Source organism: Arthrobacter sp. BB-1 (assembly GCF_006151685.1).
GTDB lineage: Bacteria > Actinomycetota > Actinomycetes > Actinomycetales > Micrococcaceae > Arthrobacter.
The window spans coordinates 112212-342897 of the sequence record NZ_VDEV01000022.1 but is presented as its reverse complement, the minus strand read 5'-3'; the positions used below and the strand labels follow the sequence as shown (position 1 = coordinate 342897).

202 protein-coding genes, 1 tRNA gene, 1 other RNA gene, 3 pseudogenes and 1 riboswitch (2 of these 208 only partly in view) are annotated in these 230686 nt (G+C 64.6%); of the genes and pseudogenes, 130 read left to right on the top strand and 77 right to left on the bottom strand.

The window, feature by feature from the left end; all coding sequences use genetic code 11:
* The 3 genes from FHJ30_RS13365 to FHJ30_RS13355 form a co-directional block, all read right to left on the bottom strand.
* A protein-coding gene (locus tag FHJ30_RS13365; RefSeq protein WP_139029744.1) for a deoxyribodipyrimidine photo-lyase crosses the window boundary here: on the bottom strand, positions 1–717 show its 5' portion. 711 nt of this gene lie to the left of the window's left edge; 717 of the gene's 1428 nt are visible here — the first part of the coding sequence; its start codon is at positions 715–717; its stop codon lies beyond the left edge, outside the window.
* Positions 718–824: 107 nt separating this feature from the next.
* Positions 825–1616, bottom strand: a complete 792-nt coding sequence (locus FHJ30_RS13360) for a PspA/IM30 family protein (RefSeq protein ID WP_139029743.1) — start codon at positions 1614–1616, stop codon at positions 825–827.
* 106 nt (positions 1617–1722) lie between these two features.
* The gene (locus FHJ30_RS13355) at positions 1723–3762 is read right to left on the bottom strand and encodes a TPM domain-containing protein (protein WP_171059030.1); all 2040 of its coding nucleotides are present in this window, start codon (positions 3760–3762) and stop codon (positions 1723–1725) included.
* Positions 3763–4047: 285 nt separating this feature from the next.
* On the opposite strand from FHJ30_RS13355, the gene FHJ30_RS13350 reads away from it, so the two are divergent.
* The 4 genes from FHJ30_RS13350 (at position 4048) to FHJ30_RS13335 (ending at position 8438) form a co-directional block, all read left to right on the top strand.
* On the top strand, positions 4048–5628 hold the full coding sequence (locus FHJ30_RS13350) for a S1C family serine protease (RefSeq protein ID WP_139029741.1): 1581 nt from the start codon (positions 4048–4050) through the stop codon (positions 5626–5628).
* A gap of 266 nt (positions 5629–5894) precedes the next feature.
* Positions 5895–6686, top strand: a complete 792-nt coding sequence (locus tag FHJ30_RS13345) for an electron transfer flavoprotein subunit beta/FixA family protein (RefSeq protein ID WP_139029796.1) — start codon at positions 5895–5897, stop codon at positions 6684–6686.
* 14 nt (positions 6687–6700) lie between these two features.
* Positions 6701–7654, top strand: coding sequence for an electron transfer flavoprotein subunit alpha/FixB family protein (locus tag FHJ30_RS13340; RefSeq protein WP_139029740.1), 954 nt, complete (start codon positions 6701–6703; stop codon positions 7652–7654).
* A gap of 7 nt (positions 7655–7661) precedes the next feature.
* Positions 7662–8438 (top strand): PIG-L deacetylase family protein, encoded by a 777-nt coding sequence (locus FHJ30_RS13335; protein ID WP_139029795.1) that lies wholly within the window; start codon positions 7662–7664, stop codon positions 8436–8438.
* 100 nt (positions 8439–8538) lie between these two features.
* On the opposite strand, the gene FHJ30_RS13330 is transcribed toward FHJ30_RS13335, so the two are convergent.
* The 4 genes from FHJ30_RS13330 to FHJ30_RS13315 all read right to left on the bottom strand — a co-directional run bounded on the left by FHJ30_RS13330 (position 8539) and on the right by FHJ30_RS13315 (position 11732).
* A complete protein-coding gene (locus FHJ30_RS13330; protein ID WP_373683152.1) occupies positions 8539–9417 on the bottom strand; it encodes an anti-sigma factor domain-containing protein in 879 nt (292 codons plus the stop codon).
* A gap of 1 nt (position 9418) precedes the next feature.
* Positions 9419–10042 carry a sigma-70 family RNA polymerase sigma factor gene (locus tag FHJ30_RS13325; protein ID WP_139029739.1) on the bottom strand — a complete coding sequence of 208 codons (624 nt, stop codon included), beginning with the start codon at positions 10040–10042 and terminating at the stop codon, positions 9419–9421.
* A gap of 215 nt (positions 10043–10257) precedes the next feature.
* Positions 10258–10725 (bottom strand): tRNA (cytidine(34)-2'-O)-methyltransferase, encoded by a 468-nt coding sequence (locus tag FHJ30_RS13320; protein ID WP_139029738.1) that lies wholly within the window; start codon positions 10723–10725, stop codon positions 10258–10260.
* A gap of 53 nt (positions 10726–10778) precedes the next feature.
* On the bottom strand, positions 10779–11732 hold the full coding sequence (locus FHJ30_RS13315) for a J domain-containing protein (RefSeq protein ID WP_139029737.1): 954 nt from the start codon (positions 11730–11732) through the stop codon (positions 10779–10781).
* Positions 11733–11952: 220 nt separating this feature from the next.
* On the opposite strand from FHJ30_RS13315, the gene FHJ30_RS13310 reads away from it, so the two are divergent.
* The 9 genes from FHJ30_RS13310 to FHJ30_RS13270 all read left to right on the top strand — a co-directional run bounded on the left by FHJ30_RS13310 (position 11953) and on the right by FHJ30_RS13270 (position 22629).
* Entirely contained in the window at positions 11953–12651 is a 699-nt protein-coding gene (locus tag FHJ30_RS13310) for a hypothetical protein (RefSeq protein WP_306669384.1), read from the top strand.
* Between the two features lie 55 nt (positions 12652–12706).
* Positions 12707–13936, top strand: coding sequence for a cysteine desulfurase family protein (locus FHJ30_RS13305; RefSeq protein WP_139029736.1), 1230 nt, complete (start codon positions 12707–12709; stop codon positions 13934–13936).
* A gap of 114 nt (positions 13937–14050) precedes the next feature.
* Entirely contained in the window at positions 14051–15190 is a 1140-nt protein-coding gene (mnmA, locus tag FHJ30_RS13300) for a tRNA 2-thiouridine(34) synthase MnmA (RefSeq protein WP_139029735.1), read from the top strand.
* 237 nt (positions 15191–15427) lie between these two features.
* The gene (locus tag FHJ30_RS13295) at positions 15428–17059 is read left to right on the top strand and encodes an ABC transporter substrate-binding protein (RefSeq protein WP_139029734.1); all 1632 of its coding nucleotides are present in this window, start codon (positions 15428–15430) and stop codon (positions 17057–17059) included.
* A gap of 140 nt (positions 17060–17199) precedes the next feature.
* On the top strand, positions 17200–18291 hold the full coding sequence (locus FHJ30_RS13290; RefSeq protein ID WP_139029733.1) for an ABC transporter permease: 1092 nt from the start codon (positions 17200–17202) through the stop codon (positions 18289–18291).
* Between the two features lie 2 nt (positions 18292–18293).
* Entirely contained in the window at positions 18294–19307 is a 1014-nt protein-coding gene (locus tag FHJ30_RS13285; protein WP_139029732.1) for an ABC transporter permease, read from the top strand.
* Positions 19304–21028, top strand: a complete 1725-nt coding sequence (locus FHJ30_RS13280; RefSeq protein ID WP_139029731.1) for an ABC transporter ATP-binding protein — start codon at positions 19304–19306, stop codon at positions 21026–21028. The genes FHJ30_RS13285 and FHJ30_RS13280 overlap by 4 nt, the downstream gene beginning before the upstream one ends.
* A gap of 123 nt (positions 21029–21151) precedes the next feature.
* Positions 21152–21559 carry a chorismate mutase gene (locus FHJ30_RS13275; protein WP_139029730.1) on the top strand — a complete coding sequence of 136 codons (408 nt, stop codon included), beginning with the start codon at positions 21152–21154 and terminating at the stop codon, positions 21557–21559.
* A gap of 38 nt (positions 21560–21597) precedes the next feature.
* Positions 21598–22629 carry a hypothetical protein gene (locus FHJ30_RS13270; RefSeq protein ID WP_139029792.1) on the top strand — a complete coding sequence of 344 codons (1032 nt, stop codon included), beginning with the start codon at positions 21598–21600 and terminating at the stop codon, positions 22627–22629.
* 6 nt (positions 22630–22635) lie between these two features.
* Here FHJ30_RS13270 and FHJ30_RS13265 read toward each other — a convergent pair whose 3' ends face one another.
* The 6 genes from FHJ30_RS13265 to FHJ30_RS13240 are packed head-to-tail and all read right to left on the bottom strand — an operon-like array spanning position 22636 to position 28937.
* Positions 22636–23349: a DUF4166 domain-containing protein gene (locus tag FHJ30_RS13265; RefSeq protein WP_139029729.1), complete on the bottom strand. Its 714-nt coding sequence runs from the start codon at positions 23347–23349 to the stop codon at positions 22636–22638.
* Positions 23350–23389: 40 nt separating this feature from the next.
* On the bottom strand, positions 23390–24682 hold the full coding sequence (locus FHJ30_RS13260; RefSeq protein WP_139029728.1) for a DUF58 domain-containing protein: 1293 nt from the start codon (positions 24680–24682) through the stop codon (positions 23390–23392).
* Positions 24682–25677, bottom strand: coding sequence for a MoxR family ATPase (locus FHJ30_RS13255; RefSeq protein WP_139029727.1), 996 nt, complete (start codon positions 25675–25677; stop codon positions 24682–24684). The genes FHJ30_RS13260 and FHJ30_RS13255 overlap by 1 nt, the downstream gene beginning before the upstream one ends.
* Complete coding sequence (locus FHJ30_RS13250) at positions 25674–26882, bottom strand: DUF4350 domain-containing protein (protein ID WP_139029726.1); 1209 nt, start codon at positions 26880–26882, stop codon at positions 25674–25676. The genes FHJ30_RS13255 and FHJ30_RS13250 overlap by 4 nt, the downstream gene beginning before the upstream one ends.
* Positions 26879–27571, bottom strand: a complete 693-nt coding sequence (locus tag FHJ30_RS13245; protein WP_139029725.1) for a DUF4129 domain-containing protein — start codon at positions 27569–27571, stop codon at positions 26879–26881. The genes FHJ30_RS13250 and FHJ30_RS13245 overlap by 4 nt, the downstream gene beginning before the upstream one ends.
* The gene (locus FHJ30_RS13240) at positions 27561–28937 is read right to left on the bottom strand and encodes a hypothetical protein (protein WP_240793694.1); all 1377 of its coding nucleotides are present in this window, start codon (positions 28935–28937) and stop codon (positions 27561–27563) included. The genes FHJ30_RS13245 and FHJ30_RS13240 overlap by 11 nt, the downstream gene beginning before the upstream one ends.
* Before the next feature lie 182 nt (positions 28938–29119).
* Between FHJ30_RS13240 and mtrA the strand changes: the two genes are divergently transcribed.
* From mtrA to secA, 7 genes are all read left to right on the top strand, one after another.
* On the top strand, positions 29120–29794 hold the full coding sequence (gene mtrA, locus FHJ30_RS13235) for an MtrAB system response regulator MtrA (RefSeq protein ID WP_104998452.1): 675 nt from the start codon (positions 29120–29122) through the stop codon (positions 29792–29794).
* Positions 29795–29942: 148 nt separating this feature from the next.
* Positions 29943–31694, top strand: coding sequence for an MtrAB system histidine kinase MtrB (gene mtrB, locus FHJ30_RS13230; protein WP_139029791.1), 1752 nt, complete (start codon positions 29943–29945; stop codon positions 31692–31694).
* Complete coding sequence (locus tag FHJ30_RS13225; protein ID WP_370633199.1) at positions 31694–33409, top strand: LpqB family beta-propeller domain-containing protein; 1716 nt, start codon at positions 31694–31696, stop codon at positions 33407–33409. Before mtrB ends, FHJ30_RS13225 begins: the two co-directional genes overlap by 1 nt.
* 122 nt (positions 33410–33531) lie before the next feature.
* A complete protein-coding gene (locus tag FHJ30_RS13220) occupies positions 33532–34455 on the top strand; it encodes a ComF family protein (protein ID WP_139029722.1) in 924 nt (307 codons plus the stop codon).
* A gap of 144 nt (positions 34456–34599) precedes the next feature.
* A complete protein-coding gene (gene hpf / locus FHJ30_RS13215; RefSeq protein ID WP_139029721.1) occupies positions 34600–35325 on the top strand; it encodes a ribosome hibernation-promoting factor, HPF/YfiA family in 726 nt (241 codons plus the stop codon).
* Between the two features lie 32 nt (positions 35326–35357).
* The gene (locus FHJ30_RS13210; protein ID WP_139029720.1) at positions 35358–36623 is read left to right on the top strand and encodes a winged helix-turn-helix domain-containing protein; all 1266 of its coding nucleotides are present in this window, start codon (positions 35358–35360) and stop codon (positions 36621–36623) included.
* A gap of 47 nt (positions 36624–36670) precedes the next feature.
* Positions 36671–39409 (top strand): preprotein translocase subunit SecA, encoded by a 2739-nt coding sequence (gene secA, locus FHJ30_RS13205; protein WP_139029719.1) that lies wholly within the window; start codon positions 36671–36673, stop codon positions 39407–39409.
* Between the two features lie 96 nt (positions 39410–39505).
* On the opposite strand, the gene FHJ30_RS21385 is transcribed toward secA, so the two are convergent.
* The gene (locus tag FHJ30_RS21385; protein ID WP_171059028.1) at positions 39506–40060 is read right to left on the bottom strand and encodes an Rv3235 family protein; all 555 of its coding nucleotides are present in this window, start codon (positions 40058–40060) and stop codon (positions 39506–39508) included.
* A gap of 90 nt (positions 40061–40150) precedes the next feature.
* Positions 40151–41131: a LysM peptidoglycan-binding domain-containing protein gene (locus tag FHJ30_RS13195; protein WP_139029718.1), complete on the bottom strand. Its 981-nt coding sequence runs from the start codon at positions 41129–41131 to the stop codon at positions 40151–40153.
* 141 nt (positions 41132–41272) lie between these two features.
* Between FHJ30_RS13195 and FHJ30_RS13190 the strand changes: the two genes are divergently transcribed.
* On the top strand, positions 41273–41842 hold the full coding sequence (locus FHJ30_RS13190) for a hypothetical protein (RefSeq protein WP_139029717.1): 570 nt from the start codon (positions 41273–41275) through the stop codon (positions 41840–41842).
* A gap of 61 nt (positions 41843–41903) precedes the next feature.
* Here the strand turns inward: FHJ30_RS13190 and FHJ30_RS13185 are convergent, their stop codons facing one another.
* A complete protein-coding gene (locus FHJ30_RS13185; protein WP_015937610.1) occupies positions 41904–42119 on the bottom strand; it encodes a helix-turn-helix domain-containing protein in 216 nt (71 codons plus the stop codon).
* Between the two features lie 154 nt (positions 42120–42273).
* Between FHJ30_RS13185 and FHJ30_RS13180 the strand changes: the two genes are divergently transcribed.
* The 4 genes from FHJ30_RS13180 to FHJ30_RS13165 are packed head-to-tail and all read left to right on the top strand — an operon-like array spanning position 42274 to position 50629.
* Entirely contained in the window at positions 42274–42918 is a 645-nt protein-coding gene (locus FHJ30_RS13180; RefSeq protein WP_139029716.1) for a hypothetical protein, read from the top strand.
* Positions 42915–44222, top strand: coding sequence for a P-loop NTPase (locus FHJ30_RS13175; RefSeq protein WP_139029715.1), 1308 nt, complete (start codon positions 42915–42917; stop codon positions 44220–44222). Before FHJ30_RS13180 ends, FHJ30_RS13175 begins: the two co-directional genes overlap by 4 nt.
* 57 nt (positions 44223–44279) lie before the next feature.
* A complete protein-coding gene (locus FHJ30_RS13170) occupies positions 44280–49133 on the top strand; it encodes an NAD-glutamate dehydrogenase (protein ID WP_139029714.1) in 4854 nt (1617 codons plus the stop codon).
* 29 nt (positions 49134–49162) lie between these two features.
* Positions 49163–50629 carry a sensor histidine kinase gene (locus tag FHJ30_RS13165; protein WP_139029713.1) on the top strand — a complete coding sequence of 489 codons (1467 nt, stop codon included), beginning with the start codon at positions 49163–49165 and terminating at the stop codon, positions 50627–50629.
* Between the two features lie 141 nt (positions 50630–50770).
* Here the strand turns inward: FHJ30_RS13165 and FHJ30_RS13160 are convergent, their stop codons facing one another.
* Positions 50771–51019: a WhiB family transcriptional regulator gene (locus FHJ30_RS13160; RefSeq protein ID WP_015937605.1), complete on the bottom strand. Its 249-nt coding sequence runs from the start codon at positions 51017–51019 to the stop codon at positions 50771–50773.
* Between the two features lie 338 nt (positions 51020–51357).
* On the opposite strand from FHJ30_RS13160, the gene FHJ30_RS13155 reads away from it, so the two are divergent.
* On the top strand, positions 51358–51738 hold the full coding sequence (locus FHJ30_RS13155) for a hypothetical protein (RefSeq protein ID WP_171059038.1): 381 nt from the start codon (positions 51358–51360) through the stop codon (positions 51736–51738).
* A gap of 26 nt (positions 51739–51764) precedes the next feature.
* On the opposite strand, the gene FHJ30_RS13150 is transcribed toward FHJ30_RS13155, so the two are convergent.
* Positions 51765–55850, bottom strand: a complete 4086-nt coding sequence (locus tag FHJ30_RS13150; RefSeq protein WP_139029711.1) for an FtsK/SpoIIIE domain-containing protein — start codon at positions 55848–55850, stop codon at positions 51765–51767.
* A gap of 188 nt (positions 55851–56038) precedes the next feature.
* Here FHJ30_RS13150 and glf point away from each other — a divergent pair, with 188 nt between their 5' ends.
* The 7 genes from glf (at position 56039) to wecB (ending at position 65288) form a co-directional block, all read left to right on the top strand.
* Positions 56039–57226, top strand: coding sequence for a UDP-galactopyranose mutase (gene glf, locus FHJ30_RS13145; RefSeq protein WP_139029710.1), 1188 nt, complete (start codon positions 56039–56041; stop codon positions 57224–57226).
* Positions 57223–59247, top strand: coding sequence for a glycosyltransferase (locus FHJ30_RS13140; RefSeq protein ID WP_139029709.1), 2025 nt, complete (start codon positions 57223–57225; stop codon positions 59245–59247). Before glf ends, FHJ30_RS13140 begins: the two co-directional genes overlap by 4 nt.
* A complete protein-coding gene (locus tag FHJ30_RS13135; protein WP_139029708.1) occupies positions 59244–60125 on the top strand; it encodes an ABC transporter permease in 882 nt (293 codons plus the stop codon). Before FHJ30_RS13140 ends, FHJ30_RS13135 begins: the two co-directional genes overlap by 4 nt.
* Positions 60126–60851 carry an ABC transporter ATP-binding protein gene (locus tag FHJ30_RS13130; RefSeq protein WP_139029707.1) on the top strand — a complete coding sequence of 242 codons (726 nt, stop codon included), beginning with the start codon at positions 60126–60128 and terminating at the stop codon, positions 60849–60851. It begins immediately after the preceding gene.
* 126 nt (positions 60852–60977) lie between these two features.
* The gene (locus FHJ30_RS13125; RefSeq protein WP_139029706.1) at positions 60978–63023 is read left to right on the top strand and encodes a DUF6541 family protein; all 2046 of its coding nucleotides are present in this window, start codon (positions 60978–60980) and stop codon (positions 63021–63023) included.
* Between the two features lie 25 nt (positions 63024–63048).
* Complete coding sequence (locus FHJ30_RS13120) at positions 63049–64140, top strand: NAD-dependent epimerase/dehydratase family protein (protein ID WP_139029705.1); 1092 nt, start codon at positions 63049–63051, stop codon at positions 64138–64140.
* Positions 64137–65288 carry a non-hydrolyzing UDP-N-acetylglucosamine 2-epimerase gene (gene wecB, locus FHJ30_RS13115; RefSeq protein ID WP_139029704.1) on the top strand — a complete coding sequence of 384 codons (1152 nt, stop codon included), beginning with the start codon at positions 64137–64139 and terminating at the stop codon, positions 65286–65288. Before FHJ30_RS13120 ends, wecB begins: the two co-directional genes overlap by 4 nt.
* A gap of 419 nt (positions 65289–65707) precedes the next feature.
* On the opposite strand, the gene FHJ30_RS21870 is transcribed toward wecB, so the two are convergent.
* The 6 genes from FHJ30_RS21870 to FHJ30_RS13090 form a co-directional block, all read right to left on the bottom strand.
* Positions 65708–65986: an ATP-binding protein gene (locus tag FHJ30_RS21870; RefSeq protein ID WP_257223613.1), complete on the bottom strand. Its 279-nt coding sequence runs from the start codon at positions 65984–65986 to the stop codon at positions 65708–65710.
* Positions 65979–66497 (bottom strand): ATP-binding protein, encoded by a 519-nt coding sequence (locus tag FHJ30_RS13110; protein WP_257223612.1) that lies wholly within the window; start codon positions 66495–66497, stop codon positions 65979–65981. The genes FHJ30_RS21870 and FHJ30_RS13110 overlap by 8 nt, the downstream gene beginning before the upstream one ends.
* A 15-nt stretch (positions 66498–66512) precedes the next feature.
* Complete coding sequence (locus FHJ30_RS22030; protein ID WP_373683151.1) at positions 66513–66863, bottom strand: Mu transposase domain-containing protein; 351 nt, start codon at positions 66861–66863, stop codon at positions 66513–66515.
* Between the two features lie 774 nt (positions 66864–67637).
* A complete protein-coding gene (locus FHJ30_RS13100; RefSeq protein ID WP_139029703.1) occupies positions 67638–69662 on the bottom strand; it encodes a hypothetical protein in 2025 nt (674 codons plus the stop codon).
* A gap of 156 nt (positions 69663–69818) precedes the next feature.
* Entirely contained in the window at positions 69819–70256 is a 438-nt protein-coding gene (locus tag FHJ30_RS13095; RefSeq protein ID WP_139029702.1) for a DUF2304 domain-containing protein, read from the bottom strand.
* Complete coding sequence (locus FHJ30_RS13090) at positions 70256–70996, bottom strand: glycosyltransferase family 2 protein (protein ID WP_139029701.1); 741 nt, start codon at positions 70994–70996, stop codon at positions 70256–70258. Before FHJ30_RS13090 ends, FHJ30_RS13095 begins: the two co-directional genes overlap by 1 nt.
* A 155-nt stretch (positions 70997–71151) precedes the next feature.
* Here FHJ30_RS13090 and FHJ30_RS13085 point away from each other — a divergent pair, with 155 nt between their 5' ends.
* Positions 71152–72177, top strand: a complete 1026-nt coding sequence (locus tag FHJ30_RS13085) for a polysaccharide biosynthesis protein (RefSeq protein WP_139029789.1) — start codon at positions 71152–71154, stop codon at positions 72175–72177.
* Between the two features lie 2 nt (positions 72178–72179).
* Positions 72180–73412, top strand: coding sequence for a glycosyltransferase family 4 protein (locus FHJ30_RS13080; protein ID WP_139029700.1), 1233 nt, complete (start codon positions 72180–72182; stop codon positions 73410–73412).
* A gap of 1574 nt (positions 73413–74986) precedes the next feature.
* On the opposite strand, the gene rfbA is transcribed toward FHJ30_RS13080, so the two are convergent.
* The gene (gene rfbA / locus FHJ30_RS13075; protein ID WP_139029699.1) at positions 74987–75865 is read right to left on the bottom strand and encodes a glucose-1-phosphate thymidylyltransferase RfbA; all 879 of its coding nucleotides are present in this window, start codon (positions 75863–75865) and stop codon (positions 74987–74989) included.
* 54 nt (positions 75866–75919) lie between these two features.
* Here rfbA and rfbB point away from each other — a divergent pair, with 54 nt between their 5' ends.
* The 4 genes and pseudogenes from rfbB (at position 75920) to FHJ30_RS21690 (ending at position 79453) form a co-directional block, all read left to right on the top strand.
* Entirely contained in the window at positions 75920–76951 is a 1032-nt protein-coding gene (gene rfbB, locus FHJ30_RS13070; RefSeq protein WP_139029698.1) for a dTDP-glucose 4,6-dehydratase, read from the top strand.
* Positions 76864–77895, top strand: a complete 1032-nt coding sequence (locus FHJ30_RS13065) for an NAD(P)-dependent oxidoreductase (RefSeq protein WP_139029697.1) — start codon at positions 76864–76866, stop codon at positions 77893–77895. Before rfbB ends, FHJ30_RS13065 begins: the two co-directional genes overlap by 88 nt.
* Positions 77896–78228: 333 nt before the next feature.
* Positions 78229–78453, top strand: a pseudogene (locus FHJ30_RS21695) (hypothetical protein); the annotation flags it as partial.
* 265 nt (positions 78454–78718) lie between these two features.
* Complete coding sequence (locus FHJ30_RS21690) at positions 78719–79453, top strand: transposase (RefSeq protein WP_240793693.1); 735 nt, start codon at positions 78719–78721, stop codon at positions 79451–79453.
* On the opposite strand, the gene FHJ30_RS13055 is transcribed toward FHJ30_RS21690, so the two are convergent.
* The 3 genes from FHJ30_RS13055 to FHJ30_RS21915 form a co-directional block, all read right to left on the bottom strand.
* Positions 79423–80568 carry a glycosyltransferase family 4 protein gene (locus FHJ30_RS13055; protein ID WP_171059024.1) on the bottom strand — a complete coding sequence of 382 codons (1146 nt, stop codon included), beginning with the start codon at positions 80566–80568 and terminating at the stop codon, positions 79423–79425. The genes FHJ30_RS21690 and FHJ30_RS13055 overlap by 31 nt on opposite strands.
* 28 nt (positions 80569–80596) lie before the next feature.
* Positions 80597–81877 (bottom strand): hypothetical protein, encoded by a 1281-nt coding sequence (locus tag FHJ30_RS13050; RefSeq protein WP_139029695.1) that lies wholly within the window; start codon positions 81875–81877, stop codon positions 80597–80599.
* An 83-nt stretch (positions 81878–81960) separates the two neighbouring features.
* Positions 81961–83313, bottom strand: coding sequence for a lysozyme (locus FHJ30_RS21915; protein ID WP_306669382.1), 1353 nt, complete (start codon positions 83311–83313; stop codon positions 81961–81963).
* 676 nt (positions 83314–83989) lie between these two features.
* Here FHJ30_RS21915 and FHJ30_RS13040 point away from each other — a divergent pair.
* The 10 genes and pseudogenes from FHJ30_RS13040 to FHJ30_RS12995 form a co-directional block, all read left to right on the top strand.
* Positions 83990–84397, top strand: a pseudogene (locus FHJ30_RS13040) (CpaF family protein); the annotation flags it as partial.
* Between the two features lie 52 nt (positions 84398–84449).
* Positions 84450–86228 (top strand): recombinase family protein, encoded by a 1779-nt coding sequence (locus FHJ30_RS13035; RefSeq protein WP_139029694.1) that lies wholly within the window; start codon positions 84450–84452, stop codon positions 86226–86228.
* 164 nt (positions 86229–86392) lie between these two features.
* Entirely contained in the window at positions 86393–86959 is a 567-nt protein-coding gene (locus FHJ30_RS13030; RefSeq protein ID WP_139029693.1) for a recombinase family protein, read from the top strand.
* Positions 86956–87606, top strand: coding sequence for a hypothetical protein (locus FHJ30_RS13025; RefSeq protein ID WP_139029692.1), 651 nt, complete (start codon positions 86956–86958; stop codon positions 87604–87606). Before FHJ30_RS13030 ends, FHJ30_RS13025 begins: the two co-directional genes overlap by 4 nt.
* 563 nt (positions 87607–88169) lie before the next feature.
* Positions 88170–90281, top strand: a complete 2112-nt coding sequence (locus FHJ30_RS13020) for a P-loop NTPase fold protein (RefSeq protein WP_139029691.1) — start codon at positions 88170–88172, stop codon at positions 90279–90281.
* Positions 90278–91198 carry a YDG/SRA domain-containing protein gene (locus FHJ30_RS22025; protein ID WP_139029690.1) on the top strand — a complete coding sequence of 307 codons (921 nt, stop codon included), beginning with the start codon at positions 90278–90280 and terminating at the stop codon, positions 91196–91198. The genes FHJ30_RS13020 and FHJ30_RS22025 overlap by 4 nt, the downstream gene beginning before the upstream one ends.
* A 107-nt stretch (positions 91199–91305) precedes the next feature.
* Complete coding sequence (locus FHJ30_RS13010; protein WP_139029689.1) at positions 91306–91725, top strand: hypothetical protein; 420 nt, start codon at positions 91306–91308, stop codon at positions 91723–91725.
* A 73-nt stretch (positions 91726–91798) separates the two neighbouring features.
* On the top strand, positions 91799–92947 hold the full coding sequence (locus FHJ30_RS13005; protein WP_139029688.1) for a hypothetical protein: 1149 nt from the start codon (positions 91799–91801) through the stop codon (positions 92945–92947).
* A gap of 53 nt (positions 92948–93000) precedes the next feature.
* A complete protein-coding gene (locus FHJ30_RS13000; protein ID WP_139029687.1) occupies positions 93001–93273 on the top strand; it encodes a SinR family protein in 273 nt (90 codons plus the stop codon).
* A gap of 56 nt (positions 93274–93329) precedes the next feature.
* The gene (locus FHJ30_RS12995; protein WP_139029686.1) at positions 93330–94238 is read left to right on the top strand and encodes a PIN domain-containing protein; all 909 of its coding nucleotides are present in this window, start codon (positions 93330–93332) and stop codon (positions 94236–94238) included.
* Positions 94239–94264: 26 nt separating this feature from the next.
* Here FHJ30_RS12995 and FHJ30_RS12990 read toward each other — a convergent pair whose 3' ends face one another.
* From FHJ30_RS12990 to FHJ30_RS12965, 6 genes are all read right to left on the bottom strand, one after another.
* Positions 94265–95140 (bottom strand): hypothetical protein, encoded by an 876-nt coding sequence (locus FHJ30_RS12990; RefSeq protein WP_139029685.1) that lies wholly within the window; start codon positions 95138–95140, stop codon positions 94265–94267.
* Positions 95141–96491: 1351 nt separating this feature from the next.
* On the bottom strand, positions 96492–96866 hold the full coding sequence (locus FHJ30_RS12985) for a hypothetical protein (protein WP_139029684.1): 375 nt from the start codon (positions 96864–96866) through the stop codon (positions 96492–96494).
* A 136-nt stretch (positions 96867–97002) separates the two neighbouring features.
* On the bottom strand, positions 97003–97233 hold the full coding sequence (locus tag FHJ30_RS12980) for a hypothetical protein (RefSeq protein WP_139029683.1): 231 nt from the start codon (positions 97231–97233) through the stop codon (positions 97003–97005).
* 325 nt (positions 97234–97558) lie between these two features.
* Complete coding sequence (locus FHJ30_RS12975; protein ID WP_139029682.1) at positions 97559–97837, bottom strand: hypothetical protein; 279 nt, start codon at positions 97835–97837, stop codon at positions 97559–97561.
* A 373-nt stretch (positions 97838–98210) separates the two neighbouring features.
* Positions 98211–101111 (bottom strand): NACHT domain-containing NTPase, encoded by a 2901-nt coding sequence (locus FHJ30_RS12970; protein WP_139029681.1) that lies wholly within the window; start codon positions 101109–101111, stop codon positions 98211–98213.
* Between the two features lie 212 nt (positions 101112–101323).
* On the bottom strand, positions 101324–102571 hold the full coding sequence (locus FHJ30_RS12965; RefSeq protein ID WP_139029680.1) for a hypothetical protein: 1248 nt from the start codon (positions 102569–102571) through the stop codon (positions 101324–101326).
* Between the two features lie 717 nt (positions 102572–103288).
* Between FHJ30_RS12965 and FHJ30_RS12960 the strand changes: the two are divergent.
* From FHJ30_RS12960 to FHJ30_RS12890, 14 genes and pseudogenes are all read left to right on the top strand, one after another.
* A pseudogene (locus tag FHJ30_RS12960) lies at positions 103289–104119 on the top strand (CpaF family protein); the annotation flags it as partial.
* On the top strand, positions 104116–104973 hold the full coding sequence (locus tag FHJ30_RS12955) for a type II secretion system F family protein (RefSeq protein WP_139029679.1): 858 nt from the start codon (positions 104116–104118) through the stop codon (positions 104971–104973). The pseudogene FHJ30_RS12960 and the gene FHJ30_RS12955, both read left to right, overlap by 4 nt.
* Positions 104970–105911, top strand: a complete 942-nt coding sequence (locus tag FHJ30_RS12950) for a type II secretion system F family protein (RefSeq protein ID WP_139029678.1) — start codon at positions 104970–104972, stop codon at positions 105909–105911. Before FHJ30_RS12955 ends, FHJ30_RS12950 begins: the two co-directional genes overlap by 4 nt.
* A 59-nt stretch (positions 105912–105970) precedes the next feature.
* A complete protein-coding gene (locus FHJ30_RS12945; RefSeq protein ID WP_171059022.1) occupies positions 105971–106204 on the top strand; it encodes a hypothetical protein in 234 nt (77 codons plus the stop codon).
* Between the two features lie 3 nt (positions 106205–106207).
* On the top strand, positions 106208–106633 hold the full coding sequence (locus FHJ30_RS12940; RefSeq protein ID WP_373683150.1) for a TadE family protein: 426 nt from the start codon (positions 106208–106210) through the stop codon (positions 106631–106633).
* Positions 106614–107135, top strand: a complete 522-nt coding sequence (locus FHJ30_RS12935) for a hypothetical protein (RefSeq protein WP_139029677.1) — start codon at positions 106614–106616, stop codon at positions 107133–107135. The genes FHJ30_RS12940 and FHJ30_RS12935 overlap by 20 nt, the downstream gene beginning before the upstream one ends.
* Entirely contained in the window at positions 107132–107668 is a 537-nt protein-coding gene (locus FHJ30_RS12925) for a pilus assembly protein TadG-related protein (protein WP_370633127.1), read from the top strand. The genes FHJ30_RS12935 and FHJ30_RS12925 overlap by 4 nt, the downstream gene beginning before the upstream one ends.
* Positions 107669–107765: 97 nt before the next feature.
* Complete coding sequence (prfB, locus tag FHJ30_RS12920) at positions 107766–108881, top strand: peptide chain release factor 2 (RefSeq protein ID WP_139029676.1); 1116 nt, start codon at positions 107766–107768, stop codon at positions 108879–108881.
* A 185-nt stretch (positions 108882–109066) separates the two neighbouring features.
* Positions 109067–109846 (top strand): cell division ATP-binding protein FtsE, encoded by a 780-nt coding sequence (gene ftsE, locus FHJ30_RS12915; RefSeq protein WP_139029675.1) that lies wholly within the window; start codon positions 109067–109069, stop codon positions 109844–109846.
* Positions 109843–110757, top strand: a complete 915-nt coding sequence (gene ftsX / locus FHJ30_RS12910; RefSeq protein WP_104998417.1) for a permease-like cell division protein FtsX — start codon at positions 109843–109845, stop codon at positions 110755–110757. The genes ftsE and ftsX overlap by 4 nt, the downstream gene beginning before the upstream one ends.
* 26 nt (positions 110758–110783) lie before the next feature.
* The gene (locus FHJ30_RS12905; protein WP_171059020.1) at positions 110784–112208 is read left to right on the top strand and encodes a M23 family metallopeptidase; all 1425 of its coding nucleotides are present in this window, start codon (positions 110784–110786) and stop codon (positions 112206–112208) included.
* Positions 112209–112294: 86 nt separating this feature from the next.
* The gene (gene smpB / locus FHJ30_RS12900) at positions 112295–112768 is read left to right on the top strand and encodes an SsrA-binding protein SmpB (protein WP_009356865.1); all 474 of its coding nucleotides are present in this window, start codon (positions 112295–112297) and stop codon (positions 112766–112768) included.
* An 87-nt stretch (positions 112769–112855) separates the two neighbouring features.
* Positions 112856–113224: a transfer-messenger RNA gene (gene ssrA / locus FHJ30_RS12895) on the top strand.
* Positions 113225–113434: 210 nt separating this feature from the next.
* Positions 113435–114418 carry a S1C family serine protease gene (locus tag FHJ30_RS12890; RefSeq protein ID WP_139029674.1) on the top strand — a complete coding sequence of 328 codons (984 nt, stop codon included), beginning with the start codon at positions 113435–113437 and terminating at the stop codon, positions 114416–114418.
* A 2-nt stretch (positions 114419–114420) separates the two neighbouring features.
* Here FHJ30_RS12890 and FHJ30_RS21865 read toward each other — a convergent pair whose 3' ends face one another.
* The 11 genes from FHJ30_RS21865 to FHJ30_RS12840 form a co-directional block, all read right to left on the bottom strand.
* Positions 114421–114555, bottom strand: coding sequence for a hypothetical protein (locus FHJ30_RS21865; RefSeq protein WP_255707894.1), 135 nt, complete (start codon positions 114553–114555; stop codon positions 114421–114423).
* A 93-nt stretch (positions 114556–114648) separates the two neighbouring features.
* Positions 114649–115017: a hypothetical protein gene (locus FHJ30_RS12885; RefSeq protein ID WP_139029673.1), complete on the bottom strand. Its 369-nt coding sequence runs from the start codon at positions 115015–115017 to the stop codon at positions 114649–114651.
* An 88-nt stretch (positions 115018–115105) separates the two neighbouring features.
* Entirely contained in the window at positions 115106–115507 is a 402-nt protein-coding gene (locus FHJ30_RS12880) for a CrcB family protein (RefSeq protein WP_139029672.1), read from the bottom strand.
* Positions 115504–115923, bottom strand: a complete 420-nt coding sequence (locus FHJ30_RS12875; RefSeq protein WP_139029784.1) for a CrcB family protein — start codon at positions 115921–115923, stop codon at positions 115504–115506. Before FHJ30_RS12875 ends, FHJ30_RS12880 begins: the two co-directional genes overlap by 4 nt.
* Before the next feature lie 5 nt (positions 115924–115928).
* The gene (locus FHJ30_RS12870) at positions 115929–116657 is read right to left on the bottom strand and encodes a metal-dependent transcriptional regulator (protein ID WP_139029671.1); all 729 of its coding nucleotides are present in this window, start codon (positions 116655–116657) and stop codon (positions 115929–115931) included.
* Positions 116658–116703: 46 nt separating this feature from the next.
* The gene (locus FHJ30_RS12865; protein WP_139029670.1) at positions 116704–117462 is read right to left on the bottom strand and encodes a class I SAM-dependent methyltransferase; all 759 of its coding nucleotides are present in this window, start codon (positions 117460–117462) and stop codon (positions 116704–116706) included.
* A gap of 93 nt (positions 117463–117555) precedes the next feature.
* Positions 117556–118998, bottom strand: a complete 1443-nt coding sequence (locus tag FHJ30_RS12860; protein ID WP_139029669.1) for an aminotransferase class V-fold PLP-dependent enzyme — start codon at positions 118996–118998, stop codon at positions 117556–117558.
* A 35-nt stretch (positions 118999–119033) separates the two neighbouring features.
* A riboswitch (SAM riboswitch) is annotated at positions 119034–119147 on the bottom strand.
* Positions 119148–119307: 160 nt separating this feature from the next.
* Positions 119308–120120 (bottom strand): histidinol-phosphatase, encoded by an 813-nt coding sequence (gene hisN, locus FHJ30_RS12855; protein ID WP_139029668.1) that lies wholly within the window; start codon positions 120118–120120, stop codon positions 119308–119310.
* A 48-nt stretch (positions 120121–120168) separates the two neighbouring features.
* Positions 120169–121284, bottom strand: a complete 1116-nt coding sequence (locus FHJ30_RS12850; protein ID WP_139029667.1) for a ribosome small subunit-dependent GTPase A — start codon at positions 121282–121284, stop codon at positions 120169–120171.
* Complete coding sequence (gene aroA / locus FHJ30_RS12845) at positions 121268–122653, bottom strand: 3-phosphoshikimate 1-carboxyvinyltransferase (protein WP_139029666.1); 1386 nt, start codon at positions 122651–122653, stop codon at positions 121268–121270. The genes FHJ30_RS12850 and aroA overlap by 17 nt, the downstream gene beginning before the upstream one ends.
* Before the next feature lie 6 nt (positions 122654–122659).
* The gene (locus FHJ30_RS12840; protein WP_139029665.1) at positions 122660–123208 is read right to left on the bottom strand and encodes a DoxX family protein; all 549 of its coding nucleotides are present in this window, start codon (positions 123206–123208) and stop codon (positions 122660–122662) included.
* Positions 123209–123546: 338 nt separating this feature from the next.
* On the opposite strand from FHJ30_RS12840, the gene FHJ30_RS12835 reads away from it, so the two are divergent.
* A complete protein-coding gene (locus FHJ30_RS12835; protein WP_139029664.1) occupies positions 123547–124320 on the top strand; it encodes a sigma-70 family RNA polymerase sigma factor in 774 nt (257 codons plus the stop codon).
* Complete coding sequence (rsrA, locus tag FHJ30_RS12830) at positions 124317–124577, top strand: mycothiol system anti-sigma-R factor (RefSeq protein ID WP_139029663.1); 261 nt, start codon at positions 124317–124319, stop codon at positions 124575–124577. Before FHJ30_RS12835 ends, rsrA begins: the two co-directional genes overlap by 4 nt.
* A 99-nt stretch (positions 124578–124676) precedes the next feature.
* Here the strand turns inward: rsrA and FHJ30_RS22020 are convergent, their stop codons facing one another.
* The 5 genes from FHJ30_RS22020 to FHJ30_RS12810 form a co-directional block, all read right to left on the bottom strand.
* Complete coding sequence (locus FHJ30_RS22020) at positions 124677–124751, bottom strand: 50S ribosomal protein bL37 (RefSeq protein ID WP_369299106.1); 75 nt, start codon at positions 124749–124751, stop codon at positions 124677–124679.
* 123 nt (positions 124752–124874) lie between these two features.
* On the bottom strand, positions 124875–125486 hold the full coding sequence (locus FHJ30_RS12825) for a PadR family transcriptional regulator (protein WP_139029662.1): 612 nt from the start codon (positions 125484–125486) through the stop codon (positions 124875–124877).
* A complete protein-coding gene (locus FHJ30_RS12820; protein ID WP_139029661.1) occupies positions 125486–126313 on the bottom strand; it encodes a DUF4097 family beta strand repeat-containing protein in 828 nt (275 codons plus the stop codon). The genes FHJ30_RS12825 and FHJ30_RS12820 overlap by 1 nt, the downstream gene beginning before the upstream one ends.
* A gap of 87 nt (positions 126314–126400) precedes the next feature.
* A complete protein-coding gene (locus FHJ30_RS12815) occupies positions 126401–127000 on the bottom strand; it encodes a GDSL-type esterase/lipase family protein (RefSeq protein ID WP_139029660.1) in 600 nt (199 codons plus the stop codon).
* A 190-nt stretch (positions 127001–127190) separates the two neighbouring features.
* Positions 127191–131000, bottom strand: coding sequence for a multifunctional oxoglutarate decarboxylase/oxoglutarate dehydrogenase thiamine pyrophosphate-binding subunit/dihydrolipoyllysine-residue succinyltransferase subunit (locus FHJ30_RS12810; RefSeq protein WP_139029659.1), 3810 nt, complete (start codon positions 130998–131000; stop codon positions 127191–127193).
* A 560-nt stretch (positions 131001–131560) separates the two neighbouring features.
* Between FHJ30_RS12810 and FHJ30_RS12805 the strand changes: the two genes are divergently transcribed.
* The 5 genes from FHJ30_RS12805 (at position 131561) to FHJ30_RS12785 (ending at position 136803) form a co-directional block, all read left to right on the top strand.
* Positions 131561–132931, top strand: coding sequence for a hemolysin family protein (locus tag FHJ30_RS12805; protein WP_139029658.1), 1371 nt, complete (start codon positions 131561–131563; stop codon positions 132929–132931).
* Entirely contained in the window at positions 132928–133998 is a 1071-nt protein-coding gene (locus FHJ30_RS12800; protein ID WP_139029657.1) for a hemolysin family protein, read from the top strand. Before FHJ30_RS12805 ends, FHJ30_RS12800 begins: the two co-directional genes overlap by 4 nt.
* Positions 133999–134126: 128 nt before the next feature.
* A complete protein-coding gene (locus tag FHJ30_RS12795; protein ID WP_139029656.1) occupies positions 134127–135116 on the top strand; it encodes a metal ABC transporter solute-binding protein, Zn/Mn family in 990 nt (329 codons plus the stop codon).
* Positions 135113–135928 (top strand): metal ABC transporter ATP-binding protein, encoded by an 816-nt coding sequence (locus FHJ30_RS12790; protein WP_139029655.1) that lies wholly within the window; start codon positions 135113–135115, stop codon positions 135926–135928. Before FHJ30_RS12795 ends, FHJ30_RS12790 begins: the two co-directional genes overlap by 4 nt.
* Positions 135928–136803: a metal ABC transporter permease gene (locus FHJ30_RS12785; RefSeq protein WP_139029654.1), complete on the top strand. Its 876-nt coding sequence runs from the start codon at positions 135928–135930 to the stop codon at positions 136801–136803. Before FHJ30_RS12790 ends, FHJ30_RS12785 begins: the two co-directional genes overlap by 1 nt.
* A 22-nt stretch (positions 136804–136825) precedes the next feature.
* On the opposite strand, the gene FHJ30_RS12780 is transcribed toward FHJ30_RS12785, so the two are convergent.
* On the bottom strand, positions 136826–137290 hold the full coding sequence (locus tag FHJ30_RS12780; protein ID WP_139029653.1) for a Fur family transcriptional regulator: 465 nt from the start codon (positions 137288–137290) through the stop codon (positions 136826–136828).
* Positions 137291–137384: 94 nt separating this feature from the next.
* Here FHJ30_RS12780 and FHJ30_RS12775 point away from each other — a divergent pair, with 94 nt between their 5' ends.
* From FHJ30_RS12775 to FHJ30_RS12760, 4 genes are read left to right on the top strand one after another with little or no spacing between them, the layout of a single operon-like run.
* A complete protein-coding gene (locus tag FHJ30_RS12775; protein ID WP_139029652.1) occupies positions 137385–138041 on the top strand; it encodes an MBL fold metallo-hydrolase in 657 nt (218 codons plus the stop codon).
* Positions 138042–138078: 37 nt separating this feature from the next.
* Complete coding sequence (locus FHJ30_RS12770; RefSeq protein ID WP_139029651.1) at positions 138079–138975, top strand: sulfurtransferase; 897 nt, start codon at positions 138079–138081, stop codon at positions 138973–138975.
* Entirely contained in the window at positions 138972–140153 is a 1182-nt protein-coding gene (locus FHJ30_RS12765) for an NAD(P)-dependent alcohol dehydrogenase (RefSeq protein WP_139029650.1), read from the top strand. Before FHJ30_RS12770 ends, FHJ30_RS12765 begins: the two co-directional genes overlap by 4 nt.
* Positions 140150–140575, top strand: coding sequence for an HIT family protein (locus tag FHJ30_RS12760; protein WP_139029649.1), 426 nt, complete (start codon positions 140150–140152; stop codon positions 140573–140575). The genes FHJ30_RS12765 and FHJ30_RS12760 overlap by 4 nt, the downstream gene beginning before the upstream one ends.
* 41 nt (positions 140576–140616) lie before the next feature.
* On the opposite strand, the gene hrpA is transcribed toward FHJ30_RS12760, so the two are convergent.
* Together hrpA and FHJ30_RS21380 are read right to left on the bottom strand one after the other, a co-directional pair.
* Entirely contained in the window at positions 140617–144603 is a 3987-nt protein-coding gene (gene hrpA / locus FHJ30_RS12755) for an ATP-dependent RNA helicase HrpA (protein ID WP_139029648.1), read from the bottom strand.
* Positions 144604–144682: 79 nt separating this feature from the next.
* Positions 144683–144850 (bottom strand): hypothetical protein, encoded by a 168-nt coding sequence (locus FHJ30_RS21380; RefSeq protein ID WP_171059018.1) that lies wholly within the window; start codon positions 144848–144850, stop codon positions 144683–144685.
* A gap of 81 nt (positions 144851–144931) precedes the next feature.
* Between FHJ30_RS21380 and FHJ30_RS12750 the strand changes: the two genes are divergently transcribed.
* Positions 144932–145900 (top strand): GlxA family transcriptional regulator, encoded by a 969-nt coding sequence (locus FHJ30_RS12750; protein ID WP_139029647.1) that lies wholly within the window; start codon positions 144932–144934, stop codon positions 145898–145900.
* 11 nt (positions 145901–145911) lie between these two features.
* On the opposite strand, the gene FHJ30_RS12745 is transcribed toward FHJ30_RS12750, so the two are convergent.
* Positions 145912–146244 carry a protealysin inhibitor emfourin gene (locus FHJ30_RS12745; RefSeq protein WP_139029646.1) on the bottom strand — a complete coding sequence of 111 codons (333 nt, stop codon included), beginning with the start codon at positions 146242–146244 and terminating at the stop codon, positions 145912–145914.
* 65 nt (positions 146245–146309) lie between these two features.
* Positions 146310–147362, bottom strand: a complete 1053-nt coding sequence (locus FHJ30_RS12740) for a M4 family metallopeptidase (protein WP_139029645.1) — start codon at positions 147360–147362, stop codon at positions 146310–146312.
* 287 nt (positions 147363–147649) lie between these two features.
* Between FHJ30_RS12740 and FHJ30_RS12735 the strand changes: the two genes are divergently transcribed.
* A complete protein-coding gene (locus FHJ30_RS12735) occupies positions 147650–148216 on the top strand; it encodes a VOC family protein (RefSeq protein WP_205677048.1) in 567 nt (188 codons plus the stop codon).
* 75 nt (positions 148217–148291) lie between these two features.
* On the opposite strand, the gene FHJ30_RS12730 is transcribed toward FHJ30_RS12735, so the two are convergent.
* The 4 genes from FHJ30_RS12730 to FHJ30_RS12715 all read right to left on the bottom strand — a co-directional run bounded on the left by FHJ30_RS12730 (position 148292) and on the right by FHJ30_RS12715 (position 151381).
* Positions 148292–148367 (bottom strand) — tRNA-Arg (locus tag FHJ30_RS12730).
* Between the two features lie 114 nt (positions 148368–148481).
* Positions 148482–150023 (bottom strand): ferredoxin--NADP reductase, encoded by a 1542-nt coding sequence (locus FHJ30_RS12725; protein ID WP_139029644.1) that lies wholly within the window; start codon positions 150021–150023, stop codon positions 148482–148484.
* Positions 150020–150892, bottom strand: coding sequence for an FAD:protein FMN transferase (locus FHJ30_RS12720; protein ID WP_139029643.1), 873 nt, complete (start codon positions 150890–150892; stop codon positions 150020–150022). Before FHJ30_RS12720 ends, FHJ30_RS12725 begins: the two co-directional genes overlap by 4 nt.
* A gap of 3 nt (positions 150893–150895) precedes the next feature.
* Positions 150896–151381 carry a hypothetical protein gene (locus FHJ30_RS12715; protein WP_139029642.1) on the bottom strand — a complete coding sequence of 162 codons (486 nt, stop codon included), beginning with the start codon at positions 151379–151381 and terminating at the stop codon, positions 150896–150898.
* Between the two features lie 189 nt (positions 151382–151570).
* Here FHJ30_RS12715 and argS point away from each other — a divergent pair, with 189 nt between their 5' ends.
* The 10 genes from argS to FHJ30_RS12665 all read left to right on the top strand — a co-directional run bounded on the left by argS (position 151571) and on the right by FHJ30_RS12665 (position 164449).
* Positions 151571–153235 (top strand): arginine--tRNA ligase, encoded by a 1665-nt coding sequence (gene argS / locus FHJ30_RS12710; protein ID WP_139029641.1) that lies wholly within the window; start codon positions 151571–151573, stop codon positions 153233–153235.
* 5 nt (positions 153236–153240) lie between these two features.
* Positions 153241–154716 (top strand): diaminopimelate decarboxylase, encoded by a 1476-nt coding sequence (gene lysA / locus FHJ30_RS12705; protein WP_139029640.1) that lies wholly within the window; start codon positions 153241–153243, stop codon positions 154714–154716.
* Positions 154717–156033: a homoserine dehydrogenase gene (locus FHJ30_RS12700; RefSeq protein ID WP_139029639.1), complete on the top strand. Its 1317-nt coding sequence runs from the start codon at positions 154717–154719 to the stop codon at positions 156031–156033. It abuts the gene before it with no gap.
* Positions 156034–157140, top strand: coding sequence for a threonine synthase (gene thrC / locus FHJ30_RS12695; protein ID WP_139029638.1), 1107 nt, complete (start codon positions 156034–156036; stop codon positions 157138–157140).
* Positions 157141–157142: 2 nt separating this feature from the next.
* Complete coding sequence (gene thrB, locus FHJ30_RS12690; protein ID WP_139029637.1) at positions 157143–158129, top strand: homoserine kinase; 987 nt, start codon at positions 157143–157145, stop codon at positions 158127–158129.
* A 296-nt stretch (positions 158130–158425) separates the two neighbouring features.
* Entirely contained in the window at positions 158426–160609 is a 2184-nt protein-coding gene (gene rho, locus FHJ30_RS12685; protein ID WP_139029636.1) for a transcription termination factor Rho, read from the top strand.
* A gap of 232 nt (positions 160610–160841) precedes the next feature.
* The gene (gene prfA / locus FHJ30_RS12680; protein WP_139029635.1) at positions 160842–161915 is read left to right on the top strand and encodes a peptide chain release factor 1; all 1074 of its coding nucleotides are present in this window, start codon (positions 160842–160844) and stop codon (positions 161913–161915) included.
* A gap of 21 nt (positions 161916–161936) precedes the next feature.
* Positions 161937–162809: a peptide chain release factor N(5)-glutamine methyltransferase gene (gene prmC / locus FHJ30_RS12675; RefSeq protein WP_139029634.1), complete on the top strand. Its 873-nt coding sequence runs from the start codon at positions 161937–161939 to the stop codon at positions 162807–162809.
* A gap of 12 nt (positions 162810–162821) precedes the next feature.
* Positions 162822–163676, top strand: a complete 855-nt coding sequence (locus FHJ30_RS12670; protein ID WP_139029633.1) for an L-threonylcarbamoyladenylate synthase — start codon at positions 162822–162824, stop codon at positions 163674–163676.
* Positions 163676–164449, top strand: coding sequence for a WecB/TagA/CpsF family glycosyltransferase (locus tag FHJ30_RS12665; protein ID WP_139029632.1), 774 nt, complete (start codon positions 163676–163678; stop codon positions 164447–164449). The genes FHJ30_RS12670 and FHJ30_RS12665 overlap by 1 nt, the downstream gene beginning before the upstream one ends.
* Positions 164450–164459: 10 nt before the next feature.
* On the opposite strand, the gene FHJ30_RS12660 is transcribed toward FHJ30_RS12665, so the two are convergent.
* Positions 164460–165356, bottom strand: coding sequence for a glycosyltransferase (locus tag FHJ30_RS12660; protein ID WP_139029631.1), 897 nt, complete (start codon positions 165354–165356; stop codon positions 164460–164462).
* 305 nt (positions 165357–165661) lie between these two features.
* Between FHJ30_RS12660 and FHJ30_RS12655 the strand changes: the two genes are divergently transcribed.
* The 14 genes from FHJ30_RS12655 to FHJ30_RS12590 all read left to right on the top strand — a co-directional run bounded on the left by FHJ30_RS12655 (position 165662) and on the right by FHJ30_RS12590 (position 179158).
* Complete coding sequence (locus tag FHJ30_RS12655) at positions 165662–166774, top strand: MraY family glycosyltransferase (protein ID WP_139029630.1); 1113 nt, start codon at positions 165662–165664, stop codon at positions 166772–166774.
* Between the two features lie 108 nt (positions 166775–166882).
* The gene (locus FHJ30_RS12650) at positions 166883–167365 is read left to right on the top strand and encodes a hypothetical protein (protein ID WP_139029629.1); all 483 of its coding nucleotides are present in this window, start codon (positions 166883–166885) and stop codon (positions 167363–167365) included.
* Entirely contained in the window at positions 167358–167696 is a 339-nt protein-coding gene (locus tag FHJ30_RS12645) for an AtpZ/AtpI family protein (protein WP_139029628.1), read from the top strand. Before FHJ30_RS12650 ends, FHJ30_RS12645 begins: the two co-directional genes overlap by 8 nt.
* Before the next feature lie 81 nt (positions 167697–167777).
* Positions 167778–168578: a F0F1 ATP synthase subunit A gene (atpB, locus tag FHJ30_RS12640; protein WP_139029627.1), complete on the top strand. Its 801-nt coding sequence runs from the start codon at positions 167778–167780 to the stop codon at positions 168576–168578.
* Between the two features lie 107 nt (positions 168579–168685).
* Positions 168686–168889, top strand: a complete 204-nt coding sequence (gene atpE, locus FHJ30_RS12635) for an ATP synthase F0 subunit C (protein WP_009356484.1) — start codon at positions 168686–168688, stop codon at positions 168887–168889.
* 52 nt (positions 168890–168941) lie between these two features.
* On the top strand, positions 168942–169493 hold the full coding sequence (locus tag FHJ30_RS12630) for a F0F1 ATP synthase subunit B (RefSeq protein WP_139029626.1): 552 nt from the start codon (positions 168942–168944) through the stop codon (positions 169491–169493).
* Complete coding sequence (locus FHJ30_RS12625) at positions 169493–170320, top strand: F0F1 ATP synthase subunit delta (RefSeq protein WP_139029625.1); 828 nt, start codon at positions 169493–169495, stop codon at positions 170318–170320. Before FHJ30_RS12630 ends, FHJ30_RS12625 begins: the two co-directional genes overlap by 1 nt.
* A 79-nt stretch (positions 170321–170399) precedes the next feature.
* Positions 170400–172037: a F0F1 ATP synthase subunit alpha gene (gene atpA, locus FHJ30_RS12620; protein ID WP_139029624.1), complete on the top strand. Its 1638-nt coding sequence runs from the start codon at positions 170400–170402 to the stop codon at positions 172035–172037.
* A 72-nt stretch (positions 172038–172109) separates the two neighbouring features.
* On the top strand, positions 172110–173000 hold the full coding sequence (locus FHJ30_RS12615; protein WP_139029623.1) for a F0F1 ATP synthase subunit gamma: 891 nt from the start codon (positions 172110–172112) through the stop codon (positions 172998–173000).
* 83 nt (positions 173001–173083) lie between these two features.
* Entirely contained in the window at positions 173084–174538 is a 1455-nt protein-coding gene (atpD, locus tag FHJ30_RS12610) for a F0F1 ATP synthase subunit beta (protein WP_139029622.1), read from the top strand.
* 1 nt (position 174539) lies between these two features.
* Positions 174540–174824: a F0F1 ATP synthase subunit epsilon gene (locus FHJ30_RS12605; protein ID WP_013601509.1), complete on the top strand. Its 285-nt coding sequence runs from the start codon at positions 174540–174542 to the stop codon at positions 174822–174824.
* Positions 174825–174834: 10 nt separating this feature from the next.
* A complete protein-coding gene (locus FHJ30_RS12600) occupies positions 174835–175263 on the top strand; it encodes a DUF2550 domain-containing protein (protein WP_139029621.1) in 429 nt (142 codons plus the stop codon).
* Positions 175264–175268: 5 nt separating this feature from the next.
* Positions 175269–176579, top strand: coding sequence for an alpha/beta hydrolase family protein (locus tag FHJ30_RS12595; RefSeq protein WP_139029783.1), 1311 nt, complete (start codon positions 175269–175271; stop codon positions 176577–176579).
* On the top strand, positions 176576–179158 hold the full coding sequence (locus FHJ30_RS12590) for a bifunctional lysylphosphatidylglycerol flippase/synthetase MprF (RefSeq protein ID WP_139029620.1): 2583 nt from the start codon (positions 176576–176578) through the stop codon (positions 179156–179158). Before FHJ30_RS12595 ends, FHJ30_RS12590 begins: the two co-directional genes overlap by 4 nt.
* An 87-nt stretch (positions 179159–179245) precedes the next feature.
* Here the strand turns inward: FHJ30_RS12590 and FHJ30_RS12585 are convergent, their stop codons facing one another.
* Together FHJ30_RS12585 and nucS are read right to left on the bottom strand one after the other, a co-directional pair.
* On the bottom strand, positions 179246–179449 hold the full coding sequence (locus FHJ30_RS12585; protein WP_011692441.1) for a cold-shock protein: 204 nt from the start codon (positions 179447–179449) through the stop codon (positions 179246–179248).
* Between the two features lie 301 nt (positions 179450–179750).
* The gene (gene nucS, locus FHJ30_RS12580; RefSeq protein ID WP_139029619.1) at positions 179751–180446 is read right to left on the bottom strand and encodes an endonuclease NucS; all 696 of its coding nucleotides are present in this window, start codon (positions 180444–180446) and stop codon (positions 179751–179753) included.
* A gap of 115 nt (positions 180447–180561) precedes the next feature.
* Here nucS and FHJ30_RS12575 point away from each other — a divergent pair, with 115 nt between their 5' ends.
* Together FHJ30_RS12575 and FHJ30_RS12570 are read left to right on the top strand one after the other, a co-directional pair.
* On the top strand, positions 180562–180918 hold the full coding sequence (locus tag FHJ30_RS12575; protein ID WP_139029618.1) for an ATP/GTP-binding protein: 357 nt from the start codon (positions 180562–180564) through the stop codon (positions 180916–180918).
* 44 nt (positions 180919–180962) lie between these two features.
* On the top strand, positions 180963–181763 hold the full coding sequence (locus FHJ30_RS12570; protein WP_139029617.1) for an alpha/beta hydrolase: 801 nt from the start codon (positions 180963–180965) through the stop codon (positions 181761–181763).
* Between the two features lie 48 nt (positions 181764–181811).
* Here the strand turns inward: FHJ30_RS12570 and FHJ30_RS12565 are convergent, their stop codons facing one another.
* Positions 181812–183122 (bottom strand): AI-2E family transporter, encoded by a 1311-nt coding sequence (locus tag FHJ30_RS12565; protein WP_139029616.1) that lies wholly within the window; start codon positions 183120–183122, stop codon positions 181812–181814.
* A 191-nt stretch (positions 183123–183313) separates the two neighbouring features.
* Between FHJ30_RS12565 and FHJ30_RS12560 the strand changes: the two genes are divergently transcribed.
* From FHJ30_RS12560 to FHJ30_RS12525, 8 genes are all read left to right on the top strand, one after another.
* Positions 183314–185017, top strand: a complete 1704-nt coding sequence (locus FHJ30_RS12560; protein WP_171059017.1) for a hypothetical protein — start codon at positions 183314–183316, stop codon at positions 185015–185017.
* A gap of 53 nt (positions 185018–185070) precedes the next feature.
* The gene (locus tag FHJ30_RS12555) at positions 185071–186078 is read left to right on the top strand and encodes a tetratricopeptide repeat protein (RefSeq protein ID WP_139029615.1); all 1008 of its coding nucleotides are present in this window, start codon (positions 185071–185073) and stop codon (positions 186076–186078) included.
* The gene (locus FHJ30_RS12550) at positions 186078–187175 is read left to right on the top strand and encodes an NADH:flavin oxidoreductase/NADH oxidase (RefSeq protein ID WP_139029614.1); all 1098 of its coding nucleotides are present in this window, start codon (positions 186078–186080) and stop codon (positions 187173–187175) included. Before FHJ30_RS12555 ends, FHJ30_RS12550 begins: the two co-directional genes overlap by 1 nt.
* 146 nt (positions 187176–187321) lie before the next feature.
* Complete coding sequence (locus FHJ30_RS12545; RefSeq protein ID WP_139029613.1) at positions 187322–188140, top strand: ABC transporter ATP-binding protein; 819 nt, start codon at positions 187322–187324, stop codon at positions 188138–188140.
* Complete coding sequence (locus FHJ30_RS12540; protein ID WP_139029612.1) at positions 188122–189693, top strand: transporter; 1572 nt, start codon at positions 188122–188124, stop codon at positions 189691–189693. The genes FHJ30_RS12545 and FHJ30_RS12540 overlap by 19 nt, the downstream gene beginning before the upstream one ends.
* A 19-nt stretch (positions 189694–189712) precedes the next feature.
* Entirely contained in the window at positions 189713–190495 is a 783-nt protein-coding gene (nagB, locus tag FHJ30_RS12535) for a glucosamine-6-phosphate deaminase (protein ID WP_139029611.1), read from the top strand.
* Positions 190496–190615: 120 nt separating this feature from the next.
* Positions 190616–190957 (top strand): DUF3039 domain-containing protein, encoded by a 342-nt coding sequence (locus FHJ30_RS12530; protein ID WP_139029610.1) that lies wholly within the window; start codon positions 190616–190618, stop codon positions 190955–190957.
* Complete coding sequence (locus tag FHJ30_RS12525) at positions 190957–192738, top strand: DEAD/DEAH box helicase (protein WP_139029609.1); 1782 nt, start codon at positions 190957–190959, stop codon at positions 192736–192738. Before FHJ30_RS12530 ends, FHJ30_RS12525 begins: the two co-directional genes overlap by 1 nt.
* Before the next feature lie 20 nt (positions 192739–192758).
* Here the strand turns inward: FHJ30_RS12525 and FHJ30_RS12520 are convergent, their stop codons facing one another.
* Entirely contained in the window at positions 192759–193394 is a 636-nt protein-coding gene (locus tag FHJ30_RS12520; protein WP_139029608.1) for an isochorismatase family protein, read from the bottom strand.
* Positions 193395–193403: 9 nt separating this feature from the next.
* Positions 193404–194732 (bottom strand): nicotinate phosphoribosyltransferase, encoded by a 1329-nt coding sequence (locus FHJ30_RS12515; RefSeq protein WP_139029607.1) that lies wholly within the window; start codon positions 194730–194732, stop codon positions 193404–193406.
* A gap of 81 nt (positions 194733–194813) precedes the next feature.
* On the opposite strand from FHJ30_RS12515, the gene clpS reads away from it, so the two are divergent.
* The 6 genes from clpS to rdgB all read left to right on the top strand — a co-directional run bounded on the left by clpS (position 194814) and on the right by rdgB (position 199156).
* Entirely contained in the window at positions 194814–195197 is a 384-nt protein-coding gene (clpS, locus tag FHJ30_RS12510; RefSeq protein ID WP_139029606.1) for an ATP-dependent Clp protease adapter ClpS, read from the top strand.
* A complete protein-coding gene (locus FHJ30_RS12505) occupies positions 195190–195756 on the top strand; it encodes a DUF2017 domain-containing protein (RefSeq protein ID WP_139029605.1) in 567 nt (188 codons plus the stop codon). The genes clpS and FHJ30_RS12505 overlap by 8 nt, the downstream gene beginning before the upstream one ends.
* A gap of 123 nt (positions 195757–195879) precedes the next feature.
* Positions 195880–196878, top strand: coding sequence for a glutamate racemase (gene murI, locus FHJ30_RS12500; protein WP_139029781.1), 999 nt, complete (start codon positions 195880–195882; stop codon positions 196876–196878).
* Positions 196875–197672 carry an MBL fold metallo-hydrolase gene (locus tag FHJ30_RS12495; protein WP_139029604.1) on the top strand — a complete coding sequence of 266 codons (798 nt, stop codon included), beginning with the start codon at positions 196875–196877 and terminating at the stop codon, positions 197670–197672. Before murI ends, FHJ30_RS12495 begins: the two co-directional genes overlap by 4 nt.
* A gap of 54 nt (positions 197673–197726) precedes the next feature.
* Positions 197727–198485: a ribonuclease PH gene (gene rph / locus FHJ30_RS12490; RefSeq protein ID WP_139029603.1), complete on the top strand. Its 759-nt coding sequence runs from the start codon at positions 197727–197729 to the stop codon at positions 198483–198485.
* Positions 198482–199156, top strand: coding sequence for an RdgB/HAM1 family non-canonical purine NTP pyrophosphatase (rdgB, locus tag FHJ30_RS12485; RefSeq protein WP_139029602.1), 675 nt, complete (start codon positions 198482–198484; stop codon positions 199154–199156). Before rph ends, rdgB begins: the two co-directional genes overlap by 4 nt.
* 82 nt (positions 199157–199238) lie before the next feature.
* Here rdgB and FHJ30_RS12480 read toward each other — a convergent pair whose 3' ends face one another.
* Positions 199239–200015 (bottom strand): VTT domain-containing protein, encoded by a 777-nt coding sequence (locus FHJ30_RS12480; RefSeq protein WP_139029780.1) that lies wholly within the window; start codon positions 200013–200015, stop codon positions 199239–199241.
* A 68-nt stretch (positions 200016–200083) separates the two neighbouring features.
* On the opposite strand from FHJ30_RS12480, the gene FHJ30_RS12475 reads away from it, so the two are divergent.
* Positions 200084–201094 (top strand): exonuclease domain-containing protein, encoded by a 1011-nt coding sequence (locus FHJ30_RS12475; protein WP_139029601.1) that lies wholly within the window; start codon positions 200084–200086, stop codon positions 201092–201094.
* Between the two features lie 68 nt (positions 201095–201162).
* On the top strand, positions 201163–201642 hold the full coding sequence (locus FHJ30_RS12470; protein WP_139029600.1) for a DUF4395 domain-containing protein: 480 nt from the start codon (positions 201163–201165) through the stop codon (positions 201640–201642).
* Here FHJ30_RS12470 and FHJ30_RS12465 read toward each other — a convergent pair.
* Positions 201623–202744, bottom strand: coding sequence for an ADP-ribosylglycohydrolase family protein (locus tag FHJ30_RS12465; RefSeq protein WP_139029599.1), 1122 nt, complete (start codon positions 202742–202744; stop codon positions 201623–201625). The genes FHJ30_RS12470 and FHJ30_RS12465 overlap by 20 nt on opposite strands.
* Before the next feature lie 160 nt (positions 202745–202904).
* On the opposite strand from FHJ30_RS12465, the gene FHJ30_RS12460 reads away from it, so the two are divergent.
* The 4 genes from FHJ30_RS12460 (at position 202905) to FHJ30_RS12445 (ending at position 209719) form a co-directional block, all read left to right on the top strand.
* Positions 202905–203879: an aquaporin gene (locus tag FHJ30_RS12460; RefSeq protein ID WP_139029598.1), complete on the top strand. Its 975-nt coding sequence runs from the start codon at positions 202905–202907 to the stop codon at positions 203877–203879.
* 56 nt (positions 203880–203935) lie between these two features.
* Complete coding sequence (locus tag FHJ30_RS12455) at positions 203936–205120, top strand: exonuclease SbcCD subunit D (RefSeq protein WP_139029597.1); 1185 nt, start codon at positions 203936–203938, stop codon at positions 205118–205120.
* Positions 205117–208185, top strand: a complete 3069-nt coding sequence (locus FHJ30_RS12450) for an AAA family ATPase (RefSeq protein ID WP_139029596.1) — start codon at positions 205117–205119, stop codon at positions 208183–208185. The genes FHJ30_RS12455 and FHJ30_RS12450 overlap by 4 nt, the downstream gene beginning before the upstream one ends.
* Before the next feature lie 295 nt (positions 208186–208480).
* Positions 208481–209719, top strand: coding sequence for an MFS transporter (locus FHJ30_RS12445; protein WP_228406114.1), 1239 nt, complete (start codon positions 208481–208483; stop codon positions 209717–209719).
* Here the strand turns inward: FHJ30_RS12445 and FHJ30_RS12440 are convergent.
* On the bottom strand, positions 209716–210450 hold the full coding sequence (locus FHJ30_RS12440) for an IclR family transcriptional regulator (RefSeq protein WP_139029595.1): 735 nt from the start codon (positions 210448–210450) through the stop codon (positions 209716–209718). The genes FHJ30_RS12445 and FHJ30_RS12440 overlap by 4 nt on opposite strands.
* A 329-nt stretch (positions 210451–210779) precedes the next feature.
* Between FHJ30_RS12440 and FHJ30_RS12435 the strand changes: the two genes are divergently transcribed.
* Entirely contained in the window at positions 210780–212111 is a 1332-nt protein-coding gene (locus FHJ30_RS12435; RefSeq protein WP_139029594.1) for an MFS transporter, read from the top strand.
* Positions 212112–212218: 107 nt separating this feature from the next.
* Here FHJ30_RS12435 and FHJ30_RS12430 read toward each other — a convergent pair whose 3' ends face one another.
* From FHJ30_RS12430 to FHJ30_RS12420, 3 genes are all read right to left on the bottom strand, one after another.
* Positions 212219–212866, bottom strand: a complete 648-nt coding sequence (locus FHJ30_RS12430) for a phosphoribosyltransferase (protein WP_139029593.1) — start codon at positions 212864–212866, stop codon at positions 212219–212221.
* A gap of 20 nt (positions 212867–212886) precedes the next feature.
* On the bottom strand, positions 212887–213714 hold the full coding sequence (locus tag FHJ30_RS12425; protein ID WP_139029592.1) for an alpha/beta fold hydrolase: 828 nt from the start codon (positions 213712–213714) through the stop codon (positions 212887–212889).
* 178 nt (positions 213715–213892) lie between these two features.
* Positions 213893–215281 (bottom strand): amino acid permease, encoded by a 1389-nt coding sequence (locus tag FHJ30_RS12420; protein WP_139029591.1) that lies wholly within the window; start codon positions 215279–215281, stop codon positions 213893–213895.
* A 252-nt stretch (positions 215282–215533) separates the two neighbouring features.
* On the opposite strand from FHJ30_RS12420, the gene FHJ30_RS12415 reads away from it, so the two are divergent.
* The 5 genes from FHJ30_RS12415 to FHJ30_RS12395 are packed head-to-tail and all read left to right on the top strand — an operon-like array spanning position 215534 to position 221374.
* The gene (locus tag FHJ30_RS12415) at positions 215534–216244 is read left to right on the top strand and encodes an NrtR DNA-binding winged helix domain-containing protein (protein WP_139029590.1); all 711 of its coding nucleotides are present in this window, start codon (positions 215534–215536) and stop codon (positions 216242–216244) included.
* Positions 216241–217545 carry a quinolinate synthase NadA gene (gene nadA / locus FHJ30_RS12410; protein WP_139029589.1) on the top strand — a complete coding sequence of 435 codons (1305 nt, stop codon included), beginning with the start codon at positions 216241–216243 and terminating at the stop codon, positions 217543–217545. Before FHJ30_RS12415 ends, nadA begins: the two co-directional genes overlap by 4 nt.
* On the top strand, positions 217545–219332 hold the full coding sequence (locus tag FHJ30_RS12405) for an L-aspartate oxidase (RefSeq protein ID WP_139029588.1): 1788 nt from the start codon (positions 217545–217547) through the stop codon (positions 219330–219332). The genes nadA and FHJ30_RS12405 overlap by 1 nt, the downstream gene beginning before the upstream one ends.
* The gene (gene nadC / locus FHJ30_RS12400) at positions 219325–220212 is read left to right on the top strand and encodes a carboxylating nicotinate-nucleotide diphosphorylase (RefSeq protein WP_171059014.1); all 888 of its coding nucleotides are present in this window, start codon (positions 219325–219327) and stop codon (positions 220210–220212) included. Before FHJ30_RS12405 ends, nadC begins: the two co-directional genes overlap by 8 nt.
* Positions 220213–220219: 7 nt before the next feature.
* Positions 220220–221374 (top strand): cysteine desulfurase family protein, encoded by a 1155-nt coding sequence (locus tag FHJ30_RS12395; protein ID WP_139029587.1) that lies wholly within the window; start codon positions 220220–220222, stop codon positions 221372–221374.
* 15 nt (positions 221375–221389) lie between these two features.
* On the opposite strand, the gene FHJ30_RS12390 is transcribed toward FHJ30_RS12395, so the two are convergent.
* Positions 221390–222049: a DUF1684 domain-containing protein gene (locus FHJ30_RS12390; RefSeq protein ID WP_139029586.1), complete on the bottom strand. Its 660-nt coding sequence runs from the start codon at positions 222047–222049 to the stop codon at positions 221390–221392.
* A gap of 164 nt (positions 222050–222213) precedes the next feature.
* Here FHJ30_RS12390 and FHJ30_RS12385 point away from each other — a divergent pair, with 164 nt between their 5' ends.
* Together FHJ30_RS12385 and FHJ30_RS12380 are read left to right on the top strand one after the other, a co-directional pair.
* Positions 222214–223005, top strand: coding sequence for a hypothetical protein (locus tag FHJ30_RS12385; RefSeq protein ID WP_139029777.1), 792 nt, complete (start codon positions 222214–222216; stop codon positions 223003–223005).
* A 73-nt stretch (positions 223006–223078) separates the two neighbouring features.
* Positions 223079–223885: a transglutaminase family protein gene (locus tag FHJ30_RS12380; RefSeq protein ID WP_139029585.1), complete on the top strand. Its 807-nt coding sequence runs from the start codon at positions 223079–223081 to the stop codon at positions 223883–223885.
* On the opposite strand, the gene FHJ30_RS12375 is transcribed toward FHJ30_RS12380, so the two are convergent.
* From FHJ30_RS12375 to FHJ30_RS12355, 5 genes are all read right to left on the bottom strand, one after another.
* A complete protein-coding gene (locus FHJ30_RS12375) occupies positions 223882–224364 on the bottom strand; it encodes a MarR family winged helix-turn-helix transcriptional regulator (protein ID WP_139029584.1) in 483 nt (160 codons plus the stop codon). The genes FHJ30_RS12380 and FHJ30_RS12375 overlap by 4 nt on opposite strands.
* The gene (locus FHJ30_RS12370; protein WP_139029583.1) at positions 224364–225473 is read right to left on the bottom strand and encodes an LLM class flavin-dependent oxidoreductase; all 1110 of its coding nucleotides are present in this window, start codon (positions 225471–225473) and stop codon (positions 224364–224366) included. The genes FHJ30_RS12375 and FHJ30_RS12370 overlap by 1 nt, the downstream gene beginning before the upstream one ends.
* Before the next feature lie 112 nt (positions 225474–225585).
* On the bottom strand, positions 225586–228819 hold the full coding sequence (locus FHJ30_RS12365) for an efflux RND transporter permease subunit (protein WP_139029582.1): 3234 nt from the start codon (positions 228817–228819) through the stop codon (positions 225586–225588).
* A 69-nt stretch (positions 228820–228888) separates the two neighbouring features.
* Positions 228889–230391 carry a malate:quinone oxidoreductase gene (locus FHJ30_RS12360; protein WP_139029581.1) on the bottom strand — a complete coding sequence of 501 codons (1503 nt, stop codon included), beginning with the start codon at positions 230389–230391 and terminating at the stop codon, positions 228889–228891.
* A 79-nt stretch (positions 230392–230470) separates the two neighbouring features.
* Positions 230471–230686: the 3' end of an ABC transporter substrate-binding protein gene (locus tag FHJ30_RS12355; protein ID WP_171059011.1), read on the bottom strand. 1455 nt of this gene lie beyond the right edge of the window; only the last 216 of its 1671 coding nucleotides appear in the window; the start codon falls outside the window, past its right edge; the stop codon is at positions 230471–230473.

Here is a 230686-nt window from a genome sequence, read left to right as displayed (position 1 = left end):
GCCGGGCACGTTGCGGCCGGTGCCATAGTCCGCTGCGGGACCGCCCAGGAAATCCTCAAGCCGGCGCTGGGCGCCGTCTTCGCCAGGATCCCAGGTATCGGCCAGCCCGCCGCTCCAGTCGGGGGAGGTGGGCAGGAGGTGCCAGCTCCCGAGGTCGTCCCCGGCAGCGCCTGTTCCGTCAGGCGGGGCCGGCAGATTCCTTGGCGCATCGAGGGGGTCGCGCACCTCACCGTCCGCCAGGCAGGCCCGCCAGAACGGAGTGAACACCTTGTAGGGGCCGCCAGCGCCGGTGCGGACCGTCCATGGCTCAAACAGGAGGTTCGCCTGGTAGCTCGCGGCTTCGATCCCGTTCCCTCCGGCCCACGCCTTGACGGCGGCGTCGACTGTGCGCTCCGGAAGGCTGTAGCGGCGGTTCCAGAACAGATGGCCGGCGTTGGTTTCGGCCGCGAGTTGCCGGATGACGTCCTGGGCGGGACCGCGGCGGAGGAGCAGCCGGGAGCCTTTGGCTTCGAGCGCCGCGCCCAGGGAGGTGAGGGAATGGTGCAGCCACCACCTGGTTGCCCCGCCCAGGGGCCGGATTCCTTCGGACTCCTCGTCGAGGATGAAAAGCACCGTCAGGGGCAGGCCCAGCGCCGCTGCTTCCGCCAGGGCAGGGTTGTCATCCAGCCGAAGGTCGTCGCGAAGCCAGACGATCGAGGTCACACCGGAGGATTCCATAGCACCACGCTACACAGGGACAGGGACAGGAACGGGTAAGGCCAGGGCCGTCCATGGCCCTGGCCTTACCCGTTCTGTTCAGTCGTGGCGGATCGCTCCTCCGCTGTTCAGAGTTTGTCGAAGTCAGCTTCCTCAACGGTTGATGCTGGGGCCGCGGACCCCGAAGCGCCGAGGGCCGGCTTTGATGAATTGCCAGATTTCAGGGCAGCCAGGCGCGCCTCGATCTCAACCTGCTCCCCGAGGTCTTCAAGCTGGTTGAACTGGGCGTCCAGGCTCGAAGCGGCGAGCTCCTGCTGGCCGCGGACCTTGGCTTCTTCGCGGCGGATCTTCTCTTCGAACCGGCCAACCTCGCTGGTGGGGTCCATTATGTCGATGCTCTTGATGGCGTCGTGGACCTGGGACTGGGCTGCCGCGGTCTTGGACCGTGCCACCAGTTCGTTGCGCTTGCTGGTCAGCTGGTTGAGCTTGCCCTTCATCTGGTCCAGCCCGGTCTTCAGCTTCTCCACCACTTCGCGCTGGGAAGCGATGCTCGGCTCCGCGCCCTTTGCCTCATTTTCGGCGGCCATCTGCCGCTGCAGGGCTACCTTGGCAAGGTTGTCGAACTTCTCGGCGTCCACCACGTCGCCGCTGGCGCGGAATTCATCAGCCTTGCGCGAGGCGGCGAGTGCCTTGTTGCCCCAGTCGCGGGCGTTCTTGACGTCCTCGTTGTAGTCGTCCTCGAGCATCCGGAGGTTGCCGATGGTCTGCGCAACAGCGGACTCCGCCTCTGCGATGTTGTTGGTGTAGTCCCGGACCATCTGGTCCAGCATCTTCTGCGGATCCTCAGCGTTGTCCAGCAACGAGTTGACGTTAGCCTTCGCCAGCTGCGCGATGCGGCCGAAAATGGACTGCTTAACCATGGTGTTACCCTTTCGTCCTGCTCTGTGGTGACCACTGAAACCAGTGAACAATTATGTGGTGCCTTGCGCGTGGGCGGGATGGCGCAGTGCGTGGGCCAACGGGGACCTAGAAGTCTCCGCCGCCGCCGGAGTCCCCGCCCCAGCCGCCCATGTCGCCGCCGCCGAAGTCCCCGCCGCCCCAGCCTCCGCCATCGCTGTGGCCGCCGCCCCAGCCTGCGCCGCCGCCGCCGTTAAGGATGGAGTTGATCAGGATGCCGCCCAGGATGGCGCCGCCCAGGCCTCCGCCGCCGCCACCGCCGAACATGCCGCCGCGGCCGTAGCCCTGGTTGGCGTAGCCGCCAAAGTGGTCCACATCCGCTTGCGCGAGCTGGGCTGACTGGGCGGCGAGTGCGTGGGCCTGCTGGGCGTAGGTGAGTGCCGTGACCGGATCGGTGCGCGAGATGGACAGCGCGTAATCGAGGTTCCGCTGCGACTCAGCCAGCCGCGTGCGTGCCTCGGTCCCCACACCGCCGCGGCGGGCGGTGATGTAGTCCGAGGTGGCGCTGATCTGCGCCTGGGCAGACATGATCGTTTGCTGGAGGGAGGCCTGGGCCCGGCGCGCCTGCTCCTGCTGGTCCCTGATGCCACTGAGGGCCCGGTCAAGCGACTGGTGGGCAGTTTCCACCCGCTGCAAGGTGGCAATCGGGTCAATCTTGCCGCCCTGGATCTCCGACTTGACCTGGGCCAGGGCGCTTTCAACCCCGGCCACCGGGCCTGCCAGCTCCGGGTGTGCGCCGGACTGGATCATTGCCCTTGCCTGCGCGAGGTCCTGCGAGGTGTCCACAACAGCACCCTCAAGGCTGCTCCTGGCCTCATCCAGGTTGGACGAGACCTTGGCGATGGCATCCAGGAGGACGTTGGTCTGGTGCAGGCTTTCCTCGGCGGCACGGACGGCAACCGCCGCCAGGCTGCCTTCGCCTTCGCTGAGCTTCTGCTGGGCAGTGGCGGTGGCGTTCTGCACGAATGCCAGGCGTTCCTTGGCCTGCAGGATGTTGTCCGAAACCTGGGCCAGGGCGCTTTCCGCATACTTGGTGCGGAGGGTCGCCAGGGAGGCTTCGGCGCTGGCGATCTTCGCGTCGGCCTGGCGGGCACCATCGTTGACGGTGGCAAGTGCCTGCGGAGCGTTCTTCTCGAGTTCGCGCAGGGAGTCGAAGTCCGCCTTCTGCTCCTGCAGCGAGGTGAGCGCGGCCTCGGAACGGCGGATGATCTCGCCCAGCCACGTGCGCTGCTGCTCCTCGGTGTCGGGGATGTGATCGTCCAGCTGTTGCTGCAGTTTGAAGGATTCCGTCATGTGGCCTTTGGCTTCCTCCAGCGCCTTCGTGAAGTTGCCGACGGCGGAATCTCCGTACTGCGCCTGGGCGAAGCCAAGCTCCTGTTCGCTGGACTTGATGGCATCGTCCGCCTCGATCAGCAGGGAGCCGCTCTTGCGGCGCAGTTCCTCGATGCTCAGCGAAGCCAGGGGATCCACCGGGGCTCCCTGCGCGCCGTGCCCTGCGCCAACTGCCTGGCCTGCGGCCTTCTTGCGCTTGTTGCGGAAGTAGAGGTAGGCGCCCGCACCGCCCGCAGCAACGATTCCGGTTCCCACCAGGACAGCCGCCCCCGCCCCGTCACCCGGGACGTTACCGCTGCCGCCGCCAGCCGCATCGCCAATTGCCGCTGCGGCGTTGATCGCCGCCTGCGCATAATTGTCGTTCGCGAGCTGCGGACCGATGGCCTTGCTCTTAATGTTCTCGATCTGGGCCGTGGTGATCTTGCTGCCGCCCTTGTTCAGGACGTACTGCCTGGTGTCGGTGGCAACCGCAAAGATCAGCGCGTTGGATCCAAGGTTGGCCTTTTCGGCAACAGCATCGGACCAGGCTTCCCGATTTGTGGGGTTCTCAAACTTCTTGACGATAACGACGTGCAGCACGGTGGCGTGGTCCGCACCAAGCTTCTTGATGGCGTCCTGGACCTCACCCTTTTTTGAACCCAGGACTCCCGAGGGATCCACAATCTTCGTTGCGGGATCCAAGGTGACCGGATCTTCGGCCCAGGCCGCGCCGGCGGGCATCGCCAGGAAAGCGGTTAGGCCGATCACGGCGAGGATACGTTTGAACTTTGACCGCATGTGCAACCCTTCAGCACGCCTGACACCAGTTCGGGACGAACCGGTCGTCTCAGAATGCACAGCGCCCCCACGCTTGGTGTGAAGCCGCAGGTCGCTGTGGCAATTCATCTTGATTCTATGGTGCACCCCAGAGCCAGTCCATTGGCCCGACTATGCCACCAGCGAAACGACGGCCGCACCGCCACGGGGGCCGAAAAAGTCTTTCAGCAAGCTCTCAGCAAACATCCGAACTTGTTCCAGCCGGGGAGTCCATAGTTAATGCAGACGAGGATGAAAGGAAGTCCCATGACTGAGAACCAGACGCCCGGGCAGGCCCCGAGGAATGGCGGCGCGGAACGGGATCCCTGGGAGCGCCAGCACCCCGGCCAGCCGGAGGACAATGCTGCGGGACCGCAGCAGTCCGGCGGGGCGGGAACCGGTGAGCGCGGTCCACGGGAGTACCCCACGGAGCGGCTGGACCGGCAAGGGGACAACCCCACGCAGGAGATCCCCGGAGCACCGCGTCCGGTCTATCCCGAGCGGCAGCCGTTCTATGGACAGGGTGCCTCCCAGGAACCAGCGCCTGGTCACCAGCAGGCACCACCGCAGCCCGGCTACGGTTACTACGGCCAGGGCGGCCAGTATGGAGGCGCGGTGGGCCTTGCCCCCAACCCCAAGGACGCGCCGCGGCGGAAAGCCTCGTTCGGCGTCGGCACGCTGGTGGCCAGCATCCTCGCTGCCGGACTTGTGGGAGGCGGAGTGGCCACGGTTGGTTCCGCGGGACTGGGTAACGCCGGTGCCGGCACCACGGTGGGCAGCAACAGCCAGCCCGGGACGGTCATCGTCAATAACCAGGACAGCGTCAATGCCATCACCGCAGCTGCCGTGAAGGCATCACCCAGCGTGGTGACCATCAGCGCCTCCACCGGCAGCGCCGGCGGCACCGGCTCCGGCATCATCCTCAACGACCAGGGGCATATCCTCACCAACACCCACGTGGTCACCCTGGACGGCCAAACGGCCAACGCAGCCCTCGAAGTGCGGACCAGTGACGGGCGTGTCCTCGGCGCCAAACTCGTGGGCACGGATCCACTGTCCGACCTCGCCGTCATCAAGGTGGACAACGCCTCAGGCCTCACCCCCGCAACCCTGGGCGACTCCGGCAAGCTGAACGTCGGGGACACCGCCATTGCCATCGGTTCGCCCCTGGGCCTGACCGGCACCGTGACGGACGGTATCGTCTCGACCCTCAACAGGACCATCAGCGTGGCCTCCGCCGCCGCACCGGAAGGCGACAAAAGCGAGGACAGCGGTGATGGCTTCCAGTTCGCACCTCCGGGCGGCGGTGAAAGCCAGCAGCCGGCCAACAAGGGCGAGATTGCCATCAACGTCATCCAGACAGACGCCGCCATCAACCCCGGCAACTCCGGCGGCGCCTTGGTAAACAGCAGCGGCGAGATCATCGGCGTGAATGTGGCGATCGCCTCGGCGGGGTCAAGCGCATCATCCACCAGCGGCAACATCGGGGTGGGCTTCAGCATCCCCATCAACCACGCCAAGCGCGTAGCCCAGGAAATCATCGACACCGGCAAGGCATCCCACGGCCAGCTGGGCGTCAGCGTCCGGAAGAAGGCCGCATCCAGCACCTCGTCCGAGTTCTCGGTAGGCGCGGACGTTGCCACGGTGGAAGCGAATTCGGCTGCGGGCAAGGCCGGGATCAAGGTGGGCGACGTCATCACGAAGTTCAATGACCTTGCCATCGGTGAACCGAACCAGCTGACCGCGGCTGTCCGCGAACAGCGTGCCGGCGCCAATGTGAAGATCACCGTCCTGCGCAACGGCGCGGAGCAGACCTTCGACGTCACGCTCGGCACCGCGGCCGGCTAGCAGCGCCAGCCCGGCAAGCCGCCATCAGCAACGCCCGACGGCGGCGTCCCCACCTTGGGGGCGCCGCCGTCGGACATGGCACGGTAGGCAGGCAGGCGGTGCCCATGTCCAGCCCGCTGACACAGGCGTTAACGGAACAGGGCGCCGGGGCGCGCCTATATGGTTAGCTAGGAGCTACCCGCATGCCGGGCATTCCGCGGCCATGACCCTACCCGGCTGGCTGTCCACAAGCATGGAAGGCTGCTGTAAACACAGTGGAAGATACATTGAAGATCATCGTCCTGGTCAAGCATGTACCGGACGCGCAGTTTGACCGCCACCTCAACGGGGAGGGCTACACGACTGACCGCGACGAGAGCATCCTGTCCGAGCTTGACGAATACGCACTTGAGGCAGCGCTGCAGCTGGCCGAAGCCCGCGGGGGAGCCAAGGCAGGCAACCAGGTCATCGCGCTGAGCATGGGCCCCTCGGGTGCAGTCAACGCCATCAAGAAGGCGCTGCAGATCGGAGCCACGGAGGGCGTGCACCTGACGGATGACGCCCTGGCCGGCTCGGACGCTGCGGCAACGTCTCTGGCATTGGCGGAAACAATCCGGCACCTGGGCAGCGTGGACCTGGTTATCACCGGCATGGCGTCAACCGACGGTGAAACCTCCCTGGTCCCCGCCCAGCTCGCGGAACGGCTCGGCCTGCCCCAGGTGACCTTCGCTTCCACGCTGGAGGTGGACGGCGGACGCCTCACCGCACGCCGCGACGCGGATACGTCGTCCGAGACGGTCGAGGCCCCGCTCCCCGCTGTTGTCTCCGTGACGGACCAGATCAACGAGCCGCGCTACCCCAATTTCAAGGGCATCATCGCAGCCAAGCGCAAGAGCATCACCACACTCTCGCTCGCTGACATTGGAGTGGACCCGGCGCAGGTGGGACACGCCGGTTCCTGGACCCGTGTGCTCAGTGCCGAGGAACGCCCGCCCCGGACAGCCGGCACCATCATCACCGACGAAGGCGACGCCGGCATCAAGCTCGTTGACTTCCTGGCCGCCCAGAAGCTGCTCTAAGAGGGACCACAGACATGGCAAACGTACTTGTATTCATTGACAACCCCGGGGCTGCGCTCAAGAAGGGCAGCCTTGAGCTGCTCACCCTGGGCCGCTCCCTCGGCCAGACGGCCGTTGCGCTGAACGGCAAGCTGCACGACGACGTCGCAGCCACCTTCGCTGAGTACGGCGTCACCTCGGTGCTGCTCCCCGCAGCAGAGGACCTCGACGACTTCCTCGTCGCCCCCAAGGCGGCCTACCTGGCAGCTGCGGCCGGGCACGTGGGCGCGGACATCGTCCTGCTGGACAATTCCCCTGAGGGCAAGGAGATCGCCGCCCGTGCCGGCATCCGCCTGAACGCCGGCGTTATCACCGATGTGGTTGCCGTGGACGCTGACGGCACCGCGCACAAGTCCGTCCTCGCGGGTTCCTACAACACCGCCTGCAAGGCCTCCACCGCGGTCAGCGTGCTGACGGTGAAGGCCAACAACGTCACCCCGGAACCGGCTGCGTCGCCAAGCTCGCCGGAGACCACCACAGTGGAGGTTCCCGCCGGCAGCACGGCCGCGGCGGCCCGGATCACCGCCCGTGAGCAGAAAGTGGCAAGCGGCCGCCCGGACCTGACCGACGCCCGCATCGTGGTCGCCGGCGGCCGCGGCCTTGACGGCGACTTCACCCCCGTGGAGGAACTTGCCGACGCCCTCGGGGCAGCCGTGGGCGCCTCCCGCGCGGCCACCGACGCCGGTTGGATCAGCCATGATGCGCAGGTGGGGCAGACAGGCAAGACCGTGTCCCCGCAGCTTTACATCTCCGCGGGAATCTCCGGCGCCATCCAGCAGAAGGCCGGCATGCAGACGGCGAAGGTGATCGTGGCCATCAACAAGGACGCTGAGTCGCCGGTTTTCGAGATCGCCGACTTCGGCATCGTCGGAGATCTCTTCGACGTCCTCCCGCAGGCCACCGCTGAAATCAAGAAGCGAAAAGGCTGACTCCTTGATTGCCTCTCCTGCAAGGGAACAGAGCCCGTTCAGTCCGGACCTACACCGGGTTGGGCGGGTGCTCTGTTTTGCGGCACACCCTGACGACATTGACTTCGGCGCTGCGGGGACCATCGCTGCCTGGACCGCGGCCGGCGTCCAGGTCAGCTACTGCATCATGACCGATGGTGACGCCGGCGGCTTCGACCCGGCACACCGGGCGGACATCATCGCCCTGCGCGACGCAGAACAGCGCCGGGCCGCCGAACTGGTGGGAGTCACGGATATCCACTACCTCCACCAGCGGGACGGCTACCTGGCACCGTCGCACGAGGTGATGAAGGGAGTGGTGAAGCTGATCCGCGAGATCCGTCCCGACGTCGTGCTTTCCATGCATCCGGAACGCAACTGGAAAAGGATCCAGAAGAGCCACCCCGACCACCTGGCCGTAGGCGAAGCCGTGACGCGCGCCGTGTACCCGGCGGTGGAGAACCCCTTCGCCTACCCTGAACTCGCCGAAGCCGGCCTGGCTGCCTACAAGCTTCCCTGGCTGTGGCTCTACGCCGGGCCCGAGGAACGGGAGAACCACTTCGTGGACGTCACGGAGCACGTGGAGTCCAAGCTCCAGGCGATCCACGTCCATGTCAGCCAGCATCCCGACGTGGAGGCCATGGAAGCCACGGTCCGGCGGGGGATGCACACGAATGCCGCACGGGCCGGACTCGCGGAAGGGCGAAGCGCCGAAGCCTTCCACGTGGTGGCCGTCAACGGTCCGGGAACCATCGCCGGTTTCTAGGCAGACCGTCCCGGTGGGAAGACCACAACGGAAAACGCCCCGCTCCATGTCCTTCCTGGAAGGTGGAGCGGGGCGCTTTCGGTTGGTGCGGCAGCCTGCTTTACGCGCCCAGGGGTGCGGCAGCGACAGTGGGCAGGGTGGGGGATTTCGATCCGCCCACGGGCTCGACCGTAATGCCCAGCGCGGCGGCGGAGGAAATGCCCTCCACCACAGCCGGCTTGGAGAGGGCTTCCTCGTCCATAAGGCCCTGGGAAACGGGCGCCGAGCCGTCCTTGGGAATCAGCCACATCTGGTACACCTTGCCCGCGGGCGGTGCGGGAACGCCATTCATCCTGACGACGGCGGCATCCTCCGAGGACGAGATCAGCAGCGTGGCGGTACCGCCGCCGGCCACATCCACCGAAGCCTCCCGCATATCCCCGGCCCGGACCACCTGGTTGATGGGATCGTTCTGGTCCGCAATGTAGGAACCCACACCCACGCCGCCCAGGGCAATGGCCGCCGCCGCGGCCACTCCGGCGAGCCAGCGGCGGGCGCCGGAAGGCCGGCGGCGTTCCTCCCTGCGCTGCCGCGCCTTGGCGAGCTCGTCCCCAGTGGTGGACGGCCCTGGTGCCGGCGGCCCGGCAGGCGAGGCGGCAGGTCCCGCGGCCGGGGCCGGTGCGTCCGCGTCCGCCGGGTTGTCCTGGGCAGGGAGTTGGGCAACGATGCGGTCGAAAAGGTCGGCGGGTGGCTCTTCCTCGGCCCGGAAGGTCCTGGCCAGGGTTTCCCTGGCCTGGCGAACGCGTTCGAAAAAGAGTGTACGTTCCGACGCCGGGGCTGCCGAGATGTACTGCTCGATCGCACGGCGTTCTTTTTCGGTCACCGCGTCCAGGGCATAGAGCTCTGCGAGGTCCACAGCCCGGCCGGAAGCCAGGTCCATGGCAACGGTGTCGCCAAAGGAACCGGAACGGCCACTGCGGCCATGGTTCATGTCAGTCATCTCAACTCACCCCCAGACAGGTCTTCAGCCGGATCAGTCCATCGCGGATCCGGGATTTTATGGTCGGTACTGCTGCGTTCAGTTGTTCGGCGACTTCCCGGTACGTGAGGCCGCCGTAATAGGCCAGGCGGACCGATTCCTGCTGCGTCTCGGTCAGCGTGCCCAGGCACCGGACTACCGCCTCGGCCTCCAGCCTGCTCCCCACCTGGTCCGCCACGGTGTCGTGGTCGATGTCCTGCGTGCTGGCGCCGTATTTGGCTTCCCGGTCGGTGGAGGACTGCGAGGACCGGACCCTGTCCACAGCGCGGCGGTGCGAAATGGTCATCAACCAGGAGAGCGGGCTCCCGGCTTTGGGATCGAATTTGGACGCGTTCTGCCACACCTGGAGGAAGACCTCCTGCGTGGTGTCTTCACTGAGTTCGGGATCGATCAGCACGCGGCGCGCCATGCCGAAAACCCGGCGTGACGTAAGTTGGTAGAACTCGGCGAAGGCTGCCTGGTCACCCCTGCCTATGGCTTCCAGCAGGACTGAAAGCCGGTGGCTGAGGTCGGCAGGCGGGTCTGTCACCGCGGCCGGCGCCTCGGCATGCGGGGCCTCGGAATGCGGGGCATTGGGGGTTTCCATTACTACCAAGCATAAGTCTCCGGATCGCGAATCCTCAGCCGTGGCGCCACGGCTGCTGCGGGAGGTCCTGGAACGTGACTCCAGCAATGTCACCTGCAGCTCCTTGAACACGGTGGAATGTTGTCGGGAGTAGTTCGGCGCCGCCGCGGGGGCGGATGGGTTGGCTGCGAAATAAGTTGCGGCCCGTCAGCCGGGGGTGCCTGGAACCCCTCAGGTCAGATTTTGGCGCCCGCGAACCCCTGCTGGCGCCAGGCCTCGTAAACAGCAATGGAGGCGGCGTTGGCCAGGTTCAGGGAACGCAGGGCCGGCAGCATGGGCAACCGGACGGTGGAGGTGACATGGGGGTCCTCCTTCAGTTCCGCCGGCAGCCCGACGGACTCCCGTCCGAACATCAGCACGTCTCCGGGCTGGTAGGAGATGTCCGTGTAGCTGGCGGTCCCGTCCGAGGTGAACGCGTACACCCGTTCCGGCTGCAGATGCTGCCAGGCGTCCTCGATGTTCCGGTGCACGGTGACGACGGCGAGGTCGTGGTAGTCAAGGCCTGCCCGGCGGAGCTTCGCATCCGAGAAATCAAAGCCGAGCGGTTCCACGAGGTGCAGTTCAGCGCCGGTGATGGCTGCCAGCCGGATGGCGTTGCCGGTATTGCCGGGGATTTCGGGGGCGTGGAAAAGGATGCGGAACACGCTTCCATCCTAGCCACCGTTGCAGGTGCCACCGCGTTCAGTGCACGCGGCGGTCAGTGCATCCCGCGCAGCAGCCTGGCCAACACGGGAACGTTCACCGTATTGGGCGCCGGCCCGGAGGCAAGGAATTCCTTGAGTCCGCGCACCATCCCTGCGGCATTGACCACCTGGACGGTTTCGAGCCCGCCCGCCTGCCGGCGGTGGTTGTCGATTACCGGCTCGTGGAGGTTGCCGCCAGGACTGAGCACCACGGTCCAGCCCGTCACGTTCAGTTCGGGGAAGATGTCCTGCATGGCCCGCACCACGTGCGCCAGTTGCGGCGGGGGGATGGCACGGCCGCCGTGGTTCAGCGTCCGGCCGTCCCAGGCATAGGCGCCTTTGGGCAGCAGCATGGAGCCGATGAGCGCCAGCCGGTAACCGGACAGCACGGCGTGGTCGATGTGGCTGTTGTCCGCGGGGGACTGGAGGCCGTTGATGAGCCTGGCCGCCGGAATTGCCGGCAGGACCTGGCGGGTGAGGAGCTGCACGGTGCGCATCTCCCGCTGGATGCGTGCCTCGGCACCGAATATTCCCCGTTTCCGGGGCATGCCGTGGACCTGCTGGCTGGCGAGTGCCAGCGGGATAAGGGGAACGTCGGCGGCAGGAACGCCCTCGTAGGCCGGGACGTACACCGGGGGATCGCCGGCGGTGTTGCGGGCGTTGCCTGGCCGGTGCACGGTGGCCGAAGCCCGGCTGCCGGCCGGCGGGGCGTCGAAATGCGGCTCCCTGTCGGCGGCCTCGTCACCGCGGATGGTGCCGGCGGCGTAGGAGCGGTCGTACGCTTTCCTGCGGGTGGGATCGATCAGGGTTTCATAGGCCCTGGTCACCCGCCGGAATGCCGCGGCATCGCCGCCGTGATCCGGGTGGGCCGTGCGGGCAGCCCGGCGGTAAGCCACCTTGATTTCCTTTTCCGTGGCTGTCACAGGCACTCGAAGCACCTGGTAATACGAGCTGCTGCTCTCGGTCAAGCACCCATCCTTCCCCTGATTCGGCCAGTCCTCGCAGGTAGCCCGGTCCGCACAGTTTAACGGCCCGTCCTGAACAACGACGTTCCGGCCCTCCATGGTTCCCTGTGGCAAGCCGGGACCGGCGTGAAGATACCTGTGCCGGGGTATTGGCCCGGGCAGATGCCTCTAGACTCGTGCATGCGCGGCCGTCACGGCCGCCGCGGGATGCATGGGGGTGGGAATGGACATGCCGACGACGGCGGAAACGGCCGGCGGGGCGAGGCGGCGGACAGTGCCGCTGCTGGCAGCCGCCCTGGGGGCCGTGCTCGCGGGCGGCTGCAGCGTTGAAGTGCGTGATCCCGCCGCTCCGGAACCCGTGGCCAGCACGCCTGCCGTGGCCACGCCCACCATCACGCCGGGCCACGACGCCGAGGCAGTGGCAGGCCAGGACCTGCCGTTCGGCGCGGGCGGCATCCTGGCCCCCGGGGTGCCCGTTGGAATCTCGGATGGACTCAAGGAAGCCACTGGCTGGAAGGCACAGAGCCGCAACGTCGCGGGCGAAAGCAGGTACATCAAGGCCGACGGATGCCTGGTGGCCGCCAAAGTGCGCACCGGCCAGGCCGCCCTGGCCCGTGGTGATGACCGGGAATCGACCATTGCCCTCTTTGAATACCTGGATCCGTCCATCCTGCCCGGCTACCTGACGACCGAAACCCTGCGGTGGGGCGCAAACCCGGAAGGTCCAGGGCATACGGTGGAGGTGCTGGCCCTGGACCAGGCAGCGCAGCCGGACGGCAGGGCAACGTCGGTGTTGGCCCGGCTTTTCGGTACCGCCGGCTCGTCGGTCTATGTCTCCATCTCCTGCCCGGACGCAGCCTCGCTCGCAGCCGCCAGGGCCGACGTCGTACGTTTCCTCCCCGTGCTCCCGCCCTCCTCCTAGCCGGCCCCGGGACGCAGCACCTCCTGCCTCGGGCCATGGCCGGTAGAATTGGGGGGTGCCCGTTTACCTCGACCATGCCGCAACCACCCCCCTCGCACCTGAGGCGCTGGCTGTGCTGACGCGTGAGCTCGCGCGCACCGGCAACCCCTCATCCCTGCACGGCTCCGGCCGCCGCGCCCGCCGGACGGTGGAGGATGCGCGGGAGGCAATTGCCGCTGCGGCGGGGGCCCACCCCTCCGAAGTCATCTTCACCTCGGGGGGCACGGAGTCTGACAACCTGGCCGTCAAGGGCCTCTACTGGTCCCGGGTGGCAGAAAACCCTGCGCGGCGGCGCATCCTGTGTTCCGCCGTTGAGCACCATGCCGTCATTGACACCGTGGAGTGGCTCGAGCGGCACGAAGGCGCCGAGGTGGCATGGCTTCCCGTGGACAGCAACGGGGTGGTGGACCTGGCCGCCCTTGAAGCGGAACTCTCCCGCGACCCGGACACCATCGCGCTGGCGACGGTCATGTGGGCAAACAATGAAGTGGGTACCATCCAGCCCATTGGCCGGATCGTGGAACTGGCCCATGCAGCCGGGGTGCCGGTGCACTCGGACGCGGTACAGGCGTTCGGTTCCCTTCCGGTGGACTTCAAGGCGTCGGGCCTGGACGCCATGTCAATCTCCGGCCACAAAATCGGCGGACCGGTGGGGGTCGGCGCCCTCCTGCTAGGGCGCGCGGTGAAACTCACACCCGTCCAGCACGGCGGCGGCCAGGAACGCGACGTCCGTAGCGGCACGCTGGATACCGCCTCCATAGCGGCCTTCGCCGCTGCGGCGGAAAAGGCTGCGGCCACCCTGGGTGCGGAATCTGAACGCATCTCGGCCCTCCGTGACCGGCTGGTTGACGGCGTGCGGGACCTGGTACCGGAAGCCGTCCTGCGGGGTGCCGAGGGGAGCGGCCGGCTCCCCGGCAACGCGCACTTCACCTTCCCCGGCTGCGAGGGGGACTCCCTGCTGTTCCTCCTGGACCTTGCCGGGGTGGAGTCATCCACCGGTTCTGCCTGCACGGCAGGGGTGCCCAGGCCTTCGCACGTCCTGCTGGCCATGGGCCTGGACGAGGAGACCGCACGCGGAGCGCAGCGGTTCACCTTGGGCCACGCGTCGGTAGGGGCCGACGTTGATGCGCTGCTGGCCGCGCTTCCGGACGCCTATGCGCGGGCGCGCCAGGCGGGCATGGCAGGGCACGAGTCCAGCATCCAGACCGCTGGAACCCTGTCCCGCCAAGGTTCACCCGGCCGCTGATCCCGTTTTCGGCGAAGGCCGTAGAATAGGTAGGCGAAGATCGTTTCCCGGAAGCCGGCCTGCCCGGGCCGCCCATACCGCCTTGAGCCGGAAACACCCCAACAGAAAGCCACTATGCGAGTTCTAGCAGCCATGAGCGGCGGAGTCGACTCCGCCGTTGCCGCCGCCCGCGCCGTCGAGGCAGGGCATGACGTCGTCGGCGTCCACCTGGCGCTGTCCCGCATGCCCGGCACGCTGCGCACCGGAAGCCGGGGCTGCTGCACTATTGAAGACTCCCGCGACGCATGGCGCGCCTGCGATGTGCTGGGCATTCCGTACTACGTCTGGGATTTCTCCGAGCGGTTCAAGGAAGACGTTGTCCAGGACTTCATCGACGAATACGCCGCCGGCCGCACGCCCAACCCCTGCATGCGCTGCAATGAACGGATCAAGTTCGCGGCGCTGCTGGAAAAGGCCATCGCCCTGGGTTTCGACGCCGTCTGCACAGGCCACTACGCGAAGGTCATCGAGGACGCAGACGGGAACCGCGAGCTGCACCGCGCGGCCGACTGGGCCAAGGACCAGAGCTACGTACTGGGTGTCCTGACCCACGAGCAGCTCAAGCACTCGATGTTCCCGCTCGCCGACACGCCGTCCAAGGCTGAAGTACGTGCGGAGGCTGAGCGGCGCGGCCTGTCCGTCGCCAACAAGCCGGACAGCCACGACATCTGCTTCATCCCCGACGGCGACACTGCCGGCTGGCTCGCTGAAAAGATCGACATGTCCACCGGCGACATCGTTGATGAAACGGGCGCCAAGGTGGGCGAACATCCCGGTGCCAACGCCTTCACCGTGGGCCAGCGCCGCGGGCTGAAACTGGGGACGCCCGCTGCCGACGGCAAGCCGCGGTTCGTCCTTGAGATCCGGCCCAAGGAAAACAAGGTTGTGGTTGGCCCCGAGGCACTGCTGGCCATTGACGAGATCCGCGGCATCAAGGTCTCCTGGGCCGGGCTGCCCATCGCCGAAGTGGGGACCGGCGAGGAGTTCGAATGCCACGCCCAGGTCCGTGCCCACGGGGATCCCGTTCCTGCCACGGCCCGCATGGAGCCGGCCGGACAGGATGCGGAAGCGGCTGGAGACCAGCTTGTTGTCCGGCTCACCACCCCGCTGCGGGGAGTGGCCCCCGGCCAGACGATCGTCCTTTACCAAGGCAGCCGGGTGCTGGGCCAGGCAACGATCGACGCCGCCCGCTCCCTTCAACGCGCCGAACTTTAGGCCATCAGCTTCCGAACACCGTCCCGGTCCTGCCGGGGCGGTGTTCTTTGTTGTGCCGCTGTTCGAAAAGGACCACGGCCCGTTCAGGTAAATTTTGTGTCTCAACTCACAAAATGGCCCCGCCTGAGGGTTCACTCTCTGATTGAATCTAGGCATCAGCACCGCGCGCTTTCCGCCTGAGCAAATGCACCCATCAGCGGTCGGCGGGCGCGCACTCATCGAACAGAAAGTTCACAGATGACGAAGAGCATCAAAGCACTGCACGGCGCCATCGCGCTGGCAGGCATCTCCGCACTCGCATTGACTGCCTGCACGGGCCCTTCAGGCGGAGGCGGAACCTCAACCGGCGAGGCAGGAGGCGGTGCCATCACCTACGGCACCACGGACAAGGTGGTCACCCTCGATCCCGCCGGGTCCTACGACGGCGGTTCCTTCATGGTGATGAACCAGATCTACCCGTTCCTGCTCAACTACAAGCCCGGCACGGCCGATGCCGCGCCGGACATCGCCGAGTCCGCCTCCTTCACCAGCCCCACTGAGTACACGGTCAAGCTGAAGCCCGGCCTGAAGTTCGCCAACGGCAACACACTGGATTCCTCGGACGTCGTGTTTTCCTTCAACCGCGTCAAGTCGATCGACGACCCCAACGGCCCGGCGTCGCTGCTCTCCAACATGGAAAAGATCGAGGCGACGGACCCCAACACCGTGGTGTTCACCCTTGCGGCCGGAAATGACCAGGTGTTCCCCGGCGTCCTGGCCTCGAACCCCGGTCCGATCGTGGACGAGCAGGTCTTCCCGGCGGACAAGATCATGGACGACGACGCCATAGTCGCCGCGAAGCCCTTCGCCGGCCAGTACACGATTGAAAGCTACAAAAAGAACGAACTGGTGAGCTTCAAGCCCAACCCCGACTACCAGGGGCTCCTTGGCAAGGCCTCCAACGAGGGCGCCACGCTCAAGCACTACGCCGACCCGAACAACCTGAAGCTGGACGTGCAGCAGGGCAACATCGACGTTGCCGGCCGCATCCTCACGGCCACGGACGTCGCCGACCTCGAGAAGGATTCCAAGGTCAAGGTCCACAAGGGCCCAGGTGGCGAGCTGCGGTACATGGTCTTCAACTTCGACACCATGCCGTTCGGCGCGAAGACTCCCGAGGCGGATCCCGCGAAGTCGCTTGCCGTGCGCCAGGCGATTGCCCACCTCGTGGACCGCGACGTCATCGCCTCCCAGGTCTTCAAGAACACCTACACTCCGGTCTACTCCTACGTCCCCAAGGAATTCGAAGGAGCAGCGGAACCGCTGAAGAGCCTGTACGGCGACGGAAACGGCAAGCCCAGCGTGGACAAGGCCAAGAAGGTCCTGGCCGACGCCGGCGTCACGTCCGTGGTGGACCTGAAACTGCAGTACACGGACCGCTACGGCACGTCAGCCGCGGACGAGTACGCCCTGGTCAAGGAGCAGCTTGAGAAATCGGGCCTGTTCACCGTTGACCTGAAGTCCACGGAATGGACCACCTACACCAAGGAGCGCCGTGCGGATGCCTACCCCGTGTACCAGCTGGGCTGGTTCCCGGACTACTCGGACGCGGACAACTACCTGACCCCGTTCTTCATCCCCGGCAACTTCCTCGGCAACCACTACGAGAACCCCGCCGTCACGGAGATCGTGAAGAAGCAGCTTGTCACCACGGACAAGGCGGAACGGAGCAAGCTCCTGGGCCAGGCGCAGGAAGCCATCGCGAAGGACCTCTCCACGCTCCCGCTGCTGCAGGGTGCCCAGGTAATGGTGGCCGGTACGGACGTCAAGGGAGTCGAGAAGACCCTGGACGCGTCGTTCAAGACCCGCCTTGGCGTGATGTCCAAGTAGGTCCACCGAACAATCCGGCTCTGACCCACGACGGGGCGGGACGCGGTGCGCCTGCACAGGTGCGCGTGTCCCGCCCCGTCTGCTGGTCGGGAAGCGGTGCATGCCCTCCGCAGGCACCGTAAAAAACAACCTGAGGCACCATGACTACATTGATCGACGCGCCGCCAACGGATGCGGACGGCCTGCTTCCGGCGGCCAAGAAATCCTCCGGCGGGGGATTGGGACAGTACATCCTGATCCGTTTCCTGCTGATTTTCCCCACCATCTTCATCCTGGTGACCATGGTCTTCTTCCTGATGCGGATCACGGGAGACCCCATCACCGCGGCCATGGGCGGACGCCTGCCCGAGGACCAGCTCCAGGAGCGGATCCAGGCTGCAGGCTACGACCGGCCCCTCCTGGTCCAGTACTTCGAATACCTCGGCCAGCTGGCCACCGGCAACTTCGGCCGCACGCTCACGGACAACCGTGCCGTCGTCGAAATGCTCACCACCTACGGCTCGGCCACCCTGGAACTGAGCATCAACGCCCTGCTCGTTGCCCTCCTGGTGGGCATCCCGCTGGGAATGTTGGCGGCCCACCGCAGGGATAAGGCGCCTGACGCCGTCCTGCGGGTTTTCGCCATCCTTTGCTACGCAACCCCGGTGTTCTTCGCCGGCATGCTCCTGAAGCTGACCTTCTCGGTCTGGCTCGGATGGCTGCCGGTGGCCGGGCGGGCCAAAACTTCCAGCGAACTCGCCCTGACCTCCCTTCAGGCCCCCACCGGAATCTACTGGCTTGATGCCCTCCGCAGCGGCAACATGGCTGCGCTCGGCGATGTCCTGGCGCACGCTGTCCTGCCTGCGGTGGCACTGGGCCTGCTGACGGCCGGGATCTTCCTCCGCCTGGTGCGGACCAACGTGATCGGCACCCTGGGCAGGGACTACATCGAGGCGGGGCGATCCAGGGGAGTCAGCGAATACCGCCTGGTCACCAAGCACGCCTACAAGCCCGCACTCATCCCCATCATCACGGTGATGGGCCTGCAGATTGCGGTGATGCTCGGCGGCGCGGTCCTGACCGAGAAGACGTTCGAGTGGAAAGGCCTGGGATTCCAGCTGGCCAACTACCTCACCGCGCGCGACTTCGTCGCAGTGCAGGGCATCGTGGTGCTGCTGGCCATCATCGTGGCCATGACCAACTTCATCGTGGACATCATCGCCGCGCTGATCGATCCCCGCGTGAGGTACTGACCATGAGCATTCCCGCTGTTCCCGTCCCCATGGAAAACCCCAGGGCTCCCTGGTACCGGCGCCTGCCGGTGGTTTCCCACTTCAACAAGAGCGTGGGCCTCCAGCGAGGCATGCTGGTGGCCGGCCTGATCCTCACCGGCATCTTCATCCTCACCGCGCTTTTCGCGCCATTGCTGGCACCCTACGGTTTCTCCCAGCTTTCCGACGCCGACGGCAACTTCCCCACGCAGGAGGTCCCCGGAGGCAAGCACCTCCTGGGCACAACCGTGGGCGGTTACGACGTCCTGTCCCGGGTCATCTGGGGCGCGCAGACCGCCATCCTGGTGATCGTCGTCGCCGTCGCCATGTCCCTCGTCCTGGGCGTTGCCCTCGGCCTGGTCAGCGGCTACCTGGGCGGGTGGCTCGACCGGATCCTGGTGGTCATCGCGGACGCCGTGTATGCCTTCCCGTCCCTGCTGGTTGCCATTGTCATGGCCATCGTCATCAGCGGCGGCCAGTCCAGCCTGCTCGGCGGCATCTTCGCCGCCGGCACGGCAATCACCCTGGTGTTCATCCCCCAGTATTTCCGGGTGATCAGGGCGGAAACGGTCCGACTCAAAGCCGAGCCGTTCGTGGAGTCGGCCAAGGTGGTGGGCGCCTCCAACATCCGCATCATGACCCGCCACATCTACCGCAACGCCACCCGCACCCTGCCGTTGATCTTTACCCTCAACGCTTCCGAGGCCATCCTCACCCTCGCCGGGCTGGGCTTCCTGGGCTTCGGCATCGAGCCGAGCTCCGCCGCGGAGTGGGGCTTCGACCTCAACAAAGCGCTCGCGGACACCACCTCCGGCATCTGGTGGACCGGCCTGTTCCCGGGCCTGGCCATCGTGCTTACCGTGGTGGGCCTGACCCTGGTGGGTGAGAGCATCAACGACCTGAACGATCCGCGGCTCCGGGGCCGCAAGAGCACAGGCGGCAGTTCGCCGGCCCCGGTGGCCAATGCCGCCATCGCAACAGAAGTGGGTGGACTATGACCGTCAACATCGATCCGACATCCGGGGCCGCATCCGGCCACGAGTCCGACGGCGGCCGCCCCGTCCTCGACATCGACCACCTCCAGGTCACCTTTGCCACCGACGGCGGTCCGGTCCATGCCGTCAAGGACGTCAGCCTGGAGGTCCGGAAGGGTGAAGTGCTGGCGATCGTGGGGGAGTCGGGTTCCGGCAAGACCGTCACCGCCAAGACCATCCTGGGCCTGCTGCCGGAGACCGCAACCAGCGGCGGCGCGGTCCTGATCAACGGGAACAACGTGATCACCGTGAGCCCCGCGAAGCTGCGCCAGATCCGCGGCCGCGACGTCGCCATGGTGTTCCAGGAACCCTCAACGGCACTGAACCCCGTGTTCACCGTGGGCTGGCAGATCGCCGAAGGCATCCGGGCCCATGCCGGGAGCGGCGGAAAGCGGGTTTCGGCAAAGGACGCCAAGTCCCGGGCCATAGAGGCGCTGCGGAAGGTGGGCATCCCCGATCCCGAACACCGCGTCAACTACTACCCGCACCAGTTTTCGGGAGGGCAGAAGCAGCGGGTGGTCATCGCAGCGGCGCTGGCGCTGAATCCGGGACTGATCGTCGCGGACGAGCCAACCACCGCCCTGGACGTCACTGTCCAGGCAGAGATCCTGGAACTCCTGCGGGACCTGCGGGACAAGTACGGCACGTCCATTGTGCTCATTACGCACAACATGGGGGTGGTGGCGGACCTTGCCGACCGCGTGGTGGTCATGTACCAGGGGGACGTTGTGGAAGAGGCACCGGCCCGCACCCTGTTTGCCGAACCCAAGCAGGACTACACCCGGAAACTGCTCGCCGCTGTGCCACACCTCGGCCACAACTCGGCGTCGGAGGGCCTGACGGGCAGGGCGCACCAGGATGAGGAAATCCTGGTGGAGGCCAAGGACCTCACCATCGAGTACCCGGGCAGGCTGGGAACTCCGGCTTTCAAGGCAGTGGACGGCGTCAGTTTCACCCTGTCCAGGGGCGAAGTCTTCGGGTTGGTGGGGGAGTCCGGTTCCGGGAAGACCACCATCGGCCGGGCCATCGCCGGCTTGAACAAGACCACGGGCGGCAGCCTCCGCGTGCTGGGCTACGAAATGCTGAACCTCCGGGAGCGCACCTTCAAGCCGCTTCGCAAGGACATCGGCTTTGTGTTCCAGGACCCGGCGGCGTCCTTCAACCCGCAACTGACCATTGGGGACTGCATTGCCGAACCCATGGTCATCCACACAAAGCCAAGCCCGGCGCAGGCGCGCAAACGCGTGGGTGAGCTGCTCGAATCAGTCCAGCTGCCGGCGTCGTACGCTGGGCGGTACCCGCACGAGCTGTCCGGCGGGCAGCGCCAGCGCGCGTCCCTGGCGCGGGCCCTCAGCCTGAACCCCCGCCTGCTGATAGCGGATGAGCCGACGTCGGCCCTGGACGTTTCGGTGCAAGCGAAGGTCCTGGAGCTGTTCAGGGACATCCAGCAGGAGTTCGGCTTCGCCTGCCTGTTCATCAGCCACGACCTGGCCGTCGTGGACACGTTGTCCTCCTGGGTGGGCGTGCTTTATAAGGGCCGGCTGGTGGAGCAGGGCATCGGGAACCAGGTGATGGGAAACCCGCAGCATGACTACACGCGGCGGCTTATCGCGTCCCTGCCGGTGCCGGACCCGCAGGAACAGGCGCGGCGCCGGGAGGAGCACCGGGCCCTGCTGGGCATCTGATGGTGCCGGGCACTTGACGGGCTGAGGGCGGGGACTCGCTTGTAGTGTGTTGGCGCCGGTGCCGTATGCGGCACCGGCGCTTAACACCCGGGCTATCCGAATGCCCTCCCATAGACTTGAGCCATGACGCAGCACAACCCCCACTCTCCTGATTCCGACGACTACGACCCCTCCGCCAGCTCCTTGGCCGGCCAGGTGGACAACTCGGTGATGGCTGAGCTGCTGTCCATCCGTTCCAGCATCGACAACATCGACGCCACCTTGGTCTATCTGCTGGCCGAGCGCTTCAAGGCCACCCAAAAGGTTGGCTTCCTCAAGGCTGCCCACCGGCTCCCCGCCGGCGATCCGGGCCGTGAGGCAGCACAGATCGCCAGGCTGCGCAGGCTTGCCGAAGACGCCCACCTGGACCCCGCCTTCGCGGAAAAGTTCCTGAATTTCATCATCGGTGAGGTCATCCGGCATCACGAAGCGATCGCCGAAGACCACGAGGCGGCCTCCGGACAGCATCCGCAGGCATCAGCGCGCGCGTGACCGGGGGTGAACGGCGCCAGGCCGGTTCCGGCTCCGCGCTGGGAAACGAAGCGCCGCCACGGGAGGTAACGGCCACCGCGCTGGGACCCTGGCCCGGTGAAGACCCGGTGGAAGCGGCAAAAATCATCCGCGGCGAGTTGGGCAGCCCCCACCTGCCGTTCCTCGCCGAGCTGCCGGACCGGGGCGTCGGCTCAGACGCGCTGGGACGCACTGCCTGCCTCCTGGAGGAGCTGGCTGTTGACGTCCAGCCGTATGGCTGGCGGCTCGTGGACCGTCCCGGCAAGGACTTCCGGCGCGCGGCTTCCGCCCTTGCCACGGACATCAACGTGCTGGCCGACGTTGCCGGGGCCGAGGAAGAGCCGGCAGCCGAAATCAAGGTGCAGCTGGTGGGGCCGCTGAGCCTTGCGGCCGGACTCCACCTGCACAACGGCGAACGGGCGCTCATCGACTACGGCGCCCGCCGGGACCTTGCGGCATCCCTTGCTGCCGGGGTGGGACGGTATCTTTCCCGGGTTGCCGCCGCCGTGCCGGGTGCCCGGCTGGTGGTCCAGGTGGACGAGCCGGACATCGCCGCGGTGCTGGCCGGCACCATCCCTACCTCCAGTGGCTACCGGACCCTGCGTGCGGTGGCGGCCTCCGAAGCGCGCGAATCTTGGCGGGTGGTCCTGGACGCTCTGCGCGCTTCCGGCGCAGCCGAAGTGGTCATAGCGGTGCCGGAAATCGAGGCGCCCTTTGAACAGATCCTCGCGGCAGGAGCCGACGGCATTGCCGTTCCGCTGAACGCCCTGACCTCCCGGCAGTGGGAACAGTTGGCCGGAGCGGTTGAAGCGGAGAAGCGCCTGTGGATCGGCGCGCTGGATACCGGGGGAAAGTCGCTGCCAAAGGTGCCGGACTGCGTCGATGCCGTGTGGCGTCCCTGGCGTCAGCTGGGCCTGCCGGCAACAGCGCTCGGCACGGTGCGGATCACGCCCTCGCAGGGACTCGCCGGCGGCAGTCCGGCCCAGGCGACGGCGGTCCTTGGCCGCCTCACGCAGGTGGCCGATGGGCTGAACCAGCGGGCGCTGGGATAGCAGGGGTCAGACCCGGTTTTCCCAGCGGTCCGGCTGTGCGTAGCGCGGCAGGAAACTCTGCGCCGAACTGCCGCCGGTGTAGGGGCGCAGCCGGTAGTCGAAAGCACCGGCGTAGACCAGCACCAGGCCGATCTGCGGCTGGATGACCTTCACCTGGATGCGGTGCCTGCCATTGCTGCCTTCTGCCGGGTCCCACCACTGCTCCGCGTAGGCTTTGGCATCCAAGGCGGCGGGAAGCGGGATGCGGAGTGGGCCAAGAAAGAGCCGGGATGCCTCGGACACCCCGCGAAGCCGGCCCTCCGGCGTGACACTCAAGTTCAGGTCGGTCACCAGCCGCCGGTACCGTCCCACGTAGTCCACCAGCTGGGAGGCGCCGTCCCGGCGGGTGGCGCTGGTGGTGTCCTGGAAGATCCGCGTCCGGCCCGGGAACCGGATCTCGCGGCGGGCTGTCAGGCTGGAGCGGCCAAAGGGGTCCTGGTGGGCATGGTTCTCAATCCGGAAAGGGACGTTCTCGCCGTACTCAGGGAAGAATGCCTCCTCCCCGCTGGTCAGCCTCAGCAGGGGGCGCAGCCATTCCTGCCGGCAGCCCACGACGTCGAAGGTCCCTTCGCCCACCCCGTAGCTGCCGGAACCCGGAACCAGGGAAAAGTAGTCCTGCAGCTCGGGCTGGAGCCGGGAAAAGCCCGTGCCGAGCGCCTGCTGGTAGATGGGGACGTTCATGGGACCTCCTGCGAAAGGGCGGGAACAACGTGCTGTGACCTCACAATGTACCGGCCGCCTTGAGCCTGATGTACATGTCGGCCAGCTTCGGGGGCAGCTGGTGCGGTTCGGCGTCCACCACTTCCACGCCTTGCTGCCTGAGTTCGGCGCTGATGGCCGCGCGCTGCAGCAGCGCCCGCTCCGCGGCGGCTGCGCGGAATACGCCTGCCGCATCGCCGCGATCCTGGAGCATGGCACCCAGCTGAGGGTCCCGGACGGCCGCCACCACCACGACGTGCTGACGCGCCAGCTGTGCCGCGACGGGAAGGAGGCCTTCCTCCGGTGCGCCGCCGTCGAGCGATGTTAGCAGCACCACCAGGGAGCGGTGCGCGGAAACGGCGCGGACCTGGGCGGGGACCGCCGGCCAGTCCATCTCGATGAGTTCGGCCTCCAGCGGGGCCATCGCTTGGACCAACTGGCCCAGGAGGTTCCCCTGCCCGGCAGAGCCCGCCCGGGCGCGGGTTCGGCGGTCAAACGCCAGGAAGTCCACCCGGTCCCCGCCCCGCTCGGCCAGTACCCCCAGCAGGAGCGCCGCTTCCATGCCCGTGTCCAGTCGGGTTTCGTCGTCGATCCTTGCCGCCGACGTCCGTGACGTGTCCAGGACCATGACCACCCGCCGGTCCCGTTCAGGCCGCCAGGTCCGCACCACCACCGCTGACCGGCGGGCGGTGGCCCGCCAGTCGATGGAGCGGACGTCGTCTCCCCGGACGTAGTCGCGCAGTGAATCGAACTCGGTGCCCGCGCCGCGGATCTGCACCGCGGCCTTGCCATCCAGCTCGCGCAGTTTACGCAGCTTTGACGGCAGGTGCCGGCGGGAATGGAAAGGCGGCAACACCCGCAGCGAACCGGGGCAATCGATGGTCCGCTGGCGCGCCGCCAGCAGCAGCGGGCCGAAAGATCGGAGGGTGACGTGCGGCGCCTTCAGGTCCCCACGCCGGACGGGCCGCAGCCGCACGGTGACGCGCCTGCCTTCGCCGGCGGGAACATCGATGTCCTGTACCGGGTCCTGTGCTCCCGCCGACGGTTGCCACGCATCGCGGATGACGCCGCGGAGCCGCCGGCCGCCGTCGTTCTGCACTTTCAGCACGGCGTCCACGCCCGCATGCAGCGTGACGTTTCCAGGCTCGGAACGCAGGACGCGCACCCGGCGCGGCGAGGCCGCGAGCAGGAGGTCGACGGCGGCAAGGGCCGTGAGCGCGGCAGCCACCAGCAGCACCGTTCCCCAGTTCGGAAGCAGCAGGACCGGCACCACACCGAGCAGCACCAGCAGCACAAAACGCCCGGAGACGGCCATCAGCGCGGAACGGGAACGGACGCCAGGATGCTGCCCAGTACGTCGTCCACCCGTACTCCGTCCATTTGGGCTTCGGGCTGGAGCGCCACGCGGTGCCGCAGGCAGGGGAGGGCCAGGGCTTTGACGTCGTCGGGGGTGACAAAGCTCCTGCCGGAGAGCCAGGCCCATGACCGGGAGGTGTTCAGCAGGGCGGTGGCGCCGCGGGGCGAGACGCCAAGGAGGAAAGAAGGTGCCGAGCGGGTGGCCCGCACCAGGTCCACGATGTAGGCGATGACCTCAGGGTCCACGGCCACGGAAGCCACCGCCTGCCGCGCCCGTGCCAGGTCTTCCGCGCCTGCCACGGCGCGGACACCGGCAGCGGTTAGGTCCCTGGGGTCGAAGCCGGCGGCGTGGCGCCGGATGACCTCCATTTCGTCCTGGCGCCCGGGCAGCGGCATGGTCAGCTTGAGCAGGAACCGGTCAAGCTGCGCCTCGGGCAGCGGGTAGGTGCCTTCGTATTCCACCGGGTTCTGGGTGGCGGCGACCAGGAACGGAGCCGGCAGCGGCCGCGATTCGCCGTCCACGGACACCTGCCGCTCCTCCATGGCCTCCAGCAGGGAGGCCTGGGTTTTGGGAGGCGTCCGGTTGATCTCGTCCGCCAGCAGGATGTTGGTGAAGACCGGCCCCTCCCGGAAGGTGAATTCGGAGGTGTGCGAGTCATAAACCAGCGACCCTGTAATGTCGCCGGGCATCAGGTCCGGAGTGAACTGGACGCGCTTGGTGTCCAGGCTCAACGCCGCGGACAACGCACGCACCAGCAGGGTTTTCGCCACGCCGGGAACGCCCTCCAGGAGCACGTGCCCCTGCGAGAGCAGCGCGATCAACAGTCCGGTCACGGTGGCGTCCTGCCCCACCACCGCCTTGGCCACCTCGTGGCGCACGTCCAGGAGGGCCTGCCGGGCGGCATCGTGTTCCATGTGGTCCAGGACCCGGGGGCCGCTGCCTTGCTCGCTCATCGGCTTTTGACTTCTTTCTCTAGGGTGTCCAGTTCCCGCGACCAGGCAACCAGCCGTGCCTCGGTGCGGGGATGTTCGTTGACGAGTTGGTGGAGCTGCCGGGCCGGCTGCCCGAGGTGCTGGGCGGCGGCGTCGATCACCTGGGCGGCAGTGGACCCGGCACCCAGCCGCAAATGCCCGGAGAGCCGCACCAGGGTTCCGGCCCGGAGATTGTCCCGGGCCTGGTCCACGGCATGGGAATCGTGGTACAGCCGGGCCCTGCCCTCTGCCGTCTCCACAGCCTTGACCACCACGGGCAGGGGCTCGAACACCAGCGGGCCAAGGCGCCTGCCCCGCCAGGCGATTGCGGCCGCCGCCACCAGGGCGAGCCACGGCCCAAGGAAACGCACCCAGTCCGGGGCGAGTTCGTCGAGGGTTTGCGGGGAGCTGCCGGTTTCCAGGTCCTCGACGGTGGGAAGGTACCAGACCAGGTCCGGGGAGGCGCCGAGGGTGCGGACGGCCAACGCCGCGTGGCCGAGGTGGTCCAGGCGGTCGTTATTGAGGATGCCGGTGCTTCCCAGGACCGTGAGCCTGCCGTTGTCCTCCACGGCAAGCACCCCGGCGGGAGAACCGGCGGGCCGGTAACAGGAGGTGCCGCCGTCGTAGATAAAGCCTGACTTGCCGGAAACCGGTCCGGCCGCTTCCGCATCGGGGAGGCCGCACCCGGGCTCCAGCTCGGGGGACGCGTCCGGCACCACCCCTGCCTGGCGGATGCTGCTGCTGAGCGCCGCGAGGGTTGGCAGCCTGGGCGAAACCAGCACCACCCTTTCCGCGGACGCCGCCAGTTCCTGGAGCCGCGGCTCGTCGAGGAAACCGCCCCTGTCATACAGCAGGAGGGTGGGGGAGGCTCCCGCCTCCAGCGCCGCCATGGCCGCCTCGAAATTCCCGGCGGCGTGGACCTCGACGCCGTGCCGGCCAAGGATCTGCGTAACGGCCCGCGCGCCGGTTGGGCCGGCGTTGTTGGGGGACAAGGGAACGGCATCTCCTTGAGGGGCCAGCTGCGCCCAGAGAACCAGGGCCAGGGCTGCGGCCACCACGGCCCACAGTGCCGCGGGTGTGCGGTGGCGGCCCAGCCACCCCGGCATGCTGCCGGCTTTCCCCGCGGCGCTGTCTTGTCCCGGCCCGGGCCCCTCCTGGGTTGCGGGTGCGCGAACGACGGCGGTCATGGCCGTGCCGCCCTGTCCGGCGCCAGGGGTACCTGCTGTGCCTGATCCGGCTGGGCCTGTTCCTGCCGGCCCGTGGTGCGCGCCGGCTTCATGGCTTCGAGCGCGTTGTCCAGGCTGGCCATTGCCTCATAGTCGGCGGCGTCTGCCATCCGGTTCCCATACCGGATGGCGTCAAAGGTCCCGGCTGCCCTGCCCAGGCGTTCCGCCTCGGCGCCGAACGGTGCAGCCAGTTCACGGGCCACCTCATCAGCCGTCCGCCCCGGCTGCGGATCGAGGATGGTGCGGTCCTCGGCAGAGCGGACCAGCGCACGGAAGAGGTCGACGACGGCGTCCCCCCACTTCCCGGCCGCGGCGGACGCCTCGGCGCGCTGCCGGTAGTCCGCGGGTGTCAAAACGCTGTCCGGTTCGAACACGTTTTTGGCCCGCCGCGCTTTCGGATTCAGCCGTGGCTTGGCGATAATCACGGCGGCCGCGATCACCACGGCGATGACGATCCCAATGACCGGGCTGGGCACCGTGCTCCCCTCAGCTGCGGAACCGTCCAGGGACTGGAGCCAGTCCACGAAGCCCTGCCAGAGCGCCTCGAGCCAGCCCGGAGCAGCTTCCCGGTACTCGGGTTTTGCCAGTTCCTCGGCGGCCCAGCGGCGGGCCTCCTCTGCGCCGGGCAGGACCGGGGGTTCAGCGGCCATCCGGCCATGCCCCTGCCGCCGGTCCGGGTCCTGGGTTCCCGCCGTTGTGGTTCCAGCCGGGCCTGCCCGTTACGTGGCCGCGCCCCGGGACGCCGTCCGGATCGGCGCCCGTCTCCATCTGGCGGAGCAGCGAGATATCCAGTCCGTCCTTCCTCATCCGGAGGTCCATGTAGATCAGTGCCATGACGGACGTCTGGAAGGCGTAGCCGAGGGCCCCGGCCAGAGCACCGAGGATGGCCGTGACGATGCCGATCGCGACGGCAATGGCCATGTCCTGTCCGTTGCCGCCGTGGGGGGAAAGGAAACTGGCCACCAGCGGGGGCAGCAGTCCCACCGGGATCATGACGATCTGGCTGACAATTGCCACCATGATGCCCACCACAAGCGTGATCCCCAGGATCCGCCACCAGTTGGCCCGGGTCAGTTCCCACGATCGGCGCAGGCCAGCCCGGGCGCCGAGTTCCTCGATGACGACGGCGGCCGGGGCCACCATCAGCTTCACGTAGATCCAGACGTACAGGGCAACAAAGCCGAGGAACAGGGGGATGAGCAACAGGATGCCCATCCCTTGCATGGTTGCGGTCAGCGCGACGGCCAACGCTGCGGGGACAAGCATCGCCAGCAGGGTGGCGGCCATCAGCAGGGCAGCGAGCCGGACAAGCGCTCCGACCCGCGGGCGGGCAAGGGACCACATCTGCTTGAAACTGGTGGGCCGGTTGAGGATGGAACGCGCCACGGGCACCACCATGGCGCCCTGCAGGACCGAGGCGATGAAGAGGGTGAGGACGGCCACCAGCAGGACGGCGGCGGCGAATCCCAGGCCGAGGGCTGCCAGGTCGGCATCACTGGTGCTGCTGGCCCAGGCTTCGACGGAGTCCATCGACGTTGCCGTGGCAGCTGTGAGGACAGCCGTAAGGATGGCGGCGAGGGACTGCGCCAGCAGCGAAGCGCCCAGCATGGCCTTCGCGTTCCGCCGGATCACCTGGAAGGAACCGTCCATGATCTCCCCGAACATCAGCGGACGCAGCGGGACGATCCCCGGCTTCGGGGGAGCCACATACCGCGGTTGGCCAAAGGGAGTGCCCTGGTTCGGATAATGCTGGTTCGGATCGTGCTGGCTCGGATAGCGGGGCTGCGGAGGCCCAGGGTAGGCAGAACCGGGCTGGCCCCACGGCTGCTGCGGCGACGGCTGCTGCCACGTCGGCGGACCCCACGGCTGCTGCGGTGCCTGCTGCCAGCCGGGAGGTTGTTGTCCCGGAATCTCGTGTCCCGGCGGGTGAGGTCCCGGCGTTTGCTGGCCGGAAGGGCGCCGCCAGGCAGCCTGCCGGTCCTGCGGCTCCTGCGCGTCCGAATCCTGTGGTGACACCAATGTTCCTTCCCCCCGTACCAGTGCGCCGTCAGCGTGACCCGCTCCACTGGCTCAGGCGCGGCGCTGCAAACGCCCGGCGTGGCACCAGCCTATAGTTCCGGCGTCGGGCATCCTAGCGTCCCGCCATGCCGGAGGGCCTCCAATAGGACAAAGCCATCCTGATAAGGGAATATATAGCTATGAAGGCACGCATTCTGGTGGTAGATGATGACGAAGCGCTGGCCGAAATGATTGGAATTGTTCTCCGCAACGACGGCTTCGAGCCCGTCTTCTGCGCGGACGGCGCCCAGGCGCTTGACGTTTTCCGGTCATCCCGGCCGGACCTGGTATTGCTGGACCTTATGCTTCCCGGTGTGGACGGCATCGAGGTCTGCCGGCAGATCCGCGCGGAGTCGGATGTTCCGATTGTCATGCTCACCGCCAAGTCGGACACGTCCGACGTCGTCCGCGGACTCGAATCCGGCGCCGACGACTATGTGCCCAAGCCGTTCAAGCCGGCCGAGCTTGTGGCCCGCGTCCGTGCCCGGCTCCGTCCCGGCGACCAGAAGGCGCCCGAAACATTGCGCATCGCCGACATCACGATCGACGTCGCCGGGCATACCGTCAGCCGGGGCAATGAGCGGATCTCGCTGACGCCACTGGAGTTCGACCTCCTGGTAGCCCTTGCCCGGAAGCCATGGCAGGTGTTTACCCGCGAACTGCTGCTCGAGCAGGTGTGGGGCTACCGCCACGCCGCGGACACGCGCCTCGTGAACGTCCATGTCCAGCGCCTCCGTTCCAAGATCGAGCAGGATCCGGAAGCCCCGGAAGTCGTATTGACGGTGCGTGGTGTCGGCTACAAAGCAGGAGCCTGAACCCGCGGCGCACGGCGGTACACCCGGTACGGGCGTGCCCACTCCCGCGGGACCATACACCCCCGGGGGAGTTTCCGGGCATCACAGCGGCACCGGCCCGCCGCCACCTCCGGAACACACTGATGCCATCAACCTGCGGCTGCGCCGCCTGACGTTCCGCGCCCACCTCTGGCAGCGGCGGTCCCTGATCGTGGGCCGGCGCGTTGCACGGCTGGTCAAGACCGGAGTCCGCCGCTTCCTGCCTGCCCTGCGCTACATCGGGCGTTCCCTCCACCGCCGGTGGCGCCGGTCCCTGCAGTTCCGCACGGTCCTCACCACCCTGCTCCTGGCCGTCACGTCTTTCGCGGTGGTGGGCGCGTACCTGTCCAACCAGATTGCCAACAACCTCTTCCAGGAGCGGTTGACGCAGGCCGAGTCGGAGACCCGCTATAACGTCAAGCAGGTGCAGGACACGTTCGACGGCGCACAGGTCACCGACCAGGCCAGCGTGATCACCCTCGTCTACGACACGCTGAACGCAGTGGAGGGCCGCGGTTCTGTCATCCAGCGAAGGTACGTCTTCGAGGCCGTGCCGGAACAGACCAAGCCGCGGAACCGCTGGGTTGAATCCCGGGCGTCCGACCAGTTGACCGTCAGCGTCATTCCGCCGGAGCTTCGCAAGGCCGTGCAGGAGTCCGGGAAGGACCAGTATTGGGCGTCCACGGTCATCCCGGTGGGTACCGAGGACCGGCCCGGTATTGCCGTGGGCAACAAAGTGACATTCAACGGCACCGTCTACGAGCTGTACCTGATCTATGACCTCAACACCGCGCAGAAGACCCTGGACGAGATCCAGAGCGTCCTCTGGGCAGGCGGGGCGGTGCTGGTGCTCCTGATCGGCGCAGTCGCCTGGTATGTCACCCGGAATGTGGTCAGCCCCGTCAGCCACGCCGCCATGGTCTCAGAGAAACTCGCAGCGGGCCAGTTGCAGGAGCGCATGGTGGTCCGGGGTGAGGACGAAGTGGCCCGGCTCGGCGCGTCCTTCAACCATATGGCAGCGAGCCTCCAGGAACAGATCACCCAGCTGGCAACCCTTTCCCAGATGCAGCAGCGCTTCGTCTCAGACGTTTCCCACGAGTTGCGGACACCGCTGACCACCGTCCGGATGGCCGCAGAGGTCCTGTATGACGCCCGCCACGATTTCGACCCCATCAACAAGCGTTCGGCCGAACTGCTCTACAACCAGGTGGAGCGTTTCCAGTCGCTCCTCTCAGACCTGCTGGAGATCTCGCGGTTCGACGCCGGCGTGGCGGTACTGGATGCGGAAGCGGAGGACATCCTGCAGGTGATTGCCCACGCCATCGAGGGCGCGGCCCCGGTGGCCGCCGAATATGGTTCCGAGATTGTCCTCAGGGCGCCGGAAGGTGCCGTCATCGTGGAGATGGATGCCCGCCGTATAGACAGGATCCTGCGGAACCTGATCCTCAACGCCGTGGAGCACGGCGAAGGAAAACCCGTCACTGTCACCGTGGCAGCAAGCCAGACCGCCGTCGGGATTGCCGTCCGGGACCAAGGCATCGGGATGGAGCCGGCGGAAGCGGCGCGCGTCTTTGACCGCTTCTGGCGGGCGGACCCTGCACGTGCCCGCACTACCGGCGGAAGCGGCCTTGGCCTGTCCATCGCCATGGAAGACACTAAGCTGCACAACGGCTGGCTCCAGGCGTGGGGTAAAAAGGGCAGCGGCGCCAACTTCCGCCTGACGCTGCCGCTCCGCCAGGGAGAAGAGATCGACAAGTCGCCGGTCCAGCTGGAGCCGGAGGACATCACGCTTCCCGGTGGGCCGGGCTCCAGGAACATGCTGGTCCTGGAAACGGGCACCGCTTCGCTTGCACCGGCGTCGTCCCCGAAGGAAGGAACATGATGGGCCGCACCGGCCGCCTGGCGAAGCTGCGTGCTTCACTGCTGGTCCTGCTGCTGGTCCTGCTGGCCGGCTGCGCCCGTATTCCCACATCGGGGCCGGTGGGCAAGAGCAGCGAGGGCAGCGCGGGGAACGTCAGCGCACCGGTGTTCCTGCCGGCAGCGCCCCAGCCGGGCGCCCTGCCGGAGACCATCATCGATTACTTCTACCGGGCCGGCAGCGGCTACGAGGACGACTACGCTGTGGCCCGCCAATACTTGACACAGGCCTCCTCCGTGTCCTGGAAGCCGGACCAGCGGGCGCTCGTTTACCGCGAGGCGCGGGTGGTGGCAACGGATAAGGAGAACGTCTACAACTACGAACTGGATGTCGCCTACACCGTGGACGCGGACGGCATCGCCACCCAGTCGCCGGAGGGAACGATTGAGAATATTCCGGTGACCCTCACCCAGGTGGACGGTGAATGGCGGATTTCCGGCCTCCCGGACGGCACCGCCATCGCCGAGGAAACGTTCAAGGTGATTTACGGGGCCTACCCCATCTACTTTTACGACCCCACGTTCACGTTCGCTGTTCCGGATGTCCGCTGGTTCATCAAGAACAAGACGGTCAAGGCAATGACCAGCGCACTGCTGGCGGGGCCGGCGCCCTACCTCCGCGGGGCAGTGGCGAGTGCCTTCCCCTCCGGCATCAAGCTTGCGCGGGAGTCGGTTCCCGTCGTCTCAGGCGCTGCGCAGGTGGACCTGACAGCCAAGGAACTGATGGAGACGTCCCCGGAGGACCGGCTCAGGATGCAGATGCAGCTGACGCTGACGTTCCGCAGCCAGCCCGACGTCGTCAATGTCGAGCTGCGCGCAAACCAGGATTTGGTGCGGGTGGAGGACAACGGAGCCGTCCTCCCGCCAGTCCAGGACAAGAGCGTGCCGTCCCGCCAGATTGCCATCAGCGGCAACGAGCTGGCGCGGTACGAAAACAACCGGGTCTCCCCCCTTCCGGACATGCAGCCCGTGTCATCGCTCGCGCCGCGGTTCCCGGCGGAATCGCCGGTGTCGCAGACGGCCGCGTTCCTCAATGAAAGCCGCACCACGCTGTACAGCATCAGTCCCGGGCAGCCGGCGCGGGCCCTGACCACGAGGAGCACGCTGAGCCGGCCGTCCTTCGGCCTCAGTGAATGGGTCTGGTCGGCAGGTCCGGGAGCCACGGGGGGCACTGAAGTCGTGGCGTTCCGTCCGGCCGGAGTCGCGGAAGGCGCCGCGGTTCCCACCGTCACCCTGTCACCTGCGTGGCTGGCCGGAAGAACTGTCAAGGAGTTCCGGATTTCCCGGGAAGGGGTCCGGGCGCTGGTGATTTCGGAGCAGAACGGCAAGACCCGGGTCCAGGTGACCGGAATCATCCGGGGCGCCGACGGGACGCCGCGCGAGCTGACACCGCCGGTCACCCTGGCCACCGGCAGCGATCCGGACCAGGGTGCCTGGGTCACGGATACAACCCTTGTAGTGATGAAGGGGGCAGCCGGGCAGAACGTCACCCCGGAACTGCTGTCACTGACCTCCGGGCAGCCGCAGCAGCTGGCCCCCTGGCCCGGCCTCGTGGCCCTCAGCGCGGGCAACGGGGCCGAGGAGATCTATGCCCAGTCCGCTGAGGGGATCTTCCAGCGGCTTGGCAACGGCTGGTCGCCGCAGATCAAGGGCCCTATCGATCCGGCATTTCCGGGCTGAGGAACCCGGCGGGTAACACGGGCCGGCCAGGTGCGCCGGGCGGAGTCCTGTGTTCCCGGGCGCTGTCCACATAGCGCCCCTGCCTGCTGCCCGGCAGCGGGGTGCAGGCCGAAGATGAAGGGGTGAGCAGCAGACCAGCATCCGGCGGAAGGGCCGCGGCGCCTGTCCGGCTCGACCCCGACCTCAACCCTGCCCCCGGGATTCCCGCCAGGCACCGTTCGGACCACGGCAGCGCCTTCCTTCGGTTCACCGACCAGCTCGCGAGTGCGGCCGCGGACCTGCTGTCGCTGGCTGTTCCTGTTGACTGTGTCTGCTGCGGTGCGGAGGACCGGGCGCTCTGCGTCCCCTGCGACCGCCATATTCGGCGCCTTACAGCAGTCCCGTTCCGGGCAGAACGCGGAGCGCCGGCGCTGATGGACGTGGACGGGTTGGTGTTGCTTCCGGTGGTGGCTGCCGGTGTCTACCGCGAAGAGCTCGCCCAGGCGATGCTTTCGTTCAAGCGGCACGGCCAGCATCAGCTCAAGCGAAGCCTTGGCCGGGCGCTCGGCGGGGCGGTCCGCGCTGCCTGTGAGGGCTCGGGGGAGTTCTGCCTCGTCCCGGTGCCCACCAGCACCAAGGCCTACCTGAACCGGGGTTTCAGCCCTGTCCACCTGCTGCTCGGCGGGGCCTCGCAGCAGCTTGCCGGGTTGGCTGTCGCTGATGTCCTCGCAAAGACCGGCGGGTCCGTGTTGCAGCTGCCGGGCGGCCAAAAGGGCCTGGGCCGGGGCGCCCGGGCGCAGCGGGTGCGGGGCTCCATGCGGGTCTCAAGGTGGGGGCAGGGAAGGGTGGCGGGCCGCCGCTGCGTCATCATCGACGACGTCCTGACCACCGGCTCCACGCTGTCCGAAGCAGCCCGTGCACTGCATGCAGCAGGGGCACACGTGGCGGGCGCCGTCGTCCTCGCTGCGACACGCCCGCCCGACGCCGAGGGCCACAGCGCCCCACCCCCGAAGACCCGCGGAAGCCACCGTGACTTAGAAAAAAATAAACCAAGAAAGGATGAATAAAGGGTGCCTATGAACTAACGTCGGTGGTGGGTACCAAGAACAGAATGTACCTTTCGATGGCGGCTCGGAGAGGGGCTCGACTGTCACACAGATCGGCCCAGGGAAGCGCCGCCGTCGTGTCACCGAAGTCATTTGGAGGGCACCATGGAGTTTATGATCAGCGGACGAAATCTGACAGTCTCAGACCGGTTCCGTGAATATGCCGGGGAAAAGATTTCGAAAATCGAGTCGCTTGGGGACAAGGTCCAGCGGGTCGACGCGAAAGTCTCAAAGGAGACCAATGCCCGGCAGACCGGCGATCAGCTGACCGTTGAGGTGACAGTACTGGGCCGGGGACCCGTGATCCGTGCCGAAGCCAGCGCCGCTGACAAGTTCGCAGCATTCGATCTCGCCTACAACAAACTGCTTGAACGGCTCCGGCGGGCCAAGGACCGCAAGAAGGTCCATCATGGACGGCACACCCCTAAGGCCGTCCGGGAAGCAACGGCCACCCTCGAACCCGCCAGCGCGCACGAGCCGCTATATGTCGAGGCCAGCCACCGGAATGAGGCCGTCGCCGCCCCGGAAGAAAAGTCTCCCTACGATGTCGAGAATGACATCCCGGCCGGCAACTCCCCGGTCCTGATCCGGCGCAAGGTTTTTCCTGCCGCCTCCATCTCCCTCGACGACGCCGTGGACAACATGGAACTTGTTGGCCACGATTTCTACCTTTTCGTGGACAAAGCCACGAATACGCCGTCGGTTGTGTACCGGCGCCGCGGCTGGACTTACGGGGTCATTACCCTGGACCATGAATGCGAGCCCGGGGACACCGTGGTGGAGGAAAAAGTCATTGCGTACCGTTCGGACGACGCCGCCGCCAACGCTTAGGGTGGTGAACACCATCCACAGAGAGGACTGATGTGTCAGCGACGCTGAGCCTGGACCAGGCACGGCGGATCGCTTTGGCAGCACAGGGACTCGACAAAGGACGGCCCACCGGCCCCGTGACCCCGCGGGCGGTGGGCCGCACCTTTGCCCGAATCCAGCTCGTCCAGATCGATTCCGTGAACGTCCTCTCCCGGAGCCACTTCCTGCCCTTCTTTTCGCGGCTGGGAAACTACGACCGGACCATCCTGCAGCGAATGACCACCGTCCATCCCCGCGGCATGGTGGAGTACTGGGCACACGAGGCGAGCTACATCCGTCCGGAGCACTACGCGGACCTCCTCCTGTGGCAGAAACGGTCCTGGGTTGGCGCCTCCCGCATGGACCCTGACCTTCGCACTGCCATCACGGGGAAGATCCTTGACACGCTGGCACATTCCCGGCCCCTGACCGCAGCCCAGCTGACTGCCAGGATGGGCCACGTCGAGGAAAAGGAAACGGCCAACTGGGGCTGGAACTGGAACGCCGTCAAACGGGTCCTCGAGCACCTGTTCGAGGAAGGTGTGGTCTCTGTGGCATCGCGGACCGAGCAGTTCGAGCGGCGGTACACATTGACTGCCAAGGTGCTGCCCGGGATGCCCACGGCGGCAGCAGGGGATGCCGCCCCTGCGGAAGCGATGAACCGGCTGATCGACGCTGCAGCCCAGGCGCACGGCATCGGCACCGTCCGCTGTTTCGCGGACTACTTCCGCACGCCTCCGAAGGCCGCGGGGGCCGCCGTCGAACATCTGGTGAAGCTGGGCAGGCTGGAACGCGTCACCGTGGAGGGCTGGGACCGTGACGTCTTCCGCCACGTCGAGTCGAGGCTGCCGCGGCGGGCCAGCGGCCGTGCCCTGCTCAGCCCGTTCGACTCGCTGGTCTTTGAGCGCCGGCGGCTTGAGGAACTGTTCGGCTTCCACTACCGGATCGAGATCTACACGCCCGAACACAAGAGGCGGCACGGGTATTACGTCCTGCCCTTCCTCCTCCGCGACCGGATCGTCGCCCGCGTGGACCTGAAGGCGGACCGCCAAGGCGGAAGGCTGCTGGCCAGGTCTGCCTTCGCGGAGCCGGACGGCCCGCCGGACACCGCCGTCGAACTCGCTGCGGAGCTTCGGCTCATGGCCGACTGGCTCGGGCTGTCCGAAGTGGAAGTTTTCCCGGTGGGTGACCTGGCCGGCAGCCTCGCCGCTGCAGTCGCCGGGGGCGGAGTATCCGCTCTGAGGGAACAAACGGGACTCGCGGCGGTGTCTCTCCCGTAGACTAAAAACGCCAGAATTCGGCGGCATGAGACTGGGAGCATCTTCACGTGGCATCACTTATCGAAAAACTTCTCCGCACCGGTGACAAAAAGACACTCCGGCAACTGCGGAACTATGCCGACTCCATCAATGCCCTGGAAGACTCCTTCAAAACCTTCACGGATGCCGAACTCCGGGAAGAAACCGACCGGCTCCGAGAACGCCACCAAGACGGCGCGCAGCTGGACGACCTGCTCCCCGAAGCATTTGCCGCGGTCCGCGAAGCATCGTCGCGGACCCTCGGGATGCGCCACTTCGATGTCCAGCTGATGGGTGGCGCCGCCCTGCATCTGGGCAACATCGCAGAAATGAAGACCGGTGAAGGCAAGACCCTGGTGGCGACCGCTCCCGCCTACCTGAACGCGCTGACCGGCAAGGGTGTCCACGTAGTCACCGTCAATGATTACCTCGCCGAATACCAGTCCGACCTCATGGGCCGCGTCTACCGTTTCCTCGGCCTGACCAGCGGATGCATCCTGGCCAACCAGGACCCGGCGGTTCGGCGCCAGCAGTACGCCGCGGACATCACGTACGGCACCAACAACGAGTTCGGTTTCGACTACCTCCGCGACAACATGGCGTGGGACAGGAACGAACTCGTCCAGCGCGGGCACAACTTCGCCATCGTTGACGAGGTGGACTCCATCCTTATCGATGAAGCGCGTACGCCGCTGATCATCTCCGGCCCCGCGCAGGGGGACACCAACCGCTGGTACAGCGAATTCGCCAAGGTTGTCCTCCGGCTGCAGCCGGAAAAGGACTACGAGGTCGATGAGAAGAAGCGCACCGTTGGCGTCCTGGAGAGCGGCATCGAGAAGGTGGAGGACTACCTCGGCATCCAGAACCTGTACGAATCCGCGAACACGCCCCTCATCGGGTTCCTGAACAACGCCATCAAGGCCAAGGAACTGTTCAAGCGGGACAAGGACTACGTCATCCTGGACGGGGAAGTCCTGATTGTCGACGAGCACACCGGCCGCATCCTGGCCGGCCGGCGCTACAACGAGGGCATGCACCAGGCGATCGAGGCCAAGGAAGGCGTCGAGATCAAGGCCGAGAACCAGACCCTGGCCACCGTGACGCTGCAGAACTACTTCCGCATGTACGGCAAACTCTCGGGCATGACCGGCACCGCCGAGACCGAGGCTGCCGAGTTCATGAGCACCTACAAGCTGGGCGTGGTGGCCATTCCCACCAACCGGGACATGCAGCGCATCGACCAGCCGGACCTCGTCTACAAGAACGAAACGGTCAAGTTCGACGCCGTTGTGCGGGACATCGCCGAACGGCACGAAAAGGGCCAGCCCGTCCTGGTGGGCACCACCAGCGTTGAAAAGAGCGAATACCTCTCCCGGCTCCTCGCCAAGGAAGGCATCCGCCACGAGGTCCTGAACGCGAAGAACCATGCCCGCGAAGCCGCCATCGTTGCCCAGGCAGGCCGAAAGGGCGCCGTCACGGTGGCCACCAACATGGCCGGCCGCGGTACCGACATCATGCTCGGCGGCAACGCCGAGTTCACGGCCGTGGCCCAGCTGGCGAAGCGCGGACTGGACCCGGAAGAGAACTCCGAGGAGTATGAGTCCGAGTGGCCCGCCGCCCTGGAGGCCGCCAAGCAGTCCGTCAAGGACGAGCACGAGGAAGTCCTGGACCTCGGCGGACTCTATGTCCTCGGCACCGAGCGCCACGAATCACGCCGCATCGACAACCAGCTCCGCGGACGTTCGGGCCGCCAGGGTGATCCCGGCGAGTCCCGCTTCTACCTCTCGTTGACTGATGACCTCATGCGGCTCTTCAACTCGGGGGCGGCAGAACGGCTCATGAACAGCTCCGTACCGGACGACGTCGCACTGGAGTCCAAGCTTGTGTCCCGGGCTATCGCCTCCGCGCAGGGCCAGGTTGAGGGGCGCAACGCCGAACAGCGCAAGAACGTCCTGAAGTACGACGACGTCCTGAACCGCCAGCGTGAAGCCATCTACAGCGACAGGCGCCGGATCCTCGAAGGCGATGACCTGCACGAGAAGGTCCAGTTCTTCGTCGAGGACACCATTACCGCCTTCATCGATGCCGCAACGGCCGAAGGCAACGGGGACGACTGGGACTATAACCAGCTCTGGACCAACCTCAAGACGCTCTACCCTGTGAGCGTCACTCCGGAAGAGATCATCGAGGAAGCCGGTGGAAAGTCCAGGCTCACCGTCGAGTTCCTGAAGGAGGAGCTGCTGTCCGACGCGCGGCTGGTGTACCAGGCACGTGAGGAAGCCATCGGCTCCGAAAGCATGCGGGAACTCGAGCGCCGGGTGGTCCTCTCCGTCATTGGACGCAAGTGGCAGGAACACCTGTACGAGATGGACTACCTCAAGGAGGGCATCGGCCTGCGCGCCATGGCACAGCGTGATCCCCTCGTGGAGTACCAGCGTGAAGGCTTTATCCTGTTCCAGAGCATGATGGAGGCGATCCGCGAGGAGAGCGTCGGGTTCCTGTTCAACCTTGAAGTGGAAGTCACGCCCGCCCAGGATGTGGTAGTGGCCGATGCGCAGGGCGGACACACCGAGCATGTTGAACCGCAGGTGCGGGCTGCCGGCTTGGAAGCTCCAGAAAAGCCTGCCCAGTTGCAGTACACCGCTCCGAGCGAAACCGGTGGAACGCAGACCCGGGTGGAGACCCGTTCCTCCGGCCGTTCCGGAAATCCGGCCAAGGCAGCCGCGCAGGATGCGGCCAAGCGGCCCGCAAAGAAGAAGCGCCGCTGACCACTGGCGGACTTGCCGGCCGCGGCGGCGGGCGATGCAGTGGAGGCAGGGCCGGGGAACAGGGTTCCCCGGCCCTCATCCTTTTCCGTTGCGTCTTCAGCCGATGACAAGTTCTGTCACCCGCCACACCTGTTTGCTCTGCTCCAGCCGGACGGCAACAGCACGGGCACGGACGTCGTCCACCACCACCGCGCTGGCTTCATAGATGCCGTCCGCGACCTCGCAGACCCGGACCGACCTGACTGTGGAGTTTCGATGGAGCCTGGTCAGGGCCGGGTTGCCGGTACGGGTGAGCTCCCGCCGGATAAGGGCGGCGCGGTGCTGCAGTGCCGCCAGGCAGCGGGGGTCAAGGCGCCGGGCGAGCTGATGGATCGGCCGGATGCCCGCGAGTACCTCCATGGCCGCCTGTACTGTGTTGCGGGCGATCGCGCGGACTTCCGCCATGTCGTCGGCGGGACGCAAAGGCGCGGGAGCTCCCCGGTGGGCGGGAGACAGGGACGCGGGAGTGTGGCGGCGCGCCGACAGGGGTGCCGTGGTTGCGGTGGTAGCCCGGCGCGGTGGTGGATGTCCTGCCTCCGCCGGTCCGGGGGCCGTCCTTTGGCCTGCCGTAGTTGTGGCCTGGGCGGCGCGTATCGGTGTAACTGCACTCATCGGATTTCCCCTAAAGGTGGATGGCCGGTCTGTTGGATCCCGGATGGGATCGGCTTGGATTGTTTGTGGCCCGACGGAAAGGGCCCTGGACTATTTGTGGGCGGATGAGGGTGGCTGAAGAATTTGGCCCGGGAGCAGCACATCCGGATTCTGTCCGATGAGTGCCGCGTTGGCCTGATACCAACGGGGCCACTGAAGTGCGATGTCCACGTCAGAGGCACCGTGTCCCAAAGCCCGGGCGGCAATGTCCCAGAGGGTGTCGCCCGCCTGGACGGTGACGGCCTCGGCCTCAGCAGCCGTTGCCTCCGCGGGGGCCCGGCTGGCGGGAGCTGCAAGCATGCCCGGGTTCACTACCGGCGGGACGGGCTGCCAGCCGGGGTGGACGGACGGGGGTGGCGTCGTCGCTACGACGGCGGAGTGTTCCTTCCCTGCCTGGACCGGTGCCTCGCTGCCCGCAGGGGCTTCTTTTCCCGGCTGGTTTCCTGCACTGGCCGGCGTCTCCTTACCGACGGGCAGGGATTGAACTGGAACTGGTTCTGGCGCTGTCCATGCTGGGCCCCGTGAGGATGCCCCGATGCCGGCTGTCGGTGCGCCTCCTGCCGTGGCATCTGCCGCCGGGACGGCCCCGGAAACGGCTCCTGCGGTGGCGGGAGCCGAGGATGAGTGCACTTGCGTGGGTGCCCACTCCGGACCGGGTGCCGGTACCGAGGCATGGGCAACGGGCCCGGACAGCAGTTGAACGGACAATGCGCCCAGCACCAATCGCTGCATGAACGCAGGAGAAAGTTTGCGGGTGGCTGCTGCTGCCCGGGTCCGGCCTTTCCTGGCCAGCACGGCGGAGGCAGCTGCGCACGCCAGCGACGTGAACCACCAGGCCACAATGCCCGTCCCGGCGGCGCCCGCCGCGGTGGCCAGAAGCTCCTCGACCCCGGGCTCTTGGAGCCTTGCCGATGAATCTTTCCATTGCGCCAGAAGCCCCGAACTGATGAGGCAGAGCAGGATGCCCAACAGGAGGACTGCTGCCGCTCCGGCGGCGTCGGCGGACAACCGCGACCACGCTGCCCTAGCCACGGAGCCGCCCGTTTGATGCACTTTGATGCAGTTTGATTCGCATAAGCATAGTTTGATCTCGCCTGCGCGGGTTTGTCCATACGCTGGAAAGAATAATTTGCTGCATTGACCGGGCACCCCGCGCGGTCCTACGCTGGCGCAATGCGCTGGGATGCACTCTTTGATGACATGGAAGGCCAGTTCGCAGAGTCGGAGCGTCTTTCCTTGGACGCCGAAATCAACGAACGGACCCGGGCCGAGATGGTGGACGCCGGTCTGGCGGACCGGCTGCGCGGCGCCTTGGGGTGCCGGCTAGTGGTGCATCTCGCCTGTGGCGACGTTGTCCGCGGCGTCCTGAGCCATGCCGCCGCGGACGCCCTGGTCCTGGATGAGGAGCAGCACCAGGTCCTGGTCCCGTACTCCGCCGTGGTCCGGTATGTGGGCCTGGGGAGGTTCTCAGTGGCTGAACCGTCGCCGGTGCGCAGGTCGCTGGGGCTGGCGCATGCACTGCGCGCCCTGGCGCGGGACCGCGCGGAACTGGCGGTGACAGTGGGTCACGGTGCGGGAGCAGTGAGGCTGGCTGGCGTCATCGACAGGGTGGGGAAGGATTACCTGGACCTGGCGACGTTTACGCCGGGGGAGGTGCGCCGCAGCAGCCAGGTCAGCCAGGTGTCGGTCATCCCCTTCGCCGGGTTGGCGGCCATCAGGTCCCGACGGCCCGGTGACTTCTAGCGGCACGTGCTATTGGCGCCGGTCTTGCCAAGTGGGCTCAGGCCGTTCTTGCCAAGCGGGCTCAGACTGACTTGGACTTTGCTTCCTGGATCATGCGGCTGGCCTCGGCATAACGCTCCTCGATGTATTGCTCCAGCATCTTTTCTTCGACCCGCCACTGCCCCCTGCCGCCGACCTGGATGGCCTTCAGTTCTCCGCTGCGGACGAGCGCGTATGCGGCCGGGGAGTTGATCTGAAGCTGCTCGGCAACATCTGCGAGCGTGAGGAACCTGGGCATGCCTCCATTTTGCCATCGAATGGGACAGCATGCTGCTGTTATCCACAGATTGGCGCTGTTTGGCATCGTGACTTTCGTTCCAGCGCCTTGGCGGCAACAATGAGGGTGTTTGGACACGGCGAACAGGGCCGGTACACATAGGGGGAGAATTTTCATGGTTCCTGATTCACCTGCCGCGGCGGTAAGACTGAAGCGACCATCATGGAAGGACCCCCGGCTGCTGGTGGGTTTCCTCCTGGTCCTGGTTTCCGTGGCGGGTGTTGTCCTGCTCGTTGGCAGTGCGGACCGCACCACCGAGGTATTTGCGGCCCGTGACGGAATCGCAGTGGGGGAGCGGCTGACGCCGGACAACGTGGTCAGGGCAAAGGTGCGCCTGGGCGAGACGGAGCAGCAGTACATCACGGCGGAATCAGGGCTCCCCGACGGCGTGGTGGCGGTCCAGCGCATCGGCAAGGACCAGCTGGTGCCGCGCGCCAGCCTTGGATCAGTGGACGAACTCGACCGGAAGCCGGTAGCGCTCACCATCGAGGAAACCCTCCCGGCGCAGGCAGTGGCCGGCGCGAGGGTGGACGTCTGGGTTGCGCAGCCGGACGCCCGCAACGGATTCAGTGAACCGAAACTCCTCCTTCCAGGTGCTGAGATCGCGGAAGTAGCTTCCGGTTCCACAGCCCTGGGATCATCAAAAACCATCGTGCTGATGGTGCTGGTGGAGGACGGCCAGATGCCGGCCCTTCTGGGAGCCCAGGCCAACAAGGCGAAGATCTCCGTGGTCTGGAACCCGGGTGGCGGCGCCAAATGAGTATCCCGGTAGTTACCGTTGGCCAGAGCCGGGAAGACCTGGTGGGCGGGCTCGAACGCCTGCACGGACCGGTCACTGTGGTCAGGAGGTGCGCGGAACTTCCCGAGCTTCTGGCGGCGTGCCAGAGTGGCCTGGCCCGGGCTGCGGTTGTGGCGGACGGGTCCGAAGGCCTGACGTCCTCCCTTGTGGACAGGCTCTCGGCCGTCGGCGTGGCTATCATCGCCCTGACTGACAACGCCGACGAAGCCGCTCGCTTGCGGTCAATAGGGGTGGCTTCAGCGCTGACCGGCGTGGAGTCCGCCGCCCTCTCCGACAGGATTGCCGAGGCGGTAGCCCAACTTACGGGAACGGGGCCTGGTGCCGCCCGGAGAAGCGGCCCGGCTGATCCCGGTGCTGCGCTGAAGCCTCTCCAGGCGGAACCGCCGGCTGGGCCGGACGAGCCGGGTCCTGGCAGGATCATTGCGGTCTGGGGGCCGGCCGGAGCTCCCGGGCGGACCACCGTGGCGGCCAACATCGCTGGGGAGCTCGCGGCGGAAGGAAAAGCTGTACTCCTTGTTGACGCCGACAGTTACGGCGCCAGCATAGCGGCCGTCCTGGGCCTGCTCGATGAGTCGGCGGGCCTGGCCCAGGCATGCAGGCTCGCGGACCAAGGCCTGCTGGATCGGGAAGCCCTCGAGAAGATCGCGGCGCCAGTGGCAACCCAAGCGGGCAACTTCAGGGTGCTGACCGGGATTACCCGGGCGGACCGCTGGACCGAGCTCCGGGCATCCGCCCTTGCGCTGGTCCTCGAACGCTCGCGGCAGATTGCCGAGGTTGTAGTGGTGGATGCCGGATTCTGCCTTGAAGCGGACGAGGAACTCAGTTTTGACACTCTTGCCCCGCGGCGGAACGCAGCTACACTGCGGTCCCTTGAACTGGCTGACACGCTCTATGCCGTGGGCGCTGCGGACCCGGTGGGCGTTCCGAGGCTGGTCCGTGGCCTGGCTGAGCTTGAGGCAGCCGTTCCCCAGGCGTCACCCATTGTTGTGATGAACCGGGTGCGTGCTTCGTCCGTGGGCAGGGGACCGGAGCGGCAGTTGAGGGAAGCCTGGGAAAGGTTTGGTCCTGCGTCGGAACTCAGGGCATTCCTGCCATACGACATGGCCGCGGCGGATGCCGCGCTGTTGGGAGGGTCCCTGCTGCTCGAGGTGGCCCCCGAATCTTCCCTCCGGCATGCCATCCGCGATTTGGTTTGTGCATCCGACCAGCGAAATCGCAAATCCTCTGTCTTTTCTTCCACAGCACGGCGCCGGGCGAAGGACTAGGCTCGCCATAAGAGCTGCAACGGTGCAGCAAATATCTTGTGATGGAGGCGTTTGTCGATGTCGTCTGGATCCAGCGTGGAGGATCAGCCCCTTTCTCTTGAAGGCGATGAGGGCTTCATTGGGGATTACTACCAGCACCTAGCCGAAGAGGACGCGCGGACGTACCCCCGGGACGTGCTGGTGGCGCGGGCCGGCCACCACCGGGATGTCGCCTCCGTCCGGCGCCCCGGCCAGGCGAAGGTCGCCATCATGGACGAGGAAGACAGCAGCGTGGTCTTCGTCGTCACAGATGACATGCCTTTCCTGGTGGACTCTGTCAACGCCGAGCTCGTCCGGCAGCATGCCGCCATCAAGTTGGTCATCCACCCCCTTTTCGTCGCCACCCGGAACAGGGAGAGCGGCGAGCTCGCCAAGGTCAACAGGGTCCCGGCGCACCTCGGGATTTCCAGCGGAGACACCGCCGCCATGCCCAGCCTGTCCCACCTCATCGCCCAGGGCGAGAACGCCTCCCACATGGAGTCCTGGATCGCCGTCGAGATCAACCGTGTCTCGGAAGACGCGAAAGCAGCCCTCCTCGAAGGCATTGAACGGGTCCTCAAGGATGTCCGCGCCGCCGTCGAGGATTGGCCAAAGATGCGCCAGAAGGCCATCGAGATCGCGGAAAGCCTTGACCAGACAGCCAACCCCTCGCAAATCGCCGAACTTCGGCAGGCGCAGGACCTCCTCCGCTGGCTCGATGACGGGAACTTTACGTTCCTGGGCTACCGGGAATACGACCTGGTCAACGTTGACGGCGAAGATGTCTTGGAACTTCGTGAAGACAGCGGCCTCGGACTTCTGCGGGCCTCAACCGACTCGCCCCACATCCAGCACCTGACGGATACCGGCCGGAAGAAAGCGCGGGAAAAACGCGCCCTGGTCATCACGAAGGCTAACTCCCGCTCCACCGTCCACCGCTCGGCCTACCTGGACTACATCGGTGTGAAGAGCTTTGACACCGCGGGGAACGTCAACGGCGAGCGCCGCTTTATTGGCCTCCTGGCAACCAGCGCCTACACCGGCTCCGTCCGCAATATCCCGATTGTGCGCGAAAAGGTTGACGCGGTGCTCCGGAGCGCGGGCTTCCCGCCGGATTCACACTCCGGCAAGGACCTGTTGGGCATCCTGGAAACGTACCCCAGGGATGAACTCTTCCAGATCGAGGTACCGGACCTTGCCGCCACTGCCCTCGGGATCCAGAAACTGCAGGAGCGGCGGCGCACCCGGCTGTTCCTCCGGCCGGACATCTACGGCCGGTTCATGTCTGCCGTCGTCTACCTTCCCAGGGACAGGTACACCACGAACGTGCGGCTCCGCATCGAGCAGGAACTCCGGGAGACGTTCCAGGCCGTCTCCATTGACTACGAAGCCCGGATGACGGAGTCGGCGCTGGCCCGCCTCTTCTTCCGCATTCGGCTGCCCAAGAACGCAGACGTCAGCCACGTCAACGCCGAGGAGCTGGAGAAGCGCCTTGTGCGTGCTGCCCGCTCCTGGAGCGAAGGGATCGCGGAGGTCCTGCGCGAGGGCCGGGACGTTGCGGAGGCCAAGGAGCTGGCCGCCATCTGGTCGGAGGCGTTTCCCGCGAGCTACCGGGTGGATTACGAGGTCGAAGATGCACTCGAGGACATTGCGCGGTTCGAGAAGTACGGCGCGGCCGCCGAGCGCGCTGAAGGTACTGTCCAGGAGCGGCCCGGCGTCCATGTTTACCTGCCGGAAGGCGCGGGGGCAACGCTGGAAGAGGACGCGCGGGTCAAGCTCTACATGCTGGAGCCCAAGAGCCTGAGCCAGATCCTGCCGTACTTCCACAACCTGGGACTGGAGGTTTTGGATGAGCGGCCCTTCGAAATCGAGACTGCGGACCGCCGCGATTTCTTCCTGTACGACCTTGGCCTGAAGTATCCGGCAAAGGTGGACCCGGTCTCCACCGGCCAGCTGCTGGCTGAGTCCTTCGGCGCTGCCGTGACCGGTGCAGCCGAGTCGGACAGCTTCGACCGGCTGGTCCTGCGGGAGGGGCTGCAATGGCGGAAGATCACCGTGCTCCGGGCCTATGCGCGGTACATGCGCCAGATGGGCAACACGAACTCCTTCGGCTTCATGGCAGACACCCTGCTGGCCAACCCGCGCGTGACCAGGGGGCTGACTGCGCTTTTCGCCGCCCGCTTCGATCCTTCCCTCAGTGATGCCGAGCGCCTCGAGGCGCAGGCATCCGCCCGCAAGGACCTGGACGCGTCAATCGAAAAGGTGGAAACGCTCGACGCCGACAGGGTCCTGCGCACCTTCGTCAACCTGATCGAGGCGACGCTTCGGACCAACTACTACCAGGACAAGCCCCACCTGAGTTTCAAGCTCGATCCGGCACGGATCGAAGGCCTGCCGTTCCCGCGGCCGATGTTCGAGATCTGGGTCTACGCCCCTCGCGTTGAGGGCGTCCATCTCCGCTTCGGCAAGGTGGCGCGCGGCGGGCTGCGCTGGTCCGACCGCCGTGAGGATTTCCGCACCGAGATCCTTGGGCTCGTGAAAGCGCAGACTGTGAAGAACGCCGTCATCGTGCCTACGGGAGCGAAAGGCGGATTCTTCGCCAAGCAGCTGCCGGACCCCACCGTTGACCGGGCCGCGTGGATGGCGGAGGGGATCGAAAGCTACAAGACCTTCATCAGGGGCCTGCTGGACATCACCGACAACCTCCTCACCGAGGGTGACCGTGAAAGGCTTGTGCCGCCGTCGGACGTTGTAAGGCACGACGACGACGATTCCTACCTCGTGGTGGCTGCCGACAAGGGCACCGCGACGTTCTCCGACATCGCCAACGGCCTGGCGGCGGAGTACGGCTTCTGGCTTGGGGACGCGTTCGCGTCCGGCGGCTCCGTGGGGTACGACCACAAGGCAATGGGCATCACCGCGCGGGGCGCGTGGGAGTCGGTGAAACGCCACTTCAGCGAACTCGACCTGGACACCCAGACGCAGCCGTTCACCGTGGTGGGCGTGGGGGACATGTCAGGGGACGTCTTCGGCAACGGGATGCTGCTGTCCCGCCACATCCGCCTCCTCGCTGCCTTCGACCACCGCCACATCTTCCTCGACCCCAACCCGGACGAGGAAGCCTCGTTCGTGGAGCGGCAGCGTTTGTTCCAGCTGCCGAGGTCCTCGTGGGACGACTACAACAAGGCACTCATCAGCGAGGGCGGCGGAGTGTTTGCCCGGCAGGCGAAGTCGATTCCGGTTTCGCCCCAGGTGCGGACCGCCCTGGGACTGCCGGCCGAGACCACGGAACTCAGCCCGCCAGAACTCCTCCGTGCAATCCTCTTGGCCCCTGCGGACCTGCTCTACAACGGGGGCATCGGGACCTACGTCAAGGCGAGCACCGAGACCAATGCCATGGTGGGGGACAAGGCCAACGACGCCATCCGGGTGGACGGCCGGGACCTGCGCGTCAAGGTGGTGGGCGAAGGCGGAAACCTCGGCATGACCCAGCGCGGCCGCATTGAAGCGGCGCTGCAGGGCGTCATCCTCAACACGGACGCCATCGACAACTCCGCCGGCGTGGACTGCTCCGACCACGAAGTCAACATCAAGATCTTCGTGGACCGGATGGTGGCTGCCGGAAAGCTGTCGGCGGAAGAACGCGCCGGCTTCCTGGCAGCGATGACCGACGAAGTGGGCCGGCTGGTTCTCGAAGACAACATCGACCAGAACATCCTGCTGCTCAATGACCGGACCAGGGTTGCCGAATGGAGCCCGAGCTACGAACGGCTGATGGACTGGCTCGAAAAGAAAGCGGACCTGAAGCGGGACCTTGAGGCACTTCCCACCACCGAAACGCTGCGGGAGCGCCTGCAGCAGGGGCAAGGGCTGACGTCACCGGAACTGTCGGTGCTGGCCGCCTACGCCAAAATCGAGCTGGCAACCGCCCTCCGGGAAAGCGACATGGCGGACGACCCCTGGTTCAGGCAGACGCTGCGCTCCTACTTCCCTGCCCAGCTGCGGGAGCGGTTCGACGCCGAGCTGGACACCCACCCGCTGCGGCGCGAGATCATAGCCACGGTGGTCGCCAACGACATGATCAACCTCGGCGGCATCACGTTCGCGTTCCGGGTAATGGAAGAAACCTCGGCCAGCGAGGCCGCAGTGGCCAAGGCATTTGTTGCCCTGCGGGAGATCTACGAGCTGGACGTCATGGTGGGGGAGCTGAACAGCCTGCCGGCATCCTTCCCCACCGAGCACTGGAGCGCTGTCCACCTGGACATCAGGCGGCTGCTTGACCGAGCGGTCCGCTGGCTCCTTGGGCAGGGGGCCGTATCCCGGCCGATTGCCGATGTTGTGTCTGAGTTCAAGCCCGTGATGGAGCCGATGCGCGCCCACCTCCTGGACTACCTGCGGGGCGATGACCGGGAAAGGGTGGCGGGCTGGCTGGAGACGGCGCGGGAATGGGAGCTGCCGGAAGGCCTGGCCCTCCGCTGGGCGGAGCTTTTCGAAAGCTTCGTGCTGCTGGATATTGCCAAGATTGCGCATGTCCGCAAGGACCCCGTGGAAGAGATCGCGGCCGTCTACTACACCGTCTTTAACCGGTTCCACGCCGACTCGCTGCTGGAACGGATCAGCAGCCTGCCCCGGCAGGACAGGTGGCAGGCGCTGGCCAGGGCGGCCCTGCGGGACGACCTGTACTCAACCATCTCGGACATAACGATGGCGGTGCTGGACGCCACCGCTGCCAGCGACTCGCCGGAGGCCCGCCTGAAGGACTGGGAGGCCCAGAACGCCGAGCAGCTGAGCAGGGCGAAGACCATGTTCGACGAGGTCAATTCACTCGAGGCCGACGATATGGCGTCACTGTCGGTAGCATTGAGGCTCTTGAGGTCAATCGTTCGACGCTAGCCAAGTCCGGCGTCGCAAATGGAGGTGCAGTGGCAATCTTTACGGACCCTATCAGGGAACACGCTGATTTTGGGCCGGGCGATGCTGAATGGCTGCACCTCCTGGTGGGGGACTGGCAGATGGTTGCGGACCTGGCGTTCGCCGACCTTGCGCTGTGGTTCCCACACCCGGACCACGGGTATGTGGCGTTGGCGCACGTCCGGCCCTCCACCACGCACACCGTCTTCCATGGCGACTTCGTAGGGGAGGGTATCCGGTCCGACCTGCAGCCCCTCGTGGACAAGGCCTGGAACAGCCGTTCCATCGAACGCTCCAGCGAAACCAACTGGAGCAGCGACATGGCGCTTCGGGTGGAGGCGGTCCCCATGGTCCGCAACGGGCGAACCTTGGCCGTGGTCACCACGCACATGGACCTGTCCAGCTCGCGGATGCCGTCACGGCTGGAGCTGACATACCGGCAGTGCGCATATGACCTGCTGCGGATGGGCACGCTGGGGCTGTGGCCGGACTTCGCCTCGCCGACGGGTTCCCGGCGCGGCGCACCGCGCGTGGGGGACGGCCTGATTCGGCTGGATGCAGAGGGCATTGTGCAGTACGCCAGCCCCAACGGCGTCTCCGCCTTCAGGCGTCTGGGTGACGGGGAGTCCCTGGAGGGCCGGTCCTTGGCGGAAGTCACCGCGAGCCTGCTGAAGGACCGCCGCATGGTGGACGAGACACTGCCCCTGGTGGTCACGGGCCGGATGCCCTGGCGCAGTGAGATCGAGTCGCGGGGCGTCAGCCTGTCCCTGCGTGCGATTCCGCTGCGTGACGAGCAGCAGCGCTTTGGCGCGCTGGTCCTGTGCCGCGACGTGTCCGAGCTGCGCCGGCGTGAAATGGAGCTCGTCACCAAGGACGCCACCATCCGGGAGATCCACCACCGGGTCAAGAACAATCTGCAGACCGTCGCGGCGCTGCTGCGAATGCAGTCCCGGCGCATGGTCAGCGATGAAGCGAAGCAGGGCCTGGAGCAGGCCATGCGCAGGGTGGCCACCATCGCCCTGGTCCACGAGACCCTGTCCCAGGGCCTGACCCAAAGCGTGGACTTCGATGAGCTGATCGGGCGGCAGTTCCGGCTTTCCGCGGAGGTCGCCTCGCCGTCGCAGCAGGTGAGGACCGAACGCTCCGGCACGTTTGGGGAGCTGCCCAGCGACCTAGCCACCCCGCTGGCCCTGGTCATCAACGAACTGGTAACCAACGCCGTGGAGCACGGACTGGAGGGGAGGGCCGGAACCGTCTGGCTGATCGCTGACCGGTCCGACGGGGACGACGGCGAGGAGCTCACCGTGACCATTGCCGACGACGGTGTGGGGCTTCCCGATACACCCCACGTTGAGGGGCTTGGGCTTCAGATCGTGCGGACCCTGGTGACCAGCGAACTGGGCGGGACCATCCAGTGGAAGCCGCGCGAGGGTGGCGGCACCGCCGTCGAGATCCGGCTTAGCCTGGCAGGCAAGTAGGCGGGGAGGCCGGCTGGCCTTGCGCGGGCCGGTCCGCTCCGTTTTGTCCTATAACCCCCGGACTAGTAACTGAAACAGCCCCGGCCGCAACCTTGGGAGGTTGCAGCCGGGGCTGTTTGTGTTGGGAGGCTTCCGGCTGGATCAGGAAGCGCGGCGGGCGCGGGCGGCGCGGCGCTTCAACGCCCGGCGCTCGTCTTCGCTCATGCCGCCCCAGACGCCGGCGTCCTGACCGGACTCCAGGGCCCACTGCAGGCAGGTATCCACAACGGGGCACCGGCGGCAGACGCTTTTTGCTTCCTCGATCTGCAGGAGGGCCGGCCCCGTGTTCCCGACGGGGAAGAAGAGTTCGGGGTCCTTTTCGAGGCACGCTGCGCGGTTACGCCAATCCATGCTGATCAGTTGCTCCATTTCTGGGAAGAGCCCTTGTGAAATTATTCACTAGTAGCTACAAAGGAAAAGGGCCCGGCAGGGCCCCCTTGGTCATCTGAATCAAGCCTGTCATGTTAACGCTGTGTAAACAAGGGGTAATAACGCTTGATATCCCCGGAAAGCTGAGCGATACATCACACCGGCGCTGCTGGCCCTCACCACTGTCCGACTATGTCGGGTAGGGTGCCAGTGTGTCAAGACCCCCGGTAAACCCAGCAGAGCCGCCGCTACCCCCTGAAGATGCCGGCCAGGACCGGAACGGCGAGGATGGTGGAGGCCCGCGCAGCCGACCCGGGGCCGTGCTCGTGGTGGCCTTGGTGGTGGCCGCGGAGGCCACTGTCCTCCTGATCGCGGCAGCCTGGTATGGCTATCAGTTGGTGGCGGGGAGCCCCGTCCTGTCCTTTTGGGGAGCGGTGTTCACCCTTGTGCTCCTGCTGGCCTTCTCCGCCTGGCTGTACGCGGTGGCAGTTTTCCTGAACCGCGGCTACCGCTGGACCCGGGCTGCGGCCCTCGTGGCGCAGTTGTTCGTTCTGACCATAGGATTTCCCACCTTCAGCAGCGGGCTCCTGCTTGCCGGGATTGCAATGCTGGTGCCGGCCATCACTGCCATCGTCCTTCTGTTCCACAGCAAGGTGGTCAGCTACGCCTCGCGCACCGGCGGGGGGCCCCCGGCGCTTTAGCCGTTCTGCCGCCGGTGGTGGTGCGTTCATGTCGGCCCCGCCCAGGCAACCTGGACCGGGGACGACCGCCCCCGGGAGATCAGGATGCCCCTGCCCGACGGGGAATTCGGCTCGACGTCGAAGCGCACCCCGAACAGGTCCCCCTCCGATGTGGACCGCGGGGACAGCAGGAGTCCTGTTCCTGCGGCGCGGGAGTCCATGATGATCGGAACACGCTGCAGCAGCAAGGGGCTGTAATTTGCCGTGAGGACCACAAGGTGGCCCAGGGCGTGCAGCTCTGTCAGGTCCCGTAAAGCGCCGGCAGGCAAGAGGTCAACGTCGTCCGCCAACAGCACCGCTTCCCTGCATAGTTCCCCCGCCTTGGCCCGGGCCAGCGAAGACTTCCAGAATTCCTCCGGATCAATGCCGCTCTCCGGACAGGTCCATGGCCCCGCTGCGGGGTTCAGCGCCCGCAGGGTGCGCAGGACGTTCGTTTTCCCTGAACCGACTCCTCCGAGGACCGCGAACACGCCCCCGGCGGGAAACCCTATGGTGAACGGTTGCACCTCATCGCCAGCGACGCCCAGCAGCAGGTCCGGGAACCGGGCTTCGCCGGCGCTCCCGCGCGGCGCCCTGGCCCGGCCGTCCGCACGCTGTGCCGCGGCTTCGGGAACGCCCGCCCCGACGTCGTCCATCCTGTCAGCCAGGGCCCGGACCTCCGGGACCGATATCAGGGACGGAAGCGGCTCAACCCGGAAAGGCCGGGTGCCTGCCATGATGAAGCCAGCCGGGCTGGCGCCGTTCTGCGGGGTGCTGCGCGAACTTCGAGGGGCGGGTTCGTAGAGCTGGCACACTGCCGCTGTACCGCCCGTGATCGGGCCGAAAGCCACGCCCCTGCCCTTGACCGCAGCCGTGGGTGGCATCTTGGGCCATGCGATGCGGCCGTCCTCGTTGGAGCCTGTGGGGAAGTAGATACGGTTCGGAAGTGACCCGCAGAACCTGGCCGTGACGAGTTCCCGCTCGCCGGAGACCATGACCGTGATGCCGGCCCTTGCACCATCGCGGACCAGGTCCTGGACAAGGTCTTCGGCCCAGGCCAGCGGTCCTGCCCGAAAAGCCGAGACCCAGGATCCCCAGCCGGAGATCACAAGGACGAGCGGAATGCCGCGGCCAGCCCGGCTCAGGCGGCTGGCCAGTTCCTGGCCAAGCCGTTCAAGTATGCGGACGCCACGCCGCAGCTCGTGCAGGCCGGCATGGGCTCCCGTCCGGTCATGCGTTGCGAGGCGGAGGAAGGTTCCGCCGGCGTCCAGGAAGTAGCAATGTGATTCGGTTGCATGGCTGGCCACTTCACCGGCGGCCAGTTCAAGGGCTTCAGGTGCGCCCGACGCCGGACCTCCGATCAACGCGAGATGGCTGTCCCTTGCGGGGTCCCATGACAGGCGCTTCACCTCTTGCCGCGCGGGCAAGTCCATCAAACCAAGATCAATGGACCACTGGCTGGTGCCCGCGTTCACTGTTGCCTCGCTGGACATAGCACCGGGGGCCTTTGTCCGGTCGGGTTGGGTGAGCTTCTGTGGCAGGGGAGGCGCCACCGGCTGGCGTGGTGCTGCTCCTGCCTGTGAGGCCCAAAGATCCCGGACCATCGAGACGAGAGGGGCCGCCGCCTCCGCCGGCGTGGGGTCCGGTGGGCGGGCCCCGGCACCGTTGGATCCGCCAATATCCGCCAGATACTCCATGGTGAGCTGCACCTCGACATCCTCCAGCGCCGTGGCATGGAACGCTCCGCCCGTTGACGCCGTCTGGAATTCCCGGGGCTCCTCCATTCCCCGGGCTATAAAGGCGCGTCCAGGGGTATCCCGCCTGATTCCGGCTGCGGCCGCGGTCCTGATGATGTCGTGGGATTCAGCGTCGGACTGGACGCGAAGCGCAATGCTGGACGTGACGTTCGCGCGGATATCGGCGGTCAGCGCTCCCTGGGGGCGCTGGGTGGCCATGACAAGGTGAAGGCCGAGCGAACGCCCTATGGCGGCGATCCGCATGAGTTCCCGGAGCACCTCCGGGGCATCGTCCACGAGCATCCGAAACTCATCGATGACGATGACCAGCCGGGGGAGGGGACGAATACGGGATGCCCGTGTGGAACGGTAGGCGTCGAGGTCCGGAACCGCGGCCGCAGCGAGTGCTTCCTCCCGGAGCCTTATCTCCGCACGGAGCGAAGCGAGCGTCCGTTCGAGTTCGTGGGTGGCCAGGTCCGTCAGCACTCCGACGCAATGAACCAGGCCTGCCAGCGGACCAAGCCCCGAACCGCCTTTGAAATCGACAAAGAGGAAATTGACCCGGTCCGGAGGATGGTTCAGTGCCAGCGCCACCACCAGGGTTCGCAGCAGTTCAGACTTGCCCGAGCCGGTGGTTCCCGCAACCAGCAGATGGGGGCCGTCAGCTTGAAGGTCCAGGGTCTGGGGCCCTGTTGCTGCAAGCCCCAGGGCAACGCCGAGATCATGAGCGCGGGCGCTCGCATTCCAACGGGCGGCAACGTCCGCGGGAGAAAACGGCAGCACGTCCCCCAGCCTGCAGGCAGCGGGAAGCCCCTGCTCGTGTTCCTCCAGCGGCCTCGATGAAGCCGCCACCTGCCGGCAGAAGTTGCTGAACACGTCCTCGGGCGCCAGGTCCGGGACGAAGGCAATCTGGCTCCCCAGGCCGCGCAGGCATGACTGCCGCTCGCCGAGTTCCACATCCGGGACACCTGGGGCCGAGTCAGGCGCACAAAACTGGAACACTTGCCACCCCAGCCGCGCCGCCTCGTCGCATAGTCCTCCGCCGTCCACTGTCCATGCCCCGGTGAGCAGGAGGACGCCATGGACATACGTGGAGCCAAGGCCATCCGCCAGCGCCCGCAGGCCGGCCTCCGGGGAAGCTGCGAGGGTCATGGCGGGAAGGTAGCGGGCGGGAAGCGGAAGAGTTCCTGGCGGCCCACAGATGATGATGCGGGTCCTCCGGCCACGGGGGTAGCCGGCCAACTGCATGACAAGCGACCTGATCATCCCCTCCGCCACTGATGGAGGTCCACGGAACGTGGTGTTGGGGGGACCCGGATCCAGCAACAAGGGGACGTCTCCGGCTGAAGGAGTGGCCCTGGGCGCGGTCTCCGAATCGACCTTCAGATTGGCCGCCTGGTGTGCCTGGCCAAGGCGAAGCCATACCCGGCCATTCTCCTCGGGAGGGGAGGTCGGGAGCTGGCCGTGCCGTGCTGCCAGCACCAGATGCGGAAGGGAGGGGCCTGCCCGCTGCCGCCGCTTCCGGTCCTCCTCCACGGCTGAATGGATCTTTTGCGCAAACTCGCGCCCCTGTCGGCGACCCGCCGCCAGGGGGATGAGTGCGGATACTGCCGAGACGGCGGCGAAGGCAAGGAACATCCACATTCCTGTGAGGACCGCGAGCCCTATGCCGATGGCCAGGGGGAGAACTGCCGTGAGCAGCAGGATCCCGCGATTGCCGGACTCCGTGCGGCCCGCAATGGTGAGGGGCTCTTTAACTGAAGTCCCGGCGTCGGCCAGTGCTCTGTCCGGCAGGTCCAAAAAGACCAGGGACATTGTTGTATTGCCGCAGCGGATGGCGGAGTCAGTGGTGACAACCGCATGGCGGACCCTGCCGCCGTCGACGTAGGTGCCATTGGCGCTGTCCAGATCGACGAGCATGATGTCCTTCTCGGTGACCACCAGGCGGGCATGCTCGCGGGAGAGCTCAGGATCCGGAACCACGATGCGGGTATTGCTTCTGCCGATCGTGTAGGTGCCGCGCCGCAGCGGGACGAGGATGCCTGCTCCCGCGCCGGTGTGCACGGCCAGGGCGATGGGTGCAGCGGGATCGGGGGCCGGGCGCCGCAGCTTTTTCCGGCTGACGAGCCGGCTCCCGCCGTCGACCAGGACGGCGCCGTTCACCAGGGGCGCTGTGCCGAGGCTCAGGGAACTCAGGTCATTTTGGCCGATGAAGACGGCACCAGTCCCGAATTTCTCCACCAGACAGGCGTGGATCTTTGCGCCCGAAGTGCCGGGAGGTGCCGTAGTGGAAAGTTCCACCGGTGGCCCGGGCCGGGGCGCGTCGGGGCTGCGGACAAGGGTGAAGTGGAGAGTCATGGGTGGATCCTTCGGTGCCTTTGGAACCCAACCTAGCCAGGCGTCACCCTCAGGAACCCCTGCTTAATCTCCTATGTGGACAACTGGATGGGATCGGCCGATTCGACGGGCGCCACAGTCCCTCAGGTAGGCTAGAGCAGCAGACAATGCGCACAATTGCGCTGCCCGCATTCAATCCAGGAGATTTTGTGACCGCTGACCTCGTCATCGTAGGGTCCGGCTTTTTTGGCCTGACAATCGCAGAACAGGCCGCCACCGAGCTCGGCTTGAAGGTCGTCGTCATCGACCGCCGCCACCACATCGGCGGCAATGCCTACAGCGAAAAAGAAGAGCAGACCGGCATCGAGGTGCACCGCTACGGTGCCCACCTCTTCCACACATCCAACGAGCGGGTGTGGGAGTACGTCAACCGGTTCACGACCTTCACGAACTATGTCCACAAGGTCTATGGCGTGCACAAGGGCGAGGTCTACTCACTCCCCATCAACTTGGCGACTATAAACCAGTTCTTCCGCGCCAACCTGACGCCCGGCCAAGCGAGGGAACTCATCCAGGAGCAAGCCGGTGAGCTTGCCGGGACTGATCCGCAGAACCTCAATGACAAGGGCATCCAGCTGATCGGCCGGCCGCTGTACGAAGCGTTCATCAAGCATTACACCGGCAAGCAGTGGCAGACGGATCCCAAGGACCTGCCCGCCGGCATCATTTCGCGACTCCCTGTGCGGTACAACTACGACAACCGGTACTTCAACGACAAGTACGAGGGTCTGCCCACCAACGGCTACACCGCGTGGATTGAAAAGATGGCAGAACACCCGAATATCGAGGTACGGCTGAACACTGACTTCTTCGACGAGTCGCATGAGTACAGCAAGGATAAGGTCGTTGGCAACATCCCGGTGATTTACACCGGCCCGGTGGACCGCTACTTCGACTTCGCCGAAGGTGATCTGTCCTGGCGCACCATCGACTTCGAGGAAGAAGTGCTGGACATGGAGGACTTCCAGGGCACGTCCGTTGTGAACTATAACGACGACGACGTCCCCTACACCCGTGTCATCGAACCGCGCCACTTCCACCCGGAGCGTGACTACCAGACGGAAAAGACCGTTATCATGCGCGAGTTCTCACGTTTCGCCGAGAAGGGCGATGAGCCGTACTACCCGGTCAACACGTCGGCGGACCGGGAACGGCTCCTGAAGTACCGTGACTTGGCAGCGGCCGAGAAGGACGTACTGTTCGGCGGGCGCCTCGGCACGTACAAGTACCTGGACATGCACATGGCCATCGGTTCTGCGCTGAGCATGTTCGACAACAAGATCCGGCCGCATTTCGAAAGCGGCGTAAAGCTGGAAAGCGGAGGCGTGGACGCATGAGCATCTCAACCCAAAGCCCGAAGAAGAACACTCCGACGGCATCATCGGATGACGCCGGCAGCGACTGGCAGACACTGCAGCGGGTGATTCTTCCGAGCGCCAGCCAGATGGACACCGTACCCCTGTACATGGATATGGGCACTGCGACCGGCATCCAGCTGCCCACCGTGGGTGACCGGGAGGGAAAGGCCGTAACGGCCAGGGCATTCAGCAGCCCGGCGAAGGAAGCCCACGTCGAAGACTTCCTTTCCCGGCACTCGACGTCTGTCCGCTCAGGCGAGCGGGTCTCTTTCGGCAGCTACTTCAACGCATTTCCAGCCAGTTATTGGCGGCGCTGGACTACAGTGGACAAAATCCGCCTGCAAGTCCGGACACAGGGCACGGGTTCAGTCATCGTGTACAAATCCAACGCCAGGGGCTCCCTGCAGCGTGTGGACACCCGGCGGGTTGAGGGGATCGCCGATAACTACTTTGAGCTCTCCCTCGCGCCCTTCGGCGACGGCGGCTGGTACTGGTTTGACCTGCTTGCCGGCACGGAGCCGCTCATCATGCTTGACGCTGAGTGGCAGGGGCCAGCCACGGAGAGCAAGCCCGGATCTGTCACCCTTCAGATCACCACGCTGAACAAGACTGACTTCTGCCTCAACAACCTCCGACTCCTTGCCGAGAGCGAGGAGGCACTTGAGCACGTTCAAGAGATCCTCATCGTCGACCAAGGAACGCAGAAGCTTTCCGAAGCAGAAGGCTTCCACGACGTTATGAAGTCGTTGAACGGGAAACTTCGCATCATCAACCAGTCCAACCTCGGCGGGTCCGGCGGGTTCGCCCGGGGCATGTTCGAAGCCGTGGAAAACGGCAGTGACTACGTGCTGCTTATGGATGATGACGTCGTGGTCGAACCTGAAAGCATCATTCGGCTTTTGACCTTCGCTGACCGGTGCAAGACCCCCACGCTCGTCGGGGGCCACATGTTTGACCTGTACAACAGAACTGTCCTGCACACATTCGGTGAGATCGTGAACCCCTACCGGTTCCAGCCTTCGCTGCCCAGTGACGAAATGATCCTAGGTCACGACTTCATGTCGTCAAATCTGCGCCAGACTTCGTGGCTGCACCGCCGGTGCGACGTTGACTACAACGGCTGGTGGATGTGCCTCATTCCCACCCAGGTGATCCGGGACATCGGACTTTCGCTGCCTCTGTTCATCAAGTGGGACGACTCTGAATACGGCCTGCGCGCCAAGGCACACGGTTATCCCACAGTGTCGTTGCCCGGTTCCGCCGTATGGCATGTTTCATGGATCGACAAGGATGACCTCGTCGGCTGGCAGGCATACTTCCACGCCCGGAACAGGGTGGTGGCGGCTCTCCTGCACAGCCCGTACGAGTTCGGTGGCCGCGTGATTAAGGAATCCCAGTACGCCGATGTTAAGCATCTGGTTTCCATGCAGTATGCAACAGCAGAGGGACGTCAATGGGCACTGGAAGACGTGCTTAAGGGCCCGTCGGCTTTGCCGGACTTGCTTGCCACAAAGCTACCTTTGATCCGCGAGATGATGTCGGGACACTCGGACTCTGTTTTCCGGCCCGATCCGGAGGACTTTCCTTCGCCCAAGATGGACAAGCCGCCCCGCCGAGGTCATGGCCCGTCACAGCCCTCAAGAATCACCCTGTTGCCATGGGCCGCAAAGACCGTTGTCCGCCAGTTGGCCAGTCCTGTTAAAGGCGCCACCGCCGAACGGCCCCAAACCACGGTCGCCCACCAGGACAACCGCTGGTGGCGCATGGCCCAGTATGATAGCGCCGTGGTCTCAAACGCCGAAGGAACAGGCGCCTCCTGGTACCGGCGCGATCCAAAGCAGCTCCGGAAAATGCTCGCCGACAGCGCCCGGGTCCACGCTGCCCTCCTGAAGGAGTGGCCCTCGCTCAGCAAGAAGTACAAGGCTGCCCTGCACGACCTCACTTCCATCGAGTCCTGGAGGAATACGTTCGAAGAGCACACCCAGAACGAGATCAAGTGAGTGCAATTTCACCGAGTGAACTGACGACCCCGGGACTTGGTGGCGGACTGCGTGACATCCGCCAGTCGAGTTTCCTGCTGAAGTTACTGGTACGGAAAGAACTGAAAGTACGCTACCGCGGTTCTGTCTTGGGGCTGCTGTGGTCCTACGTGAAGCCCGGCGTGCAGTTCATCGTTTTCTATGTCGCCCTGGGCGTCTTCCTCGGGCTGGAACGCAGTCCCAGGAATCCTGAGGGGCTGGCGAACTATGCTGTCTATCTGTTCTCGGGCATTGTCCTCATCAACTTCTTTTCTGAAGCTTTGGGAAATGCAGCCAGATCGATCGTCAACAACGGGAACCTGATCAAGAAGATATACCTGCCGCGCGAGCTGTTTCCGGTTGCTTCGGTATGGGTGTCGGCGGTTCACTTCTTTCCGCAGCTGGTAGTTCTTGTTGCCGGTTGTCTTTTCGCCGGGTGGCGGCCCAATGTGATACAGCTGCTTGCTGCTGTCGCAGGCTTCCTCATCGTTGGACTGCTAGCCACAGGGTTGGGTCTATTGTTCGGGGCCGCCAATGTGTACTTCCGGGATTCAGAGAACCTGGTGGATATGCTGCTGATGGTCGCCACCTGGGCGTCACCAGTCATGTATGCATGGACCATGGTCGAAGAGAAGTTGGGTGCGACGGGGTATGCCATCTACCAGGCAAACCCGATCACCATAGGTGTGGAATTGTTCCATTACGCTTTCTGGTTCCCCACGACGGATGGAACCGCAGCCATGCCGCCGCACCTTTTCAGCCTCTGGTTGCCGGTGGGTGTGGCCGTAGCGCTGGTGGTCCTTGTTCTGGGGCAATACACTTTTCGGCGGCTTGAGGGCCGCTTCGCTCAGGAGCTGTAAGTGGTCAACGCAATAGAAGTTTCCAACATTAGCAAGCAGTTCGTGCTGCGTCATACCAGATCCATTAAGGAAGCGGTTGTGTGGCTCGCGAAAGGCCGCAAGGGCGATTTGTCCGAAAAATTCCACGCCCTTAAGGACGTCACTGTAGAGGTTAAGACTGGGGAAACCGTGGCACTCCTGGGCCTGAACGGGTCAGGGAAATCAACCCTGCTGAAACACATTTCTGGGGTTATGCTCCCGGACACCGGATCGGTCAGGACGAGGGGACGGGTCGCTGGCCTTATCGAAGTGGGTGCAGGCTTCCATCCCGACCTCTCCGGGCGGGATAATGTGTACCTTAATGGCGCCATTCTGGGAATGACGGAACAGCAGGTAAAGGAGCGGTTCGATGACATCGTCGAGTTCTCCGAAATCGGGCAATTCATCGATACAGAGGTTAAGTTCTATTCCTCTGGCATGTACCTACGGCTGGCTTTCTCTGTTGCCGTTCACACCGATCCTGAAGTGTTCCTGATCGACGAGATCCTGGCAGTTGGAGATGAGCCGTTTCAGCGAAAGTGCATCGAAAAGATTCAGGAGCTGGCACGAGAGGGAAAGACTCTTGTTGTGGTGAGTCATGACCTTGACCTTGTATCCCGTATCTGTGATCGCGGAATCTTACTGGAGCACGGCAATGTGAAGTTTGACGGACCTATCGAGGCAGCTGTGGCCCTCCTGCGCGCATGAGGAGTGTTACGGGGAGTTAGTTGTTCCACTCCGTAGAAAGGAACAACACATCAAACTTGGCGTCCGACTCTGCCTGTGGCAGCGGGAGAGCACCGCCGTCGTCTAGTACGATTCGGTAGGCGGCTTATGACGAAGATTCGACGGTATGGTGCACGTCCACTCAAACTACTTGGAGGGTTTCTTTTGTCGTGGTGGTCAGTAGGTCCGCATCTACTTTTTGCGATCGGCGTTCTATTCGTCCCCGGGGCAATTGTCGCCTCCGCCAGCCGGGTTCGTGGTGTGGCGCTGTTTGCCTTAGCTCCGCCTATCTCGGTGACCATCGTCGCGGTCTCTGCCCTGGCGGCTCCGCTTATGGGCATGGAGTGGTCACTTCTGCCAGTCTTCGTTTTAACTGCCCTGATGGCGGCAGTTGCGTGGGCAGCCGCTAGGTGGTCTGCGGGGCCGTCGGAGGCCGGGAAGTTTTTTCTTGGTCCTGTCGAGTGGCAAATCGGTCTCGGTCATGCCGCCGCCGTGCTTATTGCTGCCTTTCTGATCGGCAGGCGGCTTATTGGGGCCTTCGGCCGTCCTGAGTCGTTTTCGCAGACATTTGACAACGTATTTCACCTCAATGCCGTGCGCTACATCCTCGAAACACGACAAGGTTCTTCCTTCACCGTCAGTTCGATGACGGGCGGGGATTTCTACCCGGCTGCCTGGCATGATCTGGTCGCTCTGCTCGCGGCCACTACGGGTGCAGATATCACCGTGTCCGTTAACGTCGTAAACCTCGTTGTCGCCTCCGTTTGCTGGCCCCTTGGATGCATCTTCCTGGCGCACCAGCTTCTGGGCAAACGTATTGTTGTTAGTGTTGCGGCGAGCATTCTGTCCGCAGCGTTCGGAGCCTTTCCGTTGCTGCTTCTGGATTTCGGTGTCCTGTATCCGAATTTCCTTGGAAATGCGCTGCTTCCGGTGGCGGTGGCTTTGGGGGCTCAGGCTTTAGGGCTGACAAGTTCCAAGTCGGGCTCAACACTGGTCACTTGGTTGCTGTTCGTAGCAGTACTTCCGGGCCTCACCTTGGCGCACCCGAGCAGCACCATGGCGCTGCTAGCGCTGATGATACCTCCGCTGTTGATCCTGTGGACGAGGTTCACGGCAAGAATTACTCGAGGGTCCCGCCGTCCTGCAGTGTCCTTGGTGGGAGCCTTTTTCCTGCTTCTCCTCGGACTCGGAATGGCTGCTGCTGCCTGGAAGAAGGTTCGGCCCCCAGAGATAGCAGCGTTCTGGCCTCCGGTGGAAACAACCGGTCGTGCTATCGGCGAGGTGATTACGAGTTCCGCTATTGGACGTTCTGTCGCGTGGGCGGTGATGGCTCTTGCCCTCACAGGACTTATCGTGCTGATCGTTCAACGTATGCACCTATGGCTCGTTGGAATGTATGGGGTGATTGCAGGTCTTTTCGTTGTTGTCGCTTCCTTCCCCTTTGGGGAGCTGCGGACCTTCTTAACTGGGGTCTGGTACAACGATCCGCCTCGCCTGGCTTCCCTGCTCCCTCTTGTTACCTTGCCGCTAGCCGTCGTAGGTGCCGTCCATGCCTGGGATAAGTTGGTGGCCCCACTCGGCATTAGATACTTGTCCGCGGAAAAAGCGACTCTTTCTGCGCACCTCCGGCGAGCTCCGGGATACGTAGGCTTGTCCGTAGCTGGCATGGCTGTCGTCCTGCTTGTTGTCAGCACCCAGCAAGCCAACGTCCGTGAGGCGGCAATTTCAGCATCGGGCGGATACCGGCTGGCTGAAGATTCCCCACTGATTTCTTCAGACGAAATGGCCCTGCTCAAGAGGCTCCCCGAGAAACTTCCCGAGGACGCGACCCTGGTGGGGAATCCGTGGAACGGGAGTGCGCTGGCCTATGCCTTTACTGGCAGGGACCTTGCTCAGCTCCACATGCTCAGCGAGATGCCGGCAGGCTTGGAGCAGCTCTATACATCGCTGAATAAGGCAAACTCGGACCCATCTGTCTGTCCAATTGTTGAGCGCCTCCATGTTGGCTACGTCCTCGATTTCGGTCACCGGGAAGTACACGGCGGCGACAACGGGTTCCGGGGTCTGGACAATCTGGAAGCGGCCGGCGTCGCCAAGCTGGTGGACGCTGAGGGCGAGGCAAAGGTTTACGAACTGATTGCCTGCGGAAAATGACTTTTCAAGGGAAGGGAATCCAGGTATGAAGATCGTGTTGACAGGAAGCAACGGCTTCCTTGGGTGGCACACGCGAGTGTTGGCGCACAGCCTTGGCAAGGAGACTGAAGCTCTTGCGCTGGGTGACAAGTTCGACGACGGCGCCGCGGTCGCCGCCGTCGAACAGGCAGAGCTCCTCGTTCACGTGGCAGGGGTGAACCGGGGGGACGATGAGGCAGTACGAAGCGGCAACATCCGTTTCGCCGAACAGCTTGCCGAAACGCTGGAGGCGGCTGGTTCGAAACCGGCAACCGTGGTGTACGCCAACTCCATTCAGGCGGGGAACGGCACCGCCTACGGCACGGGCAAGGAAGAAGCAGGAAAGATCCTTAAGAATGCCACCGAACGGGCCGGCTCCCGCTTTGTTGATATCAGGCTTCCTAATCTCTTCGGGGAGCACGGTATGCCCTTCTACAACTCCGTTGTCGCTACTTTTTGCCGCCTTGCTACAGAAGGGAAGCCGCTGCAGGTGCAGGACGACAAGGACCTGCTCCTTTTGCACGTTCAAACTGCTGCTGAGGTGCTCCTGGGTATTCATGAACCCGAGGACGCCCTCCGTCTTGCAGCAAGCCGCCGGGTCAGCGAGGTCGCAAATCTCATTGATTCGATGGCTGCGACCTACTCAAAGGGCACAATCCCGGACATCTCCGAGCCATTCGATAGGGATATGTTCAACACCTACCGGTCATTCTTGGTTGGCGACCGACTGCCCATCCCCTTGGACCGTAAGGAAGACGCACGGGGTGCGTTTTTTGAGGTAGTCCGCAGCAGCGGGGGCGAGGGCCAGTCCTCATTTTCAACCACGAAGCCCGGCATCACCAGGGGACAGCATTACCATCGGCGGAAAATTGAGCGGTTCACCGTACTGTCGGGGACCGCGGACATAGCCATGCGGAAATTGTTCTCCGAAGAAGTAGTGACCTACCGGGTCGACGGCAAAAGCCCTGTTGCCATTGATATGCCCACGATGTGGTCACACAACATCACCAACACTGGAACAGATAACCTTTACACCATGTTTTGGATCAGTGAACTCTTTGATCCAGCATCTCCCGACACTTTCCCGGAGGAAGTATGAGCGACGTTGGCCGCAAGCTAAAAGTATTGACCATTGTGGGCACCAGACCGGAAATTATTCGTCTGGCTGCCACAATCCGCCGGCTTGATCGTAGTACCGACCACGTGCTGGTTCACACGGGCCAGAACTACGACTACGAGTTGAACGAGGTCTTCTTCGAGGATCTGGGCCTGCGACGCCCGGATCACTTCCTGGAGGCGGACACCTCGTCCCTGGGTAGTGTTCTAGGCTCAATTCTGGCAAAGACCGAGAAGGTGCTTTTGGCTGAGAAGCCTGACGCGATGCTTGTGTTGGGCGACACCAACAGCTGTATTTCCGCCCTCATGGCCAAGCGACTTCGGATCCCGGTCTACCACATGGAGGCGGGTAACCGCTGCTTTGATGAGAACGTTCCCGAGGAAACGAACCGACGGTTGGTCGACCATGTCGCTGACTACAACCTCGTATATACAGAGCACGCCCGCAAGAACTTGCTTGCGGAGGGACTGCACCCTTCACGTATCCTGCTGACGGGATCGCCCATGAAAGAGGTCCTGCTCGGCAACGCCGGGGCCATTGAGGCCAGCGACGTTCTCGAAAGGCAGGAGTTGACTCCCGGGGGCTACTTCATGGTCAGCATCCACCGTGAAGAAAACGTCGACAGCCCCGAACGCCTCACGGAGATACTCAAGGCCCTGCAGTGCATTAGCGATCGCCACGAGATTCCTGTTCTCATCTCCACCCATCCGCGAACCCGGAAGCGGTTGGAAGATCAGCCTGAAGAATTGAAGCGAGGCCTGCGATTCCATCCGCCATTTGGTTTCAACGACTATGTGAAGCTCCAGAGGGAGGCCAAACTGGTTCTGTCGGACAGCGGCACGATCAGTGAAGAGTCTTCCCTGCTGGGATTCCCAGCAGTGACTTTGAGGGACGCGATAGAACGCCCAGAGTCCCTGGATACCGCTGCAATCATCACCACTGGGGTGAAGTCGGATGCAATCGTTGATGCCATCGACATAGTCCTGGATCAGTTCGAAACCGACGGCTCACCTGTCATTCCCGTGGACTACCAAATTTCTGACACGTCACGTCGCGCCGTGAACTTCATCCGTTCAACCGCGCATACCCACCACCAGAGGACCGGAATATTCGTTAATATCAACCGGTAAACGCGGTCTTCCCTCGCCTGAGTGAGGGTGCGAGAGGGTGACCTCCGCGTGGTAGGTCCAGAATGAGGCGATCAACTCAGTTGTGGGTTCCGGTGCCCCGCGACGTACTGGGCTGGCCGATCTGAAGGGTACCGCGATCCCGTAAGGGGTCGTCCTTGCGTCCGCGGTGCCCGAAGGAATCCCCTGTCTTTGGGCCAGTAGCGTCAGCCTTTCCCATGGATAAGCTCGGCGTCAACCGATGTGTCTGGTCCCGAATCGGTCCGCCCCTGCAGTGATCCTCGCCCGACTGTTCGAACTCGTGCCGGGGCGGGCCAAGATCCGCCCTGCGGATAGCAGCAGCGTGCCAGCTGGCAGGGTGTCGGCGATGGTCGAAAAGTGAGTCATTTCACGGGCTGGAAAGTGAGCCACTTTGACGCTGGTTATTCTGCCGTATTTTCCGGTCTTGTCGAGGGCGGCAAATAGACCTGGCTGTGCTTGAGGCGGTAGCTGGAGCTTTTGAGGGTGATGACTTCGGCGTGGTGGACCTTGCGGTCGATCATGGCTGAGGCGACGACCGGATCGCCGAAGCCGTCTCCCCAGCGAGCGAACGGCAGGTTCGATGTCAGGATCAGCGAGGCGTGCTCGTAGCAGGATGAGACGAGTTGGCAGAACAGGTTCGCAGCATCTTCCTCAAAGGGGATGTGGCTGACTTCATCCACGATGATCAGTCCGCAGGCCCAGCCTGACCAGTTCCTGGGGTAGGCGGCCGTTCTGGTGGGCTCCCTGGAGCCGGGCGACCCAGTTGATGGCGGTAGCGAACAGAACCCGGTGACCGAGCTGCATGGCTCGTGAGCCCAGCCCCCGGTGGCGAGGTGAGTTTTGCCGGTGCCGGGCCGTCCAGGGCAGGACGATGTTGGATGCTTCGGTGAGAAACGCGCCTGTGGCCAGGTTCGCGACGGTGCCGCGTCTGAGGCCCAGCTGGTTATCGAATTTGAAGTCCTCAAGCGATTTCCGGGCCGGGACCCCGGCGCCCCTGGCCCTGATCTCGGCCCCTGAGGCTTCCCTGGCTGCAACCTCCCGGGACAGGATAGCGGCGGGGTATTCCTCATGGGTCCAGCCACCTTCACGCGCCTGATCGGCGAGGCGGGGTGCTGCTTCCCGGATCCCGGGCGCTTTGATCGCCCGGAAGTAGTACTCGATCTGGCCGATGGTTTCCTTAACGGCCGGCATCAGGCGACCTGCCCGTCATCCGGGACAACCCCGAACGCCCGGTCGTAGACAGTCAGGCCCGCAGCCCGGTCGTTTCGCCCACGAATTGAGGGGTTTGAGAGGCTTCCGCAGCGCCCTTGCCGGCTCGACGTGCTCCGGGTCGGTGATGGTTAGGCCGGTGGCCCAGGACCGGGCGTGGGTGCCAACGATTCTGCCATCGAGGCTGATTGTGATGGTTGTCAGGTCCGCGGTGACATCGACGAACCGGCCGATCGCCTGCGGGTGGACCGAGTAGTCGGTGGACTCCATCCGGACGGAATGGTCCCGCGGGAGCCGGGCCTTGGCGGAGAATCCGGTGACCGGCGGAACCGGTGGCAGCGCCAGCATCGCAGTTCTATCCGCGACGAGCAGGTCCGCCGGTCCTTCTGACCATCCGGGCGTTGGCCTTTGCCAGCCACTGCCCGAGCTGGGTGTTGAAGTCCTCCGGAGACACGGGTCGCACTGCACCTGATCCCCGGGATCGTAAGAGATCCGATCAGCAGGATCGGCCGGGGCATACTCTGGCCGAATCTTGGCAAACGTTTCCCCTCAACCAGGCCGGGGACCCGACCAGCGCACCCGTTCAGCCGACACCGTCGCCGGCATCCGCGGATTCTCCAGCAGCAACGCTCGAATATCCGGTTCCACAGCCTTGATTCCGGAGTCCTGCGGTGCCCGCACGTAAGTTGGCGGTGACCGCCTTCGCGACCGTGTTCCTGAAGATCCCCAACCACGCCGCTATTTACCTCATCGAGTGACCCTCGGCCCGATGAAACCGCCGAATAAGCGCCCAATCCCAGACTGTGACCAACCCAATCGTTCGAAGCGGATGCTCAGTTTCTAACCGTCACGTCACATGGCTCACTTTTCACCGTCACCGACACAGGGGCCGTTGGCGTCCCAGCCCGTGCGCCCGGGAGATGCTGTGATGGCTGGCCCAATTCGCCTACGCCTGGCCAGCTCGTGCTCTTCAGCGAACCTGGATGGAAGTGCGTCTACAGGCTCCAACCGTGCTCGTAAGAGAAGAATCAACAAACTGCACGCTTGGGGCCCACACAGCCATTGCCAGTGCGAGCCTACAGCAACCTCCGACGGCGAACCGTTCAGCGCCGGCTACATGGGTTAGTAAGTGATGATCCTGTCCGCATACTTTGGGAACGCCGAGCGCAATTCGGGGACCAATTCCCGGTCAACGACCACATCAACATCCGGCATGGATCTCAAAATGTCGTCGATAGCTTCCGGGACCTTGGATGGGCCCTTGTACATGGGTCGGATCATTCGCAGGGCAGGCTCCATCTTGTCCGTCCACCTGCCCTGCAGGCTCAGAGACCACTGCCCGAACAGCAGCGGATCGAAGAAATCATTGAAGCCGACATAAATGTACGTCCGGTCCTGCTTGATGTTTGCTATCTGGAACATCTTGTGAATCATTGGCGGGATTTCACCTGCAAGCAGAGAGCTTTGATGGTGCACTGCAATGGCCCCGTGGGCCGTGGGCTTCAGACCCTGCTCATTCAGGCCGGTGAAGGGGAGGCCAAAAAACTGCGTCGCCCCGAGCGACGTCAGGAGCGAGGCGGCGAGAAATGTTTTCCGGCCACTCCGCTCAATGAGCAGCGGAGACCAGAGCTCAGCAGCGCCGATAACGGTGCAGACAATTGCCAGGATTTCGACCGCAAGGAAGGACTTGTGGAAATAGTAGGTAATCAAGCCGGACTGGCTGAGTTGGAAAATCGCCAGGAAGAGGAGCAAAACGGCTGCAAAAAGCGGAGTGGCAAGCACATGCAAGGACGTGAGGGTTCCGTGCCCGGTCTCCGGCGATCCGACTTTGCGGCGTGAGTAAAAGGCCAAGGCCACAAAGGCATTCATGATGATGCAGAGAATGGCTACGCCTGAGTCCGCACGGTCGATGCCGCCGGTGGTGGTGAGAACGTCCCCGGCTGACATGCTGCGCAGTTGCCAGATTGCCGCCATAAGCGCGATAAGGCCCAAGAGAGCCAAGAGAAACTGAAGGGCGACAACCGGCTTCCTCAGTTGCGTGCGGTGCTGAAGCAGGTGCCATGCGTAAACCAGGACACTGGGTAGACAAAGGACGAGAAGGAGTATCCACCCATGGGCCACTGCGATCAACGCAAGGATGAGTGCAGCAGATCCGATCGCGGGGGAAACGACCCTCCTAAGCTGCACCACCGCTACGCAGGCGACGCAGAGGGCAACGCCCAAACCAAAGTTGGGGAAGGCGCCAAACACCGGGATGGCACCGGGGCCGACGATCCATGCCGTGGCAACGATGGTAACGAGCGGCAGGCTTACAAAGAAGTTGTGGCGAAACACCGGCAGGGACGTAAGGCCAGCAACCACGAGCAAAGTCCCGAGGATGCTGACTACTCCAACGAGCCGACAAAACAGCATAAGTTCTTGTCCCACATTACCTGCTTCGCTGCCTGCTACCACTTCGGCAAGGAGGGCAACCAAGGAGTGAAATCCCTGAGGATAGGTGGCCGCAGACCAAGGTCCGCCGTCGGGTGCAGGCGGGAGCACCGCAATCACCGAGCCGTGAGTGCGGATCATGTTGTACATGTTGAAGTGCGGCGCAAAGTCCCACGACTGCGTCAGCAAGAGGAGCGACTGTTCAGGCGACCGGACTGCTATGAAGCCTTTCACAGCCCACAGGGAAGCAGCTGCAGCGATAACTGGCAGTGCGTCTACCCGCTGCACCTGAGGTACCAATTCCCGCAGCGGTTGACGTTTCAAGAGGGTCGTAACGACACTTCCGACGAGGACTGCAGCTGCCACGCCGAGGACGACTGAACCGCGGTTCAGCTCGGGTAATGGACCTGTCACCCACCACGTAATAGGGGCAGCGCCGGCCAGCCCCACCACAGAAAAAAGGACCCGTTGGGAAAAATTACGTGACGTCGGGACGAGGACGAGGATGACGCCCAGAGCCAGGAGGTATCCCCAGCCGGTCAGACCATTATTGGCGCGGAGCACAAGAACAGCCAGGAACGCCAGAGCTGCAGCCACAGCGACCAGAAGCCGTTGAGGTGCAGTCAGCCGGTTATTGCTTGGATAGTGGCGCCGGCCTCGTGTGGCGGGGCCTTGCCGGGCGGGCATGAGTGCGGCATGCAAATCAGGGCTGAGCATGATTCCTTAGTGGTCGTGGTCAGCCGGAAATCCCCCGTTGTTTACGACCTTCGTTGATCCACTGCCCTGCTTGCTGCGGGGCTCATGAAAACCAGAACGGACAATAGAAGTCTAAGTGAGCCTGGGCGCTGGCGGTGACTTGATCCCCTACATGACCTAACTGTCCGAACGATGAGACCCGGACTCTTCATGTCGGACCGGAGCCTGGGCCTGCTGGCTGGTCAGGGTTGTGCACTGTGTAAGGCCCCGGAACTCTGCTTCCAACCCCTCAACAGACGTGCGAAGAATTGCGACTTCTTCGGCCAGCGTTCGATTCTCATCTTCGACGACTGAAAGTTCCCACGACAGGTGGAGGCAGACGCCCAACAGGAGGATGATACAGAGGGCGAAGAGGAGATTGGACGCAACCTGCACGCCCACCAGCTTGCTGATGCCGGCAAGGAGGTCGGGAAACCCGGCGAGGATAAGGGCGCTGGCCCCAATAATGAGCCAAAGCGCCGCGTACTTCTCACGGAACGTTGTTCGGCGGACCAGTTCCAAAACTATTCCGACCATAACTAACGCGAAAATAAAGGGGGCCAGAGTATTTCCCATTAGAGGGTGCCTTCCTGTGCAACGAGCTTGGACCGGCTCCTAGTTACCGCAAATAACAGCGCGAAGACGGATCGCAACAGGTAGATTGCTGACTTCCCTGGGTTGTGGCTAGGTGTCCCTCCCTGGCGGGGGCGCATCGACACGGGTATCTGCGTAACCTTGCAACCCGACTTGATCGCCACGACCAAGGAATCGACGGTGTCGCCCAAGTATTCGGCTGGATAGTGATCCAAGTACTGCGCGATAGCGCGCCTGTTTCCAGCCCGGAAGCCAGATGTCACGTCGGTGAGTTTGGTGCGGGCCAAGCGGGAGATCACGGCCGCGAGGAAAACCATGGCCCACTGGCGGGGTCCGGAAACCTTGTAGTTGCCCTTATCGGCAAACCGGGCACCGATTGCGATGTCAGCGGTTTCCAAACCTTCGAGGACCGCCGCGATGTCACGCGGGTCGTGCTGCCCATCGGCGTCGACCTGAATAACGGCCTCGTAGCCCTTGCGGTCGGCATACTTGAAGCCGGCCCTCATGGCACCGCCAACCCCCATGTTGAAAGGCAGTCTAAGTACAGTTGCACCAGCCGCTGCGGCTACGTTCGCCGTCGCGTCTTTCGAGCCGTCGTCGACAACAAGGACGTCGTATCCCTCGTTGAGATTCATGACCTCAGTAATGGTGGTGCCGACGGTCGAGCCTTCATTCCAAGCGGGCATGATGACTAGAACGCGGCGGGATTCTGGGCTAACCATGCCTGCGATTCTACGCGGAAACAAAAAGCATCCCGAACTCGGGTCCAGGTGCGGTGAGATCTGCCACACGGCGAGCGTCGAGAGTCGCTGATACCATATAAAGGTTGTTTGCAGCGCTTTCGTTGCCGTACTGCTCGACCCACCAAGGAGACATGTTGTTCAAGGACAAGACACTTTTGATCACTGGCGGCACTGGCTCGTTCGGGAACACTGTTCTGAAGCACTTCCTGCACACGGACATCGGCGAAATCCGGATCTTCTCCAGGGATGAGAAGAAGCAAGATGACATGCGAAAGCTTTACAACAACGACAAGCTGAAGTTCTACATCGGCGATGTACGGAACCTTGAGAGTGTCAGGGAAGCAGTTCGCGGGGTTGACTTCATATTCCACGCTGCTGCGCTGAAGCAGGTCCCCTCCTGCGAGTTCTTTCCCATGGAAGCAGTCAGGACCAACGTTCTCGGGACCGACAATGTCCTGACTGCTGCTATCGACGCCCGGGTCAAGAAGGTTGTCTGCCTTTCGACGGACAAGGCCGCTTATCCTATCAATGCCATGGGAACTTCTAAGGCGATGATGGAGAAAGTTGTCATCGCAAAGTCGCGCAACGTCGATCCGTCCGACACGCTGATTGCATGCACCCGGTACGGTAACGTGATGGCCTCAAGAGGCTCAGTGATTCCCTTGTTTGCCGATCAGATCCGTGCCGGTAAGCCACTGACAGTGACCGATCCGAACATGACCCGCTTCCTGATGAACCTCGATGAAGCTGTCGAGCTGGTTCTTTTTGCCTTCAAAAACGCCAACCAAGGCGACCTGTTCGTCCAGAAGGCTGACGCTTCATCGGTGGGTGACCTCGCCGAAGCCATGAAGCAGCTCTTTAAATCAGACTCCCCAATCAATGTGATCGGAACCCGTCACGGCGAGAAAGCTCACGAAACCCTTCTGACGCGTGAAGAGCGGGCGAAATCGGAGGACCTGGGCGGCTACTTCCGGGTCCCGGCTGATACTCGCGACTTGAATTACGAGAAGTTTGTGGAATCCGGGGACATCGTTAGCGAATCCCTGGAAGAGTACACCTCTCACAACACACAGCAGCTGACCATCGAGCAGATCATTGAAAAGATCAAGACGACTGACTACCTGCAGTCCTTGCTCAACTCCACAGTGTCAGTTCCGTAGGCATGTCCAAACCAAAGGTCCTCGTGGTTGGCCAGCACTTTTGGCCCGAAGGGTTCCGGATCAACGATATCTGCGACTACTTCGTTGAGCAGGGGGTGGATGTGGAGGTCCTGTGCGGTCTTCCGAATTACCCCCGGGGCGAGTTCTACCCCGGATATTCGTTCGGGGGCCCATACCGCGAGGACCACAATGGAATCAAAGTCTTCCGCGCCCCCGAGATACCTCGCGGCGACAATTCCAACCTCCGTATTTTCCTGAATTACGTATCCTTCCCGCTCACCAGCCTCTTCCATCTTCCGAGGCTCATGTTCGGTAAGTACGACAAGATCTTCCTGTATCAGCTGTCCCCGGTCATGATGACCATCACCGGCATTCTTCTATCGAAGGTCCGGCGCATCGAATCGACAATGTACGTTCTGGATCTGTGGCCCGAGAACTTGTTTTCTGTTCTTGACATCAAGAACAAGACGTTCCGCCGACTCGCGGAACTAATCTCTCACTGGCACTACCGTCAGCCGGACAAGATCGTGGTTCTTTCCGAGCAGATGCGCTCAAAAATCAAGAGCATTACCGGTCTCCCGGACGATAAGATTTCCATCGTCCCTCAGGCCTGCGAAAAGCTTTACGAAGTAGAGGTTCACGACGACGAACTTGCCCGCCACCTCGGTGATGGGTTCAAGCTCGTTTTCACAGGGAACATCAGCCCCGCGCAATCATTCGATACCATCATCGACGCCGCGCAGGAACTTAAGAATGAGGGCTTGACGAACATCTCGTGGGTGATTGTCGGAGACGGTATGAGTCGCGCGGGTCTGGAAGAAGAGGTCGGACGGCGCGGATTAGGTGACATTTTCAAGTTCGAGGGCCACCATCCTGTTGGTGATATCCCGAAGTACACTACCCTGGCTGATGTTCTTGTCGCCTGCCTTGTGAAAAGCGACCTGCTTGAAGCCACTATCCCCGCCAAAGTCATGTCCTATATTGCCTCCGGACGTCCGCTTGCCCTTGCAATGGACGGAGAAGTTGGGCGTCTTGTCATGGACGACGCCCAGTGCGGTTTTGTGGGTCCGGCCGGTGACGCGGCTGCCCTTGCCGGCAATATACGCAAGCTCTATCACATGACCCCGGAAGAACGCCGGGACCTTGGTAGCCGCGGGAGGGCCTACCACTTCACCAAACTTGAGCGCAGTATCGTCTTGGATAGACTCACGAAGTTCATCCTCGCCACGGACTAGTCCTACGCGCTGATGGCAGCTAGCCACTGAACAGGGGCAGCGCAGTGTAACCAGTGGCCCACTGACGCTGCTGGTGCTGTGCATCCGACGGGATAAGAAGCGGCCAGGGCTGCTTGATTACGAGTGCTTGGGGAAGGCTAGTGTCTTGCGCCTGAAATTCGTTCCCTAATTGTAGAGTGGGGCATGGCGGACGTTGGGCGGCCTAAGGCCTTGCTGGAACTGACGGATGATGAACTGGCGGCCCTGGTGGGGTGGGCCCGCAGGGCGAAGTGGTTCCAGGCGCTGGCGACGCTGTCGCGAATGGTTTTGGCCAGCGCTGAAGGGCTGTCGAACGTGGCGCCGCTGCCCCATGCAGTGCTGAACCGCGCCGGGCGGCGAAATGGCGGCGCCGGTTCCTGGAACAGCGTCTGGACGGGTTGGTCGACGAGCCCAAGTTGGGTCGGCCGGTCACTGTCGAGGAAGTCGAGGACATCGTCACCAGTTCCACCCTTTCCGCCACCACCGTGCCCCGGCCCCGATCCAGTCCCGCACCGCCTGGCCGCGACGATCATCCATAATATCGAGAATCGCCCTGGGATATACAGGTGTTTAACACGATCGGCCCGGGGACTTTTCGGGATCATCCTTCAGGTATCTGACCCGTCGGAGGCGGTGTTCTTCGACCCCCAGTAGGCGCAAAAACCGGCGGCCCACGCCTCCGTCCAGTATGGCAGTATCAGCTGTGACAGCATCATTGTTGTCCATGGCACGCCGGCGGCTGCAGTGACCCGGGAGACGCACGTAGATCAGTGGAAGACAGCCAGGTGGCGCGGAAGACTACCGCAGTCCGGGCAGGAGCCTCGCGTTCGACGGGCTCGACCAGGACCGCCTGGGTGTTGTCGGCATGCTCGGCGGAGGGCACGACATGGTGCTCCAAGTTGAACAGAACCGACGCGGGATCGCACGTCTGCGCGCTCTATAACAAGGCTTGTGGTCCTCAGCGAAAGTCGCCTCGACCCCGAATATGCTTGCAGGACTACGAGCACTTTCATTTGAAGGACACCACGCTAAAAGTTGATGAACCGGGAGATCGGCCGCAACATCACGAACCGATCCGGAAATGACTGTTCCGGACGATGCAGCGACGCCCTGGAACAAGGGCGGAGCCCCGATGGATCAGCAGGCGTCTGCGCTCGGGTTTCCCGCTACCGGAGATCAGTGGTGGCGGCCATGAGAAATTGCCCATAGGCGGCCACGAAAATGCGCGCTGTCTTGAATTCACGCAGCGGGCACCAACTGTCCGCCCATGGGCAGATCGAAATGGCCCTTGACAAATAAGCCTTGTATGAGCACGCCAGCTACCCAAGCCTGTACGGGGGTGCAGTAGACGGAGGCATTCGCGCTTCTGGCATTCGCGGCTCACCGGACAAGCTAAGATCCGTTGGTCACATGTTCACGATCGCATTCGGCCAAGATCGTCGTATTCTCCTTCGCAACGCTGACGAGGCAGCATGTCATGGTCCGACGCTTCCGCTAAATCATACAGAAGGCGACATCGATACAGAAGGCTACTTACTGATCGCAGCGAAAGGCCTCTAATTATTAGCCTCTTCTTGATCAAGCAGCCCTAGTAGGTACTCGCCGTAACCGGATTTCACAAGGGGTTCAGCCCGGTCACGAAGCTCTTCATTGGTAAGGAAGCCTAGTCGCCAGGCGATTTCTTCAGGCGCGCCGATCTTAAGGCCTTGACGATGTTCAATAATTCGGACAAAGCTGGAAGCATCATTGAGCGACTCGAACGTTCCCGTATCCAGCCAAGCAGTTCCGCGAGGGAGTAGTTCCACCTTCAACCGGCCTTGCTGAAGGTACACGCGGTTGACATCTGTGATTTCGAGTTCGCCTCGAGGTGAAGGTTCCAATTGCTTTGCGATTTCGACAACGTCGTTGTCGTAGAAGTAAAGGCCCGGAACGGCATAATTACTTTTGGGGTGAGCTGGCTTTTCTTCGAGAGACAAGGCCTGCCCCGCCGCATTGAACTCGACCACGCCATAGGCCCGGGGATCTGAGACCCAATAACCAAAGACGGCTGCGCCTTCGAGGTCAGAGAAACGCCGGAGGTGGGTCCCCATACCTTGACCGTAGAATATGTTGTCTCCAAGAACGAGTGCGACCTTCTCCGATCCTATGAAGTCGGACCCGAGGAGGAAGGCCTCAGCCAGACCGCCCGGATTTGGCTGCTGGACGTAGTCGATGGATACGCCGAATTGCGAGCCGTCGCCGAGAAGGCGCTGGAACTGGTCGGCATCATGCGGGGTGGTAATGACCAGTATGTCCTGGATGCCTGCGAGGATCAGAGTGGAAAGGGGGTAATAGATCATCGGCTTGTCGTAAACCGGAACGAGCTGCTTGCTCACGCCAAGGGTGATCGGGTGTAGCCGGGATCCGGTGCCGCCGGCGAGAATGATTCCACGCATGGGATCACACACTACCGTCTCCGCGTGCGGCGTGCGAGCCAGTAAACTGCTCCTATGACGAAACTCTTGGTTACCGGTGGTGCAGGATTCATCGGATCGAACTTTGTTCACTACGTTTTGGAGAAGACTGAGCACTACAAGGTTACGGTTTTAGACAAACTGACCTACGCTGGCAATGCAAACTCGTTGGCTGGCCTTCCGCACGATCGATTCAAATTTGTGCACGGCGATATTGCGGATCCGGTGCTGGTCGAAAAGCTTGTTTCAGAGCACGACGCAGTTGTGCACTATGCGGCGGAGTCACATAACGATAATTCTCTGCACAATCCGCGACCTTTCCTGGATACGAATATTATCGGGACTTATGTCCTCCTCGAGGCAGTACGCAAGTACGGCGTAAGATTCCACCATATTTCCACCGACGAGGTCTACGGAGACCTTGAACTTGAGGATCCACAGCGTTTCACCGAAGAGTCTCCGTACAATCCTTCCAGCCCCTACTCATCCACAAAGGCTGGCTCGGACCTGCTTGTCCGAGCTTGGGTCCGCTCATTTGGCATCCAAGCAACAATAAGCAATTGTTCCAACAACTACGGGCCCTTTCAGCATGTCGAAAAGTTTATTCCCAGGCAAATCACTAATATTTTGGACGGGCGACGGCCGGTTCTGTACGGAAATGGTAGGAACGTCAGGGATTGGATTCACGCGGACGACCATTCCTCAGCTGTACTGCTAATTTTAGAGCGCGGGCAGATTGGTGAAACTTATTTGATAGGGGCCGACGGTGAGATGGACAATATTAACGTTTTGCGTCTCATTCTCACGCAACTCGGCGAGGAATCTGACGCCTATGACCGTGTTGAAGATAGGGTCGGACACGATCTGAGGTACGCCATCGATTCGACGAAACTCCGTCGAGATCTCGGATGGCAGCCCCAAATGGCAGATTTTCAGAACGGCATCGCCGCTACTATCGATTGGTATCGGCGAAATGAGGCGTGGTGGCGTCCTCAGAAGGCTGCAACAGAAGCCAAATATGCGATCCAGACCGGCACTGCGACGCAAAATGGAGTCGAAGACCAGTGACGACACCGCCACTGGCGTGGGTTGTTGGGTCCAGGGGACTGCTTGGGTCTGCCGTTGTTCGACAATTAGCTACGCAAGGGATCAAAGTCCACGCAGCCACAGTTTCATGGTCCGACGTTGACCGGGCCATCGAGGATTTCAGCGGAGCGATAGCTGATTACTCCGCACTAGTTGGCGGTAGTCCATGGCACGTTTATTGGTGTGCCGGCGCTAGTACGACCGCGAGTACACGCGCGGAACTCGATCACGAACTGGCTGTCCTCCAAAATGCCTTGGCGAAGATTGGCGAGGCTCATCTGACTTCTTCGTCGAACCGGATCGGGCTATTCCTTGCCTCTTCCGCCGGAGCTGTCTATTCCGGCGCAATGAACCCTCCGTTCACTGAATTCACTGTCGCCCAACCTCTGGCCGAATATGGCCGGGCGAAATTGGACGCAGAAAAAGCGTGCCGCGACTTTTCAACCGCCTACGACGCAGATCTTTTCGTTGGCAGAATCGCGAACTTGTACGGACCTGGCCAAAACCTTTGGAAGGCCCAAGGGCTGGTTACGGCATTAGTAAAGGCTGTTGTGACGGGCGAATCTGTCCGCTTATACGTCCCCATGGATACGAAAAGAGACTTCATCTATTCACGGGATTGCGCGGAAATGGTGGTGCAGGGACTCAGTCGGATAATGGAAATGTCGAGCTCTGGCGGCCAAATTGTCACAAAGATCCTTGCCTCCGGCCAAGCTATTAGCCTGAAGGAGCTGATTTTTCGAGTTGAACGCGTTTTGGGTGCTGCTGTCCCGCTTCAGCACGTGTCGTCACCTGCTTCCGCAGGGCAGAGCCCTGATCTCACCTTCGAGTCCAAGGTCATGACGGAACTGTCCTCGGCTGTCGTCACCTCACTAGACGAAGGCATTGCTTCCGTATACGACAGCATCAAAGATTCATTGGGTTGAGAGTAGCGACTCCTAGGCGGGTTGATCGCAGCGATCTGGCGTCAGATCAACTGATGCTCAACATACACGGGGCTAGCGCTCCGCTGCTACAGGTTCCTCTTATACCAATACAAAACTCGCCGGATTAGCCGGCTTCTTCAAGGCTCGTGGGGAATTGATTTCGTATCGTAGATAAACAGGGCGCCCATGGCCCTGCTGGGATGAGTGTGTCTAGCATTCAACCAGGACCAGGACCACGAGCCTTGACTGAGCCTACCGTTGTGGCGTTCGACGCTGCCACCAGCATCTTCGACCTGCCCGACTACCGCGTCATCTCCGCCAGCGTGCTGGCCGATGGGCGCCGCCAGATCGTCGTCGAAATTGACCAGCCACCGGGCTGTCCCAGCTGCGGTGTTGTCGCGACGCAGCGGAAGGAACGGCGCTTCCAGCGGATCTGGGACATTCCTGTCGCCAGCGCCGTGGAGGTTCGAATCCACGGTCCAGGTCCCACGCCGTGCCCGGTCCACTGGTCGGCTTCGCGACCATGTCGTTGCCGCGGTGATCCGCTCCGGCCGGGCAGTGTCCGAGACCGCAGCGGCGTTCGGGGTCTCGTGGTGGACGGTCCGCGCTGCGGTTACTGAAGCTTGTCTTCTCACCCTGCCCGAGGTCGATGAACTGAGTCCGCGGATGCTGGGCATTGATGAGCACCGCTTCCGGTCCGTGCGGTTCTTCCGCGATCCGGGATCCAGCTTGTGGATCCGGCATGAACCATGGATGACCACCATCGTGGACCTGGACACCGGGCAGGTCCTGGGCGTCGTTGACGGCAGGGACCACAAGGGCGTTGGAGACTGGCTCTTCGCCCGGCCCTGGCCTGGCGCCTGGGGTCCAGGTTGTCGCCATCGATCCGTCGGCGGCATTCCGGAAAGCGCTGCGGATGTGGCTTCCGCGCACCGCCGTGGCCATCGATCATTTCCACCTGGTCTCGCTGGCCAACCAGGCCATGACCGAAACCCGCCAGAACCTCTCCCAGCAGGTCAAGGGCCGCCGCGGCCGCGGCGTCGACAAGGCGCGGACGCATCGGATGCTGCTCTTGCGCGTCGGCGGCACCCTGACCGGGAGCGCGGCCCACCGACTGCAGGAGGTCTTCGCCGCCGACGATCCGACCGGCAAGCTGCAGGCAGTGTGGAAGATCAAGGAACAGCTCAGAGTTCTCCTGCGCACCAATTCCCTCACCGATGCCGCCGTCGCGAAAGAGGAACTCAAGGTGCTCGTGGACGCCGCAGCACGGCCAGAGACGAACAAGCTCTACCGCACGGTCTGCAGGTGGTGGAACGAGATCGAAGTCCTCATCGTCACGGGCGCCACGACAGGCAAGGTAGAGGCAAACAACACCGGCATCAAACACATCAAACGCACCGCCCGCGGCTACCGGAACCCCGGCAATTACAAATCGGTTATTCTCATGAGAAGTGCCGTCCGGCATGACACTCATCCGGGCATCCATTTCCCCACGAACCGTGAAGAGCCGATTAACCACTACACCTGCTATGTTGTCGAACGCAGGACATTGAGGTAAAACTCCCTCACTCGAACTTTGTTGGATTCTAAAAGGAATTCCTCCGGAAGGAGAACCTTACTTGATTCCGATTTCAAGACCTGAAGAATGACCTCAGAAAAGTCCTCAGTGGAATTGGCATCGGCCAAGTAAACGTTGTCTACGGTGTTGGCGAGTTGATCCAAGGCTGGAATGCGACCGGCGACAACCGGTGCGCCAGCGGCTAGCGCGCTCAGAAGGCTAATCGGCGTCCCATCCGTAAGCGCCGGAGAAACGACCACGGCGGCACTACGAATCACACTGGCGAACTCCGGCAGGGAAAGGGCAGGCGTGAGGCAGAGACGATCGCCGAGTAGTGGGTCCGCCTTCGCCTGCTCCGCATAGTCTATTCCCTCAAGGCCAATGGCTGTGAACGTCAGGTCTGGGTAACAAGCCAGCTTGGTAGCTATCTCAATGAACGCTCTGCCATTTGACATCTCGGACCTGCCGCGTGGAAAGACAATATGATTGGGTACCGTTTCTTCCGACGTGTAGAAGAGGGCACCATCAACTCCAAAATTCCCTGCCGCGAAAAGAGAGGGTCGGTTCGCATCGAAGCCTGCCTTTACTGCGCGGTCGAAGTCGGCACTCGAATCAAATTGAAGTCCAGCCGCGCGTCGAATGGCGCGGGAAGCCCACCATCGCAGCAACGGGCTTGACTCGACCTGCGGGACAAAGTCCTGCCCCCAAGTAGACAGAATGACGGGAACGCCCAACCCGCTGGACAACGCAGTAACGCCTTCGTATGGGAGCCGAAGCGCGTGCACCAGGTCCGGCCTGTGTTGACGACATAGCTTCCGAAGCGCGATGACGCGCTGGGGGAAACGAACGATTGCCAGGACAGTATGGATCCATTCGGCGGGATCTTTGCCCGGGTCGAGCTTCTTACTTTCCTCGCGGCGGGGCACTATGACTCGCCGGCGCTCGGCAATCTGTTGTCGCCACTTGGCTAAGGCGTCAGTGGGTTCCACAATGGTGGGATCATTTCCGCCAAATTCGCTGCTCACTTTGATGACTTCTATGCCCGCTCGCTCAAGTCCCGTCGCCCAGCCGTGGGCGTGTGGACTACGGAAGTCGGCATAAAGTAGAACCTTCAAGGGAATCCGATCTATCGCCAATTTTGATTCATTTCATTGCAGTACGTTGTTTACCGGATCGCGAAAGTGATGCTACGTGGACCGAAATGCCCACCAGTGGGCCAAACGTCAATGAGACGATGCAGCGGATCTCCAGCGGCAGAGGCAGGAGCAGGGCTCCGAAAGCAACAATGGCTGCTATCGCCCAGCCACTAGAAAATGCGCGATGGCGTCCGGTGGCCAGCGCCGCTGTCCCCGTCAACGTCAGCATGGCCATAATAGCCGCGGCTAGTGTCAGCAGCGCGAGCGTGAGCGCAGAAACCTTGTAGCCGGAACCGAACAACAACATCAGCGTCGGTCCTACGAAGTAAGCTAAGGCAGCCCCAGCCGATCCGACGCAGAGGAGAAGCAGCATGGGCATTTGCAGGGCCCGCCAGCCTTGACTTCCAGCCTTGGCGACTTGGGCAATTGCGAATCCCTGAAAGGCCTGTAGAGGGACCATGATAGGTGCCCTGGTCATGGAGATGGCAAGCAACAGTGGCGCCGACTGTTCAAACACGGAAGCCGGCGATGTGACCTTTATTAGCAAAGGGAATGCAACGATTAAGGCTGCTGATGAGACGGAAGAAACGATGTTGTGAAAAGTCTGCTTCAGCATGGCGGGTAGAGGTGCGTCGGCCCGGACATTCATAGCCCTGCGGGCCGTTCCGGATGAAGCCAAGAGTATCAACCAGGCCGCTAGCGCAATGAGGCACGCAATTTCGAGGCCGGGGAGTCCTAGTGCCAATGCGGCCGCTGTACCGACCGTCGCTAGCCGAAGCAACGCTTCTAGCATCAGGAACCTGCTGTAGAGCCTCCATTCCCCGCTGCCCTGCAGAACACCGGCCAGAACGCAGTGGCACGAATATAGCGCGGCTGTCAGGATGAGTCCGGTCACGATTATCGTCGAGTTCAGACTGAAGACGTGCGTCACCAGGAACGGAGATGCGGCTAAGACAAGCAGGGCAAGCACGCCACCGCTGAACGCACCGACCGTGATCAGCTTAGGAAAGACATGTTCCCGGCCTTGCTGCAGGTTGACAGCTGAATGGGAAGCCGAACGAGTTGATTCCGTCTGTACTCCGCCAACAATTCCGTACATGAAAAATAACGCTGCCCAGAACGATAGAAATTCCGAGTTGTCTTCCTTGGAAAGCGAATGGCTTGCGATAATTAATATGACGATGCCGGCTATGGCAGCGACTGCCGAGGCTAGCGCCACTCCTGAGACGGACTTGGCGCCCGAACGGCGTCGTTCTTTGGCCGCGGCACCTTTCTCTAACGGTCTCATGCGTGCTGGCAGCCCCTGCTATTCGTGACGTACAATCATAAGATTCTACGTCATACCGAAGTCATGGTATGCCTTGCCTAGGGTCACTGGAAGATTATGTCCACTCTGGGCGGCGTCAAGGAATTAGACAACTGCCATACACCCGAGCGAACGATTCCCACGGTTGTAGTTCGGCTAGCATCCCAGTCGCCGGCCACGGGCGTGTCGGTGGGGTTGCCGAAATTGAAGGCGTAGTCTACCCCGGTTCCGCCGTTGCTCATGTAGAACGAGCCCTTTCTTACAACGCCTACCCCAGTCCTTCCATCTCCGTTCCAATCTCCTGGAAGCGGGTTGTCCCCAACGTTGCCGAAATAGAAAGCGTACGAAACGGGCGGATACATAGAAGTGGAGATGGTGGTGTTCCACATGGCGTTTCTGACGATTCCGATATTGGTGACACCGTCGCCGTCCCAGTCGCCCGTCACAGCAGTATCGCTACCCAGTCCGTAATACATGACTTTGTCCACTGACAGGCGAGAGATGCTATTTGATAGCTGCCAGGACCCGTTCCGAACAATACCGATGGTGTCGAATCCGTTTCCGTCCCAGTCTCCCACGACGGGCTTGTCGCCTGCATTACCGAACCAGAAACACCATGGGCTGCCCATTGGGTACTGCAGGCACCAGTACCCGTTGAGTGTCCATCCGCCGTAGGATTTTCCATCGCCGTACCACCGCCCGCTGATGGGTGTCGCTCCTGAAGGAAGACTTAGCGGGGGTTGGCCCCCAGCAAACGTTTTTAGGCTGGTGTAGTCCCCGTTCCAAACATTGGAGTCGCCTGCGAAGGGGCCTGTGGAACTGTACTGCCAGATGCTGTAGGTGCCCCAGCTGGCAGTCGGTACCGGCCCGGCGTTGTTGGTGGGGGAGCTCGGGTACGCTGCAACCCACAGGGGATAATCACCAAAACCGGCAGGATTGCCCAGGCACTGGTTCCACCAGCTGGTATTGGTGTAGATGACTGGGAGCCTGCCCGTCAGCGACTGCATGGTGTTGCCGAAATCCCGAACCCAGGACTGCAGCTGCGCCGGAGACATGTTGTAGCAGGTGTTGCCGAAGTAGAAGCCGTTAATGGTGCGGCCTTCATAGGGGTTGAACTCGAAGTCCAGGACGGGGGGCATCGTGTACCCGTCTGCGGACCAGCCCCCGCCGTTCTGGACAAAGTAACGTGCCTGGTCCGCTCCCGAGGACCAGTTGGGTATGGCGAAGTGGTAGGCGCCCCGGATCATTCCAACGCTACGGGACCCCTGGTACTGCGATCCATAGGAGGGGTTCGTGTAGTAATTGCCTTCAGTAGCCTTGACGTAGGCGAAGCGGGCGCCCATATTCCACTGCTGCTGCCAGTCCACACTTGGCTGGTGGCCGCTCACGTCCAGACCTTGGATGCCGAAAGTGGGCATCCAGGTGCCTTCACCGGACAACGGCTCCGTGCTCAGCCGCCTGAACGACTCAGATGGAGCCGATGCGGTGACGCGAGCGGACCGCTGCCCCATTTCCGCTCCGCCGACGCCGACTGCTTCCGCCATCGACTGCGTAGCCTCTGCAGGGGGCTGGGCGGCGGGGGTTGCCGCGGGTGCTGGTTCCTTCAGAGAAGGGCTCGGCGTCGGAGACGGTGACGCAGTTTGCGAGGGTTCGCTCGCAACGGCGGAGGCTGTCGGCGTCGGGGCAGGCTCAACGGCGGACGCAATACCCACCAGGCCTGGGCCGGCGACCAGGGATGCGGCCAGCAGAACTATCCCAATGGACTTCCTGACGGGGCGACGGGACTGAGACAGGTTCCGTTTCATATTGGCTCCGGAGACAATGAGGCGCTCCCACGGAGAGCCCTCATCTGGGTTGCTGTCCGGCTGGTTCCCCAGGAACCAGCCGGACAGGGGTTTTTGACACTTAACGCGCTCACCATAGCACCCTGTTGCTGCTGTAAACAGTGGTGCGGATGGTGCATGTGTTGATCCTGTGGCTATCTTGCGCTTATCCACAGACAATCCTTATGACTTGGCAGCATGTTGTACGGTGCCTAGTCTTTATCCCAGTTGCACTGCCTCCGCCGGGGGCGGCAGTTGTATTGGGGAACAAATGGACGCGCTTGGAATTGTCGAGGACGAGGTCCGCGAGCTAATCCGTCGTCGGGGTCTGGATCCGCTGCACCAGGCTGGTGAGGTGCGCCGGCTTGTTGAGGCTGCAGTCACGGATTACGACGAGAGAGCGCTTATGGGACCCCTTCCTCCCATAGGTCCGCTGGATGCAGCGAGCAGGTTCCTCTTCGACGCCGTTGCAGGCTTCGGCGTGCTTCAACCCCTGCTGGACGATCCCTCAATCGAAGAGATTTGGCTCAACGCGCCCAATGAAATCTTTGTGGCACGCAACGGCGAATCAGAACTTACCTCCCTCAGCCTCACCGAGCAGCAGGTCCGGGACCTCGTGGAGAGGATGCTCAAGAGTTCAGGCCGCCGCTTGGACATGTCCTCGCCCTTTGTGGACGCGGTCGGTTCTTTCTAGACGGCTGCTAGCCGACGGGCTAGCTAGGATGTGAACCATGCCCTCCAAGCCCTCAGTGAAGCCACTCAAGTTCATGTCCAGAGACGGCATCGACTACGAGTTTCCGGTCTACGAGGACTATGTGCCAGCGGCCATCTACCTACGCATCAGTCAGGACCGAACGGGCGATGGAGACGGCGTAACTCGGCAGTTGGAAGACTGTGTGAAGTACGCAGACCTTCATCGGCTAACCGTCATCGAGGTCATCGAAGAGAATGACACCTCGGCCTATGTCGCTCCGCACCGGGAGGACGGAGTAAAACCTAGGAAACCCAAACGTCCCGGCTTCGAACGCCTAAAGGCTATTGCTACGTCAGGGGAAATTCACGCCGTAGTCGCATGGGCTACTGACCGCCTATGGCGAAGTGTTCGGGACCTCGATCAGCTCATCAACATAGTCGAAACCACTCCGCACGGTTTCACTATCCACGCAGTACACGGCGGAATCATTGGTCTCGGTGATGCCAATGGGCAGACCGTAGCCAGAATCCTAGGTGCCGTCGCTCAAGGTGAAGTCAATATTAAAGCCAAACGACAGGCAAGAGCGCATGAGCAAGCCTTCGATCGTGGCAAGTTCCCCGGTGGGCGAGTCCCCTTTGGCTACCGCTTGGGCGAGAAACCGGGGGAGCTGGTACTCCATGAGGATCGAGCTGAAGTACTCCGGGACATTGCTGATGGCATCATCAACGACGGCTGGACGATTACGCGGGCTACCAGATTTATCCGGGAAGAATTGCCTAAGCGGTGCGGAAAGATGAAGCCAGTGGCCCTCCGAGGAATCCTCACTGGCCCCACGGTAGCCGGGAAACGGTATTATCTGCCCGTTGCGCAAAAAAGGTCTGACCCCGAGGCGAAGGGAACGTGGGGACCAGCAGGGTGGGAGCCCGTATTTGACGAGGTTACGTGGCAACTGCTGCGCAAAGCACTAGCCACGACCCCTAGGGGAAGACCTACCCGTCCTTCGCTGCTAGGAGGGCTATTGCTGTGTGCATACTGCGGTAGCGCAATGTCCTATTCCACCCGCACGTATAAATGCACTGTTACATCCGGCTGTGGGCGGATCAGTGTAAGCACTCCCACAGTCGAGGCTGTGGTCACCGACTTCATCACGACCTTGCTCACTGCCCAAGAAACCCAAGAGTTCCTGAAGCGCATGCTCAATATTGGCGATGGTCCACCGGGGACCGACGATATCAACATCGATGCTGAGTTAGAGAAAATAGCTCGGAAACGGCGGGAGTTGACCGAGGCCTACGACGATGAAGTCCTCACGATGGCTGAGTTACGACACTCGCTTGACCGCCTGAAAGCAAAAGAACAAGCCTTGCTGACAAAGCGAGAAGAAAACGTCGAAGCTGCCCTCGAATGGGAACGGTCAGCCATGGCATTCCAAGCCTACGAAGACCTGCTGGATGCCACTGACGACGACGCCATAAAGAAGAAAAACATGATCTTCCGGGCTTTGTTAGATGGCATCGTCGTAAGCCCACGCGAAAAAAATAGCTGCAAATTCGACACGGAGCGCCTCAATTTCCGACTGGCAGGAACCTCTCCGTATATCCCGCTCAACGATCGCGAGGATATATCCGATGACGGCGTGGATTGGTGGACCGAAGACCCCGGTGATCTTGCATCACACCCGTCGCCGCGTGAATTGGTTCAGGCCGGGGTCGTCAAAGAGCCGGTGCCACGACGCAAGAACAGGAAAGCTGCAAGGCTCATCAACGGTGCAGTCGAAGGTAACAAGAATGGTGCTACCGCGAAGACGGCCTCCTGACCTGACAGCGTCGCCGTTCACAGGCATTGGTGCCCGGTGGGTTGTTTCAAAAACGAAGGTATTTGAGGAACCGGACCCGCGCGGGAACAGTCTCTCTCAAAAATCTTTCAAAACTTGTTTCTTTATCAATAGCTGCCTGACAACGTTATTGATAGAGTTTCGGCATGGCACTAATCGGGTACGCGCGGGTCAGCACGCAGGACCAGTCGCTCAATAGCCAGCTCGACGCTCTGAAGGCTGCTGGCTGCAAGAAGATTTATCAGGAGAAGGTGTCCGGCGCCCGTGACGATCGTCCGGAGCTTGAGAAGTGCTTGGACTACATCCGGGACGGCGACACACTTGTTGTGCTTAAGCTAGACAGGCTTGGGCGCTCGCTCCACCACCTCGTCACGGTGATCAATCTGCTTCACGACAAGGAAGCTAACTTTAGGTCGTTGAGCGACTCCATCGATACAACCACAGCTAGTGGGCGCCTGACCTTCCACGTAATGGGTGCAATGGCTGAGTTCGAGAAGTCTTTGAACGCTGATCGAACCCGTCTCGGACTGGCATCAGCAAGGGCACGTGGGCGCATGGGTGGCCGTCCCAAGGCCTTGGACATGCAGAAGGCTCAGGTCATCGACCAGAGGCGGTCTGAGCGGGTCCCGGTGGCAGCCATAGCTAAGGAGCTTGGCATTGGACCTGCGACAATCTACCGATACCTCAAGTCGCAGGAAGCAAGAGTCGCGTGATCTCCGACTCAGTGCCTTGGCGGTACGAGCTCAACCGCATCGCCGGTCGTCTGGAACGTAAGACGCGTCAGAAGCATTGGACTGAAAGGTCGAGCTTCCGCACGGAGAAGGACCTGATGATGGCGGGGTACGCCATCCGAAGACTTCTTGAAGCACGCAAGGTCTCCGACAGCCTCGCCGCCAAACAGATTGCCATAGTGCGACACCCTCGCATTGGACCAGTACCCGACGTCTACAACCGGCACGAGATCGACATCATCTATGACCTCACCAACCCGATCAGGGACCAAGTCACGCTGACTCATCTCGCCAACCAGATCATCCACTCGTATGTACTAGTGATCAGTTGTGATGAGAACGAGACACCCTTTGAGGGACCCGATGGGGTTGAGGTTGAAGGAACCTACCTGTTCAATGGCTTCTTCCTTGCCTCGGAGAAGGAGCGGCTGAAGCACGCCTATTTCATCGATGCTTCAACGCTCATTGACCTGTGTCGGGCTATCGCTAGTGAGGACGTGGTTGGTGTTGATATGCGTCGGGATGCTGATGGAGTCATGAACATATCCCGCGTCATCTCTAGCACCGACCCCGAGTGGATGGCGGAGATTCGAATGAAAAGCACCGAGGCTACGGGTCCCTACCTATGAACAGCTATACCGAATCTGAGCTGCTGACCCTTGCCAAGTCAGAAAGGTGGCAGGACCGAATCATAGCGGCAACTCGAACACACATCACGCCAGAGTTACTCCAAGCTCTGATGGTCCCCCGCCCGCACACTGAGGTCCCTACTGGCGTTGATATCCCGTCCCGGAGTCACTGAGGACGATCTGGCATGGATCGCGGCGCACACAGATTCAGTACTCGCCCTCGGCAGGATCGCCGGTCGTCCCGAAACATCTACCGGGACGCTCAAAGCCATTCGTGACCGTGCAGCCGCTCAGGAATGGGAAGGCTGGAAGCACCTGCGCCGTTTTGCGGTCATCATGATCGCCGGACGAGGTTAGTCGAGGATGGGGGCAATTTCGTGTCTGATGGACCGCGCGTAGATCAGCGTTGACTGATGGTTGTCCCTACCACGGATAAGCTCGGCGTCCCGATTGAAACTAAGGGAGTTGCGCGAGAACAGCTAGTCGAAATACGAGCCCCTTTGGCTGTGCAACAGTAGGATCGACCCTGCTCAGAAAAATATGAAGAAGAAGGCCTGTCACTAATGAACGAACTCAACCCGGTGACGGCTTATACCCCGTTTTCGGACTCCGACATTAGAAGTGCAGCCGAGGACCGGCTCGCACGAACACCTTTTGCCGCGCGTGTCGCTGAACTCATTAAAAGCATCCCGGACGGCTCGGACAGCACTGTAATAGGTGTCGTCGGCCCATGGGGCGGAGGCAAGACGTCCATCTTGAACCTCATCCGGGGGGAGCTCAGCGCAAGCAGCAACATGGGCATCGCTCAATTCACACCTTGGGCGATGAGTGACAGCTCCTCTCTTATTGCGGAATTCTTCGCTACCCTGTTGGCTTCGCATGAGAACCTAAAGAGCTCGCAGCAAAGAGACACGTTTAAAAAGCTGGCGCAGAAGTTGAGCCCTGCGTTGGGCGCGATGGGTATCGTCGGCAAGGCGGCAGATGCTGTTTTTCAAGGATTTTTGGAAACGGGCAACTGGCAAAGGCAGTTCCAAGAGCTGGATGATCTCATACGATCATCTGGGGTGCGGATACTGATCACGGTGGACGATGTGGATCGCCTTCATGGAGACGAGGTCCTGACTCTTATCAAGACGATCAGAATGCTCGGTCGATTCCATAATGTGCACTACATTCTGGCCTACGATCATAATGCTCTCGTGGATGCATTGAAGCCAAGCCTCGGTGGGAGCCACCGTAGAGCGTCAGAGTATCTTGAGAAGATCGTTCAGTATCCGCTTGACATTCCTCCAGCGCAGGAGAGCCAGCTCAAGGCGATATTGGACGAAGGTCTTGCATCACTCTTCTCCGATGATGCTATGGCGATCCTAAATGACGATCGTGGCCTTTTTCAGCTCTCGTATGACCAAGAATTGAAGCGCTTCCTCAATACCGCCCGGTCGGTGAAGAGATTCGTTGCCCAAGCCACACATTATTACGCCCTCGTTTCCGAGCATGTGAACGTCAGCGACTTCCTCGTGCTCACGTTTCTTCGACTGCATTTTCCGACAGTCTACGGGCGACTTCAGGGGTGGAGGAATGAGCTAACGAACGGACTCGACAGCTCTACCAAGGAGGCAAGGGCTGCCATCGAGGAACTGTGGGCACGGAGGCTTGACGAGGCCGATGTGGTCATCGGCGATGATCGGGCGGCCTTATTGCGGGTTCTTCGATCTTTGTTCCCTCCAGCATTTGCCGGTGCTCAGGCCGCAGACGGTGCCAGACGAGTGTGTAACCCCGAGTACTTTGACAGGTATTTTGTTTTTGGTCTGCCAGAGGGGGACATCTCCGATGCCAAGGTACGGACCGATTTCTTCGGAGCCGCACGGGTTGATGCCTTTGTCGAGCAGGACTTCGCGGCTACCTTCGCATCCCCGTCCCCAGACGTGCGTCGGCTGGCGGTGTCCAAAGCTGAGCCGCTAGTGGAGGAGGCCGGATATGACGATGTGCCAGCTCTAACCCGGTTCGTTATCTTCCTTATGAGGCGAGAACCTGACGCTGATCCAAGGTACATGTTCGCTCCGTTACTGAGCGGACTACTAATGAAGCACCCCGGCTTCCGGGAGGAAAACGAGTGGAAACAGTTATTGTCGGAACTTCCGGGTATAAGAAGCTTGGGCACTGTACTCGACCGAATGCACGCCCTAACGCGTAGCACGGATCTACTTCTCGATTACGAGGATGAGGTCGAGCCTGAGGTCTTGACTCGACTTCGCGCTCCTATTACTGAAGTGGCGGTTGCAGACCTTGTGTCGCTCGCAATGACAGAACATCCTGTCTGGCGAGATTTCATGGAGACCTACGCCGTAGTCTCGAGTCACGGCGATATGCGCATTGCAATGGAGGGAATGACAGATGCCGTGCTGAATCAACGGCTCGACCTTGTCAACCTTGCCACTTTCTTCGTCTACATCGAGACGAAAACCACAGCTCCAACCGATGTGCTTCTGGACATCGATATGGCGCGGCTATTAACCCTCGTGAGTCCCGCCGTAGTTCGCGAGACGGTACTGGCTCCTTGCCCCGACGAGGTCGCGGTCGGCGAGAGGACAAACCTGAGCTGGGACCAGAGAAGGAAAGTCGCTCTCTACGGGCTTCACGAGTGGCGAGGCAAGGCTTCGGAGATAGCTGGATGAAAGAGGCGATAATCCCTCCAAGAGAAAAGAGGCCAACTGGCCTCATCTACGGTGACGTGCCCGGCTACCCAGCCCCGTGGGAATTTGAGAATCGCAGGGCTGCTTTTCTGGCTGGTGTGCATAGGCAGACGCAGGCGGGCATTTCCGGGGGCGGCGAGGGGGCAGACGCGATTTGCTTGTCCGACGGATATACGGACGACGCTTTCGACGATGACTTGATCATCTACACGGGTTTTGGTGGGCAAGACCCCAACACTCGCCGCCACGTTGCGGATCAGCGGCTTATCCGTGGGAATCTTGGGCTGGTCCGAAGCCACGAACTTGAGCTTCCGGTGCGGGTTCTTGTCAAAAAGTCTCTATTGACCAAAAACCCTCAAGACTCCACCTACATATATGTTGGTCTGTACCTAGTCACCCACTGGGACTGGGCTGTACGGGACGGGTTCAAAGTCCTCGTTTATCAGTTGCGATCCTTGGTGGGACAGACTCAAGCAGGGCTTGTGGCTTCTCTGGGCGCACTGTCTGGGGGCACGGACGAGCCGCAACGACGTGCTCGGACCACAATACGGATCGTTCGTGACTACAGGATCGCTGCCTCAGTTAAGCGGCTTTACGACGACACATGCCAAGTGTGCGGCACCCAGTTGCGGACGTCAGCTGGAACTTACTCTGAGGCAGCTCACATCAGACCGCTGGGCGCCCCGCACAACGGCCCGGACGTTCCGGGGAACGTTTTGTGTTTGTGCCCGAACTGCCATAAAAAGTTTGATGGTCACGCCTTGGCCATCAATGAAGACTGGACAGTTACTGACCTCGGGGAGGTCGTTGGGGAACTGAAGCGGCATCCCCGGCACGGGATCATGCCGGACCACATCGCCTATCACCGAGACAGCTCCCAGTCTTCTAGCCGTCCCTGATGCGCCCTTCGTCACTCGTCCTTGTTGCTAGCTGCGAAATGAGACGCAATGGGCCGGGATAACATGACGTCCACGACCTGCCCAATCAAATCTCGCCGGGGGACCCCTTGTTCGACCAGAACTACGCCAACTTCATCTGGAGCATCGCTGACCCGATGACGGCAGCCGGTAGTGGCGCTGCCCATGAGGCGAAGAAGGCAGGTTGGACCGAAATCATCGAACACATGAACACCTTCTTCGAAGGATCGGGGCTGTGTGACGCTGATCAACTCTCGGTGGCAGAGAGTGTGCTCAACAAGGCTCTGGAGAACCAAACACTGCGGGGTCAGGCGCAGGCAAACGGCAAGGTTGACTTCTATTCTTCGCCAAAGATTCTGACCACAGTCGAGGACTCAGTTATTAAGGCTGGCGAGCAGCACGCTAAGGGCATCGGCTGGGTACTGTCATCGGACAAGGTGGGTGAGATGGTGGAACTGCTCAAGCGCATGGGGTTATTCGAAAAGCTCCGGGATGAAGAAGCAGCCTAGACCTCTGGCGATCGCCCATGCTGCTTAGCGGGCCGCTACTTTTAGATTCACGCATAAACGATGGGGGATACCTGTGGCACTGAGTCAGGAAGACTTTAACAACCATCCAATTTGGAAGGTAGAAGAAACGACTTCGTTGTTGCTCAACGATACGGCGGATCGATTGACGGATGACGCTGTTGATGATGTAGAAACACTGGACCATTTGCGACTGGCTCTCGCTGATGTCAGAAGCATTGGCAGCGTTGATCCGTGGCGTATTACGGGTAACGCAGCACCGCTCGACGCGCTCCAGACTTCGCTAACAAACCTCCAAAGCGAACTCGCAGAGCTAAAGGCCGAATCTACGGTTTCACGCAAGATTCAACTTGAATCAGTGCTGGACCAAATCGTTGCCGCGCTCAAGCCGTTCCCCTTGTACACGGTTCAAACTGAAGCGGCTGTGGAGACCAAGGAGGCCCTGAAGGCTCAGCGGGAGTTTCTGAAAGAGACCGTTGAGTGGCTGCACAGGGCCGTCAATGAGTCAGGTGATTCGGTTGACGAGTTGAGAACTAAAATCGCTGGCGAAGAGAAGAAGATATCGGATCAGGTGACCCGTCTGGATGAGATCGTCAACGGACAAAGCAGCACCTTCACAGACAAGCTGGCCGAATGGAAGAAGGACGCAGATGCTGCGGGGGCTGCCATAGTTTCTCAGGGCGACCAGCATCTGGCATCTCTTAGTGAGATGGAGGAGAAGTCTAGAAACTTGGTTGATGCGACTTCCCGCAACACCATAACCACTGAATACGGCACCTACGCGTCCAAGCAAGAACGAGCAGCAGTCATGTGGAGTATCGGCGCGGTGCTTGCGGCTGTCGGAGGCTTCATCTACCTTGCGCTTCTACTCGCAGGCATCCACAATGCCTCCGTCACCGAGGTGATCGCAAAGGCAACCGTTTCGTCACTCGTTGTGCTTGGTGCCGGTTTCATGTCCCACGAGTCATCAGGCCACAGGAAAGAAGCGCGTGATGCGAGACGGACGCAGCTCGATCTGAATGCCCTTGATCCGTTCCTCACGAAGCTAGATGAAGACGAAGCCAACGATCTTCGGCGTGAATTCGCACAGAAAATCTTCGGACGACCTCTGGCTAATGACAAGAACCAGAAGCCGTACCAGTGGATTATGGAGGCGGTGCAGCGGAGAAAAAATGAGCCTGAGAAGGAAGATGCTGAGGCGTGACAGCTTCGGACGAAAGCGCTGAAACCTAAAACGAATAGCAAAGGAAGAATCTCATGAAATCCATCATGGTTGGGTATGACCTAAACAAGACCGGACAGAACTATGACGCTCTAATCAAGCGCCTGAAGGAATACCCCACGTGGTGGCACCACCTCGATAGCACTTGGTTGATCAGGACGGAGTGCACGGCTGTGCAGGTTCGGGATGAGTTGGGAAAGTTGCTCGACGGCAACGACAAGCTGGTGGTCATTGAAGTGACCTCAAATGCCGCAGCTTGGCGAGGAATCAATCAGAGCGGTACTGACTGGATCAAAGAGCACCTCTGATGAACCTATTGTCCTAACTAACAGGTTCGCCGCTGAGAACTATGGAGGAAAGTGCTATGGGGAAGACGACCAAAGCCTCAGCGCCCCCAAGTTACGCTGAAAGGCTAGCTAGTGAGCTGAATCAGATCGAGCACAAGCTGCTGGATGTCGTAAGAGAATCGACAGTAATCAACACTGATCCGAACCGCTACGGCAGTGGAATTTCATTCATCGGTTACGCCAGATGGGGGTGGGGGCCGTCCGATGCTGCTCATGAAGCTGTCAGAATGCGCTTGATGCCACAACTTAACGACTGGTTTGACCGGTTCGGACTACTGTTTCCTCACCCCACTCCGAGGGTCAAGAAAGAGCTTGAGAGCGCACGAAGCCTGTTAGAAGGCTGGCTGGTCCGTGATCGCGGTTCAAATGATCATTCGGTACCTCCTTCGTTAGATGCTGCGGAGAAGGCAGCGCAAGCGAAACTCTCGGACTTGCGCGAGTTGCTAGAACTCCTCCCGTCTGACGAATACGTCACTCGTGTCTTGATAGACACCAATGCACTCATTGATGCACCTGATGTTGACCTATACACAAACGTTCTCGGTCCAAAGTACTTCGTGCATGTGGTTCCAGTCGTGCTGCGGGAGTTGGACGAACTCAAACGCAATGGTCGTAATGAAAACGTGCGGGAGGCAGCAAGAAAAGCTGACATGCGGCTGAAAAAGTACAGGAACAACGGCGACGTGCTCACTGGAGCACGGGTGTCCGGGCAAGTGTACGTCAAGTTCGAGCACACGGAGCCGGAAGCAGACGGACTACCGTCATGGCTTGATATCAGCGTCCCGGACGACCGTTTCGTTGCTTCAGCTCTATTACTTCAGTCCAAGCACCCCGGATCAGCGTTCTACGTCATAACGAGCGATATCAACATGCAGACGAAGCTCTCCGCAGTCGGCATGCCTTACGTCGAAGGTGCAAGAAGCTGACAGGTGGCGCGTCGGAGCACGCCTTGTTATCGCCGCTCTACGGCCCCCGAGGTGAACCACTGGACCAGAGTTGCTGCTGTCATCACAGCAACCTCCGCAGCCTCCTGCGTGATGACGAGATCGGGGTCGTGGTGCCCGCCGTGACGGTCTGCCTGCCCTGCCCAGAGCATCTTCATCATGTGCAACAGCGTGGTACTAGTCGGGGCGTGAGGGTCTTCACGTTGCAGGGGTAGTGACCAACTCCCAGCGTTTCTGATCTGAGAATTGATCTTGCCGAGGGTAGCGGTGGTGTCATTGGGGCTAACTACTGGGATAGCAGCGTCTTCAACCGCCTTCACCGCCAACGAGTATGCAAGCGACGGATTCGGGTCGATGCCGTAAATCGCTTCCCAAGCCCGAGCGAGACGGGCACCCGCATGACCGCTTGCCAGAATGGCACTATCTACAGCCATCTGGATTGACTCAGGCACTCTCCGGATCAGGCCGGGTGACCCAGACCTTTCCCCGACTCTCCACATGGAACCTGACTCTTCAAGGACCATATTAAGATTGCGAGCGGCATGCTCGTTCGAGCGTAGGGCTAGCAGGAAGTCAGCAATGCGCAACTCTGCGTTGGCCGCTTCTGCTGCGCTGCGTATCGCTGACATCCCGACCTCTGCGTCAAAGCCGCGATATGGAATCGCAATCCGGCAACGTCTCTCCACTTGTCGGACGACGTCTTGGTCAAGGAAGTAGTCGTACGCGCCGGGGTAGTCCTCTGAAGGCTGAGAAAGCAGGAGTTGCGTCCTCATCCAGTTCCAGAACGATTCCGCCATCCAGTCAGGGACTCCATCGTGCAAAGCGTCGTATGTGGTGGGATCAGCGTCTTCGAACCCAAGCGGTCGCCAGTTGTTGTCATTCACGGATCAAGCTTGCCAGAGGGGGATGGCAGTGATGTTGAGCGACCCGTTGGGCGTTTGGGCGAGTGGAGAGCAGTCAGATTCCGGATGAGCCAAAACAGCAGTGCCGATCGAAATTGTGGGACACTTCAAGGTCAATTATCAGTGCACGCCTAATTGGGGCGGCAGGTACAAGGTGACGTTAGGCTGGGGCGGTTCACCAAGCCACTGGGGCAAATCACTTACCTCCAGATACCCCAGCGGAACATTGAATAATCTCCAATGCACTTGACGGGAACCGGTTCTCCGTTGGCTCGGCAAGAAGGTCGATGTCACTCAAGGTGTGTCAAATACCTAACCTGCGCCAAGGCATAGTGCTTTGGCGCAGATGTCTTCTACTTAGGAAATGGTTGCAGCTACGCATTTTCTATACCTCGAAAAACGGACAGAATAAGCGCCGCGTAACGTCCAGTGTCTGTTCGATTCGGCTTTCCCTGCCTCTGATGATGCCGATCTGGACAACTTGATCAGCATCATCAGCATTCCCTCAAATTCGACGCCGAAATTGTCTAAACTTTCCCTAGGTGAACATTCAGACTAGTGGGGGAGTAAGAATGAGCATGCGTGCTATAAGCATTGCGTTGGGACTGTGCATATTGCTCAGCGGAGCTCCGGCTGTCTCTCCCGCATCCGCAGCAACAGTTTGCTGGACCGCCGCTAACGGTTCAATGATCTGCCAAGATGACGGCTCTGGAGGTGTCGCTCCGGGAACTGGCTACGTCGGTGGGGCAGGTGCTTACATTGCTCCGACTGCACCACCAGCTCCAACGCCGCCTCCGGGACCTACGTGCACCAACCCGGTCCCGGTTCAGGGGTGCACTGTGGACTACGGCCCTATTTCGGATGCTCCCCTGCCGAGTGTACCTTCGGCGCCTGCGCCAGCCGCTCCTGCACGGCAGCCCGCTTATCCAGCTCCAGTTGCTCCAGCCTCAGTGCCGCAAGCACCGGCGTACGCCCCGGTAGCTCCTATACAGCGGCCTGCGTCACCAATAGGGGCTGATGGGAGCCATCTGAGTTACGGGCCCGAGGCGTCCGTCACTGACTCGATGCAGGAACCGGCTGGAGCAATACCTTTGTCCGAGGCCGAATCAAAAGCACTGGCATTGGGCAATGCCGCTACCGATCCAACTGCCGTAGCTGCACCAACTAAAAAGGTGCGCGCATCGCTGACTTATCGGCTTCATTATGAGACTATTTAGGCCTCAAGAAATTGCGGGATGGGGAATGCCGCCTTCAAGCCGTTGTAGGGGCTTGCAGGCGGCATTCCTCGTCTTTTGAGACCTGCTAAAAGGATGAGCGTGGTGGGAACCTAATGCTACGAGACCAGTCCGTCCTTGGGCACGTCTTTAGCTTCTACGGGCAACGGCTGAGGTTCGCTGTTCACCAAGGAAAAAATTTCGAATGTGCGCTGGACCTCGTCCCGTCGTTCCGCCCTCAACTCGAACTTCGTGCCGTAATGGCCACTCCCGGTGACGTAACCGGCATTCAGCATGCGCCGCAAAATCTTTGCGATTACGCTTCCCGCCAACCATTTGGTCCTGTCCCTTATGTCCAATACCGTCAAAGGCATTTCAGCATCGAGCAGAACCTGCACCACCTGCATCCGGCGAGTGGTGGCGAAAACAAAATCAATGCCTTCATCTCTAGTGCCGCCAGCTCCACACCGCTGTCGAGCATGATGTGCTGCCAAGCTTCGCGATCTTCCTCTCTCTTCAACCGGAGCGAATCAATGTGTGTTTCCAAGTGCCGCCTTGGGCTGTGGCCTAAAGTTTTCCTGCTACATCTATTTTAGCGAGGGGGTGGGTGTAGGTTTTCTGACGTGTTTTTCACAGCACGCCATCAGCCAGCGCAGGATCGATCCCTTCCTTCACCCCGCGCCGCTCAAGAGATGCACGCTCGATAGCTGCGACGGAATCCGCGAACGGGAGGTGCAGGAATTCTGAGGGCAGGAACTCTGCGATCGCGAGCAACTCCGTCCACGATTGGCACACACCGTGGGTCTTGGCACGCGCCAGCAACGAAGCGAGTTTTCGCTGCACGCGCACATCCAAAATCACAGCACTCCCTCAAGGAGAACGTTGGTCATACCTGCCAGTCGGGCCTTCTCCAGCTCGGTATACCGATCGACGACTGAGCGGTGGGTAGTACGGCACTCTTGCTCGGACTGGGAAGGAATTTCCTGAACGCCGTAGGTCGCGTCGCCAAATATGGTCGTGGCGAACAGCGCTTCCCCGCGCCGGGATAGCGGCAGCCACTTTGATCGGATAAGCAGTCGCTCGCCGCGATAACTTACGCGGTCATAAGCAATGTCGATGTCGCCCCTAGCCACTAGCGCCTCACACTCTGCGGCTGTGATCTCATCGCCCTGACGATTCCTAAACATCAAGCTTGCGGATCGCGCGGAGTGAAAACCCAATAGCCGGTCAACGCATCTTGGTATGACTTCATGTACGTGAACCAAGTAGAAAAGGGATCGCTGACCAGTAAACCGTCATGTGACTCATCGCTGTCGTGATCACCGTGAGAACAAACGATGTCAGTGAGCAGCCGGACAGAAAAGTAATCCTGCGGGATCACATAACCACTTCGATAAATCTCGCCGCAGCAAGGACCACCGAGCAGATCAATGGTCCCGAGATCAGACTTTATCTTGTCACCCATATTGAAATTTAAACAGGTATCAGCCGGAAAGCCCATAGTTACTGACGCGCCGCCGCCGTTATGTTGCCGCGCGCAGCGCCGCTGCACAACTTGCTGAGATATTCACGTAGGACATCGGGAAAAGCACTGACCCGTGAGCCTACAAGATGATCTTCAGTGCAAAGACCGTTTCTCCGGTTTATCACATAATAGTGCACGCTATTCAGCACTGGTTCGGGGGAGAGCGCAGTGCAAGTAAGGATAAGTAGGGATACAGCGTTTGGGCTGCATATGAGCTGAAGGTGCAACGATGCACCTTTCCCTTGAGGGTAATCTGCGGACGGTCAACAAGAAAGAAGACTGCTAGACGCCCGTTAGAGCGAAGGAGCCTATTCTACGCGTATCGATCCCACAGTTTCCTTGGCTCGTCTGCACGAATGCCAGCGCTACCAATGAAGCTCACAGCGCCGACGGTCCAAGCGGTAAAAATAGGGGAAAGATAGGCTAGACATCGTGCGGCCTCGCCTTGAGGCGGAACACAAGATTGAAAGTTACTTAATGCATTCTCGCTTCGAAGATGAGCCACGTCACTCAAGCGCCCCGGAAAATAGGCGTCGGCCCGCTCAACGGGAGCAAGGTAGTAGTTGTCGCGCTCCGCTGCGGCAAGCAGGACCTCTGCGAGAATATGACCGGCCATAACAACTGATTCATCGTCCGATTTGTCGAACAGATCAGGTCGCCGGACATCATTGCTTATAAAGTCTTCGACGAGGTAACCGGTAACAAACTCAGGTACACCAGAGCCGCCTTGCATCATCTCGTGAAGCTCCCGTATGGGCTCTTTGGAATTCGTCGGCAATGGGCGACCGTTATTTATCAGGTTGCTTATACAGAACCATACGTAGCCTGCACTCCAACCATACGGGCCTCCGTGGGCCAAGTAATACCAAGGAGATGAAGGGCGTTGAGGACTATAGCCGAGTCGTAGCAAGTAGTTCACAACCGACGGATCAGAAATTCTATGTAGCTCATCTCCGTGCTCGTCTAAAAGCCGACGCACGATTGGTTGCCAAATTTGGAGGGCGTCGTCATCCAGTTGGAGCCTCTCCCATGACGTTTCATTGGCACCGTCAGTAGACGAGAGTTGAAGGTTTGCCCAGTCCTTCATGAATATTCTTCTCGTTCTGTTGCCTTCGGCATGCAACAAATACCTTTCAACGAAGCGAGTTCGGGGCAACACCGCTAGCTGTACGAGGGCGCTGAAGTCAGGCCCGGTGAGCCCCCCGCCGTCTTCACCCCAGCGAACGTGCAGGAGGTCAAACGCTGTATCAATTGCTTCGGGAGTCAGGACAGAGGCATGCATCAGACGTAGCAGGAGTTGCGAAGGGGTATTGGGGTTGCAGAGCAACCGGAGAACGTTGCTTCCGTGGCCCTCACGACGCCAGTCGTAACTCTGGACCAGCAAATCGGGAAACACTGAAGTTGGATTTTGACTGAAAACAGTAAAAATGCGGTCGGCGACCTGTTCGTCTGACTGCGCGTTCGCAGCGAAGGACTCGGCTGAAAAAAATTCGTAAAATGTCTGATGGACAAATTCGAGCATTCGGGTCCCGGATGCGTTCGTTCCAACATCCTGTAACAGCCATGCACGTTTGGTGCAGAAGCTCACGAAGTCACTTGCCGCGTGTTCAGCCTGTTCAAACGGGAATGCGAGGCGGTCAACCATATATTGCGAAACGACTCTGACAATCTTTGGTTCCTCCATCGCGGTCTGCGTGTTGCGGATTGACGAGAACTTCGAAGCGATTTCTTGCATAAGTCGATCTGCATGGATTGGAAGGAACTCGTCTTGGGGTATGTGGCGTTGCTGATCCCACTTATGAAAGAATAGGTCAGCACATTTCATGTAAATCCCCCGGCGGTCGGCAGGTATAGCGCCGCTGCCTCGGTAGAGAATGCAAAGCAGTGACAACAAAAGCGGATTTTTGCGTAAGTCTGCAACCGTGCTGGACTCGCGCATGAAGGTACTTGTAAGGTGTTGTTGTCCTAAGCTTCCAAACCACTTTGCGCAATAGCTTTGAACTTCGTCCGCGCTAAACTCGTCCAAGCGCACGTGTAGAAAAAGTGCCGGATCGAGCGGCGCACTCTCGTATCCAACTTCCCGCGATGTGACTAGGACTGAGACGGGTGGGTATTGCGCCGTGAATGCATGTATCCGCTTCACCATGTTTGCGCGTTCCGCGCGTGCGCTGATCTCATCGAGTCCGTCGAAGACGATGGTAATGCGTCCCAAAACAAGCATCTTCGTCAGCGTATCTTCATCGGTACGGACTGAATATTCGGTGTCCAGACGTCTGGTCGCAAACTCGGTGATGCTTTTGTCCCACATTGTTGTGAAGTATTCTCTGCATCGTAGGACGATCATGGGTGTTGTGCGGGTCGCGTTATCTGTGTCCTGATGCGTGGTGGCTAAATGGTTAATGAGGGTGCTTTTACCAGTGCCGGGAGGCCCCATTACAACGACTCGGTATGGGTTCTCGGTAAGCAGGACGTCGTCGGCCAAAATAGGACGGCGCGGTAAAGCTCCGCTCGACAGTCTTCGCGGAACATATAGGTCTTCGAAGTCCGCCTTCTCATCCACATCCGTGTGACTAATTATTGGGGATTTTGGGGTTGTGCGCAGCAGGTCAGAAAGATGATCGGCAACGACAGAGGCAGCAATCAGGCCTTCCATGTCTTGAGCAAGAGTAGCGAGCTGTTTCAAGTAATGTCTTTTCACCCCGTTATTTGAAGTGGTGGTCAGTGGGCTCATGAGAAATTGGGCATAGCGACCTATTTCATCTTCCAGTTCGACTGGTTGACGTGGGATGGTTATATCCAAAACCATTGTGATTCGGCCCCATATCGCGTCTATGCGATCAGTCCACTTGTATTTTGAGTCGATTGACCAACGCGTCGCCTCATCTTTGAAGCTGCGCGCCACTGTGTCTATGAAATCCTGTCGCTGGTCACTTTGCAGTTCAGTCGTAGATAAACGGCCAATGGCAGTCAGGCTAAGGAGTGGTCGTACTCTGTCCGATACGAGGAAACGCTCTATGTCCCGAACCTCGTCGGCGTTGAAGGCTTCCCTGACCGCATCGCCGCCCAGATCGATCCAGTTCGGGTCAGCGAGGGCTGCGCGCCGGAGCAGTCTGTATACCGACCTTATTCCCCCGGTCGCTGCCCGACCGAGAGCTACGCCGCTATTGGCTATAGAGGCACCTGATTGGATTGCGGCCACTGAGATAGGTTCCATTGACACACTGTAGAGGCTGTTGGCGAGGTGGGCGGTAGCATCGCGAGTGTTAATGTGACGCTGACGCGCGCGGCTCGGACATGAAGCTGGCAGCGCGGCGTCCGCAATGATTACAACCCGGGCCTACCTCAGCTAAGTATGGGATGAGCGTTCGACTCCTGTGTCGTGTCTCGTTACTCCCTTGCTTTGTGCAGTGACCTCATACTGCTGCATTAAGGCTGTCTTTCTACAGACTCAATGGTTCGCTTGACTCGGTCTAATACCCCCGAAGTGTCATCCATGATTTCCCGGTTGCCGTATAGGGAACCAGCCACCCAGCGGGCATACGGGTTCACGATCACCACGCCGGTCGTTTCATCGAGCACAGTACTGGGACGGGTAGACACGGACGACATCACAGCCCTCATGGGTTCAACATGCTTTCGCTTCAGGTCAAAACGCTCCTTTGGGAACAAGTCAAAGCCCCGTGCATCCCACATATGACCGACCTCAAAACCGCGAGCCAACCACTCCTGATTGACCTTCTCTTGATCATATTTCTTGCGGGACAGGTAGCGGCTGGAATGCGTGAATTGCTCAATAACTGATCTGCCATCGCCCTCGTCCTCCCAACGGATGTGCACCGCATCCCTCGGTGCACCAAGAGGAAAGCCGGTCTTCTTGAGCCACGTCGCTCGGATGAAGTCCTCGCCCCAATCGGAGGGGACCATCATTACGGCGTGGACATGAGGACGCTTGATCATCATTGTGGTGTTCTCCAGAACCCAGACACCGTGAAACGCCTTGCCGAAGCCGGGAACCCTGAACTTGGCGCCCAACGTCCTCAGCGTTCGCTGGAGTGCTCCGTCCTTTCCTTTGAACTTAGTTGGGGTAGACGCTGCTTCGAACTCAATCCAGTTCTCAACATTCGGCACCTTGAAAGTTACGAGCGCTACCTTCATGCCCATCGCCTCGGCGGCGCGTAGGAAGGCCTCAGTATCAAGGCTTTCGAATGTCTCCCACTTCGCCCTGCGTGCAACATCACCCAGTTCCTGAGTTAGCCCGCGCGGCTTACGCTCCTTCGGATAGTCAGGCTTTGCCTCCTTATACACAACTGCCTTGAACTTCCGACGGTGTACTTCCGTGTACCCGATTACCTGCTCCATGCGATCAATTTCTTCTATGCGAACACCGCAGAATTTCCGGTGCGCAGTTTGTGCAGCGGAAATTCTGCTTCGGGCCGCATCAAGGGTGATACCGTTATGGCGCGCAATTCTCGCCAGCACATCGCGGTTGGAAGCTTTGAGATCGAGATCATCAGAAGAGGCCGACAAGTCTGTTTTCTTGTCCACTGCGGCTCCGACACGGAGATCATGGCCGCGCATAGCTGCTTTGTTCAAGGGGGCGTTCTCGAACGTGGAATTGTCGCCAACCAATACAATAGGAAGATCAATCGCATGGTTGTTTACTCTTTCCAGCATTACGGCCTCCTTTCGACATCACCAGCGATGCAGGACGCGGTACGGTGCGTTTCACAAACACTGCTGGACACGTAAAACGCACTGATCTCGAAAGTTCTATGACGCGTGCCTTGTCGTACCGTTATGGGCCTCCACACCTGTGAATCCTCAAGCGCGCTTGAAGTATCACGAGGCGGTTCCGTGAACAGGGAAGCTCTTGAGCTAAGTGTGTCGTCGGCACGATAGGCGGCAGGAGGGCTTACACGGGACGTCGTGAAGAAAGGCATGTGGGCGACCGAATTCGTTAATGCAGTCCCGCTAGCTGCGACGGAGTCCAGTGATATTTAGCGCTGGAGAGTTGTGGTGGGTGGCCGCTGCTTTAGTACGTCGTCTTTTATGTGCCCCAGCTGCGCGGGGCAACCGACTTGTCTTCGCTTTCCCTGTGCATTGGGTCATCACGACTGCCGGAGACTAGCGGTCCGGGCACATTCCGTGCCGAGCAGATGTATAGAAATATAGCTCGGATTCATTCATAGGTTTCTTGGTGTTCGCCGTATTCGCTGAAAGCAATAACTTCCACCACCGTTGAATAGAGACGCTGAGGGAGGGATGGTCCTCCGCTATCGTTCCACTCGCACACGACGTGTTAGGCGCTTTGATCCGACGCCCGGACGGAGGGTGGCGCAAGGGTTCCGACGCGTTCATCCTTTCGTCGCAAGTTGATATGTCTAAAAGAGACCGATTGTGGATGCAGCCCTGCCCGACGGCTCCAGGCTCCACGTCGTCATTCCGGATGTGACACGGAAGCACTGGGCAGTGAATATCAGGAAGTTCGTGGTCAAGGCAACCCGCCTTGAGCATCTCGTTGAGCTTGGCACCCTGACGCCGCAATCAGCCCGTTTCCTTGGCGCGGCCGTCTCAAGCGGCCTCAACATCCTGGTCTCCGGTGCCACCCAGGCCGGCAAGACCACGATGCTGAACTGCCTGGCGGCCAGCATCGGCAGCAGGGAACGCGTGATCACGGTGGAGGAAATCTTCGAGCTTCAGTTTCCCCTGCGCGACGTCGTCGGCCTCCAGTGCCGGCGTCCGAACCTCGAGGGCGAAGGCGAGATCCCGCTTCGCCGGCTGGTCAAGGAAGCCCTCCGCATGCGGCCCGACCGCCTGGTGGTGGGCGAGGTCCGTGAAGCGGAGAGCCTGGACATGCTTATCGCACTGAACAGTGGTCTTCCAGGCATGTGCACCGTCCATGCAAATTCAGCACACGACGCCGTCACCAAGATCTGCACCCTGCCCCTGCTCGCGGGCGAGAACATCTCGAGCGCCTTCGTTGTCCCGACTGTGGCCTCCTGCATCGACCTGGTGGTGCACTGCAGCCGGCACGCCGATGGACGCAGGGAAGTAACGGAGATCCTGTCCTTGGGACGGCGGGTGGAGAACGGCATCATTGAGTCCTCCCCGGTGTTCGCCATGGTGGACGGCACCCTTCAGCCCAGGGCCAACTCGATGCCTGCCGCTGAAAAGTTCAAACGAGCAGGCTACGACGTCGCGGCCTTGCTGGATCCGCGATGACGTCGGCGCTGCTGGGGGTAACGGCAGGGGCGGGTCTGTTCCTCATCTGGTGGTCCTGCTGGGAGTCGCCGGAACAACGTCCGCGGGAGCGGAAGGCCAGCCGCCTCGCAGACCTTCTCGCCTCTGCAGGAGTGGACAAAGTATCTCCTGGCGGGTTGATTGGCACGTGCCTGGGCCTCGGACTGTTCGTGGCCTTGGTCTTCTACGCCATCAGCCGCTCCTGGCCGATCGCCGGCTGCTTTGCGCTGTTCGCTGCCTGGCTCCCCATCAGCATCCTGCGCTGGAGGGCGAAAAAGAGAGGCGCCCTGTTGCGGCAGCTTTGGCCCGACGTCGTCGATCACCTCCGGTCCGCGATACGCGCCGGTTTGCCACTGCCCGAGGCACTGATCCAGCTGGGGGACAAAGGCCCCGAAGAGTTGCGGCACGTCTTCCGCGAATTCGGTGCCGACTATCGCGCGGGAGGCCAGTTCGATGCCTCACTTAACAAGCTCAAACACCGGCTCGCGGACCCTGTTGCCGACCGCATTGTCGAGGCACTGCGCCTGACCCGGGAAGTCGGCGGCTCCGATCTGGGGAAGCTGCTCGGCACGCTGGCTGAATTCCTGCGCGAAAGCGCCCGCACCCGCAGCGAGCTGGAGGCGAGGCAGTCCTGGACCGTCAATGCGGCGCGCCTTGCTGTCGCTGCCCCATGGATCGTCATGATACTGCTGGCAACACGGCCTGAAGCGGTGCAGGCGTACAACACAGCCGTAGGTGCTGCAGTCCTGCTCGGAGGCCTGGTGGTTTCGCTGGTCTGCTACTCCATCATGCTGAGGATTGGTGCTCTGCCGCAGGACGAGCGGGTGTTGAGATGATCGAAATACCACCAGCCGCCGTCGTCTGCGGGGCCGCAATGGGCGCCGGCCTGTGGCTTATCGTCTTTAGGTCCCCGCTAATGCGTGCCACCACCCTGGCGCAACGCATCGAGCCGCAGCTGAAGTCCCAGAACCTCGAATCACGGTTGCTGAACGCGGGGGAGCAGAACCTGACGCCCTTCGGACCGCTCGAAAGGATACTCCGTCCGGTCTTCCGTGACGGCATGGCGGCGCTGGGAAGGCTGAACCCCTCACCGGGAGCCACCGCCCGGAGGCTGGCACAGGCAGGAATCAACAAGTCGTCCATCGACTTCCGTGCGGAGCAGCTCCTGTGGGCTGCTGCCGGCTTCGTGGCCTCCCTTGGATTCACCCTCATAGGGGCAGCAGCGGGAAGGTTCAGCCCCTTGTTCGCGGCTGTGGCAATCCTTGGCAGCGCAGTGGGCGGCTTCATGCTGCGTGACTACTGGCTGGGGGTGCAAGTCCGCCGGCGGGAAGCCCGAATGATGGCGGAGTTCCCCAGTCTCGCTGAACTGATGGCGCTCGCCGTCAGCGCAGGCGAGAGCGCAACCGGAGCGCTGGACAGGGTGTGCCGCAGTGCCAAGGGGGAACTGACCAAGGAGTTCTCGAACGTTCTTGCCGAGACCAGGGCCGGCAAACCCTTGGTCACGGCACTGCAGGAATTCTCCGGGCGGACGGACCTGGCGCCACTGGTCAGGTTTGTTGACGGCATCATCGTGGCAGTCGAGCGGGGCACACCGCTCGCGGACGTGCTCCGTGCCCAGGCCCAGGACGTGCGGGACACAGCCAAACGGGATCTCATGGAAGCCGCCGGCAAGAAGGAGATCGCCATGATGGTGCCGCTCGTTTTTGGTGTGCTCCCACTCACCGTGGTCTTCGCCGTTTTTCCGGGGCTGGCCGCCATCAACCTGGGCTTCTAGGAAGACGCAACACCGGCATGCAAGAAACTCAAAGAATCGAATCAGGAAGAGGACGAGAAATGAAAACCATGGGTATCCGCTGGGTATCGATGCTGCTGGTGTTGGGCGCCCTCCTGGGCGCCGGCCTAGCCTCGAGAGGGAGCCACGCTGATGACCACCATGAGCGGGGAGACGTCCCAGGCTGGGTCATGATCACCTTGATGTCCGCTGTCTTGGTGGCCGCGCTGCTGGCACTTGCCGGTCCGGCGCTGGAGTCGATGTTCAACCAGGCGATGGACAAGGTCGGAAGCTAGCCGGTGACGCGGTCCTCCCGTCATGCCGGCCGGGCCACCACGAAGCACGGGCTGCCCGCGCCTCGGGAGCAGGGCTCGGCAGTGGTGGACTTCGTCCTGGTGGGAAGCCTCCTCACCATGTTCTTCCTGGCGATCATCCAGCTGACCTTGATCCTGCACGTCCGCAATACCTTGATCGATGCTGCGGCTTCAGGCGCCCGCTACGGAACCCTCGCCGACCGGGGAGCCGCAGACGCTGAGGAGCGGACCCGCGGCCTGATCGATGTTGCGCTGAACGCCGGATTCGCGGAGCACGTCAGCACAAGTGAAGTAACTGTCCAAGGGTTTCGGACCCTTGAAGTGACGGTCCGGGCTCCTATGCCCGTCATCGGACTCATCGGTCCCCGGGAGATGCTGGAGGTGAAGGGGCATGCGGCGGTTCAGCCATGAGTACGGGTGGTCTCCGCTCAAGGCACGGCTCGCCGAAGCCCTTTGCCGGATGCCGCCGCAAACTGATGGACAACAGGAGCCTGCCCACAAGCATGAACAGGGGAGCGCGGTAGTTGAATTCACCTTCCTTGCCCTCCTGCTGATGGTGCCGCTGGTCTACTTCGTCATCACGGTGGGGCAAATCCAGGGCGGCTCCTTTGCGGTGGTGGGAGCCGCCGACCAGGCGGCGAAGGTCTACGTGGCGCAGCCTGACGCAGCAACAGCACAGGCTGCAGCTGAGCAGGCTGTCGCAATCGCCCTCGCCGACTTTGGGCACCAGCCAGACGAGGCCAGCGTTGCCACATCCTGCAATCCTTCCGACTGCCATGCTGCAGGCGCCGCGGTTACCGTCACGGTGACGCTGGCGGTGCCCCTGCCGTTTGTGCCCTTTGACGAGGGGTTCCGGTTGGCCGCGAGCGAGGTACAGGCATCGTCGACACAGCTCGTGGGCCGGTTCCGATGACCACCAGGACGGTGACCACCAGGACAGTAACCACCAGGACGGTGACCGCCACGACCGTGACCACCAGGAAGGTGACCACCAGGGCAGTAACCACGAGTACCTCAGGCGAGGACGGCCAGATGATGGTGATGATCCTCGGGTACATGACGCTGGCCCTGCTGGTGGCAACGGTGGTGATCGGCATATCGTCCGTCTACCTGGAGCACAAGCGGCTCCTTTCCCTGGCCGACGGCGCCTCCCTGGCTGCTGCGGACAGCTACACCCTGGGTGAGGTGGAAACGCAGGGCGGCAGCCCGTCGGCCACCCTCAACCCGGCCCGGGTCCGGAGCGTCGCAGCCGACTTCCTCGCAAGGAGCCCCGCCTCACAGCGTTTCGACGGCCTCGCAGTCACGGGGGCAACAGGCAGTCCTGACGGCGCCACCGCCGTCGTCGTGTTGACCGCCGCAGTCCATCCGCCGGTGGTGAACTTCCTGGTGCCCGACGGCATCAGGATCGAGGCGACGTCCACTGCCCGCTCGCGGCTCACCCGCTGACTGCCCGGACGCCCACTGACGCTATCCGGAGCCCTGCCCCGGGCGCCAACTGATGCACGCCGGTGCCCTGCCGCGGATAGCGTAGGCTTAAACAACCATGGCCAATATTGATTTTTCTGCTGAAATCCGCGCCCTCCGCGCCACCTACGACTCCATTGAGCGGGTCTCCGACGTAGAGGCACTGAAGGAAGACATCGCCGAACTGAGCGAGCGGGCAGGCGAACCGGACCTGTGGGACGACCCCGCAGCGGCGCAGAAAATCACATCACGCCTTTCGCACCGCCAGTCGGAACTGGAGCGCCTCGACAAGCTGGCTGCCCGGATCGATGACCTCGAGGTCCTGGTGGAGCTGGGCCAGGACGAGGACGACGCCGATTCCATGGGGGAGGCGGCAGCAGAACTCGAGTCCATCAAGAAGGCCCTGAAGGAACTCGAAATCGTCACCCTGCTCTCCGGTGAATACGACGAGCGCGAGGCCGTGGTTTCCATCCGCGCGGGTGCCGGCGGCGTGGATGCCGCCGATTTCGCCGAGATGCTGATGCGCATGTACCTCCGCTGGGCCGAACGCCACGGGTATCCAACCACGGTCATGGACACCTCCTACGCGGAGGAGGCCGGACTGAAGTCGGCAACCTTCGAAGTCAAGGCTCCCTACGCCTTCGGCACACTCAGCGTCGAGGCTGGGACCCACCGGCTGGTCCGCATCAGCCCCTTTGACAACCAGGGCCGGCGCCAGACGTCCTTCGCCGCCGTCGAAGTGATCCCGCTGATCGAGCAGACAGACTCCATCGAAATACCGGACAACGAGATCCGCGTCGACGTGTTCCGCTCATCCGGCCCCGGCGGCCAGTCGGTCAACACCACGGACTCCGCCGTCCGCCTCACCCACATCCCCACCGGCACAGTGGTGTCCATGCAGAACGAAAAGTCGCAGCTGCAGAACCGCGCCGCCGCCATGCGGGTCCTGCAGTCCCGGCTCCTGCTCCTCAAGAAGGAACAGGAAGACGCCGAAAAGAAGGCACTGGCCGGCGACGTCAAGGCATCCTGGGGTGACCAGATGCGGTCCTACGTCCTGAACCCTTACCAGATGGTCAAGGACCTGCGGACCGAACACGAGGTGGGCAACACCTCGGCCGTGTTCGACGGCGAGATCGACGACTTCATCGACGCTGGGATCCGCTGGCGCACCGACAACCGCAACGCCGCTAAGTAGGCCCAGCGGCCGCAAAGGCCAGGACCGAATTCGCCGACACGCCCCCGAATAACAGCGTGATGCGCAGCGACTCCTGCGTATAGTCGAGGGGCCGGGGCCCTACTTCCCCCAAACGAAAACCCGCGCACCGGCTGCAGAACTGGGCTGCATCAGAATCAGCCGTGCCCTGCAGGGTACTTAGGGCCATGATCAGATTCGAAAATGTCACCAAGGTCTACGACCAGAAAGCCCGGCCTGCGCTGGACTCCGTCAACCTTGAGATTGACCGCGGCGAATTTGCCTTCCTGGTGGGCGCATCCGGCTCCGGCAAGTCCACTTTCCTCCGCCTGGTGCTCAAGGAAGACCGCGCCACCTCCGGCGCCGTCTACGTTGCCGGCCAGAACGTCGCCAAGATTTCAAGCTGGCGCGTCCCCCGGCTCCGCCGCGGAATCGGCGTCGTCTTCCAGGATTTCCGTCTCCTGCCACAGAAAAACGTCTTCGCCAACGTAGCCTTCGCCATGCAGGTCATCGGCAAGAGCCGCAGCGTCATCAGGGACACCGTTCCCGAGGTCCTGAAGACCGTTGGCCTCGAGGGCAAAGAGCACCGCATGCCGCACGAGCTCTCCGGCGGCGAACAGCAGCGCGTGGCCATTGCCCGCGCCGTGGTCAACCGCCCCGGGATCCTCCTCGCCGACGAGCCAACCGGAAACCTGGACCCCACCACGTCAATGGGCATCATGGGTGTCCTGGACAAGATCAACCAAAACGGAACCACCGTGGTGATGGCCACGCACGACGACGACATCGTCAACGAGATGCGTAAACGCGTGGTGGAACTCAAGAACGGCATCGTCATCCGTGACGAAGCCAAGGCGCTCTACACCTCGATGATTCCCGTCGTCGGCCAGTCCCGCAGGCTCAAGGACGCGAGCGGCCGGGAAAACCCTGAAGCGCCCCTGCCCGGGGAAGGCGAGGGACAGCGATGAGGCTCGCGTTCATCCTCGGTGAGATCGGCAGCGGCCTCCGCCGCAACCTCTCCATGGTGGTCTCCGTCATCCTGGTCACGTTCGTCTCGCTCACCTTCGTGGGCGCGGCCGGCATGCTGCAGATGCAAATCAACCAGATGAAGGGCTACTGGTACGACAAGGTCCAGGTGGCCATCTTCCTGTGCAGTGAAGGGTCGACGGCGGCAGGTTGCGCCAGCGGGCCAGTCACCCCCGAGCAGCAGGAGAGCCTTAACGCCCTGCTGGAATCCCCGGCGGTGGCGCAGTACATCAACGACTTCCAGTTCGAGTCCAAGGAAGAGGCGTACAAGCACTTCAAGGACCAGTTCTCGAATTCGCCCATCGTGGATTCGGTCACGCCGGACCAGCTGCCGGCATCCTTCCGCATCAACATGAAGGATCCGGAAAAGTACCAGATCATCAGCGAGACCTTCTCTTCCCAGCCCGGGGTGGAAACAGTGATCGACCAGCGCCAGCTCCTTGAGCGGCTGTTCTCGGTCATGAACGGCGCTTCCCTGGTGGCCGTCAGCATCGCCGGCGTGATGATCGTGTGCGCCATCCTCCTGATCGCCACCACCATCAGGCTCTCCGCCTTCAGCCGGCGGCGTGAAACAGGCATCATGCGCTTGGTGGGTGCCTCCAAGACAGTGATCCAGCTCCCCTTCATCCTGGAAGGCGTCATTGCCGCCGTCATCGGCGCCGCCCTGGCCTCAGCCACGCTCTGGGCCGTGGCCCACTTCTTCCTGGGCGACTACATGGCCCAGCAGTACCCGGACACAGCCTTCATCTCCGCCGGCCAGACGCTGATCCTCGCGCCGGCACTGATAATCCTTGGTGGATCCTTGGCCGGAATTTCGTCTCTCTTGACCTTGCGCAGATACCTTCGCGTCTAGGTATGCAAACCGAACAAGGAATGCCCATGAACTTAACGGACCAAACGTCGCCGCGACACCGGCTGAACAGCCGCCGCACGGCGCCCCGCAAAAGCATCCTCAGCGCCGTGCTGGCAGTCGTCCTCGCCGCAGGCCTGGCCTCATCCTCTGCGCCGGCCTTTGCTGACGAGCTTGAAGACAGGCAGAAGGCGCTGGAGGCAGAGGCGGCCCGCGTCCAGCAGTCCCTGGAATTCGTTGATTCGCGCATTGCCAAGGCGGCCAGCGACCTGGTCATCTACCAGGGCCAGCTGCCCGGCGCCCAGCAGGCACTCCTCGAGGCGCAGGGGCGCGTAGCCGGTGCCGTCAAGGAAGTGGAGGCACTCTCCGCCCGCGTGGACATGGCGCAGCAGAACAAGGCCAAAATCACGCAGCAGCTTGAAACGGACAAGCAGAAGATTGCCGACACCAAGAAACTGATCGGGCAAATCGCCACCCAGGCGTACAAATCCGGCGGTGTTCCGTCCAACCTGTCACTCTTCTTCGGGGCCAACAACGGCGGCAGCCTGACCGAAACCATGGACCTGGCGGACCAGGCCATGCGCAGCCAGAACGCTGCCATGGACAAGCTGTCGCAGCAGAACGCCACCAACGTCAACTCCGAAGCCCGCCTCCAGGCCGTGGAAGCCGAGATCAAGGACCTCAAGGCCAAGGCGGACGCAGCCCTCGAGCGGGAGAAGGCGGCACGCGATGAAGCGGCCGCAAAGAAGGAAGAAGTAGACCGGCTCATAGCGGACACCACCCGCCTCGATGCCGAGCTCCAGGCGGCCAAGCCCGGCATCCAGTCCCAGCTCGCCGGCGTGCAGGCCAGCCAGAACGCGGTGGCCGCGGAGATCCAGGAACGCGACAGGAAGCTCCGCGAGGCCTGGGAGGCCGAACAGCGCAGGCTGGCGGCAGAAGCCGCCGCCGCTGCCGCGGCAGCCGCGGCAGCGAGGAACCAGCCGCCGCCCCCGGTCCAGCCTTTTGTACCGCCTGTGGGGTCGCCGTCGGCCTTTGGCCTCCGGCACCCGTTTGACGGCAGCGTGCCCATCACGTCCGGCTTCGGCTGGCGCGCCACCCCGCCGGGGACCATTGACTTCTACGGCCAGGGCGGCTACATGCACACGGGGCTGGACTTCGGCGCAGCCTGCGGCACGCCTGTCTACGCGGCAGCAGCCGGCGAGGTCTTCAGCTCGGGCTGGAACTCTGCCGACGGCGGCGGCTGGCGGGTCAAGATCTCCCACGGCCTGATCGCGGGCAACACCCTGAACACCATCTACTACCACAACGCCAGCATCGTGGTGTCGAACGGTCAACGGGTCTCGCAGGGGCAGCTGATTGCCTACTCGGGCAACACAGGCAACTCCACGGGCTGCCACGCGCACTTCGAAACCTGGCTGAACGGCGCCGCCGTGGACCCGATGGGCCTGCTGTAGCGCGGCCTGCAGCCTGCCGTAGACTGGTATGACTTCGCGCCGGCCAGGCCGGAGGACATCCGATTCTTCAACTGAGGAGCTTTCCCTTGCCTAAAGAAAGTGGCCGTAAAGTGGTGGCCACCAACCGTAAGGCCCGGCATGACTACCACGTGCTGGATACCTACGAGGCTGGAATCGCGCTCATGGGCACCGAAGTGAAGTCCCTGCGGGAGGGCCACGCCTCCATGGTGGACGGGTTCTGCACCTTTTACAACGACGAGCTGTGGATGGAGGCCATCCACATCCCCGAGTACAACCAGGGGAGCTGGACCAACCACGCCGCGCGCCGCCGCCGCAAGCTGCTGCTGCACCGCGAGGAGCTCATCAAGATTTCCCACAAGGTGCGGGAATCGGGCTACACCATCGTCCCGCTGCAGCTGTACTTCGTTGACGGCAAGGCAAAGGTGGAGATTGGCGTGGCCCGAGGCAAGCGCGAGTACGACAAGCGCCAGACCCTCCGCGAGCAGCAGGACAACCGTGAAGCCCAACGAGAGATGCGGGAACGCAACCGCCGCCGCTAGGAAACTGCGCCCGGGAATGAATCCCGCGGATCATGCGTTACTATTGATAGTCCGGCGGGGAAACCCACCGGTTTGGTAACAAAATACGGGGATGATCGGTTTCGACGATGTTAGTCGCGACAGGTGAAGCGGGCCGAGGATGCAGAATTATCTCGTAAACGCTGTCTGCAAACCAATAAGTGCCAATTCTAAGCGCACTGACTTCGCTCTTGCTGCCTAAGCAGTAAGACAGTCCGTCAGCCCGAGGTTGCTATTGCCCCGGAACCTGGCGTCATTTAGATAGCCACTGCTGCTTACCCCCGTCATCGGGGTGAGCGGGACTCTTAGATGACTGGGCCCGGATCAGCCAGCTGTTTGCAGCATGGCTGGGGCCGAGAAAATCCGACGCAAACTGCGCCCGGAGAAGCCCTGACAACACGACATCGGACGGGGGTTCAATTCCCCCCATCTCCACATTTTGAAAATGCCGCAGGGCAGACTGAAAGACCCGGACATTGCGTCCGGGTCTTTTGGTGTTTAAGCGCGGCTTGCCTGTTCACCGACGGCGTAGCGGGCCTGGGACTAGCGGCCGGCATCCACGGGTTGTCCTCTATAAGAACCGGCGCCGCGGCCCAGGCCGGGCCGGAAGCGGCCGGAACCAGCGGCGGAGCAGCCAGGAGGTGCCCCATGAACCAGATGCGTGAGCCCAGTCCCGAAGAGTACGACGACGGCGCGCTGGACTCCTATTCGGAGACGGTCATGCGGGTGGCTGAGACCGTTACGCCGCACGTCGCGGCCATAGAAATGACCAGCACCCGCCGGAACGGCAGGTTCCGCGTGGGGGCAGGTTCTGCGGTCCTCTTTACCGAGGACGGCTACCTGCTGACGAATTCCCACGTGGTGGCCGGTACCAACAAGGGCCACGCCGCATTTGCCGACGGCAGCCGGACCGATCTCGAGCTCGTGGGCGTGGATCCGTTGTCGGATCTCGCTGTGGTCCGCGGCAAAGCACCAAGGGTGGCCCCCGCCCAGTTCGGCGACGCCGAGACGCTGCGGGTGGGCCAGCTGGTCATCGCCGTCGGGAATCCGCTCGGGCTGGCAGGATCGGTGACGGCCGGGGTGGTCAGCGGCCTGGGCCGTTCCATCCCGGTCTGGGCGGGCGGCAACCGGCGGGTGATCGAGGACGTCATCCAGACCGACGCGGCGCTGAACCCAGGCAGCTCCGGCGGTGCCCTGGCGGACGCGCACGGCAGGATAGTCGGCATCAACACCGCGGTGGCGGGAGCCGGGCTGGGCCTTGCCGTGCCAATCAACACAACAACACGGCGGATCATCGCTGCCCTGCTGAACGACGGCCGGGTCAGGCGCGCCTACCTCGGGGTGGTCAGCACCCCCATCCGGTTGAATGCCAGCGCAGTGATCAGGACAGGCCAGCGGGAGGGGCTCAGGGTGGTGGAGGTGCTGGCCGGATCACCCGCAGACCGTGCGGGACTGCAGGCAGGCGACATCATCCTGACCGCAGGAAGCCGCGCCGTCAGCAACGCTGAGAGTCTGCAGAAGCTGCTGTTCGCCGATGCGATCGGCCAGCCGCTGCAGATCAGGGTGCTGAGGCACGGCAGGGAAGAGGAACTGGTGGCCGTTCCCGAAGAGATGCAGGCAAACGGCCAGTAAAGCTACCGGCGCTTCTTCAGGTGGGCCACGGGGTCCTGGGCGCCTTCAGGATTCTTCGACTTCTTCTCGGCGCGTTTTTCCTTGATGGTCTTGACCGGCTTCTTTGCCAGGTTCTGGTGGGGTGTTTTGTCCGGCATGGCGTGCTCCTTACAACAGGGGACGGGCTGCGTCCCACTTCGTAAGTTACGCCTATTCGGCCCCGAATGTAATGGCCGGAAGATGGTATGGAATCAGTCCGGAACAGGGACGTCGGCGATGCCCACAAAACGCGTCCCGACGCCGTCGAACTCGCTGCGGACGTACCCCTCGCGCACGCGGGGAACGTCTTGGGGATCATGGTGTCCGCACACCACATAGGTGAAGTTCGGCCACCATTTCTTGGGGCGCGCTGCTTCCTCGTAGCCGCAGACCGCGCACTCCAGATGGACCCACACCGGGCGTTTGCCGGTGCGGTTGGCTCGGGACTGGACCAGCCATGGCGGCGGGTTGTCCAGAATCTCACCCAGCTCGGCCTCCGTCATCCACTTGGGAAGGCCATGGCGCTGTGCCATCTCCATCGGTACGTCAAGGGCAATGGCCGCGTCGCGTCTGCTAATCATCACCATCCACGATACGGGAGCCCGCCAAATCAGCACCCCCAGCGTTGACCCGCAAGGGTTGCCCCAGGACCGGCCGGCGCGGCTGGTCTCAGGACACCAGGGCAATCCCGGCCGCTGCCGCGCCAAAACCCAGCACCAGGTTGGCCGCAATATTCACTGCGGCAGCGCCGAAGCGTTCCTCACTGAGCAGCCGCACCGTGGCGGTGGTCCACGAACTGAAGGTGGTCAGCCCTCCTGCCAGGCCTGCCGCCAGGCCTGCCTGCCACTCGGCCCCCAGACCCAATTGGGCAGTAACACCGTGGGCGGCACCGATAATGAAGCAGCCCGCCACATTCACCAGCAGTGTGGCCCAGGGCCAGTGCAGCCTTTCCGCGCTGCCAGTGGCACGTGAACTGCGGATGGAGCTGTGGTGCGCAAACCAGCTGTCGACGCCGAAGCGCAGGAGGGCACCCGCCACGCCGAAAATACCCACCAGGACAGCCGTGGTCACCGGCGGACCCCGGGGCGCCGGCCAGCCAGTTTCCCTGCCCGCCATCCCACGCCGGCGGCGGCAAGGCCAAGGAGCAGCGACAGCGCGAGGTAACCGGCCCATACGCCGTGCTGCCCGGCCCTGGCCAGCTGGTCCGTGGAGAAGACCACGGCGGAGAACGTGGTGAAGGAGCCCAGCAGACCCGGCCCCAGCCCTGCCCGCAGCCAGAACGCGGTCCGTGGCCGGGCCATCCAGGCGGTGGTCAGGACGGCCAGGACAAAGCTGCCGGCCACGTTGATGCCCAGCGTGGTCCAGGGGAAGGCGCCGGGCGGTTCAGGAAACGCGATACCCAGCCCATACCGCAGTTCGGTGCCGATCAGGGCGCCCGCGGCCACTGCAAGCCAGGCGCGGCCCTCCGGCGCGCCGGAAGTCTTCAGCGGGCTCACGCCTTGGGCATGTCAGCGTCCCCGAGGATGCAGCCCGGGTGGGGATGGTCGCTGTGCACCCACAGCGCCGACGTGACCTCGTCGGCGAGGTCGTAGTTCCGTTCACGGCCCGAGTTGCTGATCCGCACCACCAGGGCGCCGCCGAAGGGCCGGCGGCCCACCACCTCCACCTCGGCGTCGAGGTCTATCTCCTCGGCGGCGAGGTAGCGGAGCAGTTCCGGGTTGTCGTCGCTGATCCGGGTAATCCGTCCGGTGTGGCCCTCATCAAGTTCCCCCATGAGGTGCGCGCGGGGCATAAATACTCTGCCGTCGGCAGTGGGGATGGGATCGCCGTGCGGATCCCGCTGCGGGTTGCCCAGCTTGGCTGCCACCCGTTCGATGAAGGTGTCCGAGACGGCATGCTCCAGCAGCTCGGCTTCGTCATGCACCTCATCCCAGCTGTACCCCAGCTGCTGGACGAGGTAGGTCTCGATCAGCCGGTGGCGCCGCACCATGGAAAGGGCGAGCCGGAGCCCGGCGTCCGTGAGCCTCACGGCACTGTACGGTTTGTGGTCCACCAGGCCCTGGTCCTTCAGCTTGCGGACCATTTCCGATACCGAGGAATTGGCCACGCCAAGCCGCTGCGCCAGCTGGGAGGACGTGATGGGCTTGTCCTGCCATTCGGTGAATGAGTAGATGACCTTGACGTAGTCCTCGATGGAGGAGGAGGGCGCGCTGGTCTTCACGGGATCAAGCCTACCGGCTGCCAGGGCCGGGCGCAGGAACATCCGCTCACGCCCGCACAGCCCGCCAGGCCAGGGTGAGGTACGGCAGCTGCAGGTCCTCGTCCGGGCCGTGGCCCAGGTGCTCATGGAGGTACCAGTCGAGGTTCGCCAGCACTTTCGCCCGCGTGGCCTCACCGGCGCGCAGGTAGTAGCTGCGCGACTTTGCCAGCTCCATCAGGCCGCCGGTGGTGATCGGGTCCTGCCAGTGCACCACGTGGCCTTCCAGTCCCTCGAACTCGGGCCCTACCAGCGGCCGGAAATCGGGTTTGTACACGTCCCCGGCATGCATGATCCTCGAGAGCCGGTGGACCCAGGGGACAGACGTATCCAACTGGTTCCACACCAGGCCCAGCGTTCCCTGGGGCCGGAGGACACGGGCCAGTTCCGTGCTGGCCCGCAGCGCATCGCACCAGTGCCAGGCCTGGGCCACGGTGGCGACGTCGAACGCTGAGTCAGGCAGGCCGGTGGCCTCCGCGGTGCCCAGGACAGCCGCGGCGGCGGGATAGTGTTCCGCGAGTTGTTCGAGCATGTCCGCTGAGGGGTCCACCGCCGTGACCGACAGTCCCATGTCCAGGAGCAGCGCCGTGAACTTGCCGGTGCCGGCACCAACATCGAGTGCATCGCGGGCGCCCTGGGGCACCAGCCACTGCGCGGATTCAGCGGGATATCCCGGCCGCACCCGCTGGTAATGCTTGCCGCCGTCCTGGAAGCTCTGTCCGAGCTCCCGGCGCCGGCCGTGATCCAGCCTGGGGCCACCCCGTGCCACGCGTGGCCTCCTTCGTCAGGTCCCGTCGGTACCTTCCGAATTTACCGTACCGGACCGGTACGGCTGAGCGGCGGCCGTCAGGCGGTGCGCAGGTCAGTCGTCGATGCAGGGGGCCGCGCCAGCCGTCCCCGGGGTGTTGGGGGCCCAGTGCGGGTAGGTGCGGTTGTCGTTGGCGGGAACCCATCGGCCCGCATCCACCACATAGTCCCAGCCAAGCCCCTTGCTGCGAAGGTCCCGGATACCTGCCAGGAGCCGCTGGGCATCATCAAGGCGGGATCCCACGCCGAAGCTGGCCCGGAGGGAGCCGGACGGAAGCCCCAGCCGCTTCAGCAGCGGGTGGGCGCAGAAGCGGCCGTCACGCAGGCCCACGCCATGCTCGGCTGACAGGTAGGCCGCCACCAGTCCGGCGTCGTAGCCTTCCACGGAGAAGTTCACCACGCCGATCGTGTCAGTCTCCGGATCGGTGTCCTTGAAGATCTGGTGGACAGTCACGCCGTCGATCTCCTGCAGGCCTTCGACCAGGAAGGAACGGATGGCGGACTCGTGGGCGTGCCATCGGTCCGGATCCAGCTCCGCAATAACCTGGGTGGCGCGGGCAAGGGTGGCTGCGCCCAGCACGTTGGGTGACCCGCCCTCGTGGCGGGCCGGACCGGTGGCCCAGCTGACGCCGTCGAGCCTGGCCTCCTTGACGGCGCCGCCGCCGGCAAGGTGCGGGGTCCCGGCGTCCAGCCAGTCCGGACGGCCCACAAGGACCCCTGACCCAAAGGGCGCGTACAGCTTGTGCCCGGAGAAGGCGAGGTAGTCGACGTCGTCCGCGGTGATGTCGATGCGGCGGTGCGGCGCCAGCTGGGCCGCGTCCACCACGATCCTTGCGCCGTATTCGTGGGCGAGTGAGGCGAGGGCCCGGATGGGAAGGATCTCGCCGGTGACGTTGGACGCCCCGGTGACGGCGAGCAGGCTTACCCCGCCGTGCTGGAGCTCGGCACGCACGGCATCAATGGTTCCCGCGATGGTGTCGGCCGCCACGATGCTGCGGTGGGGGACGCCCTGCCACGGGAGCAGGTTGGCGTGGTGCTCAATGTCGAGGTACAGGACGTCGCCGTCGGCCCGGCCGCTTGTAGCGGGCAGGCAGCCGGCCAGCAGGTTGAGGGAATCGGTGGTGTTCCGGGTGAAGATCACGGAATCGTCCGGGCGGCCGCCCACGAAGTCCCGGACGATGGCGCGGGCGTTCTCGTACACCGAGGTGCTGATCTGGGAGGCGTAGCCGGCTCCGCGGTGCACGCTCGCGTAGAAGGGCAGGATTTCGTTGAGGTAGGCGGACACCACGGAGAGCGCCGGGGCCGACGCGCCGTAGTCGAGGTTCGCGTACCGCACGTGCCCGCCATGGATCAGGGGGGCCTGGATTTCGGCGCCGGTGACTGCCGCCAGGGGACGGCCGGCCGCCGCATGGCGCTGGTCGACGAGTGCTGCCGGTCCGGGCTGTGCCGCGGTTCCAGGCTGGATTGCGGCGCTGGGGGAGACGGTGGCAGTTGTCACAGAGACCTCACTTTGGAACAGGACTCCGCTGGGGGAATCCGCGCTTGCCGCATCCGTTCCGGACCGGCCTGGTCGTCACCCGGGGCACCCCACCGCGAATGGAGGGTTGCCGGCCAGCAAACCGGGGTTTAGCGCTGGCACTCGTGACCTGGTTAAGAGCGTAGGACATACCCCGTGCAGGCTAAAAGCCGGCTGGAATGTTAAGGGCTTTGTTACGCGCAGTTGAAAAGGACTGCTTTTACCGAAGATAACGACGGCGGGCACCTCCTTTTGGAGGTGCCCGGCGTTGATTCTTCGGAGAATGGAGTGTTAGAGGAGGTCGTCCAGGTCCGGGTTCAACCGGCGCAGCACTTCCGAGTGCAGGATGGAATTGGTGGCCAGGGCATTGCCGCCAAACGGCCCGTCTTCGCCTTCCAACGAGGTGAAACGACCGCCCGCTTCAACGACGATAGGCACCAGGGCGGCCATGTCATAGAGGTTGAGCTCGGGTTCGCAGGCGATGTCCACCGAACCCTCCGCCACCATGCAGTAGGACCAGAAGTCGCCGAAGGCCCGGGTCCGCCAGACATCCTCGGTGAGGCCCAGGAACTCGTTGAGGTTTCCACGTTCCTTCCAGCCGCCAAGGCTCGAATAGGACAGTGAGGCGTCGGACAGGCTGGAAACGTTGGACACCCGGAGCCGGGTGGCAGCTGCCAGGGAGCGTCCCATGTAGGCTCCCATGCCCTTCGCCGCCCACCAGCGCTTGCCCAGGGCCGGAGCGCTCACCACACCCACTACCGGTTCGCCTTCGTCCACCAACGCGATCAGGGTGGCCCACACGGGAACGCCGCGGACGAAGTTCTTGGTGCCGTCGATGGGATCGATGATCCACCGCCGCGAGCCGTGGCCGGTGCTGCCGAACTCCTCGCCAAGGACGGCATCGCGCGGACGGGAGCGGGAGAGCTGGCCGCGGATGGCTTCTTCGGCCGCCTTGTCCGCATCGGTGACGGGCGTCAGGTCCGGCTTGGTCTCAATGTGGAGGTCCAGTGCCTTGAAGCGGCTCATGGTCTGGTCATCCACTGAGTCGGCCAGGACATGGGCCAGGCGCAGGTCATCGTTGTAGCTCGAAGCGGGTTGGATCATGGTTCCAAACTACCGTCTGCGCACGATTCTGCCGGGATCCGGGCCCCGTCAGTTGACGCTGCCCAGCTCCTTGGCCTCCTGGGCTTCCATTCGCGGGTCCGCCCCGAGCAGCCGCCGCAACGAGGCAAGCCGGGCAGCCCCGGTGGGGCCGGCGTGGCCCCCCGCTACCCATGCGTCCAGCCCGCAGTCCACGGCAGTGGCTGTGTGCTTGCAGCCGCGCTCGCAGTCATCCGTGCCGGGCGAGAGGTCCGGGAAGGAGCGCAGGATCCGGTCAGGGTCCACGTGCGCCAGGCCAAAGGAGCGGATGCCGGGGGTGTCGATGATCCAGCTGCCGGACGGCGCGTCCGCGAGGCGCAGGGCGAGGGCGGAGGATGACGTGTGCCGGCCCCGGCCGGTCACCGCGTTCACGCCGCCGGTGGCCCGTTCCGCCCCGGTGAGCGCATTGACCATGGTTGACTTGCCCACGCCGGAGTGCCCCAGCATGACGGTGACTTTCCCGTCGAGGTAGGTCCGCAGCTCCGCGACGGCGGCCCTGTCCAGCCGGGCGGAGAGGCCGTCGTCGGAACGGGCATCAACGCCTGAGGCCTGCGCGTCGGCAGTCCGGCTGATGATCACCGGAAAGTCCAGGTGGGTGTAATTGGCCAGCAGCTCCGCGGGATCCTTGATGTCCGCCTTGGTGACCAGCAGGATCGGCTCAATGCCGGCGTCGTAGGCGGCCACCAGGGCGCGGTCAATGAAACCCGTGCGCGGCTCGGGGTTGGCGGCGGCCACCACAATGACCAGCTGGTCCGCGTTGGCCACCACGGCGCGTTCCACCGGATCGGTGTCATCGGCGCTGCGCCGCAGGAGCGTCCGGCGGTCCTGGATCTTCACCAGCCGGGCCAGGGTGTCCGGCTCGCCGGAGACATCGCCCACCAGTGAAACAAAGTCCCCGGCAACCACCGGGTTCCTGCGAAGTTCCCTTGCCCGGGCGGCAATGACCACCCGCTCGTTGCCCGAGTCCTCGCCCACCACTGCTGTGTAACGGCCGCGGTCAACCGTGATGATGCGCCCGGTGACCGCGTCGTCGTGGCTGGGCCTGTCCTTGGTGCGGGGCCTGGAGCCCTTCTTGCTGGGCCGGATCCGGACGTCGGATTCGTCCCAGGAATCAGTGCTCCGCGCCACCGCTGGAACCTTCCGCCCCAGCCCCAGGGGCGTCCTGGGCCAGCATGTCGGCCCACAGCTGCGGGAAGTCCGGCATGGTCTTGGCGGTGGTGCCGATGTCCTCCACCTGGATGCCCTCCACGGCCAGGCCGAGGATGGCCCCGGCGGTGGCCATGCGGTGGTCCGCGTAGCTGTGGACGACGCCGGCGTGCAGCTTCGCAGGCCGGATCACCAGGCCGTCGCTGGTCTCCTCGGCGTCACCGCCGAGCCGGTTGATTTCCGTGACCAGCGCAGCAAGCCGGTCCGTTTCGTGTCCGCGCAGATGCGCGATGCCGCTGAGCCGCGAAGGCCCGCTGGCCAGCGCGCACAGGGCGGCCACGGTGGGGGCGAGTTCGCTGGTGTCCGCGAAGTCCCCGCCCTTGATCTCGGTGCCGCCGGTGATGGTCAGGACGCCGTCCTGCAGGCTGACCTCCGCGCCCATCCGGGCAAGGATGCTGCGCCAGAGATCGCCCACCTGCTGCGTTTCTTCCGGCCAGCCGGGGACCCGCACGGTTCCGCCGGACGCCAACGCCGCGGCGAGGAACGGCCCGGCGTTGGACAGGTCCTGCTCGATCCGCTGGTCAAAGGCGCGGATGGGGCCCGGGCTGACAACCCAGTGGTTGGGAACCGAGTCGTCAACGGCAACGCCCGCCCCGCGCAGGACGTCCACGGTCATGTTGATGTGGTCGAGGCTGGGGACCGGATCGCCCACGTGTTCCAGGTGCAGGCCCTCGGTGAACCGAGCTCCCACCAGGAGCAGCGCCGAAACGAACTGGGAGGACGCGCTGGCGTCGATCACCAGGTGGCCGCCGCGGACCTTCCCGGTGCCATCCACCACAAACGGCAACGACGACGGCGTGCCCCCCTCCGTGGAGGAAATTGCCACCCCCAGCGCCTTGAGTGCCTCGATGATGGTCCCCATCGGCCGCTTGCGCGCGTGGGGGTCGCCGTCGAACTCGCTGGTGCCCCTGCGCAGTGCAGCGAGGGGCGGGACGAACCGCATCACCGTGCCGGCAAGCCCGCAGTCGATCCTCGCCGGGGACGGGGCCGCGTCCGGGTCCAGCGGAACAACTTCAAGGTCTGGCCCGAAGGCTCCTTCCCCGGGCACCTCCGTAACGGTGGCACCCAGCTGGCGGAGTGCTTCGACCATGAGCGCGGAGTCCCTGGAGTGCAGGGGCGCGCGCAGGCGGGAGGGTCCGTCAGCCAGGGCTGCAAGGACCAGGTACCTGTTGGTCAGCGACTTGGAACCGGGCACCGTGACGGTGGCATTGACAGGGCGGGACGCGAAGGGTGCGGGCCAGTGGGGGACAGGCGTTCCGGAATCATCCCGGACGGCGGCTGCTGCGGTCATTCGTTGTTATGCCCCCGTGGCCTGCTCCACCGCGCGGCGCACGGCTTTGTCCGCTTTGTGGAGTTTTTTGTTGGTGGTCTTCCTGGCGTCCGCAGCCAGGTGCGAGGCGCCCTTGCGCGCATCAGCGGCCAGGTGCTCTGCCCGCCAGGCCAAGCCCGGCTTGCCCGCGGTGTCAACGGACGCAAGGAGCGCACCGCCGCTCAAGGACAGGTTCTTGAGCAGCTGGTTGCGCCGGGTCTCGCGGCCTTCCTTGCTGCTGATATCTGCACTGCGCCACTCGACGAACGTGTTGAGCAGGGAAATCACGGTGAGCACCGTGGCCGAAAGCCTGGAGAACTTGCCCAGTCCGAAGAGTACGCCGGCGCCCACCTGGGTTCCGCCGATGACGCGGGCAAGCGTCTTCTCGTCCGCTTTGAAGGGCAGCGACGCGGCTGCCTTGCGGAGCAGCGGCGAGAGCTGCTGCGCGGTGTCGTCAGCGTTCTTGAGCTTGTCCATTCCGGCAAGGACAAAGCTGGAGGCCAGCATGGGGCGGGCGAGCGTGCGGACAAAGGACATGGATTTCCTCCTGGGTGGACGAACCGCGTCGAATGCGGCGGAGTCCGTCCTAGTCTTGCACTTTTGGGGAATATTTGCCGAGCGCAGGAGGTTATGGATGTCGGATCCGGGGAACGCCGGTCCGCAGGTAAATCATGGGTGAAACCATGGAACAGATGGCCGGGCACGGACTGCCAGACGCACGTCCCCGACCGGACAAACAGAGCGGAGTTGGGCCCTTGGCGCGCGTGTTGGACGGAATTGAAGCAGCAGGCCCGGTGGCACTGGACTCGTTTGGGTCGCAACCCCCAGGGTATGGGCCGCCGCGTGCGCGGAGCCTGACAGTAGACTTGAGGGCAATGAGCACCTTGGATCCGGCCGTCTCGGCCATGTATGAAGCTTCCCACAACGAAGCGAAGGGCAGCGTTGCCGCCGGAACCGGGGCTGCGGATTCCGCAGTTGTCCCGGTGGCCGCCGCTGCCGTGGAATCGGGCGAGGACCCGGTGGATGTTGCCACTGAATCGGCGGAAGAGCGCCGGCTGCGGTTCGAACGCGATGCCATGCAGTACGTCGACCAGCTGTATTCGGCGGCAATGCGCATGGCCCGGAACCCCTCCGACGCCGAGGACCTCGTCCAGGAGGCCTACACCAAGGCTTTCTCCGCGTTTCACCAGTACAAGCCCGGAACCAACCTCAAGGCCTGGCTCTACCGCATCCTGACCAACACGTACATCAACTTGTACCGCAAGCGGCAGCGGGAACCGCTCCAGTCCAACTCGGACACCATCGAGGACTGGCAGTTGGCCAGGGCTGAGTCGCACACCTCCAGCGGGCTCCGGTCCGCTGAGGCGGAAGCACTGGACCACCTTCCGGATTCCGACGTGAAAAGGGCGCTCCAGGACATTCCCGAGGAATTCCGCCTTGCGGTCTACTTCGCGGATGTTGAGGGGTTCGCTTATAAGGAAATTTCAGACATCATGAACACGCCCATCGGCACAGTGATGTCCCGGCTCCACCGCGGCCGGAGAATGTTGCGGGACATGCTGGGAGAGTACGCCGCCGAGCGCGGATTCAAGACAGCCGCCGATTCACAGGACGCGGCAGGAAGCACACAACAGGAGAGCAGGAAATGAGCGACTGCCAGGGATTGGGCGATTGCGATGACACCCGGATGCAACGGATTTACGAGTACCTCGACGGTGCCCTGACCCGTGAGGACATCACAGACATCAAGAACCACCTTGATGACTGCCCGGAATGCACGCAGCAGTACGACCTTGAATGCGTGATCCGCAACATGGTCAAGCGGTCCTGCACCGAGGCCGCTCCGGAGAACCTGAAGAACGCCATTCTTGACCGGATCCACACCATCCGGCCGGTAGACGCCTAGGGCGGCAGGACCGTACCGCCGCCGCTGACAAAGCAAAGGACCCCGGAAGCCGTTTGGCGTCCGGGGTCCTTCGCTTGAACCGTAGTTCCTGGCATTTGCCTAGGTGTTGGGGCGCTTCCCGTGGTTCGCGCCGCCACGCTTACGGTCACGACGCTTGCGTGCACGCTTGCTCATAGCTGGCCTCCTTACTGTTGGTACTCAAAAGAGCTGCCCTCAAGTCTCGCACATCAAGTAGCCGCCCGCGAACCGGGAACAGCCGCATGACCTGCGCCTTGGCCGCTGGGGGAGCATGCAGTCCTAGGGTTTGAGGGAGTTCCGGATCGAGATGCCGGCCTGTTCAAGGACGGTCCGGACTGTTTCCAGTGCCAGGGGGCTGAGGGGCTCCCTTCCGGCGTGCAGCCGCAGCTCAGACCTGAGGTCGTCGCGGAACCGTTGGAGCATCATTTCCGCTTCCTTCAAGGAGCGCTGGCTTTCCGGTGGCAACCTGCCGGGGACCTTGAAATCCGTCGAGCGCGCAGTGGCCCGGGCGGCCTCCGCCGTGGCGGCAAGATCGGCCCGAAGCCCCCGCATGTTGCTGCGGATGTCCTCGCGGAGGTTGTCGGCCAGCCGGCGGACGGAAGCGGAGATTTCGCTCTCCACGCCGGCCAGTTCGTCACGGCGCCGGTTCAGCTCCGCCAGCCCGGATGCGGTGATGTGGTAGTTGGTCCGGCGCCCGGCGGATTCCGTGGCCACGAGCCCTTCCTCCTCAAGTTTTCCCAGCCGGGGGTAGATGGTTCCGGCGCTGGGGGAGTAGGTGCCGCCAAACCGTTCCTTGAGCTCCTTGATGAGCTCGTAGCCGTGTTTGGGACCTGACTCAAGCAGTGCCAGCAGGTAGAGGCGAAGCGCGCCGTGGGCGAATACCGGGGCCATTAGGAGCCAGCTTCTGCATTTCCCGCCGCCGGGCCGTGGAAGATGGAGGTCTTGCCCGACACCGTGTTGGTCCGCACCAGCATGAGCTGACCGTCCGGGCCGGCAATCGTTTCCACCTTGCCGCCAACCACCGCGTACCGCTGGTCTCCGATCACAACGGCACCGCTGGCCGACTTGGCCACGATGTCCACGCCCACGTCGTGGGGCAGCCGGATGGTGAGGTCCCCGGACACCGAGTTCGCGCCAAAGTCGTGCGTGAAGCCCAGGAGATCGAAGCTCATGTCCCCGCTGACGGTGTTTGCGCGGATGTTGCTGAGGTGCCCGGACGCGGTCACTTCGCCGGAGACGCTCTTGGCGGTCAGGACACCTGTGTGGTTCCGGGCGGTGACTTCTCCGCTGACGGTGTTGATGTGCAGTTCACCCTCGGTGCCGTCCGCCATGACCGAGCCGGAGACCGTGTTGAGGCGCGTCTGTCCCTTGATGCCGGACACCAATCCGTCACCGCTGACCGTGCCCGCCTCCACCCGGACGTGGGCGGGGACGGCAATGCTGATGACGGCCGAATTTTCGCTGTTGTGGCTGACGGTCCCCATGAGGTTCTTGAACCAGCCCTGGGGGCCGTGCAGCTGGTGGCGGACCTCCAGGCGGCCCTCGCTCAGGGAGACCGCCACAGGGTCTCCGTGGACGTCGGCAATCTCGACGCGGGCCACCTGCTCCTCGTGCGTAACGACGTCGAAGCGGCCCTGCACCATGCCGAGCTTCAGGGACGCCACGCCGTCGACGTCGATGGTCTGTGGGCTGGTGACAGTCCATTCTTGATCAGGCACGGAGTCCTCCAAAAGGCGATATATCGTGTTGACCCTCCCAAGCTACCCCGCGGCGGGAACAGCGTCAAGATATATCGCGATTGGAGCTTACTCCGGGACGTCCATGCCAAGCCACTGGAACCAGCCCCGGTGAAGCACCAGCCACGCCATCAGTCCATACCCGGCCTGCCCCGGGGTCCCGCCGTTGGCTGCCAGGTCCTGGCGCCACTGTTCGTGGTTCAGGAGGGGGGAGAAGGTGTCAACGTACAGGTGCTTGCGCCGGGTGGTGACGTCGGCGAAGGCGGTGTTGAGTTCGTCCAGGCGCCTGTTCTGGTTCGGATCAAGCGTGGGGGGCGGACCCACGACGAAGACCTCGATGCGGTTTTGCGATGCCGAATCCAGGATGTTGGCGAGGTTGAGCCTGCTGCGTGCGGTGGAGAGCCCAAACTCGATGTCGCGCCCGGAGAGCCCGATGACCAGCCTGTTTTCGGCGTGGTCGCTGAAGCGGCGGCCGGCTTCCTCGAGCCACCGCGCGGCCAGGCCTTCCGTGCCTTCCTGCGGGCAGGGGAGGGCGTAGCTCTCCAGGAGCATGCTGTCCCGGGGTGTGCGGGCGAGGACGCGTCCCAGCCAGCCGAGTGCCCGGGGATCACCCAGTCCGGCCAGCAGTTCATCTCCTACAGCTGCAATGCGCAGCTTCCTGTCTTCCACACGTTCCTCTTTACGTCAGTGCCTTGCCGCTGCAACCGTGGCTTCACTTGCCGGCCACGGAGCGCCGCTGTGCATTCGTTGGGCCTGTCCATCTCGCGCCGTGCGTTCCATTCGGCGCCGTGCACTCCATTAAACAGAACTGCCCGGCCGGAGTCTGGGATTTCGACGTCCGGCCGGGCAGCCTTACTGCTTACTTCCGTGCAAATGCCTGCTTCAGGAGTACATCCTGCTCGGCGGCGTGCCGCTTCATTGACCCGGCAGCGGTGGATGCCGAGGCCGGACGCGAGACCAGCCGGACGCGGCGCTCAAGGGCGTCCGGCAGGTTCAGGCCGATGAACGGCCACGGACCCTGGTTGGCGGGCTCGTCCTGTGCCCAGACAACCTCGGCGTTCGGGTATTTGGCCAGCTCCTTTGCGATCTCCTCGTGGGGCAGCGGGTAGAGCTGCTCCACGCGGACAATCGCGGTGGTCTTGTCACCGGTCTTCTGCCGGGTGGACAGGAGGTCGTAGTACAGGCGGCCGGACACCAGCAGTACGCGTTCAACGGCGCCTCCCGCCAGCTGCTCGTGCTCGCCGATCACGGGGCGGAAGCTGCCGGTGGTGAAGTCTTCCACCGAGGATGCGGCGGCCTTGAGGCGCAGCAGCTGCTTGGGTGTGAAGATGATGAGCGGCTTCCGCGGGCGGCTGTAGGCCTGGCGGCGCAGCAGGTGGAAGTGCGAGGCCGCGGTGGTGGGGTTGGCCACGATCATGTTCTCCTCGGCGCACAGCTGCAGGAACCGCTCGATCCTTGCGGAGGAGTGGTCCGGTCCCTGGCCTTCATAACCGTGCGGCAGCATCAGGACCAGCGACGAACGCTGCCCCCACTTCTGCTCGGCCGAGGAAATGAACTCGTCGATGATGGTCTGGGCGCCGTTGACGAAATCGCCGAACTGGGCTTCCCACAGGACCAGCGCGTCCGGCCGTTCCACGGAGTAGCCGTATTCGAAGCCCATGGCCGCGTATTCGGAGAGCAGGGAGTCGTAGATCCACAGCTTCGCCTGGTCGTCGGAGAGGTTGCCCAGGGGCAGCCATTCCTTGCCGTTGGCACGGTCGTGGAAGACGGCGTGGCGCTGCACGAACGTGCCGCGGCGGGAGTCCTGCCCGGCAAGGCGTACGGGGACGCCTTCCATGATCAGCGAACCGAAGGCCGCGATTTCGCCGAAGCCCCAGTCGATGCCGCCCTCACGGGACATCTGTTCACGCTTCTCGAGCAGCTGCTTGAGCTTCGCGTGCACGGTAAAGCCCTCGGGGACTTCCACGTGGGCCTTGCCGATCCGGGCCAGGGTGTCAGCCGAGATTGCCGTGGAGGCAGGGGCGTTGACGCCGGAATCCGACTGCTGGGAGATGGGGCGCTCGATGTCCGAAACAGCAGCGGTGTCTGCCGTCACGATCGGGATCGGGGACGTCTGGGCCGCGTGGGTTTCGGCAAAGACGCGCTCCAGGCGCTCCTGGTAGTCGCGGAGCAGCTGTTCGGCTTCTTCCTCGGTGATGTCGCCACGGCCGATGAGGGACTCGGTGTACAGCTTGCGGACGGAGCGCTTGGCCTCGATCAGGTTGTACATCAGCGGCTGGGTCATCGAGGGGTCGTCGCCCTCGTTGTGTCCGCGGCGGCGGTAGCAGACCATGTCGATGACAACGTCCTTGTGGAACCGCTGGCGGAACTCGTAGGCGAGCTGGCCGATGCGGACCACGGCTTCGGGGTCGTCGCCATTCACGTGGAAGACGGGTGCCTGGATCATCTTGGCAACGTCCGTGGAGTATGTGGACGAGCGGGACGACGAGGGGGCCGTGGTGAAGCCCACCTGGTTGTTGACCACAACGTGGATGGTGCCGCCGGTGCGGTAGCCGCGGAGCTGGGACAGGTTGAGCGTTTCGGCAACCACGCCCTGGCCGGCGAAGGCGGCGTCGCCGTGGACCATGATGGGCAGGACAGGGAAGGACTCGCCCTGGTCAAGCCGGTCCTGCTTGGCGCGGACGATGCCCTCGAGGACGGGGTCCACGGCTTCGAGGTGGGAGGGGTTGGCGGCCAGGTAAACCTTGGTTTCCTTGCCGTTGTCCGAGGTGAACGTCCCCTCGGTGCCCAGGTGGTACTTCACGTCGCCGGATCCCTGCACGGAGCGCGGGTCCTGGGTGCCTTCGAACTCCCGGAAGACCTGCGCGTAGGTCTTGCCGGCGATGTTGGTGAGCACGTTGAGGCGGCCGCGGTGGGCCATGCCGATGGCAACCTCGTCCAGTCCGTCGTCGGCCGCGTTGGACATGATGGCGTCAAGCAGCGGGATCAGCGATTCGCCGCCCTCAAGGGAGAAGCGCTTCTGGCCCACGAACTTGGTCTGCAGGAAGGTTTCGAAGGCTTCGGCTGCGTTCAGCTTAGAGACGATGCGCAGCTGCTCTTCACGGCTGGGCTTTGAGTAGGGGTGCTCCAGCTGGTCCTGGAACCACTTGCGCTCGGCAGGCTCCTGGATGTGCATGTACTCGATGCCCGTGGTGCGGCAGTAAGCATCGCGGAGGACGCCCAGGATGTCGCGGAACTTGAGCTGGGGCTTGCCGCCGAAGCCGCCCGTGGGCCATTCGCGGTCCAGGTCCCACAGCGTCAGGCCGTAGGTGAGGACATCGAGGTCGGGGTGCTTGCGCTGGACGTACTCCAGCGGATCGGTGTCCGCCATCAGGTGTCCCCGGACACGGTAGGAGTGGATCAGCTGCTGGATCCGGGCCACCTTGTTGATTTCGTCGGCCGGGTCCACCTGCTTGTCCGCGCTCCAGCGCACGGGCTCGTAGGGGATGCGCAGGGACTCGAAGATTTCGTCGTAGAAGTCCTGCGCGCCCAGCAGCAACTGGTGGACCAGCTTCAGGAACTCGCCGCTGCCGGCACCCTGGATTACCCGGTGGTCGTAGGTGGAGGTCAGCGTGAGGACCTTGCTGATCGCGTTATGGGCGATGATCTTTTCGCTGGCACCCTGGAATTCCGCAGGGTAGTCGAGGGCGCCGACGCCGATGATGGCGGCCTGGCCCTTTGACAGGCGGGGCACCGAGTGGACGGTGCCGATGCCGCCGGGGTTGGTCAGCGACACCGTGGTGCCCTGATGGTCCTCCGCGGTGAGCTTGCCGTTGCGGGCACGCTTGATGAGGTCCTCGTAGGTGTGCCAGAACTCGGAGAAATTGAGGGTTTCAGCCTTCTTGATGTTCGGCACCATGAGCAGGCGGGTGCCGTCGGGCTTCGGCATGTCGATGGCGATGCCGAAGTTCACGTGGGCCGGCTGGACCGCAACCGGCTTGCCGTCCACTTCGTCGTAGTACACGTTCATCGAAGGGAACTGGGAGAGCGCGCGGATCACGGCATAGCCGATGAGGTGCGTGAAGGAAACCTTGCCGCCGCGGGCGCGGGCGAGGTTCGAGTTGATGACCACGCGGTTGTCGATCAGCAGCTTGGCCGGAATGGCGCGGACGCTGGTGGCGGTGGGCACCTGGAGGCTGGTGACCATGTTGGTGGCGATCGCCTTGGCCGGTCCGCGAAGGACGGAGACAACGTCTTCCTCGGGGGCGGTGGGTGCCTTGACGTTCTTGGGCAGTTGGGCGGGGATGGGCTGGGAGCCCGGGCCCGTTCCGGTCTTCGTGCCGCCGTCGCGGGCTTCAGTGGCGGGAGCCTTCTTTGCCGGTGCCGCAGCGGAGGCCGGCGGGGCGGCGGGCGGCGCCGGGGGCGCGGCGGGAGCAGTGGCCGGCGACGGTGCCGGGGCTGCTGGAGCCGGGTTTACGGCAGGCATTTCCCTGGTGGCAGGGTGGGCCGCGGCATGCGCCGAATTTCCATTGGAAGAAGAACTGTTGCCCGACTCGAACGATTCAAACAGCGGCCACCACTTGGCATCCACGGCGTTCTTGTCCTGCTGGTACTGCTCGTACAGTTCGTCAACGAGCCACTCGTTTCCGCCAAATTCCTCTGGTAGACGGTGGCTAGGCTGCTCTGGCACTTGAAATACGCCTCTTCCATGAGTTTGATTTCTCTCCGGCCCCACGGTGCTTCAGCAACACGTTCGAACCGATCTCTGCGTCCTCTGAACCCAGACCTTTGCAAGTCTAGTGAGCATCTTGTCTTAACTGCCAATAAGGGTGACCCAAATCATGAAGTGACGCCGGGATCGCTGAATGTGGCGTTAAACGCCGTAGCCAGGGAGTGTCCGGCCCCGCAGAAAAACACGCAAGGAAACAGGGCGGCGGCAGCGGCTGGCCGGCTGGTGGCGGTAAGGCGGGGGCACGGCTCCTGTAGACTGAAAACCTTATGGACAGTAAATCTAGGTGCCGGCCTGGGGGCTGTCAGCGGAGCATAACGACCAGCTCCGCGCAGTCCACCCGCAGAGCCGGCAAACCCCGAACACGAGCCCATCACCCGCCGGCGGCCCAGCCGGCCGTAGCCCCCGCGGAAAGAGCGTCGGTTTCTGCCGACCATCCTCCGCCGGGAAGATCTTCCAGCTCCCAGCTTTTCCTTCCTTATGCCACGCCGTCGGCAGCCGCCTCCCGGGCGGGATGCTGAATGGAGTGGCTTCTCCTCGCAGCAGGACTGCTGCTCATCGCCGGCACGGGTTTCTTTGTAGCCGTCGAGTTCTCCCTCATTGCGCTGGACCAGGCAACGGTCCAGCGCGCCATTGACGACGGCGATACAGCCGCCGTGCCATTGCTCACCTGCCTGAAGTCGCTGTCCACGCAGCTCTCCAGCTGCCAGCTGGGCATCACCATGACAACGCTCCTGACCGGTTACGTGATGGAGCCCTCCGTGGGCCGCCTCCTGGAAGCCCCCCTGGCCGCCGTCGGACTTCCCGGCGTCGCGGTTGCCTCCATCTCCCTGGTCCTTGCCATGGTGATCGCCACCCTGCTCTCCATGCTCCTTGGCGAACTGGTGCCCAAGAACATGGCCATTGCGCTGTCCTTCCCCGTGGGGCGCGCCCTGGCGCGGCCGCAGCTGATGTTCACCGCCGTGTTCAAGCCCGCCATCGTGGTGCTCAACGGATTCTCCAACAAGGTGCTTAACGTTTTTGGACTGGAAGCAAAGGAAGAAATCTCCGGAGCCAGGACCCCTGCGGAACTTGCATCCCTGGTGCGCCGTTCAGCGGCAATGGGAACGCTCGACGCCGGCACCGCCAACTTCGTGGCGCGCACCTTGAACTTCTCCACCAGGACGGCGGCCGACGTGATGACGCCACGCATCCGGGTGGAGACGATCGACGCCGACCAGCCCGTCTCCGATGTGGTGGATGCCGCCCGCCGGACCGGATACTCCCGGTTCCCGGTTATTGGCGACTCCGCGGACGACATCCGTGGGCTGGTCCACGTGAAGAAGGCCGTGGCCGTTCCCTGGGACCGCCGCCAGAACCTGGAAGCCGGAGCCATCATGACCGAGGTGCTGAGGGTCCCCGAGACCATCCACCTTGACGCCCTGCTGGCAGAGCTCCGGGACGGCAACCTGCAGCTCGCCGTCGTCCTGGACGAGTACGGCGGAACCGCCGGCATCGCCACCCTCGAGGACCTGGTGGAGGAAATCGTGGGCGAGGTGGCAGATGAACACGACAAGGTCCGCCCCGGGCTGCTGCAAAGCGCCTCCGGCGACTGGTACTTCCCGGGCCTGCTCCGCCCGGACGAGCTGTCCGAGCAGATCCCCCGGCTGACCGTCCCCGATGAAGCTGCGTATGAAACCGTGGGCGGGTACGTCATGAGCCAGCTGGGCCGGATTGCCACAGTGGGGGACACCGTCCCCGTTGGCGGGGGAACACTGAGTGTCACACGGATGGATGGCCGCCGGATCGACCGGATCTGCTTCCACCCGGCCGACGAACCGGAGCCTGCGGACAAGGGCGACAAGGCCAGGCGCAACGACAAGGCCAAGCGCAATGACAGGACAGAACAATGAGTGACTGGGCCGGAATCGCCTGGCTGGGGGTCCTGCTGCTCGGTAATGCGTTCTTCGTTGCCGCTGAATTCGCGGTGATGTCCGCACGGCGAAGCCAGATTGAACCGCTGGCCGAGGCAGGTTCCAAGCGGGCGCAGACCACCCTCCGCGCCATGGAAAACGTCTCGCTGATGCTGGCCTGCGCGCAGCTGGGCATCACCGTCTGTTCGCTGCTGATCCTGCTGGTGGCTGAACCGGCCATCCACCACCTGCTGGCCGTCCCCCTGGAAACGCTGGGCCTGCCGATGGAGATCGCCGACGTGGCGGCCTTCGCCGTTGCCCTGATGCTGGTGACGTTCCTGCACGTGACCTTCGGTGAGATGGTGCCCAAGAACATTTCGGTCAGCGTGGCGGACAAGGCGGCGCTGCTGCTTTCCCCGCCGCTGATGTTCGTCGCCCGGCTGGTCCACCCCGTGATCTCGGTCCTGAACTGGTCCGCGAACCACATCCTCAAGCTCCTCCGCATTGAGCCCAAGGATGAGGTGAACTCCTCCTTCACGCTGGAGGAAGTGCAGTCCATCGTGCAGGAGTCCACCCGCCACGGCCTGGTGGACGACGACGCCGGGCTCATCACCGGCGCGCTGGAGTTCTCCGAGTACACTGCGGCGGACATCATGGTGCCGCTGGAGAAGCTGGTCATGCTGAAGGCGGCCACCACTCCGGTGGAGTTTGAAAAAGCAGTCAGCCGTACCGGGTTTTCCCGCTTCCCCATGCTTGACGAGGACGACATGCTGTACGGCTACCTCCACGTCAAGGACGTGCTCTCCATCCCTGAGCAGGCCTATGAGCTGCCGATTGCCGAAAGCCGCATCCGGTCACTCGCCAACCTGGCGCTGGACGACGAGATAGAAAAGGCAATGTCCGTCATGCAGCGCACGGGCTCGCACCTTGCCCGCGTGATCGGCCCGGACGGAAACACCCAGGGCGTCCTGTTCCTCGAGGACGTGATTGAGCAGTTGGTGGGCGAGATCAGGGACGCCACGCAGGCCACCGGCATCCGCCGGCTGGGACAGCCGAACGGCAGCTGACCCCGACGGCGCCCTTCCCGTCAGCGGGGAGGGCGCCTTCGCGGCGCTTCTTTTCTAAATAGGAATCATTCCCATTTAGGTATAAGCTGGAGTGGTTGTTTTCGCCCTTCCCTTTGAATGAGGTTTCCGTGCGCCGTTCCGCCGCTGCCCGATCGTCCCTCGCCGCCCTTGCCGGGCTAGGCCTCCTGCTCACCGCATGCAGTCCGCAGGCGCAGCCGTCAACCCAGGCTGCCGACGGTATCAACGTGGTGGCTTCGACCAACGTTTACGGGGATATCGCCAAGACGATCGGCGGGGACAAGGTCAGCGTTACGGCCCTCATCACCAAGACCAGCCAGGACCCGCATTCTTATGAAGCGACAGCCCAGGACCGGCTCGCAGTTTCCAAGGCCGACCTTGTCCTCGAGAACGGCGGCGGTTACGACGGCTTCATCCACACCCTCGCCCAGGACAGCGGCCTGGACGACGCGAAGGTGCTGAACGCCGTCGAACTCTCCGGCCTGGCGCATCCGGAGGAGGAAACCGCCTCCGCAGGGGCGACCACTACCGAAGCGCCGGCGGGGGACAGCTCCGCGCACGATCACGGCGAACTGAACGAGCACGTCTGGTACAGCCTGCACGCCATGGAGCAGCTGGCCGACAGCATCGCTTCCAAGCTCGGCGAGCTGGACCCCGCTTCAGCTTCGACCTTCGAGTCCAACGCATCCGCCTTCAAATCCAGCGTCGAAGAGCTGCACGGAAAGCTCGAGGCCCTCAAGCCCGTCTCGGCCGGAGCACAGGTTGCCGTCACCGAACCCGTGCCCCTCTACCTCCTCGAGGATGCCGGGCTGGTGAACGCCACCCCCGCGGACTACACTGCTGCGATTGAAGAAGGCTCCGACGTGCCGCCTGCAGTCCTCAAGGCGGCAACCGACCTCGTGGCAACAAAGTCGGTGCGGCTCCTGGCCTACAACAGCCAAACCGAAGGCCCGCAGACGGAGTCGCTGAAGAAAGCCGCGGAAACTGCCGGGGTTCCGGTGGTGGACTTCAACGAAACACTGCCCGAGGGCAAGACGTACCTGCAGTGGATGACGGACAATGTGGACAACATCAGCAAAGTTCTGGAGACAAATAGTTGAAACCCCTGGTCAGCCTCACCGGAGCGTCCCTGAAGTTCGGCAAGCGGGCGCTCTGGGAGGACCTGGACCTGGACATTAAGCCCGGCGAGTTCTTCGCCGTGCTCGGTCCCAACGGCAGCGGCAAGACCAGCTTCCTGAAGGTCCTGCTGGGGCTCCAGGAACTGCACCGTGGGCAGGCGGTACTGGGTGGCCGCCCCGTGGAGCGCGGCAGCAGCCTGATCGGCTACATTCCCCAGCAGAAATCCTTCGCTCCGGACACTCCCATGCGGGCCAGGGACCTCGTGGGCCTGGGCGTGGATGGCCACCGCTGGGGCCTGCGCCTGAACTCTGCCAAGGCCAACCGCAGGATTGACGAACTCCTTGAACTTGTAGGTGCCACGGACTACGCAAAGGTCCCGGTGGGCCAGCTGTCCGGCGGCGAGCAGCAGCGGCTCCGCGTGGCCCAGGCCCTTGCCACGGATCCCCAGGTCCTGCTCTGCGACGAACCCCTGCTCTCCCTGGACCTGCACCACCAGCAGGCGGTCAGCGCCCTGATCAACAAGCAGTGCCACGAGAACAACAGCGCAGTTGTGTTCGTGACGCACGAAATCAACCCCATCATCGACTACGTGGACCGGGTCCTGTACTTGGCCGGAGGACGCTTCAAGGTGGGGACCCCGGAGGAAGTCATGACCACGGAGGTCCTCTCCGAGCTCTACGGCAGCCACGTCGAGGTCATCCACGCGAACGGCCGCATTGTGGTGGTGGGCCTGCCTGACGCCACCACGCACCACCATGCGGAGACCCACGCCCTGGCGGGAGAGGCTGCCTGATGGACGCGGACAGCATACTTGGCGCGATCTTCAGCTTCGAAAACTACGGGGAGCTGCTGGTCCTGGTCCAGAACTCGATTTGGGCAGGCGCCGTCCTGGGCCTGCTGGGCGGCCTGGTGGGCACTTTTGTCATGAAGCGCGACCTTGCCTTCGCGGTCCACGGAATTTCCGAGCTCTCCTTCGCCGGCGCCGCCTTTGCGCTGCTGATCGGTGCGGACATCGTCTTCGGATCCCTGATCGGATCGGTTGCCGCCGCCCTGCTCCTTGGCCTGATGGGCGTCCGGGCACGGGACAAGAACTCGATCATCGGCGTGATCATGCCGTTCGGGCTGGGGCTTGGCATCCTGTTCCTGTCCCTTTACGAGGGGCGGGCTGCGAACAAGTTCGGCCTGCTGACCGGTCAGATCGTGTCCGTGGATACGGTGCAGCTCCAGGCGCTCGCCGGAACCGCCGTGGTGGTGATGCTGGCGCTGGTGGCGATCTGGCGGCCGCTGAATTTCGCGAGCGTGGATCCGGAACTCGCCGAGGCCCGGGGTGTTCCCGTGCGGACGCTTGCCATCGTGTTTATGGTCCTCCTGGGCGTCAGCGTGGCGCTGTCCATCCAGGTGGTGGGGGCGCTCCTGGTCCTTGCCCTGCTGATTACCCCGGCCGCCGCGGCACTGCGGGTGACGTCCTCGCCGGTGGCGGTGGTGGTGCTCAGCGTGGCGTTTGCCATGACGGCCACGGTGGGCGGGATCCTGCTGGCCCTGGGCGGCCGCATCCCCATCAGCCCCTACGTCACCACTTTGTCGTTCCTGATCTACGTGGTGTGCCGCGTGATCGGATCCGTGCGGGCCGGAAGGGGCATCAACGGAAGGGTCCTGGCTGCTTCCTAAGCACCGCCCCTAAGCACCGCCCCTAAGCGCCGCCGGCGGCCTTCCTCGCCGTGCACTCCGGGCACAGCCCGAAAATCTCCACCGTGTGCGCTACCTCGGTGTACCCGTGCTCGGCGGCAATGCGCGCCGCCCAGGTCTCGACGGCGGGGGCCTCCACTTCCACGGCCTTGCCGCAGTTCCTGCACAGCAGGTGGTGGTGGTGCCCGGTGACGGCGCAGCGCCTGTACACCGCCTCGCCGTCACCGTTGCGCAGTACGTCCACCAGGCCCTCGTCGGCGAGCGACTGAAGGATCCGGTAGGCGGTTGCCAGGGAGACCGAGACGCCCTGGTTCTGCAGGATCCGGTACAGTTCCTGCGTGCTGACGAAGTCGTCCAGTTCATCCAGGGCGGCACTTACTGCCAGGCGCTGCTTCGTGACGCGCTGTTCCTTGCCGCCGCCCGACACGGGGGACGGGGCGGTGGAATCAGCCTTGGCGCCGAAGGGCATGGGTGGACTCGCTTCCTCAGGATGGTGGCAAAGATCCAGATTACCAGCCGGAGCTTCGTGGACATGGTCCGGAAGGGGACCCTAGGCTGGCGCTATGAAGCTGACCAAATACACCCACGCCTGCGTCCGCCTCGAAAAGGACGGCCGCGTCCTGGTCCTGGATCCGGGCAACTTTTCGGAGTCAGCAGAGGCCCTGGAGGGTGCGGAGGCGGTGCTGGTCACGCATGAGCATGCGGACCACATTGACGTTCCGGTAGTGGTGGAGGCGTTGCGTGCACACGCTGGGCTGGCAGTGTTCGCTCCGGCGCGTGTCGCGGGCCAGCTGCAGGACAAGGCCACCGGTGAAGCTGCCCGGATCCACGCCGTGAATCCTGGGTCAACGTTCCAGGCTGCCGGATTCGCCGTCCGCAGCTTCGGCGGCCAGCATGCCCTGATCCATCCTCAGATCCCCCTCGTGGCCAACATCGGGTACCTCATCGACGAGAACGTCTACCACCCGGGGGACTCCTTCATAATTCCGGACGGGATCAGCGTCAGGACCCTGCTGGTTCCCCTCCACGCGCCGTGGAGCAAGTCCGCCGAGGTGCTGGACTTTGTGATTGGCGTCCGGGCGCCGAAGGCGTTCCAGATCCATGACGGCCTGCTCAACGACAACGGCTTGAAGATCGTGGAAGGCCATGTCCAGAGGATCGGCGCCAAGTACGGCACCGAGTACACCCATTTGGCTGCCCGGGAGTCGGTGGAGGTTTGAGCGCGCCTCCGTTCCGATCCGCTGCCAGGGAAGTGTCATGAACCCGCTGATCGACGTGGCCGGGCTGCAGGCCCGCCTTGCGGAGCGCCGGCCCACGGTGCTCCTTGATGTCCGCTGGGCCCTGGGCGATCCGCATGGCCACCGCAACTACCTGCAGGAGCACCTGCCGGGCGCCGTGTTCGTGGACCTCGCCACTGAGCTTGCCGCCCCGGCAGTTCCGGAGCGCGGGAGGCACCCGCTGCCGCCTGTCCAAGACTTCCAGGAAAGCGCCAGGCGCTGGGGCATCAACGACGGCGATCTTGTGGTTGCCAACGATGACAGCGGCAACATGGCCGCGGCGCGCGTGTGGTGGATGCTTCGGAATGCCGGCTTCGCGGACGCCTGCCTGCTCGACGGCGGACTGGCCGCCTGGCGTGCCGCAGGCCTTCCCCTGGAAGCGGGCCAAGTTTTCCCGGAAGCCGGAGGCGTGTCGCTTGCGGACGGGAACATGCCGGTGGTCGACGCCGCTGCTGCCGCCCACTGGCCGCATGCCGGCGTCCTGCTGGACGCCCGCGCCGGGGAGCGGTACCGCGGCGAGTTCGAGCCTGTGGACCCCCGGGCCGGGCACATCCCGGGCGCGGTCAGCGCGCCCACGTCCGAAAACGTGGACAGCAGCGGCCGGTTCCTGCCGCCCGCTGCCCTCCGCCGCCGCTTCGAGTCGCTGGGCGTACGGGACGGAGTCCAGGTTGCGGTGTACTGCGGGTCCGGGGTCACCGCTGCCCATGAGGTGGCAGCCCTGGAACTCGCCGGTTTTCGGGCTGCGCTGTATCCGGGATCGTTCTCGGAATGGTCCAACCACCCGGACCTGCCGGTGGCAACCGGCGCAGAGCCCGGCCGCGCCGGCGGACTGCCGAGTGGAAACACGGCTGCGGGCAAGGGTAGCGTCGCACTATGACTCCAGGACGCCCCGTACCGCCGCCCCTTGCCAAGCCAGTAGCCCCGGAACCTGCCACTCCTGGGACCATCGCCACTCCGGAAGCCGCTGCTTCCGGCGGCCGACGCCTGGCTGCGGCCTACGGTGCGACGTCACCCGAAAGCGGGCTGGTGCCGCTGACCCTCGCCCGGCGCCCGCCCGGGGCGGACGACGTCGAAATCGCCATCGAGTTCTGCGGGCTGTGCCACTCGGATGTGCACGCCACCCGGGGCGAGTGGGGCGGCAAGGTATGGCCGCTGGTCCCGGGGCACGAGATTGTGGGCACCGTCAGCCGGGTGGGCTCGGCCGTTACGGATTTTGCCGCGGGCGACAGCGTGGGCGTGGGCTGCATGGTGGATTCCTGCCGCGAATGCGAAAGCTGCCTGGACGGCCTGGAACAGTACTGCGAAAAGGGCATGACCGGCACGTACGGGGCCGAGGACCGGCGGAACGGCGGCGCCGTGACGCAGGGCGGCTACTCCTCCTCGGTGGTGGTGGACCGACGCTACGTCCTGCGGGTGCCGGCAGCCCTCGACCCTGCCGCCGCTGCCCCTTTGTTGTGTGCCGGCGTCACCACGTTCTCGCCGCTGCGGCACTTCGACGTCGAAGAAGGCGACGTTGTGGGCGTGGTGGGGCTGGGCGGACTCGGCCATATGGCCGTCAAGCTCGCCAAGGCAATGGGAGCGAAAGTGGTCGTGTTCACCACGTCGGAGGCAAAAGTGGCGGCGGCCCTCGAGCTGGGAGCCGATGAGGTGGTCCTGTCCCGCGACGAAGCGGCGATGGCGGCTGCCAACCGCAGCATGGACCTCATCATCGACACCGTGGCGGCCCCGCACGACCTGAACCCCTACTTTCGGACCCTCCGGGTCGACGGTGTGCTCTTCCAGCTCGGCCTGCCGTCCGAGGCGATGCCGCCCGTGAACCCCGGCGCGCTGATCCGGCGCCGGATCGCCTACGCCGGTTCGCTGATTGGAGGCATCGCCGAGACCCAGGAGATGCTGGATTTTTGCGCCGCGCACGGTGTTGTTGCAGACATCGAGGTGGTACGGGCAGACCAGCTGAATGATGCCTACGACCGGATGGTGGCAGGCGACGTGAAGTACCGATTCGTGCTGGATACCAGCACCTTGCAGGCACCCGCCAAGGAGGCAGACGCATGAGCACGCTCTTCACCAGGATCCTGAACGGCGAAATCCCGGGCCGCTTCGTGTGGCGCGAGCCGGATGTTTCCGCGTTCCTCACCACCGGTCCGCTGGCTGACGGCCACACCCTGGTGGTACCCACGGAGGAAGTGGACCGGTGGACGGACGCCTCGCCGGAAACGCTGGCGAAGGTCATGGAAGTTGCCCGGCGGATCGGTGCTGTGCAGGTGGAGACCTTCAACGCGGCGCGGGCCGGGCTGATCGTGGCGGGTTATGAGATCAACCACCTCCACGTGCACGTCTGGCCCTCGAGGAGCATGGCGGAGTTCAATTTCGCCACCGCGGACCAGGACCCGGATCCGGACGTCCTCGACGCCAACGCCGAGAAGCTCCGCCAGGGCCTGCGGGCTGCCGGGTACGGCGAGTTCGTCCCGTCCTAGGCCGTCCAGCCGCGGCAGCCCGTCCCCTGCCCAGGTTCCGCCTAGGCCGGGGCCAGCGCCTTGTTGAGCACGGCGCGGATCCGCTTCTCGGACACCGAATACGCGGTTCCGAGTTCGACGGCGAAAAGGCTCACCCGGAGCTCCTCCAGCATCCAGCGCACCTGGGTTAACTCAGGGCCGGCCTTGCGTCCGGGAAGCAGGGCAGACACGGCGTCGTCGTAGTCGTCCTCGAGCCGCTGCACCACCGCCATGTTCAGGGCGTCGCGCTGGACGTTGCCGGGAAGCCGTTCCAGCCGCTTCTCGATGGCCGAAAGGTACCGGGGGAGCTGGCTGAGCTGGGCGTAGCCAGTCCGTGCCACAAAACCGGGATACACCAGCTGTTCCAGCTGGCTCTTGATGTCGTTGAGGGCACTGATGAGCGCCAGGCTGGTTGTCCCCTTCAGTTGCTTTTCGATCCTACGGGTGCTGGCCAGGATACGTTCCACAACAGCGGTCACGCTGAACACCGTGTCGATCAGCTCGGCCCGGACCACCTCATACAGCCGGTCAAAGGATTCCCGGTCCCAAGGCAGCTCAGCCGGCGTGAGCTTGTCGATGGCGGCCAGGGCGCAGTCCGCGATCAGGCTTGAGACGGAGCCGTGCGGGTTCTGGCTGAATGTGAGTTTTTCCGTATTGCTCAGGTGCTCCAGCACATAGCGGTCAGGAGCCGGAACGCGCAGGGCCAGCAGCCTGACCACCCCGCCGCGCATGGCCTCGGCCTGCTCGGCCGGTGTCTGGAACACCCGGAGCGAGACCGACTTTCCCTGGTCCACGAGGGCTGGGTATCCGGTGACGGTATGGCCCTTGACCATGTTGCTGACCTGCCGCTGCAAGGAACCGAAGGTCCACTCCGTCAGGCCGTCCTGCTCCCTGAAGCCCGTGGAAGCGGTGCCTCCCTGCGCCCCTGCCTGCTGGCGCACGCCGTCAGGTCCGCCGTCGTACGCCTTTGTTGCCTGCCGCGCTGCCTTCTTGCCATTGCCGGCACCGGGCGCGGTGGATGCGGGCGTGGCCCCCAGCGACTCGGCAATGGCCCGCCGGGTTGCCGGAGCAAGCTCCTCCTGCAGGGCTGCAAGGTCTTTGCCCTCGCCCAGGACAGTGCCCTTGCTGTCCACCACCTTGAAGCTCACCCGGAGGTGTGCCGGCACAGCGTCCCAGTTCCAGGAGCCGGGCGGGATGACATGCCCGCGGATGCGTCGCAGGGCAAGCTCGAGGGACGGCTCCAGCTCGTCGGAAGCGGGATCAAAGTCGGCTTCCAGGACTGCCACCGCCTGCCGGGCCACATCCGGGGCAGGGACGAAGTTCTTCCGGATCTGCTTCGGCAGCGACTTGATCAGGGCCGTCACCAGCTCCACGCGCTGGCCGGGGATGAGCCAGCGGAACGCCTTGTCATCGAGCTGGTTCAGGAACAGCACCGGGACCTCGGCCGTGACGCCGTCGGACGGATCCGGCGGCGAGCCTGGCGCCACGGGGTGGAACTCGTAGCTCAACGGCAGCTCGAAGCCCTTGTGCAGCCAGGTCTTGGGGTAGGCGGCTTCGTCGAGGCCGTCCGCGTCCTCGCTGAGGAGCAGGGATTTGTCGTAATCCAGGAGGTCCGGATTCTTCTGCCGCGCTTCTTTCCACCACTTGTCGAAATGCCGCTCGGACACAACGTCCGGCCCAATCCGGGCATCGTAGAACTCAAACAGCGTCTCGTCGTCCACCAGGAGGTCCCGGCGGCGCATCCTTGCCTCGAGTTCCTCCACCTCATTCAGGAGTGCGCGGTTGCGGTGGAAGAACTTATGGTGGGTTTTCCAGTCACCCTCCACCAGGGCATGCCTGATGAAAAGTTCCCTGGCGACGACGGGATCCACCCTGCCGTAGTTGATCCGGCGCTGGGCGATGATCGGCACACCGTAGAGGGTGACCTTCTCGTACGCCATCACGGAGCCCTGCCGGGTGGACCAGTGCGGTTCGCTGTAACTCCGCTTCACGAGGTCCGGGGCCACCTGCTCCGCCCAGACGGGGTCGAACCTGGCGGCGACCCTGGCCCAGAGCCGGCTGGTCTCCACAAGCTCAGCGGCCATGACGAACGTGGGCGACTTCTTGAAGAGTGCCGAGCCGGGGAAGATGGCAAAGCGGCTGCCACGGGCTCCTGCATACTCGCGCTTGCGCTCGTCCAGGATGCCGATGTGGCTCAGGAGGCCGGACAGCAGGCTGATGTGGATGCCGTCGTGGTTGCCCACGGGATCCGCAAGCCGCTTGTTGTCGAGGGTGATGCCCAGGGGCCGGGCCAACTGGCGCAGCTGGGCAAAGAGATCCTGCCACTCGCGCACCCGCAGGTAGTTGATGAACTCCGCCCGGCACATCCGGCGGAAGGCCGACGACGACAGCTCCTGCTGCTTTTCCTGCAGGTAGTTCCACAGGTTGAGGAAGCCCGTGAAATCCGAATTCTCGTCCTTGAACCGGTTGTGCTTTTCCGCCGCGAGCTGCTGCTTGTCTGTCGGGCGCTCGCGTGGGTCCTGGATGGTCAGGGCGGCAGCGAGGATCATCACCTCGCGGACGCAGCCGCGTTTGCCCGCCTCCACGATCATCCGGCCCAGGCGGGGATCCACCGGCAGCTGGGCGAGTTTCTGCCCGACGGCGGTGAGCCCACCTCCGCTTTTCGCTCCGTCCGTGCCGTTCTGCGGCCGGGCCGCAGCCAAGGCGCCCAGTTCACGGAGCAGCGTGACGCCGTCGTTGATTGCCCGCGTTTCAGGCGGCTCCACAAAGGGAAAGTTTTCGACATCCTTGGGACCACGCGCCACGCCCATGGCGGTCATCTGCAGGATGACGGCGGCCAGGTTGGTGCGCAGGATTTCGGGGTCGGTGTAAAGGGGCCGGGACTCGAAGTCTTCCTCCGAGTACAGGCGGATGGCGATACCGTCGGACACGCGTCCGCAGCGGCCTGACCGCTGGTTGGCCGAAGCCTGGGAGACCCGCTCGATGGGCAGGCGCTGGACCTTGGTGCGGTGCGAGTACCGCGAGATGCGCGCCGTGCCGGTGTCGATGACGTACTTGATGCCGGGAACCGTGAGCGAGGTCTCGGCAACGTTGGTGGCCAAGACGATCCGGCGCTTGCTGCCGGGATGGAAGACCTTGTGCTGTTCCTGCAGGCTCAGCCGTGCGAAGAGCGGAAGCACTTCGGTTCCGGCCAGCCGGCGGTTGGTCTGGATGCGGGCCTGGAGGGCATCCGCCGCATCCCGGATCTCGCGCTCGCCGGAGAAGAACACCAGGATGTCGCCCGGTGCTTCCGCGGCGAGTTCGTCCACCGCGTCACAGACGGCGTCGAGGGGGTCGCGGTCTTCCTCGAGTTCGTCGTCGGAAGCATTCTCTTCGTCGTCAGGGCCGGGTCCGCCCGGCGGCTGGGACAGCGGGCGGTAGCGGATCTCCACGGGGTAGGTCCGCCCGGAAACCTCCACGATGGGAGCGGGCTTTTCCGGCGTACCGAAGTGGTCGGCAAACCGCTGGGGGTCGATGGTGGCGGAGGTGATGATCACCTTGAGGTCCGGGCGCTGCGGCAGGATACGTTTGAGGTAGCCAAGGATGAAGTCGATGTTGAGGCTTCGCTCGTGGGCCTCGTCGATGATGATCGCGTTGTACTTGCGTAGCAGTTTGTCGCGCTGGATTTCCGCCAGCAGGATGCCGTCGGTCATCAGCTTGACCTTGGTGGACCGGCTGACCTCGCCGGTGAAGCGGACCTGGAAGCCCACCTCCTGGCCGATGTCCACGCCCAGTTCCTCGGCGATGCGCTCGGCCACCGTGCGTGCCGCCAACCTGCGTGGCTGGGTGTGGCCGATCAGCCCGTTGTCGCCCAGGCCAAGTTCGAGGCACATCTTGGGGATCTGGGTGGTCTTACCGGAACCGGTCTCGCCGGCGATGATGGTGACCTGGTTCGCCGCGATGGCTGCCATCAGGTCTTCGCGCCGTTCGGAGACCGGCAGCTCGGCGGGATAGGTGATGTGAAGTGTCATGTCTGCTGACAGTCTACTGCGGGAGCCCGGGCTTCCCGTTTGTAGTGCCGGCAGTTGTCCGGTGGCTTTGCTTCGGCTGCTAGAAGACGCGGAGCGTGTAGTTGATGCTGGGGAGGTCCAGGGCAGACCAGGCTTCGTGGGATTCAACAGGAGGCGTATGCCCCCGGCCATCACGCAGGAGCGCTGACACCGTGGCGGCGATCACGAGGAGGAACAGGATGACGAGGAGGGTTATGAGGATTTCCATGCCTCCATGTTTCTCCTTGCCCGGAGCAAGAAGAAGTGGCAGAAATGCCCAAAAAGCTCTAATTTCTGCCACAATGGAAGCATGCTCAAATCAGTGGCTGTGATCGTGGTTCCCAACTTCTCGATGTTCGAGTTCGGCACTGCCTGCGAGGTCTTCGGCATCGACAGATCCGGCCGGGGAAGCGGCGTCCCGGCCTTCGACTTCCGCGTCTGCACGCCGCAGCCGGGCAATGTCCGGCTGAAGTCCGGCCTGTCCCTGAACGTCGGCCTGGGACTGGAGGCCACCGAGGATGCGGACCTGGTCATCATGGCCCCCTATGGCAGGGACGACGAGTTGCCCGAATCCGTCCTTGAGGCGCTGCGGGCCGCTGATGCAAGGGGAGCGTGGGTGATGTCCATCTGCTCCGGCGCGTTTGCCCTGGCCCGCGCCGGCTTGCTGGATGGGCGCCGCTGCACCACCCACTGGCACTACTCAGGCCAACTGGCTGCCGAGTATCCCCGCGTCCAGGTGGACGAAAACGTCCTCTACGTCCAGGACGGCAACATCATCACGTCCGCAGGGACGGCCGCCGGGATCGATGCGTGCCTCCACCTGGTGCGCGTAGAACTCGGGGCGCATGTGGCTGCGGCGATCGCCAGGGACATGGTGGTTCCTCCGCACCGCGACGGCGGCCAGGCGCAGTTTATCGACCGGCCAATGCCAACCTGCGGTTCAGCTCCCATGGAGCAACTGCTGCGCTGGATGGTGGAGAACCTGGACCGCGAGCACACCGTGAACGAGTTGGCGGCGCGCGTGCACATGTCCGCCAGGACATTTGCCAGGCGCTTCCGGTCCGAGACCGGAGCGACGCCTGCCGCCTGGCTCAATTCACAGCGGGTGCTCCGGGCCCAGGAACTCCTTGAATCCACGGACCTGAACATCGAAGAAATCGCCAGGGAGTCCGGCTTCGGGCACCCCGTCCTGCTGCGGCACCACTTCGCCAAGGTCCTGGACACCAGTCCGCAGTCATACCGCCGTGCCTTCCGTGGCCAACTGGCCGTGGCGGGATAGCGCCCTGCAGGTTAGCTGCGCGCCGGTCCGTCGCCGCGCTGTTGCGCACGCAGTTCCTCGGCCGCTTCCCGGGTGCTGTCCACAAGAATCCGCCAAGGTCCGGTGACGGCCTGCTCAGGAAGTGCTGCCCGGCGTTGCCCAGCCCTGATCGAATAGATGAACCGGTCCGGTTGGGTTTCCGCAAACTGCTCGGCGGCTGCCCTGGGCGTCCTGGGTACTGAATCCCAGGGGCATGCTTCCACGATTGGCTGCCACTGGCTGATGGCGCTCTTGGATTGGGCTTCCACAGTCCACACCCTTGGTATCGCGGCGGTTCCTCCGGTGCGCTCAACACTGATCTTCATGGCCTGGTCCTTGGGCTTGCCCTACAGCCTGGCTGCCGCCCCGAAGTACGGCAGCCAGGCGTCCGTTAAAGCTTGACCTTCACAGTTTCCCATGCCTTCTGGACGGCGTCATGTTCGGTTGATCCGGAACCGTAGAGTTCCACGGCGGACGCAACCGTGGCGCGCGCAAAGACCCTGAAGGTCGCCGTGGGAGGCAGCGTTCCGCCGGTGAGTGTCTCGTACCAGATGCGCCCGGGGGAGTCCCAGGCGTTTCCCCCGAGCGTCTCGGCCACGAGGTAGAAGGCGCGGTTGGGGATCCCGGAGTTGATGTGGACCCCGCCGTTGTCGGCGCTTGTCCTGACGTACGTGTCCATGGAGTCCGGTTGGGGGTCCTTACCCAGCACATCGTCGTCGTACGCCGTGCCGGGATCCTTCATGGAACGCAAGGCACTGCCTTGCACCTCAGCCGTGAAGAGGCCCTCGCCGATCAGCCAGCTGGCCTCGGCCGTGGACTGGTTCCTGACATACTGCTCCACCAGGGCACCGAAGACGTCCGACATTGATTCGTTCAGGGCGCCCGCCTGGTTCCGGTAGGCAAGCGCGGCTGAATACTGGGTAACGCCGTGGGCCAGCTCGTGGCCGATGACGCTCAGGGACTTGGTGAACCGTTCGAAGACCTCACCGTCGCCGTCGCCGAAAACCATCTGCTTGCCGTCCCAAAAGGCGTTGTCGTAGAGCTTGCCGAAGTGGACCGTTGCGTCCAGCGGCAGGCCCCGTCCGTCAATGGAGTTGCGTCCGAACACGTCCGCGTACAGGCGGTGCGTGTGGCCGAGCCCGTCATAGGCCTCATCGGCAGCGGGGTCCTCCGTGGCGGCTTCACCCTCCTTGCGGACCAGCCGGCCGGGGAGGACCTCCGAGCCGGCGGCGTCGAAGATGCTCCGGTTTGGCGGCCCCGGCTTCGCCTGGCGGATCCCTGCCGGAACGTCCGGCACTGGCCGGGACCGCGCTGAATGGAACGACTCCACGTGGCCCAGGGCTTCCTTGGCGGCCCTGGCCGCGGACGAAAACTCCGGCGCATCCTGTTTGGCCAGCCGCCTCAGCAGGTATGGCGGAACAATGGAACAGAACGGAACGTGCATGGCGTACCCCCTCGACTTGGTGCTTTCAGACTACGAGGAGGCACCGACAATGCTGCGGAGGCTCACGTGCGGTAGCAGTAGCCTGAACGCTACAACCGCCGGCATATTGACGGACGTAGTCGCCGCGTTTTTCGCTGACTCGCTGTTGCGGGGCCGGGTCTATAGTCGTCCTGTGAACGCGCGCATCGATCACCTGGTCATCGCGGCAGATTCGCTGGAGCAGGGCACGGCCTGGTGCGAGGCTCTGTTCGGCGTCCAGCCCTCCGGGGGGTGGCAAACACGCCTTGATGGGCACACATAATCACGTGCTGGACATCAGCACAGAACGTTTCCCCCAGTGCTATCTCGAGATCATCGCCGTCGATCCCGGAGCGCCGGAACCCGGCAGGCCCCGCTGGTTCGGGTTGGACCAGCCAGCGTTGCGTGAGGCCGTGCGCGAACGGCCCCGGCTGGTGCATGCAGTTGCACGGACGGCCGCATTGGAAACGCTGCGGCAAGGCCTGGCCACCTGCGGCCTGGATCCCGGCATGCCAGTGGCGGTGCAGCGCGATACGCCATATGGCACGCTGAAGTGGCTCATCACGGTACGGGAGGATGGCCGCACAGAATGCGGGGGCGCGTTGCCGACGTTGATCGAATGGACCGGACCGCATCCATGTGACCATCTCCCGCAAACGGCCTTGGCGCTCCAAGAGCTGGTATTGCGAGGGGTGCCTGAGGAAGCGCTCGCCGTCTTGAAGCTGCCAGGAGTGAAGGCGGGCACAGCAAAAGCGGCCAGTTCCACGCCACTCAGCGCCAACCTGGACTCGCCGCGCGGCACCGTGGTTATCGATTCCTGGCGCGCCGGAAAATGAACCCTGCACGGGGAGTGGGCGGAGTCCCGGGGGAGCAGAAAACCCCGCCACTTCATTGAAGTAACGGGGTTCTTCTGGTGCCCTCGATAGGATTCGAACCTACGACCTTCTGCTCCGGAGGCAGACGCTCTATCCCCTGAGCTACGAGGGCAATCCGGGGTTTCCTGCCGTTGCTGGCGGGACGTCCTAGAGCTTAGCAGGAAGGTGGCCCGCAAGGGAAAATCGCGGCCGTCCCGTCGCCCCGGGCATGCCACTGAGCGGGAAATCAGTAGCCCGAGAAGGAGTCCACGTGGATCCGGCGCGCCCCTGCCTGCCTGGCCGCACGCCGCAGTGCCGCCACGCTGGCCGGTGATCCCGAGACGTAGACGTCCCGGTCCGCGATGTCCGGGACCAGTGCCCGGAGGGCTTCGCCGTCCAGCCGCGTGCCGTCCCAGGCGGCGGTGGCCAGGTCCGGCGGCGGCGCCGAACCGTCCGCAGTGCGAACCAGGACCCGGATACCCGCCGCCCGCAGTTCCTCCGCATAGGCAACCTCGTCCGCGCTCCGTGCAAGGAGGAGGAGCACGGCGTCCCGTTCCCGCAATCCTCCGGACGACAGGTGTGAAAGGTAGGGCGTGATGCCTATTCCGGCGGCAATCAGCAGTACCGGTTTCCGTGGGTTCCGGGGGAGGACAAAGTCTCCACCCACCGAGGTGGCGGTCACTTTGTCCCCGGGCTTCAGTGAAAGGAGGACGCGCTTCGCCGGGGATACCGGCTCGGCAGTCCGCACGCCGAACTTGACCAGGCGTTCGTCCGGTGAACCCGTCAGGCTGAATACCCGGCGCCGGCCCTTCCTGTCCGACTTCACCTGCGGCAGGTCAAGCTCCATGTACTGCCCCGGCACGAAGCGGACCGGCCGCGACGGTTCGAAGGAGAACTCCGTGGTGCTGGGTGTCAGCGCCCTGGCTCCGGCAAGGCGGAGGGTCACGCTCCCGCGCTGGCCCGCCAGGAAAGCCAGCAGGTTGCCCAGCAGCAGCGCCGCCTCCGGAGAATTGGCCAGGAACCCGACGTTGTAGGGGACCGCGAAGACAACGCCCACCACTGCGGCCAACGCGAGTTGCTGCCAGCGCCGCGGCGGCAGCGTCAGCGGTTCGGTAAGCATGAAGCCAACAAAGAACAGCAGCGGCCGCTGGGCAAAGGACTGCCACAGGGCTACGCCCATTGACATGCCGGCCTGGAGCAGTTCGGCGGTGATGATCGCGGCGGCAACAACGGTGAACACCGTGGCCATCATGAACTTCCGGGTGCGGTACAGGACCAGCAGGACTCCCGGAAGCAGCAGCAACAGCATGGCCGGCGTGGCAGCCCACCAGGTGGCGATGTTAAGGCCGGTGAGGCCCGTGACGAACGCGCCCGCGGCGGCAGGGTTGAACACGTGCCTTCCGCGCCAGGCGAGGGCGTATTTCGACGCCGATGCCAGCACGCATGCCAAAGCCACCCCCGCCACGTCCATTGGGGCGAAAGAGGGCCAGAACAGGAAATAGAGCAGCAGCCCGGTGATCAGCGAGGACTCGGAGTGCGGCCGCACCCGGAACAGTGCCGCCAGCGCCCTGTTGGATGCGTAGGTCAGCCCCAGGCACAGGACCAGGTGCCCCAGCATCTCCGGAACGCCGAACGTCAGCCAGCCCAAGGCGTCGAGCACAAGGCTGTATCCGGCCAAGGTTGCCAGGACCAGGAGGATCAGCCGGTACATGGTGTACCGGCCCAGCACGGTATCCAGCCGGCCGATGGACAGGTCCGGCCCGGTTCTGGGGGTTTCGACGGGGCTCATGAAAACAGTGTCCCTTCAAATCCTTGGGAATGGGCTGCGCTTCCGTCCGAGAAGACCGTCAACCAGGAAAAATCAAAAGACCGCTGCAGTTCGTCGCCGGGGAGGAAAAAGAGCGCCGTTGCCAGCGCATCGGCCAGCATTGTGGTTTCCGCCAGCGCCCAGGTGGCCACAGCGGTCCTTACCGGCCGGCCGGTCCTGCCGTCCAGGACGTGGTGCAGGCCGTCGCCCCAGGCGCGCCGGTTTGCCGCAGAGGCACACAGTGCCCGGCCGGACAGCTGCACCACGCCGATGGCCTGGGCTGCGTTGTAGGGGTGTTCCAGTGCCACCGGAACGGGATCCGGCCCACGCACCAACAGGTCTCCGCTGGCATCGATAATGAACGCCGTCACGCCGCCCGCCTCAAGTTCCGCCGCCAACAGGTCCACCAGCAGGCCCTTGCCGGCGGCACCGATGTCCAGGACGGCCGGAGCTTTCGTGGTGAGGGTGGTGCCCGCCCAATCCAGCACCTCGTCCCAAACGGGTGCCGGGAGCGGGGAGCCGGAAGGCTGAAGTGAGTAGCCGGCGTCGTACCCCAAACGCTCCAGGCTGGTGCCGATAAGCGGCGTCATTGCGCCGCCGGTGAGCTGGTAGAGGGTCCGGTACACCAGCCCGAGCGGACCGGCCTCGGCAGGGAACTCGTACCGGCCGGGTTCCTTGGCCATGGCGGTAACGCGGGAATCCTCCCGGAACCGGGACCAGTCGGCATCGAAACGTTCCACTACGGCGAGGATCCGGGCCCGCAGGACCGGATCGAGCAGCCGGGGCGTTGAGACCTGCCAGTGCGTGCCGATCCCCTCAAACGCGAAGTCCTCCCGGTCCCCGTCCGGCACGGCCTACTGTGCCTCCGACTTGATCTGCTCCAGGGCCTTGTTGAAACCGCCGCTGGTGAGCGAGGAGCCCGCGACTTTGGACACATTGAGCTCGTCGATGTTCTTGCCAACCACCTGCGCCGCGATGCCGCCGGCAAACTCGCCCTGGAACTTGCGGGTGTTCGGGTTGGACGGGTGCTGCGTGATCTGGACGTCCGTGACGGTCCCCGCGGCCAGGGTAAGCTGCACGCCCACGGTCTCGGTACCGTTGGGCGACACATAGGTGCCGTCGGCGCTGTAGGTGCCGTCCTTGTACTCTGTCCCGCTGGCCGCCAGTGTTGACGCTCCCGCGGCGGCGGGGCTCGTTGCCGCAGCGCTGCTGCCGGCGGGCGGCGTCGATCCACCGGCAGCGGGGGTGCTTCCGGCCGAGGGTGCGCAACCTGCCACCGTTCCCGCCAGGGACAGGCCGGCGATTCCGGCGTAAACAGTTTTACGGACTGAGGGTCTCATCAACATTCTCGTTTCGTCAGGGATTCGGGGGACTCGGGAAGGGAACTGCTCAGTGCCTACGCCCTTGTCAACGCAAGAGCCAGCGTATTGGTTCAACCTGTGTGCGGATTCCTGTTTCCCTGTGGAACGCCAAGGCGCACAAAGCCCCCGAATTCCCTTGCTGTCACCGGCCCCCGGTAGTCTAGAGGGGTGACTCCCGAAGAACTCTCCCTCGCCATATCCGCCTGCCTGAAGGACGCCGTCGCTGCCGGTGACATCGCCCTTTCAGCATCAGCTGTCCCTGATGAGGTGCGCGTGGAGCGACCCAAGAACCGGGACCACGGCGACTGGGCCACCAACATTGCCCTCCAGCTCGCCAAGCAGGCGGGCACCAACCCGCGTGAATTCGCCACGATCCTCAGCACCCGCCTGAAGTCCATCGACGGCGTTGCTGCCGTGGACATCGCCGGGCCGGGGTTCCTGAACATCACCGTGGATGCGGCTGCCGCCGGCGCCCTGGCCAAGGTGATTGTCGAGGCCGGCGCGCAGTACGGCACCAACTCCGCGCTCGCCGGCCACACGGTGAACATGGAGTTTGTTTCCGCCAATCCCACCGGGCCCCTGCATATCGGCCACACCCGCTGGGCAGCGCTGGGGGATTCGATCGCCCGCGTACTCCGTGCCTCCGGCGCGGAGGTCACCGCCGAGTACTACATCAATGACGCCGGCACGCAGATGAACGTCTTCGCGCATTCCGTCTACAACCGGCTGCACGGACTTCCGGTGCCCGACGGCGGCTACCCCGGACAGTACATCGCGGACCTTGGGCACGAGGTACTGACAGAGCACCCTGACATCCGTGAACTGACTGAGGTTGCCGCCCTTCCGGTGATCCGCGCCGCCGCCTACGAGGCCCAGATGAAGGACATCAAGGCCACCCTTGCGGACTTCGGCGTGGAGTTCGACGTTTTCTTCTCCGAACAGGAACTGCACGACGCCGGTGCGATCGAAAGTGCCGTGGCGCGCCTGCGCGAGCAGGGCCACGTGTTCGACGACGGCGGTGCGGTGTGGCTGCGCACCACGGACTTCGGCGACGACAAGGACCGCGTGATGATCCGCGCCAACGGCGAGCCGACGTACTTCGCCGCCGACGCCGCATACTACCTGTCCAAGAAGGACCGGGGCTTCACCGAGAAGATCTACCTCCTGGGTGCGGACCACCACGGCTACATCAACCGGCTCAAGGCGATTGCCGCGTGCGCCGGTGACGACCCCGAGGTGCACATCGAGGTGCTGATCGGGCAGCTGGTGTCCGTCAACGGCGCCAAGCTGTCCAAGCGTGCCGGAAACATCATTGAGCTCAAGGACCTGATCGACTGGCTCGGGAAGGATGCCGTCCGCTACTCGTTGGCCCGTTTCCCCGCGGATTCGCCGCTGACCCTTGACCCGGAGCTGCTGAAGAAGCACAGCAATGAAAACCCGGTGTTCTACGTGCAGTACGCCCATGCACGCTCCCGCGGCGCTGCCCGGAACGCCGTGGCCGCGGGCGTCGAGCGCCAGGTGGACGGCGTGGACAGCTTTGACGCCTCGCTGCTTGACCACCCCACTGAAAACGAGCTGCTCTCCTACCTGGGCAGCTACCCTTCGATCGTGGCCAAGGCCGCCGAGCTCCGCGAACCGCACCGGGTGGCCCGCCACCTGGAGGTCATTGCCGGCGCCTATCACCGCTGGTATGACGCCTGCCGGATTGCCCCCATGGGCGACGAAGCGGTGACCGACGTCAACCGCACCCGGCTGTGGCTCAACGACGCCACGAGCCAGGTGCTGGCCAACGGCCTTGACCTGCTTGGCGTTTCCGCGCCGGAACGGATGTGATTTCCATGACTGCACAGGACACCACCGCCGGTTCCCCGCTTGCCCCTGCCTGGCTTTCGGTTCCTGCCGACCTGAATGCCCTGCAGGAACCCATGTGGGCCAAAGGCGTGGAGCGCAACGACGACGGCGAACTCACCGTGGACGGGATCCCGGTCAGTGAGCTCCAGCGGAAGTACGGCACCCCGCTGTTCGTCATGAGCGAGAACGATTTCCGGGCGCGGGCCCGCGCGTTCAGCGATGCCTTCAACAATGCGTTCGCGGACATCTGCGGGGGAGTGGACGTCTACTACGCCGGCAAATCGTTCCTCTGCACCGCCGTGGTGCGCTGGGTCGAAGAAGAGGGACTGCGCCTGGACACTGCCTCCGGCGGAGAGCTCGCCGTAGCGGCAAAGGCCGGGATTCCCGGTGCGGACGTTGCCCTGCACGGCAACAACAAGTCCGACGGCGAGATCCACCGTGCGCTGGACATGAAGCTCGGCCGGATTGTGGTGGACAGCCTCAGCGAACTGGTCAGGGTTGGCGCCATCGCTGAACACCGGGGGGAAAAGGCCAAGGTCATGCTCCGGCTTACGCCGGGTGTCCATGCGCACACCCATGAATTCATTGCCACGGCCCACGAGGACCAGAAGTTCGGCCTCTCCATGGCCGCGGACACCACCGAACAGGCCGGGCTGTCCGCTGCCGAAGAAGCAGTGGCTGCCGCCGCCGCGCACCCGGGCATTGAACTGCTGGGCCTGCACTGCCACATCGGTTCCCAGATCTTCGAGCCGGACGGCTTCGCGATGGCCGCCGAGAAGCTCCTCCGCTTCCTCGCCGCCATGCAGGAGAAGTACTCCATCGTCCTTCCGGAGCTGGACCTCGGCGGCGGCTACGGCATCGCCTACACCCCGGTGGACACCCCCCGCCCCGCAGCCGAGATCGCGGAGGCGATGGCCGCCGTCGTCCGTTCCACCTGCGCAGAGCTGGGCATCGACCCGCCCCGAATCTCCATCGAACCGGGACGCGCCATCGTGGGCAGCACCACGTTCACCCTTTACGAGGTGGGGACGATCAAAACCGTTCGGGTGGACGCACCGGCCCCGTCCGGAGCCAGTGACGGAGGCAACAACGTTACGTATCCGCGCCGGTATGTTTCAGTGGACGGCGGCATGAGCGACAACGCCCGCCCCGTGCTCTACGACGCCGATTACTCCGCAATTCTGGCCTCACGCACGTCCGCGGCGGCTCCGCAGCTGTCCCGCGTGGTGGGCAAACATTGCGAGAGCGGCGACATAGTTGTTAGAGATGTATATCTGCCCGAGGACGTGGCAGCCGGTGATCTGCTTGCTGTACCGGGGACCGGCGCCTACTGCTGGGCCCTGTCAAGCAACTACAACTATCTGGCCCGGCCGGGCGTTGTCGCGGTGCGCGACGGATCTGCCCGGCTGATTGTCCGCGGGGAAACCGAAGAAGATTTGCTGAACCGCGACATGGGAGCCTGAATGACGGAATTGCGAACCCTGAAAGTAGCCCTGCTGGGCTGCGGCAACGTTGGGGCCCAGGTTGCGCGGATCCTCATTGAGGACGCCGACGCCCTTGCCGCCCGCACCGGCGCCCGCCTGCAGCTCAGCGGCATCGCCGTGCGCAACGTCAACGCCCCCCGCGACGTGGACCTGCCGCAGGAGCTTTTCACCACCGACGCCGAGACGCTGGTCAAGGACGCAGACCTGGTCATCGAGCTCATGGGCGGCATTGAGCCCGCCCGGACGCTGATCCTCTCCGCGCTGCGGAACGGCGCCTGCGTTGTCACCGGCAACAAGGCCCTGCTGGCCCAGGACGGCCCCACCCTCTACGAAGAGGCGGACAAGGCAGGGGTCCAGCTCTCCTACGAAGCAGCCGTGGCCGGCGCCATCCCCATCCTCCGGCCCATCCGCGACAGCCTTTCCGGCGACCGGATCACCAGGGTGCTGGGCATCGTCAACGGCACCACGAACTTCATCCTGGACCAGATGGACTCCACCGGCGCCCAGTTCGCCGATGCCCTGGCAGAGGCCCAGCGCCTCGGCTACGCGGAAGCGGACCCCACCGCCGACGTCGAAGGCCACGACGCCGCTGCCAAGGCCGCGATCCTGGCCACGCTGTCCTTCCACACCCGGTTTGCCCTTGAGAACGTCCACTGCGAAGGCATTACGTCCGTCACCGCCGCTGACATCGCCGCGGCCAAGGACGCCGGCTTCGTCATCAAGCTGCTGGCCATCGCCGAGAAACTCACTGACGCCGATGGCAACGAGGGCGTGTCCGTCCGCGTGCACCCCACGCTCCTGCCGCGCGAACACCCGCTGGCCGCCGTCCGCGGCGCGTTCAACGCCGTGTTCATTGAGGCGGAAAACGCCGGTGAACTGATGTTCTACGGCCAGGGTGCCGGCGGCACGCCGACGGCGTCTGCCGTACTGGGCGACCTTGTCTCCGCAGCCCGCCGCCTGGTGCTGGGCGGACCGCAGCGTACCGAGACCACTACCGGCCACGTTCCGGCCCTGCCCATCGATGCAGCCACTACCAGCTACTACATCGGCCTCGACGTCGCCGACCAGCCTGGCGTCCTGGCCCGCATTGCGCAGCTCTTCGCAGAGCACGGCGTATCCATCGAAATCATGCGGCAAACCATCCACAAGGACGCCGAATCCAACACGGAATCGGCCGAACTGCGGATCGTCACCCACCGCGCGTCAGAGGCTGCCCTTGCGGCCACCGTCGAGGCCGTCAAAGGCCTGGACGTCATCAATTCAGTTACATCCGTTCTGCGGGTAGAAGGAGTCTAAGTGGCTCACCAATGGCGCGGCGTCATCCGCGAATACGCTGACCGTCTGCCCGTGACGGAATCCACCAAGGTCATCACCCTGGGCGAAGGCGGCACCCCCCTGGTGCACGCGCAGAAGCTCTCGGAGCTCACCGGTTCCGAGGTGTACCTGAAGGTGGAGGGCATGAACCCCACAGGTTCGTTCAAGGACCGCGGCATGACCATGGCCATGACCGCCGCCGTCGCCTCCGGGGCGAAGGCTGTGGTCTGCGCCTCCACCGGCAACACCTCCGCCTCTGCTGCTGCCTACGCCACCGCCGCCGGCCTGAAGTGCGCCGTGCTGGTGCCGGAAGGCAAGATCTCCATGGGCAAGCTCAGCCAGGCCATCGCCCACGGCGCCACGCTGTTGCAGGTGGACGGCAACTTCGACAACTGCCTGGACATCGCCCGGAAGCTGGGGGAGTCCTACCCGGTGTTCCTGGTGAACTCGGTCAACCCCGCCCGCATCCAGGGCCAGAAGACCGGCGCGTTCGAAATCGTCGACGCTTTGGGCGACGCACCGGACATCCACGTCCTGCCGGTCGGCAATGCAGGGAACATCACCGCCTACTGGAAGGGCTACAAGGAGTACTCCGCTCCGTTCGAGTCCGAGACGGCCGGCACCCTTCCCGCCGTCTCCACCAAGACCCCCGTGATGTGGGGCTTCCAGGCTGCGGGGGCCGCGCCGTTTGTTGCCGGCCACCCCATCACCGAACCGGACACCATCGCCACGGCCATCCGGATCGGCAATCCCGCCTCCTGGGACGGTGCCATCGGCGCCCGTGACGAATCCGGTGGACTGATTGATGCGGTTACGGATGAGGAAATCCTGAACGCGCACCGCTGGCTGTCCGCACGTGAGGGCGTTTTCGTGGAGCCGGGATCCGCCGCCGGCGTGGCCGGGCTGCTGAAGAAGCACGCCGCGGGTGAAGTTCCGTCAGGCAAGACCATCGTCATCACCGTGACGGGCCACGGCCTCAAGGATCCCCAGTGGGCCCTGCGCACCGAGGACGGCAGCGATGTGCAGCCTGTCAAGGTGCCCAATGACGTCGTGACGGTTGCCGCCGAACTGGGACTGGAAGACAAGTAACCGTGGAAACCACCCTCACCGTCCCTGCCGAGTCCGCGGCCGCTGCGCCGGCAGTTCCGGCCGGCCAGCTGGTGACCGTCCGCGTGCCCGCCACCAGCGCGAACCTTGGCCCGGGCTACGACAGCCTGGGGCTTGCGCTGTCGCTGCACGACACCCTGACGGTGGAAACCCTGGGCAGCGGTGAGCTTCAGTTCGACCTCAGCGGTGAGGGGGCTGAAACGCTTCCCCGTGACGCCAGCCACCTGGTGGTCCGCGCCCTCACCGAAGCCCTGCACCGCCTGGGCTTCCGGCATGAGGGGCTTCGGATCACGGCGGACAACGTCAATCCGCACGGGCGGGGGCTTGGGTCCTCTGCGTCGGCAGTGGTAGCTGCCGTGACCGCAGCCAATGCCCTGGTTCCAGAGGCTGCCCGCCGCGGCAAGGATTGGATCCTTCAGCTCACCTCCGAGATGGAGGGACATCCGGACAACGTCGCACCCGCCATTTTCGGTGGACTGGCGCTGTCCTGGCAGAACAATGACCAGTACAGCAGCACGCGGGCAACAGTGGCGGATTCGGTCATCCCGGTTGTGGCGGTCCCGGACTTCGAACTGTCCACGGAGGCGGCCCGGGCTCTCCTGCCGGCATCGGTGGGCCACCATGCGGCAGCTATGAACGCGGGCCGTGCCGCACTGCTGATCCACGCGCTGACGGCAAAGCCCGAATTCCTGCTGGCAGGCACCGAGGACTACCTGCACCAGAGCTACCGGGCGGAGGCAATGCGCCCCAGCGCAGCGCTGATCGCGGCGCTCCGAACGGCCGGGTACGCCGCCGTCGTGTCGGGTGCGGGCCCCACCGTGCTGGTCCTGGCCGACGGAGAAGCCGACGCCGCGGCCGTGGTGGCCTTCATCAAGGACTTCATCGCGGCCAACACGCCTGATATTGCATGGCGTGTTCTGAAGCTGGCAGTGGACGTTGAAGGTGCTAAGGTGGAGATGCACCGGCGGTAATTCCGCCTATCTGATCTCCTCCAGCATTCATTTGCGATTTGATCTCCTACTGCGCAATCTATTCCGGTGCCGCCTGCTTGGTCTGTCGCAGGAATCTGCAGTCATTAAGCTGCCCCTGAAGCGTCAGTCCATCCCTCCGCCACGGGCTGAGTGGAAGGTGAATCAGTATCCGGCCCTGCTGGCCGATCTCCAACCGGCAAGGCCGAAAAATCCGGCTGCAGATCTGAACTGCAGCCCAGATCAAATCATCGCGTCCAGCTCCTTGTCTGGACGCCGTCGAGGGGGAAGGATCCTTCGTGACCGAAACCACTGAGCTGTCGCCAGCTGTGGAACTATCATCTTCTGCTGCCGAATCACCGGCCGCACCCGCCAAGAGCAGCGGCCTCGCAGGCCTTAAGCTCGCCCAGCTGCAGGCACTTGCCAGCCAGCTCGGCATTTCCGGCGGTTCCCGGATGCGCAAGGGGGACCTGGTTTCCGCCATCTCCGCCCACCGCGCCGGCACCCCACTTGCCAAGGCTCCTGCCAAGGCAACCGAGAAGCGTGCCGAGAGCATTGCCGCGCCGGCCGTCTCCGCCCCGGCTGAAACCACGGAAGCGCCCGCCGACGGCACCCGTGCACGCCGCGGCCGCAGCCGCCGCGCAGTGAGCGACGGCGTGGTGGCTCCGGCCGCCGCGGAGCCCGCTGCTGCCGAGGCCGCCGTTGCCGCCACCGGCACCGCAGCGCCGGCGGAAGCTCCTGCCGAGGCTGCCGAGGCAACTGAAGGCGCCACCGAGCGCCGCCAGCCGCGTACCCGTAACCGCCGCCGCGGCGAAGCTGCCGCCGCAGCACCCCAGGGCGCGGAGGCCGCCGAGGCTCCTGCCGCGCAGGCCGACGTCGAACAGCGCCCCGCAGCGCAGGCCGCGGAGCAGCGCACCGCCGAACAGCGGACGCCGGAACAGCGCACCGAAGCCCCGGCTGAGGGCGACGCAGGCCAGCGCACCGACCGCCGCGACGGCGGCCGCACCCGCGGCCGTGACAACGCCGGCCGCGACGGCGGCGCCCGTGAAAGCGCCGACGGCGGCCGCGACAACGCAGGCAGCCGCGAGGCCGGCCAGCGTGAAGGCTCCCGCCGCGAGGACACCCGCGACAGCGACGATTCCGACGGCGGCAGCCGCCGCAACCGCCGTAACCGGCGCGACCGGAACGACCGCAATGACCGCTCCGGCGGCCAGGACCGGGACAACAGCTCGCGCAACGACCGTTTCCGCGACCGTAATGACCGCCGCCGCGGGCGCTCCCAGGGTCCGGACGTCGACGACGTTGAAGTGACCGAGGACGACGTCCTGCTGCCTGTCGCGGGCATCCTTGACGTCCTGGAGAACTACGCGTTCATCCGCACCTCCGGCTACCTCCCGGGCCCGAACGACGTCTACGTCTCCCTGGCCCAGGTCAAGAAGTACAACCTCCGCAAGGGCGACGCCGTGGTCGGCGCCATCCGCGCACCCCGTGAAGGCGAGGACCGCAGCCAGCAGTCCGCCCGCCAGAAGTTCAACGCCCTGGTCCGCGTCACCTCGGTGAACGGCAAGACCGCCGAAGAGCTCAAGGACCGCGTCGAATTCGCCAAGCTGGTTCCGCTCTACCCCTCCGAGCGGCTGCGCCTGGAGACCGATCCCAAGAAGATCGGCCCCCGCGTCATCGACCTTGTTGCCCCCATCGGCAAGGGCCAGCGCGGCCTGATCGTCTCGCCGCCCAAGGCCGGCAAGACGCTCATCCTGCAGTCCATCGCCAACGCGATCACCACCAACAACCCTGAGGTCCACCTCATGATGGTGCTGGTTGACGAACGCCCCGAAGAAGTCACGGACATGCAGCGCACCGTCAAGGGCGAGGTCATTGCCTCCACCTTCGACCGTCCCGCCGACGACCACACCACCGTGGCCGAACTTTCCATCGAGCGCGCCAAGCGCCTCGTGGAAATGGGCATGGACGTCGTGGTGCTCCTCGACTCGATGACCCGCCTGGGCCGCGCCTACAACCTGGCAGCACCGGCCTCCGGCCGCATCCTGTCCGGTGGTGTGGACTCCGCCGCGCTGTACCCGCCCAAGCGCTTCTTCGGCGCCGCCCGCAACATCGAAAACGGCGGCTCGCTCACCATCCTGGCAACCGCCCTCGTGGAGACCGGTTCCAAGATGGACGAGGTCATCTTCGAGGAGTTCAAGGGCACCGGCAACATGGAGCTCCGCCTGTCCCGCCAGCTGGCTGACAAGCGCATCTTCCCGGCCGTGGACGTCAACGCGTCCGGCACCCGTCGCGAGGAGAACCTGCTCTCGCCCGAGGAAGTCAAGATCATGTGGAAGCTGCGCCGCGTCCTCTCCGGACTCGAGACCCAGCAGAGCCTTGAACTGCTGACCAACAAGATCCGGGAAACCCAGAGCAACGTCGAGTTCCTGATGCAGGTCCAGAAGACGACGCTTGGTGCGAAGTCGGATAACGACAAGTAACGCCCCGGTGAGCGGCTGATTCTGCTGCCCCGGTGCTGACGCCGCACGGATTTTTCCGCCCCCGCCCCTACGCTGGGCGGCTTCCGATCTTCGATCGTCAGCCGCCCAGCTCCGGCAGGCCCGATGCCACTCCCGGGGCGGAAAAATCCGTGCGGCTTCGTCGTTAACGCACCAGCCGCGGTCCGGTTTTGTTTGTTACTAGACTTGTACAAGTCGAAAGAGGTTTTGAAAGATGTTTGAGTCCGTACAGGGCCTGCTTGATGAGCATGATTCCATCCAGGCGCAGCTGGGGGATCCTGCTGTTTATGCTGACCAGCGGCTTGCCCGGAAGCTGGGGCGGCGGTCGGCTCAGCTTAATGGAATTGTTGAGGCCTACCACAAGTGGGAGGGCATCCGGGATGACCTTGCTGCTGCCAAGGAGATGGCTTCAGAGGATCCGGAGTTCGCTGCCGAGGTGCCTGAACTGGAAGCCGCCCTTGAGGTTGCCGCTGCCAAACTGCGCAGGCTGCTTATTCCGCGTGATCCTGATGATGCCCGCAACGTCATCCTTGAGGTCAAGGGCGGTGAAGGCGGCGACGAAGCTGCGCTTTTTGCGGGCGACCTGCTGCGCATGTACACCCGGTACGCCGAGTCGCGGGGCTGGAAGACTGAAATCATTTCCGCCACTGAATCCGACCTTGGCGGCTACAAGGACGTCCAGGTGGCCGTGAAGGGCAACTCGAACGATCCTGCCGAGGGCGTGTACGCACGGCTCAAGTTCGAGGGCGGCGTGCACCGTGTCCAGCGCGTTCCCGTCACCGAATCGCAGGGCCGCATCCACACCTCCGCGGCCGGCGTGCTGGTCCTCCCCGAGGTGGACGAGCCCGAAGAGCTCGAGATCAACCAGAACGACCTCAAGATCGACGTCTACCGGTCCTCGGGCCCTGGCGGCCAGTCCGTTAACACCACCGACTCCGCCGTGCGCATCACCCACCTTCCCACCGGCATCGTGGTGGCCATGCAGAACGAGAAATCCCAGCTGCAGAACCGCGAAGCCGGCATGCGCGTGCTGCGGGCCCGCATCCTGGCGCACCAGCAGGAGCAGATCGACGCCGAGAACTCCGCCCAGCGGAAGTCCCAGATCCGCACCATGGACCGCTCGGAGCGCATCCGCACGTACAACTACCCGGAAAACCGCATCGCGGACCACCGCACCGGCTACAAGGCATACAACCTGGACCAGGTGATGAACGGGGACCTGGAACCCGTCATCCAGTCAGCCATCGAGATGGACGAACAGGCCCGCCTGGACGCCATCGGCGATTAGCGCTTCCGGTACATCCCAGACATGACACTTCAGCCAGGCCAGTCGCTGGCGGACGCCGTCGCCGAGGCAACAGCCATCCTCCGGGACGCCGGCGTCCCCAGCCCCCGCGTGGACGCCGAGCTGCTCGCCGACCACCTCCTGAATGTCGGGCTGGGCCGCCTCCGTGCCCTGATGCTGGGGGACGCTGCTGCCCCGGAGGGATATGAAGCCCTGGTGGCGGAGCGAGCCGGGAGGATTCCGCTGCAGCACATCACCGGGGTGGCTCACTTCCGCTACCTCGAACTGGCGGTGGGGCCGGGGGTCTTCATTCCCCGCCCCGAAACCGAGTCCGTGGTGCAGCTGGTGATCGACCACCTCAAGGGCATGCCGCACCCGCGCGTTGTGGACCTGGGCACCGGATCCGGCGCCATCGCCGGATCCATCGCCCACGAGGTGCCCGGCGCCGACGTCCATGCGGTGGAGTTCAGCCCCTTCGCCCACGCCTGGGCTGCCAGGAACCTGGCGCCGCTGGGCGTCCACCTGGTCCTGGGAGACCTGCGCGACGCGCTGCCGGAGCTCAACGGAACCTTCGACGTCGTGGTCTCCAACCCGCCGTACATCCCCGCTGAAGCCGTCCCCAACGAGCCCGAAGTCGCCCTGCATGATCCGCCCGAAGCACTGTACGGCGGGGGAGCGGACGGCATGGAACTTCCGACGGCGGCCGCCGCCTCCGCGGCACGCCTCCTGCGGCCCGGCGGCTACTTTGTGATGGAACATGCGGAAGTCCAGGCGGGCTGGATCTCGGCCATGCTGGCCAGGACCGGGAACTGGACCGGAATCAGGACGCACCTGGACCTCAACGGCAAGGAGCGCGCCACCAGCGCCCTGCTCGCGGGTCCGGGCCATACGGAATGAAAGAATAGGCGAGTGACCACAACCTATAACTGCACCAGCGACGACGAGCGCGCCCGGGGACTTGAGCACGCCCAGCGGGCCATCAGCGAGAAGAAGTGCGTGGTTTTTCCCACGGATACGGTCTACGGGATAGCCGCCGACGCCTTCTCGCCCCAGGCAGTGACCATGCTGCTGGTGTCCAAGGGACGCAGCCGCACCATGCCCCCGCCAGTGCTGATTCCGCGGATCAACGCCCTTGATGGACTGGCCACGGACGTGTCCGCGGACGCCCGAAAGCTTGCGGAAGCGTTCTGGCCGGGCGGCCTGACGCTGATCCTGCACGCCCAGCCGTCCCTCGACTGGGACCTGGGCGAGACCAAGGGCACGGTTGCCCTGCGCATGCCGGACGACGAAATCGCCCAGGAACTGCTGACCCTCACCGGACCGCTCGCAGTTTCGTCCGCCAACCGCACGGGCCACGCCCCAGGGCAGACGGCCGCCGCCGCACGTGAGCAGCTGGCCGATTCCGTGGAGGTCTACCTGGAAGGGGGCTTCCGGCCGCAGGAAGGCCAGGACGCCGTACCTTCCACCATTGTTGACGCCACCGGCCCGCACCTGCGCGTGGTCCGCAACGGTGCGGTGAGCCTTGACCAGCTCCGCGAGCACGTTCCGGGTGTCCTGGGCCTGGGCGAGATTCCCATGGCGGAGGAAGAACAGGCGGACGAGGAACCGTCTGACGCAGGGGCCTCTGCCCTGTCGCCCGCGGTTGCGACTCCCGTGGCGGACGAGCCTTCCACCGCCCGGGATAAGCCCGCAGCGTCAGGTTCCTCCGCCGTCGAACCCCCCGCTCCGGCAACCCAGGCGCCGGTTCGGGACACTGAATCTTGATGGCGCTGCACCGCCAGCAGGTCCCGCTGCTGGAGGTTGAGGCAACCCCCCTGCGTGTTCCGGAACTGGTGGAAGAACTCAGCCGCTATGTCCAGGAAGGCTCCACCCGCACGGTGCTGGGCCACAACCTCCACAGTGTCACCCTGGCCCTCTCGGACGAGGGCTTCGCCGACCTCTACCAGCGGAGCGATGTTGTCCTGCTGGACGGGGCTCCCGTGCTCTGGCTGTGGGGGAGGACCGGCAAGGCCGAAGGCCCCGTCATGGACTACCGGCTGGGCTCCACCGACTGGCTTCCAGCCCTGGACCAGGTGCGGGGACTGGAGCGGATCGCCGTGCTGGGCGCCGGTGCGGAGGCTAACGCCGGCGCCGTGAGGAAGCTGCAGTCAATCGTTCCCGGCGCAAACGTCGCGGGCTTCCCGGGGGAGGGCTGGGACGGCCGGCTCGAGGACGAAGCCGTGGCCTGGCTCCACCGGCAGCGGCCGCAGCTGGTCCTGATTGGACTGGGCATGCCGCTCCAGGAGAAAGTCCTGCAGCGGCGCCTTGGTGACATGCCGCCGGCAGTCTACTGCGCTGTTGGCGGGGCGATCGAACAGCTTGCCGGCATCCAGCGGCTTGCCCCGCGATGGCTTGGCAGGATGGGCCTGGAATGGGCGTGGCGCCTGCTGCTTCATCCCCGCCGGGTTGCCTACCGCGTCCTCGGCGAGCCCTGGGTGCTGCTGTGGCTCCTTGCGGCCCGAGGGCTGAAGCGCCAGGGATTGGCGCGCAGGACCTAGGAACCGCAGCCTAGAATTTCTGGTCCTCCAGCGGCGCAAACCCTTTGCCGCGCAGCCCGGTAGTGAACGATTTGGCCCAGCCCAGGAAGCCGGGAAGGTCCCGGCGCTGCAGGAAGTAGCCCAGGTAACCCCCCACATCCGCCACGAAGGACCTGACACGGAAGTACCGGCGGATCAGGTAGCCGCGGTTCCGGTAGTAGTAGTACCGCTTGAAGGCCGATTCAGGAACGATGACGTGCCAGCCGGCGCCGAACACATGCTGGGTCTCCGAAAAAGCGTGCGGATGGGTGATGGCGGTAGTGGTCACCGTGCCGAACCGGATCCCTGCCTTGCGAAGGCGGATGGTGAAGTCCACCTCGTCCCCGCGGATGAAGAGCCGCATGTCCGGCAGGCCCACCTTGAAGAAGACGTCGGAACGGATCAGCGCTCCGTTGAAGAAGTGGCCGTCGTTGGGCAGGAAACCCAGCTTCTCCACCTCGGCGCGGCTATGCGTGACTTTCCCGTCCAGGCGGAAGAAAAACGAAAGCCTGTCCGGCTGGCCCGGCGCCGTGACCAGCGGAACCACCGCTTCCAGGTCGCGCGCCTCGGCCTCACGCAGCAGCGTGGCGAGGCATTCCGGATCAGCCGGCTCGGCGTCGTCGTCCATCATCCAAATCCATCTGGCACCGCTGGCCACGGCCTTCAGCGCCGCCAGCGCGAATCCGCCCGCGCCGCCGAGGTTCGCTTCCGAACGGACGTAGTCGACGTTGGGGTGCTTTCCCGCCACGTCCGCGGCCGGCGTTGTGCCGCTGTCCACCAGGCAGATCGTGTCCACCGTGGCCGTCTGGTTGTTGATGGAATCGAGCAGGACAGCCAGTTCGCCGGGCCGGTCGAAGGTCACGGCGGCAACTGCTATGCGGGGGGTCATGGGGGTCCTTTCAGCATGGCTGACAGGGATTTCCCCGCTCGCACTGCGCCAGTGTGGCGCGAAGCCATGAAGCTGTTGGCGCTAGTATCTTTGACTAGAGTCCACTGTAATACAGCCCTGTAAGGCACTGCGTATACGGAAAAGCACTGCGTATACGAACATACGTACTGCCTGCTGCGCGCTCGGCGACGGAGAAGTTTCATTTATCGAAGAACAGATTCCCGGCCAGTGAGCCCCTCGACCAAGGACCAACTGCCGGCACGGTTGCCCTGCTTCAGCATCCCCCTTGAAACGGTCCCCGTTCCATGATCATGTACCTGCTGATGGGGCTGACGGCTGCCATCGTGTCCTATGCGGCCACCTGGGGAGCCCGGGTCATCGGCCACCGGCTGGAACTGCACCTGCCCATCCGCAGCCGCGACATGCATTCCATCCCAGTGTCCCGGCTGGGCGGGGTGGCAATTTTCCTCGGGGTGATGGTGGCGCTCATCGTGGCCAGCCAGTCGTTCTTCGTCAAGGACATTTACCGCAACAACTTCTCCCCGTGGGGCGTCCTCGCGGGTGCCGCCGTCATTGTCCTCGTGGGCGTGGCGGATGACCTGATGGACATCCGCTGGTGGGTGAAACTCATCGGGCAAAGCGCCGCGGGCCTGACAGTGGCCGTCTGGGGAGTCCAGATGACCATCGTCCCGTGGGTGCCCGAGGCGATCTACCTTGAAAACGAGACGGTCCGGGTGCTATTGACCGCGGGACTGATCGTCACCACCATGAACGCCTTCAACTTCATCGACGGCCTGGACGGCCTGGCAGCGGGTGTGGCGATCATCGGCGGAACAGCGTTCTTCTTCACCGCATACTGGGTGCACCGCAACGCCGTGCTCCTGGACTATTCGGATCTCGCCACCCTGATCACCGCCATCCTGGTGGGCAGCTGCCTGGGCTTCCTCCCGCACAACTGGTTTCCGTCCAAGATCTTCATGGGCGACTCCGGCGCCATGCTGATCGGACTGCTGATGGCTTCCGCCGGCGTCGTGTCCACCGGGCAGATCACGTCGGGGCTCTACGACAGGGCCAACGGTATTTCCACCGTGATCCCCATCCTGCTCCCGTTCGCCGTCCTCTTCCTGCCGCTGCTGGACCTTGGCCTTGCGGTGGTGCGGCGCACCGCCCGCGGCCGCTCGCCCTGGTCCGCGGACCGGGGCCACCTGCACCACAAGCTGCTGGACATCGGCTACTCGCACCGCACCGCCGTGATCCTGATGTACCTCTGGACAGCCATCCTCTCCTTCGGGGGACTGGCCTTCGCCGTCTTCCCGTGGCAGCTGGTGCTGGCGGTGGACATCTTCGCCACCCTGGTCATGGGCCTCGTCACTGCCTGGCCCTACCTCGCCCGGCGGGGCGACGAGGCGCGGGCGTAACGTCCGTGCCGAATATTTCTATCTCGTGTAGAATTTAGGGGCAGCCAAAGCTGCCCCTCCAAACCTGCCTGCCGGTGACTGCCTGCCGGCGCCGACGATTGGGATCGAATGACCTCCAACGCCGAGTCCGGGCCTCCGTCCGGCAACGGAACCGTTGGCGCATCCGGCCCCACTCCGTCGCTCTGGCTGCACCTCCTCAAGCTGAGCTCCATTGCCGCTGCGGGCGGACTCCTCCTCTGCGCAGCCCTTGCCTTGCTTCTGCAGGGCACGGACGGTGCCCTGTCCAGTATTGCCGGCGGCCTGCTGGTCATGCTGTTCTTCGGAATCAGCCTCCTGGTAGGGCACTTCGTGGGCCGCAGCAATCCTTCGGGTGCCATCGGCATGTTCGTGGCAACCTACTTCGTCAAGGTGGTCGGCTTCGCCGTCGTGCTGTTCGTCGTGGGGGCGCCGCAGTGGCTGCAGGGCCGCTGGTTTGTTGCCGGCGCGGTGACCGCCGTCGTGCTGTGGCAGGCTGCTGAAATCTACGGTTTCAGCAAAGCGCGCCTGCAGATCTACAACGAGCCGGAAAACAGGGAAAACCACGATGCGTGATCCGAAGAAGCCCACCAAAGGCCGCAACGGCAACCGCCGATCGAGCGGTTCTGCCCCCGGTGTACCGAGTGACGGAACCGACGGCGGATACAACGCCGGCATGGCCGTATTCAGCTACATCATTGGCGGAATCATCGTCTGGAGTTTGATAGGGTGGGGACTGGATTACGTGTGGGGAACGCGCTGGATCGTGCTCGCAGGCGCCCTGCTTGGAGCCGTCGGAGGTTTCTACCTTTCCCACATGCATGGCCTTACCAGTTCTCGAAATAACGCTGGGGAGCGCCATGCTTCCAGCGGGCCGTCCCAGGACGGCGACACTAATGCCAAATAATTTCACAGGGGGAACAGCAGGCCTTCAGGCTGCCGGTCCCCGCCCAACGCCCAATGATGGACACTGCAGAGAGGAAACGCGTTGATCGCGCTTGCGCTCCCGGCCCAAGATTCAGGAGGGTTCACTCCTCCTGGTATTAACGAAATGCATTTGCCGGCAATCCTGCCGTGGGGTGCCACAGAAGGATTCTCCAAGCAGATGCTGCTGGTCCTCCTCTCTGTCGCCATAATCGCCACCTTCTTCGTGCTTGCAGCACGCAAGCAGCAGCTGGTTCCCGGCAAACTCCAGTTCGCCGGCGAAGCCGCCTACGGCTTCGTCCGCAACGGAATCGCCAAGGACATCATCGGCGGCAAGGACTTCATCAAGTACGTCCCCCTGCTGTTCAGCCTGTTCTTCTTCATCCTGGTCAACAACATCTACGGTGCCATCCCGTTGATCCAGCTCCCCACGTTCTCGCATGTGGGCGGTGCGTACGTGCTGGCGGCCCTTGTCTACTTCACCTGGATCGGCATCGGCGTCAAGAAGAACGGCCTGCGCTACTTCAAGCTGGCCACCGTGCCTTCAGGCGTCCCGTGGTTCATCCTCCCGATCGTGATCCCGATCGAGATCATCTCCAACTTCCTGGTCCGTCCTGTCACGCACAGCCTCCGTCTGTTCGCCACCATGCTCGCAGGGCACCTCATCGTGATGATCGCCGGTTCCGGCATTGAGTTCCTCGTCATGCAGGAGAACGTCCTGCTCAAGGGAACCTCGATCCTGGTCCTGGCCGGTGCGATCGCCATGTACATGCTTGAAGCCCTGATCATGGTCCTGCAGGCCTACGTCTTTACCCTGCTGACTGCGATCTACATCGAAGGCGCACTCCACGCTGACAGCCACTAGGCACCCCGCCCGGCGGCAATACGCCGCCGGGCACAAAGACTTCCCCTCGCGGGGATAGAGCAACCCAAACAACCTGCCACATGGGTGGCATCTTGAAAGGAATAAAAATGGAAGGCAATCTCAACCTCGTAGGTTACGGTCTGTCCGCAATCGGCGGTGGTATCGGTGTTGGCCTCGTATTCGCTGCCTACATCAACGGCGTTGCACGCCAGCCGGAAGCACAGCGCGTCCTGCAGCCGATCGCGTTCCTCGGCCTTGCGCTGACCGAAGCCCTCGCCATCCTCGGCCTGGTCTTCGCCTTCGTTCTCTAGTCCTTAGAACGAAGCGAACTTACAGAACCGAGTAGAAAAGGACGGGTGAAATATGAATCAGCTGATCATCTCAGCCGCCACTGAGGGCGAAGTCAACCCCCTGATGCCCAACATCTGGGAAATGGGCGTTGTCCTCGTGGGCTTTGCCATCCTCATGTTCATCGTGGTCAAGTTCGTTGTCCCGATGTTCGAAAAGACCTTCGCCGAGCGTGCCGAGGCCATTGAAGGCGGCATTGCAAAGGCTGAAAAGGCCCAGGCTGAGGCGTCTGCTGCACTCGAAGAGTACAAGCAGCAGCTGACCGACGCCCGCACCGAAGCCAACCGCATCCGTGAGGAAGCCCGCGCCGAAGGTGCCCAGATCCTCGCGGATCTCAAGGAGAAGGCAGCTGCAGAGTCTGCCCGCATCACGGCGCAGGCCCACGCACAGATCGAATCCGAGCGCCAGGCGGCCGTTGTGTCCCTGCGTTCCGAGGTCGGCACCCTGGCCACCACCCTGGCGGGCCGGATTGTCGGCGAAGCGCTCAACGACGACGAGCGTGCAGCACGGGTCGTGGACCGTTTCCTGGCAGATCTGGAGACCCAGAACGCAGGTGCGGCTAAGTAATGGCAGGCGTATCGAGCGAATCGCTGGCAACAGCACTGGCGGAGTTGGAAGCAAAACTTCCTACGGCGTCGCTGCAGCTGGCAAAGGAACTCTTCGGAATTCTGGGAATGGTGGACAGCTCGGCTGGCTTGCGCCGCGCCCTGACTGACCCGTCCCGCAACGGTGACGAAAAGTCGGCGCTGGTCAGGCAGCTGGTTGGCGGGAAAGTCTCCGCTGATGCTGCAGAGATCGCGGGCGGACTGGCCAGCTTGCGCTGGGCAACGGCCCGTGACATCGGCGATGCACTCGAGACTCTTGCCGCAACGGTGGTCATTTCCGTTGCTGAAAACAAGTCGGCCGTTTCTGCCTCCGGAATCACTGGCCTGGAAGAGCTGGAGAACGATCTGTTCTCCTTCAACCAGGCTGTTGGCTCCAGCCACGAGGTACAACGTGCTCTGTCCGAACCACAGGCCAGTGGTGCGGCGAAGACCGCACTCGCCCTGAAGCTGGTGCCGGCCGCAAGTGAGGAAGCCAAAGTCCTCATCTCGCAGGCCGTCACCCAGCCCCGCGGCATCAAGCCCACGCGGCTGGTTCAGCGGTTCGCCGAACTGGCGGCCAAACGGCAGCAGCGCTGGATTGCAACGGTCAGCGTGACCCGTCCCCTGACGCAGACTCAGCTTGAACGCCTTCAGGCGGGCCTGAATGCCATGTACGGACGGGAATTGAAGGTCAACCTCAACGTTGACCCGTCACTTATTGGCGGCATCCGCGTCCAGGTTGGTGACGAAGTGCTCGACGCTTCGGTCCTCACCAGGCTGGGCCAATTGCAGCGCCAGCTGGCCGGCTAGCCGGACAAGCACAACCCAACTGATAGAAACCCCGGTCACCGGCAACGGTGATCACAAAACAGGAGAGCAGGGACTGCAGATGGCCGAATTGACCATCAACGCCGACGACGTCCGTATTGCGCTGAACGAGTTCGCGGCGTCCTACGAACCCGGAAACGCAGAGCGCGTAGAGGTCGGCCGCGTAACCACCGCTAGTGACGGCATCGCCCGTGTTGAGGGCCTTCCCTCGGTCATGGCGAACGAGCTGCTTCGCTTTGAGGACGGCACGCTGGGCCTTGCCCAGAACCTCGACGTCCGCGAAATCGGCGTCATCATCCTCGGCGACTTCACCGGCATCGAAGAAGGCCAGGAAGTGCACCGCACCGGACAGGTTCTGTCCGTTCCCGTGGGCGACGCCTTCCTCGGCCGCGTTGTCGACCCGCTGGGCGTGCCCATCGACGACCTCGGCGAGATCAAGGCCGAGACCACCCGCGCCCTGGAGCTCCAGGCTCCCGGCGTGACCCAGCGCAAGTCGGTGCACGAGCCGATGCAGACCGGACTCAAGGCAATCGACGCCATGATCCCGATCGGCCGCGGACAGCGCCAGCTCATCATTGGCGACCGCCAGACCGGCAAGTCCGCAATCGCGATCGACACCATCATCAACCAGAAGGCCAACTGGGCTTCGGGCGACGTGACCAAGCAGGTCCGCTGCATCTACGTGGCAATCGGGCAGAAGGCGTCCACCATCGCCGCCATCCGCCAGACCCTCGAGGACAACGGCGCGCTGGAGTACACCACCATCGTGGCGTCCCCTGCCTCCGACCCCGCGGGCTTCAAGTACCTGGCACCGTATGCAGGTTCGGCCATCGGCCAGCACTGGATGTACGGCGGCAAGCACGTCCTCATCGTGTTTGATGACCTCTCCAAGCAGGCTGAGGCCTACCGTGCAGTGTCGCTGCTGCTGCGCCGCCCGCCGGGACGCGAAGCCTACCCGGGCGACGTCTTCTACCTGCACTCCCGCCTGCTTGAGCGTTGTGCAAAGCTCTCCGACGAACTGGGTGCCGGCTCCATGACGGGCCTGCCGCTGATCGAGACCAAGGCGAACGACGTTTCCGCCTACATCCCGACCAACGTCATCTCCATCACCGACGGCCAGATCTTCCTCCAGTCGGACCTCTTCAACGCCAACCAGCGCCCCGCTGTCGACGTGGGTGTGTCCGTTTCCCGCGTGGGCGGTGCCGCACAGGTGAAGTCCATGAAGAAGGTCTCCGGTACGTTGAAGCTGGACCTGGCCCAGTACCGCGACATGCAGGCATTCGCCATGTTCGCCTCGGACCTGGACGCCGCATCCCGCCAGCAGCTGACCCGTGGCGCCCGCCTGATGGAACTGCTGAAGCAGGGCCAGTACTCACCGTTCCCGGTGGAGAACCAGGTTGTGTCCATCTGGGCCGGCACCAACGGCTACCTTGACGACGTTCCGGTTGAGGACATCAGCCGCTTCGAGTCCGAGTTCCTGGAGCACCTGGCGCACAAGTCCTCGATCCTGACCACGCTGGCCCAGACCAACGTGCTGGACGACGACACCGTTGCAGCCCTGAAGTCCGCCATCGTGGACTTCAAGAAGGGTTTCTTCGGCGAGGGCGACAACCACTTGGTAGGCGCCGGCCACGAGGAGCATGAAGCCATCTCCGAGGGCGAAGTCGACCAGGAAAAAATCGTCAAGCAGAAGCGCTAGTTCCGCTGACTGGATGTGCCGGGCCCAAGGGCCCGGCGCATCCGGTCTAAGGAATGTTAGGAAAGGATAAGTATGGGAGCCCAGATTCGGGTCTACCGCCAGAAGATCAGCTCGACCACGTCGATGCGCAAGATCTTCAAGGCGATGGAACTGATCGCTACCTCGCGCATCGGCAAGGCCCGTGCGCGCGTAGCAGCTTCACTGCCTTACGCGAACGCGATCACGCGCGCCGTTTCTGCTGTCGCAAGCCAAAGCGAAATCGACCACCCGCTGACCACTGAGCCGGAGCAGATCCGCCGTGCCGCAGTCCTGGTAATCACCTCGGACCGTGGCCTGGCTGGATCGTACTCGGCGAGCGTGCTCAAGCAGGTGGAAGGTCTCAACGAGCTGCTCCACGCTGAAGGCAAGGAAGTCAAGACGTACCTCGTCGGACGCAAGGCGCAGGCCTACTACGAATTCCGGAACCGTGAGTATTCACGCGTCTGGACCGGAGGCACCGACGCGCCTGAGTTCGCCACCGCCCGTGAAATCGGCGAGGCGCTGCTGACGGATTTCGCAACTGACTATGAAGAGGGCGGCGTGGACGAGATCCACGTGGTGTACACCCGCTTCAAGTCCATGGTTACCCAGGAGCCCACGGTCATCCGCCTGCTTCCGTTGGAAGTAGTGGAAGAGCAGGCCGCTTCTGAATCGGACCTCTTGCCGCTGTACGAGTTCGAGCCGGAAACCGAGCAGGTCCTTGACGCCCTGCTGCCGCGCTACATCGAGTCACGCATCTTCGCGGCCATGCTGCAGGCTGCGGCTTCGGAGCTTGCTGCACGCCAGCGTGCCATGAAGTCCGCAGGCGACAATGCCACGGACCTCATCAAGAAGTACACGCGTCTGCGCAACACGGCCCGCCAGGCTGAAATTACGCAGGAGCTTTCCGAGATTGTTGCCGGCGCCGACGCCCTCGCGTCCTAGCCAGCAGCAGCCCGGATTCCGCTGGACCTGCACCACCACAGATAAACTTAAACCCACGCCATCTACTGAGTGAAGTGAGAGAGATGACTGCCACTGCTACCGAACACGTAGCCGCAACGTCCGGTGCCACCGGCCGCATTGCGCGCGTAATCGGCCCGGTTGTCGACGTCGAATTCCCGGCTGACGCAATCCCGTCCATCTACAACGCACTCACCACCGAGATCACTCTCAACGGTGAGACCAAGACCATCACGTTCGAGACCTCCCAGCACCTGGGTGACAACCTCGTCCGCGCCATCTCCCTGCAGGCAACCGACGGACTCGTCCGCGGCACGTCCGTAGTGGACAGCGGTGCCCCCATCTCCGTACCGGTTGGCGACGGCGTCAAGGGCCACATCTTCAACGTCCTGGGCCAGCCCCTGGACGTTGCCGAGTCGGAACTGAACATCAGCGAACGGTGGCCCATCCACCGCAAGGCACCGAGCTTCGCCTCGCTCGAAGGCTCCACCGAGATGCTGGAAACCGGCATCAAGGTCATCGACCTCCTCACCCCGTACATCAAGGGTGGAAAGATCGGCCTGTTCGGCGGCGCCGGCGTGGGCAAGACCGTCCTGATCCAGGAAATGATCACCCGTGTTGCCCGCAACTTCGGTGGTACCTCGGTATTCGCCGGCGTGGGTGAGCGCACCCGTGAAGGCAACGACCTCTGGGTTGAAATGGAAGAGGCAGGCGTCCTCAAGGACACCGCCCTTGTATTCGGCCAGATGGACGAGCCGCCGGGAACGCGCCTTCGCGTGGCCCTGTCCGCGCTGACCATGGCGGAGTACTTCCGCGATGTCCAGAACCAGGACGTGCTGCTCTTCATCGACAACATCTTCCGCTTCACGCAGGCAGGTTCCGAGGTTTCCACCCTCCTCGGCCGCATGCCTTCCGCAGTGGGCTACCAGCCCAACCTGGCTGACGAGATGGGCCTCCTGCAGGAGCGCATCACGTCCACCAAGGGCCACTCCATCACCTCGATGCAGGCCATCTACGTCCCCGCGGATGACTACACCGACCCGGCTCCGGCAACCACCTTCGCGCACCTGGATGCGACCACGGAACTTTCCCGTGAAATCGCCTCCCGTGGCCTGTACCCGGCAGTTGACCCGCTGACGTCCACCTCCCGCATCCTGGATCCCCAGTACATCGGCAAGGACCACTACAACACGGCTGTCCGTGTGAAGCAGATCCTGCAGAAGAACAAGGAACTCCAGGACATCATCGCCATCCTCGGCGTTGACGAGCTCTCCGAAGAGGACAAGATCGTCGTGTCGCGTGCACGCCGCATCCAGCAGTTCCTCTCGCAGAACACCTACACCGCCAAGCAGTTCACGGGCGTCGAAGGCTCCACGGTTTCCATCAAGGACACCGTCGAAGGCTTCTCCGCCATCTGCGACGGCGAGCTCGACCACATCGCAGAGCAGGCGTTCTTCAACGTCGGCGGCCTGGATGACGTAGAGCGCCAGTGGGCCAAGATCCAGGAACAGACCAAGTAATATGGCTGAGCTTGAGGTTGAGATTGTCGCAGCGGACCACTTCGTGTGGTCCGGAGCGGCCAAGATGGTCAAGGCCCGGACCAGCGATGGTGAAATCGGAATCCTGCCCGGCCACTCGCCCCTGCTGGCGATCCTGGCCGAGGGTGAACTGGCCATCCAGCCGGTTTCGGGAGACCGGATTGCGGTAGACGTCGACGGCGGGTTCTTCTCCGTGGACAACAACCGCGTGGTCATCGTTGCTGACAACGCCCATCTGGGCGGCTCGGCTACCGCTGGGATCCGCTAGCATCACCTTGATGGACGCACCGGGTCTGTTCATCGCCTTGGCAGTCGTTTTTGGATTGCTGATTTTTGCACTGTGCCTTTCGGGGGTGCGCCGCTTCAATCTGCGGCGTGCCCTCGGCACGGTGGACGCCTCCATTTGCATGGCTGGAAACAGTTGGCAGATGGGGGTTTGTCGTTATCAGGACAACGACCTTGAATGGTTCCGGCTGCTCTCCCTCAGCGTGCGGCCCAAGCACAAGTTCAAGCGGCACTCCCTTGAACTGCTCGGCCGGCGGAAGCCCACGGAGGCCGAGGCCGTCAAGGTGCAGCCCGACGTCGTCATTGTTGAACTGCGGTACGAAGGCCAGGACCTGCGCCTCGCCATGAAGTTCGACGCGTATACGGGACTCTCATCCTGGCTGGAAGCCGGCCCGGTCATCGGCATTGGTACTTGGCGCTAGCCAACGTGGACTGGTTCTTCGACATCCGGCTCATCGACGGGCCGGTATATTGGGCTTCCCTCGCCCTCGGGGTGGCGGGCGCCGCCTACCTGCTGCTGCCTCCGTCCGCGCTGGCCAGGCGGACCTGGCTGCTGAAAGTCATCGCCGCCACAGCCGCCGCCTTCGCCCTGGTTGCATCTGTCCACTGGGCACTCATCAACGTCTTCTCCGTCTTCCCGGAAAACATTCCGGACACCGTCCTCCTGTGGGTGGTGCCCGGCGTTGCCGCCCTGCTCCTGCTCCTGCTGAGGATGCCCCGGAACACGTGGCGCCGCGGTGCGGCCGGCCTCGTGGCAGCCCTTTTGGTGGCGGCCCTTTCGGCAGTGCAGATCAACGCCTATTTTGGCCTCCACAAGACGGTCAGCGACCTCTTCGGCGCGGCACTCGCGCGGATCCCCACGCTGGAGCAGGAGTTGATGCGCCAGCCGGGACAGTCCGACGGCGTCGCCCTCCGCGGGTGGGTGCCGCAGGGGGACGTCCCTGCCGAAGGCGAGCTGCGGAAGGCTTTTATCCCCGGGGATAAGTCCGGGATGAACGCCCGGGAGGCCTATATCTACCTGCCGCCCGCCTACTTTGCGCAAAACCGCCCGGCCCTTCCGGTGCTGGTCCTGGTGGCAGGCCAGCCTGGTGGTCCCGCTGACTGGCTGACCGGAGGCCAGCTCCAGTCCCATCTGGACTCCTATGCCGCCGCGCATGGGGGAGTGGCGCCCGTGGTGGTGGTTCCCGACGCCAACGGTTCGCAGTCCGCCAACACCATGTGCATGGACAGCCGGATAGCCCACGCGGACACCTACCTGTCGGAGGACGTGCCGAACTGGATAAAGTCCACCCTCGCGGTGGACACCAACCACAGCCGGTGGGCCGCCGGCGGATTCTCCTTCGGCGGAACGTGCGCCCTGCAGCTCGGAACCAGGCATCCGGACCTGTTTCCCGCCGTCCTGTCCTTCTCCGGCGAGGCAGAGCCGGCAATCGCCAAGGAACGCCAAAAGACCATTGACGCCTCCTTTCCCGGAGACCCCGAAGCCTTCAACCGGCAGACACCCCTGGCCATCATGAAGGAGCAGCGGTTCGACGGCAGCGGCCTGTACTTGACAGCTGGCCAGGACGACCCCGAATTCGTAGCCTACCTCCGCACTTTGGCGGCAGCAGCCACAGAGGCGGGCTTCACCGTGCGCGCCCATGAGGTGGAGCATACCGGGCACTCCTGGGACACTTCCTCGAAGCGGATTGCCGACGCCCTGGACTTCCTGGCAGAGCGGTGGGGGACGGCCGGATGACCGCCGAGAAGCAGGTCCGCACAGTTGCCCTTGCCTGGTCCACAGTGGGGCGGCCCGCGCTGCAGCAGGCCATGGAGGCCCTGAAATCCCTGCCCTTCACGCTGACCGTGCTCGGAATCTTCCTCGCAGCGGGGGCAGTGACCGGAAGCTTCGCGGCCGGCCCGCCGGAACGGCTGCTCTGGCTTGCCGGAGTGAGCGGCCCGGGCCTCCGTGACGGCAACTGGTGGTCGCTCTTTACCAGCATGTTCTTCGCCACCAACCCTCTGGCCTACCTGGCCGCATCGCTGATGATTGTCCTGCTCCTCGGCCTGGCCGAACGCAAGCTGGGCACCCGTGCAGCGATCGCACTCCTGCTGGGAGGCCAGTTTGCTGCCGTCACGCTGTTCCTGCTGGCAACCCAGCTCGCCGGTTACGCGCAGGACGGCTGGCTGGACAGGATGGCCGATGACATCCTGATCGGTCCCTACGCGCCGTTGCTCACCGCAGGGCTTGCCGGCAGCGCCCGGCTGCCGGTCCTCTGGCAGCGCCGGCTGCGGACAGCATCCCTGTCCGTTTCCCTCCTGCTGGTCCTCTACGTGGGACACGCCGAAACCGTCCTCGGCCTCCTGGGGGCAATTCTGGGGCTGGTTGCCGGCTGGTGGATCCAGGGGGACCAGGGCCAACTGCACCGGCATCGCTCAACCGGGCGCGAAACCAGGAACCTCCTGGCCCTCACGGTGGCCGTCTTCGCTGTCGGTCCAATCCTGACCGGGATCGCGCGGGCGCCCACGGGACCGCTGGCACTCCTGCGCGACATGGTGCTGAACCCGATCCCGACGCTGGGGCAGCTGACGCTCAACTGCGGCAGCACGGTGGAGGCTTCCTGCCTCGAGGCCGGCCGTGCGGGTTTTGCAGGGCCGCTGGGCCTGGCCCTGGCAGTGGTCCCGGTGGCCCTGCTGCTGATCTGCGCGGACGGCATGCGGCGCGGCCGGCGGCTGGCCGTGAACATTGCCATTGTCATCCAGCTCGCCGTGACAGCCCTGGCGGCCGTCTACCTCGCCCTGTTCGCGTTGGTGCCTGCCCGCGTGGTGGGCCCGAAGGCGGGGGCGATGGGCTCTGCTTTTGCCCACGTCCTTCCGCTGGTTGTGGTGCCGCTGCTGCTGGCGCTGGTTCTTTGGCTCAACCGGCGGCAGTTCCGGGTGCAGACGGCGCCGTCAGCCCGGCGGTTGCTTGGAGCCGTGGTGGGCGGGTCGTGGCTCGTCCTGGCAGCTTCGTATGCCGTTGCCTGGTTCTGGGCGGGAGGACTGGCGCGCGACGGCGGCGTGCTGGGCCTCCTGGCCGAGCTGGCCAGGCAGTATGTCCCCGTGCCCATCCCGCAGCAGTACCACCGCATCTTTGCTGAGCGCAACGCAGTGGAGTCCGTGCTCTTTGCCTATTCGGGGCCGGTGTTCTGGGTCATCGCGCTGGCGGCCGTGTGGTGGGTGCTCCTGGGCAAGGCCCGCGGGACGGACTCCGGTGCGGAGGACCGGGAACGGGCGCGGGCATTGCTGCGCCAGGGCGGCGGCCCGCTCTCCTGGATGGCGCTGTGGGAACCCAACAGCTACTGGTTCAGTCCTGACGGCAAGGGTGCCGTTGCCTTCCAGCAGCACGGCAGCGTTGCCCTGACCCTCGGTGGCGCTTTCGGGCCCAGCGATGCCCAGCAGGCCGTGACCGAAGGGTTCCTGGCGTACTGCCGGGGGCATGCCATGATTCCGGCGCTGTACTCGTGCGATGACTCGGTATGGCCTGCCTTGAAGGAACGCGGGTTTTCCCGGGTTGCAGTTGCACAGGAGACACGCCTGCCGATCCGCCAGCTTGAGTTCAAGGGGAAGGAATGGCAGAACGTCCGGACAGCCCTTAACCGGGCTGCGAAGCTGGGCGTGCACGCCGTGTGGGGCCCCTACCACTCACTGCCGGCGGCCCTCCGGTCCAGGTTGAGCGAGGTTTCCGAGGAGTGGGCGGCAGGGAAGTCCGTCCCCGAGATGGGCTTCACCCTGGGCGGCGTGGATGAGCTTGAGGACGACGAGGTGCTGTGCTGCCTCGCCGTGGATGAGGGCGGGACTGTCCATGGGGTTACCAGTTGGCTTCCCGTGTACGAGGGCGGGCGGCTGGTCAGCCGCACGCTGGACGTGATGCGCCGCGGCAGCGAGGGTTTTCCCGGGGTGATGGAGTTCCTTATCGCCTCCGCGGTGCTGGAGCTGCGCGGATCCGTGGAGGTCATCTCCCTGTCCGGGTCCCCGCTGGCCAGCCGTCCCGCAGACCAGGCAGGAAACCAGGCGGATGGTTCGGACGACGGGGCGGGCGAAGGGGAAGGCGCCCAGGCGGGGCCGGAGAACCTGGTGCGGATCCTGGACCTGGTGGGGCACGCACTGGAGCCTGTCTACGGATTCCGGTCCCTGGCGGCATTCAAGTCCAGGTTCAAGCCCGAGTACCGGGCGCTCTACCTCTACTACCAGGACCCGCTTCACCTGCCGGCCATCGGCCGGGCCCTGACCCGCGCCTACCTGCCAGGGCTTTCCCTGCCGCAGGGCGCCCGACTGGTCCGCAAACTGGTGAAATGAATTCGGGTAATAACAACAATGGTCCCCGGCATTTATGCCGGGGACCATTGTTTCGCTGCCGGCCGCAGCAGCGGCCGGAATGCGGGACTAGACCAGCGTTACGCCGGTAGCCTGGGGACCCTTGGCACCCTGGCCGATTTCGAACTGAACGCGCTGGTTCTCGTCGAGGGTCTTGAAGCCGCCGGTCTGGATTTCGGAGTAGTGGACAAAAACGTCCCCGTCCGAGTCATCCGGGGTAATGAAGCCGAAGCCCTTTTCAGCGTTGAACCACTTGACGGTTCCCTGTGCCATTTATTTCTCCTCATTATGGAACTTATTAAGATCGGCACACCTCGTGCCGGCCTTGGTCACTCCGCGAGAAGAATCCTGAATTACCGTCCCGGAAAGGGATTCGGCGCTGCAGGAGCTTCGCGCTCGCAACATGTCTTGCGAGCATGAAAAACACCTACACAAAGACTGAGACAAGAATTTCATGCCCGTTCCCGCAGGTCAACGGTTTGCGCGGTGAAACGGACAAATTTTCGGCAAAAAACAGGTTAATGCGCATGTCAGGGGCTTATTCAAGCAGGGTTTTAACGCCGCGCCGCGGGCGTCAGAAAAGCCGGGATTCGCTGTCGTCAACGCCGCGCATGGCGTCGTAGTCGAGGGTCACGCAGTCGATCCCGCGGTCGTTGGCGAGGACCTTTGCCTGCGGCTTGATTTGCTGGGCCGCAAAGATCCCGCGGACCGGGGCCAGCAGGGGGTCGCGGTTGAGCAGTTCGAGGTAGCGCGTCAACTGCTCCACGCCGTCGATATCACCGCGGCGCTTCAGCTCAATGGCCACCGTGGCGCCCTGGGCGTCGCGCGCCAGGATGTCCACCGGGCCGATCGCCGTGAAGTACTCCCGGCGAATGAGGGAGTAGCCGGTTCCGAGTGTTTCGATCTGCTCCGCCAGGAGCCGCTGCAGGTCCGCTTCCACCCCGTCCTTGATCAGGCCGGGGTCCACGCCGAGGTCGTGGGAGGACTCATCGAGTTTTTCGTGGATGTTGATGATCAGCCGGTCGTCGGTCTTGGCCGACTGCACGGTCCACTGCTCCACCACCCCGAGTTCGAGGTCCACCTCCTCCGGGGAGGAAACCCGGAGCGTCGCCGGCGGGCTCATCCAGTTGAGCGGTTTGTAGGAACCGCCGTCTGAATGGACCAGGACGGAGCCGTCGGCCTTCACCAGCAGGAGCCTGGTGGCCAGCGGGAGATGGGCTTTAAGCCGGCCAACGTAATCAACGGAGCATCGGGCTATGACAAGTCGCACGCCGTACAGACTACCGTCTGCAGGGTGCGGGCTCCGCCGTTGGTCCCCCTGCCACGGCGGGTGCCGCAGGCCGGCCCAGGAGCTAAGCGGCCAGCCGCTGGGGCAGAATGGATGCATGCCGCGCTCCAACCGTCCCCGACGTCCCGTTTCCGGAAAGGGTACCGGGTCCGGAAGGACGGGCGCCGGAAAGAAGGGCAGCCAGGACATCCCCGAACTCGACCTCGAACGGGCACGTGCCGGCATCGCGCGGCGGGAGAGCGCGCCCGACGGCGAATGGATGGTCCGCACCATGACGGCCCGGAATGCCGAGAAAACCTATATCTGCCCTGAATGCTCCACTGCGGTGCTGCCCGGCGTGGCCCACCTGGTGGTCTGGAAGGATGACCACCTGTTCGGGGCCGCCGCCGGCCTGGCGGAGCGGCGGCACTGGCACACCAACTGCTGGATGTCGCGCAGTTACCGCTACCGCTAGCGGCAGCGGGCAAAGACGCGTCCGCTGTCGCTAAGCTGGCAGGCATGACTTTTGACCCGGCGTCGTACGAATTCCGCCAGCCCGCAGGGCCCACCCCCATCCGCGCCTCCACGGTGCTGCCGGCCCGGCGCGAGAACGTTGAGCTGCACACGGAGGACGGCCACGTCCTGGTGGGGGAGCTGGCGCTGCCGGAATCCGGCCCCGTGAAGGCCACCCTGATCACCCTTCATCCGCTTCCAACCCACGGCGGATTCATGGACTCGCACGTTTACCGCAAGGCGTCCTACCGCCTGCCGGCGCTTGCCGGGGTTGCGGTGCTCCGCTTCAACACGCGGGGCACCGGCTCGCCCCGCGGAACCAGCAGCGGCGCGTTCGAAGAAGGCATCGGGGAGCGCCATGACATTGAGGCCTCGGTCCGCTTCGCCGTGGAACGGGGCCTGCCCAACCGCTGGCTCGTGGGGTGGTCCTTTGGCACGGAGCTTGCCCTGATGTACGGCGCGGTGGAGCCAGTGGCGTCCCAGATCGAGGGCGCGGTCCTGCTCTCGCCCCCGCTGCACCGCGCAACGGACGAACACCTGCGCCTGTGGGCGGAATCCGGGAAGCCGCTCACGGTACTGGTCCCGGAGCACGACGACTTCCTCAAGCCGGACGAAGCCGCCGCCCGGTTCAGCCTGGTTCCGCAGGCCCGCGTGGTGGGGGTGGACGGCGCCAAGCACCTGTGGGTGGGGGAGAAGTACGCCTCCCGCGTGCTCAACGAGATAGTGGATGACGTCACCGAGGCAGGATCGGGCGCTGCCGGGCTGCCGCACGAATGGAGCGGGCCGGCGGCTACGGCCTCGGCCTAGGGAGCGGCAGCCTCGGCTCGGAGCGAAGGGCCCGCCGGCGCGGCCGGCTTAGTGCTGGTCCTGCCTGACGATGTAGATCTCCCTGACCAGCAGCAGGACGGCAGCAGCCGTGGGGATGGCGATCAGTGCGCCGAGCACGCCCAGCAGGCTGCCGCCGGCAATGACGGAAATCACGGCGACGGCGCCGGGGACCGCCACGGCTTTCTGCATGATGCGCGGCGAGATGAAGTAGGCCTCGAACTGCAGGTAGGCGAAGTAGCAGATCCCGTAGACCGCCGCCACCTGCCAGCCCTCGGTGAGCGAGACCAGCAGCACCACGATGCCCGCGATCATGCCGCCCACCAGCGGGATGAAGGCGAGCAGGGCCACCACAAAGGCCAGCAGCAGGGCGAAGGGGATGCCCACGATGGTCATCACGATGAAGGCGAAGGTCGCGTTCAGGAGGGCAACCACCGCCTGGCCGATCACGTAGTTGCCCACCGAGCGGGTGATTTCCTCGGACAGGGCTTCAACGCGGTGCCGCCGGGAGCGCGGCGCCAGCCGGTAGCCCCACTTCTTCATCGCGGGCAGGGCGGCGAGGAAGTAGAGGCTCAGCACCAGGACAATCAGGGTGCCGAAGAGGCCGTTGGCCACGGTGGAGCCAAAGCCCACCACGCCTCCGAAGATTCCGCCCATCGCGGCAGGATCGTTCACGAACTTCTCCAGTTCCTCCGTGACCCGGTCGCGCACGCCGAACTGGTCGTCCAGGCTGCGGAAAAAGTCGGAGTCGATGAAGTCCCGGATCCACACTGGTGCCTGCTCGACGATCTGGGTGACCTGCTCCACGATGGTGGGAATGAGGGTGGCAAAAAATCCGACGACGGCGCTCACCAGCACCGTGACGGACACCAGGATTCCGGCGGGGCGGGGGATCTTCCGGCTTTCCAGCCAGCTGACCACAGGTTCCAGGCCCAGCGCGATGAACAGCGCCGCCACAATCCACAGCAGCAGCTGGGTGGTGTTGGAGCCAATCCAGTAGACCAGCAGGGCAAGTCCGACGCCCACCGTCCCCATGAAACCCATGTAAAGGGGATGCTGCGGCGAGATCCGGGGGCCTGGGCTGCCAAACTGCGGCTGCACGGTGCTGTCCTGTGCTGCCTCTTCCCCGTTCTGGCGGGAGTACTCCGGCGGCATTTCGAACCGAAGCCGGGGCTGGGCACCCGGCAGCGGCTGGCGCAGGCGGTGGAGCAGCAGCCCGAGTGCGGCCGCCGCGGGCCTCTTCCGGCGGGCAGCTGCAGTAACCTGCGGAGCGGCTGCCGGCGGCTGCCCACCCCCCGGGTTCTCTGGCGCCGCGGAGGATTCGTCCGTCTTGTCAGTCACTGGTTTTAAGGGCCTGTTCCGTAGGTGGCACCGCGTCCGCGGGCCGGTGTGATGATCATCGCAAACACTATCAGCAGCCTTGTCAACAGCAGCGGAACAGCCCGGCTGCAGGTGCGCTGGAGGTCCCCCGGGAAGCCCCGATCCGGGCCTTCCATAACAAAACGGATACTATTGATAGGAAACCCCCGCTGATGATAGGTGTTCCCTTGCGTTTAAAGACTGCAGTCGCACTCGTGCTGCTCGGCCTCCTGACACTTCTGGCCGGCATCGGCCAGAGAACCATCTGGGCCCCCGCCGAGACTTTTACGGCAACCGCTCCGGCGGATGCTGCCGAAGCGCCGCTGACCGTGATCGACCAAAAGCTGCGCACCCTTCACGGCGGGACCGTCAAGATCACCATTGAGGGCGACGGTAACTTCCTCCTGGCAGCAGGCCGGCCGGACGACGTGGACGCGTGGGTGGGCCAGACTGCGCACAACACCATCACCGGCGTCTCCGCGGACGAGAAGTCGCTGCAGGTTGAACACGCCGACGGCGAAGCCACCGCACCCAACCCCGCCGGCTCGGACCTGTGGGTTTCCACCGAGAACGCGAGCAGCGAGCTTGAGTACTCGTGGACCGCGCCGGCGGACGGCGACTGGGCCCTCCTGCTCGCCTCGGACGGAACCAAGCCCGCGCCGGCCACCATTTCCATGACGTTCCCCAATGACACGTCCACGCCCTGGGCCATCCCGCTGATCGTTCTCGGCTCGCTGCTGATCCTGGGCGGAATCGCCCTTGCCCTGCTCTCCGCCCGCAAGCGCAACGGCGAAGGGGACGGCAAGGGCAGCGGCTTTGCACAGCGCGCCCGGGCCCGCAAAGAGGCAGGGTCCTCCCGGGTCACCATGGCGGCCGCCGGCATGGTGGCTGTTGCAGTCGTGGCCGGAACCGGTGCCGCCGCAAGCGCCACCTCGCCGGCGCCTTCCGCGGACCCGTCTGCCGCTGCTTCGCCTGCCGCGCAGGAGCAGTCCGGTTCACCCGTGCTGCTGGATGCCCAGTTCCGCAGGATCCTGGAGCAGGTCTCCAGTGCCGTTGACGCCGGCGATGCCGCAAAGGATGCGGCCAAACTCGCGGACCGCGTGGGTGGCACCGAGCTTGAAGTCCGCACCCAGAACTACAAGATCCGCTCCCAGGTGGGCTCCTACGAGCCACGCATGCCGGTCCGCTCCACCAAGCTGCTCACCACGGTGGTGACCAGCGACCGCGAGTGGCCGCGGTCCGTCATGGCCGTGACCCAGGGCGATGGCAACGTGGTGCCCCAGCTGCTGACACTGGTGCAGCCCTCTCCCCGAGAGAACTACAAGCTGGTGGAAACCAACCCGCTGCAGCCCGGAACCACCTTCCCCACCATCAACCGGGACGGTACGGAGACCCTGGCTGCCGGCGATAAGACCGGCCTGCTCTACAGCGGCGAAGAAGCCATGTCCGGCCTTGCCGACCGCCTGACCTCCGCTGATTCCGCCTACAAGGACAAGCTCGTGGAAGGGGAGTCCTCGCCGTACATTGCGGACACCCTGTCCTACCAGGCCGAGGTGGTGAAGGCCGGCGAGAACGGCAACTTCTCCTTCACCCACAAGGTGGCTCCCGAAAACACCGTTGTGTTCCGGACGGCAGACGGCGGCGCCCTGGTCCTGGGCAGGATCAATTTCGGCTTCGAGGGAACCCCCAAGGCCTCGGGTGACAAGCTCACCATCGGTGACGATGCCGCAGCCCTGGCCGGCGGCAAGGAAACCACCACCGGCATGGTCCTGAGCTTCGCCGAGTCCGTGGCCGTGTACGTGCCGCCGGCAGGGTCCACCGACCCGATGAAGCTCGTCGCCGCGACCCGCGGCCTGACAGGGGCAAGCTTCAAGTAACCCCGGTTCCGGCAGTAGCCCCGGCAGCGGCCGGAGTGGCTAGAGTGGAAAGCATGAGTTCGCCAGCTTCCCGCCCAGTCCCTCCTGCCGCTGCCAACCTGCTTAACCTGCGCGGCGCCGTCGACCTTTCCACGCTGAAGCAACGCCCGGCGTCCCCCGCCGGGACCGGAACGCCCCAGCCCGCCGCACCCGGTGGCGCCGCGGGAGCGGCCCCCGGCGCCCCCGGCTCGGCCCCTAACGCTCCGGAACTGAAAGTCAACGTCACCGAAGGCAACTTCCAGCAGTTGGTGGAGCTGTCCGCGCAAGTGCCGGTTGTTTTTGCGCTGTGGGCCTCCTACTCGCCCGAGTCCGCAACCATGCTGGACGTCCTGGAGCGGGTGGTGGCAAGCTACGGCGGCCGCCTGGTCCTCGGTGCCGCTGACATCGAGGCGTTCCCGCAGCTGGCCCAGGCCTTCCAGGTGCAGGCCGTGCCCACCGCGGTGGCCGTCCTCAAGGGCCAGCCCGTACCGCTCTTCCAGGGCGGCGCAGACGAACAGCAGGTCCGGAGCCTCTTCGACGAACTGCTGAAGGTGGCGGCGGCGAACGGCGTGACCGGCAGCCTGGGCGCCGGTGCCGATGAAGACGACAGCCCCGCGCCCCTGCCGCCGCTGCACCAGGCAGCCTATGACGCCATCGAGGCGGAGGACTACGCCGCCGCAGCGGAGGCGTACCGCCAGGCGCTGGCCGCGATGCCCGCGGACCACGAGGCGAAGGCCGGCCTGGCCCAGGTGGAGCTGATGGCGAGGCTGCAGCCGCTGTCCGCGCAGGACAGCGAAGCCCTGCGGGCGCTGGCAGCCAACGAGCCGGACAACCTTGAGGCGCAGCTGGGCGTGGCGGACCTGGACGTGGCAGGCGGCCACGTGGAGGATGCCCTGAACCGGCTGGTCACTTTTATCGGCAGGAACTTCGGCCCGGAACGTGAAACTGCCCGCGTCCGCCTGCTGGAGCTGTTCGACGTGGTGGGTGCCTCCGACGAACGGGTGGCCAAGGCACGCCAGGCGCTCGCGCGGGTCCTTTTCTAGTGCCGGCGCTGTTCCAGCCGCTGCAGCTCCGGGGGCTGGAGCTGCAGCACCGGGGCTGGGTTTCGCCCATGTGCCAGTACAGCTGCGATCCCGACGACGCCCCCGGGGTGCCGAATGACTGGCACCTGATGCACCTGGGGTCCTTCGCCGCCGGCGGCGCAGCGCTGATCCTCACCGAGGCTGCCGCCGTCAACGCCGCGGGCAGGATCAGCCCCCGGGATGCCGGCCTGTACAACGACGCGCAGGCCGAAGCCTGGCAGCGGATCACGTCCTTCGTGCACCGGCACGGCCCGGCAGAGGCCAAGATCGGCGTGCAGTTGGCCCATGCCGGCAGGAAGGCCTCCACGTACTGGCCCTTTTCCGGCAGGCAGGGCAGCGTGCCGGAGTCCGACGGCGGCTGGGCCACCGTGGGCCCCTCGGCGTCGGCCTTTGACGGCTATGCCGTTCCCGCCGCCATGACAGAGGAACAGATCCAGGGGGTGGTGGGCGACTTCGCCGCCGCCGCCGGGCGTGCGGTGGACGCAGGCTTTGACACCATGGAAATCCACGGCGCCCACGGGTACCTGCTGCACCAGTTCCAAAGCCCGCTGATCAACACCCGCAATGACCAGTGGGGCGGGAACGAAGCCGGCAGGAACCGCCTGATGCTCGCAGTAGTGGACGCAGTCCGGGCAGTCATCCCGGAATCCATGCCGCTGCTGTTGAGGATCTCAGCCAGTGACTGGGCAGAAGGCGGTGTGGACCTGGCCGCCTCCGTGCGCCTGGCCCGGCAGGCCGCTGACCACGGGGTGGACCTCATTGACGTTTCCAGCGGGGGTGCCGTGGCCCATCAGCAGATCAAGGCCGGCCCCGGCTACCAGACCGGTTTCTCCGCCGCCATCCGCAAGGAAGCCGGAGTGGCCACCGGGACCGTCGGCCTGCTGACCTCGGCCGGACAGGCTGAACACGCCGTTGCCACCGGACAGGCTGACGGCGTCCTCATTGCCAGGGCAGCGCTGCGCGACCCGCACTGGTGGCTGCGGGCCGCCTTTGAACTGGGCCACGACATTGCATGGCCGCCGCAATACGAACGCGCCGTTCCGCGGCGTTCCTTCTGATGTCCGGTTCCAGGGCGGCCCGCCCGTAGCAGGAAGGCGCCGCACCTGGAAGGCACTGCAGCTGGAGGGCAGTACAGCATAAGGCGGCCCCACTTACTGCCCCGCGGGAGGGCCCGGAGGGGTGGGCTGAGGGCTACGCTGGCTTCATGACTGCTCCGCAACCCGGCCCCGTGCAGCCACCGGGCCCGGCACCCCATCCCGGCCCGGAACACCTGCCTGCCCTGTCCATCAGGGGCCTGGCCAAGCGTTTCGGCGGCAAAATCGCCGTCGACGGCCTCAGCCTCGACGTGCCGGCAGGTTCCTTCTACGGGATTGTGGGCCCCAACGGCGCCGGCAAGACCACCACGCTGTCCATGGCCACCGGCCTGCTGCGGCCGGACTTTGGAACAGCGGTGGTCCACGGCGTGGACGTATGGCAGCGGCCGCTGGAAGCCAAACGGCTGATGGGCATCCTGCCGGACGGGGTGCGGCTGTTCGACAGGCTGACCGGAGAGCAGCTGATCACTTACGCCGGGCTGCTGCGGGGAATGGACAAGGATGTTGTGGCCTCCCGCGTAGCGGACCTGCTCGCGGCCATGGACCTGCAGGATGACGCCGGGACGCTGGTGGTGGACTACTCCGCCGGCATGACCAAGAAGGTGGCGCTGGCCTCCGCCCTGATCCACGCGCCCAGGCTCCTGGTCCTGGATGAACCCTTCGAGGCAGTGGACCCCATCTCCGCGGCCAACATCCGCTCCATCCTGGACAGCTACGTCGCCTCCGGGGGCACTGTTATCGTGTCCAGCCACGTCATGGACCTGGTCCAGCGCATGTGCGACCACGTGGCAGTGGTGGCCACCGGCCGGCTCCTGGCCGCGGGAACCGTGGACGAGGTCCGCGCCGGAGCAACGCTTGAGGACCGGTTCGTCCAGCTGGTTGGCGGCCGCAGCCACACGGAGGGGCTGGAATGGTTGCGCACCTTCTGAGGCTCAAGCTCACCCTGCTGCGCAACGGCCTGCGGCGCAGCCCCTGGCAGCTGGTGGGCATGGCCTTCGCCGGACTCTATGCTCTCGGCCTGGTGGCGACGCTGGTGGTGGTCCTGGTCCTGCTGCGGAACGCGCCGCACGAACTCGCCTACGCCGCCGTGGTGCTGGGCGGATCCGCTGCCATCCTGGGCTGGGGGATTGTGCCGGTGGTGGCGTCCGCGACCGACATGACCCTGGACCCCGCACGCTTCACAACCTTCGCCATCCCCATGAAGCAGATGCTCGCAGGGCTGGCATTGGGCGGACTGATCGGAATTCCCGGAGTGGCCACCTCCCTCGTTGCCCTGGCAACAGTGGTGACGTGGTCCCGGGCCGTCCTTCCCGCGCTCGCCGCCTTTGCCGGAGCAGTGCTGGGGGTGCTGACCTGCGTGGTCATCGCCAAGGTGGTCACAACCGCTACGGCCAGCCTGGCGGCGTCACGGCGCTTCAAGGACGTCAGCGCCATCGCGTTCATGGTGCCCCTGGTCCTGATGGGACCCATCGTGGCCGGAGTGGGCCAGGGCATCTCCTCGTCCGCAGGGTTCCTTCCCGGCTTTGCCCGGGCGCTGTCCTGGACACCGCTCGGAGCCCCGTGGTCCATTGCCGGCGATGCCGCCGCCGGCCAGCCAGGCAAGGCAGCATTGAAACTGCTCCTTTCCACGGCAACACTTGCCGCCCTGGCGTGGGTCTGGAAGCTGCTGCTGGAGCGCGCGCTGGTGACCCCTCCCTATGCGGGCGGCGGGAAGCGGAAGGCCGGCAAGCTGGGGCTGCTGGGGGTCCTGCCGCCGGTCCCCGCCGGCGCGGTGATGGCCAGGTGCCTCACGTACTGGTTCCGGGACCCGCGGTACTCGGGCTCCCTGGTGGTGATCCCGCTGCTTCCCGTGGTGCTGCTGTTCCAGGGCAGCCAGACCGGGGAATACAGCAGCCTGGCTTCCCTCGCCCCGCTGTCCGCATTCATCCTCGCCTGGTCCATCTCTGCCGACGTGTCCTACGACAGCACCGCCTTCGCCCTGCACCTGGCCACGGGCGTCCGGGGCGTGGCGGACCGGCTGGGCCGCGCCTTGGCCTGCCTGGCGTTCGCGCTGCCCGTCGTGCTCGTGTTTGCCGTGGGCTACTCCGCTCTCACCGGGAAGTGGGATGCCCTGCCCGGCCAGCTGGGCCTGAGCCTGGGCGTCCTGTTCACCGGGCTGGGCCTGTCCTCGGTGGTCTCCGCACGGTACACCGTGGCCGTTCCGCTGCCGGGCGACAGCCCGTTCAAGAAACCGCCCGGCAACGTGGGGCAGACCCTCGCGGTGCAGTTCGGCGGCCTGCTGGTCCTGATGGCCCTGGTCCTGCCCGAGGCCGTCCTCATGATTGCCCAGCTGGTCACCGGCAACAGCCTCTTCGGCTGGATCAACCTCGCCGCAGGGACTGTTCTGGGGCTGGGCCTGTTCGTGGCAGGAGTCCGGCTGGGCGGAAAATGGCTGGATGCCCGTGGCCCCGAGCTCCTGGCACAGGTGGCCGTCAACCGCTGAAAACTTCGGAAGGAACAGCATGGAAGTAGTCATCCTCAACGGCAGCAAGCAGATCGGTAAACTCGCCGCTGACGCCATCGAGGAGCTCCTGCGGCGCAAGCCGGGCGCCGTCCTGGGCCTGGCCACGGGCTCGTCCCCGCTGCCCGTCTACGATGAGCTGGCCGCGCGGCACGGGCGGGACGGCTTGGACTTCAGCCGGGCGCAGGGATTTGCCCTGGACGAATACGTTGGCCTCCCTGCCGGCCATCCCGAGTCCTATCGGGAAGTCATCCGGCGCGAGTTCACCAGCCGGGTGAACGTCGCCCCGGAAAACGTCCACAGCCCGGACGGCACAGCCACGGACATCCCGGCCGCGTGCCTCGCCTACGAGGAAGCCATCGCCGCCGCCGGCGGGATCGACCTGCAGCTGCTGGGGGTGGGTACGGACGGCCATATCGCGTTCAACGAGCCCGGGTCCTCCTTCGCCTCCCGGACCCGCATCAAGAGCCTCATCGAGCAGACACGCCGGGACAACGCCCGGTTCTTCAGCAGCCTGGCCGAGGTCCCGCACCATGTCCTGACCCAGGGCCTCGGAACCATCATGGACGCGCGGCACGTCATCCTGCTGGCAACGGGCGCGCGGAAGGCCCAGGCGGTCCGTGACTTCGTGGAGGGCCCCGTCTCGGCCATCTGCCCAGCGTCGATCCTCCAGTTCCATCCGCACGCCACCGTCCTCCTGGACGAGGCAGCCGCCTCGGCCCTGAAGCTGGCGGATTTCTACCGCCACACCTATGACAACAAGCCCGCCTGGCAGGGCCTCTGACCGCGTGCTGACGGCCGGTGACCAGCCAGGGTGCCGCGGGGAAAAGTACGACGGCGGCCGGTTCCGGGCGGCGCGGCGGCAGCCTTCGGCGTCGAACGTGCGGCCGCCGGAACGGCTAAGATGGTTCGCATGACTAGCATGACGGACCCTCTCGAGAACGACCCGATGCGCGAGCTTTCCGGGGCTGGATCGTCCACAGCCACCATTGAGCGCGAGGAACTGCGCCAGGAAGTGGAACCCGGGGACCGGGAGCGCTTTTCGCACTATGTGCGCAAGGAAAAGATCATGGAGTCCGCGCTGACCGGGGAGCCTGTCATCGCCCTGTGCGGCAAGGTCTGGACGCCGGGCCGGGACCCGCAGAAGTTCCCGGTGTGCCCGATGTGCAAAGAGGTCTATGACGGCCTCCGCCCGGGCAACGACGGCGGCAAGGGTCCCGGAGGGGACTCGGGCAACAACAAATAGTGACGGAGACGCTCTTTGGCGGCCCCACCCTGCCACCGGCCTACCCGGAACGCGCAGCCTGGGGAACCGCCCCGAAACTCCGTGCCTGGCAGCAGGAAGCGCTTGACCTCTATCTGCGCAACAGCCCCCGCGACTTCCTGGCGGTGGCAACCCCCGGAGCCGGTAAAACCACCTTCGCCCTCCGCGTTGCGTCCACGCTCATCGACTCCGGCGCCGTCAACCGGGTAACCATCGTGGCGCCCACCGACCACCTCAAGCGCCAGTGGGCGGATGCTGCGGCCAGGGTGGGCATCGCCATCGACCCCAATTTCAAGAACTCGGACGGCCAGCACGGCCGCGGCTTCATCGGAGTGGCCGTCACCTACGCGCAGGTGGCCAGCAAACCGCTGCTCCACCGTGCCAAGACCGAGGCTGCGCGCACCCTGGTGATCCTGGACGAGATCCACCACGGCGGCGAGGCCCTGTCCTGGGGCGACGGCCTGCGGGAAGCGTTTGACCCCGCGGTGAGACGGCTCTCGCTCACCGGTACGCCGTTCCGGTCGGACACCTCGCCCATCCCGTTCGTGGAGTACGCCGAGGACCGGGACGGGATCCGCCGCTCCAAGGCCGACTACACGTACGGCTACGGCAACGCCCTGCGAGACCACGTGGTCCGCCCGGTGATGTTCATGGCCTATTCGGGGCAGATGCGCTGGCGGACCAGTGCCGGTGAAGAGATGGCGGCATCGCTGGGGGAAGCGGCGGTCACCAAGGACATCACCTCGCACGCGTGGCGGACCGCCCTCAATCCTGCCGGTGAGTGGATCCCGGCTGTCCTGGCCGGCGCGGACAAGCGCCTCAGCGAGGTCCGGCGCACCGTCCCCGACGCCGGCGGGCTGGTGATCGCCACGGACCATGAGGACGCGCGGGCGTATGCCGGGCAGCTGAAGAGGATCACCGGGGAATCGCCCACGGTCATCCTGTCCGACGACGCCAAGGCATCCAGCAAGATCGAGGAGTTCACAGCCAGCGAGAAGCGCTGGATGGTGGCCGTCCGCATGGTGTCCGAAGGCGTTGACGTGCCCCGGCTTTCCGTGGGCGTGTACGCCACATCAACCTCAACGCCGCTGTTTTTTGCCCAGGCAGTGGGGCGGTTCGTGCGTGCCCGCAAGCGCGGGGAAACGGCGTCGGTCTTCCTGCCTTCGGTGCCGCAGCTGATGGCTTTGGCCAACTCCATGGAGGCGGAACGGGACCATGCCCTGGACCGCCCCGAGAAGGAGGACGGCGACGGCCTCTTCAATCCCGAAGACTCGCTTATGGAGGAGGCCAACCGCGAGGAGAAGGCCTCCGACAGCCTGACCAAGGGCAAGTTCGAGGCCCTGGACTCGCAGGCGTCTTTTGACCGCGTCCTGTTTGACGGCGGCGAGTTCGGCACCGGCGGCGAGGTGGGGTCCGACGACGAAATGGACTTCCTCGGCATTCCCGGCCTGCTGGACGCCGAACAGGTGGGCACGCTCCTCCGGCAGCGCCAGCACGAGCAGCTGAACCGGAAAAACCGGAAGGCGCCGGCTGCAGCTGAAAGTGCGGCGCCCGCCGTCCCGGACCACCGGATGCTGATGGACCTCCGGAACGAGCTGGCCAAGAACGTGGCAGCCTGGTCAGCCCGGACGGGGACCCCCCACGGCGTGGTGCATACCAAGCTGCGGACCGTGTGCGGCGGGCCGCCCGTTGCGCAGGCAAACGAGGAGCAGCTTCAGTCCCGCCTGCGGAAACTCCAGGACTGGTTCATCGGCCGCAAGTAGGGCCGCGCCGCCAGGGACGGTCAGGCGACGTCCACGCCGCCGAGTTCCATTTCGGCCACAGCGTCCTCCAGGTCCTCTGCTATCCCCGCGGTCAGGGACCGGAGGACGGTGACCGAGTAGCCTGCCTGGACGGCGTCCAGGGCGGTTGCCATGACGCAGTAGTCGGTGGCGATGCCCACCACCACAACGTCCTCGACGTCGTGGCTTTGCAGCCAGTCATCCAGTCCGATCGCGTCCTCGTCCGGGGCGAATTTTTCGGCGTCGCCCCCGGGCAGGGCGCCTGGCTGGCGTTCTCCGGTGGGCACTGCGTCTTCGGGGGCCAGCAGGCCCTCAAACCCGGAGTAGGCGGCGGCGAACTGGCCTTTCTGGAAATACGCCTGGATGTACTCGGTGTCGAGGTCCGGATGGAGTTCGGCGCCCCGGGTCCCGGCCACGCAGTGCGGCGGCCAGCTGTCCTTGAAATCCGGTGTGTCCGAGAAGTGCGCGCCCGGGTCGATGTGCCAGTCCTGGGTGGCCACGATGTGGTCGAACTCGCCGTGGTGGGCGTCCACGTAGTCGCTGATGGCGCCGGCCACGTCCGCACCGCCGGAAACGGCGAGCGAACCGCCCTCGCAGAAATCGTTCTGGACGTCGACGATGATCAGTGCGCGGGACATCGGTTCTCCTCAGTTTTCGTCGTACAGGGTAGGGATAGCAGCTTCGCCGCGCTGCAGGCGGTTAACCACCGGAGGCAGTTCCGCCATGGAATCCGCGTGGCGCTGGCGGGCACGGAGCACCCCTTCATGGCCGGTCCAGCCCGGCAGCAGCTCCCCGTTCTTCATGAACTGCTGCAGCAGGGGGCGGTCATTGCCGTCATCCTCCGGCGGGCGCCCCACGCCCACCACTTCGGCGGTGGCGATGCCGCGCTGGTCCAGCTTGCGCAACGCGTACTTCCGTCCGCCCACGCTTGCCTTGTTCTTGGCAGCCTTGGCAACGGAGACGAAGTTCCCGTCATCGTCCGTGCGGCTGACCAGTTTGTAGACCATGCTGGCCGTGGGGGCGCCGGAGCCGGTAACCAGGGAAGTGCCCACACCGTAGGAATCCACCGGGGCGGACTGCAGCGCGGCGATGGCGTACTCGTCGAGGTCCGACGTGACCACAATCTTGGTGTTCTCGTTGCCAAGGTCGTCCAGAAGGCGGCGCACCCACTGGGCCTGTGCCACCAGGTCCCCGGAATCCAGCCGGACCGCTCCCAGCCGGGGACCCGCAAGGTCTACTGCCGTGCGGACGGCCGCTTCGACGTCGTACGTGTCCACCAGCAGGGACGTCTGGTCCCCAAGGGAGGCAATCTGTGCCTCGAACGCGTCGCGTTCGGTGTCGTGCAGGAGGGTGAAGGAGTGGGCGGCGGTGCCCACCGTCTTGATCCCGTAGCGGATGCCTGCTTCCAGGTTGGACGTGCTGTCGAACCCGGCGATGATGGCCGCCCTGGCGGAAGCGGTGGCCGCTTCCTCGTGCGTGCGCCGTGAGCCCATCTCGATGCAAGGCCGCCCGTGCGCCGCGCTGACCATGCGCGACGCGGCAGAGGCGATGGCACTGTCGTGGTTCAGCACGGACAGGAGGTAGGTTTCCAGCATGCAGGCTTCAGCGAAGGTGGCTTCGACGATCAGGATGGGGGAGTTGGGAAAATACGCTTCACCCTCGGGGTAACCCCAGATGTCCCCGGAGAAACGGTAGGAAGCAAGGTATTCAAGGGTCTGCGTGTTGACCACCTTGGTGCGCTCCAGGAACTCCAGTTCGGCTTCCCCGAAGCGGAAGTTGGCGATGCCCTCGAGCAGCCGTCCCGTGCCTGCCACGATCCCGTAACGCCGGCCGTCAGGGAGGCGGCGGGCGAATGCCTCGAACACCGACTTGCGGTGCGCGGCCCCCGAATGGAGCGACGCCTGCAGCATGGTCAGCTCGTAGTGGTCGGTGTAAAAGGACGTGCGGGGATGGTCCCAGCCGGCTGAGGTACTCACGAAAGTCACTCTAGTCCCCGCCGGCTCCCACGTCTCGCTCCGCTTCGCGGCGCCGGCCCGTCCTCCCCATAGAATGGACAGATGACCATTAGCGTTGCGCCCGGCCCTGATACACAGGAGGGCACCCGGACCGGAACAGCGGAATCCACCGATTCCCTGACCGCGCCGGACATCCCCTGGAACCTGGTGATCTGGAACGATCCCGTCAACCTCATGAGCTACGTGAGCTACGTTTTCCAGAGCTACTTCGGCTACTCGGAGAGCAAGGCGAACAAGCTCATGATGGAGGTCCACAAGAAGGGCCGCTCCATTGTTGCCTCCGGCAGCAAAGAGCAGGTGGAGCGCCACGCGGTGGCGATGCACGGATTTGGCCTGTGGGCAACGGTGGAGAAGGCCAGCGGCGGGGACGGCGGCAACTCCCGCAAATCCGGCGGACCGGGCCAGGGCAAGGGGAAACGTGGCTAAGGCATTCAAGTACGGACTCAAGGGCATTACCGGCTACCTGGAACCCGCAGAGCGGGACCTGCTGCGCAGCCTCATCAGTGACGTCATCTCCATGCTCCAGCCGGAGGAACGGTCCGGGCAGGACCCGCTGGCGGCACTGATCGGCCTGGACATGGACGTTGCCGAGCCCGTGGACAGGGCCGTCAAGCGGCTCCTTCCGAACGTCATGAAGGACGACGCCGGCGCGTCCCTTGAGTTCCGCCAGCTCACCGAACGGTCGCTGCGGGAGACAAAGATCGGCGCCCTGCAGGCGGCCGCCCTGGACCTCGACAAGGACGAGATCGTGCTGACGCCCGAAGGGGCGCGGCATTGGTCCATGGCGCTGAACGATGTCCGGCTTGTCCTGGCCGAGCGGCTGGACATCCAGGACGAGGAGGATGCCGAACACGTCCACCTCATGCAGGACTGGTCCCAGGCCGAGGACGTGGAAAGCTATTTGGCGCTGGTCTACAACTTCGCCACCTGGCTCCAGGAGTCCTTGGTCCAGGCCATGCTGCAGTCCCTGGACGCCCGCCGGTGAGCGGCGCCGGCCGTTCCCCGTCCCCGCGCTGTGACACATTAGACATGAGCTGCTGGCCACAAGATCATGGCTGGGGCTGCAGGGAAGCCCTATCCTCGAATAATCATGAGTAGAGCCTCGAGCATGGACCCGCCAGCCGACGCTGCAGCGGGGTCCGAAGCCAGCGACTTCCCTGCCGCCGCCGTGGAGTCACGGCCCATCGGTGTGTTCGATTCCGGCGTGGGCGGCCTGACGGTGGCCCGGTCCATCATCGACCAGCTGCCCAACGAGTCCATCCTCTATGTGGGGGACACAGCGCACGGACCGTACGGACCGCTTCCCATTGCGGAGGTGCGGGCAAACGCCCTGGGCGTGATGGACGAACTGGTGGACTCCGGCGTCAAGCTGCTCACCATTGCCTGCAACTCGGCGTCGGCCGCTGTCCTGCGGGACGCCCGGGAGCGCTACACGGCCAAGTACGGCATCCCGGTCATCGAGGTCATCCAGCCGGCAGTGCGCCGTGCCGTGGCCGCGACCCGCAGTGGACGGGTGGGCGTGATCGGCACGTCTGCCACGGTGGGGTCGCGGGCCTACGAGGATACGTTTGCCGCAGCTCCCGATCTTGCGATCACCTCCGTGGCGTGCCCGGAGTTCGTCAGCTACGTGGAGGCCGGCATCACCACCGGACCGGCCCTGCTTGCCGTTGCCGAGGAGTACCTCGCTCCGCTCAAGGACGCCGGGGTGGACACCGTGGTCCTGGGCTGCACCCACTACCCCTTGCTCACCGGCGTCATCTCCTACGTCATGGGGGCGGACGTGACCCTCGTGTCCAGTGCCGAGGAGACCGCCAAGGACGTCTACCGCGCCCTGGCCACCCACAACCTCCAGCGCACGGACGCAGTGCCTCCGGAGCACCACTTTGTGGCCACCGGCGACGCCGGCCAGTTCGAGGCCCTGGCCAGGCGTTTCCTGGGGCCCGAGGTGCTCTCCGTCCGGCATGTGGACCATGTGTCCGCGCAGTACCCCACCGGCAGCCTTGCCCGGATCACGCCCGAGATGATCGCCGCCGCCCAGAGCGCTGCGTCGCGGCCGCGGATCTCAAACTTTGTCGGGACGTCGGCCACCGGGGGTCCGGGCCAGTGAAGCTCACCATCGTCGGCTGTACCGGCTCGTTCCCCGGCCCCGGGTCACCGGCGTCGTGCTACCTCCTGACCGCGAACGACGGCGAGCGGACCTGGAAAGTGGTCATGGACCTGGGCAGCGGGGCGCTCGGTGCCATCCAGCGGTACACCGACCTGGAGGACATCGACGCGATCTTCCTGACCCACCTGCACCCCGACCACTGCATGGACCTCTGCGGCCTGCACGTGGCCGTCCGCTGGAAGCCCGGCGGCTGGGGCAGGGGACGGATCCCGGTCTGGGGACCGGCCGCCACGGCGGACCGGATGGCAACCGCCTACGGCCTGGAGCTGGACCCGGGAATGCGCGAGGAGTTCGACTTCACCAACTGGGCCGAGCGCGAGCCGGTTACCGTGGGTCCCTTCACCGTGACCCCCTTTGCCGTGAACCACCCCGTGGAGGAGGCCTACGCCCTGCGGGTGGAAGTGGTGGAGCCGGACAAGGAAGGCAACATCGTCTCCCGGACCCTGACGTACTCCGGTGACACCGATTCCTGTGCCGGGCTTGAGGAAGCCGCCAAGGACGCCGACCTTTTCCTGTGCGAAGCTGCGTTCGAAGAAGGCCGCGACGACGGCATCAAGGACGTCCACCTCACCGGCAAGCGTGCCGGCGAGGCAGCCGCGGCGGCGGGGGCACGCCGGCTCCTGCTGACGCACATTCCGGTATGGACGTCCCAGACCACCGTGATGGCCGAGGCCCGGCCCGTGTTCGGTGGCGACGTTGCGGTGGCGGTTGCCGGAGTCCACTACACCATCTAGGCGCCTTGAGGCAGGGCCAGCGTCGGGGGCAGCTGCAGTGGATAAGCTAAAGGCATGACTTCTGAAGCAACTGCAGTGCCCATCGTGCGCGCCGACGGCCGCGCCCCCGACCAGCTCCGGCCCATCAGCATCACCCGCGGATGGTCCTCCCAGGCTGAGGGGTCGGCCCTGATCGAGTTCGGCAACACCAGGGTCCTGTGCACCGCGTCCCTGACCGCGGGCGTCCCGCGCTGGCTCAAGGGCGAGGGCCGCGGCTGGGTCACTGCCGAGTACGCCATGCTGCCACGGGCCACCAACACCCGCTCCGACCGCGAATCCGTCAAGGGCAAGATCGGCGGCCGCACCCACGAGATCTCCCGGCTCATCGGCCGTTCCCTCCGCTCGATCATCGACACCAAGGCACTGGGCGAGAACACCATTGTGCTGGACTGCGACGTCCTCCAGGCCGACGGCGGAACCCGCACGGCAGCCATCACCGGTGCCTACGTTGCGCTCGCTGACTCCATCCGCTTCGCACGGGACAACAAACTGATCGCGAAGAACGCCCAGCCCCTTATCGACACCATCGCCGCGGTGTCCGTGGGCATCATCGACGGCGTTCCCATGCTGGACCTGCCGTACGTTGAGGACGTCCGGGCCGAAACGGACATGAACGTGGTGGTCACCGGCTCCGGGAAGTTCGTGGAAGTTCAGGGAACGGCTGAGGGTGCGCCCTTCGACCGGGCCGAGCTGGACGCGCTCCTGGACCTTGCCCTGCTGGGCACCACGCAGCTCGCGGCCATCCAGCGCGAAACGCTGGCAGACACCCTGTGAGCACGGCAGGCGCCGCCCCGGGGCAAGGCACAGTCCCGCGGCTGGTTCTGGCCACGCACAACAAGGGCAAACTGCGGGAGCTGCGCGAACTGCTGCGGGGACAGGTGCCAGGGCTCGACGTCGACACACAAGTGGTGGACGCGGCGGCGGCAGGTGCCCCGGACGTCGTCGAAACAGGTGTGACGTTCGCCGAGAATTCGCTGCTCAAGGCGCGCGCTGTTGCGGAGGCGACCGGCCTCGTGGCGATAGCCGACGACTCCGGCCTTGCCGTGGACGTGATGGGCGGAGCGCCCGGAATCTTCTCGGCCCGCTGGGCCGGCAGCCACGGCGACGACGCCGCAAACCTCCGGCTCCTGCTGAGCCAGCTCTCGGACGTTCCGGACCACCACCGCGGCGCCGCGTTCGTCTGCGCGGCAGCCCTCGCGGTGCCGGACACGGACGGTACACCGGGACGCGAGGTTGTGGAATACGGGCAGCTCGAAGGGATCCTGCTGCGCGAGCCTCGGGGGGACGGGGGCTTCGGCTACGATCCTGTCCTGCAGCCCGCAGGAGAGGAGCGCAGCTGTGCCGAGCTGTCCGCCGAGGAAAAGAACGCCATCAGCCACCGGGGCAAGGCGTTCCGGGCGCTGCTGCCCGCCATCGTCGAGGCACTGCGGGCCCAGGGCTCCTGACCCGTGGAGTTTTTGTCCCGCTATGCGGACTTTGCCGGGCTTTAGGCCTGCACAGCTGGACAAAAACTCCGGGCTGCGGGGGTCAGGGGAGGCGCGGGGTCTTCTGCTCGTCGTCGGGGGCGTGCTCTTCGATGAACTCGTCCACCGGATCGGTGCCGTATGCCTTCGCCTGCCGCTTGGCGGAGATGCCGCGGAGGACCTCCACGCCAATGGGCAGGACCGACACCAGCACGATCGCGATGAAGATGATGTCCAGGTTCTCGCGCACCCACGGGATGCGGTCGCCCAGCAGGTAGCCCAGGAGGGTCACGCCGCCGCCCCACAGCACTGCGCCGATGACGTTGAAGAGAAAGAACTTCTTCTTGCTCATCTGGGCCACGCCCACGATGACGGGAACGAACGTCCTGATGATGGGGACAAAGCGGGCCAGGATCAGCGCCTTGCCGCCGTGCTTTTCAAAGAACGCATGCGCATTCTCCACGTTCTCGCGCTTGAACAGGCGCGAGTTGGGCTTGTTGAAGATGGCGGGTCCGGCCTTGGAGCCGATGAAGTAGCCGGTCTGGTTGCCGATGATGGCCGAGACGATGATCAGCAGCGCGAAAAGGAACACGTTGAACTTGATGGTGTCCGTGGCCACCAGCAGTCCGGCAGTGAACAGCATGGAATCGCCCGGCAGGAAGAAGCCAACCAGCAGGCCGGTTTCCGCGAAGACGATGCCGCAGACCAGCAGGACCACCCAGGGAGCCAGGGCGGGATCGGCCAGGAAGACCTGGGGGTTCAGCCAGTCGGGCAGGAAGGAGGCCAGCTGGGGCTGGACGGGTCCTGCCCCGCCCAGCATGGACACGGCGAGGTGGTTCATCACAGGAAAGTTCACCCCTCAAGGGTACTTGACGGGTTTGGACGGTTTCCGACGGTAAGGTGGGGGCCGTGGGTTTGGACTTTACGGCGATTGACTTCGAGACTGCAAACGGCTTTCGGGGGTCTCCCTGTGCGGTCGGCCTGACCAAGGTCCGGGGCGGCCGGATCGTGGAGGAAGCTTCGTGGCTCATGCGGCCGCCGCAGGACCACGACCACTTTGACTACCACAACGTCCGGATCCACGGCATCCGGGCCGAGGACGTGGCAGGCAAGCCCCGTTTCGGGGAACTCTTCCCCGAGATCGGCGCCTTCATCGGGGACGACATCCTTGCCGCGCACAATGCTTCCTTCGACCTGGGCGTGATCCGTTCCGGCCTGGAGGTCTCGGGCCTGCCGGGCCCGGCCTATGACTACGTCTGCACGGTGATGCTCTCCCGGCGGTGCTATTCCCTGGTGTCCAACTCCCTGCCCTTCGCCGCGGAGGAAGCCGGCGTTCCCCTGGTGAACCATCACGACGCCGCCGAGGACGCGCGGGCGTGCGCAGGAATCCTGATCGACATCGCCCGCAGGAACCAGGCCAACAGCATCGCCGAGCTTTACCTGTCCCTGGGACTGGCAATGCCGCGGCAGCAGGCTTTCGACCCCGCCATGGATGCGCTGTCCAAGCCCAGCCTGGCCGCCCTCTCCGCGGCGTCCGGCAGCACTGCCGCGCCGCTCCGGTCCTTCCAGCCAGGCTGGCCGGAGGAGGGCGCCAATCCGCTGCCCAACCCCGACGCGGAGCCCGGCCATCCCCTCTACGGGCAGACCGTCGTCTTCACCGGGCAGCTGTCCATGGGACGCCCGGAGGCGAAAAAACGCTCGGCCGACGTCGGTGCCCGGCCCGAAAGCCGGGTGACCGGACGCACCACGGTCCTGGTGGTGGGGGACGGCTTTGTCGCCTCGGACCTGCGGTCCGGCAGGCTGACGGGCAAGGCCCGCCGGGTCCTGGAGCTCCATGAGCGCGGGCAAGCCATCGAGGTGCTGTCCGAAGGTGAGTTCCTGCAGATGGTGGGCGGTTTCGCGGCCGCGGCCATAGCCTGAACCGCCCCGCCGGTTCATGCGGCGCAACAATCCTTGGCTGGCGGACCGGCCGCTCCTAGCCTTGGCTCATGAGTTCTGTGTTCGCCTTCCCGAATCCCGTCAATGAGTACGCTGCCCGCGTGACCGCGGGCCTGGTTGTGCTGCTCGCGGTTGTGACGGCAGCCAGCGGCTCGGCATGGGGCCTGCTGGCTCTTGCGGCCGGATTCTGGCTGCGCGTCCTCTTCGGCCCGAGGGTTTCGCCGCTTGCGCTCTTGTCCGTGAAAATCATCACGCCGCGGCTGGGACGCGTGAAGCTTGTCCCGGGACCGCCCAAGCGCTTCGCCCAGGGGATAGGGGCCGCGGTGTCCACCACGGCCCTGGTCCTGTTCCTGGCCGGGGCGGCTCCCGCAGCCTGGGCAGTGCTGGGCATCCTGATCGTGGCGGCCTCACTGGAAGCTTTTGCGGGCTTTTGCCTGGGCTGCGTGATCTTCGGGTTCCTTCAGCGCCGCGGACTGATCCCGGAGGACGTCTGCGAGGCGTGCAACAACATCAGCCTTCGGCGGTCGTAACCCCCACCAGGAGATTGGCCATGCCGCGGACGGCCTCCGGCGCCTCCAGCGACCCGAGCCAGTCAGCGGGAAGGCACTCCTCGCCATAGAAGGCCCCCAGGATGTTCCCGGCCAGCGAACCGGTGGAATCGCTGTTGCCGCCGTGGTTCACCGCCAGTGCCAGCGCCTCCCGGAAGTGCCGGACGGGCAAGGTGTCCGCGCCGGCGTCGTCCGTGCCGTGGTTGTCCCCGCCCGCCTTGCCCGGGCCGGGCGCAGTGGCAAGCACCGCATAAAGCGCGACGGCGAGGGCTTCCTCCGCGGCCACGCCCTCACCCAGCGCGTCCGTCAGTTCCTCCGGGGAGACTGCGCCGTTGGCCGCGAGCCGGAGTGCCGACTCCAGGCGTTGGGGCAGTTCCGGTGCCACCTCGTTGAGCGTGCGGGAGTGGGCGGCCACCGCGGCAGCCGCCTCCGGGAGCCCTTCACCCGAGACGAGCCGGTGGATCAGCAGGCTGAAGATCCCTGCACTTTGGCGGGCCGCCGGATGCCCGTGCGTCAGTGCGGCGGCGTCGGTGCTCAACTTATAGACGGCGTCGGCCGTGATGTGCGGGACCAGCCCGAACGGCGCCGAACGCACCACCGTACCGTAGCCTTTCGACGCCGGATTCACCGGACGGAAGGCAGTCCCCATCTCGCCCGTGGCCAGGCCGGAGATTGAGGTTTTGTCCGGACGCCGGCGCTCGTGGAGCACTGCCTGGCGGTCGATCCAACGCGGCTGCGGCGCCGGGGCCCGCGGCCCGGCCTCTTCACCCTGGGTGGCAAGCCACCGGAGGTACGCAAGCCAGAGGCAGGCGTTGACGTCCGCGCCCACCCCGGAATTAGCCCACTCAAGGGCCTCCACCAGCCCGTCGACCGTGTAAAGGGTCAGCTGGGTCTCGTCCGAAAAGGGGCTCTCCGTGAGCGCATGGAAACCGGTGAGGCCGCGCTGTCCGAACCGGCGGCGGATCTCCTCCATCGAGTTCGTCCCAACGGCAAAGCCCAATGCATCGCCCAATGCGCCGCCCAGCAGGCAGCCGTGGATCCGTGATGTCAGTGCGGGCGCGGACGGGCCGGGTTCATTGCTCATGCTGCAAATTTACCGCGGCAGCGGCCGGCGTCCTGACGGGTGCCGGGCCATGCCCGCCTGGGTAAAGCCGCGGGCACAGCAAACGCCCAGCGGCAGCTGGAATAATGGAGGGGTTGCCCGGCGGCCGTACCGCCATCTCCTGCCTACCAAAGGGTCCACCATGAGCACCCCCGCCGTTGACCATCACCACTCTTTGCCCCGCGGCCCGGAGGCCTCCCGTCCCGGGCTCCTGCCCAGGCTGGGCGCAGAGGCGTTCGGCACGCTGTTCATCGTGGTGGCCGGCCTCGGTGTTCCGCTGTTCACCATCCCGGACTCCAGCCCCCTCCCGGCTGCGCTCGCGGCCGGCCTCGCCGTCACCGCCGCGATGCTCGCCTTCGCACGCGTTTCGGGCGGCCACTTCAATCCCGCCATCACCCTGGGCCACCTCCTGGCCGGACGGATCCGCGCCGGCGCTGCTGCCGCCTACGCCGGTGCCCAGCTGGTGGGGGGACTGGCGGGCGCCCTGGCCCTCTTCGGAATCCTGCGCACCCTGCCGGGGATCGCGGACAGCCGTACCGCTTTCGACACCGTCGCTGCCGGCTTTGGCGAGCACTCCATCATCCAGGCGCCGCTCGCGGCCGTGCTGCTCCTTGAAATGCTGGGAGCCGCAATCATTGTGGCGGTGTTCCTGGGGACGTCCGGCAAGGCGCCCGCCTTTGGCATCGGCAACGCCGTCGACGGCGGCAGGGAAAGCAGTGCGGACGGTGGCCGTTACGCGGCGGCCGTGGCCGTCGGACTGTCCTTCGCGGTCCTCCTGCAGCTGGGCCAGTCCGTGGGCAACCTGCCGTTCAATCCTGCCCGCGCCGTCTCGTCCGCCGTGTTCAGCTCGGGCTGGGCTGCCGGGCAGCTGTGGGCGTTCCTGGCAGCCCCGCTCGTGGGCGCTGCCATTGCGGGCCTGGTGTTCCGCAGCTTCGGCGCGGCCGCCGATACCCAAAGGCCCGCCACCAAAGCGGTCTCCGGAGGGCAGGGTGCGGACGGGACTCCACCCGCAGCAGCGGCTGTTGCCAGCGCGGATGGACCTGCCCATCGGCGCACTGACAAGGCCCAGGGCGGGACCAGCGAAGCCCAGGACTTCTTCGAAGGAACGCGGGGCTGATCCCGGTGGCCGCGGCGGTTGCCTTGACTGTCAGTGGCAGCCGATAACTTAGGAACATGCGGTTACTACACACCTCCGACTGGCACCTCGGACGGTCCTTCCATGGCGTCGGGATGCTGGATGCCCAGCGCGCCTTCGTTGACCAGTTGGTCGGCGCCGTCAACGAGCACAGCGTGGACGTTGTCCTGGTGGCCGGGGACGTCTATGACCGCGCCCTTCCCGGCGTGGACGTGGTGCGCCTGTTGGACGACGCCCTGGTGCGCCTGGCTGCGGCCGGCGCCAAGGTGGTGCTGACCAGCGGCAACCATGATTCCGCCATCCGCCTGGGCTTTGCGTCCCGGCTCCTGGAACGCGGGGGAGTGCACCTCCGGACCAGTATCGGCGGCCTGGACGAACCGCTGCTGCTGCCGCTCGGGGACACCGCTGCCGGGGATGGTGGCCAGGCCGTGCTGGCCATCTACGGCATTCCGTGGCTCGAGCCCCGGCTCGTCGCCGAACAACTCGGAGCGGACACCGCCAGCCACTTTGAGGTCACCCGTGCAGCCACAGGGATGATCCGCGAGGACATCAAACGGCGTTCAGCTTCCGCCACGGTGCATTCCGTGGTCCTGGCCCACACCTTCGCCAGCGGGGGGATCAGCTCGGACAGCGAGCGGGACCTCAGCATTGGCGGCGTGGGAGCCGTGCCGCTGGACCTCTTCGAAGGCTTTAGCTACACGGCGCTGGGGCACCTCCACGGACGCCAGACCCTGTCGCCCCAGGTGAGGTACTCGGGCTCGCCACTGGCTTACTCCTTTTCCGAGGCCGCCCACCAGAAGGGCGGCTGGCTCGTGGACGTCGGCGTGGAGGGAGTCACCGCCGTGCAGGAAGTCCTGTGGACGGCGCCGCACGTCTTGGCCGTGCTGCGCGGGCCGCTGGCAGAGCTGCTGGAATCGCCCGCGCACCAGTGGGCTGAAACGGCCTACTGCCAGGTCACGCTGACTGACGCCCAGCGGCCTGCCCGCGCCATGGAGCGGCTGCGTTCCCGCTTCCCGGACACACTGGTCCTTGGTTTTGATCCGGAGGGTGGAACCCGGGGCGCCGCCTCAAGCTACAGCAGCAGGCTCGCCGAGGCGCCGGACGACCTCTCGGTGTGCTGCGGCTTCCTGGAGCATGTCCGTGGCCGGGTCCCGGATGAGGACGAGAAAGCAGCGGTGGCTGCTGCCCTCGAGAACGTCCGGCTCCTGGAGGCTTCACGATGAGGATCCACCGCCTCCTGATCTCCGCGTTCGGGCCCTTTGCCGGTACCGAGGAGATCGACTTCGACAGGCTCAGCGCCCATGGCCTTTTCCTTCTCAACGGCCCAACAGGGGCAGGGAAGACAAGCGTCCTGGATGCCATCTGCTACGCCCTGTACGGCTCGGTTCCCGGGGCCCGGCAGGACGGGAAAAGGCTCCGCAGCGACCATGCGGAACCGGCCCAGGAACCTGCAGTCACCTGTGAGTTCTCAGCCCAGGGCCGCCGCTTCGAAGTAACTCGGTCCCCGGCCTGGGACAAGCCCAGCGCCCGGGGAAAGAACGGCTTCACCACGCAGCAGGCAAAGACCCTGCTGCGTGAACGCGTCGGTGGAAGCTGGATTGAAAAGTCCGCCCGGAATGACGAGGCGGGCGCCGAGATTCTGGCGCTGCTGGGCATGGATCGGGAGCAGTTTACGCGGGTTGTCATGCTGCCCCAGGGCGATTTTGCTGCGTTCCTCCGTTCCAAGGCGACCGACCGGCTGGAGCTTCTGCAGAAGCTTTTTGGTACAGAGCGGTTCGAATCCGTGGAGCAGGAACTTGCCCGCCAGGCGCAGGCTGCCAAGGAGGAAGTGTCCTTCCTCCTTGGCAGGCTTGAATTGCTGGCGGCGAGGGCGGAGTCGGAGACAGCCCGTCTGGGGCTGGATGAGTCCGGTGCTCCAGCCCCGGAGGGTGCCGCCGCCCGCCTCGGATGGCTTGAGGGCGCAGTGGAGCTGCGCCTGGCGGAACTGACGGGCCGCGCAGAACGGGCCGAAGCCGCAAGCACCGAGTGCAGGAAGGCCGTGGAAGCAGAAACAGCGCGTGGGGAGCGGCGCCGGAAACTCGATGCGGCCGCGGCCCGGAAAGCGGCCGTGGACCAGGGGGTGGAGCTGCTCGAAGAACAGCTCCTCCGGCTTGCCCGGCACCGGAAAGCCGAGGTCCTGCATGGCCAGGTGCTGAACGTTGATGCCACTGCCGCCAAAGTCCGGCGCGCCGCTACTGCCGTGGAGTCCGCCTTTACGCTGCTCAACCTGGCCGCCGGCGAGGACGCCGAACTTGCCCAGCTGGACCTGGGAATTGCCGCGGTCCCAGCGGCGGACGGTGCAGTCCCTGCTGCCGGCTGTGACGCCGAGCTGGGCCGCCTGCGTTCGCTCCTCGCCGTGGTGGAGGCCAGGCTGCCGGATGAGGACAGGCTGCTGGGCCTCCGGAAGCGCCGCGGCGGGCTGGTCAGAAGGCAGGAAGAGCTCACCGCCGCGCTGGTGCAGGCGGGCAACCGCTGGGAGGAATTCCAGGACGAGCGGCGCCGTCTCCAGGACGGGCTGCAGGAGCTTGAGCAGCGGGCGGGGGTTGAGGCCCTGCGGAGGAAGGAAGCCGCAGCCGCGGAGGAGCTGCTTGACGTCGTCAGGCGGTACGGCGCGGCTGTTGCGGCCCGGGACGCCGTCAAGGTGCGTTACGACGAGTCCCGGGACAACCAGCTGGAAGCAAAACGCCAGTGGCTGGACCTGAGGGAGCAACGGCTTGCCAACGCCGCCGTCGAGCTGGCAGCCAAGCTGGTGCCGGGCGAACAATGTGCCGTCTGTGGCAGCGCGGACCACCCTGCCCCCGCCATGGGCGGTCCCGGCGGTCCGGTACTTGCCCAGGAGGAGGAAGAGGCGCGGCGGGTCCACGAGGCAGCGGAAGAGGCCTGTGCCTTGGTTGCCCATGAACTGGCGGACGCCAACCAATTGGTGGCCGTCCTGGCCGGCCAGGGCGGCGAAACGGCCGCAGCTGAGGCCGAAATCGGTGCACAGGGTGCACGCCTGGCGGCCGCCGAAGCAGAGGCAGCGGTCAAGGAACTCGCGGCTGTCCGGGCGCGCCTCGAGAAGCTTGAGTCCGCTGTTGAAGCGGCGCAGGATTCGAAGAGCGCCGCCGAAGCCGAGCTTGCCCGGACAGTGGCCTCCCTGGCCGATGTAACCGAACAGTCCGCTGCCCTTGACCAGGCGCTGGCCGGGCTCAGGGGAACCCACCGGAGCCTGGCCCAGCGGTTGAAGGCGCTGGAAAATGCGGTGGCAGTCCTCAATAAGGCCGTTGACGCTCAAGCGCAGCTGGAAAGGGCGGAGGCCCAGGCCGCCGAGGCGCGGGAACAGCTGGAGGAGGCCCTTCCTGCGGCCGGTTTCGCAACAGCTGGCGAGGTCCGGGAACAGCTGCTTGAGGCCGCCGAGGCAACAGCCCTCCAGGCCCGGGTGCGGGCCGCGCAGGACGAGCAGGCCAAGGTCGCAGAATTGTTCGTTTCCGAGGATGTTGTGCTGGCGCTGGAAGAAAAGTCGGCCGGCTATGAACTGGACTCTGGCCGGCTTGCCGCACTCCGCGACGCTGCGGCTGCCGCGCTCCGGGAAGCCCGGGACGCGGACCTGGCGGCCGGAATGGCGTCCAGGTGCCTGGCCTCGCTGCGGAGCATCCGGGCCGAATACGGCGATGTTGAAGGATCCGCGCGGCAGCCTGCCGAACGGGCGCAAATGCTGGCCGGGCTGGCGGACGCGGCGGCAGGCCGGGGCGAGAACACCTACCGGATGAGCCTGAACAGCTATGTCCTTGCCGCCCGCCTGGAACAGGTGGCCCTGGCCGCCTCGGAACGGTTGGTGGCCATGAGCGATGGGCGGTACCTGCTCCAGCACACGGACGCAAAGGCCGCACGCGGCGCAAAGTCTGGGCTTGGCCTGGAGGTGGTGGACCAGTGGACCGGATTCCACCGGGACACCTCCACGCTGTCCGGAGGTGAGTCGTTTATGGCCTCCCTGTCCCTGGCGCTGGGGCTGGCAGACGTTGTGCAGCAAGAGGCCGGCGGAGTGGAGATCGAAACCTTGTTCGTGGACGAAGGGTTCGGCAGCCTGGATGAGCAGTCCCTGGAACAGGTAATGGACGCCCTCGAAGGCTTGCGGGACGGCGGCCGCGTGGTGGGGCTGGTCAGCCACGTGGCGGAGATGAAACTGCGGATCGATGCCCAGCTCCAGGTGCTGAAGGGCCGGAACGGCTCTACTCTGCGGATTTCCGACGGCGTGGATGTGCCAGTGTGACTGCCCGGCTGGGGCGGGGGCCGGATATAGTTGGACAGTTACCGGGTTGCGCGCATCGGGAGGAGGGACGGTGCGCACAACATGAACGAGCCCGGAATTGACGTCACCCGCCTCACCCACCTCACCCGCCGGCCCGCAGGTAACCGCCCCCGCCGGACAGCCCTCACCTTCGCCGGCTTCCGCACTGGCCCCGGTTCCTGAGCCGCCCGCCTCAAACAGCTCCGCCTCAACCAGCACAGGCTCCGCCACCCGGCCCTCCACCACCCCGGCGGGGTCCCGCGGCCGCTTCGCCCGGCTGCCCCACCTTGCCGGCCGCAGCTTTATACCCTTAGGGCTCTTCGCCCGGCTTCCGCTGGCCATGCTGACGGTGGGCACGCTCACGCTTGTTACCTCAGCCAGCGGTTCCTACGCGCTGGGCGGTACGGCAGCCGGTGCTGTCGGGATAGGTTCTGCATTGGGCGCTCCAGCCTTGGGGGCCCTTGCCGACCGGCACGGACAACGTCCCGTGCTGTTGCTTGCAGCCCTCCTTAACACCCTGGCAGTGGTGGCCCTGATCCTGGCTGTGTGGGCCATGGGGGAGATCGGCGGCGTTCCCGCGGCAGTGTTGGCATCTGCGTTCGCGTCCGGTGCAAGCTGCCCGCAGGTCGGGCCGCTGGCAAGGGTCCGGTGGATGGCACTGGCCTCCCGGGGGACGGCTGCGGACCGTGCGAAGGACCTGGACACCGCCCTTTCCTACGAAAGCACCGCTGATGAGGTGACTTTTGTCCTGGGCCCGGCACTCGTGGGAATACTTGCCAGCCTGCTAACTCCCTGGCTGCCCCTCGCCCTGGCCGCGGGCATGACCATCACCCTCGTTCCGGCCTTCGCCGTGCACCGCACCCATCGTGCTGTTCCGGGCAGGGCCGTCCCGTCAAACGGGGCCGCGCCGGCAGGCCGGCCCGCCGCGGAAAGGCGCCGTACAAAGAACGCGTCGGGACGACTGCCGGCAGCGGTGGCCCTGCCGGTGCTTGCGATGGTGTGCATGGGAACGTTCTTTGGCTCGACGCAGGCCGCCCTGAGCTCGTTCTCCGGAATGTCTGGCGGCTCGGAGGTTGCCGGCCTGCTGTACGCCGCCATGGGCCTGAGTTCGGCCGCGGCGGCACTGTCGGTTGCCTACTGGCCGCAGGCGTTCAGCCTGTCCGGCCGATGGGCGCTTTGCGCCGGACTGATGGCGGCGCTGGCGCTGCTCCTGCTGCTCCCGTCCTCGATGCCCGGGATGGTGGCCGCCCTGCTGGTGCTCGGCCTCCCGGTGGGCCCGGTCATGGTCACGGTTTTTGGCGTCGGCGGCGTCGTGGCTCCGGCAGGCCGCCTGGGCACCGTCATGACGGCACTGGCCAGTGGCATCGTGGCCGGCACTGCCCTTGGCTCGTCCATTGGCGGCCAGCTCGCCGAACTGCATGGCTACGCCGCGGCCTTCGTTGTGCCGGTCTGCGCCGCAGCGGTGCTGGCGCTCCTGGGCGCGGCAGCCGCCGTCGTTCTTCGCCGCAGGCCCTAAGCCAGCTGCCGCTCGATCCTGGCGGCGCTCTCCACCAGGGCCGCGCCCACTGCTGCGGGGTCATGGGCTGAGCGGATATAGACGACCGCAAGGGCGGCCGGGCGGCTGCCGGGAACCCGGACGGGGGCAGCGAGGGAGGACACGCCCGCAATGACCTCGTCGTGGCTGGCCGAATATCCGGCGCGGCGGGCCTCGGCAGCTTCAGGGCGGTAGGGGATTCCCGTGGCCAGGCGGTCCCATTCGGCCTCGGTGAGCGCCGACTGGATGGCGATGCCCGGCGCTCCGGCGTTGACGGGATGCCGGGTGCCGGGATGCTGGGCCACGGTGGCGCCGGAGTGCCTCGGCTCCACGGTAAGCAGGGTGATGCAGTCGTGGTGGTCCCACACTGCCACGAACGCCGTCATGTCCAGGGTGTTGGCCAGTTGCGTCAGCTCCGGAAGGGCTGCGGCCTGCAGGTTTCGCGAAACACCCCGTGCCAGGACCGCAAGCCCCGGCCCGGGCTGGACCCGTCCGGCGTCGTCCCGCACCAGCAGCGAGTGGTCCTCCAGCGTCCGGAGGATCCGGTACGCCACGGACCGGTGCACGCCCATCGCATCCGCCAGTTCCGCAATCGTCAGCGGGCCGGGCGCTGCCGCCAGGATCTCCAGGGCGCGGATTCCCCGGGACAGGGTTTGCGACGCGGATGCCTGTGCCGGCGCCGCTCCGGCCGGGGCTGCGGCGGTGGGATTCATGGTGTCCATCCTAGGTGGCAGATGCTGGCAGGCGGTGACCTTGGCTTCCCTGGCCGGCAGGGCGGCCGTCCTGAATTCGAAACGGCAATTCAAATATAGAACTCGGACACCGCGCAACCCAATCCTCCCTCGGTGGGGAGCCAGAACGCATCGGTGCCTGGCGGCTGGACCAAGTGGGCGTTCCGCAGCTTCGCTTGGCCGCGCATAAAAGTTTTCCCGGGCCGTGTTGCGCCTCACACTTTCGTAGTACCCTACTAACTAACTGACCGTTCTGTCGGTAATCCTGAAGGCGTCCCGGCAGCGCTGCTGCCTTAAACAATGGAGTTTCAATGACCACACCTTCCAAGGTGGACACCCTCGCCGGACCCAGCTCCCGGCGGGAGGAACGCAAGGTCCTCGCCGGCACCCTCGTCGGAACCACCATCGAGTGGTACGACTTCTTCATCTTTGCCCAGTTGACGGCAACGCTGCTGTCCCCGCTGTTCCTAACCCCGCTGCAGCAGTCCAACCCGGGGCTGGCGCAGATCCTTTCCTTTGCACTGATCGGCATCAGCTTCCTCTTCCGGCCCCTCGGGGCCGTGGTGGCCGGCCACCTGGGCGACCGCCTGGGCCGCAAGGCGATGCTTGTCTTCACCCTGGTGATGATGGGCGCTGCCACTGCGCTGATCGGCATGTTGCCCACCTACGCCCAGATCGGCGCCTGGGCACCCGTCCTGCTGATCACGCTCCGCATCATCCAGGGCTTCTCAGCAGGCGGCGAGTGGGGCGGGGCGGCGCTTATGGCCGTTGAGCACGCGCCCCTGAACAAGCGCGGCCTCTTCGGGGCCTACCCGCAGATCGGGGTACCCATCGGCATGATCCTGGCCACCGGCCTGCTCTTCTTCCTCAACAGCAGCATGTCCAAGGAAGACTTCGCGGCCTGGGGCTGGCGGGTCCCGTTCCTGCTCTCCATCGTCCTCATCGTGGTGGGTTACCTCATCCGCCGCGCCGTGGCCGAAAGCCCTGTTTTCCAGGAGATGGCCGCCCGGAAGCAGGAGAGCAAGGCTCCGCTGGGCGAGCTGGTCCGCAGCCACAAGAAGCCGGTGTTGTACTCCACCATGATCTTCATCGCGAACAATGCTGCCGGCTACCTGCTCATTGCCTTCTTTATCGCCTACGCCACCAGGACGCTGAAGATGCCTACCCCGGAGGTGCTGCTGGCCACGACGCTGGCGTCCTTTGGCTGGCTGATTTTCACTCTCGCGGGCGGGTGGCTTTCCGACCGCATCGGCCGCGTCAAGACCTTCCTGACGGGTTACGCCATCATCTTCGCCTGGATGATCCCGATGTTTGCCCTCATCGACACCAAGAACATCTGGCTCTATGGCGTGGCGCTGTTTGTCCTCACCATTGGGCTCGGGCTGTCCTACGGGCCCATGTCAGCCATGTACGCCGAAATGTTCCCAGCCAACGTGCGGTACTCGGGGATCTCCATCGGCTATGCGTTCGGCGCCATCCTGGGAGGGGCATTCGCGGCCACCATCGCTGAAACGCTGCTGCAGTCCACCAAGTGGACCGGGTCCATTGGCATCTACATCATGGTCCTGTGCGTCATCTCCGCCATCGGCGTTGTCCTTGCTAAGGAAACCAAGGGCCGTCCGTTGGGGGTCAGCCACCACTAACGGGCTCCAAGCCGCGCGGCGCGCGGCTGGAATAGTCACGACGGCGGGCCGGACCATGGTGGTCCGGCCCGCTTTGCCCTGCGGGCAAAGGATGGCTGCCGGGACTTCTACTGCTCCAGCAGGCTGATTGCGTCGTCGTCGGACAGCTGCTCAAAGTGCCGGTAGAAACTGCCTACCGCCCGGAACTTTCCCGGCAGGTGCAGGCACAGCACGGCGTCGCACACGCGCTCCACGGAGGCCTCGGCCTCGATGGAACCAACCGGGGCGGCCGCCACCACTGTTGCCGCACCGCCCTCACGCACTGCTTCGACGGCTGCGCGCATGGTGGCTCCCGTTGCCAGGCCGTCGTCGACAAGGAGGACGGTCTTTCCACCCAGGTCGAGGCCGGTACGCGGGTAGAGCTCCGCGCGGCGAAGCAGCTCGGTCCGTTCCCGCTGCTCCACTGCGTCGAGCCATTCCCGGCGGACGCCGTGTTCAAGGACGCGGTCCAGGAGGGGCTTGTTGACCAGCCGGACCGTGCGGCCGTGGACCCACGCCAGGGCGCCGTAGGCGGTTTCCTCATGGCCGGGGATTCCCAGTTTCCGGACCAGGACGGTCCCCAGGGGAAGGTAGAGTGCCTTGGCCACCGCAGCCGCCACGGGGATTCCCCCGCGGGCCAGGCCAAGCACAAGGGTGTCCGGCCGCTCCCGGAACTGCGGAAGGAGGGCCGCAAGGCGTTCGCCGGCGTCCGTACGGTCTTCGAAGAACGTGCCCATCAGTCCCTCCTGGAGAAAGGCTATACGGCCAGGAAGGAGATCGCCGCCTGTTTGAAGGCCCTGCTCGTCACGGCGTTCGTATGGTTCCTGCCGGGCAGAATCAGCTGTTCGGCCATGGAACCGGCCTTTCGCGCCAGTTCTTCAAGCTGCGGCAGGCTGCCGATCCGTTCATCCTTTTCCCCGGCCACCAGGAGCATCGGCACGTGGGGTACTGCCTCTGCAGGGTCGTATGGCTCGGCCTTGATGGCCTCCACCAGGGAAAGCAGCGCGAAGATGTTGTTGCTGGGCAGCAGGAGTGCCATCTTGAGCAGCCGCGCCGTGGACTCGTCGGCGATGGGGGTGCCGTCGGCGAGGTAGTCCTGCGCGGCCCGGAGGTCGAACTCGGCCAGCGGATCGGAGATGTTGGGGCCGCCAAGGACAAGGCGGTGGGTGATCTCCGGCTGGGTGGCGCCGAATTCCCAGGCGAGCCTGGAGCCCAACGAGTAGCCCACGATGTCCAGGCCGCTGGAAGGGTCACCCTCCTGCAGAGGCCGCACACCGGCGTCGAACGCTGTCTGCAGCAGGTCCGCCCGGATCCTGCTTGGGGAGTAGGAGTCCCGGTCCTCGGGGGCGCCGCTGCGGCCGTGTCCGGGCAGGTCCACCGTGATGACGCGCCGGCCGGCGTCCAGCAGCGCAGCCACCCACCCGGTGTCCTCCCAGTTGAGCTTGCTGGAGGAGGAGAACCCGTGCACCAGCAGGACCGGACGGAACCCGGCATCCACCGCGGGATCATGAACCGCCACGTAGAGTTGCGGGTCCGTGCCTTCCACTGTGTGCGTGTGCTGTTGGCCGGTGTGCCTGCCGCTCATGGTGTCAGTCCTCATCAAGTACGGCGCCCAGGCGGACCCGGCGCTTCGGAACCTCGTGCTTTTGGTTTTACTCTACCTGCCGGCCGCCGCGCCGCTTCCCCTCACCGGCTGCTGCCCCCCCGGCCCCAATCTGGGTAGCGCGAAGGGTCGTTTTGAGCCGCCAAAACGACACTTGGCGCTACCCAGTGGTGTGGCGGGTCCGGGCGGTGAGCCGGGCACCCGCCGCGGAGGCCAGGGCTATCCCGGCGATGAGGGCAAAGGTGCTGAAGAGCTGGATCCGGCTCTCTTCGGCGCTGAACCCCACAGCGAAAATGAGGGCCAGCAGGACAAGTCCCAGGATGGTCAGGCCAGGGAAACCCTTCATCCGCAGGGGCAGCGGAATTCCTGCCCGGTCCGCCCGGCGCCGCAGGATCAGCTGCGAGACGAGGGCGCTTCCCCAGACCACCAGGCAGGTGGAGCCCACCAGCTGGAAGAGGGCCGGAAGTATCCGCTCCGGGAACAGCAGTTCCAGGACGGTGGCGACGAATCCGAAGGCCACGGATACCCCCACCGCCAGCATGGGGACGTTCGAGCGGCCCAGGCGGGCGAGGACGCGGGGCGCCGCGGAGCGCTGAGCAAGGGAGTAGGCCATCCGTGATGCCCCGTAGAGGTTGGCGTTCAGGGCAGAGAGAAGTGCGACGACGGCCACCAGGGTGATCGCCGTTCCCGCGCCGGGGATGCGGGCGGCGTCCAGAACGCCGGCGAACGGCGAGGCCAGGGCTTCCGAGGTGGCCGGAAGGACGGCGGCGATGACGAAGACGGACCCGATGTAGAACACCAGGATGCGCCAGACAACAGTGCGGATGGCCTTGGCCACGCTCCGCTCCGGATCCTCGGTTTCCGCCGCGGCGACGGACACAATTTCCGTCCCGCCGAACGCGAAGATGACCACGAAGAGAGCGGACGCAATGCCGCCCAGGCCCTGCGGCGCGAAGTCGCCCGTGACATTGGACAGCCCCGGTGAGGCGGCCGGAAGGAGGCCCAGGAGCAGGGCGGCGCCCACCGCCAGGAACAGGATAATCGCGGCAACCTTGAGGATGGCGAACCAGAACTCGAACTCACCGAAATTCCGCACTCCCGCGAGGTTGATCCCGGTGAAGACCACCATGAAGACCAGCGCCAGCGCCCACACCGGAATGACCGGCCATACGGAGAAGAGGAGTGCGGCTGCCCCGAGTGCTTCGGCGGCGATCACCACCACCAGCTGGAGCCACCAGAGCCAGCCGATGGTGGCGCCGGCCGTCTTCCCCAGGGCGCGTTCTGCGTAGACGGAGAACGCTCCGCTGTTGGGGTTTGCAGCGGCCATTTCGCCCAGGGCCCACATGACCAGGATGATCAGGGTCCCGGCCACGAGGTAGGAAACAAGGACGGCGGGGCCGGCGGCCTGCACTCCGGCGCCCGAACCCAGGAACAGGCCGGCCCCGATGGCGCTGCCGAGCCCCATCATGGTCAGCTGCCGGGGCTTCATGCTGTGCGGAGGATGGGCCCGTTTTTCGGTTGGGCGGGCTGTGGTGGACTTCATCGTCATGTGCCGGGAACCTTCTTGGGGTCTGGATGGTGGCGCCTTGTGGGACCACTTGAATTTACCGCCTGCGGTGCCGGAGCGGAATTTGGGCCGCATCCGATGCCGCGGGCAGCCTGAAAACTCCAGGAGGACAATTTCCAGAAACATTGGCAATTGCAAGGCGCCAGCCCGTAGAATTAGTTTTGGTCAAAGTGACCATAACTAGTCCGGCTCCTCCCTGGGGCAGGCGCCTGATCCCCGGAAGGCGGTGCAACCGTGTACTCCAGCTCTGCCAATGTCTCGGAACGCCAGGCTGCACCGCCGTCGCTGGCCATCTCCACGGTCATCTTCGCGCTGCGCCCCAGCGAAAGCTCAGGGCGCCCCACGCTCTGGCTACCGCTGGTGCGGCGGATCCGGGAACCCTTCAAGGGGCTGTGGGCGCTGCCCGGTGGTCCCCTGAGCCACGCGGAGTCGCTCCAGGACGCGGCTTCACGGAACCTGCGGGAGACAACCGGACTTGCCCCCAGCTACCTCGAGCAGCTGTACGCGTTCGGCGGGCTGCACCGCTCACCCACCCAGCGGGTGGTTTCGATCGTCTACTGGGCCCTGGTCCAGCCGACCGAAGCCGCGCTCGCGGACGAGTCCGAGAACGTCCGGTGGTTCCGGGCGGACCGGCTTGGCGAACTCGCCTTTGATCACAACGCGATCGTGGACTACGCGTTGTGGCGGCTGCGGAACAAGCTCGCCTACGGCTCCGTTGCGTACCACCTGCTGGGGGAGTACTTCACCCTGGCCCAGGTGCGGGAGGTCTACGAAGCCGTGCTGGACCGTGAGTTGGATCCGGCAAACTTCCGCAGGCAGCTCAAGGCCACCCCCGAAATAGAAGAAACCGGCGAATACCTCCAGGGCGGCAAGCACCGCCCCCCGCGCCTCTACCGCTTTACCGGCCGGCCCGGCCTTGACCCAGACAACAGGAGCACACCATGAGCAGCGTCAACACGGCAATCCAGCTGATCACGCGCGAGCAGGCCGAAAACGGCGCCGCCGCAAAGGGCAGCACCTGCAGCCCCGCCCTGGCCAAGGGCCCGTGGGACTACGATCTTGCCGAGGCGCTCGCCGGCGTTCCCGCCTACGGCCCCGGTGCCTCCAGCGCGGACGTGGCCCCCGCCGCAAGCCCCCGCCAGGGGCAGCTGCCGGAGGAGTACAAGCTGGCCAGCGACGCCGAGCTGGGCGAAAGGATCCTTGCCGCAAAGGCTGCCCTGGGGGACCGGGCCGTCATCCTGGGGCACTTCTACCAGCGCGATGAAGTGATCCAGTACGCGGACTTCGTGGGCGACTCCTTCCAGCTGGCCAACGCGGCCCTCACCCGTCCGGATGCGGAGGCGATCGTTTTCTGCGGCGTGCACTTCATGGCCGAAACCGCCGACATCCTCTCCGCCCCCGAACAGGCCGTCATCCTGCCCAACCTGGCGGCCGGTTGCTCCATGGCGGACATGGCCGACGCCGATTCCGTGGCCGAGTGCTGGGAGCAGTTGGAGGAGATTTACGGCACCGAGCCCGACGCCGACGGCCGGGTTCCGGTCCTTCCCGTCACCTACATGAATTCCTCCGCTGCCCTGAAGGCTTTCTGCGGTGAGCACGGCGGCATCGTCTGCACCTCCTCCAACGCCAGGACGGTGCTCGAGTGGGCGTTCCAGCGGGCCCAGCGGGTGCTGTTCTTCCCCGACCAGCACCTGGGCCGCAACACCGCGAAAGCGCTGGGCGTGCCGCTGGAGCAGATGCCCATGTGGAACCCGAGCAAGGACCTGGGCGGCAATGACGAGCAGGCACTGCTCGATTCACGGGTCATCCTCTGGCACGGGTTCTGCTCTGTGCACAAGCGCTTTAACGTCGCCCAGATCGAGAAGGCCCGCGCCGATTTCCCCGGAGTCCAGGTGATTGTGCACCCGGAGTGCCCCATGGAGGTGGTGGATGCTGCCGATTCGGCCGGCTCCACCGACTTCATCAAGAAGGCCATCGCCGCGGCCACCGAACCCACCACCTTTGCGATCGGCACCGAGATCAACATGGTGAACCGGCTCGCCGCGGAGTACCCGCAGCACACCATCTTCTGCCTGGACCCCGTCATCTGCCCCTGCTCCACCATGTACCGGATCCACCCCGGCTACCTTGCCTGGGTGCTGGAGGAACTGGTGGCCGGGCGGGTGGTGAACCGCATTACCGTCGCGGACTCCGTCCAGGACAACGCCAGGACCGCCCTCGAGCGCATGCTCGCCGCGAGGCCCTGATGAGCCGCCGGCTGATCGTCGTCGGCAGCGGTATTGCCGGACTCTACGCCGCGCTGCTGGCGGCCGACGCCGGGGCGGACGTGGTGCTCCTGAGCAAGGGCCAGTTGCGCGAGAGCAATACCTGGTACGCCCAGGGCGGTATCTCGGCCGTCCTGTCGGAGCCCGCCCCCGGGGACACTGTCGCCGCCCACATTGCCGACACCCTGCAGGCCGGAGCGGGACACTGCAATGAGGCCGCAGTGAGCCTGATGTGCTCGGAGGCCCGCAGGGACATCGCCGGCCTGGAACGGTACGGCGTGCACTTCGATCCCGGTGCCGGCGGCGGCCGGGCGCTCGGGCTGGAGGCCGCACACTCCGCTCCGCGCATCCTGCACGCCGGCGGCGACGCGACCGGTGCGAAGACCGCCGCGGCCCTGGTCGAAGCCGTGCTTGCCCGGCAGGCAGACGGTACCGTGGCCATCCATACAGGCGCCCACGCCACCGCCCTCCTGGCAACGGCCGGCCACGTCAACGGCGTCGAGTTCCTCCAGGACGGCCGGACATTCACCCTGTACGGGGACGCCGTGCTGCTCGCTACGGGCGGCGCAGGCCAACTGTTCGCCCAGACCACCAACCCGGCGGTGGCAACCGCCGACGGCCTTGCACTCGCCGTCCGCGCCGGGGCGGCAGCGGCGGACCTGGAATTCTTCCAGTTCCACCCCACCTGCCTGGTGCCCGGTGCCGGCAGCATGGACGCAGACCCGGGCACAGCCCGCGGGCTTGGCCAGGATCCGCTCCTCATCTCCGAAGCGGTCCGCGGCGAAGGCGCCACCCTCGTCGATGGCAACGGAAAGCGGTTCATGCGCGCCTACCACCCCGACGCAGAACTGGCCCCACGCGACGTGGTCTCCCGCAGCATCGCCCTGCACCTCGCCAAGCTCGGCGACCCCAACGGCCACGTCTACCTCGACGCACGCGCCATCGAGCGCGCCAAAGGTCCCGGATTCCTGGCCAAGCGGTTCCCCACCCTCACCCAGAAGACCCTGGACGGCGGCATCGACTGGACCCGCGAAGTGGTTCCGGTGGCACCAGCGGCCCACTACTGGATGGGCGGAGTCCTCACCGACCTGCACGGCCGCACCACGGTGCCCGGGCTGTACGCCGCCGGGGAAGTTGCGTGCAGCGGGGTCCAAGGGGCAAACCGGCTGGCCAGCAACTCCCTCCTGGAGGGACTCGTCTTCGGCCGGCGCGCTGTTGAAGCCTTCCTGGCAGGTGACGACGGCGGTGCGACCCCTCGGGGCACCGATGCTCCGCGTGCTGTCTCGGCCGCGGGCGGCCTCCCCTTGACGCACGCTTCCGCACCGCTGCCCCGAGAAGCTATGGACGCCGGCACCTTCCCTACTGCTTTAGTAGGTGAAGCGGCCGCATCAGCTGCTCCGGGTGGGAGCCGGCCGTCCAACTTCGGTGGGGGGAGTGAGCCGTTCTCCCGTGAGGCCCTGCGCCGGCTGATGACTGCCAAGGCCGGGGTGCTTCGTTCCGGGGAGCTGCTCCGGGAAGCGGGGGACACCCTGGGGCGGTGGGCCGCCGTCGTTCGTCCCGGCGCTGTATCCGCCGGTGCGGATACCCGCCTGCATGAGGACCGGAACCTGCTGCTGGCGGCACAGCTGCTGGTGGCTGCGGCCCAGCAACGCACGAAGTCCCTGGGCGCCCACTACCGCAGCGACTGCCCGGAGGATGCGTCCGGCATCACGGAAGAACTCCACAACACGTACCCGAACCGCCCGAAAGTGAGCGTTCTCCATGACTGAAACAACCCTGCTTGACCTGGCACTGCCGTCGGCGCCGGTGCGGGAGATCCTGGAGCGGGCCTTCGCCGAAGATGCCCCGGCAGGGGACATCACTTCCCAGCTGCTCATCCCGGCCACTGCGCACGCCACGGCCGTGCTGAATGCGCGGGTGCCCGGCGTCTTCAGCGGCGCCACAGTGTTCCGCGACGCCATGCTGCTGGTGGACCCTGAAACGCAGGTGGAGCTGCTGCTGGCGGACGGAGACAGGTTCGACGCCGGCACGCACCTTGCGAGGGTCAGCGGACGGGCCCGTTCGGTCCTGCTCGCAGAACGCGTGGCCCTCAACCTGGTCCAGCGGATGTCCGCGATTGCCACCCGGACAGCGGAGTTCGTTGAGCTCACCGACGGAACGGCGGCCCGCATTACCGACACCCGAAAAACCACCCCCGGACTGCGGATCCTCGAACGGTTCGCGGTGCGGTGCGGGGGAGGCGCCAACCACCGCTACAGCCTGTCCGATGCTGTCCTGGCGAAGGACAACCACCTGGCCGTCATGACCGGAGGGGACCCCGTCAGGCTCACCGGACTGCTCCGGGCCGCCAAGGCGCAGCTGGGGCACACCACGCACTTCGAAGTCGAGGTGGACCGGGTGGACCAGATCGAACCTGTCCTGGCAGCCGGCGTGGACACCATCATGCTGGACAACTTCACGGTGGCGGAGCTGAAGGAGGGCGTTGCCCTGGTGGGCGGGCGCGCAACAGTGGAGGCCAGCGGCAACGTGAACCTGGGAACAGTGGCAGGGATTGCCGCCACCGGGGTGGACGTCATTTCCGTCGGCGCCCTCACGCATACGGTGGCCGCCCTGGACCTCGGCCTGGACGTGGAACTGACAGCCGGGTGAGTACACCGTGATCTTCCTTGACGCAGCCGCCACCACCGCCGTCCGCCGCGAGGTGCTGGAAGCCATGTGGCCCTACCTGACCGGTGACTTCGGCAACCCCTCCAGCCACCACACCCTGGGCGAATCGGCCGCCAAGGCGCTCGCGGATGCCAGGGCCTCGGTGGCCGCGGTCCTGGGCTGCCGGCCGGGTGAAATCACGTTTACGTCCGGCGGCACCGAAGCGGACAACCTGGCCGTCAAAGGCATTGCCCTGGCGCGGCAGGCAGCTGACCCAACACTGGACAGGGTGGTGATCAGCGGCGTCGAACACCCTGCCGTGGAGGAGTCCGCCCGGTACCTGGAACGCTTCCATGGATTCAGGGTTGACGTGGTTCCCGTGGACGGGACCGGGCGGGTCACTCCGGAGGCGCTCCTCGCAGTGCTGCGCCCCGAAACCGCGGTGGTCAGCATCATGTACGCCAACAATGAAGTGGGAACCGTCCAGCCGGTCGCCGAACTGGGCGCCGCAGCACGCAGCCACGGGATTCCCTTCCACACGGATGCGGTCCAGGCGGCGGGCTGGCTCCCCTTGGACACCCGGGCACTGGGCGTTGACGCCCTGAGCCTTTCGGGCCACAAGCTGGGGGCACCCAAGGGCTGCGGGGTGCTGTTTGTCCGCGGCCGCACCAGGATCGAACCGCTGATCCACGGCGGCGGGCAGGAACGCGGGCGCCGCTCCGGGACGGAAAACGTGGCCGGTGCCGTGGGGCTGGCCGCCGCGCTGGCGCTTGCCCAGGCCGGCCAGGAGGAACAACGGCGCCGGGTGGCGGCCCTGCGGGACAGCTTCATCAACGCCGTGCTCACGGGAGTGCCGGGAGCGGTGCTTACCGGGCACCCCGCGGAGCGGCTGCCCTCCGTGGCATCGTTCTGCTTCCCCGGAACCAGCGGCGAATCGGTCCTCCTGGAACTGGAGCGCCAGGGCGTGGTGTGCTCGAGCGGCTCCGCCTGCGCAGCCGGATCCGATGCGCCGTCGCCCGTCCTCACGGCCATGGGATTCGAAGCCGGGGTGGCCCAGACAGCCGTCCGGTTCAGCTTTGACGCAGCGGTGGCTGGCGAAGACCTGAAGGTCGCTGCCAAAGCTGTCCGGCAGGCAGTGGCAAGCGTGCGGGGCCTCGGCTGCTAGCGGCCACGGATACCGTCAGTAAAGCTCTCCCACGGGGATGTCCACGGCCAGCCGGTTGGACGGTCCCGGCAGCGGGCACGCCCAGGCCTCGTTGTAGGCGCAGGACGGGTTGTACGCAAAGTTGAAGTCCAGGACAAAGCTGGCCTCCGGCCCTGTCCCGTTGACGCCGTGGAAAGCTCCCTTGATGGTGTCCAGCAGGTAGCGGCCGGCCCCGTAGCTTCCGCCGGGCTGGCCTGCCGTCGCGTCACGGAAGGGCACAAAGATGCCGCCGCCGTAGCCCCGCAGCTTCCACACGGCGAGCTGGCCCATCTCGGGAAGGTCGAACGTGCCCAGCCTGACGAAGTTCACCACGCCGTCGGTCCCGGTTTCCACTTTCATTTCCCGCCCGGCGCCTTCCATGGTCAGCGGTACGTGGAAACGGTAAATCGGGTCATAGTCGGCCGTCTTCAAACCGGCAAAGGTTGATTTGCCCTCGGCAGTCAGCGGGGAGGCAGGGTGGGTGGCGAACATCAGGTCCCGCTGGTGGCGCCAGTACAGGTGCGCCTCCGCGGGACTTTCGGCCGAGACCTTGCGGACATTGGCGTACAAGGCAAAGGTCCGGAGCCGCCAGTCGGCGATGTCGACGGCGGAAATGTCCGCCAAATCTTCTTCGGCCGTTCCGTGGTGGGCTTCCATAAGCACCAGCCTAGTCCCCGGCGCGGGAGTTGCACGTCCGACGGCGACACGCACCGCGGCAGTGCGGCTTCCACTTTTCGATGTGGTGCCGAGGTACGGCCGAAACGCCGTCCAGGGAAAGGACCGCGGCTGCCGCGTCCCGATAGGCTGGCCGCATGGAAGGCATGGCAACACCGAGGGCCCTGGCGGGCGCATCCGTTCTCCTGGCGGGCGTGCTCCTCGCAGGATGCTCCACACCGTCGAACAGCGGACCCGGATGGACAGCGCAGCCCGGGGGGCCGGGCACCACGGCCGCCCCCACCGCGCCGGCATCAGCTGCCGCCACTGCAGACGCCACGCCCGGAGCCACGGCTTCCGCCACGTCCAGCCCCGTGGCCACGGCTTCCGCCTGGAAAACCTTCTCGGACCCCGCAAAAACCGTGAGTTTCGACCTGCCGCAGGAGTGGATAGCGCAGGCGGTGGCCCCGGAGGAGGGCGCCCTGCCCGGTGCGCTGAAGGTGGAGGTGAAGAAGCCCGACGGCACCTTCATGGCAGCGCTCCGGACCGGACTCCCGCCGTCGTCCGCTGACTGTCCCCAGGACGCGCGGCGGCCGTACACCGTCATCAGCAGCGTCCCGGCGGACCTTACCGCCGAAGGCGGGGACGGAACCATTCCGCCGCGGGTCGTGTTCCGCGTGATCCAGGGGTACCGGTATTTCGGCTCCTACGGCGTCACGAACCTTGTGGGCGGGGCAGACGGCCAGGCCTGCGAACTGCGCAACATCATCCGGGGCCCGGCCGGCAAAGGTGACTACTCCTTCGGCGACCTGGTAGCCGTCAGGGCATTCGCTCCCGACGAAAAAGTGGCACCCGCCAAGGCATTCGACACTTTGGACCAGGCCGCAAAGTACGTCGATGAAAGCAGCGACTTCGCCAACGTCCAGCGGATGCTAATGTCTCTGGAGATCAAGAACTAGCCCCGTTCCCGGCCCACATCAACGGCCGCGACAACCGGCGACTTCCTTCCGCTGCCGACACCCCCGGAGAGTCATGGAACGCACTGTTTCCGCACGCCTGGTTTTCAGGACCACAGCCAACACCAAGGTGGCCATGGCCATAGCCGCGGCGAGGAATGACGGCTATTCCTCCTTTGGGGAGAGCCTGTCCATCACATCGGGCGGCCAGCAGGTTCCCGCCTCCGAGGTGCCGGACCACCACGGCGGCAGGCTGCACTACATGGAGTTCACGGACCCGGCCGAAGTGACCGTGGAATACTCGGCGACGGTAGCGGGGAAGGCCCAGCCCGAGGAAGCCGGGCTGGCCGACCGGATCCGGTACGTCCGGCCCAGCCGCTATGCCGAGTCGGACCGCCTGCTGCCCACCGCATACGCCGAGTTCGAAGGACTTCGCGGCGCCGAACTGCTGCACGCCGTGCGGAACTGGGTGAATGGGGAACTCCGGTACATCAGCGGCTCCTCGCGCGGGACGGACGGCGCAGTGGAAACCCTCCTGAGCCGCCGCGGAGTCTGCCGCGACTTCGCCCACCTGGCCATCGCCCTGCTGAGGTCCAAGGACATCCCGGCCCGGCTTGCCGCCGTGTACGCCCCTGGCCTGAGCCCCATGGACTTCCACGCCGTGGCCGAGGCCTACGTGGAAGGCGCATGGCATGTCATCGATCCCACGGGGCTTGCCCCGCGGGAGTCGATGCTGCGGATTACGGCCGGCAGGGACTCAGCGGACACGGCGTTCCTGTCCACGGTGGGCGGAAGCCTGACGCTGAGCCAGCTGCAGGTCACGGCCGTGGTTAACGGCACCCTCCCGGCCGAGGATCCGGCCACGCTGGTGGCGCTGGGCTAGCTCGGTTCTTGCCGGGGCGGCCGCGGGCCCAGCGAATTCCTGAGCTTGGCAGTGAGCCTCATCAGCTCCTTCTGTTCAGCCGCTGTCAGGGCGGGCCCCAGGACGGCGGAGATATCGCGGACGTGCTCGCGCCCGATCTCCTTCTGGAGCTCCCGCCCCTCGTCGGTCAGCTTCAACAGCACCCCGCGGCCGTCCTCAGGCGCCGGCATCCTGGCCACGAGCCCGCGCTTCTCCAGCCGCTCCACCAGGCGGCTGAGGCTGGACTGGCTCAGCAGGACGTTGTCGTTGAGCTCGTTGAGCCGCAGCCAGCCGGACGGGCACCGGGACAGTGTGAACAGGACGTCGTACTCGTTTACTGCGAGCTTCCGGAACGCCGGCCCGGACTGCAGCTTCCGCATGACGGCCACCTGGGCCCGGAACAGCGACTCCCAGGTTTCCGCTGCCAGGCGGACCGGCGATTCGGGACTCTTGCCGGCCATCAGGCCTCCGCTGCGGACTTCTCGGCGTCCTGCGCCCCCAGCAGCGCGGCAACCCGGCCGGCGTGCGTGGGCGGTTCGGGGACGTGCGCGGGCTTGCGGGCGGCGTATTCCTTGCGCAGGACGGGCAGGACTTCCTCACCAAACAGGTCCAGCTGCTCCAGCACGGTCTTCAGCGGCAGGCCGGCGTGGTCGATCAGGAACAGCTGCCGCTGGTAGTCGCCGAAGTACTCCCGGAAGGTCAGCGTCTTCTCGATGACCTCCTGCGGGCTGCCGACCGTCAGCGGCGTCTGGGAGGTGAAGTCCTCCAGGGACGGGCCGTGCCCGTACACCGGCGCATTGTCGAAGTAGGGCCGGAACTCCTTGACCGCGTCCTGCGAGTTCTTCCGCATGAAGAACTGGCCGCCAAGGCCCACGATCGCCTGGTCCGCCTTGCCGTGGCCGTAGTGCTCGTAGCGCTCCCGGTAAAGGCCGATCAGCTGCTGGTAGTGCTCCTTGGGCCAGAAGATGTTGTTGGCGAAGAAGCCGTCCCCGAAGTAGGCCGCCACTTCCGCAATCTGCGGAGTGCGGATGGAACCATGCCACACGAAGGGGGCGACGCCGTCGAGCGGGCGCGGCGTGGACGTGAAGTTCTGCAGCGGCGTGCGGAACTTGCCGGACCAGTTCACGGTGTCCTCGTCCCAGAGCTTGCGCAGCAGGCTGTAGTTTTCGATGGCCAGTTCAACGCCGTCCTGGATGTTCTTGCCGAACCACGGGTACACCGGCGCCGTGTTGCCGCGGCCCAGGACCAGGTCCACGCGGCCGTCGGCCAGGTGCTGGAGCATGGCGAAGTCCTCGGCGATCTTCACGGGATCGTTCGTGGTGATCAGCGTTGTTGCCGTGGACAGCGTGATCCGTTCCGTCTGGGCCGCGATGTAGGCAAGCGTGGTGGTGGGGGAGGAGGAGAAGAACGGCCGGTTGTGGTGCTCGCCCAGGGCGTAGACATCCATCCCGATTTCCTCCACCTTCTTGGCGATGGCCACGGACGCCTTGATGCGCTCGTTCTCGGTTGGGGTCCGGCCCGTGGTGGGGTCCGTGGTGATGTCGCTGACGCTGAAAACACCGATCTGCATGATGTGCCTTTCCGTTCCTGGACTGCTGGCTTGCTCCCAGTGTAGTCCAATTTAGATGCATTTGCATCTATCGACGGATATAACGCAGCCGGGGCGGAATTATTCCGTTGTTTTACTCGGGGCTTCCGGGGGCAGCGCGGCGGCCGCTGGTCTTCGGCACGATGCCGGTGGTCCAGTCCCGGAACTCCTCGTCGACGTCGGCCCCGGGCCCGAATTCCGGCCGGGCCTGCAGCTCCCGGAGCAGCGCCTTCCGCTCGCGGCGGCCTTCCACCAGCCTGTAAAGGACCGGCACCAGGACCAGGGTCAGGGCAGTGGAGGAGATGAGCCCTCCGATGACCACCACGGCAAGCGGCTGCGAGATAAAGCCGCCGCCGCCGGTGAGGCCCAGTGCCATGGGCGTGAGGGCGAACACCGTGGCGAGGGCGGTCATCAGGATGGGACGCAGGCGCTGGCGCGCGCCATGTGTGATGGCGTCAGCCACGTTCATGCCCGGCCGCCCGTCCCGGGGCTGCCGGTACTGGTTGATGAGGTCGATCAGCACGATTGCGTTGGTGACCACGATGCCCACCAGCATGAGCATGCCGATCAGAGACGGCAGGCCCAGCGGGACGCCGGTGAGCAGCAGCAGGGCCACGGCACCTGTGGCGGCAAACGGCACCGAGACCAGCAGGATCAGCGGCTGGATGAGGGACTTGAAGGTCGCCACCATAATGACGTAGACGATGGCGATTGCCGCCAGGAGGGCGAGTCCGAGCTGCTGGAACGACTCCTGCTGCTGGGTGGTGGCACCGCCGATTTCGGCAGTGACGCCCGCTGGCAGCTGCACGCCTTCGAGGCGTTTCTGGACCTCCGCGTTGACCGCGCCCAGGTTGGAGCCCGACGGCGTGACGGAGACGCGCGCGGTGCGCTGGCCGTTGCTGGCGGTGATGGATACCGGCACGTCCACCTGTTCAACCGCGGCGATGCTGCCGAGCGTCACAGGGCCGCCGGCGGCCGGCAGGGGGATTTGGCGGACGGCCTCGATGCTGGTGAATTTGGTGCCCTTGCCGATCTGGACGGGGAAGTCGTCGGTGTCGATCCGGACGGTTCCGGCGGGGATGGGGCTGATGGTTGAGGCGAGCACCCCGGCCACCTGTTCCTCGTTGAGCCCGGCGGCGACGGTTTTGGCCCTGTCCACCTTGACCTGGACCACCGGCTGGCTTGCCGCGAGGTTGGTTGCCACCTCGCTGGTTCCCGGCACGCCCGCCATCGCCGAAACCATGGTGTCGCTGGCCTCGCGCAGGTCGGCGGTGGTGGCGGACTTGAGCGTGATGTCCACCGTGGAAGACGTGCCGAAGCCGCCCTGCTGCGTGCCCACCGAGACCTTCCCGGAATCGGGGACCTTTGCCAGTTCGTTCCGTACAGTCTCCTGCAGGCGCGCCTGGTTGGCTTTCTCGTCCGTGACCACCGTGAACGTGGAGTTTGAGGATCCGGTGGAGGTGAGCGCGGCAAACCCGGCCTGCGCGTTGCCTGACGTCACCTGGACGTCCTTGACGCCGTCGATGCCGCGAAGGACTTCTTCCAGCCGGATGGCCGCCGCGCTGGTGTCCGCCAGGCTGGTGCCGGCGGGCAGCACCTGGCGGACCGTGAGGCTGTTCTGGCCCGAGTTGCCCAGGAGGTTCGTGGCCAGCAGGGGCGTCATGGCCGCCGTGCCGCCCAGTACCAGGACGGCGGCAACAAGGGTAATCACCGGATGTTTCTGGGTCTTGCCGAGGATGGGCAGGTACCCGCGCTGGAGCCTGCTGCGCTGCTCCGCCTCCAGCGCCCTTTCCCGCGCCTCGTCGGCGTTGCGGCGGGCAGCTGCTGACCCTGCCGGAGCCGCGCCGGCCGCGGCGCCGCTGTTCTTCAGGAACCAGTACGCCAGCACCGGGACGATGGTCAGCGAAACCAGCAGCGATGCGAGCAGCGCCATGGTGACGGTGAGGGCGAACGGCCTGAACAGCTCGCCTGCAAGCTCGCCCACGAAGGCAATGGGGAGGAAGACCGCCACGGTGGTCAGCGTGGACGCGGTAATCGCCCCCGCCACCTCCCTGATGGCGGTCAGGATGGCCGTGACCTTGTCCTCGCCGTAGCTCAGGTGCCGCTTGATGTTCTCGATCACCACAATCGAGTCGTCAACCACCCGGCCGATGGCGATGGTGAGTGCGCCCAGCGTCAGGATATTCAGGGAATACCCGGTGGCGGACAGCCCAATGAAGGTGATCAGCAGCGAGAGCGGGATGGACACTGCCGTGACCAGGGTGGAGCGGGCGGACATCAGGAAGACCAGGATGACGGCAACGGCGAAGCCCAGCCCCAGCAGGCCCTCGGTGGTGAGGTCCTTGATGGACTTCTCGATGAACGGTGCCTGGTCGAACACCGGGGTGAACTTGGCGTTCGAGCCCAGTTCGGCCTCCAGCTCGTCGAGGGTGTCCCGGACTGCGTGCGAGATGCCGACAGTGTCGCCTTCAGGCTTTTTGGTGACGGACACCGCGAGCGTTTCCGCACCGTTGGTCCGCGTGATGGAGGTGCGTTCGTCGTCCTTGACGGCAACGTCCGCCACAGCGCCGATCGTGGCGGCGTTCCTGGCTCCTCCGAGGGGGAGGGCCTTGATGGCGTCCAGTGAATCCACCGGGCTGCCAATCTGCAGGGACAGGGTCTTGCCCTGTTCCTCCAGCGTGCCGGCCGGGATCAGCGCGCCGTTGTTGGCCAGCGCGTCCCGGATGGAGGCGATGGTGGCACCGGACGCCGCCATCGCCTCGGGGCGGGGGAGGATCTCGATGTGCTGGGTGGCGCCGCCCGTCACGTCGGCGCCGCGGACGCCCTCGATCTTCTGGAGGCGGGGCACGCTTAGCCGCTGCAGGTCGGCGTTCAGCTCGCTGAGGCCCTTGTCCGAGGAAACCGCCAGGAACACAATGGGGAAATCGTTGATGCTGCCAGCGAAGGCCTGCGGCTGGACGTCCTCGGGCAGGGTCCGCTTGGCGTTGGAGATGGCCCGGTCAATCTGGTTCCGCGCCCGGTCCAGGTTGGAACCGTAGGTGAAGACCATGGTGATCTGGGAAACGCCGTTGCGGGACGTGGAGGAGGTGGATTCCAGCCCCTCCACGCCGTTCAGGGCAGTCTCCAAGGGCCCGCTCACCTGCTTGTCCACCACCTCCGGGGAAGCGCCGGGCATTGCGGTCAGCACGGTGATCTGCGGGAACTCGATGGACGGGATGAGTTCCTGCTTCAGCGATGACATGGTGATCACGCCGAAGACGGAGGCGAAGACTGTGACCAGTGCGATCAGGGCCCGGTTCGCAAGTGAGAGTTGTGCCAGCCGGAACATCGCATGGTCTCCTGAGGGGTTGACTGACTGATACGGACCCGGACGTGCCGGCCGCCGGCCCCGGCAGGGTCAGTGGCTGGCGTTAACGCTCTCCAGCTGAAGCGACTTGGCCGTTGCCTTTTCCAGCTCGACGGCGAGGTCCGGGTTCTCGTCCAGCTTGACCCCGTAGCCCGGCATCATGTCCTTGAGCTTGGACTGCCAGCCCTTGAAGTTCCGCGGGAACGTCTTCTTCAGCAATTCGATCATGATCGGGACCGCAGTGGAGGCTCCGGGGGATGCACCCAGGAGCGCGCCGATGGAACCGTCACGGCCGGCGATCACTTCAGTTCCGAACTGGAGGATGCCGCCCTTCTGCGGATCTTTCTTGATAATCTGTACACGCTGGCCGGCGGTGATCAGTTCCCAGTCGCCGTCCTTGGCCTCCGGGTAGTACTCGCGTAGCGCTTCGACCTTGTCGCCGTGGCGCTTGGCCACTTCCTTGATCAGGTACGCGGTGAGGTCCATGTTGTCCTTCGCCACCGCCAGCATCGGAATGATGTTGCCCGGCCTGATGGACAGCGGAAGGTCGAGGTAGGAACCGTTCTTCAGGAAGTTGGTGGAGAAGCCCGCGTAGGGTCCGAACAGCAGCGAACGCTTGCCGTCCACGTACCGGGTGTCCAGGTGGGGCACCGACATGGGGGGAGCACCCACCGATGCCTGGCCGTACACCTTGGCACTGTGCTGCGCGGCGATGGCTTCGTCCGTGCAGCGGAAGAACTGCCCGGAGACGGGGAACCCGCCATAACCCTTGCTTTCCGGGATGCCGGAAGCCTGGAGCAGGTGCAGCGCGCCTCCGCCGGCGCCCACAAAAACGAACTTGGCGTGGATCTTGCCGTGCTCGCCGGACTTGGGGTATTTCAGCGAAAGGTTCCAGCCGCCGTCGGACGCCCTGGAGATGCCCGTGACGTCATGGCCGTAGTTGATTTCGACGCCGTTGTTCCCGAGGTAGGTGGTCAGCTCGCGGGTAAGTGCCCCGAAGTCGACGTCGGTGCCCTCGGCGGCGCGGGTAGCGGCGATGCGCTGCTTGGGGTCGCGCCCCTTCACGATCAGCGGCGCCCACTTGGCGATCTGGCCGTGGTCCTCGGAGTACTCCATGCTCCGGAACAGGGTGTGCGGCTTGAGGGCTTCGTACCGCGTCTTCAGGAAGCGGGTGTGGTCCTCGCCGATGACGAAGCTCATGTGCGGCACGGTGTTGATGAAGCCCTTGGGCGAGCCGATCAGGTTCCGGTCCACCAGGTGGGACCAGAATTGGCGGGAAAGCTGGAACTGTTCGTTGATCTGCAGCGCCTTGGAGGGGTCCACTGAGCCGTCTTTGGCTGCAGGGGAGTAGTTGAGCTCGCAGAGGGCGGCGTGGCCGGTGCCGGCGTTGTTCCACGGCCCGGAGCTTTCCAGCCCGGGCTGGTCCAGCCGCTCGAACAGGGAGATGGTCCAGCTCGGCTCCAGCTGCTTGAGGAATGCCCCCAGCGTGGCGCTCATGATGCCGCCACCGATCAGGACGACGTCGGCATGTGGGGTCTTGGAAATGAAGGTCACGATCAGTCTCCGATTGCAGCGGCTCTGGCTGTCACAGAATATCCCCGGGCAGCGGACATACTGAAATTGGGCCGGTCCGTCAAGGCTTTAGTTGCACCTTCGTGAAAACTTCATTTAAGACCGGCGACGCCGGATAGCTCAGGACACGGTCGGACAGGGCCAGGGCGGAGATGGGGAAGGCGACGGGGACGGCGGGTACGGTCGCCGCGATCTGGGCGTTGATGGTGTGATATTGCTCATCCCGCTCCTTGCCTTCCGGCAGGCCGCGCGCCCGGTTGATCTTCGAAAAGACCTG

Coding starts and splice junctions, on each gene's coding strand:
- FHJ30_RS12465 (WP_139029599.1), bottom strand. CDS start 202,744: ATGAGCAATGAACCCGGCCCGTCCGCGCCCGCACTGACATCACGGATC.
- FHJ30_RS21385 (WP_171059028.1), bottom strand. CDS start 40,060: ATGAGTGCAGTTACACCGATACGCGCCGCCCAGGCCACAACTACGGCA.
- FHJ30_RS12545 (WP_139029613.1), top strand. CDS start 187,322: ATGACTGCTCCGCAACCCGGCCCCGTGCAGCCACCGGGCCCGGCACCC.
- FHJ30_RS12365 (WP_139029582.1), bottom strand. CDS start 228,819: ATGTTCCGGCTGGCACAACTCTCACTTGCGAACCGGGCCCTGATCGCA.
- FHJ30_RS12975 (WP_139029682.1), bottom strand. CDS start 97,837: ATGGGTGACAAGATAAAGTCTGATCTCGGGACCATTGATCTGCTCGGT.
- FHJ30_RS12970 (WP_139029681.1), bottom strand. CDS start 101,111: ATGGAACCTATCTCAGTGGCCGCAATCCAATCAGGTGCCTCTATAGCC.
- FHJ30_RS12385 (WP_139029777.1), top strand. CDS start 222,214: ATGGCAACACCGAGGGCCCTGGCGGGCGCATCCGTTCTCCTGGCGGGC.
- rsrA (WP_139029663.1), top strand. CDS start 124,317: ATGAGCGACTGCCAGGGATTGGGCGATTGCGATGACACCCGGATGCAA.
- FHJ30_RS13120 (WP_139029705.1), top strand. CDS start 63,049: ATGAAGATCGTGTTGACAGGAAGCAACGGCTTCCTTGGGTGGCACACG.
- ftsX (WP_104998417.1), top strand. CDS start 109,843: ATGAGGCTCGCGTTCATCCTCGGTGAGATCGGCAGCGGCCTCCGCCGC.
- FHJ30_RS12700 (WP_139029639.1), top strand. CDS start 154,717: ATGACGGAATTGCGAACCCTGAAAGTAGCCCTGCTGGGCTGCGGCAAC.
- FHJ30_RS12965 (WP_139029680.1), bottom strand. CDS start 102,571: ATGCTGGAAAGAGTAAACAACCATGCGATTGATCTTCCTATTGTATTG.
- FHJ30_RS12735 (WP_205677048.1), top strand. CDS start 147,650: ATGGGCACACATAATCACGTGCTGGACATCAGCACAGAACGTTTCCCC.
- FHJ30_RS21380 (WP_171059018.1), bottom strand. CDS start 144,850: ATGGAAATCCTCATAACCCTCCTCGTCATCCTGTTCCTCCTCGTGATC.
- FHJ30_RS13185 (WP_015937610.1), bottom strand. CDS start 42,119: ATGCCCAGGTTCCTCACGCTCGCAGATGTTGCCGAGCAGCTTCAGATC.
- FHJ30_RS12435 (WP_139029594.1), top strand. CDS start 210,780: ATGACCACACCTTCCAAGGTGGACACCCTCGCCGGACCCAGCTCCCGG.
- FHJ30_RS13280 (WP_139029731.1), top strand. CDS start 19,304: ATGACCGTCAACATCGATCCGACATCCGGGGCCGCATCCGGCCACGAG.
- FHJ30_RS12450 (WP_139029596.1), top strand. CDS start 205,117: ATGAGGATCCACCGCCTCCTGATCTCCGCGTTCGGGCCCTTTGCCGGT.
- FHJ30_RS13100 (WP_139029703.1), bottom strand. CDS start 69,662: ATGCTCAGCCCTGATTTGCATGCCGCACTCATGCCCGCCCGGCAAGGC.
- mtrA (WP_104998452.1), top strand. CDS start 29,120: ATGAAGGCACGCATTCTGGTGGTAGATGATGACGAAGCGCTGGCCGAA.
- FHJ30_RS12625 (WP_139029625.1), top strand. CDS start 169,493: ATGGCAGGCGTATCGAGCGAATCGCTGGCAACAGCACTGGCGGAGTTG.
- FHJ30_RS12835 (WP_139029664.1), top strand. CDS start 123,547: ATGAGCACCTTGGATCCGGCCGTCTCGGCCATGTATGAAGCTTCCCAC.
- FHJ30_RS12480 (WP_139029780.1), bottom strand. CDS start 200,015: ATGAACCACCTCGCCGTGTCCATGCTGGGCGGGGCAGGACCCGTCCAG.
- atpE (WP_009356484.1), top strand. CDS start 168,686: ATGGAAGGCAATCTCAACCTCGTAGGTTACGGTCTGTCCGCAATCGGC.
- FHJ30_RS12665 (WP_139029632.1), top strand. CDS start 163,676: ATGGCGCTGCACCGCCAGCAGGTCCCGCTGCTGGAGGTTGAGGCAACC.
- prfA (WP_139029635.1), top strand. CDS start 160,842: ATGTTTGAGTCCGTACAGGGCCTGCTTGATGAGCATGATTCCATCCAG.
- FHJ30_RS12645 (WP_139029628.1), top strand. CDS start 167,358: ATGCGTGATCCGAAGAAGCCCACCAAAGGCCGCAACGGCAACCGCCGA.
- FHJ30_RS12725 (WP_139029644.1), bottom strand. CDS start 150,023: ATGAGCCCCGTCGAAACCCCCAGAACCGGGCCGGACCTGTCCATCGGC.
- FHJ30_RS12740 (WP_139029645.1), bottom strand. CDS start 147,362: ATGCACGTTCCGTTCTGTTCCATTGTTCCGCCATACCTGCTGAGGCGG.
- FHJ30_RS12935 (WP_139029677.1), top strand. CDS start 106,614: ATGCGGCGGTTCAGCCATGAGTACGGGTGGTCTCCGCTCAAGGCACGG.
- FHJ30_RS12715 (WP_139029642.1), bottom strand. CDS start 151,381: ATGAGACCCTCAGTCCGTAAAACTGTTTACGCCGGAATCGCCGGCCTG.
- lysA (WP_139029640.1), top strand. CDS start 153,241: ATGACTGCACAGGACACCACCGCCGGTTCCCCGCTTGCCCCTGCCTGG.
- FHJ30_RS12520 (WP_139029608.1), bottom strand. CDS start 193,394: ATGTCCCGCGCACTGATCATCGTCGACGTCCAGAACGATTTCTGCGAG.
- nagB (WP_139029611.1), top strand. CDS start 189,713: ATGGAAGTAGTCATCCTCAACGGCAGCAAGCAGATCGGTAAACTCGCC.
- FHJ30_RS13340 (WP_139029740.1), top strand. CDS start 6,701: ATGGCAAACGTACTTGTATTCATTGACAACCCCGGGGCTGCGCTCAAG.
- FHJ30_RS12840 (WP_139029665.1), bottom strand. CDS start 123,208: ATGTCCTTTGTCCGCACGCTCGCCCGCCCCATGCTGGCCTCCAGCTTT.
- FHJ30_RS13325 (WP_139029739.1), bottom strand. CDS start 10,042: ATGGAAACCCCCAATGCCCCGCATTCCGAGGCCCCGCATGCCGAGGCG.
- FHJ30_RS22030 (WP_373683151.1), bottom strand. CDS start 66,863: ATGCTGGCGCTGCCACCGGTTCCGCCGGTCACCGGATTCTCCGCCAAG.
- FHJ30_RS12375 (WP_139029584.1), bottom strand. CDS start 224,364: ATGGCCGGCAAGAGTCCCGAATCGCCGGTCCGCCTGGCAGCGGAAACC.
- FHJ30_RS13160 (WP_015937605.1), bottom strand. CDS start 51,019: ATGGATTGGCGTAACCGCGCAGCGTGCCTCGAAAAGGACCCCGAACTC.
- FHJ30_RS13175 (WP_139029715.1), top strand. CDS start 42,915: ATGAGTATCCCGGTAGTTACCGTTGGCCAGAGCCGGGAAGACCTGGTG.
- FHJ30_RS12370 (WP_139029583.1), bottom strand. CDS start 225,473: ATGCAGATCGGTGTTTTCAGCGTCAGCGACATCACCACGGACCCCACC.
- FHJ30_RS13275 (WP_139029730.1), top strand. CDS start 21,152: ATGACGCAGCACAACCCCCACTCTCCTGATTCCGACGACTACGACCCC.
- FHJ30_RS12885 (WP_139029673.1), bottom strand. CDS start 115,017: ATGATTAGCAGACGCGACGCGGCCATTGCCCTTGACGTACCGATGGAG.
- hrpA (WP_139029648.1), bottom strand. CDS start 144,603: ATGACACTTCACATCACCTATCCCGCCGAGCTGCCGGTCTCCGAACGG.
- FHJ30_RS13190 (WP_139029717.1), top strand. CDS start 41,273: ATGCGCTGGGATGCACTCTTTGATGACATGGAAGGCCAGTTCGCAGAG.
- FHJ30_RS13245 (WP_139029725.1), bottom strand. CDS start 27,571: ATGGCCGCTGAACCCCCGGTCCTGCCCGGCGCAGAGGAGGCCCGCCGC.
- FHJ30_RS13020 (WP_139029691.1), top strand. CDS start 88,170: ATGAACGAACTCAACCCGGTGACGGCTTATACCCCGTTTTCGGACTCC.
- FHJ30_RS12605 (WP_013601509.1), top strand. CDS start 174,540: ATGGCTGAGCTTGAGGTTGAGATTGTCGCAGCGGACCACTTCGTGTGG.
- FHJ30_RS13265 (WP_139029729.1), bottom strand. CDS start 23,349: ATGAACGTCCCCATCTACCAGCAGGCGCTCGGCACGGGCTTTTCCCGG.
- FHJ30_RS12380 (WP_139029585.1), top strand. CDS start 223,079: ATGGAACGCACTGTTTCCGCACGCCTGGTTTTCAGGACCACAGCCAAC.
- FHJ30_RS13080 (WP_139029700.1), top strand. CDS start 72,180: ATGTCCAAACCAAAGGTCCTCGTGGTTGGCCAGCACTTTTGGCCCGAA.
- FHJ30_RS12760 (WP_139029649.1), top strand. CDS start 140,150: ATGAGCACGCTCTTCACCAGGATCCTGAACGGCGAAATCCCGGGCCGC.
- FHJ30_RS12455 (WP_139029597.1), top strand. CDS start 203,936: ATGCGGTTACTACACACCTCCGACTGGCACCTCGGACGGTCCTTCCAT.
- rph (WP_139029603.1), top strand. CDS start 197,727: ATGACTTCTGAAGCAACTGCAGTGCCCATCGTGCGCGCCGACGGCCGC.
- FHJ30_RS12470 (WP_139029600.1), top strand. CDS start 201,163: ATGAGTTCTGTGTTCGCCTTCCCGAATCCCGTCAATGAGTACGCTGCC.
- FHJ30_RS12800 (WP_139029657.1), top strand. CDS start 132,928: ATGAGTGACTGGGCCGGAATCGCCTGGCTGGGGGTCCTGCTGCTCGGT.
- wecB (WP_139029704.1), top strand. CDS start 64,137: ATGAGCGACGTTGGCCGCAAGCTAAAAGTATTGACCATTGTGGGCACC.
- FHJ30_RS12600 (WP_139029621.1), top strand. CDS start 174,835: ATGGACGCACCGGGTCTGTTCATCGCCTTGGCAGTCGTTTTTGGATTG.
- FHJ30_RS21865 (WP_255707894.1), bottom strand. CDS start 114,555: ATGCCGGACAAAACACCCCACCAGAACCTGGCAAAGAAGCCGGTCAAG.
- FHJ30_RS12585 (WP_011692441.1), bottom strand. CDS start 179,449: ATGGCACAGGGAACCGTCAAGTGGTTCAACGCTGAAAAGGGCTTCGGC.
- FHJ30_RS13170 (WP_139029714.1), top strand. CDS start 44,280: ATGTCGTCTGGATCCAGCGTGGAGGATCAGCCCCTTTCTCTTGAAGGC.
- FHJ30_RS13350 (WP_139029741.1), top strand. CDS start 4,048: ATGACTGAGAACCAGACGCCCGGGCAGGCCCCGAGGAATGGCGGCGCG.
- FHJ30_RS13095 (WP_139029702.1), bottom strand. CDS start 70,256: ATGGGAAATACTCTGGCCCCCTTTATTTTCGCGTTAGTTATGGTCGGA.
- FHJ30_RS13030 (WP_139029693.1), top strand. CDS start 86,393: ATGGCACTAATCGGGTACGCGCGGGTCAGCACGCAGGACCAGTCGCTC.
- FHJ30_RS13355 (WP_171059030.1), bottom strand. CDS start 3,762: ATGCGGTCAAAGTTCAAACGTATCCTCGCCGTGATCGGCCTAACCGCT.
- FHJ30_RS12570 (WP_139029617.1), top strand. CDS start 180,963: ATGACTTTTGACCCGGCGTCGTACGAATTCCGCCAGCCCGCAGGGCCC.
- FHJ30_RS12460 (WP_139029598.1), top strand. CDS start 202,905: ATGAGCACCCCCGCCGTTGACCATCACCACTCTTTGCCCCGCGGCCCG.
- FHJ30_RS13225 (WP_370633199.1), top strand. CDS start 31,694: ATGGGCCGCACCGGCCGCCTGGCGAAGCTGCGTGCTTCACTGCTGGTC.
- FHJ30_RS12530 (WP_139029610.1), top strand. CDS start 190,616: ATGGTTCGCATGACTAGCATGACGGACCCTCTCGAGAACGACCCGATG.
- FHJ30_RS12805 (WP_139029658.1), top strand. CDS start 131,561: ATGGAGTGGCTTCTCCTCGCAGCAGGACTGCTGCTCATCGCCGGCACG.
- FHJ30_RS13330 (WP_373683152.1), bottom strand. CDS start 9,417: ATGACTGACATGAACCATGGCCGCAGTGGCCGTTCCGGTTCCTTTGGC.
- FHJ30_RS13310 (WP_306669384.1), top strand. CDS start 11,953: ATGGACATGCCGACGACGGCGGAAACGGCCGGCGGGGCGAGGCGGCGG.
- FHJ30_RS13180 (WP_139029716.1), top strand. CDS start 42,274: ATGGTTCCTGATTCACCTGCCGCGGCGGTAAGACTGAAGCGACCATCA.
- FHJ30_RS12390 (WP_139029586.1), bottom strand. CDS start 222,049: ATGGAAGCCCACCACGGAACGGCCGAAGAAGATTTGGCGGACATTTCC.
- FHJ30_RS13090 (WP_139029701.1), bottom strand. CDS start 70,996: ATGGTTAGCCCAGAATCCCGCCGCGTTCTAGTCATCATGCCCGCTTGG.
- FHJ30_RS21915 (WP_306669382.1), bottom strand. CDS start 83,313: ATGCCCACTTTCGGCATCCAAGGTCTGGACGTGAGCGGCCACCAGCCA.
- FHJ30_RS12765 (WP_139029650.1), top strand. CDS start 138,972: ATGACTCCAGGACGCCCCGTACCGCCGCCCCTTGCCAAGCCAGTAGCC.
- FHJ30_RS13140 (WP_139029709.1), top strand. CDS start 57,223: ATGAGCATCTCAACCCAAAGCCCGAAGAAGAACACTCCGACGGCATCA.
- FHJ30_RS12655 (WP_139029630.1), top strand. CDS start 165,662: ATGATCATGTACCTGCTGATGGGGCTGACGGCTGCCATCGTGTCCTAT.
- FHJ30_RS12750 (WP_139029647.1), top strand. CDS start 144,932: ATGCTCAAATCAGTGGCTGTGATCGTGGTTCCCAACTTCTCGATGTTC.
- FHJ30_RS13295 (WP_139029734.1), top strand. CDS start 15,428: ATGACGAAGAGCATCAAAGCACTGCACGGCGCCATCGCGCTGGCAGGC.
- prmC (WP_139029634.1), top strand. CDS start 161,937: ATGACACTTCAGCCAGGCCAGTCGCTGGCGGACGCCGTCGCCGAGGCA.
- aroA (WP_139029666.1), bottom strand. CDS start 122,653: ATGACCGCAGCAGCCGCCGTCCGGGATGATTCCGGAACGCCTGTCCCC.
- FHJ30_RS22025 (WP_139029690.1), top strand. CDS start 90,278: ATGAAAGAGGCGATAATCCCTCCAAGAGAAAAGAGGCCAACTGGCCTC.
- rfbB (WP_139029698.1), top strand. CDS start 75,920: ATGACGAAACTCTTGGTTACCGGTGGTGCAGGATTCATCGGATCGAAC.
- nadC (WP_171059014.1), top strand. CDS start 219,325: ATGACTGAAACAACCCTGCTTGACCTGGCACTGCCGTCGGCGCCGGTG.
- FHJ30_RS12615 (WP_139029623.1), top strand. CDS start 172,110: ATGGGAGCCCAGATTCGGGTCTACCGCCAGAAGATCAGCTCGACCACG.
- FHJ30_RS12955 (WP_139029679.1), top strand. CDS start 104,116: ATGACGTCGGCGCTGCTGGGGGTAACGGCAGGGGCGGGTCTGTTCCTC.
- FHJ30_RS12405 (WP_139029588.1), top strand. CDS start 217,545: ATGAGCCGCCGGCTGATCGTCGTCGGCAGCGGTATTGCCGGACTCTAC.
- FHJ30_RS12945 (WP_171059022.1), top strand. CDS start 105,971: ATGAAAACCATGGGTATCCGCTGGGTATCGATGCTGCTGGTGTTGGGC.
- FHJ30_RS13150 (WP_139029711.1), bottom strand. CDS start 55,850: ATGACTCTCCACTTCACCCTTGTCCGCAGCCCCGACGCGCCCCGGCCC.
- FHJ30_RS13260 (WP_139029728.1), bottom strand. CDS start 24,682: ATGGCCGTCTCCGGGCGTTTTGTGCTGCTGGTGCTGCTCGGTGTGGTG.
- FHJ30_RS12425 (WP_139029592.1), bottom strand. CDS start 213,714: ATGAGCGGCAGGCACACCGGCCAACAGCACACGCACACAGTGGAAGGC.
- FHJ30_RS12995 (WP_139029686.1), top strand. CDS start 93,330: ATGGGGAAGACGACCAAAGCCTCAGCGCCCCCAAGTTACGCTGAAAGG.
- FHJ30_RS12890 (WP_139029674.1), top strand. CDS start 113,435: ATGAACCAGATGCGTGAGCCCAGTCCCGAAGAGTACGACGACGGCGCG.
- FHJ30_RS12430 (WP_139029593.1), bottom strand. CDS start 212,866: ATGGGCACGTTCTTCGAAGACCGTACGGACGCCGGCGAACGCCTTGCG.
- prfB (WP_139029676.1), top strand. CDS start 107,766: ATGGCCAATATTGATTTTTCTGCTGAAATCCGCGCCCTCCGCGCCACC.
- FHJ30_RS12440 (WP_139029595.1), bottom strand. CDS start 210,450: ATGAATCCCACCGCCGCAGCCCCGGCCGGAGCGGCGCCGGCACAGGCA.
- FHJ30_RS12420 (WP_139029591.1), bottom strand. CDS start 215,281: ATGACGATGAAGTCCACCACAGCCCGCCCAACCGAAAAACGGGCCCAT.
- murI (WP_139029781.1), top strand. CDS start 195,880: ATGGACCCGCCAGCCGACGCTGCAGCGGGGTCCGAAGCCAGCGACTTC.
- FHJ30_RS13250 (WP_139029726.1), bottom strand. CDS start 26,882: ATGACCGCCGTCGTTCGCGCACCCGCAACCCAGGAGGGGCCCGGGCCG.
- mnmA (WP_139029735.1), top strand. CDS start 14,051: ATGCGAGTTCTAGCAGCCATGAGCGGCGGAGTCGACTCCGCCGTTGCC.
- FHJ30_RS12785 (WP_139029654.1), top strand. CDS start 135,928: ATGGACGCGGACAGCATACTTGGCGCGATCTTCAGCTTCGAAAACTAC.
- nadA (WP_139029589.1), top strand. CDS start 216,241: ATGAGCAGCGTCAACACGGCAATCCAGCTGATCACGCGCGAGCAGGCC.
- FHJ30_RS12780 (WP_139029653.1), bottom strand. CDS start 137,290: ATGCCCTTCGGCGCCAAGGCTGATTCCACCGCCCCGTCCCCCGTGTCG.
- FHJ30_RS12650 (WP_139029629.1), top strand. CDS start 166,883: ATGACCTCCAACGCCGAGTCCGGGCCTCCGTCCGGCAACGGAACCGTT.
- FHJ30_RS13360 (WP_139029743.1), bottom strand. CDS start 1,616: ATGGTTAAGCAGTCCATTTTCGGCCGCATCGCGCAGCTGGCGAAGGCT.
- FHJ30_RS12770 (WP_139029651.1), top strand. CDS start 138,079: ATGAACCCGCTGATCGACGTGGCCGGGCTGCAGGCCCGCCTTGCGGAG.
- clpS (WP_139029606.1), top strand. CDS start 194,814: ATGACCATTAGCGTTGCGCCCGGCCCTGATACACAGGAGGGCACCCGG.
- atpD (WP_139029622.1), top strand. CDS start 173,084: ATGACTGCCACTGCTACCGAACACGTAGCCGCAACGTCCGGTGCCACC.
- atpA (WP_139029624.1), top strand. CDS start 170,400: ATGGCCGAATTGACCATCAACGCCGACGACGTCCGTATTGCGCTGAAC.
- hisN (WP_139029668.1), bottom strand. CDS start 120,120: ATGATCCAACCCGCTTCGAGCTACAACGATGACCTGCGCCTGGCCCAT.
- FHJ30_RS12950 (WP_139029678.1), top strand. CDS start 104,970: ATGATCGAAATACCACCAGCCGCCGTCGTCTGCGGGGCCGCAATGGGC.
- FHJ30_RS13290 (WP_139029733.1), top strand. CDS start 17,200: ATGACTACATTGATCGACGCGCCGCCAACGGATGCGGACGGCCTGCTT.
- FHJ30_RS12590 (WP_139029620.1), top strand. CDS start 176,576: ATGACCGCCGAGAAGCAGGTCCGCACAGTTGCCCTTGCCTGGTCCACA.
- FHJ30_RS13035 (WP_139029694.1), top strand. CDS start 84,450: ATGCCCTCCAAGCCCTCAGTGAAGCCACTCAAGTTCATGTCCAGAGAC.
- FHJ30_RS12555 (WP_139029615.1), top strand. CDS start 185,071: ATGAGTTCGCCAGCTTCCCGCCCAGTCCCTCCTGCCGCTGCCAACCTG.
- FHJ30_RS12560 (WP_171059017.1), top strand. CDS start 183,314: ATGATAGGTGTTCCCTTGCGTTTAAAGACTGCAGTCGCACTCGTGCTG.
- FHJ30_RS12745 (WP_139029646.1), bottom strand. CDS start 146,244: ATGAAGATCAGTGTTGAGCGCACCGGAGGAACCGCCGCGATACCAAGG.
- ftsE (WP_139029675.1), top strand. CDS start 109,067: ATGATCAGATTCGAAAATGTCACCAAGGTCTACGACCAGAAAGCCCGG.
- FHJ30_RS12775 (WP_139029652.1), top strand. CDS start 137,385: ATGAAGCTGACCAAATACACCCACGCCTGCGTCCGCCTCGAAAAGGAC.
- FHJ30_RS13000 (WP_139029687.1), top strand. CDS start 93,001: ATGAAATCCATCATGGTTGGGTATGACCTAAACAAGACCGGACAGAAC.
- FHJ30_RS12660 (WP_139029631.1), bottom strand. CDS start 165,356: ATGACCCCCCGCATAGCAGTTGCCGCCGTGACCTTCGACCGGCCCGGC.
- rfbA (WP_139029699.1), bottom strand. CDS start 75,865: ATGCGTGGAATCATTCTCGCCGGCGGCACCGGATCCCGGCTACACCCG.
- FHJ30_RS13285 (WP_139029732.1), top strand. CDS start 18,294: ATGAGCATTCCCGCTGTTCCCGTCCCCATGGAAAACCCCAGGGCTCCC.
- hpf (WP_139029721.1), top strand. CDS start 34,600: ATGGAGTTTATGATCAGCGGACGAAATCTGACAGTCTCAGACCGGTTC.
- FHJ30_RS13125 (WP_139029706.1), top strand. CDS start 60,978: ATGACGAAGATTCGACGGTATGGTGCACGTCCACTCAAACTACTTGGA.
- FHJ30_RS13255 (WP_139029727.1), bottom strand. CDS start 25,677: ATGAGCGAGCAAGGCAGCGGCCCCCGGGTCCTGGACCACATGGAACAC.
- FHJ30_RS12575 (WP_139029618.1), top strand. CDS start 180,562: ATGCCGCGCTCCAACCGTCCCCGACGTCCCGTTTCCGGAAAGGGTACC.
- FHJ30_RS12925 (WP_370633127.1), top strand. CDS start 107,132: ATGACCACCAGGACGGTGACCACCAGGACAGTAACCACCAGGACGGTG.
- FHJ30_RS12630 (WP_139029626.1), top strand. CDS start 168,942: ATGAATCAGCTGATCATCTCAGCCGCCACTGAGGGCGAAGTCAACCCC.
- FHJ30_RS12825 (WP_139029662.1), bottom strand. CDS start 125,486: ATGGCCCCGGTATTCGCCCACGGCGCGCTTCGCCTCTACCTGCTGGCA.
- FHJ30_RS13050 (WP_139029695.1), bottom strand. CDS start 81,877: ATGAGACCGTTAGAGAAAGGTGCCGCGGCCAAAGAACGACGCCGTTCG.
- FHJ30_RS12540 (WP_139029612.1), top strand. CDS start 188,122: ATGGTTGCGCACCTTCTGAGGCTCAAGCTCACCCTGCTGCGCAACGGC.
- FHJ30_RS12905 (WP_171059020.1), top strand. CDS start 110,784: ATGAACTTAACGGACCAAACGTCGCCGCGACACCGGCTGAACAGCCGC.
- FHJ30_RS13110 (WP_257223612.1), bottom strand. CDS start 66,497: ATGCCGGCCGTTAAGGAAACCATCGGCCAGATCGAGTACTACTTCCGG.